The sequence below is a fragment of the Streptomyces rhizosphaerihabitans genome (assembly GCF_025399795.1).
Classification (GTDB): Bacteria; Actinomycetota; Actinomycetes; order Streptomycetales; family Streptomycetaceae; genus Streptomyces; species Streptomyces rhizosphaerihabitans.
In genome coordinates this window covers 1-162,437 of sequence record NZ_JAODTZ010000017.1, presented here as the reverse complement: position 1 = coordinate 162,437, position 162,437 = coordinate 1, and the positions used below count along the sequence as shown (strand labels likewise).

General features: G+C 69.2%; 158 protein-coding genes, 4 tRNA genes and 7 pseudogenes. 46 read left to right on the top strand and 123 right to left on the bottom strand.

The window, feature by feature from the left end; all coding sequences use genetic code 11:
- On the bottom strand, positions 1-756 hold a 756-nt coding region (locus N4G66_RS19400), incomplete at its 3' end, for a protein kinase (protein WP_261705384.1).
- Positions 757-925: 169 nt separating this feature from the next.
- Positions 926-3,112, bottom strand: coding sequence for a serine/threonine-protein kinase (locus N4G66_RS19395; RefSeq protein WP_261705383.1), 2,187 nt, complete (start codon positions 3,110-3,112; stop codon positions 926-928).
- A gap of 310 nt (positions 3,113-3,422) precedes the next feature.
- Here N4G66_RS19395 and N4G66_RS19390 point away from each other — a divergent pair.
- Positions 3,423-3,894 (top strand): annotated as a pseudogene (locus N4G66_RS19390) (serine hydrolase); the annotation flags it as partial.
- Positions 3,895-3,964: 70 nt separating this feature from the next.
- Here the strand turns inward: N4G66_RS19390 and N4G66_RS19385 are convergent.
- Positions 3,965-5,671 carry a glycerol-3-phosphate dehydrogenase/oxidase gene (locus N4G66_RS19385; protein ID WP_261705382.1) on the bottom strand — a complete coding sequence of 569 codons (1,707 nt, stop codon included), beginning with the start codon at positions 5,669-5,671 and terminating at the stop codon, positions 3,965-3,967.
- A gap of 271 nt (positions 5,672-5,942) precedes the next feature.
- Here N4G66_RS19385 and N4G66_RS19380 point away from each other — a divergent pair, with 271 nt between their 5' ends.
- The 3 genes from N4G66_RS19380 (at position 5,943) to N4G66_RS19370 (ending at position 8,150) form a co-directional block, all read left to right on the top strand.
- On the top strand, positions 5,943-7,151 hold the full coding sequence (locus N4G66_RS19380) for a nucleotide sugar dehydrogenase (protein WP_261705381.1): 1,209 nt from the start codon (positions 5,943-5,945) through the stop codon (positions 7,149-7,151).
- A gap of 152 nt (positions 7,152-7,303) precedes the next feature.
- Complete coding sequence (locus N4G66_RS19375; protein ID WP_261705380.1) at positions 7,304-7,882, top strand: hypothetical protein; 579 nt, start codon at positions 7,304-7,306, stop codon at positions 7,880-7,882.
- Between the two features lies 1 nt (position 7,883).
- A complete protein-coding gene (locus tag N4G66_RS19370) occupies positions 7,884-8,150 on the top strand; it encodes a hypothetical protein (RefSeq protein WP_261705379.1) in 267 nt (88 codons plus the stop codon).
- Positions 8,151-8,246: 96 nt separating this feature from the next.
- Here N4G66_RS19370 and N4G66_RS19365 read toward each other — a convergent pair whose 3' ends face one another.
- The 4 genes from N4G66_RS19365 to N4G66_RS19350 form a co-directional block, all read right to left on the bottom strand.
- The gene (locus N4G66_RS19365; RefSeq protein ID WP_261705378.1) at positions 8,247-9,371 is read right to left on the bottom strand and encodes a GuaB3 family IMP dehydrogenase-related protein; all 1,125 of its coding nucleotides are present in this window, start codon (positions 9,369-9,371) and stop codon (positions 8,247-8,249) included.
- A 137-nt stretch (positions 9,372-9,508) separates the two neighbouring features.
- On the bottom strand, positions 9,509-11,017 hold the full coding sequence (gene guaB / locus N4G66_RS19360; RefSeq protein ID WP_261705377.1) for an IMP dehydrogenase: 1,509 nt from the start codon (positions 11,015-11,017) through the stop codon (positions 9,509-9,511).
- A gap of 446 nt (positions 11,018-11,463) precedes the next feature.
- Positions 11,464-12,039: a sigma-70 family RNA polymerase sigma factor gene (locus N4G66_RS19355; RefSeq protein ID WP_315903658.1), complete on the bottom strand. Its 576-nt coding sequence runs from the start codon at positions 12,037-12,039 to the stop codon at positions 11,464-11,466.
- Between the two features lie 268 nt (positions 12,040-12,307).
- Positions 12,308-12,919 (bottom strand): response regulator transcription factor, encoded by a 612-nt coding sequence (locus N4G66_RS19350; protein WP_003948568.1) that lies wholly within the window; start codon positions 12,917-12,919, stop codon positions 12,308-12,310.
- A 389-nt stretch (positions 12,920-13,308) separates the two neighbouring features.
- Between N4G66_RS19350 and N4G66_RS19345 the strand changes: the two genes are divergently transcribed.
- Positions 13,309-13,638 (top strand): WhiB family transcriptional regulator, encoded by a 330-nt coding sequence (locus N4G66_RS19345; protein WP_261705375.1) that lies wholly within the window; start codon positions 13,309-13,311, stop codon positions 13,636-13,638.
- 298 nt (positions 13,639-13,936) lie between these two features.
- Here the strand turns inward: N4G66_RS19345 and N4G66_RS19340 are convergent, their stop codons facing one another.
- On the bottom strand, positions 13,937-14,833 hold the full coding sequence (locus N4G66_RS19340) for a LysR family transcriptional regulator (RefSeq protein WP_261705374.1): 897 nt from the start codon (positions 14,831-14,833) through the stop codon (positions 13,937-13,939).
- 79 nt (positions 14,834-14,912) lie between these two features.
- Between N4G66_RS19340 and N4G66_RS19335 the strand changes: the two genes are divergently transcribed.
- The 3 genes and pseudogenes from N4G66_RS19335 to N4G66_RS19325 form a co-directional block, all read left to right on the top strand.
- The gene (locus N4G66_RS19335; RefSeq protein ID WP_261705373.1) at positions 14,913-15,593 is read left to right on the top strand and encodes an MOSC domain-containing protein; all 681 of its coding nucleotides are present in this window, start codon (positions 14,913-14,915) and stop codon (positions 15,591-15,593) included.
- Positions 15,594-15,723: 130 nt separating this feature from the next.
- The gene (locus N4G66_RS19330; protein WP_261705372.1) at positions 15,724-16,497 is read left to right on the top strand and encodes an SDR family NAD(P)-dependent oxidoreductase; all 774 of its coding nucleotides are present in this window, start codon (positions 15,724-15,726) and stop codon (positions 16,495-16,497) included.
- A gap of 158 nt (positions 16,498-16,655) precedes the next feature.
- A pseudogene (locus tag N4G66_RS19325) lies at positions 16,656-16,949 on the top strand (ester cyclase); the annotation flags it as partial.
- Positions 16,950-17,173: 224 nt separating this feature from the next.
- Here the strand turns inward: N4G66_RS19325 and groL are convergent.
- From groL to N4G66_RS19305, 4 genes are all read right to left on the bottom strand, one after another.
- Positions 17,174-18,799, bottom strand: a complete 1,626-nt coding sequence (gene groL, locus N4G66_RS19320) for a chaperonin GroEL (RefSeq protein WP_261705371.1) — start codon at positions 18,797-18,799, stop codon at positions 17,174-17,176.
- A gap of 155 nt (positions 18,800-18,954) precedes the next feature.
- Complete coding sequence (gene groES / locus N4G66_RS19315; protein ID WP_261705370.1) at positions 18,955-19,263, bottom strand: co-chaperone GroES; 309 nt, start codon at positions 19,261-19,263, stop codon at positions 18,955-18,957.
- A 305-nt stretch (positions 19,264-19,568) separates the two neighbouring features.
- Complete coding sequence (locus N4G66_RS19310; protein WP_391858835.1) at positions 19,569-20,321, bottom strand: polysaccharide deacetylase family protein; 753 nt, start codon at positions 20,319-20,321, stop codon at positions 19,569-19,571.
- Positions 20,318-21,289: a polysaccharide deacetylase family protein gene (locus N4G66_RS19305; protein WP_261705369.1), complete on the bottom strand. Its 972-nt coding sequence runs from the start codon at positions 21,287-21,289 to the stop codon at positions 20,318-20,320. Before N4G66_RS19305 ends, N4G66_RS19310 begins: the two co-directional genes overlap by 4 nt.
- Before the next feature lie 91 nt (positions 21,290-21,380).
- Here N4G66_RS19305 and N4G66_RS19300 point away from each other — a divergent pair, with 91 nt between their 5' ends.
- Positions 21,381-22,574, top strand: coding sequence for a class I SAM-dependent methyltransferase (locus N4G66_RS19300; RefSeq protein ID WP_261705368.1), 1,194 nt, complete (start codon positions 21,381-21,383; stop codon positions 22,572-22,574).
- Here N4G66_RS19300 and N4G66_RS19295 read toward each other — a convergent pair.
- From N4G66_RS19295 to N4G66_RS19260, 8 genes are all read right to left on the bottom strand, one after another.
- The gene (locus tag N4G66_RS19295) at positions 22,552-24,585 is read right to left on the bottom strand and encodes a cell wall-binding repeat-containing protein (protein ID WP_261705367.1); all 2,034 of its coding nucleotides are present in this window, start codon (positions 24,583-24,585) and stop codon (positions 22,552-22,554) included. The genes N4G66_RS19300 and N4G66_RS19295 overlap by 23 nt on opposite strands.
- Positions 24,586-24,737: 152 nt before the next feature.
- Entirely contained in the window at positions 24,738-26,021 is a 1,284-nt protein-coding gene (locus N4G66_RS19290) for an RNA polymerase sigma factor (RefSeq protein WP_261705366.1), read from the bottom strand.
- A gap of 118 nt (positions 26,022-26,139) precedes the next feature.
- Positions 26,140-26,496 (bottom strand): YciI family protein, encoded by a 357-nt coding sequence (locus N4G66_RS19285; RefSeq protein WP_261705365.1) that lies wholly within the window; start codon positions 26,494-26,496, stop codon positions 26,140-26,142.
- Between the two features lie 154 nt (positions 26,497-26,650).
- The gene (locus N4G66_RS19280) at positions 26,651-27,229 is read right to left on the bottom strand and encodes a Uma2 family endonuclease (protein WP_261705364.1); all 579 of its coding nucleotides are present in this window, start codon (positions 27,227-27,229) and stop codon (positions 26,651-26,653) included.
- A gap of 59 nt (positions 27,230-27,288) precedes the next feature.
- Positions 27,289-28,155, bottom strand: a complete 867-nt coding sequence (locus N4G66_RS19275; protein ID WP_261705363.1) for a hypothetical protein — start codon at positions 28,153-28,155, stop codon at positions 27,289-27,291.
- A 261-nt stretch (positions 28,156-28,416) separates the two neighbouring features.
- Entirely contained in the window at positions 28,417-29,478 is a 1,062-nt protein-coding gene (locus N4G66_RS19270; RefSeq protein WP_261705362.1) for an LCP family protein, read from the bottom strand.
- 106 nt (positions 29,479-29,584) lie between these two features.
- On the bottom strand, positions 29,585-30,967 hold the full coding sequence (locus N4G66_RS19265; RefSeq protein WP_261705361.1) for an endo-1,4-beta-xylanase: 1,383 nt from the start codon (positions 30,965-30,967) through the stop codon (positions 29,585-29,587).
- A gap of 357 nt (positions 30,968-31,324) precedes the next feature.
- Positions 31,325-32,353 (bottom strand): LacI family DNA-binding transcriptional regulator, encoded by a 1,029-nt coding sequence (locus N4G66_RS19260; protein WP_261705360.1) that lies wholly within the window; start codon positions 32,351-32,353, stop codon positions 31,325-31,327.
- Between the two features lie 138 nt (positions 32,354-32,491).
- Between N4G66_RS19260 and N4G66_RS19255 the strand changes: the two genes are divergently transcribed.
- Genes N4G66_RS19255 through N4G66_RS19240 form a run of 4 tightly spaced genes read left to right on the top strand, consistent with a single transcriptional unit; the run spans position 32,492 to position 37,971 of the window.
- Positions 32,492-33,799, top strand: coding sequence for an ABC transporter substrate-binding protein (locus N4G66_RS19255; RefSeq protein ID WP_261705359.1), 1,308 nt, complete (start codon positions 32,492-32,494; stop codon positions 33,797-33,799).
- Complete coding sequence (locus N4G66_RS19250; RefSeq protein WP_391858834.1) at positions 33,796-34,710, top strand: carbohydrate ABC transporter permease; 915 nt, start codon at positions 33,796-33,798, stop codon at positions 34,708-34,710. The genes N4G66_RS19255 and N4G66_RS19250 overlap by 4 nt, the downstream gene beginning before the upstream one ends.
- Before the next feature lie 4 nt (positions 34,711-34,714).
- Positions 34,715-35,614: a carbohydrate ABC transporter permease gene (locus tag N4G66_RS19245; protein ID WP_261705358.1), complete on the top strand. Its 900-nt coding sequence runs from the start codon at positions 34,715-34,717 to the stop codon at positions 35,612-35,614.
- 50 nt (positions 35,615-35,664) lie between these two features.
- Positions 35,665-37,971: a beta-xylosidase/alpha-l-arabinosidase gene (locus N4G66_RS19240; protein ID WP_261705357.1), complete on the top strand. Its 2,307-nt coding sequence runs from the start codon at positions 35,665-35,667 to the stop codon at positions 37,969-37,971.
- Positions 37,972-38,394: 423 nt separating this feature from the next.
- Here the strand turns inward: N4G66_RS19240 and N4G66_RS19235 are convergent, their stop codons facing one another.
- From N4G66_RS19235 to tsaB, 4 genes are read right to left on the bottom strand one after another with little or no spacing between them, the layout of a single operon-like run.
- Complete coding sequence (locus N4G66_RS19235; RefSeq protein ID WP_261705356.1) at positions 38,395-38,643, bottom strand: hypothetical protein; 249 nt, start codon at positions 38,641-38,643, stop codon at positions 38,395-38,397.
- Complete coding sequence (tsaD, locus tag N4G66_RS19230; protein ID WP_261705355.1) at positions 38,640-39,743, bottom strand: tRNA (adenosine(37)-N6)-threonylcarbamoyltransferase complex transferase subunit TsaD; 1,104 nt, start codon at positions 39,741-39,743, stop codon at positions 38,640-38,642. The genes N4G66_RS19235 and tsaD overlap by 4 nt, the downstream gene beginning before the upstream one ends.
- Entirely contained in the window at positions 39,736-40,209 is a 474-nt protein-coding gene (rimI, locus tag N4G66_RS19225; RefSeq protein ID WP_261705388.1) for a ribosomal protein S18-alanine N-acetyltransferase, read from the bottom strand. Before rimI ends, tsaD begins: the two co-directional genes overlap by 8 nt.
- Positions 40,210-40,226: 17 nt before the next feature.
- Complete coding sequence (tsaB, locus tag N4G66_RS19220; protein ID WP_261705354.1) at positions 40,227-40,880, bottom strand: tRNA (adenosine(37)-N6)-threonylcarbamoyltransferase complex dimerization subunit type 1 TsaB; 654 nt, start codon at positions 40,878-40,880, stop codon at positions 40,227-40,229.
- A gap of 110 nt (positions 40,881-40,990) precedes the next feature.
- Between tsaB and N4G66_RS19215 the strand changes: the two genes are divergently transcribed.
- Entirely contained in the window at positions 40,991-41,545 is a 555-nt protein-coding gene (locus N4G66_RS19215; RefSeq protein WP_261705353.1) for a hypothetical protein, read from the top strand.
- Between the two features lie 784 nt (positions 41,546-42,329).
- Here the strand turns inward: N4G66_RS19215 and tsaE are convergent.
- From tsaE to glmS, 7 genes are all read right to left on the bottom strand, one after another.
- The gene (tsaE, locus tag N4G66_RS19210; RefSeq protein ID WP_261705352.1) at positions 42,330-42,863 is read right to left on the bottom strand and encodes a tRNA (adenosine(37)-N6)-threonylcarbamoyltransferase complex ATPase subunit type 1 TsaE; all 534 of its coding nucleotides are present in this window, start codon (positions 42,861-42,863) and stop codon (positions 42,330-42,332) included.
- On the bottom strand, positions 42,829-44,064 hold the full coding sequence (locus N4G66_RS19205; RefSeq protein ID WP_261705351.1) for an alpha/beta fold hydrolase: 1,236 nt from the start codon (positions 44,062-44,064) through the stop codon (positions 42,829-42,831). Before N4G66_RS19205 ends, tsaE begins: the two co-directional genes overlap by 35 nt.
- Before the next feature lie 155 nt (positions 44,065-44,219).
- Positions 44,220-45,392 carry an alanine racemase gene (gene alr / locus N4G66_RS19200; RefSeq protein WP_261705350.1) on the bottom strand — a complete coding sequence of 391 codons (1,173 nt, stop codon included), beginning with the start codon at positions 45,390-45,392 and terminating at the stop codon, positions 44,220-44,222.
- A 114-nt stretch (positions 45,393-45,506) separates the two neighbouring features.
- Positions 45,507-46,406, bottom strand: coding sequence for a L,D-transpeptidase family protein (locus N4G66_RS19195; protein WP_261705349.1), 900 nt, complete (start codon positions 46,404-46,406; stop codon positions 45,507-45,509).
- Positions 46,407-46,856: 450 nt separating this feature from the next.
- Complete coding sequence (locus N4G66_RS19190) at positions 46,857-48,287, bottom strand: NAD(P)H-hydrate dehydratase (protein WP_261705348.1); 1,431 nt, start codon at positions 48,285-48,287, stop codon at positions 46,857-46,859.
- Between the two features lie 445 nt (positions 48,288-48,732).
- The gene (locus tag N4G66_RS19185) at positions 48,733-49,104 is read right to left on the bottom strand and encodes a holo-ACP synthase (RefSeq protein ID WP_261705347.1); all 372 of its coding nucleotides are present in this window, start codon (positions 49,102-49,104) and stop codon (positions 48,733-48,735) included.
- A gap of 52 nt (positions 49,105-49,156) precedes the next feature.
- Positions 49,157-51,004 (bottom strand): glutamine--fructose-6-phosphate transaminase (isomerizing), encoded by a 1,848-nt coding sequence (gene glmS / locus N4G66_RS19180; protein WP_261705346.1) that lies wholly within the window; start codon positions 51,002-51,004, stop codon positions 49,157-49,159.
- Positions 51,005-51,694: 690 nt separating this feature from the next.
- Here glmS and N4G66_RS19175 point away from each other — a divergent pair.
- The 3 genes from N4G66_RS19175 (at position 51,695) to N4G66_RS19165 (ending at position 54,275) form a co-directional block, all read left to right on the top strand.
- Entirely contained in the window at positions 51,695-52,072 is a 378-nt protein-coding gene (locus N4G66_RS19175; RefSeq protein WP_261705345.1) for a hypothetical protein, read from the top strand.
- Positions 52,073-52,279: 207 nt separating this feature from the next.
- Positions 52,280-53,269: a type I pantothenate kinase gene (gene coaA / locus N4G66_RS19170; protein ID WP_261705344.1), complete on the top strand. Its 990-nt coding sequence runs from the start codon at positions 52,280-52,282 to the stop codon at positions 53,267-53,269.
- Positions 53,270-53,321: 52 nt separating this feature from the next.
- Positions 53,322-54,275: a DUF389 domain-containing protein gene (locus N4G66_RS19165; RefSeq protein ID WP_261705343.1), complete on the top strand. Its 954-nt coding sequence runs from the start codon at positions 53,322-53,324 to the stop codon at positions 54,273-54,275.
- A 108-nt stretch (positions 54,276-54,383) separates the two neighbouring features.
- Here N4G66_RS19165 and glmM read toward each other — a convergent pair whose 3' ends face one another.
- From glmM to N4G66_RS19145, 4 genes are all read right to left on the bottom strand, one after another.
- Positions 54,384-55,742 (bottom strand): phosphoglucosamine mutase, encoded by a 1,359-nt coding sequence (glmM, locus tag N4G66_RS19160; RefSeq protein WP_261705342.1) that lies wholly within the window; start codon positions 55,740-55,742, stop codon positions 54,384-54,386.
- Positions 55,743-55,938: 196 nt separating this feature from the next.
- The gene (gene rpsI, locus N4G66_RS19155) at positions 55,939-56,460 is read right to left on the bottom strand and encodes a 30S ribosomal protein S9 (protein WP_261705341.1); all 522 of its coding nucleotides are present in this window, start codon (positions 56,458-56,460) and stop codon (positions 55,939-55,941) included.
- 42 nt (positions 56,461-56,502) lie between these two features.
- Positions 56,503-56,946, bottom strand: a complete 444-nt coding sequence (rplM, locus tag N4G66_RS19150) for a 50S ribosomal protein L13 (RefSeq protein ID WP_168529673.1) — start codon at positions 56,944-56,946, stop codon at positions 56,503-56,505.
- A 223-nt stretch (positions 56,947-57,169) separates the two neighbouring features.
- Positions 57,170-58,366 (bottom strand): glycosyltransferase family 87 protein, encoded by a 1,197-nt coding sequence (locus N4G66_RS19145; protein ID WP_261705340.1) that lies wholly within the window; start codon positions 58,364-58,366, stop codon positions 57,170-57,172.
- Between the two features lie 74 nt (positions 58,367-58,440).
- Here N4G66_RS19145 and N4G66_RS19140 point away from each other — a divergent pair, with 74 nt between their 5' ends.
- Positions 58,441-59,328: a hypothetical protein gene (locus tag N4G66_RS19140; RefSeq protein WP_261705339.1), complete on the top strand. Its 888-nt coding sequence runs from the start codon at positions 58,441-58,443 to the stop codon at positions 59,326-59,328.
- Positions 59,329-59,542: 214 nt separating this feature from the next.
- On the opposite strand, the gene truA is transcribed toward N4G66_RS19140, so the two are convergent.
- From truA to rpsJ, 31 genes are all read right to left on the bottom strand, one after another.
- Positions 59,543-60,409 (bottom strand): tRNA pseudouridine(38-40) synthase TruA, encoded by an 867-nt coding sequence (gene truA, locus N4G66_RS19135; protein ID WP_261705338.1) that lies wholly within the window; start codon positions 60,407-60,409, stop codon positions 59,543-59,545.
- 92 nt (positions 60,410-60,501) lie between these two features.
- On the bottom strand, positions 60,502-60,999 hold the full coding sequence (gene rplQ / locus N4G66_RS19130; RefSeq protein ID WP_168529668.1) for a 50S ribosomal protein L17: 498 nt from the start codon (positions 60,997-60,999) through the stop codon (positions 60,502-60,504).
- Positions 61,000-61,124: 125 nt separating this feature from the next.
- Entirely contained in the window at positions 61,125-62,147 is a 1,023-nt protein-coding gene (locus N4G66_RS19125; protein ID WP_003966937.1) for a DNA-directed RNA polymerase subunit alpha, read from the bottom strand.
- Positions 62,148-62,325: 178 nt separating this feature from the next.
- Positions 62,326-62,730 (bottom strand): 30S ribosomal protein S11, encoded by a 405-nt coding sequence (gene rpsK, locus N4G66_RS19120; protein WP_006376016.1) that lies wholly within the window; start codon positions 62,728-62,730, stop codon positions 62,326-62,328.
- 69 nt (positions 62,731-62,799) lie between these two features.
- Positions 62,800-63,180 carry a 30S ribosomal protein S13 gene (gene rpsM / locus N4G66_RS19115; protein WP_081218901.1) on the bottom strand — a complete coding sequence of 127 codons (381 nt, stop codon included), beginning with the start codon at positions 63,178-63,180 and terminating at the stop codon, positions 62,800-62,802.
- Positions 63,181-63,398: 218 nt separating this feature from the next.
- A complete protein-coding gene (gene rpmJ, locus N4G66_RS19110; protein WP_003998809.1) occupies positions 63,399-63,512 on the bottom strand; it encodes a 50S ribosomal protein L36 in 114 nt (37 codons plus the stop codon).
- 68 nt (positions 63,513-63,580) lie between these two features.
- Positions 63,581-63,802, bottom strand: coding sequence for a translation initiation factor IF-1 (gene infA / locus N4G66_RS19105; protein WP_003948620.1), 222 nt, complete (start codon positions 63,800-63,802; stop codon positions 63,581-63,583).
- Between the two features lie 234 nt (positions 63,803-64,036).
- Positions 64,037-64,876, bottom strand: a complete 840-nt coding sequence (gene map, locus N4G66_RS19100; protein ID WP_261705337.1) for a type I methionyl aminopeptidase — start codon at positions 64,874-64,876, stop codon at positions 64,037-64,039.
- Between the two features lie 223 nt (positions 64,877-65,099).
- Positions 65,100-65,756 carry an adenylate kinase gene (locus N4G66_RS19095; protein WP_261705336.1) on the bottom strand — a complete coding sequence of 219 codons (657 nt, stop codon included), beginning with the start codon at positions 65,754-65,756 and terminating at the stop codon, positions 65,100-65,102.
- Positions 65,756-67,069, bottom strand: coding sequence for a preprotein translocase subunit SecY (gene secY / locus N4G66_RS19090; RefSeq protein ID WP_261705335.1), 1,314 nt, complete (start codon positions 67,067-67,069; stop codon positions 65,756-65,758). Before secY ends, N4G66_RS19095 begins: the two co-directional genes overlap by 1 nt.
- Positions 67,070-67,312: 243 nt before the next feature.
- Positions 67,313-67,768 (bottom strand): 50S ribosomal protein L15, encoded by a 456-nt coding sequence (rplO, locus tag N4G66_RS19085; RefSeq protein WP_189190330.1) that lies wholly within the window; start codon positions 67,766-67,768, stop codon positions 67,313-67,315.
- 2 nt (positions 67,769-67,770) lie between these two features.
- Positions 67,771-67,953, bottom strand: a complete 183-nt coding sequence (rpmD, locus tag N4G66_RS19080; RefSeq protein ID WP_055553514.1) for a 50S ribosomal protein L30 — start codon at positions 67,951-67,953, stop codon at positions 67,771-67,773.
- Positions 67,953-68,558, bottom strand: coding sequence for a 30S ribosomal protein S5 (gene rpsE / locus N4G66_RS19075; RefSeq protein WP_006376045.1), 606 nt, complete (start codon positions 68,556-68,558; stop codon positions 67,953-67,955). Before rpsE ends, rpmD begins: the two co-directional genes overlap by 1 nt.
- A 66-nt stretch (positions 68,559-68,624) precedes the next feature.
- Positions 68,625-69,008, bottom strand: a complete 384-nt coding sequence (gene rplR / locus N4G66_RS19070) for a 50S ribosomal protein L18 (protein ID WP_261705334.1) — start codon at positions 69,006-69,008, stop codon at positions 68,625-68,627.
- A 3-nt stretch (positions 69,009-69,011) separates the two neighbouring features.
- Positions 69,012-69,551 (bottom strand): 50S ribosomal protein L6, encoded by a 540-nt coding sequence (rplF, locus tag N4G66_RS19065; RefSeq protein WP_261705333.1) that lies wholly within the window; start codon positions 69,549-69,551, stop codon positions 69,012-69,014.
- A 24-nt stretch (positions 69,552-69,575) separates the two neighbouring features.
- Positions 69,576-69,974: a 30S ribosomal protein S8 gene (gene rpsH, locus N4G66_RS19060; protein ID WP_261705332.1), complete on the bottom strand. Its 399-nt coding sequence runs from the start codon at positions 69,972-69,974 to the stop codon at positions 69,576-69,578.
- Between the two features lie 210 nt (positions 69,975-70,184).
- Positions 70,185-70,370, bottom strand: a complete 186-nt coding sequence (locus tag N4G66_RS19055; RefSeq protein ID WP_261705331.1) for a type Z 30S ribosomal protein S14 — start codon at positions 70,368-70,370, stop codon at positions 70,185-70,187.
- A gap of 5 nt (positions 70,371-70,375) precedes the next feature.
- Entirely contained in the window at positions 70,376-70,933 is a 558-nt protein-coding gene (rplE, locus tag N4G66_RS19050; protein WP_261705330.1) for a 50S ribosomal protein L5, read from the bottom strand.
- Entirely contained in the window at positions 70,933-71,256 is a 324-nt protein-coding gene (gene rplX / locus N4G66_RS19045; protein WP_261705329.1) for a 50S ribosomal protein L24, read from the bottom strand. Before rplX ends, rplE begins: the two co-directional genes overlap by 1 nt.
- Positions 71,257-71,258: 2 nt before the next feature.
- A complete protein-coding gene (rplN, locus tag N4G66_RS19040; RefSeq protein WP_003992364.1) occupies positions 71,259-71,627 on the bottom strand; it encodes a 50S ribosomal protein L14 in 369 nt (122 codons plus the stop codon).
- A gap of 120 nt (positions 71,628-71,747) precedes the next feature.
- Complete coding sequence (gene rpsQ / locus N4G66_RS19035) at positions 71,748-72,056, bottom strand: 30S ribosomal protein S17 (protein ID WP_261705328.1); 309 nt, start codon at positions 72,054-72,056, stop codon at positions 71,748-71,750.
- Entirely contained in the window at positions 72,056-72,280 is a 225-nt protein-coding gene (gene rpmC / locus N4G66_RS19030) for a 50S ribosomal protein L29 (protein ID WP_003998824.1), read from the bottom strand. Before rpmC ends, rpsQ begins: the two co-directional genes overlap by 1 nt.
- Positions 72,280-72,699: a 50S ribosomal protein L16 gene (gene rplP, locus N4G66_RS19025; RefSeq protein WP_099500627.1), complete on the bottom strand. Its 420-nt coding sequence runs from the start codon at positions 72,697-72,699 to the stop codon at positions 72,280-72,282. The genes rpmC and rplP overlap by 1 nt, the downstream gene beginning before the upstream one ends.
- Before the next feature lie 5 nt (positions 72,700-72,704).
- A complete protein-coding gene (rpsC, locus tag N4G66_RS19020) occupies positions 72,705-73,553 on the bottom strand; it encodes a 30S ribosomal protein S3 (protein ID WP_261705327.1) in 849 nt (282 codons plus the stop codon).
- Positions 73,553-73,900: a 50S ribosomal protein L22 gene (gene rplV, locus N4G66_RS19015; RefSeq protein WP_006604878.1), complete on the bottom strand. Its 348-nt coding sequence runs from the start codon at positions 73,898-73,900 to the stop codon at positions 73,553-73,555. The genes rpsC and rplV overlap by 1 nt, the downstream gene beginning before the upstream one ends.
- Positions 73,901-73,942: 42 nt before the next feature.
- Positions 73,943-74,224 carry a 30S ribosomal protein S19 gene (gene rpsS / locus N4G66_RS19010; protein ID WP_024755409.1) on the bottom strand — a complete coding sequence of 94 codons (282 nt, stop codon included), beginning with the start codon at positions 74,222-74,224 and terminating at the stop codon, positions 73,943-73,945.
- Between the two features lie 12 nt (positions 74,225-74,236).
- The gene (rplB, locus tag N4G66_RS19005) at positions 74,237-75,073 is read right to left on the bottom strand and encodes a 50S ribosomal protein L2 (RefSeq protein ID WP_261705326.1); all 837 of its coding nucleotides are present in this window, start codon (positions 75,071-75,073) and stop codon (positions 74,237-74,239) included.
- A gap of 39 nt (positions 75,074-75,112) precedes the next feature.
- Positions 75,113-75,529, bottom strand: coding sequence for a 50S ribosomal protein L23 (gene rplW / locus N4G66_RS19000; protein ID WP_189190335.1), 417 nt, complete (start codon positions 75,527-75,529; stop codon positions 75,113-75,115).
- A complete protein-coding gene (gene rplD, locus N4G66_RS18995; protein WP_037627000.1) occupies positions 75,529-76,185 on the bottom strand; it encodes a 50S ribosomal protein L4 in 657 nt (218 codons plus the stop codon). The genes rplW and rplD overlap by 1 nt, the downstream gene beginning before the upstream one ends.
- Before the next feature lie 4 nt (positions 76,186-76,189).
- Entirely contained in the window at positions 76,190-76,834 is a 645-nt protein-coding gene (gene rplC, locus N4G66_RS18990) for a 50S ribosomal protein L3 (RefSeq protein WP_261705325.1), read from the bottom strand.
- A gap of 17 nt (positions 76,835-76,851) precedes the next feature.
- A complete protein-coding gene (rpsJ, locus tag N4G66_RS18985) occupies positions 76,852-77,160 on the bottom strand; it encodes a 30S ribosomal protein S10 (RefSeq protein WP_003948644.1) in 309 nt (102 codons plus the stop codon).
- Positions 77,161-77,744: 584 nt separating this feature from the next.
- Here rpsJ and N4G66_RS18980 point away from each other — a divergent pair.
- Positions 77,745-78,452 carry a hypothetical protein gene (locus N4G66_RS18980; protein ID WP_261705324.1) on the top strand — a complete coding sequence of 236 codons (708 nt, stop codon included), beginning with the start codon at positions 77,745-77,747 and terminating at the stop codon, positions 78,450-78,452.
- A 91-nt stretch (positions 78,453-78,543) separates the two neighbouring features.
- On the opposite strand, the gene N4G66_RS18975 is transcribed toward N4G66_RS18980, so the two are convergent.
- From N4G66_RS18975 to N4G66_RS18945, 7 genes and pseudogenes are all read right to left on the bottom strand, one after another.
- Positions 78,544-78,945 carry a hypothetical protein gene (locus tag N4G66_RS18975; RefSeq protein ID WP_261705323.1) on the bottom strand — a complete coding sequence of 134 codons (402 nt, stop codon included), beginning with the start codon at positions 78,943-78,945 and terminating at the stop codon, positions 78,544-78,546.
- 125 nt (positions 78,946-79,070) lie between these two features.
- Positions 79,071-79,496: a hypothetical protein gene (locus N4G66_RS18970; RefSeq protein WP_261705322.1), complete on the bottom strand. Its 426-nt coding sequence runs from the start codon at positions 79,494-79,496 to the stop codon at positions 79,071-79,073.
- Positions 79,497-79,628: 132 nt separating this feature from the next.
- Positions 79,629-80,594, bottom strand: coding sequence for a hypothetical protein (locus tag N4G66_RS18965; RefSeq protein ID WP_261705321.1), 966 nt, complete (start codon positions 80,592-80,594; stop codon positions 79,629-79,631).
- Between the two features lie 46 nt (positions 80,595-80,640).
- On the bottom strand, positions 80,641-85,320 hold the full coding sequence (locus N4G66_RS18960; protein WP_261705320.1) for a DUF6531 domain-containing protein: 4,680 nt from the start codon (positions 85,318-85,320) through the stop codon (positions 80,641-80,643).
- Between the two features lie 146 nt (positions 85,321-85,466).
- On the bottom strand, positions 85,467-86,144 hold the full coding sequence (locus tag N4G66_RS18955; RefSeq protein ID WP_261705319.1) for a hypothetical protein: 678 nt from the start codon (positions 86,142-86,144) through the stop codon (positions 85,467-85,469).
- Entirely contained in the window at positions 86,141-86,413 is a 273-nt protein-coding gene (locus N4G66_RS18950) for a DUF397 domain-containing protein (RefSeq protein ID WP_261705318.1), read from the bottom strand. Before N4G66_RS18950 ends, N4G66_RS18955 begins: the two co-directional genes overlap by 4 nt.
- Positions 86,410-86,574, bottom strand: a pseudogene (locus N4G66_RS18945) (transcriptional regulator); the annotation flags it as partial. The pseudogene N4G66_RS18945 and the gene N4G66_RS18950, both read right to left, overlap by 4 nt.
- 413 nt (positions 86,575-86,987) lie before the next feature.
- Between N4G66_RS18945 and N4G66_RS18940 the strand changes: the two are divergent.
- The 3 genes from N4G66_RS18940 (at position 86,988) to N4G66_RS18930 (ending at position 89,752) form a co-directional block, all read left to right on the top strand.
- Positions 86,988-87,992, top strand: a complete 1,005-nt coding sequence (locus tag N4G66_RS18940) for a helix-turn-helix domain-containing protein (RefSeq protein ID WP_261705387.1) — start codon at positions 86,988-86,990, stop codon at positions 87,990-87,992.
- Positions 87,993-88,041: 49 nt separating this feature from the next.
- The gene (locus N4G66_RS18935; protein ID WP_261705317.1) at positions 88,042-88,635 is read left to right on the top strand and encodes a Uma2 family endonuclease; all 594 of its coding nucleotides are present in this window, start codon (positions 88,042-88,044) and stop codon (positions 88,633-88,635) included.
- Positions 88,636-88,732: 97 nt separating this feature from the next.
- Complete coding sequence (locus tag N4G66_RS18930) at positions 88,733-89,752, top strand: hypothetical protein (RefSeq protein WP_261705316.1); 1,020 nt, start codon at positions 88,733-88,735, stop codon at positions 89,750-89,752.
- Between the two features lie 126 nt (positions 89,753-89,878).
- On the opposite strand, the gene tuf is transcribed toward N4G66_RS18930, so the two are convergent.
- The 4 genes from tuf to rpsL all read right to left on the bottom strand — a co-directional run bounded on the left by tuf (position 89,879) and on the right by rpsL (position 94,230).
- Positions 89,879-91,072: an elongation factor Tu gene (gene tuf, locus N4G66_RS18925; RefSeq protein WP_261705315.1), complete on the bottom strand. Its 1,194-nt coding sequence runs from the start codon at positions 91,070-91,072 to the stop codon at positions 89,879-89,881.
- Between the two features lie 143 nt (positions 91,073-91,215).
- Entirely contained in the window at positions 91,216-93,345 is a 2,130-nt protein-coding gene (gene fusA, locus N4G66_RS18920; protein ID WP_261705314.1) for an elongation factor G, read from the bottom strand.
- 39 nt (positions 93,346-93,384) lie between these two features.
- Positions 93,385-93,855 (bottom strand): 30S ribosomal protein S7, encoded by a 471-nt coding sequence (gene rpsG / locus N4G66_RS18915; protein ID WP_181650348.1) that lies wholly within the window; start codon positions 93,853-93,855, stop codon positions 93,385-93,387.
- A 3-nt stretch (positions 93,856-93,858) separates the two neighbouring features.
- Entirely contained in the window at positions 93,859-94,230 is a 372-nt protein-coding gene (rpsL, locus tag N4G66_RS18910; RefSeq protein WP_003948652.1) for a 30S ribosomal protein S12, read from the bottom strand.
- A gap of 430 nt (positions 94,231-94,660) precedes the next feature.
- On the opposite strand from rpsL, the gene N4G66_RS18905 reads away from it, so the two are divergent.
- The 5 genes from N4G66_RS18905 (at position 94,661) to N4G66_RS18885 (ending at position 101,960) form a co-directional block, all read left to right on the top strand.
- Positions 94,661-95,362, top strand: a complete 702-nt coding sequence (locus N4G66_RS18905; protein WP_261705313.1) for a Crp/Fnr family transcriptional regulator — start codon at positions 94,661-94,663, stop codon at positions 95,360-95,362.
- Between the two features lie 301 nt (positions 95,363-95,663).
- Positions 95,664-96,701, top strand: a complete 1,038-nt coding sequence (locus tag N4G66_RS18900) for a hypothetical protein (protein ID WP_261705312.1) — start codon at positions 95,664-95,666, stop codon at positions 96,699-96,701.
- Positions 96,698-98,872: a hypothetical protein gene (locus tag N4G66_RS18895; RefSeq protein WP_261705311.1), complete on the top strand. Its 2,175-nt coding sequence runs from the start codon at positions 96,698-96,700 to the stop codon at positions 98,870-98,872. The genes N4G66_RS18900 and N4G66_RS18895 overlap by 4 nt, the downstream gene beginning before the upstream one ends.
- A gap of 3 nt (positions 98,873-98,875) precedes the next feature.
- On the top strand, positions 98,876-100,480 hold the full coding sequence (locus N4G66_RS18890; protein ID WP_261705310.1) for a hypothetical protein: 1,605 nt from the start codon (positions 98,876-98,878) through the stop codon (positions 100,478-100,480).
- Positions 100,481-100,589: 109 nt separating this feature from the next.
- A complete protein-coding gene (locus tag N4G66_RS18885; RefSeq protein ID WP_261705309.1) occupies positions 100,590-101,960 on the top strand; it encodes a M48 family metalloprotease in 1,371 nt (456 codons plus the stop codon).
- 96 nt (positions 101,961-102,056) lie between these two features.
- Here N4G66_RS18885 and N4G66_RS18880 read toward each other — a convergent pair whose 3' ends face one another.
- From N4G66_RS18880 to N4G66_RS18830, 11 genes are all read right to left on the bottom strand, one after another.
- On the bottom strand, positions 102,057-105,956 hold the full coding sequence (locus N4G66_RS18880; RefSeq protein ID WP_261705308.1) for a DNA-directed RNA polymerase subunit beta': 3,900 nt from the start codon (positions 105,954-105,956) through the stop codon (positions 102,057-102,059).
- A gap of 113 nt (positions 105,957-106,069) precedes the next feature.
- A complete protein-coding gene (gene rpoB, locus N4G66_RS18875; RefSeq protein WP_261705307.1) occupies positions 106,070-109,555 on the bottom strand; it encodes a DNA-directed RNA polymerase subunit beta in 3,486 nt (1,161 codons plus the stop codon).
- Between the two features lie 638 nt (positions 109,556-110,193).
- Positions 110,194-110,571, bottom strand: a complete 378-nt coding sequence (gene rplL, locus N4G66_RS18870) for a 50S ribosomal protein L7/L12 (RefSeq protein WP_261705306.1) — start codon at positions 110,569-110,571, stop codon at positions 110,194-110,196.
- A gap of 110 nt (positions 110,572-110,681) precedes the next feature.
- Positions 110,682-111,212, bottom strand: coding sequence for a 50S ribosomal protein L10 (gene rplJ / locus N4G66_RS18865; RefSeq protein WP_261705305.1), 531 nt, complete (start codon positions 111,210-111,212; stop codon positions 110,682-110,684).
- A 329-nt stretch (positions 111,213-111,541) separates the two neighbouring features.
- A complete protein-coding gene (locus tag N4G66_RS18860; RefSeq protein ID WP_261705304.1) occupies positions 111,542-111,721 on the bottom strand; it encodes a hypothetical protein in 180 nt (59 codons plus the stop codon).
- 86 nt (positions 111,722-111,807) lie between these two features.
- Complete coding sequence (locus tag N4G66_RS18855; RefSeq protein ID WP_261705303.1) at positions 111,808-112,755, bottom strand: hypothetical protein; 948 nt, start codon at positions 112,753-112,755, stop codon at positions 111,808-111,810.
- Positions 112,756-112,945: 190 nt separating this feature from the next.
- Positions 112,946-113,671, bottom strand: coding sequence for a 50S ribosomal protein L1 (gene rplA, locus N4G66_RS18850; protein WP_261705302.1), 726 nt, complete (start codon positions 113,669-113,671; stop codon positions 112,946-112,948).
- Between the two features lie 94 nt (positions 113,672-113,765).
- Complete coding sequence (gene rplK, locus N4G66_RS18845) at positions 113,766-114,200, bottom strand: 50S ribosomal protein L11 (protein WP_261705301.1); 435 nt, start codon at positions 114,198-114,200, stop codon at positions 113,766-113,768.
- A 193-nt stretch (positions 114,201-114,393) separates the two neighbouring features.
- The gene (gene nusG, locus N4G66_RS18840; RefSeq protein WP_261705300.1) at positions 114,394-115,269 is read right to left on the bottom strand and encodes a transcription termination/antitermination protein NusG; all 876 of its coding nucleotides are present in this window, start codon (positions 115,267-115,269) and stop codon (positions 114,394-114,396) included.
- A 77-nt stretch (positions 115,270-115,346) separates the two neighbouring features.
- Positions 115,347-115,628 (bottom strand): preprotein translocase subunit SecE, encoded by a 282-nt coding sequence (gene secE, locus N4G66_RS18835; protein WP_261705299.1) that lies wholly within the window; start codon positions 115,626-115,628, stop codon positions 115,347-115,349.
- A 109-nt stretch (positions 115,629-115,737) separates the two neighbouring features.
- A tRNA-Trp gene (locus tag N4G66_RS18830) sits at positions 115,738-115,810 on the bottom strand.
- A 248-nt stretch (positions 115,811-116,058) separates the two neighbouring features.
- Here N4G66_RS18830 and N4G66_RS18825 point away from each other — a divergent pair.
- Together N4G66_RS18825 and N4G66_RS18820 are read left to right on the top strand one after the other, a co-directional pair.
- Positions 116,059-117,285 carry a pyridoxal phosphate-dependent aminotransferase gene (locus tag N4G66_RS18825; protein WP_261705298.1) on the top strand — a complete coding sequence of 409 codons (1,227 nt, stop codon included), beginning with the start codon at positions 116,059-116,061 and terminating at the stop codon, positions 117,283-117,285.
- A gap of 170 nt (positions 117,286-117,455) precedes the next feature.
- A complete protein-coding gene (locus N4G66_RS18820; protein WP_261705297.1) occupies positions 117,456-118,475 on the top strand; it encodes an adenosine deaminase in 1,020 nt (339 codons plus the stop codon).
- Here N4G66_RS18820 and N4G66_RS18815 read toward each other — a convergent pair.
- On the bottom strand, positions 118,472-119,143 hold the full coding sequence (locus N4G66_RS18815; RefSeq protein WP_261705296.1) for a TetR/AcrR family transcriptional regulator: 672 nt from the start codon (positions 119,141-119,143) through the stop codon (positions 118,472-118,474). The two genes, N4G66_RS18820 and N4G66_RS18815, sit on opposite strands and share 4 nt — an antisense overlap.
- A gap of 126 nt (positions 119,144-119,269) precedes the next feature.
- Here N4G66_RS18815 and N4G66_RS18810 point away from each other — a divergent pair, with 126 nt between their 5' ends.
- On the top strand, positions 119,270-119,902 hold the full coding sequence (locus N4G66_RS18810; RefSeq protein WP_261705295.1) for an NAD(P)-dependent oxidoreductase: 633 nt from the start codon (positions 119,270-119,272) through the stop codon (positions 119,900-119,902).
- Positions 119,903-120,016: 114 nt separating this feature from the next.
- Here N4G66_RS18810 and N4G66_RS18805 read toward each other — a convergent pair whose 3' ends face one another.
- Complete coding sequence (locus N4G66_RS18805; protein ID WP_261705294.1) at positions 120,017-121,072, bottom strand: UDP-N-acetylmuramate dehydrogenase; 1,056 nt, start codon at positions 121,070-121,072, stop codon at positions 120,017-120,019.
- 265 nt (positions 121,073-121,337) lie between these two features.
- On the bottom strand, positions 121,338-122,810 hold the full coding sequence (locus N4G66_RS18800) for a DHA2 family efflux MFS transporter permease subunit (protein WP_261705293.1): 1,473 nt from the start codon (positions 122,808-122,810) through the stop codon (positions 121,338-121,340).
- On the opposite strand from N4G66_RS18800, the gene N4G66_RS18795 reads away from it, so the two are divergent.
- Positions 122,809-123,078 carry a hypothetical protein gene (locus N4G66_RS18795; protein ID WP_261705292.1) on the top strand — a complete coding sequence of 90 codons (270 nt, stop codon included), beginning with the start codon at positions 122,809-122,811 and terminating at the stop codon, positions 123,076-123,078. The genes N4G66_RS18800 and N4G66_RS18795 overlap by 2 nt on opposite strands.
- Before the next feature lie 103 nt (positions 123,079-123,181).
- Here the strand turns inward: N4G66_RS18795 and N4G66_RS18790 are convergent, their stop codons facing one another.
- From N4G66_RS18790 to N4G66_RS18765, 6 genes are all read right to left on the bottom strand, one after another.
- Complete coding sequence (locus N4G66_RS18790) at positions 123,182-123,751, bottom strand: TetR/AcrR family transcriptional regulator (RefSeq protein ID WP_261705291.1); 570 nt, start codon at positions 123,749-123,751, stop codon at positions 123,182-123,184.
- Positions 123,752-123,991: 240 nt separating this feature from the next.
- On the bottom strand, positions 123,992-124,420 hold the full coding sequence (locus tag N4G66_RS18785; protein ID WP_261705290.1) for a MaoC family dehydratase: 429 nt from the start codon (positions 124,418-124,420) through the stop codon (positions 123,992-123,994).
- Position 124,421: 1 nt separating this feature from the next.
- Positions 124,422-124,874 (bottom strand): MaoC family dehydratase N-terminal domain-containing protein, encoded by a 453-nt coding sequence (locus tag N4G66_RS18780; RefSeq protein WP_261705289.1) that lies wholly within the window; start codon positions 124,872-124,874, stop codon positions 124,422-124,424.
- A gap of 191 nt (positions 124,875-125,065) precedes the next feature.
- Positions 125,066-125,230 (bottom strand): 50S ribosomal protein L33, encoded by a 165-nt coding sequence (gene rpmG / locus N4G66_RS18775; protein ID WP_004571794.1) that lies wholly within the window; start codon positions 125,228-125,230, stop codon positions 125,066-125,068.
- Between the two features lie 87 nt (positions 125,231-125,317).
- Positions 125,318-125,390: transfer RNA gene (locus tag N4G66_RS18770), tRNA-Met, on the bottom strand.
- A gap of 46 nt (positions 125,391-125,436) precedes the next feature.
- Positions 125,437-125,509, bottom strand: a tRNA-Thr gene (locus N4G66_RS18765).
- 479 nt (positions 125,510-125,988) lie between these two features.
- On the opposite strand from N4G66_RS18765, the gene N4G66_RS18760 reads away from it, so the two are divergent.
- Positions 125,989-127,239 carry an amidohydrolase family protein gene (locus N4G66_RS18760; RefSeq protein ID WP_261705288.1) on the top strand — a complete coding sequence of 417 codons (1,251 nt, stop codon included), beginning with the start codon at positions 125,989-125,991 and terminating at the stop codon, positions 127,237-127,239.
- A gap of 495 nt (positions 127,240-127,734) precedes the next feature.
- Here the strand turns inward: N4G66_RS18760 and N4G66_RS18755 are convergent, their stop codons facing one another.
- Complete coding sequence (locus N4G66_RS18755) at positions 127,735-128,832, bottom strand: hypothetical protein (RefSeq protein WP_261705287.1); 1,098 nt, start codon at positions 128,830-128,832, stop codon at positions 127,735-127,737.
- Positions 128,833-128,951: 119 nt separating this feature from the next.
- On the opposite strand from N4G66_RS18755, the gene N4G66_RS18750 reads away from it, so the two are divergent.
- Positions 128,952-129,608 (top strand): SDR family oxidoreductase, encoded by a 657-nt coding sequence (locus N4G66_RS18750; RefSeq protein ID WP_261705286.1) that lies wholly within the window; start codon positions 128,952-128,954, stop codon positions 129,606-129,608.
- A gap of 26 nt (positions 129,609-129,634) precedes the next feature.
- Here the strand turns inward: N4G66_RS18750 and N4G66_RS18745 are convergent, their stop codons facing one another.
- The 7 genes from N4G66_RS18745 to N4G66_RS18715 all read right to left on the bottom strand — a co-directional run bounded on the left by N4G66_RS18745 (position 129,635) and on the right by N4G66_RS18715 (position 134,092).
- Complete coding sequence (locus N4G66_RS18745) at positions 129,635-129,847, bottom strand: hypothetical protein (protein WP_261705285.1); 213 nt, start codon at positions 129,845-129,847, stop codon at positions 129,635-129,637.
- Between the two features lie 324 nt (positions 129,848-130,171).
- Entirely contained in the window at positions 130,172-130,330 is a 159-nt protein-coding gene (locus tag N4G66_RS18740) for a hypothetical protein (RefSeq protein WP_261705284.1), read from the bottom strand.
- 337 nt (positions 130,331-130,667) lie between these two features.
- Positions 130,668-131,882 (bottom strand): tyrosine-type recombinase/integrase, encoded by a 1,215-nt coding sequence (locus tag N4G66_RS18735; RefSeq protein WP_261705283.1) that lies wholly within the window; start codon positions 131,880-131,882, stop codon positions 130,668-130,670.
- The gene (locus tag N4G66_RS18730; protein ID WP_261705282.1) at positions 131,882-132,097 is read right to left on the bottom strand and encodes an excisionase family DNA-binding protein; all 216 of its coding nucleotides are present in this window, start codon (positions 132,095-132,097) and stop codon (positions 131,882-131,884) included. Before N4G66_RS18730 ends, N4G66_RS18735 begins: the two co-directional genes overlap by 1 nt.
- Complete coding sequence (gene repSA, locus N4G66_RS18725) at positions 132,097-133,470, bottom strand: replication initiator protein RepSA (protein ID WP_261705386.1); 1,374 nt, start codon at positions 133,468-133,470, stop codon at positions 132,097-132,099. Before repSA ends, N4G66_RS18730 begins: the two co-directional genes overlap by 1 nt.
- A 47-nt stretch (positions 133,471-133,517) precedes the next feature.
- Complete coding sequence (locus N4G66_RS18720; protein ID WP_261705281.1) at positions 133,518-133,748, bottom strand: hypothetical protein; 231 nt, start codon at positions 133,746-133,748, stop codon at positions 133,518-133,520.
- Positions 133,745-134,092 carry a hypothetical protein gene (locus N4G66_RS18715; RefSeq protein WP_261705280.1) on the bottom strand — a complete coding sequence of 116 codons (348 nt, stop codon included), beginning with the start codon at positions 134,090-134,092 and terminating at the stop codon, positions 133,745-133,747. The genes N4G66_RS18720 and N4G66_RS18715 overlap by 4 nt, the downstream gene beginning before the upstream one ends.
- 215 nt (positions 134,093-134,307) lie before the next feature.
- Here N4G66_RS18715 and N4G66_RS18710 point away from each other — a divergent pair, with 215 nt between their 5' ends.
- Positions 134,308-134,667: a GntR family transcriptional regulator gene (locus tag N4G66_RS18710; protein WP_261705279.1), complete on the top strand. Its 360-nt coding sequence runs from the start codon at positions 134,308-134,310 to the stop codon at positions 134,665-134,667.
- 126 nt (positions 134,668-134,793) lie between these two features.
- Here the strand turns inward: N4G66_RS18710 and N4G66_RS18705 are convergent, their stop codons facing one another.
- Positions 134,794-136,008, bottom strand: a complete 1,215-nt coding sequence (locus N4G66_RS18705) for a helix-turn-helix domain-containing protein (protein WP_261705278.1) — start codon at positions 136,006-136,008, stop codon at positions 134,794-134,796.
- Positions 136,009-136,616: 608 nt separating this feature from the next.
- On the opposite strand from N4G66_RS18705, the gene N4G66_RS18700 reads away from it, so the two are divergent.
- Both N4G66_RS18700 and N4G66_RS18695 read left to right on the top strand, forming a co-directional pair.
- Positions 136,617-137,138, top strand: a complete 522-nt coding sequence (locus N4G66_RS18700) for a hypothetical protein (RefSeq protein WP_261705277.1) — start codon at positions 136,617-136,619, stop codon at positions 137,136-137,138.
- 1,001 nt (positions 137,139-138,139) lie between these two features.
- The gene (locus tag N4G66_RS18695; protein WP_261705385.1) at positions 138,140-138,481 is read left to right on the top strand and encodes a CPCC family cysteine-rich protein; all 342 of its coding nucleotides are present in this window, start codon (positions 138,140-138,142) and stop codon (positions 138,479-138,481) included.
- A gap of 359 nt (positions 138,482-138,840) precedes the next feature.
- Here the strand turns inward: N4G66_RS18695 and N4G66_RS18690 are convergent.
- Positions 138,841-138,922 (bottom strand) — tRNA-Tyr (locus N4G66_RS18690).
- Positions 138,923-139,124: 202 nt separating this feature from the next.
- Here N4G66_RS18690 and N4G66_RS18685 point away from each other — a divergent pair.
- Complete coding sequence (locus tag N4G66_RS18685) at positions 139,125-139,613, top strand: YajQ family cyclic di-GMP-binding protein (RefSeq protein ID WP_261705276.1); 489 nt, start codon at positions 139,125-139,127, stop codon at positions 139,611-139,613.
- 253 nt (positions 139,614-139,866) lie between these two features.
- Here the strand turns inward: N4G66_RS18685 and N4G66_RS18680 are convergent, their stop codons facing one another.
- Entirely contained in the window at positions 139,867-140,133 is a 267-nt protein-coding gene (locus N4G66_RS18680; RefSeq protein WP_261705275.1) for a GlsB/YeaQ/YmgE family stress response membrane protein, read from the bottom strand.
- A 209-nt stretch (positions 140,134-140,342) separates the two neighbouring features.
- Between N4G66_RS18680 and N4G66_RS18675 the strand changes: the two genes are divergently transcribed.
- Positions 140,343-141,587, top strand: a complete 1,245-nt coding sequence (locus N4G66_RS18675) for an APC family permease (RefSeq protein ID WP_261705274.1) — start codon at positions 140,343-140,345, stop codon at positions 141,585-141,587.
- Positions 141,588-141,591: 4 nt separating this feature from the next.
- Here the strand turns inward: N4G66_RS18675 and N4G66_RS18670 are convergent, their stop codons facing one another.
- Together N4G66_RS18670 and N4G66_RS18665 are read right to left on the bottom strand one after the other, a co-directional pair.
- Positions 141,592-142,158 carry an SMI1/KNR4 family protein gene (locus tag N4G66_RS18670; RefSeq protein ID WP_261705273.1) on the bottom strand — a complete coding sequence of 189 codons (567 nt, stop codon included), beginning with the start codon at positions 142,156-142,158 and terminating at the stop codon, positions 141,592-141,594.
- 185 nt (positions 142,159-142,343) lie between these two features.
- Positions 142,344-142,691 carry a YccF domain-containing protein gene (locus tag N4G66_RS18665; protein ID WP_315903656.1) on the bottom strand — a complete coding sequence of 116 codons (348 nt, stop codon included), beginning with the start codon at positions 142,689-142,691 and terminating at the stop codon, positions 142,344-142,346.
- A gap of 57 nt (positions 142,692-142,748) precedes the next feature.
- On the opposite strand from N4G66_RS18665, the gene N4G66_RS18660 reads away from it, so the two are divergent.
- Both N4G66_RS18660 and N4G66_RS18655 read left to right on the top strand, forming a co-directional pair.
- Positions 142,749-143,150: a YccF domain-containing protein gene (locus N4G66_RS18660; protein WP_261705272.1), complete on the top strand. Its 402-nt coding sequence runs from the start codon at positions 142,749-142,751 to the stop codon at positions 143,148-143,150.
- Positions 143,151-143,252: 102 nt separating this feature from the next.
- Positions 143,253-143,735: pseudogene (locus N4G66_RS18655) on the top strand (phosphotransferase family protein); the annotation flags it as partial.
- A 3-nt stretch (positions 143,736-143,738) separates the two neighbouring features.
- Here N4G66_RS18655 and N4G66_RS18650 read toward each other — a convergent pair.
- Positions 143,739-143,891, bottom strand: coding sequence for a hypothetical protein (locus N4G66_RS18650; protein ID WP_261705271.1), 153 nt, complete (start codon positions 143,889-143,891; stop codon positions 143,739-143,741).
- A 20-nt stretch (positions 143,892-143,911) separates the two neighbouring features.
- On the opposite strand from N4G66_RS18650, the pseudogene N4G66_RS45660 reads away from it, so the two are divergent.
- Positions 143,912-144,247 (top strand): annotated as a pseudogene (locus N4G66_RS45660) (replication initiator); the annotation flags it as partial.
- Positions 144,248-144,287: 40 nt separating this feature from the next.
- Entirely contained in the window at positions 144,288-145,280 is a 993-nt protein-coding gene (locus N4G66_RS45655; RefSeq protein WP_315903655.1) for a replication initiator, read from the top strand.
- Here N4G66_RS45655 and N4G66_RS18640 read toward each other — a convergent pair.
- The 12 genes and pseudogenes from N4G66_RS18640 to N4G66_RS18585 form a co-directional block, all read right to left on the bottom strand.
- Positions 145,258-145,374 (bottom strand): annotated as a pseudogene (locus N4G66_RS18640) (YccF domain-containing protein); the annotation flags it as partial. The gene N4G66_RS45655 and the pseudogene N4G66_RS18640 sit on opposite strands and share 23 nt — an antisense overlap.
- Positions 145,371-146,234 (bottom strand): zinc metalloprotease HtpX, encoded by an 864-nt coding sequence (gene htpX, locus N4G66_RS18635; RefSeq protein ID WP_261705270.1) that lies wholly within the window; start codon positions 146,232-146,234, stop codon positions 145,371-145,373. The gene htpX and the pseudogene N4G66_RS18640, both read right to left, overlap by 4 nt.
- Positions 146,235-146,535: 301 nt before the next feature.
- Entirely contained in the window at positions 146,536-148,035 is a 1,500-nt protein-coding gene (locus tag N4G66_RS18630; RefSeq protein ID WP_261705269.1) for an NADH-quinone oxidoreductase subunit N, read from the bottom strand.
- The gene (locus tag N4G66_RS18625; RefSeq protein WP_261705268.1) at positions 148,032-149,606 is read right to left on the bottom strand and encodes a complex I subunit 4 family protein; all 1,575 of its coding nucleotides are present in this window, start codon (positions 149,604-149,606) and stop codon (positions 148,032-148,034) included. Before N4G66_RS18625 ends, N4G66_RS18630 begins: the two co-directional genes overlap by 4 nt.
- A gap of 6 nt (positions 149,607-149,612) precedes the next feature.
- A complete protein-coding gene (locus N4G66_RS18620) occupies positions 149,613-151,604 on the bottom strand; it encodes an NADH-quinone oxidoreductase subunit 5 family protein (protein WP_261705267.1) in 1,992 nt (663 codons plus the stop codon).
- Positions 151,601-151,981 carry an NADH-quinone oxidoreductase subunit NuoK gene (gene nuoK, locus N4G66_RS18615; RefSeq protein ID WP_261705266.1) on the bottom strand — a complete coding sequence of 127 codons (381 nt, stop codon included), beginning with the start codon at positions 151,979-151,981 and terminating at the stop codon, positions 151,601-151,603. The genes N4G66_RS18620 and nuoK overlap by 4 nt, the downstream gene beginning before the upstream one ends.
- Positions 151,981-152,649 (bottom strand): NADH-quinone oxidoreductase subunit J family protein, encoded by a 669-nt coding sequence (locus N4G66_RS18610; protein WP_261705265.1) that lies wholly within the window; start codon positions 152,647-152,649, stop codon positions 151,981-151,983. Before N4G66_RS18610 ends, nuoK begins: the two co-directional genes overlap by 1 nt.
- Positions 152,646-153,452, bottom strand: coding sequence for a NuoI/complex I 23 kDa subunit family protein (locus tag N4G66_RS18605; protein ID WP_261705264.1), 807 nt, complete (start codon positions 153,450-153,452; stop codon positions 152,646-152,648). Before N4G66_RS18605 ends, N4G66_RS18610 begins: the two co-directional genes overlap by 4 nt.
- 2 nt (positions 153,453-153,454) lie before the next feature.
- A complete protein-coding gene (locus N4G66_RS18600; RefSeq protein ID WP_261705263.1) occupies positions 153,455-154,423 on the bottom strand; it encodes a complex I subunit 1/NuoH family protein in 969 nt (322 codons plus the stop codon).
- Positions 154,420-155,901, bottom strand: coding sequence for an NADH-quinone oxidoreductase subunit C (locus tag N4G66_RS18595; protein WP_261705262.1), 1,482 nt, complete (start codon positions 155,899-155,901; stop codon positions 154,420-154,422). The genes N4G66_RS18600 and N4G66_RS18595 overlap by 4 nt, the downstream gene beginning before the upstream one ends.
- A 230-nt stretch (positions 155,902-156,131) precedes the next feature.
- Positions 156,132-156,761 (bottom strand): annotated as a pseudogene (locus N4G66_RS18590) (NADH-quinone oxidoreductase subunit B); the annotation flags it as partial.
- On the bottom strand, positions 156,752-157,165 hold the full coding sequence (locus N4G66_RS18585; protein WP_261705261.1) for an NADH-quinone oxidoreductase subunit A: 414 nt from the start codon (positions 157,163-157,165) through the stop codon (positions 156,752-156,754). The gene N4G66_RS18585 and the pseudogene N4G66_RS18590, both read right to left, overlap by 10 nt.
- A 328-nt stretch (positions 157,166-157,493) precedes the next feature.
- Here N4G66_RS18585 and N4G66_RS18580 point away from each other — a divergent pair, with 328 nt between their 5' ends.
- From N4G66_RS18580 to N4G66_RS18565, 4 genes are all read left to right on the top strand, one after another.
- Entirely contained in the window at positions 157,494-158,693 is a 1,200-nt protein-coding gene (locus N4G66_RS18580; protein ID WP_261705260.1) for a sensor histidine kinase, read from the top strand.
- Between the two features lie 560 nt (positions 158,694-159,253).
- Positions 159,254-160,609, top strand: a complete 1,356-nt coding sequence (locus N4G66_RS18575) for a sensor histidine kinase (protein ID WP_261705259.1) — start codon at positions 159,254-159,256, stop codon at positions 160,607-160,609.
- 396 nt (positions 160,610-161,005) lie between these two features.
- Positions 161,006-161,665, top strand: a complete 660-nt coding sequence (locus tag N4G66_RS18570; protein ID WP_315903659.1) for a response regulator transcription factor — start codon at positions 161,006-161,008, stop codon at positions 161,663-161,665.
- A gap of 237 nt (positions 161,666-161,902) precedes the next feature.
- Positions 161,903-162,437 (top strand): 2-oxoacid:acceptor oxidoreductase family protein (locus N4G66_RS18565; protein ID WP_261705257.1); only part of this gene is annotated, 535 nt, incomplete at its 3' end.

The window sequence follows — 162,437 nt, the reverse complement described above, 5'->3', positions numbered from 1 at the left end:
GACGACTTCACGACCGAGCCCGGGCCCGCCTCCGTCGGCGCCCCGGGGAGCGCCCGCCCCGGCCGGACCGCCGTTCCCCGGCTGTCCGGCGCGGGGGCCGGATCCCGATCCGGGCCCGGGCTCGGTCGTGAAGTCGTCCTCCGGCGCGGGAACCGGGTCGTACCCGCACAGCGCCTCCTCGGCCGCCCCCGCCGCCAGTCCGGTGAGCAGCACGCGGCCGTCGTCGCACACCAGCACCGTGCGCACGGTGATGTTCCGGTGCACCCATCCGTGCGCGTGCAGGACCCGCAGCGCGGTGAGGACGTCGGCGGCGACCTCGGCGGCCCGGTAGGGGCTGAGCGGCTTCTCGGCGAGCAGTGCGGCCAGTGACCTCGCGGGCACCAGCTCGCTGACTATCCACAGCGACCCGCCCTCGGCGAACACGTCGAAGACCTGGTCGAGCCGGGGATGGTCGGGGATCTGCGCGGCGGCCTGCGCGGCCTCGATCGCGCGCCGCACCGCCGGTTCGGTGGGCCTGCGCGTGGTCCGGGCGGACGCCCGCCGCACGCCGCCGTCCCGGGCCACGAACCCGTCGGGCAGCCCGTCCGCGTCGAGCACCTCGGCCTCGACGACTTCCGGCAACGGCACCTGCCGTACCAGGACTTCCTGTCCGCTGTAGGTGTCGAAGGCCCGGCTCTCGGCGAGTTCGTACTCGTCGGACGGCGGCAGCGGCAGGCGGTAGCGGTCGGCGAGTACCCGTCCCGCGTAGTCGTCCACGATGCTTCCCCCAGCCGACCGGTTGGTCAATTCCGTTCGCCGTGCGTTCCGTTGTGGCTTCGTTCGGTCCGCAACCACTCACGATACGTGCCCGAGGCAACCCGCAGAGCGGTGATGCGAGATCTCGGGCTCCCCTTCGTGGCGGAACGTCACCGCGGCGAGCGGTACGTCACGACTTCGGCTGGAACGTCTCGGTCAGCGTCGCCCACGTGCTCTTGCGCAGAGCGCTGTCCCACGCGGATGCCTTCGCCGTGTACATCAGCGCGTACCCCTGATGCGAGTTCACAACGAAACCACGGTCGATCGACCGGTACTTCGTGCCCCCGTCCACATAGGTGAACTCCCAGTCGGCCGTGTTCCAGCTCCGGTATTCCACCTTCTCTATGCGCACCTTCGCGTACTGGGAGCGCGTCATGTAGCGCTCCTGGTTCTTCCAGTCCGCGACCGGGTCGTCCTTGGGCGTGGCCGTCCAGCCGACCAGGAGCTTCTGCCCGTCGGGACCCGCGAACCGGGCTCCTGCGGCGTCCTGGGACTGGAACTTCCACCCCTTCGGCAGCCCGATCGAGAAGCCCTGGCCGCTCTTGTACGTCGTGACGGCGGTGGAACCCGATCCCGAGCCCGAGCCCGACTCCTTGCCGTCACCGCTCGAATCGTCCGACGTGCCCGCGCTCGCGTCCGTGCCCGAAGAGGTGTTCGTGCTGTCGTCCGAACCGGAGCCGGAGCCCGACTTGTCACCCTTGTCGGTGTGCGCGGCGTCGCTGTCGCTCTTGCCGCCGTCCTTGCCGCCGTCGCCCTTGCCGCTTCCGGCAGTCGCTCCACTGGAAGCGGTCGCCTTGCCGCCGTTGCTCTTGGTGCCGTTGTCGTCCCCGCCGCCGAGCGTGAGGGCCAGCACGATGCCGATCACGACCAGCGCCACGACCACCGCGAGGACCACCAGCGTCCGCAGCGGCACGACATCCGTCAGCGAGGCCTTCGGCACCGGGCGCGCCGGGCGCTCGGGGGCCGCCGGCCACCCGGACCCGGAGGCGCCGCGCGTACCGGCGGCACCCGCCGCTCCACCGCCCCCGGCCGAACCGGAGTCCACCGACGCACCGTCACGACTGCCCGCCTGCCCCGGTACGGACGGCGCACCGGGCACGGACGAACCCGCCGAGGCGGACGGCGCAGAGGTGCCACCACCCGAGCCGGCAGCCCCACCGGACCCCGCGCCCGTGCGCGGGGAGGCCGTTTTGGCGGCTCCCTCCGCCCGGGAGGAGTCCGAGCCTCCGACCGTCTTGGCGCGGGTCGCCGCCGCCGAGGTGGCCGCCGCGGTGGCGGCGCCGGCCGCGGTCGCGGCCTTGCGTACCGACCGCAGGGCCCCGCGCAGCCGCTCCGCGGGTTCCTCGCCCTTCTTGGCGCCGGAACCGAAGCCGCCCGCACCCCGGCGCCCCGGCTCTTCCGGCAGAGGCGGCATGGCCACGACCTTCGTCGCGTCCGGCGGCTCGGGCGCGCTCTGCTCGGGCTCGGGCGCGTGCAGCACCTCGTTGAGCATCGCCCGTGCGCCCGCGTCGTCGAGCCGCTGCTCGGGATCCTTGGCGAGCAGGCCGTAGATCACGTTCTCCAGCGGGCCCGCGTTCTTCGGCTGTTCCACCGGCTCGGTCATCACGGCGGTGAGCGTCGCGATCGCGGAGCCCTTGTCGTACGGCGGCACGCCTTCGACCGACGCGTACAGCAGACCGCCCAGCGACCACAGGTCGGCCGCGGGTCCGGGCTTGTGGCCGCGCGCCCGCTCCGGCGAGATGTAGGAGGGCGCGCCGACGAGCATGCCGGTCGAGGTGATGGACGGGTCGCCCTCCACCTGCGCGATACCGAAGTCGGTGAGCACGACCCGGCCGTCGTCGGACATCAGCACGTTCGACGGCTTCACGTCCCGGTGCAGGATGCCCTCACGGTGCGCCGAGCGCAGCACGTCGAGGATGGCCAGGCCCACCTCGGCGGCGCGCTTCGGCGTGAGCAGTCCGTCCTCGCGGATGGCCTCCGCGAGGGACTTGCCCTCGATGAGCTCCATCACGATCCACGGCCGGTTGTCCTCGTCGACCACGTCGAAGACCGTCACCGCGCCGTTGTTGCGGATCCGCGCGATGGCCTTGGCCTCCCGCAGCGTGCGCGTGATCAGCCGGCGCTTCTCGTCCTCGTCGATGGCCGACGGGAACCGCAGCTCCTTCACGGCGACCGTGCGGCCCAGGGTCTCGTCCTCGGCGCGCCACACCGTGCCCATGCCGCCGCGGCCGAGAACATCCCCCAGCCGGTACCGCCCGGCGAGGAGACGTTCGCTCTTGTCCTGACGGGATGCTCCCGCCCGCTCCGCCTCCGACATGCGTCCCCTCATGCAACCCGCCCTGACAGAGCCTCCATTGTCCCTCACCCGACAAGTGCCCAACGCCCAGGGGCCCCCTGGAACCGCAACAGCTCATCCAATGAGACGCCCGGCCCCCGCAGAGGGCTCACCGACGACCGCGCCCCGCACACGCAGACCACCCGCAACCGGACTCCCTCACGTCCGCCGCACCCGGCCGCCGGCTCGGCCCCCGCCACGGTCCCGGGCACAGGAACGTGCCTCATGATGGGCCGCCACAAGGAGGGACCCGCCGATGCCGCCGCCCCGGACACCTCGGACACTCCTGGCCATACCCGTACCCCTGATGCTCCTCGGCATGGCTCAGGACGGCCTGCCGGGACAGACCCCGGTCGCCTCCCAAGGCCCCGCCACCCAGACCTCGGACACCGAGCTCGACCCGCGCGTGGCCGGTGCGGCGGGTGAGCTGGTGAGCTGGTGAGCTGGTGAGCACCTTGGCCGATCTGAACCGCTTCTACGCGGCCCTGCTGGGCGGGGAACTGCTGCCCTCGCGCCGGCTGCGCGAGATGCTCGACACCCGCGCCGCACATGGCTCGTACGGCATGGGGCTGTTCCCGGTGAAGCTGCCGTGCGGAACCACGGTGCGGGGGCACAACGGCCGCATCTCCGGCAGCTACGTGCGCAGCGCGGCCACCGTCGACGGTCGTCGTGTCCTCACCTTCCGGGTGAACACGGACGGGGTCACGGACCCGACGCTCGAACCGGCCCTGCTCGCCGCCGAGTTCTGTCCCCGCACCTCGTAGAACGGCCGGGCCGCGAGCGAAGATCCCGGCTCACCGCACCCGTTCGAGTGAGATGGGCGGGAACCGGCGGTCAGAACGGCACGATGTCCGGCGCCCCCAGCCGAGCCGCGTCCGCCGTCAGGTCGTCCGGCTGGCGCTGGGACTCCCGCTCGGCCTCGACCCGCTTCTCGTAGTGCTCCACCTCGCGCTCGATCTGGTCCTTGTCCCAGCCGAGGACCGGCGCCATCAGCTCGGCGGCCTCGCGGGCGCTGCGGGTACCCCGGTCGAAGGTCTCGATGGAGATGCGGGTGCGCCGGGTCAGGACATCGTCCAGATGACGGGCGCCCTCGTGCGAGGCGGCATAGACGATCTCGGCCCGGAGGTAGTCCTCGGCGGCCGGCAGGGGCTCGCCGAGGGACGGGTCCTCCGCGATGAGGTCGAGAAGCTCCTCGGCCATCGCCCCGTACCGGTTCAACAGGTGTTCCACACGCACCACATGGATACCGGTGCCTGCCGCGATCCGTGCTCGCGCGTTCCACAGCGCCCGGTAGCCCTCGGCGCCGAGCAGCGGGATGTCCTCGGTGACGCATTCGGCGACGCGCTGGTCGAGGCCGTGCACCGCTTCGTCCACCGCGTCCTTGGCCATCACCCGGTAGGTCGTGTACTTGCCTCCGGCCACCACCACGAGTCCGGGCACCGGGTGGGCAACGGTGTGCTCGCGCGACAGCTTGCTGGTCGCGTCCGACTCCCCGGCCAGCAGCGGCCGCAGCCCCGCGTACACCCCCTCGACGTCATCGCGGGAGAGCGGCACGGAGAGCACCGAGTTCACATGCTCCAGCAGGTAGTCGATGTCCGCGCTGGACGCCGCCGGGTGGGACTTGTCCAGGTCCCAGTCGGTGTCGGTGGTGCCGATGATCCAGTGGCGGCCCCACGGGATCACGAACAGCACGGACTTCTCTGTGCGCAGGATCAGGCCCGTCGAGGAGTTGATCCGGTCCTTCGGTACGACCAGATGGATGCCCTTGGACGCCCGGACGTGGAACTGGCCCCGCTCCCCGACCATGGCCTGGGTGTCGTCGGTCCACACGCCCGTGGCGTTCACGATCTGCTTGGCGCGGACCTCGTACTCACCGCCGCCCTCGACATCGCGCACCCTGGCCCCGACCACCCGCTCGCCCTCGCGCAGGAAGCCGGTGACGCGCGCGCGGTTGGCGACCTTCGCGCCGTACGAAGCGGCCGTACGCACCAGCGTCGCCACATAGCGGGCGTCGTCCATCTGGGCGTCGTAGTACTGCAGGGCTCCGATCAGCGCGTCCTTCTTCAAGGCCGGTGCCACGCGCAGGGCGTGGCGGCGGCTCAGATGGCGGTGGCCGGGAAGGCCACGGCCATGACCTCGGGCCATCGACATGGCGTCGTACAACGCGACGCCGGAGCCCGCGTACAGCCGCTCCCAGCCCTTGTGCTGGAGGGGGTACAGGAACGGGACGGGCTTCACCAGGTGCGGTGCCAGCCGTTCGAGCAGCAGCCCCCGCTCCTTCAGGGCCTCGCGGACGAGCGCGAAGTCCAGCATCTCCAGATAGCGCAGGCCGCCGTGGATCAGCTTGCTGGATCTGCTCGACGTGCCCGACGCCCAGTCACGCGCCTCGACCAGGCCGGTGGACAGGCCGCGCGTCACGGCGTCCAGCGCGGTGCCCGCGCCGACCACACCCGCGCCCACGACCAGCACGTCCAGCTCACGCTCGGCCATTCCCGCAAGTGACTCGGCGCGCTCCGCCGGCCCCAGTGTCGCTGTCCTCACCGCTGCCTCCCGCTGTTGGTCGCGCTGGCCGCACCTGTCCGGCGACGCCCGGCTCACATCCCCCCTGCCCAAAGTCTGACCGTCTTGCCCCTCCTCGGCCACCGTCCGCCCGCAGCCTGTGGACAACTCTTGGCGACGCGTACGGAATCTTGATCGATCAATCCCGCAAATCGGTCATATTTACTCCTAGTCTGACATTGCTCTCGCCCATCCTGTCCACAGGGCTTGCGCACCTGTCCCGCATCGGTTATTGGGAAGGACGGCCCACTCCATGCCCGCAGACCTCGCCGTCATCGGACTCGGTCATCTCGGCCTGCCCCTGGCCCAGGCCGCCGTCGCCGCCGGCATCTCCACCCTCGGCTACAAAACAGGGCCGGAGGGCGGCTCTCTCACCCCCGCAGAACTGCGCCGGATGCTCTCGGGGGGCTTCCGGCCGGCCACGAACCCGGCCGAGCTGGGCCGCGTACGCACCGCCGTCATCTGCGCGCCGACCCCACGGGGCGCGGACGGCACCCTGGACCTCGGCCAGGTGGAGGCGGCGGCCCGCACCCTGGCCGCGCGGCTGCGCCCGCACACCACGGTGATCCTGGAATCGCCCGTGCACCCCGGTACCACCGAGAACTTCCTCCGCCCACTCCTCGAAACCGGTTCCGGCCTGCGGGCGGGGCGCGATTTCCACCTCGCCTATTCACCCAGCCGGGTCGATCCCGGCAACCGCGACTTCACCCCCGCCGTCACACCGAAGGTCATCGGCGGCCTCACCCCCGCGTGCACCGAATCGGCCGCCGCCTTCTACGGGCGGCTCACCGACAAGGTCGTACGCGCGCGTGGCCCCCGCGAGGCGGAGACCGTGCAGGTCCTGGAGACCAACTTCCGGCACGTCAACATCGCGCTCGTCAACGAGATGGCCGTGCTCTGCCACGACCTGGGCGTCGACCTGTGGGACGTCATCCGCTGCGCGGAGACCAAACCGTTCGGGTTCCAGGCGTTCCGGCCCGGCCCGGGGGTCGGCGGGCACGGGACCGCCCAGGACCTCGGCGGCCCCTCGGGGCGCCCTCTGCGGATGGTCGAACTGGCCCAGCAGGTCAACGACCACATGCCCCAGTACGTCATCCAGCGCGCCGCCGCACTGCTCAACGAGCACGGGAAGTCCGCCCGTGCCGCGCGGGTGCTCCTGCTCGGCGTCACCTACAAGGCGGACATCGCCGATCAACAGGGAGCCCCCGCCCACGAGATCGCCGGACGTCTGATGGAACTCGGCGCGTCCGTCAGCTATCACGACCCGCAAGTCCCGGCCTGGAACGTCCTCGGACGGCCCGTACCGCGCGCGGACTCCCTCTACGAGGCCGCGGCCGACGCCGACCTGACGATCCTGCTCCAGCAACACCGCACATACGACCTGCAAGGACTGTCCGTGAAGGCCCAACTCCTCCTGGACACAAGGGGGGCGACCCCGACCGGAGCGGCACACCGGCTCTGAGCCGAAGGAAACCCCCTCACGGATTGTCATTCCCCCTGCTAATCTGCGGCAGCTCTCGCACACACGTGCGCCCGCGCCCCGGGCGCCCGCACCTGTGCGTCGACATCCCACGCGCACACCACAGGTGCGCCCGCTTCCCTGGGGGGAACCACTTGAGCCAGCCGACGCCGCCGTCCGGTCCACCGGTCGACAACAACCCTTACGCGGGCGAGCCCACCGACCAGCCGCCCGTGCCGCAGCCGGGTGTCCCGCAGCAGGCCGTCCCGCAGGGCGCGCCCCAGCCGGGCTTCCCGGTCGCGCCCGTCGCCCCGGCCGCCCCGGCGCGCAGCAACTTCGCGCTCGGTGCCGTCGCCGCCCTCGGCGCCGGCGTGGTCTCCGCGGTCCTGTACGGCCTCATCATCGGCCTCACCAAGCACGAGATCGGCTATGCCGCCGTCGGTGTCGGCTTCCTCGTCGGCATCGCCGCGGGCCGCCTCGGCGGCCGCAACCAGACCCTGCCGGTGGTCAGCGTGATCGTGTCCGTCGCCGCGATCTACCTCGGCCAGCTGATCGGCGAGGCCATGATCGGCGCCAAGGAGACCGGCCTCGGCTTCAGCACCATCTTCTTCGACCACTTCGACGTGGTCCAGCAGGCGTGGAAGGACAACGCCGACCCGCTGACCTTCGCCTTCTTCGCGATCGCGGCGTACGTGGCGTTCCAGGGCACCCGCAAGGCCGGGCACGGTCACTGAGATGCCCTTCTGGCTGTTCCTGATGCTGTTCGGCCTCGCGGCCGCGGTGAGCGGAGGCCGGGTCGCCTTCAACGTGCGCGGCGCCGCCACGGCGATGGAGGCGTCCCAGCAGCGCGGCCATGATCTGCGCGCCGCCACGACCGGCGACTTCGCACCACCGGTCAAGTGGATCACGGCCTTCGGCTTCCGGGCGGTCGGGGCGGTCGTCAGCCTCTGCGGCATCGTGCCGGCCCTCGCGGGCGTCGCCGAGTTGCTGACGGACGCCTGACGGAACGGCCTCACATGCGAAGGGCCCGTCCACCACTCGGTGGACGGGCCCTTCGCATGTTCAGGCGGGCGCGTCGGCGCTTGTGACGCGTACGGGCTAACGCTTGTGCTGCGAGTCCGCGACCGTCACCTCGACGCGCTGGAACTCCTTGAGCTCGCTGTAGCCGGTGGTGGCCATGGCGCGGCGGAGGGCGCCGAAGATGTTCATCGAGCCGTCCGGGATGTGGGACGGACCGCTGAGGATCTCCTCGATGGTGCCGACGGTGCCGAGGTGGACCTTCTTGCCGCGCGGCAGCTCCTCGTTCACCGCCTCCATGCCCCAGTGGTGTCCGCGGCCGGGCGCGTCGGTGGCGCGCGCGAGCGGGGAGCCCATCATCACGGAGTCGGCGCCGCAGGCGATGGCCTTGGGGAGGTCTCCGGACCAGCCCACACCACCGTCGGCGATGACGTGCACGTACCGGCCGCCGGACTCGTCCATGTAGTCGCGGCGGGCCGCGGCGACGTCCGCGACAGCGGTGGCCATCGGGACCTGGATGCCCAGCACGTTGCGCGTGGTGTGCGCGGCACCGCCGCCGAAACCGACGAGGACACCGGCCGCGCCGGTGCGCATCAGGTGCAGGGCCGCGGTGTACGTGGCACAGCCGCCGACGATCACCGGAACGTCGAGCTCGTAGATGAACTGCTTCAGGTTCAGCGGTTCGGCGGCACCGGAGACGTGCTCGGCCGACACCGTCGTACCGCGGATCACGAAGATGTCCACACCCGCGTCGACGACGGCCTTGGAGAACTGCGCCGTGCGCTGCGGGGACAGCGCGGCGGCGGTGACGACTCCGGAGTCGCGCACCTCCTTGATGCGCTGCCCGATCAGCTCCTCCTTGATGGGAGCCGCGTAGATCTCCTGGAGGCGGCGGGTCGCGGTCTCCGAGTCCAGCCCGGCGATCTCGTCCAGCAGCGGCTGCGGGTCGTCGTACCGCGTCCAGAGGCCTTCCAGGTTCAGGACGCCCAGGCCGCCCAGCTCGCCGATACGGATCGCGGTGGCCGGGGAGACGACCGAGTCCATCGGGGCGGCCAGGAAGGGCAGCTCGAAGCGGTACGCGTCGATCTGCCAGGCGATCGAGACCTCCTTCGGGTCCCGCGTACGGCGGCTCGGGACGACGGCGATGTCGTCGAAGGCGTACGCCCGGCGGCCGCGCTTGCCGCGCCCGATCTCGATCTCAGTCACGTTGTGGCCTTTCCCTCTTCGCTTCTGCGCCTCCCAGTATCCCCGACGCCCACGGCAAGGGCGGCCCCGGAACCTCCGGGACCGCCCTTGCCGTCGGGCTCCACGCACGCGCGGAGCCCGATCACGTATTCGGGTGACTACTTGTTGCGGCTGTAGTTCGGCGCCTCGACCGTCATCTGGATGTCGTGCGGGTGGCTCTCCTTGAGGCCCGCCGAGGTGATCCGGACGAACCGGCCGCGGTCCTGGAGCTCGGGCACGGTACGGCCGCCGACGTAGAACATCGACTGGCGCAGACCGCCGACCAGCTGGTGGACGACCGCGGAGAGCGGACCCCGGTAGGGAACCTGGCCCTCGATGCCCTCGGGGACGAGCTTCTCGTCGGAGGCGACGCCCTCCTGGAAGTAACGGTCCTTGGAGAAGGAACGCTGCTCGCCGCGGGACTGCATGGCACCCAGGGAGCCCATGCCGCGGTACGACTTGAACTGCTTGCCGTTGATGAAGAGCAGCTCGCCCGGGGACTCCTCGCAGCCCGCGAGCAGCGAGCCGAGCATCACCGTGTCGGCGCCCGCGACCAGGGCCTTCGCGATGTCACCGGAGTACTGGAGGCCACCGTCGCCGATGACCGGGACGCCGGCCGCCTTGGCGGCGAGCGAGGCTTCGTAGATGGCCGTCACCTGCGGTACTCCGATGCCTGCGACGACACGGGTGGTGCAGATGGAGCCGGGGCCGACACCGACCTTGATGCCGTCGACGCCGGCGTCGATGAGCGCCTGCGCACCGTCACGGGTGGCGATGTTGCCGCCGATGACGTCCACGCCCGAGGAGTTCGACTTGATCTTGGCCACCATGTCGCCGACCAGGCGGGAGTGACCGTGCGCGGTGTCGACGACGATGAAGTCGACGCCCGCCTCGATCAGCGCCTGGGCGCGCTCGAAGGCGTCGCCCGCGACGCCGACGGCCGCGCCGACCAGCAGACGCCCCTCGGCGTCCTTCGCGGCCATCGGGTACTTCTCGGCCTTGACGAAGTCCTTGACCGTGATGAGGCCCTTGAGGACGCCCGCGTCGTCGACCAGCGGAAGCTTCTCGATCTTGTGGCGGCGCAGTAGCTGCATCGCGTCGTGGCCCGAGATGCCGACCTTGCCGGTGACCAGCGGCATCGGCGTCATGACCTCGCGCACCTGGCGCGAACGGTCCGTCTCGAAGGCCATGTCGCGGTTGGTGACGATGCCGAGCAGCTTGCCGCCGCCGTCGGTGACCGGCACACCGGAGATGCGGAACTTGGCGCAGATCGCGTCGGCCTCGCCGAGCGTGGCGTCCGGGTGCACGGTGATCGGGTCGGTCACCATGCCGGACTCGGAGCGCTTCACCAGGTCGACCTGGTTGGCCTGGTCCTCGATGGACAGGTTGCGGTGCAGAACACCGACGCCGCCCTGGCGGGCCATCGCGATCGCCATGCGCGACTCGGTGACCTTGTCCATGGCGGCGGACAGCAGCGGGATGTTGACCCGGACGTTCTTCGAGATGTGCGAGGCGGTGTCGATCTGGTCGGGCGCCATGTCCGACGAGCCCGGCAGCAGCAGCACGTCGTCGTAGGTCAGCCCGAGTGTCGCGAACTTGGCGGGCACTCCGTCGACGTTGGCAGTCATGACACCTTCCCCAAATGGCCTTGATCGGTGCGGATGTCCATGCTAACGGGAAGCATGGCTCTCTCATTCCACGGTTGAGGGTGGGCTTCGGCTTCGTATGTTCGTACGGGATGAAGGTCGTCCCCGTTCAGACCCGTGCCCGGGGAGGCGCCGAGGCCCCGCCGGGACCGCCCCGCCTGGGTGGGTCTTCGTCGGCGGCACCCCGCCTCCGTGCCGGAGGGGAGGCGCCCCGTCCGTCCTGGGCGAGCCGGTCCGGCGCCGCCGGGGCCCGCCACCTTTTGCCTGCAATTTGCGGAGGGAAAGAAATCCGGAGTGGCGGTGCGCGGGAACGGGCCGCCTTGCCGAGCGTCGACGAGCACCACCGGAACGTGTCGCTCCGGCCGGGATCCGGTCGGAGCGGCGGGAACATGCCGCCCCGGTCGCGTCGCCGCGACCGGACCGCGTTCCTACTGCTCCGCCAGCGCCCGCAGCCGGCTCAGCGCCCGGTGCTGGGCCACCCGGACGGCACCCGGTGACATTCCCAACATCTGGCCCGTCTCCTCGGCCGTGAGGCCCACCGCGATGCGCAGAAGGAGCAGCTCGCGCTGGTTCTCGGGGAGGTTGGCCATGAGTTTCTTGGCCCATTCGGCGTCGCTGCTGAGCAGCGCGCGCTCCTCGGGGCCGAGGGAGTCGTCGGGCCGCTCAGGCATCTCGTCGGACGGGACGGCCGTTGACCCCGGATGGCGCATCGCGGCGCGCTGGAGGTCGGCGACCTTGTGCGCGGCGATCGCGAAGACAAACGCCTCGAAGGGGCGCCCGGTGTCCTTGTAGCGCGGCAGCGCCAGGAGCACCGCGACACAGACCTCCTGCGCCAGGTCCTCCACGAAGTGCCGCGCGTCCCCCGGAAGCCGGGACAGACGGGCGCGGCAGTAACGCAGCGCGAGCGGGTGTACATGGGCGAGCAGGTCGTGTGTGGCCTGTTCGTCGCCGTCGACCGCGCGATGGACGAGCGCACCGATCCCCGTCGTCTCGTCTTCACGCATCGGTCCATGGTGCCTTGACGTCGTCCTGTCCGTGGCACCGCGTCCATAGTTGTGCACCGAAGCGTTATGAGCAGGTGCGCCGGAACTCATATCCTGCGCCCTCCCCTTCCGCTCGACCGACTTGTCCCCAAGGAACTCCACACCTCAAGGATGCGGCATCCGCCGGGAAACGGGGATCGGACACCGAAGAGGCTCTCTCCGAGGGCCCGGCCCCACCCGCCGTCCGGCGGGCAGGGACTACTACCGTCATACCCTCGAGACGGCTCACCTAGCGGACCAGGCCCCACCGGAATCCGAGCGCGACCGCGTGCGCCCGGTCCGAGGCGCCGAGCTTCTTGAAGAGCCGCCGGGCATGGGTCTTGACCGTGTCCTCGGAGAGAAAAAGCTCACGGCCGATCTCCGCGTTCGAGCGGCCATGGCTCATTCCTTCGAGGACCTGGATCTCACGCGCGGTGAGGGTGGGCGCGGCGCCCATCTCCGCCGAACGCAGTCTGCGCGGCGCGAGCCGCCAGGTCGGGTCGGCGAGCGCCTGGGTCACGGTGGCGCGCAGCTCCGCCCGTGAGGCGTCCTTGTGCAGATAGCCGCGGGCGCCGGCGGCGACGGCGAGTGCCACGCCGTCCAGGTCCTCGGCCACGGTGAGCATGATGATGCGCGCACCGGGGTCGGCGGACAGCAGCCGCCTGACCGTCTCGACGCCGCCCAGTCCGGGCATACGTACGTCCATCAGAATCAAATCCGAACGGTCGGCTCCCCAGCGGCGGAGGACTTCCTCGCCGTTGGCCGCCGTCGTCACGCGCTCGACACCGGGCACGGTCGCAACCGCGCGGCGGAGCGCCTCTCGGGCAAGCGGGGAGTCGTCGCAGACGAGGACGGATGTCATGACCGTCCTCCGCAGCTGATGCGCGTCACCTTGAGCCTCCAGGCTGTTACGAATCGTCACCTGTGCGGTCGACACTCGCAGGCGGATATGACCGCCTACCCGAGCGCTTGTTCCTTCAACCGCCTCAGCCATCTCAACGATGGTCACTCGAAAGAGTTACGGGGCAGTCGGCCGTCATCGGCACTGTACGTGAGGGCACGGACACGGTGCAGACATGCGCGCCGACCCTCAACGTTTCATCACAACCCATGCCCCATTTAGCCTGTTTTCTTCCCATTTGCTGGTGTCTGAGGCTAGATTCGCAATGAGTCATATTTTCATCTCCTTAGATCGTAGATGTACGGTCGGTGGGCACAGAGCAGCCCAGAACGGCAACAAGGGGACACGCAATGGCAGATTTCTCCCGCCTTCCCGGTCCGAACGCGGACCTCTGGGACTGGCAGCTCCTCGCGGCCTGCCGCGGGGTCGACAGCTCGCTCTTCTTCCACCCGGAGGGCGAGCGTGGTGCGGCACGGAGCGCTCGTGAGAACTCGGCCAAAGAGGTCTGCATGAGATGCCCTGTGCGCGCGGAGTGCGCGGCGCACGCGTTGGCGGTGCGGGAACCGTACGGCGTATGGGGCGGACTGACCGAGGACGAGCGCGAAGAGCTCATGGGGCGGGCACGCAACCGACTGGTCTCGGCATCGGCCACCGGAAACGCTGCCGCTTCGAACAACTGAAGGAACGTTTCCGCCCTGGACGTGCGTACCGCGCCCGTACGGACGGAGCACATGCGGGACGGCAAGTGCAGTGCGGTGCGGGGCGCTGCGTAGTGCGGGGCCGTGAGTACGGCACGCCGTGCCGGACGCCGCGTAGTGCAGGGCCGTGAGTACAGGGCGCCGCGGCAGTGCGGGGCGGTGCCTGCAGCACAACGTGCCGGGCGGTGCCTGCAGCACAACGTGCCGGGCGCCGCGTAGTACAGGGCGCCGCGTAGTGCAGGGCGCCGCGTAGTGCAGGGCGCCGCGTGCGGGACGGCCTCTAGCGGGCCGCCGCCTGTGACAGCCGGTCCAGGGTCGCGGCCACCGCGGGCACCTCGGCGAGGTCCGGGAGGGTGAGGGCGACGATCTCGCGGCGCACCGCGGGCTCCACCGTCACGGTGCGCGCCCCCTTCGGACGAACGGACTCGATCGCGAGCTCCGGCAGGACGGCGACGCCGAGTCCCGCGCCCACGAGCCCGACCACCGCCGGATAGTCGTCGGTGGCGAAGTCGATGCGGGGCTCGAAGCCGGCGTCACGGCAGACCTCGACGAGCTGGCCGCGACAGCGCGGGCAGCCGGCGATCCACGACTCGTCGGCGAACTCGCCGATCGCGACGGACCGCGCCCGCGCGAGCGGGTGCCCCTCGGGAACCAGACCGACAAGACGGTCCATCAGCAGGGGCCGTACGACGAGGTCGTCCCACTCCTCGACGCCCGGAGCACCCTCGTAGCGGAACGCGAGCGCGATGTCGCAGTCCCCGGCCCGGAGCTTCTCGACGGACTCGGGCGGTTCGGCCTCCTCCAGGGAGACACGGGTGCCGGGGTGAGCGGCGCGCAGCGCGGCGAGCGCCGTGGGAACGAGGGTGGAGCTGCCGCTGGGGAAGGAGACCAGGCGGACGCGGCCCGCGCGCAGACCGGCGATCGCCGCGACCTCCTCCTCGGCGGCCGTGAGGCCGGCCAGGATGCTCGTGGCGTGTTTGACCAGGGCCTCACCCGCCTGGGTGAGGCGCATCTCGCGACCCGTCCGGACGAGCAGGGGGGTGCCGACGGACGACTCCAGGGCCTTCATCTGCTGGCTGACGGCAGGCTGGGTGCAGCCCAGTTCGCGGCCCGCCGCCGAGAAGGATCCGGTGGTGGCGACAGCGCGCAGGACACGGAGATGACGAGCCTCGATCATCTTTCGAGCATAAGCGCATCTTGGATGGGGCGGCGAATATCGCGTCGACGCTTTGAGACGCCTCGCCTAGTTTGGTGGCATGAAGCTCTTGTCGCTGAACCTGGGCCGGGCGCGGGCCGTCGAGTACACGGACCAGCCGGAGGGCGTGACCGGCATCGACAAGCGACCGGTCGACGGGCCGGTACGCGTGACGGCGCCGGGGCCCAAGGGGGTCGGCGGGAGCGGGCTCGACGGGGACGCGGTGTGCCACCTGCGGCATCACGGCGGTGACGACCAGGCCGTGTACGCGGTCGCGCGCGAGGACCTCGACGGCTGGGAGCGCGAACTGGGCCGGTCGCTGCCCAACGGCGTGTTCGGCGAGAACCTCACGACGGTGGGGCTCGACGTGTCCGGCGCGCTGATCGGCGAGCGCTGGCGGATAGGGTCCGACGTCGTCCTGGAGGTCACCTGCGGGCGCATCCCCTGCCGCACCTTCCAGGAGCACCTCGGTGAGAAGGGATGGGTGAAGCGGTTCACGCAGCGGGGCGCGCCCGGCGCGTATCTGCGCGTGATCGAGCCCGGCGAGATCCGCTCCGGGGACCCGATCGAGATCGCGCACCGGCCCGGCCACGATGTCACCGTCGCCGTCCAGTTCCGCGCCTCGACGACCGAACGGGAGCTGCTGCCAAGGCTGTTGGCGGCCGGCGACGCACTGCACAGGGAGTCGCTGGCGACGGCGCGGGAGTACGTGGCGAAGCACGGCGGGCAGGGGCGGCCCTAATGACACTCCCAGGGGTGTCCGTGCGGTGTCCGTGCCGTTGGCAGCCGGGGCGGGGAGAAGGTGTGGAGCGCGGTCGGGCGTTGGGCGGCACCGGGCGGCGGGGGCACCGGCCGGTCACTAATCTTGCGCCATGACAACGGCTCTGATTACGGGATCGACCGCGGGGATCGGTGCCGCCTTCGCGCGGCGGCTGGCGGCGGACGGGCACAACCTCGTGCTGGTGGCGCGGGACACGAAGCGGCTGCGGGAGCAGGCGACCGAGCTGCACGACCGGCACGGCATCGAGGCGGAGGTGCTCTCGGCCGACCTGGCGACGGACGAGGGCATCGAAGCGGTGGCCGCCCGTCTCTCCGACCGCAAGAACCCGGTCGACCTGCTGGTCAACAACGCCGGCTTCGGCAACAAGGGCCGCTATCTGGACGTATCGATGGCTGACGAGCTGAAGATGCTCAAGGTGCACTGCGAGGCGGTGCTCCGGCTGACGTCGGCGGCGACCGAGGCCATGCGGGAGCGCGGCCGGGGCGGCGTCGTCAACGTCGCGTCGGTGGCCGCGTTCGTGCCGCGGGGTACATACGGCGCGTCGAAGGCGTGGGTCGTGCAGTTCACGCAGGGCGCGGCGAAGGATCTCGCGGGCAGCGGCGTGCGGCTGATGGCGCTCGCTCCCGGTTTCGTGCGCACCGAGTTCCACGAGCGGGCCGGCATGGGCACGGACAACATTCCGAACTGGATGTGGCTCGACGCCGACAAGCTGGTCGCGGCCGCGCTCGCCGATCTGGCGCGCGGAAGAACCCTGTCCGTCCCGGATCCGCGCTACAAGGTGCTGATGGGCGTGGTGAAGGTGACCCCGCGGTCGCTGCTGGGCGGGATCTCTTCGAAGACCGGGCGGAAGTACGGACCTCAGTGAAGTCCTCAGTGGAGTACGGCCCCCCGGCAAGGGCGATCACGCAGGACGCGCGGATCGCGGGACGGACGCTCGCGATGATCGTGCGGTGGGTGCTGTCGCCCCTCCGGTGGGAGGATTGAGGGTGATTCGACCGGACCAGGGGGGCCGGAGGCGGCGTCATGACTTTCGTACAGCTGATTGACGGCAGAACCAGTCGGTTCGACGAGATGAACCAGCTGATGGACACCTGGGTCGAGAAGACCAACGGCAAACGGACCGCGACGCGCGGCGTCATCGGCAAGGACCGCTCCGACGCGAACCACTTCGTGGAGATCGTGGAGTTCCCGTCGTACGAAGAGGCGATGAAGAACTCGCAGATGCCGGAGACCGAGAAGATCTTCCAGGAGATGGTGGCGCTCTGCGACGGGATGCCGACGTTCACGGACCTGGACGTGGTGCGCGACGACCGGCTCTGAGGGCGAACGCCGGCACGGCCCGAACAAAGGCGCGCGTCGGCCTGCCCCGGAGTAGCAGTCCACCGGTCCCGCGGAACCGGGGAGCAGGTCCACGGGTCCCGTGGGACAGCCACGCGGAACAGCCCCACGGAACGCGGAAGAGGTCCCCGTTCCTGCTGGAACGGGGACCTCTTCACGACGTCACGCCTCGGTGGGCATGTCCGCACTCATGACGTCATACGTCAGTGGGAGTGCCCGTGGCCGCCGTGACCGGCGTCGCCCTCGTCCTCGGCCGGCTTCTCGACGACCAGGGTCTCGGTCGTGAGGAGCAGGGAGGCGATGGAGGCGGCGTTCTCCAGGGCGGAGCGGGTGACCTTGACCGGGTCGATGACGCCGGCCTTGACCAGGTCGCCGTACTCGCCGGTGGCGGCGTTGAAGCCCTGGCCCTTGTCGAGCTCGGCGACCTTGGCGGTGATGACGTAACCCTCCAGGCCGGAGTTCTCGGCGATCCAGCGCAGCGGCTCGACGGCGGCCTTGCGGACGACCGCGACACCCGTGGCCTCGTCGCCGGTCTTGCCGAGGTTGCCCTCGAGGACCTTCACGGCGTGGACGAGCGCGGAGCCACCACCGGAGACGATGCCCTCCTCGACCGCGGCGCGGGTCGCGGAGATGGCGTCCTCCAGACGGTGCTTCTTCTCCTTGAGCTCCACCTCGGTGGCGGCGCCGACCTTGATCACGCACACGCCGCCGGCCAGCTTCGCGAGGCGCTCCTGGAGCTTCTCGCGGTCCCAGTCGGAGTCGGTGTTCTCGATCTCGGCCTTGATCTGGTTGACGCGGCCGACGACCTCGTCGGAGCTGCCGCCACCGTCGACGATGACGGTGTCGTCCTTGGTGATCGTCACGCGGCGGGCGCTGCCGAGCACGTCCAGGCCGACCTGGTCGAGCTTGAGGCCGACCTCCTCGGCGATGACCTGACCACCGGTGAGGGTGGCGATGTCGCCGAGCATGGCCTTGCGGCGGTCACCGAAGCCGGGGGCCTTCACGGCGACGGCGTTGAACGTGCCGCGGATCTTGTTCACGACCAGGGTCGACAGGGCCTCGCCCTCGACGTCCTCGGCGATGATCAGCAGCGGCTTGGAGGCGTTCGACTGGATGACCTTCTCCAGCAGCGGCAGCAGGTCCTGGATGGAGCTGATCTTGCCCTGGTGGATGAGGATGTACGGGTCGTCGAGGACGGCCTCCATACGCTCCTGGTCGGACACCATGTACGGGGACAGGTAGCCCTTGTCGAAGGCCATGCCCTCGGTGAAGTCCAGCTCCAGACCGAAGGTGTTGGACTCTTCGACGGTGATGACACCGTCCTTGCCGACCTTGTCCATCGCCTCGGCGATGAGCTCGCCGACCTGGCTGTCCTGGGCGGAGAGCCCGGCCACGGCGGCGATGTCGGACTTGTCGTCGATCGGGCGGGCCGTCGCGAGGAGCTCCTCGGAGACGGCCTTGACCGCGGCGTCGATGCCCTTCTTCAGGAGGGCGGGCGACGCGCCGGCGGCGACGTTGCGCAGGCCCTCGCGGACGAGCGCCTGGGCCAGCACGGTGGCGGTGGTCGTACCGTCACCCGCGATGTCGTTGGTCTTGGTCGCCACCTCCTTCACCAGCTGCGCGCCGAGGTTCTCGAACGGGTCGTCGAGCTCGACCTCGCGGGCGATGGTCACGCCGTCGTTGGTGATGGTGGGGGCGCCGAACTTCTTGTCGATGACGACGTTGCGGCCCTTGGGGCCGATCGTCACCTTCACCGTGTCGGCAAGCTTGTTGACGCCGCGCTCAAGGGCGCGACGGGCGTCCTCGTCGAACTTCAGGATCTTCGCCATGGGAGCGGTTCAGCCCTCTCGGAAAACTTGGGAGAAACGAACGGCGCCCCCAGCGCCCGGTTCATCAAAGGTAGCGGGGGCCAGGGGCGCAGTTCACTGCAATGCTTGGTGCGGGGTTGTCCGGGGAATGACCCCGAACGCCCTTACCGGGTGAATTACTTCTCGATGATCGCGAGCACGTCGCGGGCCGAGAGGACGAGGTACTCCTCGCCGTTGTACTTCACCTCGGTGCCGCCGTACTTGCTGTAGAGCACGACGTCGCCGACGGTGACGTCGAGCGGAAGACGGTTACCGTCCTCGAAGCGACCCGGACCCACGGCAAGGACGACGCCCTCCTGGGGCTTCTCCTTGGCGGTGTCCGGGATGACCAGGCCAGAGGCCGTGGTCTGCTCGGCGTCGAGCGGCTGGACCACAATGCGGTCCTCGAGCGGCTTGATGGCAACCTTGGAGCTGGTGGTCGTCACGATCCGACCTCCCCCTTCGGAGATCTCACGGGGTTAACTGTCTGAGGTGGCGACCAGGTGGATCCGTCGTCGCGGGTGCCGGATCTGCCTGTCGCTATTGGCACTCTCCAGGGGGGAGTGCCAGACCTGAGACTATGACTGCGATTAGCACTCGGTCAAGCGGAGTGCCAAAGGCGTCGGCGTGGCGCGGCCCGAACGGCGCCGGACCGCACCGAACGGCGGCCTCTCCCGGAGGTAGTCCTCCGGCCGCGCCGAACGGCCCTCTCCTGGAGATCGTTCCTCCAGCCGCACCGGACGGCGGCCCCTCAGAGGTAGTTCTCCAGCCGCGCCGGAGTGAAGCCCTCCCGCTGGATCCGGCGGAGCAGCCGGAGCGTGGCGTCCGTGAGATTCGGTTCGCCGAAGCCGGCGAGGATGTCGCCCGGCCGGAGCCGGTGCGCGTCGGCCGCCCGGCCGAGGACGATCGCGGCGACCCCGCAGTCGGCGGCGGCACGCAGGGTGGTCTCGTCGTACCGGCCGTAGGGGGGCCGCAGCAGCCGGGGCCGGACGCCGAAGCGCCGTCTGAGCTTGTCCTGCTGTCCGCAGATCTCGGCGCGCTGGCCGGCGTAGGGCAGACCGCGCAGGGAGGCGTGGTCGAGGGTGTGGTTCTGGACGCTCGCGCCGACCGCGCGCAGCCGGGCGAAGTGCCCGTATCCCGGCCCGACGACACTGTCCGTGAGGAACATGCTGACCGGCAGCCGCAGTTCGCGGACCATGTCGACGAACCGGGGATCGCGCTCCGCCCCGTCGTCGTACGTCAGGAAGACCACCCTGTCGCGGGTGCGCACATGGTCCACGACGGGCGGAAGTCCTGGGCCCGCGGTGCGCGCGGCGGTCCGGGCGGGCACTTTCGGCGCCGGGGCGAGCGGGGTGGCCAGACCCCAGCGGCGGTACGCCGACTCCTGCGGCCGCACCCGCTGGGCCGCCTTCTTGCCGAGCCGCTCGATGGGGTCGACGGACTGCGCGCAGCCGCTGAGCAGCACCGCCACGAGCAGCCCGGCGGCCGGCACCCGCACCCTCACAGGTAGTCCTCCAGGCACGCGACCGCGTACCCCTTGGCGGTGACCGTCCTGAGGAAGCGGCGGACCATGTCGGGCATGGTGCCCTTCCAGTCCTCGCGGCCCCGGAAGTGGGTGAGGACGATGTCGCCGGGGTGCAGGTCCTGGTCCTCCTCGCGGTACTCCCAGTGGTCGACGAAGACCTCCTCGTCCCAGATGGGCGCGTACTCGATGCCGCAGGACCTGGCGGCGCGCAGGGTGTCCTGGTCGTAGTTGCCGTACGGCGGGCGGAAGACGGTGGGGCGCCTGCCGAACTGCTTCTCCATGACGTCCTGCATGCCGCAGATCTCGTGCTTCTGCCGCTCGTAGGACAGGGCGGGCAGATAGAGGTGGTGCAGCGTGTGGTTGTTGAGGGTGATGCCGCGGTCGCGCATCTTCCGGAAGTACCCGTAGTCGTCCTTGACGAGGTAGTCGCTGAGGAAGGCGGTGTACGGGATCTTCAGATCGCTCATCATCCGCAGGAACGCGGGGTCCTTCTCCTCGCCGTCGTCGACGGTGAGGAAGACGACCTTGTCCTTGGTGGGGACGGTCGTGAAGACGGGCGGCAGCCCCAGCTCCTTCTGGTCGTCCACCTCGAACCCCTTGCGGGCCTCGATGACCGGCTTCCTGGCGGGCGGCGCCGGGGGTGTCAGCGGCACCTCGGCGAGCCCCCAGCGCCTGGCGACGGCGGCGCGCCGGGCCTGCGCCAGGCGGAGCCGGGAGGCGTACGCGGCAAGGGCGCGGGCGGCGGGCGCCTGGAGCCCGGCCTGCGGGTCGTGGGCCGACTTGGCGGCGTACAGCCGGCCGGGAGCCGGCTTGGCGGCGTCGGCGCCCGTGCCGGAGCCGGATTCGGCGCAGCCGGAGACGAGGAGCGCGAGGGCGAGTACGCCCACTCCCCAGCACGCACCGGCCCCGTTTGCGCCGTTTTTATCATTTTGTCGTACGGGTCGCATGGGGCCGGATCCTCCCAGGTCACCGCCCCCGCGAAGGCCCCGACACCGCCGCCGGAAGCACACCGTCCACCGACTGGCCCACAATGGCCGGGTGAACGACGTCTCCTTCGCCCCCCTCCTCACCGCCGAGGGCCGCGCCCTGCTCGACGAGGTCCGCGCCACCGAACCGGCACAGGAACTGGCCGTCGCCACCCGGCTGCGCCGCGAGCACCCCGCCGAACTGGTCTCGGCGGCCCTCGGACAGGCACGCCTGCGGCAGCGGGCGGCGGCGAAGTTCGGTGCCGAGGACGCCGGACGGATGTTCTTCACCCCGAACGGGGTCGAGCAGTCCACCCGGACGACCGTGGCGGCGCACCGCGCCGAGCGGCTGCGCGCGCTGGGAGTCCGCTCCGTCGCCGACCTCTGCTGCGGCATCGGCGGCGACGCCATCACGCTGGCCCGCGCCGGAATCCGCGTCCTCGCCGTCGACCGCGACCCGCTGACGGCCGCCGCCGCCCGGGCGAACGCCGACGCGCTGGGGCTCGCGGATCTGATCGAGGTACGCGAGACGGATGTGACACAGGTGGACACCGCGTCGTACGACGCGGTGTTCGTCGACCCGGGGCGCCGGGGCGGCCGGGGCCGGATCTTCGATCCGGAGGCGTACTCGCCGCCGCTGTCCTGGGCCGTAGGGGCGGCCCTGCGGGCTCCGATCGCCGCTCTGAAGATCGCCCCCGGCATCCCGCACGAGGCGATCCCCGCCGAGGCGGAGGCCGAGTGGATCTCGGACGGCGGCGACGTGAAGGAGGCGGTGCTGTGGTTCGGCACGGAGCCGGGCCTGGTACGCGCCACCCTGCTGCCCGGCCCGCGCGAGCTGCGCGGACGCGGGCTGCCGGATCCGGCGGTGCGAGCGGTCGGACGCTACCTGTACGAGCCGGACGGCGCCGTCATCCGCGCACACCTCGTCGCCGAGGTGGCCGAGGACCTGGACGGCGGACTGGTCGACGAGACGATCGCCTACGTCACGGCGGACGAGCTGCGCCCGACGCCGTACGCCTCCGCCTACGAGATCACCGACCAACTCCACTTCAATATGAAGAAGTTGAAGGCACTGCTCCGGGAACGGGAGGTCGGCGTCCTGACCGTGAAGAAGCGCGGGTCGGCCGTCGAGCCGGAGGAACTGCGGCGGAAGGTGAAGCCGCAGGGCCCCCGGTCCGCGACGGTGTTCCTGACCCGGGTGGCGGGCGCCCCGACCATGCTGGTGGGGGCGCCCGCAACACCGTCTACTGGTGGTGGACCGTCTTGAGGGGGGACAGGTCCGGCTCGTCGACGGGCCGCGGGTCCGTGCCGGTCCGCGCCGCAGGAGCACCCGCGGCCGATCCGGCCGAGGAGTACGAACTCGCCATCGGCGCCACACCGTTGTAGTACGGCGCGTACGTCCACTGGCTGCTGCTCGCGCTGACCGCCGCACCCGCGGAGTTCAGCGCCGCCGTCGACACCGAGCCGGTACCGCCGAACGCAGCCACGGTGTTGATGTTCGCGGCGCCGTTGACCAGGTAGGACTTGGTCTCGGAGGAGAGGCCGGCGACGTCCGTCCACAGCAGCGGGCCGAACACGTTCATCGCCGCCGCGGCCGAGGTGCCACCGAGCCAGCTGTCGGTGGAGGCCAGGGCCACGCTGCCGGGACCGCCCCACCAGAAGCGCGCGAGGGCGACCGCGGTGCCCGCGTTGGTGCTCGCCGTGACCGGGTAATAGGAGTACGAGGACGGCCAGTTGGAGAACCCGGTGTGAGTCAGCGCGTACTTCGCCGAACCGCCGACCGTGATCATGTCGGTGTCACGCGGGTCGAGGCTGTTGAGGTACGACTTCACGGACGGGCTCAGCGTGTTGCCCTCGTTGAGCACGACGACGGCCTTGCTGTTCGTCCCGTCCGCGCCCGCGGCCGACGCGGCGGCGAGCGCCGAGTGGTAGTCGGTGCCGGTCGCGATGAAGACGTAGTCCGGCGTGCTGGTGATCGACTTGGCGACGGCCACCGAAGTCGAATAGCGCGAGGTGCCCGCCAGCCGCTTCGGGGTGAAGCCGAGCGCGGAGATCTTCGAGGAGACCGAGCTGCTGAGGATCGACGTGCCGCCGACGAGGTAGACGCTCGCGCCCGGCTTGAGAGTCCGCTTGAGCTCGTTCTGGACGGACGTCGACAGCGAGCTGCCCGGGGTCATCAGGACCGGGCCGTGCTTCTTGCCCGCGAGGGCGGGGGCCGTCAGCGCGTACGGCTGGCTGCTCTGGGAGACCAGCACGGCGGACGAGGCGTTCATCAGGCCCGGCTCACTCTTGCCGACCGTGTTCCAGGTCCAGCGGGACGCGGCGATGTTGCTGCCGTAGACGTCGGCGCCCCAGACGCGGGCGACGGTGTTCTTGCGCAGCGGCTGCCAGGCCAAAGACCCCCTGACCGCGGTGGGCCCGTCGTAGATGACCTTCTCGGCGCCCGTGGCGAGGTCGAGGGTGCGGTCCTCCCCGTCCATCGAGGCGTTCACAACGTCGTACGCCAGCCGCGTCCCGTCCGGCGACCAGGCGGGGTTGTAGACGTTGCCGGTTTCGTCGGGGAGCCGGCGCGTCACGCCGGTACCGTCGGCGTTGGCGGTGTAGAGCTTCCCGGCCGAGACGTACGCGATCTTCGTACCGTCCGGGGAGAGGGACGGGTCGGTGACCTTGCCCGCCACCAGCTGCTTGAAGGAGCCGTTCGCACCGTCGTACAGCCACACGGCGCCGTAGCGGATGTCGCCGCTGCACGTGCTGCCCGAGCGGATGAACACCAGCTTGCCGCCCACGGATCCACTGGGCTGGGTGTCGCAGCCCTCCTGCGCGGTGGCGAAGAGGTGCTTCTGGTACGTGGAGCCGTCGGACGCCGCGTACTGCAGCCTGCCGTTGAGGGAGAAGACCACGGAACGGCCGCCGTACCAGAAGGTCGGGTCGGCGGTGAGGATCGTGTTGTCCGTTTTGACCGGGAGCTCCACGGGGCCCTTGAAGTCGTAGCGGACGACGTTGACGCGGCCGGTCCAGGTGTTGACGTAGGCCATCCGGCTGCCGTCCGGCGACCAGGACGGCTGGTCGGCCCTTTCGAGCCGTCCGACGGGCGGCGTGGATCCGTCCACGCTCATCGTCGAGATCGTCTCTTCCATGACCCCGGTGAGCATGCCGTCGGTCGCCGGCCACCCGGCGACGTCGGCCGACGCGCCCGGTGCCAGCGCGATCGCGGTGCCGGCCGCCAGGGCCGTCACCGCGGTGAGCGCCACAAGTCTGTGGCGCGCGGAGATTTTCATGGGTGTACCCCCAGGTAGGCGCGATGGGCTGCCGGGCCACGCCTCGCGGGGGGCCTGCGGGGTGAACGGAGAGCGTCATTCCCGTGTACGGCAGCGGCGCCACTGTAAGCCCTTGCTGATCACGTTGGGAACGGGGTTACCGAACGGGAACTTCACGAACTCCGCAGCTCACGGGCCCGTGCCGCCAGCAGCTCGCGCTCCCGCTCGTTCCGCGCCAGCGAGGCCGCCCGCTCGAACTCCGACCGCGCCTGCGCCGTACGTCCCAGCCGGGCGAGCAGGTCGCCGCGCACGCTGGGCAGCAAGTGGTAGTCGCGCAGGGCGGGTTCACCGGCGAGGGCGTCCACGATCTCCAGGGCGGGGCCTGGCCCGTCGGCCATGGAGACGGCCACGGCACGGTTCAGTTCGACGACCGGAGAGGGGGCGCGGGCCACCAGCAGGCCGTAGAGGGTGGCGATCTGCCGCCAGTCCGTGTCCTCGTAGGTGTAGGCCTGCGCGTGGCAGGCTGCGATGGCGGCCTGGAGGGCGTACGGCCCCGGGCTGCCGGTGGCGACGGCGTTGGCACGGCCCAGCGCGGTGAAGCCCCGGCGGATCAGCATGCGGTTCCAGCGGCGCCGGTTCTGGTCCTTGAGGAGGACGGGTTCGCCACCGGGCCCGGTGCGGGCGGCAGCCCGGGACTCCTGGAGCTCCAGCAGCGCGGCGAGACCGTGCACCTCGGGCTCCTTCGGCATCAGCTCGGCGAGCACCCGGGCCAGCCGGAGCGCGTCCTCGCACAGCGCCGGACGGAGCAGGTCGTCGCCGGCCGTGGCCGCGTACCCCTCGTTGAAGACGAGGTAGATGACCTCCAGTACGGACCCGAGCCGGGCTTCGCGCTCGGGTCCGTACGGGACCTCGAAGGCGACCCCCTTCGTCGCCAGCGTCCGCTTGGCCCGCACGATGCGCTGGGCGGTCGTCGCCTCCGGGACGAGGAAGGCGCGCGCGATCTCGGACGTCGTCAGTCCGCCGAGGAGCCGCAGGGTGAGCGCGATGCGGGCCTCGGCGGACAGGACGGGATGGCAGGCGGTGAAGACCAGCCGGAGCAGGTCGTCGTCGATGTCGTCCGGATCGGCGGGTTCGTCGACGTGGTGCGGCGCCGACAGCGAGAGGTCCCGCCCGACCTCCGCCAGCTTGCGCGCGTAGCGCTCCCGGCGGCGTACGAGGTCGATCGCCCGGTGCTTGGCCGTGGCCATGAGCCAGGCGCCCGGGTTGTCCGGCACGCCGTCCCTCGGCCACTGCTCCAGCGCCGCGACCAGGGCGTCCTGGGCGAGTTCCTCGGCGATGCCGACGTCGAGGACGATCCGGGCGACGCCCGCGATGATGCGGGGGGACTCGATGCGGAAGATGGTCTCGACGGCCGTGTCGACGCCGTCGGCGGGGGCTCGGCTGGGCTGCTGTTCCACAGCTCACCATCAGACACCCGCGGCGGCGCCAGGCCAAGGAGACCGCTCGGGCCGAGTGGAGCACTCAGTCCGAGGGGACCACTCGGTCCGTGGGTACCACTCGGTCCCAGGAGAGCACTCAGCCCCCGGCGATCTCCCGCACCTCGCAGGTGACCGTCCAGTACTCCTCGTGCGTCTTCAGGAAGCGCTTGGTCCACTCCACGGCCTCGGCCATGTCCTTGCACTGCATGATCGCGTAGCCGCCGACGACTTCCTTGGACTCGGTGAAGGGTCCGTCGGTGACGGACAGCTGCCCGCCCGACCAGTGGACGCGCTTGCCCTGCGCGGTGGGCGCCAGGCCGTCGGTCTCCAGCATGACGCCGGCCTTGGTGATCTCCTCGATGAGCTCGCCCATCCGCTGCATCAGCTCGGGGCTGGGACCCTCCGGGGGCGCGGTGCTCTCGTCGATCTGGACCAGCGAAAGGTAGCGGGGCATGGTGACTCCTCGTGTCTGTGGTGCCTCGGAGGCGGGGCTTCTCCCTGCCTCTCACCCGTGCGTCGAACGGGAGACACCCGCTTCGACACCGTCCCCGGATTTCTTCGATTTCTTTCCCCGGGCGGGGTCGGACGGGCCGATCGGGTCGATCCGGTCAATCGGCGAAGTCCTTGAGCTTCTGCGTGTCCAGCGTGAACCCGACCGGATCCGGCAGCTCGATCACCGCTCCGAAGGCCCGGGTGGTGAGAGAGCGGTAGACGCCGCCCTCGGGGTCGCAGTGCACGGTGACGCTGTCCGTGTCCCGGTCGACGAGGAGGTAGACGGGGATGCCCGCGGCCGCGTATCCGTCGGGCTTCTCGATCCGGTCACGCCGGTCGGCGTCCCGGTCGTGCGAGGTGACCTCGACGACCATCAGGACACCCGAGGGCTCGGACCACTCGCCCTTTCCGGCGAAGTACTCCTCGGGCGCCAAGACCCCATCCGGCTTGGCCCGCCCCTTGCGGTAGGCCTCGACCTTCAACCCTTGCTCCGGATAGAGGAACAGCTCAGGCCGGTGCTGCATGCACCGCTTGAGGAGCCAGGCGACGATCTCGCCGTGATTGCCGTCCGGCATGGGCTTGACCCCGATCTTTCCATTCAGGAATTCCAGCCGCGCCGACTCTGGCGCGTGACGAGCGAGCTCCTCGAACTCCTCGACGAGCATCTGGGGCCGGTCGGACGTGCTGGGGGTCATGGCTTCGCCTCCTCCCGTCCATCCTGCCCCGGTCAGGGGCGGACCGTGCTGCAAGGTCGTCATGTGCCTGCGCCTTTCTCGATTTCCTCCGTGTGGGTCCCGGAACGGAGAACGGCGCGCAGCCGGCCGACATGGGCCCGCACTTCATGAGCCGCGAGGGCGGGCCGCCCGCCCCGGCACACCCCGCACAAGCCGCCCCGCAGTTGGCCACCGTCCCCGCCCGGCTCCCCGCACGCCGTGCACACCACCTCGTAGCGGGGCGCCGGTGGCTGCGGCTCGGGTCGCGGGGGCAGCTTGGCGAGCAGCCGGGCGCGCACGAAGGCGTACGCGTGCGCCACACGCTCCGGGAGCCCCGCCGTCAACGCCTGGACGAGCTGCGGCTCACCTGCGCCCCGCGCGAACCACTCGGCGGCCTCCCCCTCCAGTGCCGCGCACTCCCCCGCCGACAGAGTCAGCCGGGCGTCGATCCGGCCGAGCCGGGCCAGCACGCCGTACGCCGTCGAGCGCGCCGCCGCTGCCACGGGCCGCTCGGTCACGGGGGTCTCCCCGGCGAGGAAGGCGTTCCACCAGGCGTCGTCGTGAGCGGTGCGCGAGAAGAAGGTGTGCCAGACCCAACGGGGGCAGCCGTCGACGGTGACGGGACGGCGTACCCGGCGCAAATGGCCTGCCACGGAAAGGTTGTTGAGGGCCGTGGAGAGGGCGCACTGGCCGTACGGGAGGTGCTTGGCGAGGGTCTTGATCGAGAGGTCGGACTCGTCGGCGAGCCGGTCGATGTACGTCGCGATCGATGCCTCGCGGGTGGGCAGATGTGCGAAGTCCCGACCCGTACGTGGGGTTTGGTCGGGCGCCGACCGTTTTCCGTAGCCCGGATTGGCCAGGGGATGGGCGGACGGGCGCAGGGCAGCACTAGGCTGAGTGACAGCCATGGATCGACCTCATTTCGATCTCTTTGGTCAGACCCCCGCGCGGTGCGCCAACACCCACGGGGGTCGAAGTTTTCCCGGCGCACGCTACACGTCCGCCACGCTCCGCCGCGACCCGATCACGAAAAGTCATATCCCCTGGCCCGGACGGCACTTCGGCCGTCGGCAAGGGAGGGTGGGTGGGTTGAACCTCCCACCCATTCCATACAAAAGAGGCTCGAATCCCGGGCCCCGAAGCTCAAGTCCCGAGGGCCTTCTCCTCGTTCATTTGAGCGAGGCCCACAGGTCGCTCGCCTCCGGCTCGTTCGCGATCACCCTGTTGCGGTCCGAGGGGGCCGTCACGACCGGCATCATCACCGTCGTGACCTCGTCGGAGGAGAGGGACTTCAGGCTCTGGCCGAGTTTCGTCAACTCGCCGAGCGAGTCCAGCCCGGTGTCCGTCGTCAGGCTGCCGGTCACCGCGTTCGCGACGCTGTAGAGCTTGGCCGGGTCGGTGAGCAGTCCGGCCGACGAGATCTGCGCCAACAGGGCTTTTACGAGCTTCTGTTGGAGACCTATGCGGCCAAGGTCGCTACCGTCGCCTATGCCGTGCCGCGTACGGGCGAGCGCCAGCGCCTGCGTGCCGTCGAGGTGGTGTTCGCCGGCCGTGAGATGCAGATGGCTCTTGTCGTCGTCGATGTTCTCGTCCGTGGTCACGGTGACGCCGCCGAGCGCGTCCACGAGGGCCGCGAAGCCGGAGAAGTCGATCTCGATGTAGTGGTCCATGCGGACATCGGTCAGGGACTCGACCGTCTTCACCGCGCAGACCGGACCGCCGATCGAATAGGCGCTGTTGAACATCGCGTTGTACGCCACCGCCGTGGTCCCCCCGGAGGAGGTGGGGCAGGCCGGCCGGGTCACCAGGGTGTCCCGGGGGATGCTCACCACGGTCGCCCGGGTGCGTCCGGCGTCGATGTGCACGACCATCGCCGTGTCGGACCGCGCACCGGAGCTGTCGCCCCCGCCGAGCTTCGCGTTCGCCTTGCCGCTGCGCGAGTCGGAGCCGAGGACCAGGATGTTGAGGGCGCCGCTGGGCAGCGGGGAGGCGGAGGCCGAGGCCGGGGACGAGGGCGTCGACACGGCCTTCGCCGGGCGGTCGTCGCCGAGCGCGCTGTCGATGTCGACGCTCTTGATGTTCTGGTTCAGATGCCAGTAGGCCCAGCCCGCCGTGCCGATGCCCAGCACCAGCACCCCCGCCAGGGTGAGGCCGACGGCCTTCAGTACCCGCGACCGCCGGCCCACTGACCCGACCCCGTCCCCGTCCCCGCCCTCTTTGCGTCCCGTCACGAGGAGGAACGTAAGTCCGAAATATTACGAGCGGAGGTTCGATGTGACGTTTCTTCGAAAACTCTCACGCTTCTCAGAACGACCTCACACCGGCCCCAGTACAACCTCAGCCCAACGTCACTGTCGGTACCGGATTGCTGCCGCTCCAGGAGGCGTTGAAACCGAACGTCACCGAACCGCCGTCCGGGACGGTCCCGTTGTACGAGGCGTTGGCACAGCTCACCGCCGTACCGCTCTGGGTGCAGGTCGCGTTCCAGGCCTGGGTGATCCGCTGACCCGCGCCGTACGTCCAGTTCACCTTCCACGACGCCAGCGCGGCCCCGGAGCACGCGATGCGCACCTGCCCCGTGAAGCCCGTGTTCCACTGGCTCTGGACGCTGTACGTCACCGTGCACGCGCCCGTGGGCGGTGGCGTCGAGGTTCCGCCGCCGAGCGAGGTCGCGATGGCGTTGTACGCGGGTTTGGGCGCGTAGTTCTCGTCGTACGGTGTCGCCGCGCCGTAGCCCGAGAAGACGTCCGGGATCCAGGAGTCGGAGTCGGTGAAACCCCAGACGGTCACTCCGTAGCAGCGGGTCACCGCGACACAGGCGTCGAACACCGCCTTGTAGTCGGCGGCCTGCTGCGCCAGTTTGGTGCTGTCGGAGGGGAGTTGCATCCGGATGTCCAGCTCCGTGATCGCGACATCGACGCCGAGATCGGCGAAGCGCTGGATGTTCTGCTGGAGGGTGCCGGGAACCTGGCCGAGGATGAGGTGGGCCTGGAGGCCGACGCCGTCGATCGGGACACCGCGCGCCTTCAGGGACTTGACGAGGTTGTAGAGGGCGGTGCTCTTCGCGTTGACGCCCTCGACGTTGTAGTCGTTGATGTAGAGCTTGGCGCTCGGGTCGGCGGCGTGCGCCCAGGTCAGTGCTTGGGCGATGTAGTCGGCGCCGAGGCCGTTGTACCAGAGGGTCGAGCGGTAGGTGCCGTCCTCGTCGAAGGGCTCGTTGACCACGTCCCAGGCGGCCAGCTTCCCCTTGTAGCGGGTGACTTCGGTGGTGATGTGGTCCTGGAGCAGGCCGCTCAGCTCGGCGGTCGTCCAGGTGCCGTTGGTCAGCCAGCTCGGGTTCTGGCTGTGCCAGACCAGGGTGTGACCGCGCACCTGCTGGTTGTGGGCCTGCGCGAACGCGACGATCTGGTCGGCCTCGGCCCAGTTGAAGCTGCCCCGGGTGGGCTCGACGGTGCCCCATTTCATGGCGTTGCCCGACGTCAGCGAGTTGAACTGGGCCCCGGCGATGTCGCCGTACGTCCCTGTCAGCTTGGAGCCGGTGACGGCGGTGCCGATGACCTTGCCCTTGGCGGCGGCGAGGTCGCGCAGCGGGGTGTCGGCGGCGTGCGCCGTCGTCCCGGCCGCGAGCAGGGCGGCCACCGTGACCACCCCGGCGAACAGGGCGGCGACGCTGCGGCGTAAGGGGCGGGTTCTGGAGAAACGGGTTCGGGAGGTTCTCATGGCGGGTGCCTCCGAAAGTTTCGGCTGTACAACCGATTGACTTCGCAGGAGTGTGGAGGGGGATGCCCCACCCGTCAATACGGTCCCCCGGCCGGCTTCGAGCCGATCCGGCCACCCCGGCCCCACGCCACACACAGGCCCCACGCCCCCCGCCCCGGGGCCGAAAGGCCGAACGGCCACCACGAAGCACCCGCGGTCGGCAGCGCACGGAAGGGGCCTTGCCGGTACATCGATGCCCGTCGCCACCGACGGCCACGCCTCATCCAACGGCGACGGGCTGATGCACCGGCACGGCCCCGACCCACCCACCGGACCGAACCGCGAACGACAGGGGCGAGCTACCGGAGGCGTCCGGTCTCACGCCGGGGGCGCCCCCGTACTGCTGCGGACGACCAGGCTCGTCGCCAGTTCCATCCTCGTACCGGCCGACGGCCTTTCCTGGCGGCTCAGGTCGAGCACCAGCTTCGCCGCCGCCTCGGCCATCTCCGTCAGCGGCTGCCGTACGGTCGTCAGCGGCGGCCCCACCCAGCGTGCCACCGGCAGATCGTCGAAGCCGACCACGCTCAGGTCCTCGGGAATGCGCAGCCCCAGCTCGCGGGCCGCCTCGTAGAGACCGAGCGCCTGGAGGTCGTTGCCGGCGAAGACGGCCGTGGGCCGGTCGGGGCGGCGCAGCAGGTCGAGGCCGATCCGGTAGCCGGCCTCGTGGTGGAAGTCCCCGGCGACGATCAGCGAGGGGTCGACGGGCAGCCCGGCCGTCTCCAGCGCGGCACGGTAGCCGTCGACCCGCGCCCGGCTGCACATCATCCGGGAGGGCCCGCTGATGGCGCCGATCCGGGTGTGGCCGAGTTCGACGAGGTGACGGGTGGCGGCGAGGCCGCCCTGCCAGTTGGTGGCGCCGATGGAGGGCACGTCGACGCCCGGGTCGCCCGCCGGGTCCATCACCACGAAGGGGATGGACCTGCTGGTCAGCAGGGCGCGCTGGGAGTCGTCGAGGCCCGAGAGGACGAGGACCACGCCGTGCGGGCGGCGGGCGGCGACCTGGTCGGCCCAGGTCCGGCCGGGAGTGAGCCGCCCGGCGGACTCGGAGAGCACCACGCTGAGGCCGGCGTCCCGGGCGACGTTCTCCACGCCCCGGATGACCTCCATGGCCCAGGCGCTCTCCAATTCGTGGAAGACCAGGTCGATCAGCGGTGAGCGGGAAGCCTCGGCCCGCCGGCGGCGGTAGCCGTACGCGTGCAGCAGCTCCTCGACGCGGGACCGGGTCGAGGGGGCGACGTCGGCGCGGCCGTTGAGGACCTTCGAAACAGTCGGAGCCGACACACCGGCCTCCCGGGCGATCTCGGCCAGCGTCGCCGTCTGTGCTTCTGCGGACTTCCCAGGCTTCATGCGGGCGATCGTATCTCTGCGCGACCCCTTGACGGACCCATCGGATCGTCTTACGTTCCCGGAACATTCGAAATTTGACTCGAAACATTCGCGATGGATCATCGGCGATCCTTCGCGCTTACCGAGAGGTGCCGTCCAATGGAGTCCCACAGCAGACGTTGGTTCCTCGGCGCGGGCACGGTCGCCCTGGCCTCTGTCGGCGGGCTCACCGCCTGCGGCTCCGGCGGCGGCTCGGGCGCCGACGGGACGCTCACCGCGTTCGTCTACGGGGACGACGCGGCGAAGATTCAGGTCAAGTCCGTCAACCGGTTCAACGCCTCGGCCGCCGCGAAGAAGGCCAAGGGCACGATCAAGCTGCAGAAGGTGCCCGCCACCGACTACCCGGCCAAGCTGCGCACGGCGATGGGCTCGCCCAACGCCCCCGACGTGTTCTTCAACTGGGGCGGCGGCTCCATCAAGGCCTACCGCGAGGCCGGCCAGCTCGTCGACCTGACCGACGTCATCACGTCCGACTCCGTGCTCAAGAGCGGCTTCCTGCCGTCGGTGCTGGCGTCGGGCGGACTGGACGGCAAGAACTACGGCGTGCCGATGCGCGGCATGCAGCCCGTGATCCTCTTCTACAACAAGACGGTCTTCGAGGAGAACAAGCTCCAGCCGCCCACCACCTGGGACCAGTTGCTGGACATCAACACCAAGCTGAAGAAGGCGAACATCACCCCGTTCGCACTGGGCGGAGCGGACATCTGGCCCGAGCTGATGTGGCTGGAGTACCTGGTCGACCGGATCGGCGGCCCCCAGGTCTTCGACAAGATCAAGAACGGTGACGCCTCCGCCTGGGGCGACCCGGCCGTCCTCAAGGCCGCCCAGACGGTCAAGCAGCTGATCGACGACGGCGCCTTCGGCAAGGGCTACAGCTCGGTGGGTTACGGCAACGGCGGCGCTCCCGCGGTCTTCGCCAAGGGCAAGGCGGCGATGCATCTGATGGGTTCGTGGGAGTACTCCACGCAGCTCGGCAAGTTCCCCGACTTCGCCAAGAAGAACCTGGGCTGGTGCGCCTTCCCGCAGATCGAGGGGGGTGCCGGCGACATCCGCAACGTGGTCGGCAACCCGACCAACTACTGGTCGGTGAACGCCCGCACCTCCAACAAGGACGCGGCGATCGCCTTCCTGCGGGACTCCGCCTCCCTGGCGTACACCAAGGAACTCATAGCCAACGGTGACGTCCCGGCCACCTCGAACGCGGCGGACCTCCTGGACGCCTCGCCGAACCCGGAGTTCGCCAAGTTCCAGTACCAGATGGTGCAGCAGGCTCCGGCGTTCACGCTGAGCTGGGACCAGGCGGTCGACCCGAACGTGTCGACGCCGATGCTCACCGAGGTCAACAAGCTGTTCGTGGGCAAGTCCTCGCCGACGCAGTTCGTGTCGGCGCTCAAGGAGCTGAAGTGAGCGTCACGCAGGTCAAGGGCGGCCCGCGGAACGACGCGGGCCGCCCCCGCTCCGCCCGGCGCAACAGGGCCGGCCGCCCGAGCGCGGCGCTGGCCCTTCCCGGCGTCCTGTTCTTCGCGTTCTTCGCCATCGCACCGATGCTCCTCGCCTTCTACCTGTCGTTCACCAAGTGGAACGGTCTGGGCGACCCGCAGCCGGCCGGTCTGGCCAACTGGCGCAAGCTGCTGGGCGACGACCGGCTGACCCAGTCGCTGACGGTCACCGTCGCGCTGACCGTGGTGAGCTGGGCGTTCCAGACGGTGATCTCGCTGCTGCTGGGCGTGTGGGCGGCGGGCAGGCAGCGCAACCGCGCGGTGCTCTCGGCGATCTTCTTCGTGCCGTTCCTGCTGTCGTCGACGGCGATCTCCCTGCTGTTCTACGCGCTGCTGGACCCGAACTTCGGCATCATCCACAAGGACACCCTCGGCACGACCAGCGGCGCGTTCCTCGCGATCGTGTTCGTCGGCGGCTGGCAGTTCATCCCCTTCCACACCCTGATCTACCAAGGCGGGGCACGGCAGATCCCCGAGGTGCTCTACCAGGCGGCGGCGATCGACGGGGCCGGACGCCTGCGGCAGTTCTTCTCGATCACGCTGCCGCAGCTCCGCAACACGGCGACGACGTCCGGCGTGCTCATGGTCGTCGGTTCGCTGACGTACTTCGAGACGGTCCTGATCCTCACCCAGGGCGGTCCGGGCACCGACACGGCGATCCTGCCGTACCTGATGTACGAGGCCGGCTTCAAGAGCTACGACTTCGGCTACGCGAGCGCCGTCGCCTCCTTCCTGGTGCTCGCGGCGACCGCGCTGTCCCTGCTGATGGTGAAGCTGTCCGGCTTCGGCGCGATGCGCAGTACCAGGGAAGGGATGTGACGTCATGTCACACGACACTTTGCCCCGTCCCGTGAAGACGGACTCCGCCCCGACGGTCGAGCGGCCCGCGCGCCGCCGCAGACACTGGGCCAGGCGCGCCAACCCGCTCGCCGGCGCCGGCACGCTGATCTGGCTGGCCGTCGTGATCATCCCGATCTACGCGATGTTCTCGGCCTCGCTCACCCACCAGGACGAGGCGCTGGGCCACAGCGCCCTGAAGCCGCCGTCCCATCCGACACTGGACAACTACAACACCGTCCTGCACAACGGCTTCGGTCACCTGCTGTGGAACACGGTCCTGGCAGCAGCCGGGGTGGTGCTGATCGTCCTGGTGCTGTGCGTCCCGCTGTCCTACGTGGCCGTGCGGACCCGCAGCGTCTGGTCGGGGGCCGCGTTCCGGCTGTTCCTGCTGGGCGTGGCGATCCCGGCGCAGGCCGTCGTGGTGCCGCTCTATCTGATGATCGCCAAACTGAACCTCTACGACAGCCTGCTCGCGATCGTCCTGCCGACGGCCGCGTTCGCCATGCCGGTGTCGGTCCTGATCCTCACCGGCACGCTGCGGGACATCTCGGAGGAGATGTACGAGGCGATGGCGCTGGACGGCGCCTCCACCACCCGGATGCTGTTCCAGCTCGTCATCCCGATGTCCAAGGGCGGCATCAGCACCGTCGTCATCTACTCGGCGCTGCAGGCCTGGAACGGCTTCCTCTTCCCACTGATCTTCACCCAGTCCGACGGGCCACGGGTGCTGACCCTCGGCCTGTTCGACTACGTGAGCGAGTTCGGCGTGAACATTCCCGCGATCCTCGCCTCGGTCGTCCTCTCCGGTGTCCCGATCTTCATCGTGTACCTGGTGGCCCGCCGCGCGCTGGTCGGCGGCCTCATGGGTGTGGGCGGCAAGTGAACGTGTACGACCAGGGGCGGTCGAACCCCCCTTTCCCCGACAGGAGTTCCATGACCACCCCTCCCTGGCGCGACCCCGCCCTGCCCGCCGCGACCCGCGTCGACGACCTGCTCTCCAGGATGACTCCGGAGGAGAAGACCGCTCAGCTCTACGGCGTGTGGGTGGGTGCCGCCACGGACGGCGGCGGAGTCGCCCCGCTCCAGAGCGAGATGGCCTCCTCGTACGACTGGGACGAGCTGATCACCCTCGGCCTCGGCCAGCTGACCCGCTCCTTCGGCACCGCCCCCGTGGACCCGGCGCTGGGCGCGCAGGCCCTTGCCCGCGCCCAGCGCCGGATCACCGAGGCGAGCCGCTTCGGCATACCCGCGGTCGCCCACGAGGAGTGCCTGGCGGGCTTCACGGCCTGGCAGGCGACGGCGTACCCGGTCCCGCTGTCCTGGGGCGCCACCTTCGACCCGGCGCTGGTGGAGGAGCTGGGCCGGCGCATCGGCGAGGACCTGCGCTCGGTCGGCGTCCACCAGGGCCTCGCCCCGGTCCTGGACGTGGTCCGCGACCTGCGCTGGGGCCGGGTGGAGGAGACGATCGGCGAGGACCCGTACCTGGTCGCCACCGTCGCCACCGCCTATGTACGCGGCCTGGAGTCGGCCGGGGTCGTGGCCACCCTCAAGCACTTCGCCGGGTACGCGGCCTCGGCCGGCGCCCGGAACCTGGCGCCGGTGCGGGCGGGTGTGCGCGAGCTCTTCGACATCACGCTGCCGCCGTTCGAGATGGCGCTGCGCGAGGGCGGCGCCCGTTCGGTGATGGCCGCCTACAACGACACGGACGGCGTCCCGGCATCGGCCGACCCGTACCTGCTGACCGAGCTGCTGCGCGACGAGTGGGGCTTCACCGGCACGGTGGTCTCGGACTACTTCGGCATCGGCTTCCTCCAGAGCCTGCACCGGGTGGCCGGCAGCGAGGCCGAGGCGGCGCACAAGGCACTGGAGGCCGGCATCGATGTCGAGCTGCCCACGCTGAAGTGCTACGGCGAGCCGCTGGTGGCCGCCGTCCGCGCGGGCACCGTCCCCGAGTCGCTGATCGACCGGGCGGCCCGCCGGGTGCTGCTCCAGAAGTGCGAGCTCGGCCTGCTGGACGAGGACTGGCAGCCGGAGACCGGCCGCCCCGTCGACCTGGACTCCGCGGCCAACCGGGTGCTCGCCCGCAAGCTCGCCGAGGAATCGGTGGTCCTCCTGGACAACGCGGACGGCGTGCTGCCGCTGGCCCCGGACACCCGGATCGCGGTGGTCGGGCCGCGCGCGGACGACCCCCTGGCGATGCTCGGCTGCTACTCGTTCCCCTCGCACGTGCTCACGCACCATCCCGAGGTGCCCACCGGTGTGGACATCCCGACCGTGCTCGACGCGCTGCGCGCCGAACTGCCGGACGCCAAGGTGACGTTCGCGCAGGGCTGCGGGGTCTCCGAGCCGGACCGGTCCGGTTTCGAGGAGGCGGTGGCACGGGCCGCAGAGGCCGACGTGTGCGTGGCGGTGCTCGGCGACCGTGCCGGACTGTTCGGCCGGGGCACCTCGGGCGAGGGCTGCGACGTGGCCGACCTCGGCCTGCCGGGCGTGCAGGGTGAACTGCTCGACGCCCTGGTCGCCACGGGGGTCCCGGTGGTCCTGGTGCTGCTCACCGGCCGCCCCTACGCGCTCGGGCGCTGGCAGAACCGTCTCGGCGGTGTGGTCCAGGCGTTCTTCCCGGGCGAGGAGGGCGGCCCCGCGGTGGCGGGCGTCCTGTCCGGCCGGGTCGGCCCGTCGGGCAGGCTGCCGGTGAGCGTGCCGCGCGACCCGGGCGGCCAGCCGTGGACGTATCTCCAGCCGCCGCTGGGCCTGAAGGGCGAGGTCAGCAACCTGGACCCGACGCCGCTGTACCCGTTCGGCCACGGCCGCTCGTACACGTCGTTCGACTGGGAGGCGGCCGAGGTGCCCGAGGCCGAGATCGGCACCGACGGCTCGTACGACGTGTCGGTGACCGTCCGCAACACCGGTGAGCGCGCGGGCGCCGAGGTCGTCCAGCTCTACCTGCACGACCCGGTGGCCTCGGTGACCCGCCCGGACGTGCGGCTGATCGGCTACCAGCGCCTGGACCTGGCACCGGGTGAGGCCCGCCGGGTGACCTTCCGCTTCCACGCGGACCTCTCGGCGTTCACCGACCGCACCGGCACCCGGATCGTCGAACCGGGCGCCCTGGAGCTGCGGCTCGCCGCCTCCAGCGCGGACGTACGCCACACGGCCCGGCTGAAGCTGACGGGTCCGGTGCGGCAGCCGGGCACGGACCGGCGCATGCGCTGCGAGACCGAGGTCGCGCAGGTGTCCTGATCCGGCGGAGGGCGCTTTTTTTGGGGGGCCGGTAGCCCGGGTGAGGACCCGGGCTACCGGCCCTCGGGGATCCAGCCGGTGTCCCCCGGGATCCAGCCCGTACGTCCGTCCCGCGCCCCGGGCGGCGGGACCCGCCGGTGGTCAGCGGCGTGGGCGGCGCAGTCCACCAGTGGTCAGCCGCGTGGCGGCGGGACCCGCCCGGTAGTCAGCCGCACGGGCCGCCGGACCCGCGGTGTCAGCCGCATGGGCGGCGCAGTCCACCGGTGGTCAGCCGCGTGGCGGCGGGACCCGCCCGGTAGTCAGCCGCACGGGCCGCCGGACCCGCGGTGTCAGCCGCATGGGCGACGCGATCCACCGGTGGTCAGCCGCGTGGGCCGCGGGATCCACCCCTGCCCGTCGGCCGACGGGTGGCGGTCAGTGTGCTCAGACCGACTCGAAGCGCCACCTGTGCACCGCCCGGGTCACCAACTCCCCGTCCGGATCAGGCAGTTCGGGCAGCTCCGCGTCGTACGCCGCGTCCCACCAGGTGATGACGAGGACCCGGTCCTGGGGTGCCCGCAGGATCTCCCGCCGCACGGGGTCCCCGGGGATCTCCTGCCCCCGCACCCAGGCGAGCAGTTCCTCGCCCCGGCCGGCGACGGCCCGTGCCTCCCACATCAGCGCGACGGTCACGGGTAGAGGTTCTCCTTCGCGACCTCGTGCACGTGATCATGCGTGTGCGCATGCCCGCGCCCCGGCACGTGCGGGTCCGTCACCGGCAGCGAGGAGTCAGCCGACAGGTCCCAGTCGGAGGCGGCCCGGTTCCGGGCGACCATCTCGGCGCCCAGCGCGGCGACCATCGCGCCGTTGTCCGTGCACAGCTTCGGGCGCGGCACCCTGAGCCGGATCCCGGCCGCCTCGCAGCGCTCCTGGGCCAGCACGCGCAGCCGCGAGTTCGCGGCCACGCCGCCGCCGATCATGAGGTGGTCGACGCCCTCGTCCTTGCACGCGCGGACGGCCTTGCGGGTGAGCACGTCCACCACTGCCTCCTGGAAGGACGCGGCCACATCGCGCACCGGCACGTCCTCCCCCGCCGCCCGCCTGGCCTCGATCCAGCGGGCCACGGAGGTCTTCAGACCGGAGAAGGAGAAGTCGTAGGCCGGATCGCGTGACCCGGTGAGACCGCGCGGGAACGCGATGGCCTTCGGGTCGCCCTCCTTCGCGTACCGGTCGATGACCGGGCCGCCCGGGAAACCGAGGTTCAGCACACGCGCGATCTTGTCGAAGGCCTCGCCGGCCGCGTCGTCGATGGTCGCGCCCATCGGCCGTACGTCGGAGGTGATGTCGGTGGACAGCAGCAGCGAGGAGTGGCCGCCGGACACCAGCAGGGCCATCGTCGGCTCCGGCAGCGCGCCGTGCTCCAGCTGGTCCACACAGATGTGGGAGGCGAGGTGGTTGACGCCGTACAGCGGCTTGCCCAGCGCGTACGCGTACGCCTTCGCGGCCGAGACCCCGACGAGCAGCGCCCCGGCGAGCCCGGGTCCGGCGGTGACCGCGATGCCGTCCAGGTCTCCGGCCGACACACCCGCGTCCTTCAGCGCCCGCTGGATGGTCGGGACCATCGCCTCCAGGTGGGCCCGGGAGGCGACCTCCGGCACGACCCCGCCGAAGCGCGCGTGCTCGTCGACGCTCGACGCGATCGCGTCCGCGAGCAGGGTGTGCCCGCGGACGATGCCGACACCGGTCTCGTCGCAGGAGGTCTCGATGCCGAGGACGAGAGGTTCGTCAGCCATGGGTCTCTGTTCCTTGTACGGAGGTCGATGGGTCGTGCAGGCGCATCACCAGGGCGTCCACGTTCCCCGGCTGGTAGTAGCCGCGTCTGAAGCCGATGGCCTCGAAGCCGAAGCGCTCGTAGAGCTTCTGCGCGCGGACGTTGTCCACGCGGCACTCCAGCATCACCTCGGCGCAGTCGAAGTCGCTGGCGGCCCGCAGCAGTTCGGTGAGCAGCCAGCCGCCGAGTCCGGTGCCCCACTGGTCCCGCCGCACCGCGATCGTCTGCACGTCGCCCAGGTCCCCCGCGGCGGCGAGCCCGGCGTATCCGACGAGCCGGTCGCCGTCGCAGGCGACCAGATAGCGCCGGGTCGCCTGCGGCCCGCGGGAGTGGGCCAGCTCGGACCAGAACATGCCCCGGGACCAGGCGTCCACGGGGAAGAGTTCCTTCTCCAGCTCCAGGACGGGATCGATGTCCCACCAGCGCATCTCGCGCAGTACGACGGTCACTTGGGGGTGACCGCCTTGTAGTTCTTGGGCACCTGGGCATCCGGGCGGCGCAGATACAGCGGCCGGGGCGGCTCCGGTTCCTCGCCGGCGGCCAGCCTCTCCGCGGCCAGGGAGGCGAGCGCGGCGGCCGAGACGTACTCGGGCGCGCGGGCGTCCTTGAAGGTGTCGGGGTAGAGGAGAGCGCCCGCGCCGACGGCGGGCAGCGCGGCGACCGTCCCGTCGATCTCGGCGGGCCGGTCCACGGCGGGCTCCGACAGCCGGGTACGGCGGTCGGCGTAGCGCGCCCAGTAGACCTCCTTGCGCCGGGCGTCCGTCGCGACGACGAACGGCCCCTCCACGTCGGCCGCGTACGCGAGCCCGTCGAGGGTGCACACGCCGTGCACGGGCACGCCGAGCGCGAGTCCGAAGGTGTCGGCGGTCATGAGGCCGACGCGCAGCCCCGTGTACGGGCCGGGGCCGATGCCCACGACGATGCCGGTGACGGCGTCCAGCTTGAGGCCTGCCTCGGTGAGCACCCGGTCGACGGCCGGCAGCAGCAGCTCCCCGTGCCGGCGCGCGTCCACCTGGCTCGACGAGGCGATGACGGACGTACCGTCGTGCAGGGCGACGGTCACGGCGGGGGTGGCGGTATCCAGAGCGAGCAAGAGCACGCAAACAGCGTACGGCGCCGGAGCCCGACGCAAGGCCGCCCGGGACTCCCGTCCCTCGGCTGCTACCGTCACAGCAAGTACGTACGAAGGTCGAGAGGTGGGCACACAAGGTGGCTAGGAGCAGCTCGGGAATCGTGGCCGGGCTCACCGTGGCAGCGATCGCGGCGGTCGGCTTCCTCGCCTTCCAGGCATCCGCGAACGTTCCGGACAGCCTGGGCAAACCGAGCAATACCGTGTCGACCACGCCCACCGCCCCCAAGGCACCCCACGGCAAGAAGGACCCGGCCGCGTTGCCGGCCCCGTCCGGCGCCGGCGTGCGGGTCGTCTACTCGACCGGCGGCGACCGCGTCTGGCTGGTCGGCGCGGGCAACAAGGTGCGGCGCACCTTCAAGGTGACCCCCGGCACGGTCGACCCGGCCGTCGGCACCTACGCCGTCACGTCGCGGACCGGCGCGGCCTCCGGTTCCGACGGGACGCAGATCGAGCACGTCGTACGGTTCACGCTGGTCAACGGCATCGCCATCGGCTTCAGCGCCGCGGTGAACGGCTCCACGGACGCCCCGGACCCCGAGAAGAAGCTCGGCGGCATCCGTGCCTCGCGTGCCGACGGCGACGCGATGTGGGCGTTCGCGACGGTGGGCGCGAAGGTCGTCGTCGTCAAGTAACGGCGCCCTGCCACGCCGCCGCCCGAGCGGCCGTACAGGTCCGGCGACCCCCCACCGCCGCGCCCGCGTCCGGCCGGCCATGCCGGACCACGAACCTCCGGCGCCACGTCGGCGTCAGGGCGGCCCTACGGGGCCATGAACCACCCGCCGCCGCGACCACGTCCAAGCGTCCGCACCGGACGGCCACTAACCTCCGGCGCCACGTCGGCGTCAGGCGGCCCTGCGGGGGCGCTCCGAGGCACTCGGTTCACTCAGGGGAGCGCGGGGCGGCCTGGACACCGCCTCCGCCGCGGCGCACGCCGCCAGCAGATCCCGCATCGACACCCCGGCCATCGCGCGCGGCGCGGCCGGCACGTCACGTTCTGAAGCCGGCACTGCAGCCGACTCTGATGCCGACATGGACGCCTCCTCGGGCTTCGGGGGCAAGCATAGTTAGGTAGACCTAACTATGTACTGATGTCCATGTGACCACGGCCGGGACGCCGAACGCAATATTTTGCCGACGTCCTGTCGGAAACGTTGGCCGAATGTACGAGCGGAAGACGCCCGCGCCGCGAGGACCCGGTGAGACCGCAGGCCCGTCGCGGAGAGACCGCAGGCCCGTCGCAGAGAGACCGCGAGCCCGTCGCAGAGAGACCGCGAGCCCACCGCAGAGAGACCGCGAGCCCACCGCAGAGAGACCGCGAGCCCACCGCGGTAAGACCGCGAGCCCACCGCGGTAAGACAGCAGCCCCGTGGGGTCGGGCCGCGAACACGTCGCCCTCAGGTCCCGAGCATGTCGCCGTCAGGCCGCGAGGACGGTCAGGTCAGCGGCGGCCCAGCGCTGTCCGAGTCCCGTGACGGTCACGTGCCGCACCTCGTCGGTGGTGTCCCCGACGGCCCGGTGGATGACGACGTGCAGCCGGTCGTCGGTCAGCTCCTCGACCTTGCCCTCGCCCCACTCCACGACGATCACGGAGTCGGAGAGCGAGACGTCGAGGTCGAGGTCCTCCATCTCGTCGAGCCCGCCGCCGAGGCGGTACGCGTCCACGTGCACGAGCGGCGGTCCGCCGCCGAGGGAGGGGTGCACGCGGGCGATGACGAAGGTCGGCGAGGTGACCGCGCCGCGGACGCCGAGCCCCTCACCGAGTCCGCGGGTCAGCGTGGTCTTGCCCGCGCCCAGCTCGCCGTTCAGCATCACGAGATCGCCCGCGCGCAGCAGCTTGGCGAGCCTGCGGCCCAACTCCTGCATCTGTCCGGGCGAGTTGACGGTGATCTGCACGCCGACGCCGTCCTGGGCGGGCTCAGCCGGGTTGTGCGCTGCTGCTGGTGCTTCCATAGCCGCCAACGGTAGCCCCTGCCGGCACGGCTCCGGCGCGCACGAGGAGGTCGGCGAGGCGGTCTATGACGACCTCCGGATGCTCCAGCATGACCAGGTGTCCCGCGTCGGGCACGAGCACCAGCTCCGCGTCCGGCAGCAGGTCCGCGATGGCCTCGCTGTGCTCGCTCGGCGTCACCAGGTCCTTGACCCCGGCGAGGACGAGGACGGGCATCTCGGTGAAACGGGCGAGCGCGGCGGTCTTGTCGTGCTCGGTGAACGCCGGGTAGAACTCGGCGACCACGTCGATCGGCGTGCCCTCGATCATCCGTTCGGCGAACCGCTCGATGGCCGGATCGACGTCCCGGCTCGCGAACGAGTACCGCTTGATGACCCCGGCGAACAGGTCGGCCGTGGCCCGTCGTCCGCGCTCCACCAGGGCGGCCTGCTGCCCGAGCGCCTTCAGCACACCGGGAAGCACCCGCCGCACGGCTGCGACGCCCGCGACGGGCAGCCCGAAGTTGACCTCGCCGAGCCTCCCCGACGACGTACCGACCAGGGCGACGGCCACGACCCGGTCGCGGATCAGCTCGGGGAAGTGATCGGCGAGCGCCATCACGGTCATACCGCCCATGGAGTGTCCGACGAGCACGATCGGGCCCTCGGGCACCGCCGCCTCGATGACGGCCAGCAGGTCGCGGCCGAGCTGGTCGATGGTGACCGGCGTCCGGTCCTCAAGCTGGGCGACACCCCGCCCCGACCGCCCGTGGCTGCGCTGGTCCCAGTGCACCGTGCGCACGACACCGCGCAGCGCGGCGCGCTGGAAGTGCCAGGAGTCCTGGTTGAGGCAGTAGCCGTGGCTGAAGACCACGGTCACGGGGGCGGGGGCCTTGCGGCCGAAGAGCCTGCGCCGGCGCGGGGCCAGCGAAGCCTCCGGCTCGACCTCGTCGACCTCGTAGTACAGCTCGGTTCCGTCGTCGGCGTACGCCTTGCCGGGCGTGCCGCGCAGCGAGCCGTACGGGCCGGTCGAGTCGAGGGCGAGGCGCGCCTTCTTGCGCATGCCGCGGCCGACCGTGAGCCGCTCGATCGCGACTCCGGCCGCGGCGCCCGCCGCGACCACGCCTATCGCGGCGCCGGCGACTCCAGCCTTGCGCCAGTTCCCGGCGGAGGCGGCGGCCGCCGAGGCCGCGCTCACGACGGCCTCCGCGCTGGTCTCGCTCACGTCCCGCTCCTCTTCGCTCCGGCTGTCGGCTCTCGGCCGTCCGCTGTCGACTCTGGCTGTGCGCGCGCCGGTGCGGCTCCCGCCCCACCGTGTGCCGCCCGCCGCCCGCCGCTCTCCGCTCGCCGGGCCCCGCGCGCCTGTTCTGCCAAAGGGTGTTACCCGTCTTGTTCCTCGTTCACATTCACGTAGACGCGCGGGACACGGGTTCCGATGCGCGTGACGATTTCGTACGCGATCGTGCCCGCCGCGCGCGCCCAGTCCTCGGCGGTGGGCTCACCGTCGTCACCGGGCCCGAACAGGACCGCCCGGGCGCCGGGCTCCGGCTCGTCACCGCCGAGGTCGACGACGAACTGGTCCATGGCGACCCGGCCCGCGACCGTACGCCACTTGCCGCCGACCAGGACAGGGCCGGTGCCGGAGGCGTGCCGCGGGATGCCGTCCGCGTAGCCGACGGGGACGAGGCCGAGGGTGGTCTCACCCGGGGTGACGTAGTGATGGCCGTAGCTCACGCCGTGGCCTGCCGGAGCGTGCTTCACCAGTGAGAGCGACGCGCTCAGCGTCATCACCGGACGCAGTCCGAAGTCGGCGGGGGTGCCGAGCTCCGGGCTCGGCGAGATCCCGTAGACCGCGATCCCGGTCCGTACGAGGTCGAAGTGGCTCTCGGGGAGGGTCAGCGTCGCCGGCGAGTTGGCGATGTGCCGCACCTCGGGGCGCACCCCCTGCTCCTCGGCGTACGCCACCATCTCGCGGAAGAGCGTGAGCTGGGCCTGGATCGAGGGGTGGCCCGGCTCGTCGGCGCAGGCGAAGTGCGACCAGAGCCCGGTGACGGTGATCAGCCCGCGCGCCTCGGCGCCCAGGGCCTCGGCGACGAGCTCGGGCCAGTCGGCGGGCTGGCAGCCGCCGCGCCCGAGGCCGGTGTCGGCCTTGAGCTGCACCCGGGCGGGCGATCCGACGGTCTCGGCGGCCAGCGCGGCCTCCCGCAGCGCCCACATCCCGCTGACCGACACGTCGATGCCGGCCTCGATGGCCTCGGCCCAGGGACCGCCGGGGGTCCAGAGCCAGCACATGATGCGCCCCGGCAGGCCGGCCGCCCGCAGCGCGAGAGCCTCCTCCGGAGTGGCCGTGCCGAGCCAGGTGGCGCCCGCCTCGCGCGCCGCGCGGGCACACGGGACCGCCCCGTGGCCGTACGCGTCGGACTTGACCACGGCCATCACGGCCGCGGTCGGCGCGTGGGCACGCAGGGTCCGCACGTTGGCTCGCAGGGCGGCCAGATCGATCTCGGCGCGGGCGCGCAGGGGTGCCGTCCGCGGGTGTGCTGTCTCTGTCATCGCGCCCCAGTCTCTCAGAGGCGAACGACAGCCTTCCGGCACCGGTCCCCGGGACGGTCCCGGGGACGGCTCCGGGCGCTGCGACGGCACGGGGACCTGTCCCGTGGAGCGGCCCTAGCTGCCGGGCCTTCGGCCCCACACGTAGACACGGTCGCGCGTCCTGAGCACCTTCCAGAGCGCACGGGCGTCGGCGAGCCGCAGATTGACGCAGCCCATCGAACCGCCGACCGTGCGGATGCTGCCGCGGACGGCGTGGAAGGCCTGCCCGCCGCTGAAGAACTGGGCGTACGGCATGGGGGTGTTGTACAGGGTCGACCAGTGGTACCTGTGCTTCCAGAAGATCCTGAACCAGCCGGTCCTGGTGCGGTGCCCGGCACCGCCGCTGCGCATGGGTACGGGCCCATACAGGATCCTGCCGCGCTGCTGCACCCAGGTGATCTTGTGGGTGAGGTCGACGCAGGCGACCCGGTACGAGCGGGCCGGGCAGCCGCGGGTGACGTGCGGGGCGTTCCGGGCGGACAGTATCCGCATGCGGGCCCAGGTCACCGGTCCGGCGATGCCGGTGACCGGCTTGATGCCGTGCTTCTTCTGGAAGGCGCGGATGGCCCGGCAGTCGGCCGCCGACTGCTTCCCGTCCACCTTCAGCTTCAGCCACCGCTCGGCCTGCCGCTGGTACGGGCCCCTGCGCCCGCCGCACGCCGCCGGACGGGCGTCGGCCTCCGCGAACGGCGCGTACGTGATCGGCGCGCCCGTGCTCTCGGGCGCGTTCCGCGCCTCCCGCTCGTCCTCCCAGGCGGTGGACGTGTCCACGACCGGTAGCGGCACCGGACGGCCCGGGGTCTCGCCCTCCCAGGACGGACGCGGCCATCCCGCCGCACCGGGCAGCGGCTCACCGACGGGCCCAACGGCGGGCAGCGGCGGCGCGGACGCGGCCGCCACCGTCCCCACGGGCACGGCCGCCACCACCGCCAGCAACACCGCGATCCCCCGGCACACCCTTTGTCTGCTCATCATGCGAACAGCCATACGCAACAACGCGCCGCCCCCGGGGGCGGCGCGCGGAAAGGGTCCCCCGATCTGGGCAACGCGTCCGGCGGCCGGTCCCCGGCCCGCCCGATCACCCGCGGACGGTCCCTCCCGAGCGAAGGCCGCGCCTGCGCACAATCTCCCCGGGCCCGGGGCGTACGCGGGCGCGGCGACCGCGCGGGCGGGACGGCCCGGCGGCCGCGAAGACCGTGAACGGGGCGGCGCCCACGGCTGCGGGGCACCCGTCATGAACGGGCGGCACGGCAGCTACGCCACCGCCAGGCACGTGGCGTACGCCGAGGAGCTGTTCGCCGCCGCCCGCAGGACACCCCTCGTCCCCGAGTCCCGCAGAACACCTGCACCGCCCTTCCGCTTCGGGACCAGCACGAGCGGCGCGGCCCGGCGGACGCGAACGGCGTCAGCCGGGCGGACCGGCGGTCAGTCGAGTGTGTCGCGCCAGGCTTCCGGGATGGCTGCGGCCACGTCGTGCGCGCCGGCGGGCGCGCCGTCCGCCGCGAAGCGCCCGGCGAGCCCGTGCAGATACGCGGCGACGCTTCCCGCGTCGAGCGCGGAGAGCCCCGCCGCCAGCAGCGACCCCGCCAGCCCCGACAGCACGTCCCCGCTCCCCGCGGTGGCCAGCCACGCCGTCCCCGTGGCGTTGACGCGCACCGCCCCGCCGGTCGGATCGGCGACCAGCGTCGTCGCCCCCTTGAGCAGCACGGTCGCCCCGTACAGCCCCGCGAGCTCCCGTACGGAAGCGAGCCGGGCCGCCTCCACCGCCTCCCGGGCGACCCCGAGCAGCGCGGCGGCCTCCCCGGCGTGCGGGGTCATCAGCGTCGGCGCGCTGCGGGCCCGCACGGCCCCCCGCCCGGCGAGCCGCAGCCCGTCCGCGTCCACGAGCACCGGCACGTCCGCGTCGAGCACCTCGGCGACCGCCGAGGCGTCGTCGCCGGCTCCGGGGCCCACGACCCAGGCCTGTACCCGACCTGCCTTGGACGGCCCCTTGTCGGACACCAGCGTCTCGGGAAAACGTGCGATGACGGCGTCCGCGGCGGGCCCGACGTACCGGACGGCCCCGGCCCCGCCCCGCAGCGCCCCTGACACGGCGAGCACCGCGGCTCCGGGGTAGCGGGCGGACCCGGCGGCGATCCCCACGACTCCGCGCCGGTACTTGTCGCTCTCCGCACCCGGCCGGGGCAGCCGGGCCGCGACGTCGGCGTGCTGGAGCGCCTCCAGATCGGCCGGGTCCGGCAGGTCGAGCCCGATGTCGACGAGGCGTACGGAACCGGCGTACCCGCGTGCCGGGTCGATGAGCAGCCCCGGTTTGTGGGTGCCGAAGGTGACGGTGAGGTCGGCGCGGACGGCCGCGCCGAGCACCTCTCCGGTGTCCGCCTCGACCCCGCTCGGAAGGTCGACGGCGACGACGGCGGCAGGGGAGGCGTGCGCGAGTTCGGCGAGCCGCGCGGCATCCGGCCGCAGGCCGCCCTTGCCGCCGATCCCGACGATGCCGTCGACGACTAGATCGGCCCGCCGCACGAGCGGTTCGGCGGCGCCGGGCGCGGCCGAGGTGCCGCCGGCGCGCAGCAGCGCCGCCAGTCCTCCCGGGTGGGTCCGTTCGGGGGCGAGCAGCACCGCGGTGACGCCGGCGCCGCGCCGGGCGAGGCGCGCCCCCGCGTACAGGGCGTCGCCGCCGTTGTCCCCGCTGCCGACCAGCAGCACCACCCGGCGGCCGTACACCCGGCCCAGCAGGTCGGCGCAGGCGGCGGCGAGCCCGGCGGCCGCCCGCTGCATCAACGCCCCCTCGGGGAGCCGCGCCATCAACTCCCGCTCGGCGGCCCTCACGGTCTCCACGCTGTACGCAGTACGCATGCTGCCGAGTCTCCCGCACCGGCACGCGCCGTGCGCCCCGTCCAGAACACCTCCCGGCCGGCCGCGCCCGGGCCGGGGCCGGTGGAGCGGGACCGCCGAACCGGCCCCCTCGTCGGCGACCTCGGTCCCGGCGCGCAGCCGGACGGCCGCGTCGGGCCCCGGGCCATGGGCCGGGGCCCTCGTGATGCCCGGACTCCAGTGCGCCTGCCGGACCCTGCCGCGCCCTCCCGGACCACCGGACCACCCTCGCCGCCGGCCTCGCCACCGGCCCGAACGGCCGCGTCGGCCGCGGACCGGGTGATGCCCGTGTTCCAGGTACCGGGCAAGCTCTCGCGGCTGCTGTACCGCCCCGCCCACGACCGGTCCGGCCGCAGCGGGGGCCTCCCGGTCGCCGGATCGCCCCCGCCCGGCCGGAGCGAGGCCTCCCGGTCGCCGGGCCGCCCGGCTACCCCTCCGCCACCACCACCGCCGAAGCCACTCCCGCGTCGTGACTGAGCGACACATGCCAGGAGCGCACGCCCAGTTCGGCCGCCCGGGCCGCCACCGTGCCCTTGACACGCAGCCGCGGCTGGCCGCTGTCCTCGACGAAGACCTCGGCGTCCGTCCAGTGCAGTCCCGCCGGGGCGCCCAGCGCCTTGGCGAGCGCCTCCTTCGCCGCGAACCGGGCCGCGAGCGAGGCGATGCCCCGCCGGTCGCCGCTGGGCAGCAGCAACTCACGCTCCACGAAAAGGCGTTCGGCCAGCCCGGGCGTCCGCTCCAACGACGCCCGGAACCGGTCGATCTCGGCCACGTCGATACCGACCCCGATGATGCTCATGTCCGCACCCTAGAGGGCGGGGCCGCGGCACGGACTCACGCTGCGGCGCCGCTCACTCCACCGTCACCGACTTCGCCAGGTTGCGCGGCTGGTCCACCTCGTTGCCCCGGGCCGTCGCCAGTTCGCAGGCGAACACCTGCAGGGGGACGGTGGAAACCAGCGGCTGGAGGAGGGTGGGTGTGGCGGGGATGCGGATGAGGTGGTCGGCGTACGGTACGACCGCCTCGTCGCCCTCCTCCGCGATGACGATCGTGCGGGCGCCCCGGGCCCTGATCTCCTGGATGTTGGAGACGATCTTGTCGTGCAGGACCGAGCGCCCGCGCGGCGAGGGGGCCACGACGACCACCGGCATGTCCTCCTCGATCAGCGCGATCGGGCCGTGCTTCAGCTCGCCCGCCGCGAAGCCCTCGGCGTGCATGTACGCCAATTCCTTGAGCTTCAGGGCGCCTTCGAGCGCGACCGGATAGCCCACGTGCCGCCCGAGGAACAGCACGGTGTCCTTGTGGGCGAGGGAGCGCGCGAGCTCCCGTACCGGCTCCATGGTCTCCAGGACCCGCTCGACCTCGCGGGAGATGCGTGACAGCTCCCGGATCACGGCCTGGATCTCGTCGCCCCACTTGGTGCCGCGCACCTGGCCCAGGTACAGCGCCACCAGATAGCAGGCCACGAGCTGGGTCAGGAACGCCTTGGTGGAGGCGACGGCGACCTCGGGGCCGGCGTGCGTGTACAGCACCGCGTCGGACTCGCGCGGGATCGTCGAGCCGTTGGTGTTGCAGATCGCCAGCACCCTGGCGCCCTGCTCGCGGGCGTGCCGCAGCGCCATCAGCGTGTCCATCGTCTCGCCGGACTGCGAGATCGCGATGACGAGCGTACGGCGGTCCAGGATCGGGTCCCGGTAGCGGAACTCGCTGGCCAGCTCCACCTCGCACGGGATGCGCGTCCAGTGCTCGATGGCGTACTTGGCGATCAGCCCTGCGTGGAAGGCGGTTCCGCAGGCGACGATGACGACCTTGTCGACCTCCCGCAGCACCTGGACCGGGATGCGCACCTCGTCGAGCGACAGCGAGCCCGCCGCGTCGATCCGTCCCAGCAGGGTGTCGGCGACCGCCTTGGGCTGCTCGGCGATCTCCTTGAGCATGAAGTAGTCGTAGCCGCCCTTCTCCGCCGCCGACGCGTCCCAGTCGACGTGGTACGAGCGGACCTCGGCGGGGCTGCCGTCGAACCCGGTGACGGTCACGCCGTCGCGGCGCAGTTCGACCACCTGGTCCTGCCCCAGTTCGATCGCGGAGCGGGTGTGGGCGATGAACGCGGCGACGTCCGAGGCGAGAAAGGCCTCGCCCTCGCCGACGCCGACGACGAGCGGCGAGTTCCGACGCGCCCCGACCACCACATCCGGCTCGTCCGCGTGCACGGCGACCAGCGTGAACGCACCCTCCAGGCGTCGGCACACCAGCCGCATCGCCTCCGCCAGGTCCGCGCAGGAGGAGAACTCCTCGGCGAGCAGGTGGGCGACCACCTCGGTGTCGGTCTCGGAGGTCAGCTCGTGGCCGCGTTCCGCCAGCTCGGCCCGCAGGGCGGCGAAGTTCTCGATGATCCCGTTGTGCACGACGGCGACGCGCCCCGCGTTGTCGAGATGCGGATGGGCGTTGGCGTCCGTCGGCCCGCCGTGCGTGGCCCAGCGGGTGTGCCCGATGCCCGTCGCACCGTTCGGCAACGGCCGCTCGGCCAGTTCCTTCTCCAGGTTGGCCAGCTTCCCGGCCCGCTTGGCCGCGGCCAGCCCGCCGTCCGCCGGCACGGCGACGCCCGCCGAGTCATAACCCCTGTATTCCAGCCGCTTCAATCCGGCCATCACGACATCGAGCGCCGACTGCGGCCCCACGTATCCCACGATTCCACACATGCTCGGAGCCTAAGCGCCACCGCCCGCCGGAAAGGGCCGCAGCGTGCCCGGAATCGGAAATTCCACCCTTGACACAAACGCGCAGCGGACATCCGACGGACGCCTGGCGGTAACTCCGAATACCTCTTGACGAATAGAACACGCGTGCATAACCTGACACGGCGCTGAACGGATCATGACCAGATCCGCTCTCGCGCAGACCGGTCGGCGACCGGGGGATCAATGTCGCTACGGGGAGGGATCTTTCATGTCTCAGCACCTGCACGCCGTATATCTCACGCCTGCCCTTTTGCGGCGTTCGGACGGTCGGCACAGCCAGGTCTCTCGCTTTCAAAGCCGCCTGAACCCCCATGAGTTCTCCGATCACGACTCCCTTGCAGGGATCGCGGTGCGGGCCGACGGGCTCGGCCACGGCGCACCGTCGTGGGCGAATTAGGAAATTCTCCGCCGATCGACCGGCACGCCAAGGCGATCGCCCTCTCGGCCAGGCCATCACCTCGAAGCACGCGAGTTCCCATGCCGGTGCCTTCAGCTTGAAACGGCATCCGGTGGAACTGGCGCGACATTGACGCGGGCGCATATGAACGAGGCGAAATGCCATGGCGGCGATCGCTGAATTCTTTCCCGCAAGGGCGTGTTTCTCCCGTCACATTCGGGGCTTTCCCATGCCCCGCGAAGAGAGGAATAACAGTGACCAAGTCCAAGTTCAGCCGCATGGCCATGATCGGCGCGGCAACCGCCGGCCTGATGGTCGCCCTGTCGTCTCCGGCCCAGGCCACCAGCAACAAGCAGATCAACCTCGCCAATGGCCGCGGCTACATGAAGTTCATCGATGACGGCGACGTATTCCAGGTCTGTGACACCAAGGCCGACGGCCATGGCGTGACGGGAATCCTGTGGGTCCGGAACGCCAGCGGGCTGACGTCGGTGGCGATGTCCCTCGACGACGGTGGCGACAACGGCTGCGACAAGAAGGGCTACAACATCGGCCAGCTCGCCAGTTACCAGATGGAGGTCTGTTGGCAAGGCGGTGAGGCCTGCAAGTTCTCCGAGTGGTTCAACGAGTAGACCGGCCCTGAGGCCACCGGCCCGCGGCCGGCCCGGACCTCGGTGACGTGAGCGGATGGCCGCGTCCCTGTCACCGGGACGCGGCCACCCGCACCGCTCCGTCACACGCCGGGCGGTGGGTCGCGCCGGCGGGGTGCAGCAACCGCGGAGAGCGGCGCGTGACGCACCCCACCTACCACCTTGTTCAAACTCCGTTAACAATGGACTGTGATCTCTCCGGTCTCCCCGTTGCCGCGGAGCGCCCACCGGTCAAAGCCGGAGGCGACTCCCTACGTCGATCTCACCCGCGCCGAGTGGAGCGCGCTGCGCGAGAAGACGCCGCTCACGCTGAACGCCGAGGAGCTCGAGAAGCTGCGCGGCCTGGGCGATGTCATCGACCTCGACGAGGTGCGGGACATCTATCTGCCGCTGTCCAGACTGCTGAATCTGTACGTCGGCGCCACGGACGGGCTCAGGGGCGCGCTGAACACCTTTCTCGGTGAGAAGGGCTCGCAGTCCGGCACCCCGTTCGTCATAGGCGTCGCCGGTTCCGTGGCCGTCGGCAAGTCCACCGTCGCCAGGCTGCTCCAGGCCCTGCTCTCCCGCTGGCCCGAGCACCCCCGCGTCGAGCTGGTCACCACGGACGGCTTCCTGCTCCCCACCAAGGAACTCGAAGCGCGCGGGCTGATGTCCCGCAAGGGCTTCCCCGAGTCGTACGACCGCCGGGCCCTGACCCGGTTCGTCGCCGACATCAAGGCAGGCAAGGACGAGGTGACGGCACCCGTCTACTCGCACCTGATCTACGACATCGTGCCCGGCGAGCGGCTCACGGTCCGCCGTCCCGACATCCTCATCGTCGAGGGCCTGAACGTGCTGCAGCCTGCGCTGCCCGGCAAGGACGGCCGCACCCGCGTCGGCCTGGCGGACTACTTCGACTTCAGTGTGTACGTCGACGCCCGCCCCGAGGACATCGAGCGCTGGTACCTGAACCGCTTCGGCAAACTCCGCGCGACGGCCTTCCAGAAACCGGACTCGTACTTCCGCAGGTACACCCAGGTCTCGGAGGACGAGGCCCTCGACTACGCCCGTACGACCTGGCGCACCATCAACAAGCCGAACCTGCTGGAGAACGTGGCCCCCACCCGCGGCCGGGCGACCCTCGTCGTACGCAAGGGCCCGGACCACAAGGTGCAGCGCCTGAGCCTGCGGAAACTGTAGTCCCGACGGCCGTCCCGTACGGCCGTCCCGTACGTACGACTAGTCTGCGGCCATGCTGCACCTGCGCCTGATCACTCCTGCCGACCGCACCGAGGACGTAGTACGCCTGATCGAGAAGACGGTCGGCACGACGCACCTCGTCGTGCTCCCGGGTGCCGCCCGCGATCCGGCGGGCGATGTCGTGATGTGCGACGTCGCGCGCGAGGCGGGCGACGAACTCATCGGCGCGCTGCGGGAGTCGGGGCTCGACCGGACCGGGTCGATCGCCGTCGAGACCATCGAGCTGTCGCTGTCGGAGCGGGCCGACCGGGCGGAGGAGGAGGCCCCCGGCGAGGGCGCGGACGCGGTGCTGTGGGAGCAGCTGCGGGACGCGACGCATGAGGAGTCGACGCTCAACGTCACCTATCTCGCGTTCCTCACCGTGGCCACGATGCTGGCGGCCTGCGGTGTGATGCTCGACAACGCGATCCTGATCGTCGGCGCGATGGCCGTGGGCCCGGAGTTCGGGCCGCTGGCCGGCATCTGCACGGCGCTGGTGCAGCGGGCCCCGCACCTGGTGTGGCGGTCCCTGTGGGCACTGCTCGCCGGTTTCGCGGCCGCGATGGTCATGACCGCGGGCTTCAGCTGGCTGATGGACGTCTTCGGGCTGTTCGACAAGTCCATGGTGGAGGCGGCCCGGCCGAACACGGCGTTCATCTGGAAGCCGGACTGGATGTCGTTCGTGGTGGCGTTCCTCGCCGGAATCGCCGGAACGCTGTCCCTCACCTCCGCCAAGTCCGGCGCCCTGATCGGCGTCGCGATCTCGGTGACCACGGTCCCGGCCGCCGCGAACGCCGCCGTGGCCCTCAGCTACACGGACTACGCCCAGACCTGGGGATCCACCAAGCAGCTGCTGTTCAACCTGCTCGGCATCGTGGTGGCCGGCACGCTCACACTGCTCGCCCAGAAGTGGTTCTGGGCGATGCAGCGCAAGCGGCAGGTCGTCCGGCCGGACCCCGCCCGGTGACAGCCCGTCCGGCGGCGCCCGCCGCCCACAACCGTGAGGCCCGGCACCCCTGGCGCTTTCCAGGGGTGCCGGGCCTCACGGCTGTGGGCGGAGAGATCAGGACCTGTCCTAGCCGAGCGCCGACTTCACCGCGTCGGCGAGGCGGGCGGCCACCGAACGGGCGTGGTCGATGTCGGCGGCCTCGACCATGACACGGACGAGCGGCTCGGTGCCGGAGGGGCGCAGCAGCACCCGTCCGGTGGTGCCGAGTTCACGCTCGGCGTCGGCCACGGCGGTGGCCAGCTCGGCAGAGGAGTTCACCCGCGACCGGTCGACGTCGGGCACGTTGATGAGGACCTGCGGCAGGCGCTCCATGACCGAGGCGAGGTCCCGGAGCGTACGGCCGGTCTGGGCGACCCGCGCGGCGAGCAGCAGGCCGGTCAGCGTGCCGTCGCCGGTGGTGGCGTGGTCGAGGATGATGACGTGCCCGGACTGCTCGCCGCCGAGGGCGTAGCCGTGCCGCTTCATCTCCTCCAGGACATAGCGGTCGCCGACCCCCGTCTGGACGAAGGCCAGGCCCTCGCGCTCCATGGCGAGCTTGAATCCCAGGTTGGACATGACCGTCGCGACAACGGTGTCGGAGCGCAGTGCGGAACGCTCCCGCATCGCCAGCGCGAGAACGGCCAGGATCTGGTCGCCGTCGATCTCGTCACCCGTGTGGTCCACGGCGAGGCAGCGGTCGGCGTCGCCGTCGTGCGCGATGCCGAGGTCGGCGCCGTGCTCGACGACGGCGGCCTTGAGAAGCTCCAGGTGGGTGGAGCCGCAACCGTCGTTGATGTTGAGCCCGTCGGGCTCCGCGCCGATCGTGATGATCTCGGCACCGGCCAGCGCGAAGGCCTCGGGCGAGACCCGGGCGGCCGCGCCGTGCGCCTCGTCGAGGACGACCTTCAGACCGTCGAGGCGGTTCGGGAGAACACCCATGAGGTGGGCGACGTACTGGTCGAAGCCCTGGTCGTAGGAGTTCACCCGGCCGACGCCGGAACCGGTCGGACGGTCCCAGGGAGCGCCGGTGCGGTGCTCCTCGTAGACGCCCTCGATCCGGTCCTCCAGCTCGTCGGCGAGCTTGTGCCCGCCGCGGGCGAAGAACTTGATGCCGTTGTCGGGCATGGCGTTGTGGCTGGCGGAGAGCATCACACCGAGGTCGGCGCCCAGTACGCCGGTGAGATGGGCCACCGCAGGGGTGGGCAGCACACCGACACGCAGGACGTCCACACCGGCGCTGGCGAGGCCGGCGACCACCGCAGCCTCCAGGAACTCCCCGGACGCGCGCGGATCCCGCCCGACCACCGCGACGGGCCGGTGGCCTTCGAACGTGCCCGCCTCGGCGAGTACGTGTGCCGCTGCCACGGAAAGCCCGAGCGCGAGCTCGGCCGTCAGATCCGCGTTGGCGACACCGCGCACGCCGTCCGTGCCGAAGAGTCGTCCCACTTGTCCTCCTGAGAAAGCTGCAGAGTACGAATTTCCCCCGAAGGATACGGAGGTCATCCGATCACATGAGCCTTTGAGCACCTTGTGCCGTTATACGCCCAACCAATGTGATAAACGAACGCCCCGGCGGCACTGTGGTGTGCCGCCGGGGCGTTCGGAGCTACGCGTACTGACGCGCAGAAGCAAGCAGCGAAGATTAACGCTTGCTGTACTGCGGGGCCTTACGGGCCTTCTTGAGACCGGCCTTCTTGCGCTCGACCGCACGGTCGTCGCGCTTGAGGAAGCCGGCCTTCTTGAGGGCGCCGCGGTTGTTGTCCACGTCGGCCTCGTTCAGCGCACGGGCCACGCCGAGGCGCAGGGCACCGGCCTGACCCGAGACGCCACCACCCGAGATGCGGGCGACGACGTCGTAGCGGTTGTCGAGCTCGAGCACCTTGAAGGGCTCGTTGACTTCCTGCTGGTGCACCTTGTTGGGGAAGTAGTCCTCAAGGGTGCGACCGTTGATCTTCCACTTGCCGGTGCCCGGGACGATCCGGACGCGGGCGATGGCGTTCTTGCGACGGCCCAGGCCGGCGGCCGGCTGCGGGTCGCCGAAGCGGCCTTCGAGCGACTCCGAGGTGTACTCGCCCTCGACGGGCACCTCGGACTCGGTGGTGTAGCTCTCGATGTCGACGAGCTCAGTCTCTTCGACCGGCTGCTCAACGGTGGTCTCGGCCACGATTCTCCTCAGATTTCTTTATGTCTTAGGGGGTGGCCGGAACTACTGCGCGACCTGGGTGATCTCGAACGGGACCGGCTGCTGCGCAGCGTGCGGGTGGTTCTCGCCCGCGTAGACCTTCAGCTTCGAGAGCACCTGGCGACCCAGGGTGTTCTTGGGAACCATGCCCTTGATGGCCTTCTCGACGGCCTTCTCGGGGTTCTTCGCCAGCAGCTCGTCGTAACGGACGGAGCGCAGACCACCCGGGTAACCGGAGTGGCGGTACGCCAGCTTCTGGGTCTTCTTGTTGCCGGAGAGGTGCACCTTGTCGGCGTTGATGATGATGACGAAGTCACCAGCGTCGACGTGGGGCGCGTAGATCGGCTTGTGCTTGCCGCGCAGAATGTTCGCGGCAGTGGTCGCCAGACGACCCAGGACGACATCCTGGGCGTCGATGACGTACCACTGGCGAGTGATGTCGCCGGGCTTGGGGCTGTACGTACGCACGGTCGTAGCCTTCGCTTCTTCAGTGAGTGGGTCCTGACATGGCCACCACGGACGATCACGACAGCCCTGACCGCACTGCGGTGACGCATACCGCGTGCAGATCGCTGGTCATCAGCCCCGGTGGACCGGTGTAAGGGCCCCTCACGTGAGAATGAGCAAGCCAATACACATAACGAACTGCAAGCTTACCCGCGGTGCCCCTGAAGGGTCAAAACGCGAGTGCTCACACCCTCGTGGCCTGTCTTCCCTGTCGCGGAGCGACAAAGTGGTCGGGGCCGCCGAGCGGCAGATGCCGGGGACGCCGGAGCGCCACCGATGCAGTCAATACACACAGGGTAAAGCAGTCCCGGAAGGAACGTCGGGTCACCGCTTCCAGCCAGGGCCAGTCGGCGCCGGGCACCTGCGGCACCAGCGCCAGCCAGAACCAGGGCCCACGGGCCGCCGAACCGGGATACGGCAGCCCCGCGAGCAGCAGCGGCACCACGACGAGCAGATAGTGGTCGTACGACGGCCGGGACACCAGGAACGCCGAGAGCATCAGCAGCACCGCGGTCTCAACAAGCCGCAGCGGCCCGGGAACACCGCGAGACCAGCGGCGGTACGCGCCCAGGACCCCGGCACCCGCCACAGCGCAGGCGAGCGGCACCGCCACCCAGGACGGCACCCCCAGCCGCGGCAGCACCGCCACCGGGGAAGCCTCGTAAAGGCGGACGAAGCCGTCGTGGCTCCGCAGCAGGAACGGCAGCGTCCGTGTGACGAACGCCGCAGGATCGGGCATCAGCAGCGCCGCCCCGCCGGACACCAGCGCCGGCACCAGAACCACCGCGGCCAGTCCCCGCCAGCGGCGCGCGAAGAGGAAGAGCAGCGCCGCCGGTGCGAGCAGCGGCTTCAGGGCGAGGGCAGCGCCGATGACCACACCGGCCCACCCCCACCGCTCCCGGGCGGCCAGCAGCAGGGCGAGGGGCAGCGCCGCGGCGGCGGTCACGGTCCAGTTGCCGAGCGAGACCAGGTGCCCGAAGGGCGCGAAGCCCAGCGCCAGCGCGGCGGGGCCGAGCACCCCGAGGCGGCTGCGCCAGGGGACCCCGTGGACCCGTAGCGCCCAGGCCCAGCCCGCCACCAGCAGCGCCGTCACGGTCAGCGGCACCAGCACCCGCAGCGCGTACGCCGGGAGCAGCGTCTGCGGCACCGCGGCGAGCACCGCGCTCGGGAAATAGAGGAAGTGCCGGTCGGCATAGGGCGAGCCGCCGTCCAGCCAGGTACGCGCGGCCCGTACGACGATCGCGTTGTCCATCCCTCCTGCCGCACTGCGGCGCGCGACGCCCACGACATGCGCGCACAGCACCGCGCCCGACACCGCCCACGCGTGCCAGGAGGCCCTACGTACCAACCACCCTGAGATGTCACTTTTGCCCGTCAGCATTCAGGTCACGCTAGGGGCTCAAGTGCCCGGTGGAGCGGACCGGCACCCCCCAACGCCCGTCTAAGATGCGGCGCATGAGTTATGGGCAGGGTGGGCAGGGGCAGCCCCCGTGGGACCCCTGGAAGCCGGGGTCTCAGCAACCGCCTCAGTGGGGCAATCAGCGGTCCGGCGGGAATCCCGACTGGGCCGCAATGGCAGAGGCTTCCGAAACGCGCAACAGGCGCCGCAAAGTGCTGTTCATCGTGGGCGGGGCCCTGGCCACCGTCGCGGTCGGCGCGGCCGTGGCCATGGCCGTCGCCAACGCGAACGGGAACAACCAGGCGGGGAACGAACCGTCCAAGCTGCCCGCCAGCGCGGACATCCCGGGTGCCACGACACCGGCTCCGTCCTTCGCGCCGACCTCGGCTCCGCCGCCGCTGGATCCGAAGCAGTTCATAGCCAGCGCGCAGAAGGACACGGCGCCGCTGAGCCCGGACATCCTCTTCCCCGGTACGCAGCTCACCATGGGCGACCGTGTGTACCGCAAGGGTCCGACGGCCGACACGAAGAACTGCGCCTCGGCCGCGAAGGGCACGCTGCCGCCGGTCCTCAAAAAGGACGGCTGCACCCGCTTCCTGCGCGTCACCTACGTCAAGGACGGGGTGGCGGTGACAGTCGGCGTCGCGGTCTTCGACACCGAGGCCGAGGCGACCAAGGCCAAGGGCGACGCGGACAACAAGAGCATCATCGCCTCGCTCCCCGGCAACGGCATCAAGGCGTTCTGCGACTCGGCCGTCTGCCGTTCGACCACCAACGCCTACGGCCGTTACGCCTACTTCACCCTCTCCGGTTTCACCGACGGCAAGGACGTGACGGCGAAGGACACCGCGGTGTTCACGACCGGCGACGATCTCGCGGAGTTCACCTTCCGTCAGATCAGCCGGCGCGGCCAGGCCCAGGCGTCGGCCGCGGCCAACCAGTAGCGGTTCCGGCGGCGGCCGACGAACACCGGCCGCCGCCCCGCTCCGCCGCCTTCACCCGCTCCTCCACGCCCGTCCGCCCGTCCGCGATCGATCACCCTCGTCAAGTGGATCCCGGCGACCGGCAGTTGAGGCACTCTCGGGTGAGAGCACAGCACAGCACTCCCGGTTGACGCGCTATCAGCCGAGGCATCGCCCCCGGCGGACACGGCGGGTGTCAGCAGGTCTCGCACCCGGCCGCTCCCGGCAACGTCCGCTTGTTCCGCGCCTCCTTGTTCCGCGCGGCCAGCAACTCGTCCGTGGGGTAACCGACTTCTTCGAGCGTCAGCCCGTGCGGCCGTACGACATGGACGGCCGAATCCCGTACGCCGGCGGCGAGCACCTTCCCCGGCCACTCGGGTCCGCGGTGCCCGTCCCCCACGAACAGCAGGGCCCCGATCAGCGACCGCACCATGTTGTGGCAGAAGGCGTCGGCCCGCACGGTGGCGGTGATGACGCCGTCCGCACCGCGCACCAGGCTCAGTTCCTGGAGCGTACGGATGGTCGTCGCGCCCTCGCGCTTCTTGCAGTAGGCGGCGAAGTCGTGCTCCCCCAGCAGCCGCCCGGCCGCCTCGTTCATGGCGTCCACGTCCAACGGCCAGTCGTGCCACAGGACATGACTGCGCAGCAGCGGGTCGACGCCACCGGGTTCGTCGGTGACGCGGTAGGCATAGCGCCGCCAGACCGCCGAGAAGCGCGCGTTGAACCCTGCGGGCGCCTCGGTCATCGACCACACCCGTACGTCCTTCGCCAGCCGCCCGGCGAGCCGCTTCAGCAGCTTCTCGCGGTGCTCGGCCCACAGTTCCTCGGGCAGGTCGACGTGGGCCACCTGGCCGCGCGCGTGCACGCCGGCGTCGGTCCGCCCGGCCACGGTCAGCTCGTACGTGGTGTCCCTCGTCCGCGTCACCGTCCGCAGCGCGTCCTCGATCTCGCCCTGCACGGTCCTGCGCCCTCCGGCCTGCTTGGCCCACCCGGAGAACTCGCTCCCGTCGTACGACAGATCCAACCGCACCCGTACGAACCCGGGCTCCGCTTCGTCACTCACACCTAGATCCTCTCAAGCCCGGGCTCGTCCCCGGCAACGCGAAAGCGGGCCCGCCCCGAAAGGGACGGACCCGCTCACAGCAAGGCAGTGCCTCAGGCGTCCTTCGACTCCTCGGCGGGAGCCTCGGCGGCGTCCTCGACCTTGGTGTCCTCGACCTTGGCCGGAGCCTCGGCGTCCTTGGCGGAACGCTTGGTGGCCGCCTCGGCCTCACCGGTGGCCTGCTGGGCCACGGTCAGGGCCTCCACCAGCTCGATGACAGCCATGGGCGCGTTGTCGCCACGGCGGTTACCGATCTTGGTGATACGGGTGTAGCCACCCGGGCGGTTCTCGTAACGCGGGCCGATCTCGGTGAAGAGCGTGTGCACGATGCTCTTGTCCGTGATCACCGAGAGCACCTGACGGCGGTTGTGAAGGTCACCCTTCTTCGCCTTGGTGACCAGACGCTCCGCGTAGGGACGCAGGCGACGGGCCTTGGCCTCGGTGGTGGTGATGCGGCCGTGCTCGAAGAGCGACTTCGCGAGGTTCGCGAGGAGCAGCTTCTCGTGCGCGGCACTGCCGCCCAGACGGGCACCCTTGGCGGGCTTCGGCATGGTTTCTCCTAGGTGTCTGCCCCGGCCGTATCAGGTACCGGGGACAGTGTCCGAGCGGGCGATTGCCCGTCGAAGATCCGGGGTCCCGAAGGACCCCGGAGGACGGAAGCCGTCCCAGTACTGGCTCAGTACTGCTCGGTCTCCACGAAACCCGCGTCCGCGTCGTCGTCGGCGCCGAAGGCGTCGGCGGCGGCGGTCGGGTCGAATCCGGGCGGGCTGTCCTTGAGGGCCAGGCCCATGCCGGCCAGCTTCGCCTTGACCTCGTCGATGGACTTCGCACCGAAGTTGCGGATGTCCAGGAGGTCGGCCTCGGAGCGGGCGACGAGCTCACCCACGGAGTGGATGCCCTCACGCTTGAGGCAGTTGTACGACCGAACGGTGAGCTCGAGCTCCTCGATCGGCAGGGCGAGATCAGCGGCGAGGGCGGCGTCCGTGGGGGACGGGCCCATGTCGATGCCCTCGGCGTCGATGTTGAGCTCGCGGGCCAGACCGAACAGCTCGACCAGGGTCTTGCCGGCCGACGCCATGGCGTCACGGGGACGCATGGCCTGCTTGGTCTCGACGTCGACGATCAGCTTGTCGAAGTCGGTGCGCTGCTCGACACGGGTCGCCTCGACCTTGTACGTGACCTTCAGCACCGGCGAGTAGATCGAGTCGACCGGGATGCGCCCGATCTCCTGACCGACCTGCTTGTTCTGGACGGCGGAGACGTAGCCGCGACCGCGCTCGACGGTCAGCTCCATCTCCAGCTTGCCCTTGCCGTTGAGCGTGGCGAGGACGAGGTCGGGGTTGTGGACCTCGACACCGGCCGGGGGCGCGATGTCGGCGGCGGTGACCAGACCCGGGCCCTGCTTGCGCAGGTACATCACGACCGGCTCGTCGTGCTCCGAGGAGACGACCAGCTGCTTGATGTTGAGGATCAGGTCGGTGACGTCCTCCTTGACGCCCGGCACGGTGGTGAACTCGTGCAGGACACCGTCGATGCGGATGCTGGTGACAGCAGCGCCGGGGATCGACGAGAGGAGGGTGCGGCGCAGGGAGTTGCCGAGGGTGTAGCCGAAGCCCGGCTCCAGCGGCTCGATCACGAACCGGGAGCGGAATTCGTCGACGACCTCTTCGGTCAACGAGGGACGCTGAGCGATCAGCATGTGGTGATCAGATCCTTCTTTCGTGGACGCCCGCTATTTGACGCCCGACGGAACCGCGCCTCACGAGAGGCCGGGTACAGCAAGGGTACGGGCGATACGGCCCTTTTACGGAGCCGTACCGCCCGGAAACCTCGAACCAGCACAGGGCCGTCGAGAACGACGACCGAGCGGCCGTGCGTCAGACGCGGCGGCGCTTCGGCGGACGGCAGCCGTTGTGCGGGGTGGGGGTGACGTCCTGGATGGAGCCGACCTCGAGGCCAGTGGCCTGGAGGGAGCGGATCGCGGTCTCGCGACCGGAGCCCGGGCCCTTCACGAAGACGTCAACCTTGCGCATGCCGTGCTCCTGCGCGCGACGGGCGGCCGACTCGGCGGCCATCTGCGCGGCGAAGGGGGTGGACTTGCGCGAGCCCTTGAAGCCGACGTGGCCGGCGGAGGCCCAGGAGATCACGTTGCCCGCGGGGTCCGTGATCGAGACGATCGTGTTGTTGAACGTGCTCTTGATGTGAGCGTGCCCGTGAGCGACGTTCTTCTTTTCCTTGCGGCGCACCTTCTTGGCAGCGCCCTGACGACCCTTGGGGGGCATCTATTTCTCCTACGGGGAGGTGGTCGGTCCTACAGCGAAGACCGCTGATGAAGCGTTGTCCGCTGAGGACTACTTCTTGCCCGGCTTCTTCTTGCCGGCGATCGCGCGACGCGGGCCCTTGCGGGTACGGGCGTTCGTGCTGGTGCGCTGACCGTGCACGGGCAGGCCACGGCGGTGGCGAATACCCTGGTAGCAGCCGATCTCGATCTTGCGGCGAATGTCGCCCTGGATCTCGCGACGGAGGTCACCCTCGGTCTTGATGTTGGCGTCCACGTACTCGCGGATCTTGACCAGCTCCTCCTCGGAGAGGTCACGAACGCGCGTGTTGGGGTTCACGCCGGTCTCGGCCAGCGTCAGCTGGGAAAGCGTCCGGCCGATGCCGAACACGTAGGTGAGGGCGACCTCCACACGCTTTTCGCGCGGGATGTCAACACCGGAAACGCGTGCCATTCAATGGCTCCAGTTGTCGTTCGGAGGTCTTCCGCAGAACCGGATCCCGCCCGCCGTCGTCCTCTGATCCAAGGGACCGAGCATTCGGTACGAACCGGGTCCCCGGCCTCCGACCGGGGGTGTCAGGCCTGATGAGACTCAGCCCTGGATCCTGCGTATGAACATGTACTGCTGCGTCGCGCGAAGTATCTGCGAAGTGCAGAAGGTGCGGTCGTGCGTCAGCCCTGGCGCTGCTTGTGGCGCGGGTTTTCGCAGATGACCATGACCCGACCGTGACGGCGGATCACCCTGCACTTGTCGCAGATCTTCTTGACGCTCGGCTTGACCTTCATTAGGTGAGGTTCTCCGGGTCAGTGCCACCCCCCGCGCCCCGGAACCGGGACACGGAGCAAGGCAAGATCTACTTGTAGCGGTAGACGATCCGGCCACGCGTCAGGTCGTACGGAGACAACTCCACCACGACCCGGTCGTCAGGGAGGATGCGGATGTAGTGCATGCGCATCTTGCCGCTGATGTGCGCCAGGACCTGGTGGCCGTTCTGGAGCTCCACCTTGAACATCGCGTTCGGAAGAGACTCAACGACAGTGCCCTCGATCTCGATGGCACCTTGCTTCTTGGCCACGCTTTGCCCTTCGAATCGACTACCTTGATCGACTTCGCGCAAACGCATGCAGACATGCGGGTGCACGAGAGCCGACGAGTCAGTCTACGTCAGGGCCCCCGGAAAGACGAATTGACCTCCGCCCTCCTCTGCCACTCATGAAGATGCCCCGCCCCTCGGCGCGGTATGCGCCAGGGGCGGGGCCGGCCGATCGCACGATCGGCGGAGAAAGCGGGCGGACGGGAAGCGCGAGCGTCAGACCGCGAGGGGATCGGGCGCTGCCGTGACCCCGTACTCCGCGAGCTTCGCCCTGCCGCAGTCGGGTGCGGTGAGGACCAGCGGTCCCTCAGCCGTCAGTGCCACGGAGTGCTCCCAGTGCGAGGACCAGGTCCCGTCCGTGGTGATCACGGTCCAGTCGTCCTCGAGCACATCGGTCCGCGGTGTGCCGAGCGACACCATCGGCTCGATCGCGAGGCAGAACCCGGGGACCAGCTTCGGCCCCTTCCCGCGCTTGCGCTCGACGTAGTTCAACAGGTGCGGGTCCATGTGCATCTCGGTGCCGATGCCGTGGCCGCCGTAGTCCTCGATGATCCCGTACTTGCCGCCGCCCGGCTTCGGCTGCCGGCGGATGTAGGTCTCGATGGCCCGCGAGACGTCCACCAGCCGGTTGCCCACCTTCATGGCCGCGATGCCCGCCCACATCGACTCCTCGGTCACCCGGGAGAGTTCGATCAGCTCCGGAGCGTGGCCGGTGCCCACGAACGCGGTGTACGCGGCGTCGCCGTGCCAGCCGTCCACGATCGCGCCGGCGTCGATGGAGATGATGTCGCCGTCCTTCAGGACGGTCTTGTCGTCCGGGATGCCGTGGACGACCACCTCGTTGGCCGAGGTGCAGATCGTCGCCGGGAAACCGCCGTACCCGAGGAAGTTCGACTTGGCGCCGTGCTCCTCGAGCACCTTGCGGGCGACCTCGTCCAGGTCCCGGGTGGTCGCACCGGGAACCGCCGCCTCCCGCGTGGCCGCATGGATCGCCGCGACGACCAGCCCCGCCTCACGCATCTTGGCGATCTGCTCGGGGGTCTTGATCTGCACCATGGTGGCTGCGGCCTTTCTGGACCGGAACTACGGACTACTCCAACGATACGGGGGACTGGACCCACCCCGCCCGGGGTCCGGGACCCCGGGCTGGCGCACAGGGCCTTGGCCCCGCCCGCCTCGCACGTCGGCCGCGACACCCGGTGAGGGTGCCGCGGCCGATGCGACGTACTGCTTCACGCACCCCGCGATACTGCGTACCGCGGAGCGGACCCCGCGCGGACTAGGCGTCCTCGCGGGAGAGTGCCTCCATCGCGCGCGCCGTGACCTCTTCCACCTTGCCGAGCGCCGGGATCGTGACGACCAGGCCCTGGGCCTTGTAGTAGTCGATGATCGGCTCGGTCTGCGTGTGGTAGACCTCCAGCCGCGTACGAACGGTGTCCTCGGAGTCGTCGTCGCGCTGGTACAGCTCGCCGCCGCAGACGTCGCAGACGCCTTCCTGCTTCGGCATCTTGTACGACACGTGGAAGACGTGCGACGAGTCGTTCCGGCAAATACGACGGCCCGCGATACGGCGGACCACCTCGTCCTCGGGGACCTCGAGGTCCAGCACCGCGTCCAGCTTCATGCCTTCGGTGCTCAGCATCTCGTCCAGCGCCTCGGCCTGCGAGACGTTGCGCGGGAAGCCGTCGAGCAGGAAGCCGTGCTCCGCGTCGGGCTGCTCCATGCGGTCCTTGGCCATGGCGATGGTGACCTCGTCCGGCACCAGTTCGCCCTTGTCCATGTAGGACTTCGCCAGCTTGCCGAGTTCCGTCTGCCGAGAGATGTTGGCGCGGAACAGGTCGCCCGTTGAGATGTGCGGGATCCCCAGATTCTTGGCGAGGAACGCGGCCTGCGTTCCCTTCCCGGCACCGGGCGGCCCGACGAGGACGATTCGCATCAGCGGAGGAACCCTTCGTAATTGCGCTGCTGAAGCTGACTCTCGATCTGCTTCACCGTCTCGAGACCGACACCCACGATGATCAGGATGCTGGTACCACCGAACGGGAAGTTCTGGTTTGCCCCGAAACCAACCAACGCGACCGTCGGCACGAGAGCGATCAGCCCCAGATACAGCGAACCCGGCCAGGTGATCCGGTTGAGTACGTAGCTGAGGTACTCAGCGGTCGGCCGGCCAGCCCGGATGCCCGGGATGAAGCCACCATACTTCTTCATGTTGTCGGCTACTTCCTCGGGGTTGAACGAGATCGCCACGTAGAAGAACGCGAAGAAAACGATCAGAAGGAAGTACAGAGCGATGTAAACCGGGTGGTTACCCTTGGTCAGGTTCTGTGTGACCCACGTTTTCCACCCGGAATCGCTCTTCGAGAACTGCGCGATCAGGCTCGGAATGTAGAGCAGCGACGAGGCGAAGATGACAGGAATCACACCTGCCTGGTTGACCTTCAGCGGAATGTAGGTCGAGGTGCCGCCGTACGAACGGCGGCCGATCATGCGCTTCGCGTACTGGACCGGAACCCGGCGCTGCGCCTGCTCGACGAACACCACCAGGCCGACCATGCACAGACCCACGGCGATGACCGTGCCGAACTCGATCCAGCCATCGGCCAGCTTGCCCTGGATCTTGACGGTCCACAGCGCGCTCGGGAAGGTCGCCGCGATCGAGATGAACATGAGGATCGACATGCCGTTGCCGATGCCGCGGTCGGTGATGAGCTCACCGAGCCACATGACGACACAGGTACCGGCGGTCATCGTGACGACCATCGTGATGGTGGTGAAGATCGACTGGTCCGGCACGATCTGGTTGGCCACGGGGCAGCCCGTGAAGAGCGCGCCGCTGCGGGCGGTGGCCACCAGGCCGGTGCCCTGCAGGATGGCGAGCGCGACCGTCAGATAGCGGGTGTACTGCGTGATCTTCGCCGTACCGGCCGAGCCCTCCTTCTTGAGGGCTTCCAGTCGCGGAATCACCACGGTGAGCAGCTGAAGGATGATGCTCGCCGTGATGTACGGCATGATGCCGAGCGCGAAGATCGTGATCTGCAGCAGCGCGCCGCCACTGAACATATTGATCAGGCTGAACAGCCCGCGGTTCGTGTCGGCCATATTCATGCACGACTGGACATTCTTGTAGTCCACGCCAGGGATCGGAATGTGGGTACCGACCCGGTAGACCACGACGATGCCGAGCGTGAAGAGCAGCTTCTTGCGCAGGTCGGGCGTCCTGAACGCCCGGGCGAACGCGGTGAGCACGGTGCCTCCTGCGACCCCCGCGCTACCGCGTCCGAGGGTGAGTCTTGAGGTTCGACGGATGACTGACAGCTAACCAACAGTCAAAGCCCGTCCGGAGTTCCCATGAGGCACGCCGGACGAAAATTAACAGTGCAGGCCACCTTACCGGCGACACTGCCCCCCTAGGAACGACCAACCGGGGATGCCCCTTTTGTGGGGCATCCCCGGTCGGGATCGTTCAGGTCATCGAGACGCCTGCTGAAATCAGACGAGCTCGGTGACGGTACCGCCGGCGGCGGTGATCTTCTCCTTGGCGGAGCCGGAGACGGCGTCGACCGTCACCTGCAGCGCCACGGAGATCTCGCCCTGGCCGAGGACCTTGACGAGGCTGTTCTTGCGAACGGCACCCTTGGCGACGAGACCCTCGACGGTGACCTCGCCACCCTCCGGGTACAGCGCGCCCAGCTTGTCGAGGTTCACGACCTGGAACTCGGTCTTGAACGGGTTACGGAAGCCCTTGAGCTTCGGAAGACGCATGTGGAGGGGCATCTGGCCACCCTCGAAGCGCTCCGGAACCTGGTAGCGGGCCTTCGTGCCCTTGGTACCACGACCAGCCGTCTTACCCTTCGACGCCTCACCACGACCGACACGGGTCTTGGCGGTCTTGGCGCCCGGGGCGGGACGAAGGTTGTGGATCTTGAGCGGGTTGTTTTCCGCCATGATCAGTCGACCTCCTCGACCGTCACGAGGTGGCGGACGGTGTGAACCATTCCGCGGAACTCGGGGCGGTCCTCCTTGACGACCTGCGTGTTGATGCCCTTGAGACCAAGGGAACGCAGGGTGTCACGGTGGTTCTGCTTGCTGCCGATGTACGACTTCGTCTGCGTGACCTTGAGGCGAGCCATTACGCACCCGCCCCGGCACGTGCACGAAGGAGAGCCGCGGGGGCGACGTCCTCGAGGGGCAGACCACGGCGAGCCGCGATCTCCTCGGGACGCTGCAGGCCCTTGAGGGCCGCCACGGTCGCGTGCACGATGTTGATCGCGTTGGAAGAACCGAGCGACTTCGACAGGATGTCGTGAACGCCGGCGCACTCCAGGACAGCTCGCACCGGGCCACCGGCGATAACGCCGGTACCGGGGGAAGCAGGCTTGAGCAGGACGACGCCCGCGGCCTTCTCGCCCGTGATCGGGTGCGGGATGGTGCCCTGGATACGGGGGACCTTGAAGAAGTGCTTCTTGGCCTCTTCAACACCCTTGGCGATCGCGGCCGGCACCTCCTTGGCCTTGCCGTAACCGACACCGACGGTGCCGTCACCATCGCCTACCACGACAAGCGCGGTGAAGCTGAAGCGACGACCACCCTTCACAACCTTGGCGACGCGGTTGATCGCGACAACGCGCTCAACGTACGCGGTCTTCTCGGCGGCAGCAGCGCCGCCGTCACGGCCCTTCCGGTCCCGCCGCTCGCCGCCACCGGCACCGCTTCCACGGCGCTGGGGTCCAGCCATTGGATTACCTCTCTCTTTTTCCGCTAGCTACGCAGCGACAATGAAGTCGCTAGCGCGACGGGCGACTCAGAACTTGAGTCCGGCTTCGCGGGCGGCGTCCGCCAGGGCGGCGATGCGCCCGGCGTACTGGTTGCCACCACGGTCGAATACGACAGCCTCGACACCGGCGGCCTTGGCGCGCTCGGCGACCAGGGCGCCGACCGACTTCGCCTGAGCCGACTTGTCGGCCTCGCCACCGCGGATCGCGGTGTCCAGGGTCGACGCCGACGCGAGGGTGTGACCCTTAACGTCGTCGATGACCTGGGCCACGATGTGACGGTTGGAGCGCGTCACGACCAGGCGCGGACGCTCAGCCGTACCCGAGATGTGCTTACGGATCCGGATGTGACGACGCTTGATGGCAGCACGCTTGTAAGCGTCGCCCTTAGCAATCTTGACACCGTATGCCATGGCTTACTTACCCGCCTTTCCGACCTTGCGACGAATGACTTCGCCCTCGTACTTGACGCCCTTGGCCTTGTACGGGTCGGGCTTGCGCAGCTTGCGGATGTTGGCCGCAACCTCGCCGACCTTCTGCTTGTCGATGCCCTCGACCGAGAACCGCGTCGGGTTCTCGACCTTGAAGGTGATGCCTTCGGGGGCCTCGACAGTGATCGAGTGGCTGTAGCCGAGCGAGAACTCCAGGTTGGAGCCCTTCGCCAGGACGCGGTAACCGACACCGCTGATTTCGAGCTTCTTCACGTAACCCGTGGTCACGCCGGTGATCATGTTCGCCACCAGCGTGCGGGACAGGCCGTGGAGGGCCTTGTTCTGACGCTCGTCGTTCGGGCGGGTGACATTGAGAATGCCGTCCTCGCCCTTGGCGACCTCGATCGGCGCCGCGACGGTGTGGGAGAGGGCGCCCTTAGGGCCCTTCACCTGGACCGTACGGCCGTCGATGGTGACGTCCACGCCGGCGGGAACCGTGATGGGGAGCTTGCCAATACGCGACATAGCTGTTTCCTCCGATTCCTTCCGCTACCAGACGTAGGCGAGAACTTCTCCGCCTACGCCCTTCTTGCCGGCCTGCTTGTCGGTGAGGAGACCGTGAGACGTGGAGATGATCGCCACGCCGAGGCCACCGAGCACCCTGGGCAGGGAGGTGGACTTCGCGTACACACGCAGACCAGGCTTCGAAATCCGCTTGATGCCCGCGATGGAGCGCTCACGGTTCGGGCCGAACTTCAGCTCGAGGACGAGCTTCTTGCCGACCTCGGCGTCCTCGACCTTCCAGCCGGTGATGAAGCCCTCCTGCTGGAGGATCTCTGCGATGTGCGACTTGATCTTGCTGTGCGGCATCGCGACATCGTCGTGGTACGCCGAGTTCGCGTTACGCAGACGAGTAAGCATGTCTGCGATGGGATCAGTCATGGTCATGAATTGGCCTTCGGCCTCTCTCGCCGGGGTTTCCTGTATGCGCCATCCCTCTCCCCACTCAGTGGCGGGACGGGTGCGGTGCGGGGACCTACGGCGTAGTAAGTCGTCTGGGCGTCAGGCGCCCAACCCTCCTAGCCTAAGGCATGGAGAGGTGGGCACCTGACAGAGCCCTTTACTTACCGAGAGTCCTGGATCCCTGAATTACAGGGACTACCAGGAGCTCTTGGTCACGCCCGGCAGCTCGCCACGGTGAGCCATCTCACGAAGGCAGATGCGGCACAGGCCGAACTTGCGGTACACGGAGTGCGGACGACCGCAGCGCTGGCAGCGCGTGTAGCCACGCACACCGAACTTGGGCTTACGAGCAGCCTTGGCAATCAGAGCCTTCTTCGCCATCTCGCTTACGCCTCCTTGAAGGGGAAGCCGAGGTGACGAAGGAGCGCGCGGCCCTCAGCGTCGTTGGTCGCCGTGGTCACCACGGTGATGTCCATACCCCGGGTGCGGTCGATCTTGTCCTGGTCGATCTCGTGGAACATGACCTGCTCCGTGAGACCGAAGGTGTAGTTGCCACGGCCGTCGAACTGCTTGGGGGACAGACCACGGAAGTCGCGGATGCGCGGAAGCGCGAGCGACAGGGTGCGGTCCAGGAACTCCCACATGCGGTCGCCACGGAGTGTGACGTGGGCACCGATCGGCTGACCCTCACGCAGCTTGAACTGCGCGATGGACTTGCGGGCCTTGGTGATGGCCGGCTTCTGACCGGTGATCGTGGTCAGGTCACGGACGGCACCGTCCATGAGCTTCGAGTCACGGGCGGCGTCGCCGACACCCATGTTGACCACGATCTTGACGAGGCCCGGGGTCTGCATGACGTTCTCGTAGGAGAACTCTTCCTGCAGCTTGCCCGCGATCTCCTCGCGGTACTTCGTCTTGAGACGCGGAGTGGTGGTGGTAGTCATCAGATGTCCTCACCCGTCCGCTTGGCAACGCGGATCTTGTTGCCCTCTTCGTCGAAGCGGAAACCGACGCGCGTGACGACCTTGTTGCCGTCCTTCTCAACGACCAGCTGGACGTTGGAGACGTGGACGGGCGCCTCGGTCGTGACGATGCCACCGGCCTGCGAGCCCTTGGCGGTCGGGCCGGCCTTGGTGTGCTTCTTGACCCGGTTGACACCCTCGACCAGGACGCGCTCGTCGCGCGGGTAAGCGGCAATGACCTTGCCCTGCTTGCCCTTGTCCTTACCGGTGATGACCTGAACCAGGTCGCCCTTCTTGATCTTCATGCTTACAGCACCTCCGGCGCGAGCGAGATGATCTTCATGAACTTCTTCTCGCGCAGCTCCCGGCCGACCGGGCCGAAGATACGGGTGCCACGAGGGTCGCCGTCGTTCTTCAGAATGACAGCGGCGTTCTCGTCGAAGCGAATGTACGAGCCGTCCGGACGGCGGCGCTCCTTGACGGTGCGAACGATGACCGCCTTGATGACGTCACCCTTCTTCACGTTGCCGCCGGGGATCGCGTCCTTGACGGTGGCGACGATGACGTCGCCGATGCCCGCGTAGCGGCGACCGGAGCCACCGAGCACACGGATGCAAAGGATTTCCTTCGCACCAGTGTTGTCGGCGACACGCAGTCGCGACTCCTGCTGGATCACGTCTATCTCCTGTTTGTCTGCCGGTTCCCGGGGCGGGACCGTCGAAGGACGGTCCCGCCCCGAGCCTGGCGGAACGAACCTGAGGGGCCCCCGGGAATGATTTCCCGGGGCCTCAGATGGTTACTTGGCCTTCTCGAGGATCTCGACGATGCGCCAGCGCTTCGTCGAGGACAGCGGCCGGGTCTCCATCAGGAGGACGCGGTCGCCGACGCCGGCGGCGTTCTGCTCGTCGTGGGCCTTGAGCTTGCTGGTACGGCGGATGACCTTGCCGTACAGCGCGTGCTTCACGCGGTCCTCGACAGCGACGACGACGGTCTTGTCCATCTTGTCGCTGACGACCAGACCCTCACGGGTCTTGCGGAAACCGCGGTCGCCCGCGGCGGAGCCGCCCTTGGATGCAGTCTGCTCAGTCACGTTGCTCTCGCTCATCAGGCGCTCTCCACCGTCTCGATGCCCAGCTCGCGCTCACGCATCAGGGTGTAGATCCGCGCGATGTCCTTCCGGACGGCCTTGAGCCGCCCGTGGTTCTCGAGCTGACCGGTCGCCGCCTGGAAGCGGAGGTTGAACAGCTCTTCCTTGGCTTCGCGGAGCTTCGCGAGAAGCTCCTCGTCACCCAGTTCGCGCAGCTCGGACGCCTTGGTACCGGCCGACATCACGCTTCACCTGCCTCGCGCTTGACGATCCGGCACTTCATCGGCAGCTTGTGGGCTGCGCGAGTGAGGGCCTCACGGGCGATCTTCTCGTTGGGGTAGGACAGTTCGAACATGACCCGGCCCGGGTGCACGTTCGCGACCCACCACTCGGGGGAACCCTTACCGGAACCCATGCGGGTCTCGGCGGGCTTCTTCGTGAGCGGGCGGTCCGGGTAGATGTTGATCCAGACCTTGCCGCCACGCTTGATGTGGCGGGTCATCGCGATACGAGCGGCCTCGATCTGGCGGTTCGTCACGTACGCCGGCGTGAGGGCCTGAATGCCGTACTCGCCGAACGAAACCTGCGTACCGCCCTTGGCCTGACCACGGCGCTTCGGGTGGTGCTGCTTGCGGTGCTTGACCCTGCGGGGGATCAGCATGTCGGTCAGGCCTCCGTTCCGGTGCTCTCAGCCGGAGCGGCAGCGGCGGCGGGAGCCTCGGCCTTGGGGGCCTCGGCAGCCGGCGCGGACTGCTGCTGCGGCTTGCGGCCGCGGCCGCCACGCTCGCCACCACGGCCACCACCACGGGCCGGGCGGTCGCTCGCGCCGCCACCACGGGCCGGGCGGTTACCCGCACGGGCAGCGGCGTTCTCGGCGCGAACCTCGGCGATGTTCTTGACGTCGCCCTTGTAGATCCAGACCTTCACGCCGATACGGCCGAAGGTCGTCTTGGCCTCGAAGAAGCCGTAGTCGACGTTCGCGCGGAGGGTGTGCAGGGGCACACGGCCCTCGCGGTAGAACTCCGAGCGGGACATCTCGGCGCCGCCGAGACGGCCACCACACTGGATCTTGATGCCCTTGGCGCCCGCCTTCATCGTGCCCTGCATGCTCTTACGCATGGCGCGACGGAAGGAGACGCGGGAGGACAGCTGCTCGGCAACGGCCTGGGCAACCAGCTGAGCATCGGTCTCGGGGTTCTTGACCTCGAGGATGTTCAGCTGGACCTGCTTGCCCGTGAGCTTCTCGAGGTCACCGCGGATGCGGTCGGCCTCGGCGCCACGGCGGCCGATGACGATGCCGGGACGCGCGGTGTGGATGTCCACCCGCACGCGGTCACGGGTGCGCTCGATCTCAACCTTCGAGATGCCGGCGCGCTCCATGCCGGACGTCATCATCCGACGGATGGCGACGTCTTCCTTGACGTAGTCCTTGTACAGCTTGTCGGCGTACCAGCGGGACTTGAAGTCCGTGGTGATGCCGAGCCGGAACCCATGCGGGTTAACCTTCTGGCCCATTACCGGGTTCCTTCCTTGCTGCTGACGACCACGGTGATGTGGCTGGTCCGCTTGCGGATCCGGTAGGCACGGCCCTGGGCACGCGGCCGGAACCGCTTCAGGGTCGGACCCTCGTCGACGTAGGCCTCGGAGATGACGAGGCTGCCGGCGTCGGTGTGGTCGTAGTTGTGTGCGGCGTTGGCAATGGCGCTGTCAAGCACCTTGCCGACCGGCACGCTCGCGGCCTGCGGGGCGAAACGCAGGACCGCCTGAGCCTCCGTGGCATCCATGCCACGGATAAGGTCCACCACTCGGCGGGCCTTCATGGGCGTAACGCGGATGTACCGCGCCTGGGCCCTGGCTTCCATGGTTGTCCTTCCAGTGTCTGTCATGGTCGATTCCACCCCGCGTTAGCGGCGCTTCGACTTCCGGTCGTCCTTGACGTGACCCCGGAAGGTGCGCGTCGGCGAGAACTCGCCGAGCTTGTGGCCGACCATCGACTCGGTGACAAACACCGGGATGTGGGTCTTGCCGTTGTGCACCGCGATCGTGTGGCCGAGCATGGCCGGGATGATCATCGAGCGACGGGACCAGGTCTTGATGACGTTCTTGGTACCGGCTTCGTTCTGTACGTCCACCTTCTTTACAAGGTGTCCGTCGACGAAGGGTCCCTTCTTGAGACTGCGCGGCATCTAAACCCGCTCCTAGCGCTTCTTGTTCGTCTTGCGGCGGCGGACGATGTACTTGCTCGAAGCCTTCTTCGGCGAACGAGTACGACCCTCCTTCTGACCCCACGGGGAGACCGGGTGGCGACCACCGGAGGTCTTACCCTCACCACCACCGTGCGGGTGGTCAACCGGGTTCATCGCCACACCGCGGACGGACGGGCGAACGCCCAGCCAGCGCTTACGGCCGGCCTTACCCCAGTTGATGTTGCTCTGCTCGGCGTTGCCGACCTCGCCGACCGTGGCGCGGCAGCGCTGGTCGACCAGGCGGATCTCACCGGAGGGCATGCGGAGGTGGGCCATGGTGCCCTCCTTCGCGAGCAGCTGCACCGAGGCACCGGCGGAGCGGGCGAACTTGGCGCCGCCACCGGGACGGATCTCGATCGCGTGGATCGTGGTACCGACCGGGATGTTGCGGATGGCCAGGTTGTTGCCCGGCTTGATGTCGGCCCCAGGACCGTTCTCGACGCGGTCACCCTGCGACAGGTTGCGCGGGGCGAGGATGTAGCGCTTCTCGCCGTCCGCGTAGTGCAGCAGCGCGATGCGCGCGGTGCGGTTGGGGTCGTACTCGATGTGCGCGACCTTCGCCGGCACGCCGTCCTTGTCGTGACGACGGAAGTCGATCACTCGGTAGGCGCGCTTGTGTCCGCCACCCTGGTGGCGAACGGTCACACGACCGGAATTGTTACGGCCGCCCTTGCTGTGCAGGGGGCGAACCAGCGACTTCTCCGGCGTGGACCGCGTGACCTCGACGAAGTCGGCGACGCTGGAGCCACGACGGCCCGGCGTAGTCGGCTTGTACTTGCGGATTCCCATTTCTCAGTCCTCGTCCGATATTCGGACCAGGGCACTCCGTTAGGAGGCCTGGCCGAAGATGTCGATACGGTCGCCCTCAGCGAGGGTCACGATCGCGCGCTTGCTGTCGGCACGCTTGCCGAAGCCCGTCTTGGTGCGCTTGCGCTTGCCCTGACGGTTGATCGTGTTGACCCCGGTGACCTTGACCGAGAAGACCGCCTGGACGGCCTGCTTGATCTGGGTCTTGTTGGCCCGCGGGTCCACGACGAAGGTGTACTTGCCCTCGTCGAGCAGCGCGTAGCTCTTCTCCGAGACGACCGGCTTGAGGAGGACGTCACGGGGATCCGTGAAGCTCTTGCTCAGCGGGGTCTCGACGGTGTTCTTGCCTTCGGCCTCGTGGCGCTTCGCCTTGGCGACGCGCGCGACCTTCTTGGCCTTGGCGGCCTTCGAGGCAATGCTCGGGTGACGCGTAGCCATCAGGCTTCGCTCCCTTCGGTGTCAGCGGCCTGGGGGCCAGACACGAAGGACTCGAAAGCGGCCTGGGTGAAGACCACGTCGTCCGAGACGAGAACGTCGTACGTGTTCAGCTGGCCCGGCTCCAGGATGTGGACCTGGGGCAGGTTGCGCGCGGAGAGCAGCGCGGCCTCGTCGGAGCGCTCGATGACCAGGAGCACGTTCTTGCGCTCGCTGACCTTTCCGAGGAAGCTCTTCGCGGCCTTGGTGGAGGGGGTCTCGCCCTCGATCACGCCGGTGATGACGTGGATGCGAGCGTTGCGGGCCCGGTCGGTGAGGGCGTGGCGCAGGGCCGCGGCCTTCATCTTCTTCGGGGTCCGCTGCGAGTAGTCACGCGGCGTGGGGCCGTGAACGACGCCACCGCCGGCGAACTGCGGCGCGCGGGTCGAACCCTGACGGGCGCGGCCGGTGCCCTTCTGGCGGTAAGGCTTGCGGCCACCACCACGGACCTCGCCACGACGCTTGACCTTGTGCGTGCCCTGACGGGCCGCGGCCAGCTGCGCGACGACAACCTGGTGAAGCAGCGGGATGCTGATCTTCTCTACGTCGAAGATCTCGGCCGGGAGCTCAACGGTCCCGGCGGTGTCGCCGGAGGGCGACAGAATGTCAATGGTGCTCATGTCCTCAAGCCCCCTTGGCCGCGGTACGGACCAGGACGAGGCCGCCGTTCGGACCCGGGATGGCTCCCTTGATGAGGAGCAGGCCCTTCTCCGCGTCAACGGCGTGAACGGTCAGGTTCTGGGTGGTGACCCGCTCGTTGCCCATGCGGCCCGCCATGCGGACGCCCTTGAACACACGGCCCGGGGTGGCACAGCCACCGATGGAGCCGGGAGAGCGGTGCTTGCGCTGGACACCGTGTCCGGCGCCGAGGCCCTTGAAGTTGTGACGCTTCATGACACCGGCGAAGCCCTTGCCCTTGCTCTTGCCGGTCACGTCCACCTTGATGCCGGCCTCGAACACCTCAGCGGTGATCTCCTGGCCGAGGGTGTACTCGCTGGCGTCAGCGGTACGGATCTCGACGAGGTGGCGGCGGGGGGTGACGTCGGCCTTGGCGAAGTGACCCTTGAGGGGCTTGTTCACCTTGCGCGGGTCGATCTCGCCGAAGGCGATCTGGACCGACTCGTAGCCGTCGGAGTCATTCGTACGGACCTGGGTCACGACGTTCGGGCCGGCCTTGACGACGGTGACGGGAACAACACGGTTGTTCTCGTCCCACACCTGCGTCATGCCGAGCTTCTCGCCAAGGATGCCCTTGATCTGCTTAGCCATTCTCAGATCACCGATCCCTAGAGCTTGATCTCGATGTCGACACCGGCCGGGAGGTCGAGTCGCATCAGGGAGTCAACGGTCTTGGGCGTGGGGTCGAGGATGTCGATGAGGCGCTTGTGCGTGCGCATCTCGAAGTGCTCGCGAGAGTCCTTGTACTTGTGCGGCGACTTGATGACGCAGTACACGTTCTTCTCAGTGGGCAGCGGCACCGGGCCTGCGACCGACGCACCAGTGCGGGTCACCGTTTCGACGATCTTCTTCGCCGAGGAATCGATGACCTCGTGGTCGTAGGCCTTGAGCCGGATGCGGATCTTCTGTCCCGCCATGGCTACTCAGTAGTCCTTTGTCTAGTGAAACGCTCCGGAACCCGGGGGTTCGCGTCCTGACCTCCGACCCACGCGGTCGGGTGTGTCGCGCTCCTGCCGACAGGGATATCCGTGATGGATTTCCCTCCGAGGGACGCGGCTCCGCCCGAAAGCAACCGCAGGACCGGGGGTGAGAACACCCACCGGGCGCCTGGTCTGCACCCCGCTGACACTTCCCGGAAGATTCCCGTACGTCCGCCCCAGCGCTGCCTCGCGGCAGATGGGGCGACGAGTACTGTGGGACTCGCTTCCAGTCCTCCCGACGGGAGGCGCGCAGCATCGGCACTCGACCGAGCAACCCCGCTAGTCTGCCATACCGGACGGGGGGCTGGCCAATCGAGCCGGAGATCGTACCCCTAAGGTGACGAAGGTCAAACCCCGGCACGAACAAGATCCCGGGACGGGTCCCACCGAAGCCCCGAGCCCGAGCCGACACCCTTCCGCTCGTCACCCGCTCTGGCCCGCGCCGCTCTTGATGGCGTGAACATGCCGTGAGAGTGGGCGGACGCTGCACGGAGAGATCTCGTTGCGGAAGGATCACCGACGTGACGCGAGAAGGCATACCCCTGGACCGGATGGCAGAGCTGCTGGAGCACCGCAGGGGGTTCTGGTCGGCCGAAGGGCTCCAGGTGTCCCCCGTGCTGTGGACGGACGACCGCGAGCACCTGGCCCTTGAGATCGCATCGACCGACTGGCACGTCCAGCTGACCGTGGAGTTGCACCGGAGCGGCTGGGCCGACCTCTTCTTCATCTCCCCCACCCATACCGGCCAGGAGCCCCGCCGCGTCCGCTCCCTCGATGCCTGGAGCACTCTCCTGGACGAGGCGGTCACCCGGGCCTCCCGTCTGCGCCTGCTCCCCGCCCGCCTCCTGGCCCGCACCTGTACGACGGGGTGGCTGGACTGGATACACGGCGAACTGTTGCTGCTCCCGGACGCCCTGATCCGCGTGCGCAGCGGCCTGATGGATTCCGTGGCGAACTCGATGAGCGGTTCCGGAGTGACGGCGAAGGACCCTTACCAGGTGGTCGCCTACGACGCGGAGAGCATCCGGTCGGCCCACCGCACGAACAAGGTGATCACCCTGGCGGAGATGTCGGAGGCGCGCCTCCACCGGGGCCTCACGACGTCCGGGATGACGGCGACGATGCGGGACGGCACTCGCCACAAGCTCCTGTGGCTGTCGTCGGAGCCGGCGGGACGGTTACTGAGGGATCGGTTGTTGCCGGTCCTGGGGCAACGGCTGACGCACTAGAGGCCGACGTCCGGACCGAGCCTGAATCCCGTGCCGGCCGTGCGAGTTCGACAGCGGATCGTTCTGGCGCCGCACACGCCCCCATCGGTAGTCAGCGCCTTCGGCGCAACCATCGCCAGGTGTCGCCGACGGCATCCTTGGACCGCGTCCACAGGTACTCCAGCTTGTCCAGCACTCTCATCCGCGCCGTCTGCCACCTGAACCACGGCGGCAGTTGCCCGAACGGCACGAACGTGAGCGTGTCCCTGATGGCGTCGTCGGCGATGCCGCCGGGGCCCTCGGCGCGCAGTGCGGCGTACAGCTCCGGCGTCAACGTGCCATTGAGCCGGGCAGCGGTGCCCGCCGCAGTGAACGCGTAACCTCGCTGATCGCGATCCGGCAACTGCATCGCCCTGACGATCCGCGGCGACGCCTCCTCCAGCGAGCAGTTGAAGGCCAGCCCGATCACCGCAGTCCCGAGCCTCCCCTCACCTCGCTCGAACGCGTCGTCCACCTCGGCAGGGTCGTCGATACGTATCAAACCCTCGCCGGAGTCCCAGTCTGGCCGGACGTCATACCGATCCTTCACTGCTCCCCCTGGTGCCGATACCCACAGCAATCCTCCGACCCGCCGATGAATCAATCCCACGGATCACGCAGTGGCCTGCGCTTCCACCACTCTGCGAGTTCCGCCTCGGGACTCGCCTTCGTCGGACGCACCCAGGCGCGCAGAGATCGCTCCGGATCCGGGACGCTCGCGGCCGCGAAGCGCGCGTCCAACTGCGCCAGCAGTTGCCCCAGCGCACCCTGCCGCGCCACCGCGAGCTGTCCGTTCATCAACTGGTCAAGCGAGTCACGGGAGTCGAGGCCGTTCTCGTAGGCGCTGATGGGATAGAAGTCGTCGCTCGACCAACCGGGCTCCATCCGGCGCACCACATGCTCCCAGGACGCGAACCGATCAGCGACTGAATAGACGGGGGTCGTGATCCTCTCCCGCAACTCCGGCGCGACCCGGGACCGCTCCAACTCAAGACGCTCCGCGTCGCATCGAGCGACGGCCTCCATGACCTCTGCCGACAACCCCGCCCACACGGACCTCGTATCCGGCGCGGATCGGAACACGTCGCACGGATCCCGCTTCCTGCCCCGCCGCGCCGGGGTGGGCCCCTCTCCCCGCGTCAACGCCACCACTCCTGGTCACTGCAGGACGACCCGATGCGGATGCGCCCGGTCGACAGAGCAGACGAAGATCATCAGACGGCCTCCGCGGCCGACGACAATCCGCGTCGGGGTGTTCGCCTGCGTGTCCGCCACAGCACGGTCCTCCAGCGGGACCCAGCTACGGGTTCCCCTGTCCCACTCCCTGCTGTCGACGGTCACGAGGAGTTCCATCGGTTGTCCGCATTCGCACACCACGTCCTGCGGGCCGGTGGAGGGCCACGGGGCGAAGCCGCCGACCTTCCAGCCGGGGGGAATGGAGAGGTCGAACTGATAGCTGACCGCGTCCTCGTCCTCCCAGTCCTCCCAGTCGTCCAGGAGGGCGCGGATCGAGTAGGGCAGCAAGTCACCCCACTGGTGTTCCGTGACCTCCTCGGGGTGCAGGACACAGGGTTCGGGTACGTATTCGGCTCGCCCGACGACTTCCGGTTCCGGCTGGTCGGCCAGGACCTCGGTGACGTCCGACGCTTTTCGGGAGTAGAGGTGCACACCGACATTCCGATCGGCTCCGTGCGCGTTGAACGGGCACCAGAAGATCTGGAGCAGGTCTGCTTCGCCCGGCAGCGTCAGACCGGGAACATCGCGCGCGTAGAGCTGGGCGACAGCCAGGAGCGGAATCGGGTCCGTGTCCGTGAGCCAGGGCGCGTGGCGCCCGCGGCGAAAGGAACGGAGCAGCTCGTACTCCTCCTCGGTCGGCCCCGCGGCGAGGAGTTTCCGGGTCAGACGGACTTCGCTGATGCGCTCACCGAACCTGCGTTTGTGCGGCTCTGCGCAGTGGGGCCACGGCTCGCCCGCAGGCCACAGGAGCGGGCCGCCGACAGAACTCTGCTCCGGGCCCGGAACCCCTGGCCGCGGGTGCAGTCGCGTGCCGACACCGCGGTATCCGGACAGCTCGGGGATCACTTGCTCGATGTCCACAGGGCGCTGGGGAGTGGTGCGCGTCATGGTGCTCCTGTTCGTCTGCGAAAGGCAGCCTAATCAAGTCCTCTCGTCATGCCGTCCTCACGCCCGAGGCCGGATTGTCCAGCCAACCGCTCAGCGAGAAGCCCTTGTTGCCGAAGGCCTGGAATTCCAGACGCGTCGGAATCGGGTTCGTGCCCTCGTAGATAGGCGATACGTCGTACTGGATGATCTCGCCCTTCATGGCAGCGTCGGCGACGGGTTTCTCGAACATCTCGTACATATGCGGATGGTTCGTTGGATTCTGTGTCAGAGTCACCAAGTTGTGCGGTGCGTGAGGTCCCTTGCCCGCGCCCCCCAGCGTGTTCGCCAGGAGATGGCCGCGCGCCTCGTTGAAGAGGGTTCCGTGTCCTCGCCAGCCCTTGGTCCACATCTTTCCGGCCTCCGTGCCCTGAGTGATCACCATCTGCTTTCGGACGCAGGCGGATATGCCGGTCGGACGGCCGAGGTGGTCGGTCCCCTTGTAGCGAACGCTGCCACCCCAGGCGTAACGATCCGGCCTGTTGGCGTACCGGGGCGCGAGGCCCAACGGATCGCAGCCCTGAAGCGGGTTGGCGACATAGACGACAGGATTGGGAGCCGGCTCGAGTCCCAAGGGATCGGAACTGAAGTAACGCGCGGTTTCCGGGTCGTAGTAGCGCTGGAAGTTGTAGTGCAGTCCCGACTCGGGGTCGAAGTACTGACCGGGAAACCGCAGAGGCGTGTACGCGGAGGCGTCCCTGTTCCAGGTCGTGGTCCCCCAGAGGGTGGAGCGAGCCCGCCATTCGATGCCGCCCTCCTCGTTCACGAGTTCGCTGGGCGTTCCGACTAGGTCGGTGACGATGGCGAAGAACCGGGAGTCGATCTCCTGTCGGCTGAGCGAGTCGACACGTCGGTCCGTCTGCGTGACCGGATGCAGTCCGTCGTACTCCCATGTCGTCACGATGGGATCCGGCAGGTCGGGACCGGTGGATTCCTGTTCCGCCAGGTACGCGCCGTCCCAGGTGAATCGCACCTGCTCGACCACTGTGGCGCCGTCGGCACCGAGGCGCTGCTTGGCCGTCCGACGGCCGAGAGGGTCGTAGCAGTAGCGCCATACCGTGCCGTCCGGTGTGGTCATCGAGGTGAGGCGGTCCTCCGCGTCCCAGGCGTAGCGCCACACATCGGCCTTGCGGGAGATCCGGGCCCTGCGGCGCAGGACGACGCGACCGGCGGCGTCGTAGACATAGCGGACCGAGCCTGCCTGGTCGAGCCTGTTGCCTACGTAGTGACGGTCACCCCGGGCATCGGCGCCAGGGTGCCGGTCCGGCCACTCCGCGTGGGTCTGGTTGCCGTTCGCGTCGTAGGCGTACCGTTCCCGCCAGCCCCGTGCTTCGACGCCGGTCACCCTGCCCGCCGCGTCCAGTTGGAAGCTGCGTCGACCGGCCGACCCGTCATCGACGGCGACCAAGTGACCGTCGGTGCGATAGCTGTACCCGCGCGTCAGCACGGCACCAGCGGCACCGACCACCGCCTGTTCCGCAAGGCGCCCCGAGCGGTCCCAGGTCCGGGACAGCCGCAGCCCCGTGCGGGAAAGCGTCCTGGAGAGCTCGCGGCCCACTTCGTCGTACCTGAACCGCAGCATGCGCCCGGCGCAATCCATCCCGGACATCTGCCCGGCGGCGTCGTACGCGTACGACGTCACCGCCCCGCCAGGCGTGACACGCCGGACAGGGCGCCCGAGCCGGTCATAGTCCCGGCGCAGCACTCGCCCGTCGACGGACTCCGAGACGGCGCGGCCGATGGCATCCCGTTCATAGGACACCTCGCTGAAGGGGCTCGCCAGCAGCAGTACCCGGCCCATGACGTCGCGTTCGTACCGGGTGGTCGTGCCGTCGACCGTCCTGGCCACCGTCCAGTCGAGCGCGTCGTACGCATACTCGACCCGCTGCCCCAGCGCGTTCATCCGCGCGACGAGCCGGTCCGCCGCATCGTGCTCGTAGTCGACCCGACGACCGTCGAAGTCGACCTCGGCGGTCAGACGACCCGCCGGATCGTATTCGTAGTGCCAGGTCAGACCCTGTGGGTTGACAACCTTCGTCAGCTGCAAGGTCGCATTGTGCTCGAACTCGTACCGACTGCCGTCGGAGCGGATCTCGGCCGCCAGCACATCGAAGTGCGTGTACTCGTACCGGGAAGTGCGGCCCTCACCATCGCTATGGCTCAGGCAGTTGCCCTCACCGTCGTACGTCCACGACTCCTCACTTCCCTGCGGGCCCAACCGGTGCAACAGCTGCCCCTCCACCGACCACCTCAGTCGCGTCTCGGCGCCTGTCGGGTCCGCCACCGCGCACAGCCGTCCGAATGCGTCGTACTGGTACACGGTGGTCGCGCCGAGCGGGTCGGCCACCACGCTGGGAAGGCCCGACGGGTTGTTCCGGACGGAGACGGTGTCGCCCAGGTCGTCCGTCGCCGATACCAAGTGCCCCGCCCCGTCGTACGCGAAGGTCGTCGTCGCGCCCGACTCGTCCGTCACCGACGTGCGGTTGCCGCGCCCGTCGTATGTGTGGCGGATCGTCGTTCCGTCCTCCTGGCGGATCCGGACCGGAAGGTGCAACTCGTTGTATTCGACGGAGGTTTCCAAGCCGTCCGGACGGATGACACGGGTGGGCATCCCGTACTCGTCGTTGGCGATGCGGATGCGGTTGCCCAGTGGGTCGGTACGTCCCGTCACATGATGGAAAGAGTCGTAGTCGGTACGGGTGACCGCGCCATTCGGGTCGATCTCCGCGACCACCAGGAAGGCATCGTCGACGACATACCTGGATACGTGCCCTTCGGCCGTCATGGCCGTGGTCACACTCATCCCCGGGAAGTCCGGGTGCGCTCCCTCGTATTCCAGGGACAGAACGTAGTGGCCGGCCTCCCCGCCCTCCGCTGTGCAGCGGTCCTCGTCGTCGTACGCATAGCTGTAGCGACTGTCGTTGGAATCGGTCCAGGCGACGACACGCAGGCGGTCGTCGTACTCGAAGCGCACCTGCAGTCCAACCGGTCCGTGGACCTCCGCGAGGTTCCCGTCCGCGTACATGTAGCGCCTGATCAGGGCATCGTCGCCATTCTCGGCTCCGCCGACGAGGTGCAGGGCCGTGACTCGGCCGTCATCCGTCGTGAGCCGGAGCCGGTAACCGCCCGACGAACGGACGGCACACGGCAGGCCTGCCTCGTCGTGGTCGAAGTCGAGCCGACGACCATTGCGGTCGGACAGCGACAGCAGCAGGGCGCAGGCGTCACGACCCGGCCGCCCGAACCGGTAGACCAGGCCGGCGAACGGGTCGGTCACCTCGTACCCGCCGTCGTCGAGTCGCGTGAGCGGCAGCCGCGGTCCCGCGTCCGGAAGCACAGGTTCGTCCGGTCGGACCGGATGCGGGTAGCAGAGCAGCTGGCCATCGTCGGTGACGAAGATGACGCCGGTCGCGTCGATCTCGAGACGCTGGTCGATGGTGGATGTCCACGACGGGCCGAACCACCAACCCGCCCGGTAATCGGACTGGACACGCCGTTGGAACACGAGAGGAAGAGCACCGGGCAGTTCCACGTCCGCCTGCGGGAGGAACATCATGCCGGTGGCCATGTCGATCGGGTCGCTCAAGCCCTGGCGAATGCTCGACTTCATACGGGCGAAGGCGTCCTTCGACCTGCCGGCCATACTGCGCGCGCTCTTGCCCAGGCCGCGCGCAGCAAGCGCCATACCTTTCAGACCGCCCTTGAGCCCCTTCATCGCGGCCAGACCGCCCTTGAGGCCCTTGGCCAGCCCACCGAGTGTGGTCAGCCCCTTCATGCCGGGTATGCAGTCCAGCGCCGCGAAGCCCACATCCCACAGGGACGCCTGGCCCTTCGCGTACTTGTTGAGCGTGTCGGCGAGAACGACGAGGGCGGCGATCAGCACGATCGCGCCGAGGATCGGCCCCCCGATGATCATCGCGATGATCCCGACCACGGCGACGACGACCTTGCAGACCGCGACGATGGTGTCCCAGTTGTCGGAGAACCAGTCCCCGACCTCCTCCCACCACTTCCGGTTGTGAATACCGGCATCGGAAGCCTCGTCGATCTTCGACTTCGCGTCCCGCGCGGCCTCCTCCCGCATCTTGCGGGCGTCCGCGGCCATCTTCTTCGCCGCGTCCAGCGCACTGTTCGCGTTCGTCACATCCGACTGAGCAGAAGTCTGCGCCGACTTCGCGTGCTGCGCGTCCCGCGTCGCGGCCCGCACCTTCGCCTCGTCCGGCTTCTCCGCGTCCTTGCTGCCGGTCGGATCGTCCTTGTACTTGTCCGCCTCCTTGCCGGCCTTCGTCACCCACGAATCGGCCGACGACAGACGGGACTTGGCGGAGGTCAGGTCGGACTGCGCCTCGCGGCCCTTGGCGAGAGCCTTGTCCGCCAAGGCCTGGGCGCGCTCCAGCTTCGGCCAGTAGTCGGCGAGCGCGTCCCCCGCCATCTCGTACGACTTCTTCAGTTTCCTCAGCTGCTTCGGCACACCCGAGAACTCGTCCTGGAACGCCTTCGCCGACTTCCCCGCCCACTGCAGGACCGCGTCCTCGTCCGCCATCCCCTTGATGAGGCGGAGCGCGTCCGAGACGTCGTCGGCGAAGTCGTGCAGGTTCTTGGCCAAGTGGCGCACCCGGTCCGGGTCCCCGGGAGTGGGGTCCTTGTCCAGGTCCAGGACATGCCAATCCGTCGGCCGATTCCCCGCCACGCCGCAACCCCCGTCACGTTCGCCTCAGTAACTCTCGTACGCATCAGCGAATTTACCCGAGGACGACGACACGTGTGGATCAAGCAATCGCTGGGCTCGGCGCCCAACTTGGCTGTCGCGTTCTCCACTTCGATGTCGGACGCGACTCACGCATACGGATCGATCGCATGCTCCAGGCCATGGGCGTACGTCCTGAACTGGGCCTTGGCTCCAGCGCTCAGGGGTGAGTCGGGGCGCAGGATGTTCGGCAGGGACGTGACGCGCCACATCCGGAAGGTGTCCGCCACCACCCGGTCGTTCCGGACACCCAGCAACGATCCCGCCGTCCGCACGGCATCGACGACCAGAGGAACAGCCGTGCCGGGACCAGGGCCTCTCACCGTGGCCGTTCCCACCAAAGCATCCAGGAAGGTGACCAGTTGGAGGTCCCTGCCCATGCGGACCATGCGCCGCAGCACAGCCGGGTCATCGATCCGTGGAGGGTAGCTTTCGATGTACCCCGAGTACATCGTCAAATACTCGGCTGTCACCTCGCGGCAGTCGTTCCATCCTCCCTGGCTCTCGAAGATGGCCATCGTCTCGGGAGAGAAGTCACCGACGTCTCGAATCAGCGCGAGGAGTCGATCGATCTCGTTCCGGTGAGCCGCCACGAAGCCGGCGAGGGACACATCCCGCAGAGCCTTTGCCCCCGATTCCGTCGCCGCGCCCAGCTCCAGAATCCCCCACAGTGGGGCGAACACGTCATAGCCGAGTCCCGTTTCTGAGATCGGCGCATGGACGTGGTCCGTCTGCGCGGACCACCGCGAGCTGTTCTCCTGGCTCACGCCTGCGTGACATACGGGAGGAAGGTGGCCCATGCGGTGGGGGCGAAGGTGAGGTGCGGGCCCTGGGGGTTCTTGGAGTCGCGGAGGTGGATCTTGGTGGGGGTGGGGGCCATCTCGACGCAGTCGTTGCCGTTACTGCTGTCGCTGTAGGTGCTCTTGAACCATTCCAGCGCGACTTCGACACAGTCACCGGCTTCGCTGCTGCTGCTGTAGGTGCTCTTGAACCACTTCAGCTCGGAAGCTTCCTCGACCGAGGTCCCGTGGGTCATGCCTCTCCCAGCACTTGCTCGATGAAGGCCAGCGACTCCCTCGGAGTGAGGGCTTGGGCCCGGATCATGCCATACCGCAGTTCGAGGATCCGCAGGTCTCTTGGGTCCGAGACAGGGCGGCCGTTGAACGCGCCATCGGAACGCCCGACTGCCGTACCGTCGCCGGCCGCTGGGGCGTGACGCCCGGACCTGTCCCGCGCAAGACCGTCTGGGCCGAACTCGCCCTCCCCGCCACCGGATCGCGGTTCTCGACGTCCCGGTGATCGACGTCCCGGCCCCGCACGACATCAAAAGCTTTTAAATCCGGAGGAAGAAAAAACCTCCCAACCCCACCGGTCCACCCGCAGGTAGCACATCACTCTCAAGGGTGATCATTGCTAACTGAGCTGGATTTTGCGCCCGTTGGGGGGCATATGCTCGCCGCGACAGCGTCCGAGTGCCCCGACGGCATCCCGGCGCCACGGCGTCGCTCCAGCGCGCTGTCACCACGGCAATCGCAGACATGCGACGGCCCCCGGCCGGGACTGGCATCCCGATCGAGGGCCTGACCAACGAGGAAGAGAACGACTTCCCGATGGATTCCCAAAACCTTAGCGCGCCCTCGTGCGCCCAGCCCCGTGTTCCGCGGGGTGTCACCCACATCAACGTCCGCCATTCCACCCGTTTCACGGTGGTCGGCAACCACCTCGCCCAGCACCGCGAGCTGACCCTCAGCGCGAGGGGGCTCGCCCTCCACATCCAGTCGCTGCCCGAAGGCGCCCGCGTGGACATCAAGTCGCTCGCCGCGCGCCTGCCCGATGGCGAGATGCGGATCGCGGCGGCCCTGCGGGAGTTGGAGGCGCATGGCTACCTGTCCCGGAGGCGGGAGCGGCTGCCGAGCGGACAGATCGTCACGCACACGGTGTCGTACAACCAGCCGCACGGGCTCGTCGAGCCGACAGTCCAGCCGCCTGCGCCCGACCCCGCGCAAGTGCCCGAACTCCCGCCCACGCCCGTGCCGGCTCATGAGCCGGCCTCCATCCAGGTTCCCTCTCCCGGCCCGGAGACAGGACCAGCACCCGGGCCGAACTCCGCCCCTGTGATCCCCGTGCCGCAGGCGCCCTCATCCGTGGCCACGCCCACACCGACACCCGCATTCAGGCCGGCACCAGCGCCGAAGCGTCCTCTCCCCACCCCCGACACCGACAACCCGGACCGGGACCGCGCAGCCACCGCACTCCTCGCGAGCCTGCACCGCGAGGACCCGCGCCTGCTGCTCGCGGAGCGCGACGTACATCGTCTCGCCCCGGCCGTCGCGGCTTGGCTGGAACGCGGCGCCGCCTCCGAAGCCGTACGCCTCACCCTGGCAGGCGGCCTCCCCCGCGAGCGTCTGCACCACCCGGCGTCCCTCCTGGCCCACCGCCTCACCGAACTGCTGCCACCGCGCCTGCCCGCCATCGCCCCGCCTGTCGCGCGATCACACCCACAGCGCTCGCAACCGCACCCGCTCCAGAATTGCGACGGCTGCGACCGCGCCTTCCGTTCCCCGGACCCCGGCCGCTGCCGCGACTGCCGATCCGTTCCCCTGGAGGCCGCCTAGCATGAAGGTGACGATCCTTGCCCCCGGGCACAGACGAGGAGCGAGCGCCATGACCATCGCCCCGGACCACGCGCAGCAGGGCGCCTCCCACCTGTACCGGACCATGAGGGGCTTCGTTCAGTCCATGGATGACACCCTCCCCGGCAAATTCGAGATCACCAGGGAAGGGATCGTCCACGACATGATGTCGCCGGGAGGGCCGCACGAGGTCACGGCAGCGCATATCAGCCGTCGGCTGGAGAAGGTCATGCCGGACGAGCTACTGGCCCACAACGGCACCCCGGACGTGGAGAACGAACCCGAAGGCATCATGCGCCACCCAGACGTCATGGTGATCGCCTGGAACGACCTGGACACCGAAGCCTCCATCGATCCACGCATCGTCATCGCCGCCGTCGAGGTCGTCTCCCGTTCCAACCCGGACAACGACTGGGTCGGCAAGATGCGTGACTACCCGCTGATCGGCATCCCCGTCTACGCCGTCTTCGACCCCCGCACCGGCACGGGCGCCGTCCTCGGCGACATCCACGCCACTCCCGAGGGCCCGCGTTACGCGACCCGCAAGGACTTCGTCTACGGCGAGGACGTCACCATCGCCGAGTGGACCATCTCGACCCGGAACCTGCCGCGCTACAAGAGCTAGCCCGGCCGACGAACGGCATGCTCCCCCGGCCTGGCGGCTGTACCCCCGGGAAGCCCCCTTCGGCAGGTGGGCGACCTCTCCCCCGTAACCTCACCCCATGCCCCGCACGACTCCGCCCCGCCCCCTCGAAGTCACCGCCCTCTTCCCCGAGTTGGCACCGCTGGCCCGTACCGCGGTCCGACTGCACCCCCGTCCCGGCGCGCCCACCGCCGCCGACAGTTCGATCGGCGGCCCTCTGTTGTGGCCCGTCGATGAGCCCTGGCCCACTTGCCCGGATCACGCCGGCCCCTCGCACCGCGGTGTCGTCCCCGACGACGTACTGCTGAGGCGGCGCGTTCTCGCCAAGGCCTGGGCCCGGCCGCGGGCCGAGGGCGCCGACCTTCTCACTCCCGAGGAGCGGCTGATCGTCGATCGTGGCTCCGCCCGTACGCGCATCGCCCAGGACGGGCCGGTCCCGCTGATCCCCGTGGTCCAGCTGTACGCCGGTGACATACCCGCGCTGCCCCGCCCCGCCGGTACCGACCTGCTCCAGTTGCTGTGGTGCCCCTTCGACCATGCCGAGGACTACCTCCCCGCGGTCCTACTGCGCTGGCGGGCCTCCTCCGACGTCACCGCACCCCTCGCGGCCGCCCCTCAGCCGTCGGTCATCGGCAACAGCGACTATCTCCCCGAGCCCTGCGTTCTGCACCCGGAGACGGTCACCGAGTACCCGCCCCCGCACGAGCTGCCGGAGGAACTGGCGGAACGGATCGAGGAGTGGGAGGTGGAACAGAACCCGGAGGAGCTGGACGACATCGGCGTCGTGTACTACCAGTACGACCTCAGCGTCGCCCCCGGATGCAAACTCGGAGGCCACCCGCCCTGGAGCTTCAGCGACCCGTTCCCCATGGCCTGCTCCGAGTGCGGCGCGGACGTGCGCCCGCTGCTCACGATCGACGGCACCGAATGGGACGGCGGCAATGGCAGCTGGTGCCCTGTCGAGGACGCCGGCTACGCAGGCCTGCACTTCCTCGGGCCGGCCTGCGCCACCCAGCTGAACATCGGACGCGGCTACAACCTGCAGGTCTACATGTGCACGGCCTCGTACGACCATCCGCATGTGCAGAACATGCAGTGACGGTTCCCGGCCCCGCAGCCATCGGCGCTGACGGGTGACGGACACAGCGAAAGGGCCCGTACGACCGAAGTCGTACGGGCCCTCTCTGGAGCTCTGGAAGGAGCTACCAGGTCATGCGGTCAACAATTACTTGTTGATCTTGATGACCTGGCCGGCGCCCACGGTCCGGCCACCCTCACGGATGGCGAACTTCAGGCCCTCTTCCATGGCGACGGGCTGGATGAGCGTAACGGTCATCTCAGTGTTGTCGCCCGGCATGACCATCTCGGTGCCCTCGGGGAGGGTCACGACGCCGGTCACGTCCGTGGTACGGAAGTAGAACTGCGGGCGGTAGTTGTTGAAGAAGGGGGTGTGACGGCCACCCTCGTCCTTCGACAGGATGTAGGCCTGGGCCTCGAACTCGGTGTGCGGCGTGACCGAACCGGGCTTGATGATGACCTGGCCGCGCTCGACGTCCTCGCGCTTGATGCCACGGAGGAGCAGACCGACGTTCTCACCGGCCTGGCCCTCGTCGAGCAGCTTGCGGAACATCTCGATGCCGGTGACCGTGGTGGTGGTCTTGTCCTGCTTGATGCCGATGATGTCAACGGTCTCGTTGACCTTCAGGACACCACGCTCGATACGGCCGGTGACGACCGTACCGCGACCGGTGATCGTGAAGACGTCCTCGACGGGCATGAGGAACGGCTTCTCGGTGTCACGCGGCGGGGTGGGGATCGCCTCGTCGACGGCGGCCATGAGGTCCAGAACGGTCTGGCCCCACTCCTTGTCGCCCTCGAGCGCCTTGAGCGCCGAGACCTTGACGACCGGAAGGTCGTCGCCCGGGAACTCGTACTCGGAGAGGAGCTCACGGACCTCGAGCTCGACGAGCTCCAGGATCTCCTCGTCGTCCACCATGTCGGCCTTGTTCAGGGCGACGACGATGTACGGAACGCCGACCTGGCGGGCCAGGAGCACGTGCTCCTTGGTCTGCGGCATCGGGCCGTCGGTCGCGGCGACGACGAGGATGGCGCCGTCCATCTGCGCCGCACCCGTGATCATGTTCTTGATGTAGTCCGCGTGACCGGGGCAGTCGACGTGGGCGTAGTGACGGCCCTCCGTCTGGTACTCGACGTGCGCGATCGAGATCGTGATACCGCGCTGGCGCTCCTCGGGAGCCTTGTCGATCTGGTCGAAGGCCGAGGCCTCGTTCAGGTCCGGGTACGCGTCGTGCAGCACCTTGGTAATGGCGGCCGTGAGGGTCGTCTTACCGTGGTCGATGTGACCGATGGTGCCGATGTTGACGTGCGGCTTAGTCCGCTCGAACTTTGCCTTCGCCACTGGGGTCCTCCTGCGGAGTGGTTCTGGTACGCCTTACTCATCGGCGCCAGGTGATCTTTGCTGGGATGCCGCCCGCCGGGGTTTTCCCTTCCGGGTGAGCCCCGGCGGTCGGTGTCAAGCCTAAAGCGTGCAAACGGGGTGTGTTACTCGCCCTTGGCCTTCGCGATGATCTCCTCGGCGACGTTCCTGGGAACCTCGGCGTAGGAGTCGAACTGCATCGAGTAGCTTGCGCGACCCGAGGTCTTGCTGCGGAGGTCGCCGACGTAGCCGAACATCTCCGAGAGGGGCACCAGACCCTTGACGATCCGGGCGCCCATACGCTCCTCCATGGCCTGAATCTGACCACGGCGGGAGTTGATGTCGCCGATGACCTCGCCCATGTAGTCCTCGGGCGTGGTGACCTCGACGGCCATCATCGGCTCAAGAAGCACGGGGGACGCCTTGCGCGCGGCCTCCTTGAAGGCCTGCGAGCCAGCGATCTTGAACGCGAGCTCGGAGGAGTCGACCTCGTGGTAGCCACCGTCGAGAAGAATGACGCGGACGCCCGTCATCTCGTAGCCGGCCAGGATGCCGAACTGCATGGCCTCCTGCGCACCCGCGTCCACCGACGGGATGTACTCCCGCGGGATACGGCCACCGGTGACCTTGTTCACGAACTCGTACGCCGGACCATCGGTCTCGGTGATGGGCTCGATCGCGATCTGCACCTTGGCGAACTGACCGGTACCACCGGTCTGCTTCTTGTGGGTGTAGTCGTGACGCTCGACGGCCTTGCGGATCGTCTCACGGTACGCGACCTGCGGCTTGCCGACGTTGGCCTCGACCCGGAACTCGCGCTTCATACGGTCGACCAGCACCTCGAGGTGCAGCTCGCCCATACCGCCGAGGATGGTCTGGCCCGTCTCCTCGTCCGAGTGGACGTGGAAGGAGGGGTCCTCCTCCGCGAGACGCTGGATGGCGACACCCAGCTTCTCCTGGTCACCCTTGGACTTGGGCTCGATGGCGACCTGAATGACCGGCGCCGGGAAGTCCATGGACTCCAGGATGACCGGGTTTTTGTCGTCGCACAGCGTCTCACCGGTGGTGGTCTGCTTCAGGCCCATGACGGCGACGATGTCGCCGGCGCCCACCGCTTCGATCTCCTCACGCTTGTTCGCGTGCATGCGGTAGATCTTGCCGATGCGCTCCTTCTTGCCCTTGACGGAGTTCAGCACCGCGGTGCCAGTCTCCAGGCGGCCCGAGTAGACCCGGACGAAGGTGAGCTTGCCCAGGTGCGGGTCGCTCATGATCTTGAACGCGAGCGCGGACAGCGGCTCGTCGACGGACGGCTTGCGCTTGACGACGACCTCGGGGTCCTTCACGTCGTGGCCCTCGATGGCCTCGACGTCAAGCGGGGTCGGAAGGTAGCGCACGACCGCGTCGAGCAGGGGCTGGACGCCCTTGTTCTTGAACGCGGTGCCACAGAACACCGGGGTGACCGTGACGTCGGTGGACTTGCCGGACGCGATGGTGACACGACGGATCGCGGCGTACAACTGCTCCTCGGTGGGCTCCTGGCCCTCCAGGAACAGCTCCATGATCTCGTCGTCGTGCTCCGCGACGGTCTCGACCAGCTTGCCGCGGTACTCCTCGGCAGCCTCGGCGTGCGTGGCCGGGATGTCGACGACGTCGTACATCTCGCCCTTGGCGGCCTCGGCGGACCACACGAGCGCCTTCATGCGGACCAGGTCCACAACGCCCTTGAAGTCCATCTCGGCACCGATCGGCAGCTGCATGATGATCGGAACGGCGCCAAGCCGGTCCCTGATCATGTCCACGCAGCGGTGGAACTCGGCGCCGGTACGGTCAAGCTTGTTCACGAAGCAGATGCGCGGCACGCCGTAACGGTCGGCCTGACGCCACACCGTCTCGGACTGCGGCTCGACACCGGCGACACCGTCGAACACCGTGACGGCACCGTCGAGGACGCGGAGCGAACGCTCCACCTCGACCGTGAAGTCGACGTGCCCCGGGGTATCGATGATGTTGATCGTGTAGTCGTTGTCCTCAAGCGGCCAGTGACAGGTGGTGGCAGCAGAGGTGATCGTGATGCCACGCTCCTGCTCCTGCTCCATCCAGTCCATGGTGGCGGCGCCGTCGTGGACTTCACCGATCTTGTAGCTGACGCCGGTGTAGAAGAGGATCCGCTCGGTGGTGGTCGTCTTGCCCGCGTCGATATGAGCCATGATCCCGATGTTGCGGACCCTGGCCAGGTCAAGTGAAGTGGTAGCCATAAGGCTTCAGTCTTCTCTCGGTCTCGATGTGGGTAACGACTACCAGCGGTAGTGCGCGAAGGCCTTGTTGGACTCGGCCATCTTGTGGGTGTCCTCACGCTTCTTCACAGCGGCACCAAGGCCGTTGGAGGCGTCGAGAAGCTCGTTGAGCAGACGCTCGGTCATGGTCTTCTCGCGACGGGCGCGGGAGTAACCGACGAGCCAGCGCAGCGCGAGCGTGTTGGCGCGACCGGGCTTGACCTCGATCGGAACCTGGTACGTCGCACCACCGACACGGCGGGACTTGACTTCGAGCGTGGGCTTGATGTTCTCCAGCGCGCGCTTCAGCGTGATGATCGGGTCGTTGCCCGTCTTCTCACGCAGACCCTCCATGGCGCCGTAGACGATGCGCTCGGCGGTGGAGCGCTTGCCGTTCATCAGCACCTTGTTGATGAGGGAGGTCACAAGAGGGGAACCGTAGACCGGGTCGATGATGACCGGGCGCTTCGGGGCGGGGCCCTTACGAGGCATTTTCTACTTCTCCTTCTTGGCGCCGTAGCGGCTGCGGGCCTGCTTGCGGTTCTTGACACCCTGGGTGTCGAGCGATCCTCGGATGATCTTGTAGCGAACACCCGGCAGGTCCTTCACACGGCCGCCGCGCACGAGCACGATGGAGTGCTCCTGCAGGTTGTGTCCCTCACCCGGAATGTAAGCCGTGACCTCGATCCCGCTGGTCAGACGCACACGCGCGACCTTACGCAGGGCCGAGTTCGGCTTCTTCGGGGTGGTCGTGAACACACGCGTGCAGACGCCACGACGCTGGGGCGAACCCTCGAGTGCGGGCGTCTTGTTCTTCTCGACCTTGTCCTGCCGGCCCTTCCGGACCAGCTGCTGGATCGTAGGCACTACTTCTCCGGTTTCTGTGTGCCGAATGGTGGAGCTAACCTGGAACGCCACCGACCCACGCGGTCGGGTGTGTCGAACACTGCAGACTCTCGCCGTAAGGCGAAAAGGGCGCAGATTGCGGTGGCCGCTTACGGCTCTCCTTGCGGTCTGAAGGCACGCACGAGAGCCAGGGCACACCCCAGGCACAAGGTAAGAGCGTACCTACCTCACGGACTTCGGTCAAAACAAATGCCGTGGTGCCCGACACGCCGGACTTCTCCCGATCCATTCTCGGGGCTGTTCACGCATGGCGCAGCTTGGTCACCGGGTTCAGCGGTGAAACTCCCGATTCCGTGCGCACCGCACACACTGGGTGAGTACGTTGACCGGTTGCTGCGCATCGGTCACTGTGCGTCGGCCGCGATGCCGACGGGGGACGGGGGACGGACTCATGGCGGCTGCGCCTTTACCCGGGGACGAGAGCCTGGACGACCGCGTGCCGTTCCTGGCACGCCTGGAGAGCGAGGACCGTTCCGCGCTGCTGTCGCTCGGGCGCGAGCTGTCCTTCGCGCCCCGGATGGTGCTCCTGCACCAGAGCGAGCCCTCCTCGCACGTGCTGATCGTGACGCACGGCTGGACGAAGGTGACGGCGTCCGCCGCCAACGGCTACGAGGCGCTGCTCGCGCTGCGGGGGCCCGGCGACATCGTCGGCGAGTCCGCCGCGCTCACCGGCCGGCCGCGCTCCGCGACGGTGACGGCCCTGGAGCCGGTCCGCACGGTCGCGCTCGTACGCGAACACTTCAAGGACTTCCTCGCCCGCTCCCCCGCGGTCTCCTTCGCCCTCCTCGGCCTCACCTCGGACCGCACCCGCGCCGCCGACCGCCGTCGCCTGGAGTTCGCCTCCATGAGTGTCCGCGAGCGCTTCGCGGCGCTCCTCCTCGATCTGGCCCGCACGAACGGCCACCGCACGGAGAAGGGCATCGAACTCTCCGTGCCGCTGAGCAAACAGGAGCTGGCGGGCTCCGTGGGGGCGTCCCGGGAGATGGTCCAGCGCCTCCTGAAGGAACTCCGGGAGCGGGACGTGGTGCTGACGGGCCGGCGGACGATGGTGATCCTGCGGATGGACGTCCTGCGGCGGATCGCCCGGGGATGAACCCCTGACACCCGGCCCCCGCGCCTGACGGACCCCCGACACCCGGGACCCCGCGCCTCACGGACCCCCGACACCCGGGACCCCGCGCCTCACGGACCCCCGACACCCGGGACCCCGCGCCTCACGGACCCCCGACACCCGGGACCCCCGCGACTGATGAACCCCTGGCACCTGGGACCCCCGTGACGGGGGACCGCTTCTGTGCACACGGTCACACTTCGAGTGGGACATCCGCCCTCACACCCGGCCCACCGGTGACGCCACCCTGCTTGCCAGGCGAGGCCCCCACCGAAAGGCGACCATGACCGACCCCGTGAGCCGGACGATCCTCCTGCTGGACATCGAGAAGTACAGCGACCGGGACGACGTCGAGCAGGCCTATCTGCGCCGGATGCTGTACGACATCACGGACCGGGCGCTGGAGAGCGCCGGCATCGACGAACGACTGCGCCTGCGCGCCGACCGCGGTGATTCGGTGATGGAGCTGATCGACGCCAACGCCTCGGTCACGGGACTGCTGCGCGCCCTGCTCACCGAGGTGCCCGCGCTGCTCCGCGGGGTCAACCGGACGGCCTCCAGCTCCGCCCAGATCCGGCTGCGCGGTGTCGTCGCCACCGGATACGTCGCCGTCGACGCGTACGACGGCTGGGTCGGCTCGGACCTCAACCACGCCTGCCGGCTCCTCGACGCCCAGCTGCTGCGCGCGGCCCTGCGGGAGCGGCCGGACGACTTCGCCCTGTGCGTCTCGGAGGGCGTGCACGCGGGGATCGTGCGGCACAGCCACCCGGGCATCCCGGCGGACGGCTTCCACCCGGTGACGGTGGACAGCAAGAACGGACCCCTGCGGGCCTGGCTGCACGGCCCAGTCCCGTACGGGGCGGACGACCACGGTGAAAGAGGGGGGACCCCGGCGCCGGGCGGCTCGGGGGAGAGCCCGGCGCCGGGGGCGGGGGCTCCCGGTCCGGAAGCGGGGCGAGGGACCGGGACAGGCCCGCGTACAGGGACGGAGGCCCAGGCCGGGATGGAGGCGGCGGAGGCTCCGGGCCCGGACCTGCCCGCTCGGACCGATCAGTCCGCCGGGCCCGGCCGAACCGCCGAGTCCGGGCAGCCCGTGGACGCCGGCCCGCCCGACGCCACCGACCGGAGCGGCCGGCCCGAGCCCGAGCCCGAGTCCCAGCCCGAGCAGCCCGCCGCGCCCCCCGGGAACGTCGTCTTCAACTTCGGCGGCGGCTCCCCCAGCTTCGGCGGCAGCCTTGTCGCGGGGGACCAGCACGGGGTGTCCGGCGGGCAGGTCACCGGGGACGTCCACCTGGGCAGGACCGGGGGTGAGCCGGCGTGACGGTGCCTCCGCCCACGACGCCGGGCGCCTTGGACGACGTACCACCGCCAGAGGGGCAGTGGCCGGGCGGGCCGCACCCGGCCTCCGAGGCGGGCGCCGACTACGGCGAGCCCGAGGAGCGGACCCAGGAGGCCAGGGCCGCGCAGCGCGAACTCGTCGCGCACACCCCGGGATTCATCTTCAGCGAGGCCGCGTCCTTCGGCGGCAGCCTGGTCGGCGGGGCCCAGCACGGGGTGTCGGCGGGCGGCTCGGCCCGTGACGTGTTCATGGGCGGCAAGACGGAGATCCACCACCACGGGACGGCCTCCGCCTCGGCGGCGTACGTCTCGGGGGAGATCCCCCGGCAGCGGCTCGACGCGCTCGCCGGAGTCTTCGTCGAGGGCCCCTCATTCGCCTCCGACCTGGCCCGGCTGCGCGACGAGCGCGTCCTCGTCCTCGCCGGCGCCCACTCCACCGGCCGCTACGCCGCCGCACTGATGCTCCTGCACCGCCTGGGCGTGCCCGCCGTGCACGCCCTGTCCGCCGAGACCGGCCCGGCGAACCTGGGCACCCGGCTCACCGCGCCCGGCGGGCACGTCCTGCGCGATCTGCCGCTGAGCCGCAACCGCCCACTGCGGGAAACCCACCTGTACGCGGCCCGCGACCGGCTCACGAAGACCGACGGGTATCTGGTGGTGACCCTGGAGAACTCCCCGTTCCTGCTGGGGGTCACCCCCTCCGTCTGGGAACCGCCGGAGGCGGCCGAGGTGCTGCGCGCCCACCTGGCCGACCTGCGGAAAGATCCGGGAGACATCGCCGGTCTGCTCGCCCTCGCCCCCGTGCGCGACTTCCTCGCGCGCGGCGCCCACCGCCCCGCCGAGGCCGCCCGGTTCGCCGCGGAGGTCGCCCGTTACGACGGCGGCGAGGAAGCGGCGGCCCGCCTCGCCGACTTCGGGCACACGGCGCTCGAACAGCAGTGCCGGGAGTGGCTCAGCGACCCCGAGGCCACCCTGCGCGACAAGGCGTTCCTCATCTCGCTCGCCGTCTTCGACCAGGCGCCGTACGTACTCGCCGCCGAACTCGCCGACAAGCTGTACGTGCACTTCCAGCGGCTCCAGCATCCCGAACAGCCGCCGGAGATCCCGCTGTTCGGCCTCGCCGCCGAAACCCGGCTGGAGCGGGCCCAGGCCGAGGGCGAGGTACGGGACGAGGCCACCGAGTGGGGCTCGGTGCCGCAGTTCACGGCCTACTTCAAGAAGGAGAACACCCCGCGTCTGCTGCTCGGGGAGGTGTGGACGGGCCATCCGTCGGCGCGGCCCGCGCTGATCTCCTGGCTGAAGGAGCTGGCCCGCGACAGCCGTCCGGTCGTCCGGACCCGGGCCGCCGCGGCCGCCGCGCTGCTGGCCCGCGCCGACCTGCCCTCCACGGTGGCGCTGCTGATCGACGGCTGGGCGGTGTCGAAGGCCTTCGGCCCCCGTGTCACCGCCGCGAACACCCTCACACTCGCCCAGCTCCTCGACGCGCCCGTCGTACTGCGCCTGCTCACCCAGTGGTGCACGGACACCCACTGGGCCCGCCGCTGGACCGCGATCCGCGCCTTCGGCCTGCTCACCCCGCTGCGCCCGGACCTCGCGGGCCCGGCGCTCAGCGCGCTCGCCGCCCGCGCCCGCGCCGGGGGCAGCAGCAGGACAGAGTCGAACAACCTGGTCGACTCCACCGCCCTGCTGCTCTCGGTCGGCGCCCGGCGCGGCGAGATGCTCTCCGAGCTGGTGCGCCTGCTCCACCACGACACGGCCTCGGTCCGGGCGCTCGCGCTGGCCGCGTTCGTGCGCGCCTGCGACAACGCCGAGGAGGGCGCGCTCGTCGAGTGGTACGCCGACACCGGCATGTACGAGGTGGACTCGGCCCGCGACCTGGCCGCCCTCTGGCGGACCGCGCTCGGTGACCGCGGGCACACCCGTGGGGCCCTGGACGCCCTGCACACCTGGGTGCGGCTGGCCGAGCGCCGGGCCGACGTCGCACAGGCCCTGGAGCTGCTGCTGCCCGCCCTGGTCGTCACGGCGGACGACCGCAAGCGCCTGAGCCACGAACTGGTCGGCCTGCGCGCCCCGGACGGCGGCGCGCGGCCACCCGTGGCCGACCGCCTGCTCGGCCTCCTGATCCCCTCCACCCCAGATCCATCGAGGAGTTGAACCATGGCGGAGTTCCGCCGTCAGCCGGAGTGGCAGCAGGACGCCAACCGGCACACCGCGCTCATCGACCCGGTCCTCACCGTGCGGCCGATCGCGCGCTTCGACTACACCGTCCGCCGCGCGGTCACCGCGATCGACCACGCGCTGGTCTTCGTCACCGCGAAAGGCACGTACGACGTCTACACGCCGCCGCACCGGCCGAGCCGCTCGGAGGCGGCCACCCGCCGCTACATCTCCGTCTACGAGGTGGACATGGGCAGCCACCCCGTGCAGCTCGCCCTGGAGGTGCCGAGCGACGACGACGCGTTCTGCTTCGGCGCCACGGCCGACCTGACCTGGCGGGTCGCGGACCCGATCGCGTACGTGGCGAGCGGCGAGCGCGATGTGCCGACGCGGCTCACCCGTGAACTGCACCAGCTCGCGCGCCCGGTATGCCGCGCCTTCTCCATCGAGGACAGCCCGGCCGCCGAGCGCGCGGTCCAGCGGGCCGTGGAGAGCGGCGGTTTCGCGGCGGGCATCGGGCTCGCCGTGACCTGTGCCGTACGGCTGCGGCTGGACGACGAGGCGATCGCGCACCGGCGACGGCAGCGGAGCCTGCGCTACGAGTCGGACATGCTCGACCCCGAGCACGAGTTCCGGCTCCGGCTGGCCCGGCAGCAGCACGAGCTGGAGATCCTGCGCCAGCAGCAGGACCACCATCTGATCACCGAGAAGATCAACTTCTACCAGTACCACCTTCAGCACGGGGGCGTCGCCGCCTGGGCCCTGCACCTCTCCCAGCACCCCGAGGACACGAAGATGGTCATCGGGTCCATCCAGAAGGACCAGCTGTCCCTCATCAGAGGCCAGCTGCAGGTCATCGCCGGGGACACCCTGGAGGACTTCCAGAAGGCGGAGTCGGCCCGCTCGACCCTGCGGGCCGTCGACGAGCTGATCCAGCAGCAGACGCCTCCGGGGCCGCGGGACGGGCAGGGGGCACTGCCCGCCGAGGCCACGCCCGGAGTGCCGCAGACGCCGCCCCAGCCGCCGTATCCGGGCCAGTCTCCCTACCCCGGCCCGTCGTCCCAGCCGCCGTACGCCGGACAGACACCGTACGGCGAGCGGCCTGCCTACGACGGAGGTCGGCCTCCGTACACCGACGACCGTCCTCCGTACACCGGGCAACCCCCGTACGCGGGGGGTCAGCCGTCCTACTCGGGCCCACCGCCGCACGCCGGTGGGCCCGCCCCGTACGGCGGCGGGCAGGCTGCGCACCCCGGTGGACAACCGCACGCCGATGGGCACGCCCCGTACAGCGGCGGGCAGGATCCGTACGCCGGTGGGCGGCCGCCGCTGTACACCGATGACCGGCCCTCGTACGCCGGACAACCCCCGTACGAGGGTGCTCAGCCGCCGTACAGCGGCGGCCCGGACACCGGGTCCGTCGCGGCACCGGGGCGGCCCGACAGCCCCGCCACCGCGTACGGACCGCCCTCCGCCACGCCCTACGCCACCGCCGGCCCGTCTCCCGCCGTGCCCCCGGTGCCCGGCGGCCCCGACGGCGCGCGAGCCGCCGTGCCGCCCACCGTGCCGCCGCAGGGCGCTCCGGAGGGCGGCGAGACCGCGTGACCGCGCCCGCGCCCGGCGCGTTGCCGTCGGAACTCGTCACCCGGCCGCCGGCCGCGGCGCTCATCGGCTGACATCCCGCGCAGCCACCAGCCACATCGAAGGAGTCCCCATGTCCCAGCCCCCAGGGCCGGCCCCCGCGTCCCCCGAGCCCCCGTACCCGGGAGCCGCGACCCCGTCCCCGCAGTACCCGGGCACCGCCACCCCACCACCCCAGCACCAGGGCACCGCCACTCCCCCGCCCCAATACCCAGGAGCCGCCGCTCCGCCGCCGCAGTACCCCGGGGGACCCGGGGCCGGCGGACCGGGACCCCGTTACCCGGGGACGGGAGGCCCCGCACCGCAGTACCCCGGAGCCGGCGGCCCCGGGCCCCAGTACCCGGGTGCGGCAGGGCAGCCCCCTCAGTACGGCGGCGGCGGGCCGGGGCCGCAGTACCCGGGACCCCAGCACCCGGCGGCGGACCCGCGGTACGCAGGCCCGCCGCAGCCGCAGCCCGCACCGTTCGTCCCGCGTCCCGCCGTCGCGCCCGACGATCTCGACTACCGCCACCAGGGCTCACGCGTTCATCTGGCGAGCCATCAGCGGGGTGCCGACGCCACCGCCCTCGGGCAGCTCGCGACGCAGATCCCGGGGGCCCTGGTGAGCCTCGCCGTGGTGTCGGCCCTCGCGCTGGGGCTGTTCGGCACGGTCGTGGGCTGGCTGGTCGTGGTGGCCTGGCTGGCCTCCGGGTCGCTCGTCTTCCACCGGCCCACCGAGCTGCGCTTCGCCCGGCACGTGCTCAAACTGCGGACGCCGCTGGCCGAGGAGCGGGCCCGGCTGGAGCCGATCTGGCGCGAGGTCACCGCCCGGGCGGGTATCGAGGCGGACACCTACGAGCTGATGGTGGAGAACAGCGACGACCTGAACGCGGTCGCGGCCGCCGGGCATGTCGTCGGCGTCACCACCTACTCCCTCAACCGGATTCCCAGCAGCAACCTCGCCGCCGTACTGGCCCACGAACTCGGCCACCACACCGGCGGTCACGCCTGGGCCGGGCTCCTCGGCTACTGGTACTCGCTGCCCGGCCGGCTCGCCTGGGCGTTCACCCGCGGGATGGCCAGAATCGCGCTCGCCGTCGCCGGGGTCTTCTCGGCGGCCGCAACCGGGCTGCTGATCCTCTTCATGGGGATGTTCGTGCTCACCGGGTTCCTCGTCGCCTGGTACATCACCGTCCCGCTCGTCATCGCGCCCTATCTCCTCGCCTACGCGGGCCGCCTCGGCGAACTGCGCGCCGATCAGCAGGCCGCGGCCCTCGGCTTCGCGCCCGAGATGGCAGAGGTCCTGCACCACTTCCAGGCCGAGGAGGACGCCGCGAAGGCGGCTGCCGTCGCCCAGGGCAAGAAGCTCCAGGAGCCCGGCGGCCTCGCCAGGCTGCTCTCCACCCACCCCGACAACTACACCCGGCTGCGCGCCCTGGAGCCGTATCTCCAGCTCCCGCGCTAGGGGCAGGTCCTGAGCGGACCGGGAGCGGGAACGCCGAAGGGCGGTCACCCCCGTCGGGGATGACCGCCCTTCGTACTACTGCCTACTGCCTACCGCTTACTGGTTGTACGGACCGTAGTCGTAGTCCTCCAGCGGGACGGCCTGGCCGGAGCCGGTGCCGAACGGCGAGTAGTCGATGTCGTCGTAGCCGACGGCCGAGTACATCGCGGCCTTGGCTTCCTCGGTCGGCTCGACCCGGATGTTGCGGTAGCGGGACAGACCCGTACCGGCCGGGATGAGCTTACCGATGATGACGTTCTCCTTGAGGCCGATCAGGGAGTCGGACTTGGCGTTGATCGCCGCGTCCGTCAGAACCCTGGTCGTCTCCTGGAAGGACGCCGCCGACAGCCACGACTCGGTCGCGAGCGAGGCCTTGGTGATACCCATCAGCTGCGGACGGCCGGAGGCCGGGTGGCCGCCTTCCTGGACCACACGACGGTTCTCGGTCTCGAACTTCGAACGCTCGACCAGCTCGCCGGGCAGCAGCTCCGCGTCGCCCGACTCGATGATCGTCACACGGCGCAGCATCTGCCGGATGATGATCTCGATGTGCTTGTCGTGGATCGACACACCCTGCGAGTTGTAGACCTTCTGGACCTCGCCGACCAGGTGGACCTGGACGGCACGCTGACCCAGGATGCGCAGCACGTCGTGCGGGTTGGTGGCACCCACGGTGAGCTTCTGGCCCACCTCGACGTGCTCGCCCTCGGACACCAGGACCCGGGCACGCTTGGAGATCGGGAACGCCGTCTCCTCGCTGCCGTCGTCCGGGGTGACCACGAGCTTCTTGGTCTTCTCGGTCTCCTCGATCCGCACGCGGCCGGAGGCCTCGGAGATCGGGGCGACACCCTTCGGCGTACGAGCCTCGAAGAGCTCGACGACACGGGGCAGACCCTGGGTGATGTCGTCACCGGCCACACCACCGGTGTGGAAGGTACGCATCGTCAGCTGGGTACCGGGCTCACCGATGGACTGGGCGGCGATGATGCCGACCGCCTCACCGATGTCGACCAGCTTGCCGGTGGCCAGCGAGCGGCCGTAGCACATGGCGCAGGTGCCGACGGCGGACTCACAGGTCAGGACCGAACGGGTCTTGACCTCCTCGATGCCGTGCTTGACGAGCTCGTCGATGAGGACGTCGCCGAGGTCGGTGTTGGCCGGGGCCAGCACCTTGCCGTCGACGGTGATGTCCTCGGCCAGCGCACGTGCGTACACGCTGGTCTCGACGTTCTCCGTCTTGCGCAGCACGCCGTCCGCGCCGCGCTCGGCGATGGCCAGACGCAGACCACGGTCGGTGCCGCAGTCCTCCTCGCGGATGATGACGTCCTGCGAGACGTCCACCAGACGACGGGTGAGGTAACCCGAGTCGGCGGTACGCAGGGCGGTGTCCGCCAGACCCTTACGGGCACCGTGGGTCGAGATGAAGTACTCGAGCACCGACAGGCCTTCACGGAAGGAGGCCTTGATGGGACGCGGGATCGTCTCGTTCTTGGCGTTGGACACCAGACCACGCATACCGGCGATCTGACGCATCTGCATCATGTTGCCTCGGGCGCCCGAGTTCACCATCATCGAGACCGGGTTGGTCTTCGGGAAGTTCGCGTTCATCGCCTCGGCGACCTCGTTGGTCGCCTTGGTCCAGATCGCGATGAGCTCCTGCGTGCGCTCTTCCTTGGTGATCAGACCGCGCTCGTACTGCTTCTGGACCTTCTCGTCCAGGTCCTCGTAGCCCTTGACGATCGCGCGCTTCGCATCCGGAACGACGATGTCGGAGATGGCCACGGTGACGCCGGAGCGGGTCGCCCAGAAGAAGCCGGCCGCCTTCAGGTTGTCGAGCGTCGCCGCCACGATGACCTTGGGGTAGCGCTCGGCGAGGTCGTTGACGATCTCGGAGAGCTGCTTCTTGCCGACCTCGTAGTCGACGAACGGGTAGTCCTCGGGCAGCAGCTCGTTGAAGAGCGCGCGGCCCAGGGTCGTCCGCAGGCGGAAGGTGTCACCCTGCTGCCACTCCGGGTCGCCCTCCTCCCGCGCCGGCGGGGTCCAGCCGCGCGGCGGGATGGTGCCCACCGGGAAGCGGATGTCCACGCGCGACTGGAGCGAGAGCTCCTTGGCGTCGAACGCCATGATCGCCTCGGCCACGGAAGCGAAGGAGCGGTCCTCGCCCTTCACGTTCCGCAGGTCGCCGTCGGTGGTCAGGAAGAACAGACCGAGGACCATGTCCTGGGTCGGCATCGTGACCGGGCGGCCGTCGGCCGGCTTGAGGATGTTGTTCGAGGACAGCATCAGGATGCGGGCCTCGGCCTGCGCCTCCGCGGAGAGCGGCAGGTGCACGGCCATCTGGTCACCGTCGAAGTCCGCGTTGAACGCGGTGCAGACGAGCGGGTGGATCTGGATGGCCTTGCCCTCGACCAGCTGGGGCTCGAAGGCCTGGATGCCGAGGCGGTGCAGCGTGGGCGCACGGTTCAGCAGAACCGGGTGCTCGGCGATGACCTCTTCGAGGACGTCGTACACGACCGTGCGGCCGCGCTCGACCATCCGCTTGGCGCTCTTGATGTTCTGCGCGTGGTTCAGGTCGACCAGGCGCTTCATCACGAACGGCTTGAAGAGCTCCAGCGCCATGGCCTTCGGCAGACCGCACTGGTGCAGCTTCAGCTGCGGACCGACGACGATCACGGAACGCGCGGAGTAGTCCACACGCTTGCCGAGCAGGTTCTGACGGAATCGACCCTGCTTGCCCTTGAGCATGTCGGACAGCGACTTCAGCGGACGGTTGCCGGGGCCCGTGACGGGGCGACCACGACGGCCGTTGTCGAAGAGCGCGTCGACGGCCTCCTGAAGCATGCGCTTCTCGTTGTTCACGATGATCTCGGGGGCACCGAGGTCGAGAAGGCGCTTCAGACGGTTGTTCCGGTTGATCACACGGCGGTACAGGTCGTTCAGGTCGGAGGTCGCGAAGCGGCCACCGTCCAGCTGCACCATCGGGCGAAGGTCCGGCGGGATGACCGGCACGCAGTCGAGCACCATGCCCTTGGGGCTGTTGCTGGTCTGCAGGAACGCGGAGACGACCTTGAGGCGCTTGAGCGCGCGGGTCTTCTTCTGGCCCTTGCCGGTGCGGATGATCTCGCGGAGGCGCTCGGCCTCCTCGTCCAGGTCGAAGGACTCCAGGCGCTTCTGCAGCGCCGCGGCACCCATCGAACCGTCGAAGTACGTGCCGAAGCGGTCACGCAGCTCGCGGTAGAGGAGCTCGTCGCCCTCCAGGTCCTGGACCTTGAGGTTCTTGAAGCGGGTCCACACCTCGTCGAGACGGTCGATCTCGCGCTGCGCACGGTCGCGCAGCTGCTTCATCTCACGCTCGGCACCTTCACGCACCTTGCGGCGCACGTCGGCCTTGGCACCCTCGGCCTCGAGCTCGGCCAGGTCGGTCTCGAGCTTCTTGGCGCGGGCCTCGAGGTCGGCGTCGCGGCGGTTCTCGACCTGCTGACGCTCGACGGAGACGTGGGCCTCCAGCGAGGGCAGGTCGCGGGTGCGGCGCTCGTCGTCGACGTACGTGATCATGTACGCGGCGAAGTAGATGACCTTCTCGAGGTCCTTCGGGGCGAGGTCGAGCAGGTAGCCCAGCCGCGACGGAACGCCCTTGAAGTACCAGATGTGGGTGACGGGAGCGGCGAGCTCGATGTGGCCCATCCGCTCACGGCGCACCTTGGCGCGAGTGACCTCGACGCCGCAGCGCTCACAGATGATGCCCTTGAAGCGGACACGCTTGTACTTACCGCAGTAGCACTCCCAGTCCCGGGTCGGACCGAAGATCTTCTCGCAGAAGAGTCCGTCCTTTTCGGGCTTGAGGGTGCGGTAGTTGATGGTCTCGGGCTTCTTGACCTCGCCGTGGCTCCACTGACGGATGTCGTCAGCGGTGGCCAGACCGATCCGGAGCTCATCGAAGAAGTTGACGTCGAGCACTATGCGTCAATCCCTCTCAGGGTTGTAAGTCTTAGGGGTCTGATACGGGGGTCCTGGGGCCGGCGGGCCTTGATCACCTTTTCCACAGGTGTTCAAGGCCCCCCGGACTCCCGTCAGACCTCTTCGACGCTGCTCGGCTCGCGCCGCGACAGGTCGATGCCGAGCTCCTCCGCCGCGCGGAAGACGTCCTCGTCGGTGTCACGCATTTCGATGGACATACCGTCGCTGGACAGCACCTCCACGTTGAGGCAGAGAGACTGCATCTCCTTGATGAGCACCTTGAAGGACTCGGGGATGCCGGGCTCGGGGATGTTCTCGCCCTTGACGATGGCCTCGTAGACCTTCACGCGGCCGGTGACGTCGTCGGACTTGATGGTCAGCAGCTCCTGGAGGGCGTAAGCGGCGCCGTACGCCTCCAGCGCCCACACCTCCATCTCGCCGAATCGCTGGCCACCGAACTGAGCCTTACCACCCAGCGGCTGCTGGGTGATCATCGAGTACGGACCGGTCGAGCGGGCGTGGAGCTTGTCGTCGACCAGGTGGTGGAGCTTGAGGATGTACATGTAGCCGATCGAGACCGGCTCCGGGAACGGCTCGCCGGAGCGGCCGTCGAACAGCGGCGCCTTGCCGGACGGGAGGACCAGACGGTCGCCGTCGCGGTTGGGCAGGGTGTGCTCGAAGAGGCCCGCGAGCTCGTCCTCACGCGCACCGTCGAAGACGGGGGTGGCGACGTTGGTGCCCGGGGCGACCTTGTCGGCCCCGATGGACTGCAGGCGCTGTGCCCAGTCGTCCGCGAGACCGGAGACGTCCCAGCCGCGGCTGGCGAGCCAGCCGAGGTGGATCTCCAGGACCTGTCCCGGGTTCATTCGGGACGGGACACCGAGCGGGTTGAGGATGATGTCGACCGGGGTGCCGTCCTCCAGGAACGGCATGTCCTCGATCGGCAGGATCTTCGAGATGACACCCTTGTTGCCGTGACGGCCGGCGAGCTTGTCACCGTCCGTGATCTTGCGCTTCTGCGCCACGTAGACACGAACCAGCTGGTTCACGCCCGGCGGCAGCTCGTCGCCCTCTTCACGGTCGAAGACGCGGACGCCGATGACCTTGCCGATCTCGCCGTGCGGGACCTTCAGCGAGGTGTCACGGACCTCACGGGCCTTCTCACCGAAGATCGCGCGCAGCAGGCGCTCCTCCGGCGTCAGCTCGGTCTCGCCCTTGGGCGTGACCTTGCCGACGAGGATGTCGCCGGCGACGACCTCGGCACCGATACGGATGATGCCGCGCTCGTCGAGGTCGGCGAGGACCTCTTCGGAGACGTTCGGGATGTCCCGGGTGATCTCCTCCGGGCCGAGCTTGGTGTCACGGGCGTCGACCTCGTGCTCCTCGATGTGGATCGAGGAGAGGACGTCGTCCTGCACGAGGCGCTGCGACAGGATGATCGCGTCCTCGTAGTTGTGACCCTCCCACGGCATGAACGCCACGAGCAGGTTCTTGCCGAGCGCCATCTCGCCGTCCTCGGTCGCGGGACCGTCGGCCAGGACCTGGCCTTCGATCACGCGGGCGCCCTCGTCCACGACAACCTTCTGGTTGACGGAGGTGCCCTGGTTCGACCGGGAGAACTTGTGCAGGCGGTACGTGGTGTACGTGCCGTCGTCGTTGGCGGTGGTGATGTAGTCCGCGGAGACCTCCTGGACCACACCGTCCTTCTCCGACTTCAGGACGTCACCGGCGTCGACCGCGCAGCGGTACTCCATGCCGGTGCCGACCAGCGGCGCCTCGGACTTGATGAGCGGAACGGCCTGACGCATCATGTTCGCGCCCATGAGGGCACGGTTGGCGTCGTCGTGCTCCAGGAACGGGATCATCGCGGTCGCGACCGACACCATCTGGCGCGGGGAGACGTCCATGTAGTCGACGTCGTCACCGGGGACGTAGTCGACCTCTCCGCCACGACGGCGGACCAGGACGCGGGACTCCTCGAAGCGGAACTCGTCCGTCAGCGGCGCGTTGGCCTGCGCGATGACGAATCGGTCCTCTTCGTCGGCCGTCAGGTAGTCGACCTCGTCGGTGACGAAGCCGCCCGTGACCCTGCGGTACGGGGTCTCGACGAAACCGAACGCGTTGACCCGGCCGTAGGAGGCGAGCGAGCCGATCAGACCGATGTTCGGGCCTTCGGGGGTCTCGATCGGGCACATGCGGCCGTAGTGCGACGGGTGCACGTCACGGACCTCGAAGCCGGCCCGCTCACGGGAGAGACCACCCGGGCCGAGCGCCGACAGACGGCGCTTGTGGGTGAGACCCGACAGCGGGTTGTTCTGGTCCATGAACTGCGACAGCTGGCTGGTGCCGAAGAACTCCTTGATGGAGGCGACGACCGGCCGGATGTTGATCAGGGTCTGCGGCGTGATCGCCTCGACGTCCTGAGTCGTCATGCGCTCGCGGACGACGCGCTCCATACGAGCCAGACCCGTGCGGACCTGGTTCTGGATGAGCTCGCCGACGTTGCGCAGACGACGGTTGCCGAAGTGGTCGATGTCGTCGGTCTCGACGACGATCGAGGTGCCGTTGTCACCAACGGTCTCGGTCTCACCGGCGTGCAGCTTCACCAGGTACTTGATCGACGAGATGATGTCCTCGACGGTCAGGATCCCGGCGTCCAGCGGGGCGGTGCCGGCCAGCTTCTTGTTGACCTTGTACCGGCCGACCTTGGCGAGGTCGTAGCGCTTCGGGTTGAAGTAGAGGTTCTCCAGAAGCGTCTGCGCGGCCTCACGGGTCGGCGGCTCGCCCGGACGCAGCTTGCGGTAGATGTCCAGCAGCGCGTCGTCCTGGCCCTGGGTGTGGTCCTTCTCCAGGGTGGCGCGCATGGACTCGTACTCGCCGAACTCCTCGAGGATCTGCTCGGTGGTCCAGCCGAGAGCCTTCAGGAGAACGGTGACGGACTGCTTGCGCTTGCGGTCGATGCGGACACCGACCATGTCGCGCTTGTCGATCTCCATCTCCAGCCAGGCGCCCCGGGACGGGATGACCTTGGCGGAGAAGATGTCCTTGTCGGACGTCTTGTCGATGGAGGAGTCGAAGTAGACACCCGGCGAGCGGACCAGCTGCGACACGACGACACGCTCGGTGCCGTTGATGACGAAGGTGCCCTTGTTGGTCATGAGCGGGAAGTCGCCCATGAAGACCGTCTGGGACTTGATCTCGCCGGTCTCGTTGTTGGTGAACTCGGCGGTGACGAAGAGCGGGGCCGCGTACGTGAAGTCGCGGTCCTTGCACTCGTCGATGGAGTTCTTCGGGGGCTCGAAGCGGTGGTCGCGGAACGTCAGGGACATCGACCCGCTGAAGTCCTCGATCGGGGAGATCTCCTCGAAGATCTCCTCCAGACCGGACTTGGTGGGGACGTCCTGTCCGCTGTCCAGAGCCGCCTCGACACGAGCCTTCCACGCGTCGTTGCCGAGCAGCCAGTCGAAGCTCTCGGTTTGCAGCGCAAGAAGGTTCGGAACCTCGAGGGGCTCCTTGATCTTTGCAAAGGAGATGCGCAGCGGGGCGGTGCTGGCGCCGTTGTTCGTATTCGCGGTCGAGGCAGTGCGCGAGGCGGCCAAGAGGGGGTCCTTCCGAGGGCTCGGACTCACTACGCGCGTACCGGTCCCATGTAGGACAAAGCGTCGGGCCGTTCCCGATCCGGCCGGGTAAGGCCAGGTCAGGGATAGTCCAACCGTCGATGCTCAAACACGGGTATGCCCCTGGTGACGGGCAGGAGGCAGCTAACAGGCAGCGCAAAGGGTCAGTGTAGCCACTAGGCCCACTGATGTCCAGTCCCGGTTTCGGGAGACCCTCATTGTTGTCAACACCTGCGGCAAGCCACGCCCTCAATGCACATCGATACTGCCCTCTTCGTCAGCGATCCATGCCTCGGATACGGATCGTTGTGACGACGCGTCCTGAGAATTGCGCGCTGCGTGCGGTTCGTCAAGGCCCCCCATGCCCAAAGCAAGTGCCGCGATCGTCACGTGCGGCCCGTCTTGCAACCCGTCCCTCTGCCTGTCACAGGGCGGCCGGAGGCACAACGAAGATCACCATACTCGTCGCGGCCTGCAGCGCAAGGCTGCCGCTTCGGGGACCCCCTGGAACGCCGAAGAGCGACCACCCAGTTGGGTGATCGCTCTTCGGTGCGTCAGCGTTACAGCGCTTCTTGAGCGGCTGTCACAGCTTCACAGGAGTCCTCGGGGGACTCGTCGAGTTACTTGACCTCGACGGAGGCGCCAGCGGCCTTGAGGGACTCGGCAGCCTTCTCGGCGGCCTCCTTGGCGACCTTCTCGAGGACCGGCTTCGGAGCGCCGTCGACGAGGTCCTTGGCCTCCTTCAGGCCCAGCGAGGTGAGCTCACGCACGACCTTGATGACCTGGATCTTCTTCTCGCCGGCACCCGTGAGGATGACGTCGAACTCGTCCTGCTCCTCGACGGCCTCAACGGCGGCGGGGCCGACCGGGGCAGCGGCGACCGCAGCGGCGGCGGTGACGTCGAACTTCTCCTCGAAGGCCTTCACGAACTCGGAGAGCTCGATGAGGGTGAGGTTCTCGAACTGCGCGAGCAGCTCTTCCTGGGACAGCTTCGCCATGATGGCGTCCTTCCACTAATTCGGCAGGTGCCGGGATGTACTGGTGAGGCGGGCGTACGTTCGGCCCGCTACGACCGTCGCCTCAGGCGGCGGTCAATGCGCGAGCCGAATTACTCGGCACCGCCCTGCTCGGCCTGCTTGACACGAAGCGCCTCCGCGGTGCGGACGAACTTCGAGGGGAGCGCCTGGAAGAGACGAGCAGTCTGCGTCTGCTTGCCCTTGAAGGCACCCGCCAGCTTGGCGAGCAGAACCTCGCGGGACTCGAGGTCCGCAAGCTTCTTGATCTCGTCGGCGGACAGCGCCTTGCCGTCAAGGACACCGCCCTTGATGACGAGGTTCGGGTTGTCCTTGGCGAAGTCACGAAGACCCTTCGCAGACGTCACCGGGTCACCGGTGATGAAGGCGACCGCCGTCGGACCGTTGAACAGGTCGTCGAGCGAAGAGATCCCGGCCTCGTTGGCCGCAATCTTGGTCAGCGTGTTCTTCACCACGGCGTACTGGGCGTCTTCACCGAGCGAACGGCGCAGCGTCTTGAGCTGCGCCACGGTGAGACCCCGGTACTCGGTCAGCACGGCGGCGTTCGAGCTGCGGAACTGGTCCGCGAGCTCGGCTACCGCGGCAGCCTTGTCGGGCCTTGCCATAGAGCGTCGGCCTCCTTCCGGGTGATGAGGACCGCTCAGAAGGGACTGACAAAACGAAACGCCCCGGCGCAAGCGCACGGGGCGTAGCTCAACCGGATTCCTCCGCACGCTGGGCGTGCGAACTCCGGGAACACATCCACGAACACCTACGCGGGTCGTCCGCAGTCTCAGCGGATCCTTCGGTCACAACGCCCTCTTGCGAGCGCGAGGCAACGACCAGCGGTCTTTGGCTTCTCGAGGAGAGTACGTGAAGGGGACGTCGCCAAGCAAATCCGCCCGGAGGGGTCACCCCTGCCGGACCGAGGGGTCACCTCTCCCGGGCGAAGCGGTCACCCCTGCCGGGCACCCTTCATCGTCTCGGCGATGCCGTCGGTGTCCTTGGCGGGCGAGGCCTGCACGGTCACCGGCTTGTCGTGGTCGAGGAAGGTCATGGTCACATCGAACGGACCCTTGTCGGCCGCGGCCCGCACCCTGTACTGCTCGGTGCGGCTGTCCGGACCGGTCCACACGTCCGTCGTGAGCTCGTCGACGCCCGCCCTCTCGTACGGCTTCAGGCTCTTCTCGCGCTCCCCTCGGACCTCAGGAGTCGTCGGGCTCAGGAGCGAGAACTCGTGCCGGACCCGGTCGACGTGTCGCCGCTGCCGGGCGTCATGCCCTGCTTCTTCAGGAGGTCCTTGAAGTCCTCGGTGTCACCGGCCGGGGGCGCCGCGACGGAGACCTTCACTCCGTAGTCGCTGTAGTACGTCGTGGAGGACATCGTGCCGCCCGTCATCGCGGCCTTGGAGACCGCCTTGACGGTCAGGTCCTTGCCGTCGACCCAGATGTCGACGGTCTCCGTCGTGATGCCGGCCTGGGTGAACTGCTTCTTCATGTCGGCGAGTTGACCCGCGGTGAGACGGGAGCTCTTGGCCGCGAAGTCCGCGACGTTCACCGTGCCCGCGTAGTGCGTGGTCTTCTCGCCGCGGACCGTCTCCTCGCCGACCTTCTTGACATCGCCGGACGCCAGCAGGAGCTTCACCGACTGGTTCGGCGAGTTGTTCTGCGCCTGGTCCTTCAGGAGCGCGCCGGAGCCGCCCCCGAACTTCGCCAGGTCGTCGTACCCGTACCTGATCCAGTGCTTGCCGCCCGCCTGCTGGGCGAACGCGTCGCCCATCTTCGCGTAGTAGGCGTCGGACAGATAGCGGGCCTCCATGGAGGCGCTGCCCATCTTGCGCATCGTCTCGGCCATCGTGCCGCCGGTGTACGTGATCGTCATGTCACCGGTCAGACCGTTGCCCCAGCCCATGACGCCGCTCGACTTCATGGACATCAGCGTGCCCATGCTCGTCGTGGACTCGATCCGGGCGGAGTCCGCGCCGCCGGTGGACTTCTCGGCGGACCGCAGGGCCGCGATGGGACTGACGTGTGTGGCGCTCTTGCCGCCGGCCTTGTCGTCCTTGCCCGAACTTCCGGAAGAACCCGAGGAGTTGCAGGCCGTCACCCCCGCCAGCGCGGCCGTCAGTGCGATCGAGAGGGTCACGCGGCGCACCATGGTGCTCTTCATTCGTCCCACCCCTATGCGAATTCTGTGACCTGCACGCTAGCGCAGCCCACTGACACCCGTATCCGAATTCTTTCCGGGGCGATCGCCCCGGAAAGGTCTCCGGAGATGAGGACGGGCCCCGCACCTCGAAAGGTTGCGGGGCCCGTTCAGATACGCGTGCGCGACGCGGTCACCGGGGTGAGCGGAAGGCTCAGACGGCGGCCGGGTCCTCCTCGACGAGGAGGTTGCGGGTGCGGTTGGGGTCGACAAGGATGCCGGGGCCGATCGTCGAGCTGATCGCGGCCTTCTTGATGTAGCGACCCTTGGCGGCCGACGGCTTCAGACGAAGGATCTCGTCGAGCGCGGCGCCGTAGTTCTCCACCAGCTTGGTGTCGTCGAAGGACACCTTGCCGATGATGAAGTGCAGGTTCGAGTGCTTGTCGACGCGGAACTCGATCTTGCCACCCTTGATCTCGGTGACAGCCTTGGCGACGTCGGGGGTCACGGTGCCGGTCTTGGGGTTCGGCATGAGACCACGGGGACCGAGCACGCGGCCGAGGCGGCCGACCTTGCCCATGAGGTCCGGGGTGGCGACGACGGCGTCGAAGTCCAGACGGCCCTTCGCGACCTCGTCGATCAGTTCGTCGGAGCCGACGATGTCGGCGCCCGCGGCCTCCGCGGCCGCAGCACGGTCACCGGTCGCGAAGACCAGGACCCGGGCGGTCTTGCCGGTGCCGTGCGGCAGGTTCACGGTGCCACGGACCATCTGGTCGGCCTTGCGCGGGTCGACACCCAGGCGGAAGGCGACCTCGACGGTGCCGTCGAACTTGCTCGTGGAGGTCTCCTTGGCGAGACGGACGGCCTCGAGCGGGGCGTAGAGCTTCTCCCGGTCGACCTTGGCGTCCGCAGCGCGGAGAGACTTGCTGCGCTTGCTCACTACTGCTCCTGATGTGTTCTGAGGAGTCGTGGTACGGGCCGAGCAGGCCCTGCCACGTGCGGCCGAGGCCGCATGGTTCCTACGAAGGTGGGTGTCAGCCCTCGACCGTGATGCCCATGGAACGGGCGGTGCCGGCGATGATCTTCGCGGCGGCGTCCAGGTCGTTGGCGTTGAGGTCGGGCATCTTGGTCGTGGCGATCTCGCGGACCTGCGCCTGGGTGATCTTGGCGACCTTGGTCTTGTGCGGCTCGCCGGAGCCCTTCTCGACACCCGCGGCCTTGAGGATCATCTTCGCGGCCGGCGGAGTCTTGGTCACGAAGGTGAAGGAACGGTCTTCGTAGACCGTGATCTCCACCGGGATGACCCAGCCACGCTGCGACTCGGTCGCGGCGTTGTAGGCCTTGCAGAACTCCATGATGTTGACGCCGTGCTGACCGAGCGCGGGGCCGACCGGCGGGGCCGGGTTCGCCGCACCGGCGTTGATCTGGAGCTTGATAAGCCCCGTGACCTTCTTCTTCTTGGGAGGCATTCCGGGTCCTCTTTCGTTTTCGCCTTCCTACGTCCGAGTCGCCCCGGACGGCTGCCTTCAACCGAGGTGATGATCCGGATGGAGGCATACCGCACAACGATAACGGGTATCTGCGCGCGGCTAAAAACCGAGCAGGTCAGACGGGCTGTGACAGCCCGTCTGACCTGTTCGGAAGACGTACGTCCAGAAGGTGCTAGTTCTTCTGGATCTGGTCGAAGGAGAGCTCGACCGGGGTCTCGCGGCCGAAGATCTCGACGAGGCCCTTGACCTTCTTCGAGTCGGCGTTGATCTCGTTGATGGTGGCCTGCAGCGTGGCGAACGGGCCGTCCGTGACGGTGACCGAGTCGCCGACCTCGAAGTCCAGCACCTGGACCTCGAGCTTGCGCTGCGGGGCGGGCTTGCCCTCGGCCTCTGCGGCCTCGCGGGCGGCCTTCTCCTCGGCCTCCGGGGCGAGCATCTTGACGATCTCGTCCAGGGTCAGCGGGTACGGGTCGTAGGCGTTGCCCACGAAGCCGGTGACGCCGGGAGTGTTGCGGACGACACCCCAGGACTCGTTCGTCAGGTCCATGCGGACCAGGACGTAGCCCGGAAGCTTGTTCTGCTTGATCGTCTTGCGCTCGCCGTTCTTGATCTGCGCGACCTCTTCCTGCGGCACCTCGGCCTGGAAGATGAAGTCCTCGACGTTCAGCGAGACGGCACGCTGTTCGAGGTTGGTCTTCACGCGGTTCTCGTAACCGGCGTACGTGTGGATGACGTACCACTCGCCGGGGAGCAGGCGCAGTTCCTCGCGCAGGGCGGTCACGGGGTCGACGGGCTCGGCCTCTACTTCGGCCTCGGCCTCGGCGTCGTCGGTCTCGTCGGCGTCGTCGGCGAGCGCCTCGGCGGGCGCGTCCTCGACGTCCGCACCGGACTCGTCCTCGACGTGCAGGGCCGCGTCCTCGGCGGGCTCGCCGGCGGCGGCATCGGCAGCCTCGAACTCGTCCACGACGTCCGCTCCCTCGACGATCTCGAGCTCGTCGTCAACGGACTCGACCGACTCGGTGGCGTCGTTCAGGTTCGGGTCAGACACGGTGGCTGCTTCTTCCTGGATACATGGGGGTGGAACACGCGAAAGGGGCGCCGGTGACGGCGCCCTTCGCTCTCGGCTCAGCCGAAGACGTACTTGGCGGCGTGGTTGAGCCCATAGTCAATCACGGTCACCAGGCCGATCATGATGACGACAAACACAATCACCACTGTGGTGTACGTCGTCAGCTGATGGCGAGTCGGCCAGACAACCTTGCGGAGTTCCGCGACGATCTGGCGGTAGAAAGTGGCAAGGCGCTTCAGCGGGCCCTTCTTGGCACGCTTACCACCCTTGCGGGCCTTCTTTTTGGACTCCGGTGCCTCGGCATCAGGCATGTCGATGGAGCCCACGGCGTCCGTCACTCGTCCTCACCTGATTCCCGGGTCGTGACCGTGCCGCGCCCGGTTGAGCCGCACGGCGGTGCATTGCAGTACGTACATGCGCACACATCCTGGCGAAAGGTGTGTGTAGCAGGGCCGGAGGGACTTGAACCCCCAACCGCTGGTTTTGGAGACCAGTGCTCTACCAATTGAGCTACGACCCTTTGATTTCCTTCAACGTACCGCATCCGACCGGGTGCTCGGTGTGCACCGGTTGGGCGCGGCCGGTGAAGGCCAACGAGGTGAGAGTGTACGTGGTCCGGAGCCGGTCGTCGAACAGAAAGTGTCTGTACGGGCTTCCTCTGCTGAAGATCGACTGGTCGGGCGCGTGGATCCGGACGGATGTTCTGCCGATGTTCAGTCTGTGAAACCGGTGTGCCGGGGGCGTTTCCGGTCTGAAACGATGGGTCCCATGAGCCCTGCAACCCCTCCCACCGAGCGCCGGGTCTCCGCCCGAGTCGGCGCGATCTCCGAGTCCGCCACCCTCGCCGTGGACGCCAAGGCCAAGGCACTCAAGGCCGCCGGACGTCCGGTGATCGGTTTCGGCGCCGGTGAGCCCGACTTCCCGACCCCGGACTACATCGTCCAGGCCGCCATCGAGGCCTGCTCGAACCCCAAGTACCACCGTTACACGCCGGCCGGCGGGCTCCCCGAGCTGAAGGCCGCGATCGCCGCGAAGACGCTGCGCGACTCCGGCTACGAGGTGGAGGCCGCCCAGGTCCTGGTCACCAACGGCGGCAAGCAGGCCATCTACGAGGCCTTCGCCGCGATCCTCGACCCGGGCGACGAGGTCATCGTCCCGGCGCCGTACTGGACGACCTACCCGGAGTCCATCCGTCTCGCCGGCGGTGTCCCGGTGGACGTGGTCGCGGACGAGACCACCGGCTACCGCGTCTCGGTCGAGCAGCTGGAGGCCGCCCGCACCGAGAACACCAAGGTGCTGCTCTTCGTCTCCCCGTCCAACCCGACGGGCGCGGTCTACACCCGCGAGCAGATCGAGGAGATCGGTCGCTGGGCCGCCGAGAAGGGCCTGTGGGTCCTGACCGACGAGATCTACGAGCACCTGGTCTACGGGGACGCGGAATTCCACTCGCTGCCCGTGGTGGTGCCCGAGCTGCGCGACAAGTGCATCGTCGTCAACGGCGTCGCCAAGACGTACGCGATGACCGGCTGGCGCGTGGGCTGGGTCATCGGCCCGAAGGACGTCGTCAAGGCCGCGACCAACCTCCAGTCGCACGCCACCTCGAACGTCTCGAACGTGGCCCAGGTCGCCGCGCTCGCCGCCGTTTCCGGCGACCTCACGGCCGTCGCGAAGATGCGCGAGGCCTTCGACCGCCGCCGCAAGACCATCGTGCGCATGCTGAACGAGATCGACGGCGTGCTCTGCCCCGAGCCCGAGGGCGCCTTCTACGCGTATCCCTCGGTCAAGGGACTCCTCGGCAAGGAGATCCGCGGCAAGCGCCCCGCGGACACGGTCGAGCTGGCCGCGCTCATCCTTGAGGAGTCCGAGGTCGCGGTCGTCCCGGGCGAGGCCTTCGGCACGCCGGGCTACCTGCGCCTGTCGTACGCGCTCGGTGACGAGGACCTGGTCGAGGGTGTCAGCCGGATCCAGCAGCTGCTGTCCGAGGCGAAGGACTGACGTCCTTCGTCCTCTCGTGCCCTTCGGGGCGCAGGTGACGTCAACGCGCTCCACGCGCGTGTGGGGCCGGCCACTCTCAGGAGTGGCCGGCCCCCGTTCGTTCGTTCGAGCGAGCCTCCGATCAGCGAAAGCGCTACCGGCACGACACACACGTACGGCAGGATCTTTGAATGGAGCGCGTACGTGATGTAACTGAACTGCCGAAGGCCCATCTGCACCTGCACTTCACCGGTTCGATGCGGCACACCACCCTGCTGGAACTGGCCGACAAGTACGGCGTCCGGCTGCCGGACGCGCTGACCAGCGGGGAACCGCCGAAGCTGCGGGCGACCGACGAGCGCGGCTGGTTCCGCTTCCAGCGCCTGTACGACGCCGCGAGGTCGTGCCTCAGAGAGCCCGAGGACATCCAGCGCCTGGTGCGCGAGGCGGCCGAGGAGGACCTGAAGGACGGCTCCGGGTGGCTGGAGATCCAGGTCGACCCGACGTCGTACGCCCCGCGCCTCGGCGGTCTGATCCCGGCCCTGGAGGTCATCCTGGACGCGGTCGACTCGGCCGTGCGGGAGACCGGACTCGGGATGCGCGTCCTGGTGGCCGCCAACCGGATGAAGCACCCCCTGGACGCCCGCACGCTGGCCCGGCTCGCCGTGCGGTACGCGGACCGGGGGATCGTCGGTTTCGGGCTCTCCAACGACGAGCGGCGGGGCATGGCGCGGGACTTCGACCGGGCCTTCGCCATCGCCCGCGAGGGCGGACTGCTGTCCGCGCCGCACGGCGGCGAGCTGACCGGGCCCGCCTCGGTCCGCGACTGCCTGGACGACCTGCACGCCTCCCGGATCGGCCACGGGGTGCGGGCCGCCGAGGACCCGCGGCTGCTGAAGCGCCTGGCGGACCGCGGGGTGACCTGCGAGGTGTGTCCCGCCTCGAACGTCGCCCTGGGCGTCTACGAGAAGCACGCCGATGTCCCCCTGCGCACTTTGTTCGAAGCCGGGGTGCCGATGGCCCTCGGCGCAGACGACCCGCTGCTCTTCGGATCCCGTCTCGCCGCCCAGTACGAGATCGCCCGCCGCCATCACGCCTTCACGGACCCGGAACTGGCCGAGCTGGCCCGCCAGTCCATCCGCGCCTCGGCGGCGCCGGAGGACGTCCGGGCGAAGCTGTTGGCCGGTGTCGACGACTGGCTGACCGCCTAGACCTGTCCTGGCCGCCCTCGGGCCCCCGCCGGCTCCGCCGTGTCCCTGGGCGCGATCCCGGCGAGCAGCGTGCGGGCGAGCGCCGGGGCGAAGGTGTCCAGCGGCGGGGGCGTGCCCTCCTGGGTGGCGTCATAGGCGAACGCCCGCTGCGCGCAGGCGCCGAGCAGGAGGGACGCGGCCGCGAAGGTGTCGGTGTCCTGCTGGATGCGCCCGGCCCGCTGCTCCGCCAGCAGATACGCGGCGACGCCCCGGATGGGCATGTGCGGGCCCGCGTCCATGGCCCGCATGGCGTCGTCGTGGCGGCGCTTGAGCTGTGTCTCCGCGTACAAGGAGGCGGCGATCGGGAAACTCTGCTCATAGAAGAGGGCCGCCTGGCGGGCGATCTCGGTGAGGTTCTCCTCCAGGGGATGCTCCCCCGGCTCGGCCGTCAGCCTCTCCAGGAGGGGGCCCAGCCGCGGCAGCCGCTCCTGAAGGACACGGATGAACAGCTCTTCCTTGCTCGCGAAGTACTTGTAGAGCGCGGCCTCGGAGCAGCCGGCCGCCCTGGCGATCTCCTTTGTGGTGGCGCGGGACAGGCCGAGGGTGAGCATGAGCTCGTGCGCCGCGTCGAGGATGCGGATCCTGGCCGGCTTCGACGGCGTGGGCTCCGTGGCGGATTTCTGCTGCATGGGGCCCAAGGATTCCATGACGCGTCCTCACGGGGTTGACGGGTGGGTGAGTACTTACCCACTCTAGAAGAAGCAGGGGTGAGTGAACACTCACCCACCGCCTTTCCACCTCATGCGGAGCAGGTCATGAAACTCACCGTTTTCGGTGCCACCGGAGGCATCGGCCAGGAGATCGTCCGCCAGGCCCTGGGCAAGGGCCACCAGGTCACGGCCGTCGTACGGGATCCCGCGCGGCTCACCGTCACGGGCGCGGGTCTGGAGGTGTTCCGCGCGGATCTCACCGACCCGGGGTCGCTGCGCCCCGCCGTCGCGGGCAGGGACGCCGTCCTGTCCGGTCTCGGCGCACGCAGCCGCAAGGACGCCGGGGTAGCGGCACGGCTCACCCGTTCCGTGCTGGGCGCCATGGAGGCGGAGCGGGTACGGCGACTGCTCGTCGTCAGCGCAGGTCCGGTCGGACCCGGCGCCGCGAACGACACACGCGTCGACCGCGCCATGCGGCGTCTGATCTCCGGCATCCTGAAGGACGTCTACGCCGACCTGAGGGAGATGGAGGCCGAACTGGCGGCCAGTGCCACGGACTGGACCGTCGTCCGTCCGCCCCGGCTCCAGAACAAGCCGCTGACCGGCTCGTATCGCACGGTTGTGGGGGGCTTCCCGCCCAAGGGCCGCTTCATCGCGCGCGCCGACGTGGCCCACGCGATGCTGGCGATGATCGACGACCCGGGGACCGTGAAGCAGGGCGTGGGCGTCGCCTACTAGGGCGAGCCCACAGGCCCGCACGTGCTGCTCGCCGGGCGCGGGCCCCGCGGAGCCTTTCGGGGACCTCGGAGACTCCCGGAGCCTTCGTACCCTTCAGGCCTGCCATAAGGCCTGTCAGAGGCTGACGTTCACCGTCACCGGCTCGTTGACCAGGATGATCCCGAAGGCGTCGTGGACACCGGCGACAACTTCCCGGGCCAGCACGAGCAGGTCCTCGGTGGTGGCGCCGCCCCGGTTGGTCAGGGCCAGCGTGTGCTTGGTGGAGATGCGGGCGGGCCCGGTTCCGTAGCCCTTGGTGAAGCCCGACTTGTCGATCAGCCAGGCCGCGGAGGTCTTGGTGTGGCCCTCACCGGCCGCGTACGCCGGCGGTACGGCGTCGGCGCCGAGCCGCTCCTTCACGCGCGCGTGGAACGCGGCGAACGCCTCGTCCGAGAGGATCGGGTTGGTGAAGAAAGACCCGGCGGACCAGGTGTCGTGGTCCTCGGGGTCGAGCACCATGCCCTTCCCTGCACGCAGCTTCAGGACGGTCTCGCGGGCGGCGCCGAGGGGCACACGGTCACCGGCCTCCACGCCGAGCGCACGGGCCGTCTCGGCGTACTTGACCGGCGCCGACAACCCCTGCGCGTCCTCCAGCTCGAAGCGCACGCGCAGCACCACATGGCGCTCGGGGTCGGCCTTGAAGCGGCTGTGGCGGTACGAGAAGGCGCACTCGGCGTTGGTCAGCGTGACCGTCTCGCGCGTCTGGCGGTCGTAGGCGATCACTTCGATGATCGTCGACGACACTTCCTGGCCGTACGCGCCCACGTTCTGGATCGGGGTCGCGCCCGCGGAGCCGGGGATACCGGCGAGGCACTCGATCCCGGCGAGCCCGGCCTCGACGGTGCGGGCGACCGCGTCGGTCCACACCTCGCCCGCGGCCAGCTCCAGCCTCGTACCGTCGATCGAGAAGCCCTTCGTGGCGATGCGCAGGGCTGTCCCGGCGAAGCCCTTGTCGCCGATGACCAGGTTCGATCCGCCGCCGATGAGCAGCAGCGGCGTACCGGCGTCGTCGGCCTCGCGCACGGCGGCGATCACCTCGGCGTCCGTCGTGGCGGTGATCAGCCGGGCGGCCGGGCCACCGAGCCGGAAGGTGGTCAGCGGGGCGAGCGGGGCATCGTGGAGTTCCTGCACGGGCCCAAGAGTACGAGAAGGGGCGGGGGCGCCCGGCCACCGGTGCGCTGCGGACACGCGAACGGCCCCGCCGGTGGGCGGGGCCGTTCGCGTCCTGAGGACCTGACCGAGGTGACTTCCCGGGGTTCGTTCGGGCGATCGGGCGATCTGGCTTTCCCTTGGTCGCGGCCGAGGCGACGCGGATCGGGTCTGCTCTGGTCGGGTCCGGTCCGGTCTGCTCTGGTCGGGTCGGTGCTTCGTTCCGACCGCTGCCTCGCTGGGCGCGTCAGCGGGAGGCGGTTTCGAGGGAGTCGGCTTCGAGAGAGGCGGTGCCGAGGGAGGCAGTGTCGAGGGAGGCGGGCGCAGGCCGGCCTGCTTCGGGGGAGTTGCCTTCGGGGGAGTCGGCTTCGAGGGCGCGCTCCGGGATCTCGGCCGTCGCGGTGCGTGCCGCGCGCCGGGCGGTCGGGATGAGCAGGGCCGCGATGCCGGCGAGGGCGACGACCGAGGCGCCGACCACGAGCGCGGGCCGCAGCCCGTCGATGAAGCTCTGGGCGGTCGCGTAGCCGCCCTGCGCCGAGAAGATCGAGGACATCACCGCGACACCGAGCGCGCCGCCCACCTCGCGCAGCGCGTTGTTGGCGCCGGAGGCGATGCCCTGCTCGTGCGGCCGGACGCTGGACATGACCAGGTTGGAGGCCGGGGCGAAGTAGAGGGACATCCCGATGCCGCTGATGATCAGCGCGGGCAGCTGGGAGGCGTACGAGGCGTCGGCGGCGACCACGGAGGCGTAGTACGCGAGCCCGGCGGCCTGCAGGAAGAGCCCGGTGGCGACGACGGGACGCCCGCCGACGCGGTCGGACAAGTAGCCGGCGATGGGCGCGACGAGCATCGGCATACCGGTCCAGGGCAGCATCCGCAGCCCCGCCTCGGTCGGCGAGTAGCCGAGCACGCCCTGCATGTACTGGCTGAGCAGGAAGATCGAGCCGAACATCCCGAGGAACATCAGCAGGCTGGCCGCGTTGATCCCGGCGAAGGCGCGGGAGCGGAAGAGCCGCATCGGGAGCATCGGGTGCTTGGCCCGGGTTCCGTGGACGACGAAGCCGGTGAGGAGCGCGACGCCAGCGAACAGGCCGATCATGACGAACGGGCTGGTCCAGCCGTCGGCGGGCCCGCGGACCAGGCCGTAGACGATCCCGAAGAGGCCGCCGCTGGCGAGCAGGGTCCCCGGGAAGTCGAGCCGGGCACCGGCGCCGAACGACTCGGACAGACGCAGCCGGGCGAGCGGGAGCACGGCGAGGCCCAGCGGAACGTTCAGCCAGAAGATCCAGTGCCAGGAGACGTGTTCGGTGAGGCTGCCGCCGATGAGGGGCCCGGAGGCGACCGCGAGTCCGTTGACGGCACCCCATATCCCGTATGCCATCCCGCGCTTGGCGGCCGGAACCGCGGCCGTCAGCAGGGTCAGGGTCAGGGGCATCATGATCGCCGCGCCGACGCCCTGGACCGCGCGGGCGGCGATCAGCGAGTCGATGCCGGGCGCCATGGCCGCGGCGGCGGAGGCGCCGGTGAAGACGCTCAGGCCGACCAGGAAGAGCCTGCGGCGGCCGAACCGGTCGCCGAGCGCCGCGCCGAACATCAGCAGGACGGCGAAGGTGAGCGTGTAGGCGCTCACGGTCCATTCCAGATCGCCCAGCGCTCCCCCGAGGTCCTTGCGGATGGAGGGCAGTGCGGTGGTGACGACGAGATTGTCGAGGGCCGCCATGAATCCGGCGACGCTGGTGATGAGGAGGGCCCACCCGGCTCCACCGCGACGCGCGGTCGATGCCGTGGCCGCGGCCGACGGCGATCCCGTAGCCGGTCCCGTGGCTGACCCCGAAGCCGGTCCCGTGGCCGCATCCACGGTCGATGCGGCGGCCGACTCCGTGGTCGCATCCGTCGGCGGCGCTGTGACCGATCCCGTGGCCGGTGCCGTGGCCGACGCTGTGGCCGGTGCCGCCGATCCGTTCTGTGCTGACTTTGCCGTCCGCTGAGACATCGCTCCCCCAGGATGATGTGATCGACATTTATGGTTAGTTATTGATGACTAACTTTCGCGCCCATGGGAAGGCGCCGAACTCCGCCTTCGCCATTGCGCTACTTCTCCAGCCGGCCCGTGACCCGCGCCGACGGATAGAGCCCTTCCCAGACCCGGTGCTCGGGCGGGAACCCCATCGCCACCAGGCAGTTGACGAGCATTCCGTACGCCATGAAGGTCGTGGTCTCGCCCACGTCGGCCCCGAGCGGCACGTGAACCGCGTCCCAGAGCCGCATCCAGCCGGCCCGGACCGCCTCGCCCAGCTCGTGATCGCCGGCTTCCTCGGCGGCCGCCACCGCGACATACGTCTGCATCTGCATGAGCAGCCGCTCCGGGTGCTCCGCGATCACCTTGACATAGGCCCCCGCCATGGCATGCAGGGCCTCTTCGCCCTCCAGCCCCTCACTGGCCTCCTCGAAGCTGTGCCGGGCGAGCTCCATGCAGTACTCGGCGGCCGCCAGGAAGATCGCCCTCTTGCCCGGGAAGAGCCGGAAGAGATACGGCTGCGAGACACCCACACGCTTGGCGATCGCCTCGGTGGACGTGCCGTAGTAGCCGCCGTGGGCGAACTCGATCATCGCCGCGCGAATGACACTCTCGCGCCTCTCCTCTGCGCTCATCCTGACCATGCGACTAAGTTAGTACTCAATCACTAACTAAGTCAAGGGGTGCGGAGGTCTTGGGGGCCGCCCGCCCCGGCCTGCACCGTCCCCGCCCCGCCTCGCCCTGGCCCGCCCCCGGCCCGACCTGCCCACCTCGCCCTGTCCCGCCGACAAGGAACGAGTAAGGGGCGTCCGCAATGGCGGACGCCCCTTACTCGGCCTTCGGAGCAAGCCGGTCGTACGACCGCTAGCCACTCGGCCTTCGGATCAAGCCAGCCGTACGACCGCTCGCGACATCCCCAGCACCTTTTGCCCGGCGCAGGTCGCCGTGAGGTCGACGCGGACGGTGTTGTCATCGAGCTTGACCGCGACCTTGCCGCTGACCTCGATGATCGCGCCCTTGTCGTCGTTCGGGACGACGACGGGCTTGGTGAAGCGGACGCCGTACTCGACGACGGAGCCCGGGTCGCCCGCCCAGTCGGTGACCACGCGGATCGCCTCGGCCATGGTGAACATGCCGTGCGCGATGACGTCGGGAAGGCCTACCTCGACCGCGAACTTCTCGTTCCAGTGGATCGGATTGAAGTCCCCGGAGGCCCCCGCGTACTGCACGAGCGTGGCACGCGTCACGGAAAACGTCTGGGCCGGCAGCTCGGTGCCGACCTCGACGTCCGCGTAAGAGATCTTCGCCGTCATGTCAGCCCACCTCTGCCGCGCGGGACACGAGCTTCGTGACGGCCGTCACGACATGCTCGCCCGCCTCGTCGTGGACCTCTCCACGGACGTCCAGGATGTCGTTGCCCGCGAGGGACTTGATCGACTCGATGGTCGAGGTGACCGTGAGCCGGTCACCCGCGCGCACCGGGCGGGTGTACGCGAACTTCTGGTCGCCGTGCACCACCCGGCTGTAGTCGAGGCCCAGTTGCGGGTCCTGGACGACCTGGCCCGCGGCCTTGAACGTGATGGCGAACACGAAGGTCGGCGGAGCGATCACATCCGGATGCCCGAGCGCACGCGCGGCCTCGGGGTCCGTGTACGCAGGGTTGCTGTCCCCCACGGCCTCCGCGAACTCGCGGATCTTCTCCCGGCCGACCTCATAGGGGTCGGTGGGCGGGTAGGACCGCCCTACGAAGGACTGGTCGAGCGCCATGGGCTCGGCACCTCCTGGTTGTCTTCGCTGCGCTGGTGTCACAGCTGGACCGACCGTCTAGCCGGACGGCCTATCTTCGCTCTAAATCGCTGGTCCACCTATGACGCCGGGTACACGCCGGACATCGGTTCCACAACGACGCGAGGCCGCCCCCCGTGAAGGGGACGGCCTCGTGTACGAGCCTGAAACTACTATCGCGTTTCGCGGTGCGCGGTGTGCGCATTGCAACGCGGGCAGTGCTTCTTCATCTCCAGTCGGTCCGGGTCGTTACGCCGGTTCTTCTTGGTGATGTAGTTCCGCTCCTTGCACTCCACGCAGGCCAGCGTGATCTTGGGGCGGACGTCGGTGGCAGCCACAGGAGTGCTCCTTGACGAACGGATGGGACATTAACGCATAGAAGAGTAGCCGATCGAAGGACCGACCCCACAATCGGCTACTGTCAGTAGCGGTGACCGGACTTGAACCGGTGACACAGCGATTATGAGCCGCTTGCTCTACCGACTGAGCTACACCGCTGAGATGCGATCAGTCCCCGCCTTGCGACGGGAACCTCTCACACCAGAGCCCCAATACGGAATCGAACCGTAGACCTTCTCCTTACCATGGAGACGCTCTACCGACTGAGCTATTGGGGCGAGCGATGAAGACATTACACGGTCGGCCGCCGATCGCCCAAATCCGTTTCGCGGCACCCGCCCCGGCCTGACCCCAGACGTTTCCCCGGGCGTTCCCAGAACCCCTCACAGGCCTCTCAGGCCCCTTGGATAACACGGGGTGACGGGCCTCCGGCCACCCATGGGGGCATGCCTGCCGGGCACGGGGCGGCCCGGCAGGGGGGAAGAGCCAGGGCGCGGGGAACCGGGCACAGGGGTGGCCGCAGACGGGCAGACAGGGCACGGAGGTGGCCGCAGACCGGCGGACGGGCGGCTGACCCTGCCCTCGGTCACGAGATGGCTGGTCCCGGGCTCGCCGACGGACCACACCGGTACGACTATTGCGCTCCTCCCCGACGTTGACGAGTCGCCGCCCTAGGCTCGACTCACGCTGCGTGATCTTGTGTCCCCACGCTCCGCAGTCGTCCCTCCCGCAGCCGCCCCCGAGCCCCAGGAGCGCGATGCCCGACAGTCAGCAGCAGCCGCCCCATTCCTCGTCGGGACACACCGACACGGCCGCGCTCCTGCTGTGCGGGGCGCGGCTCACCGACGGCCGGGCCGTGGACGTACGGCTGGGTGGCGGTCGTATCGAGGCGGTCGGTACCGCGGGGAGCCTGGCGGCGGGTGCCTCGGGGTCTCTCGCCGCGAAGGTGGACCTCGACGGCTACCTCCTCCTGCCGGCCCCCGCCGAGGCCCACGCGCACAGCGACACGGCTCTCACAGCCGACGACGACGGCCCTCTCACGTACGACGACCAGGAGATCCAGCGCCGGGCCACCGAGTCGGCACTGCTGCAACTGGGGCACGGCGCCACGGCGTTGCGGTCCCATGTGCGTGTCGGTGACGTACAGGGGCTGGACGCGCTGGCGGCGGTCCTCGAGGTGCGGCGGTCGTTGCGGGGGCTCGCCGAACTGGCGACGGTGGCGATGCCGCGGGTGCTGACCGGGGCGGCCGGCGCCGACGGGCTCGCACTGCTGCGGGACGCCCTGAAGATGGGCGCTTCCGTGGTGGGCGGCTGCCCGGACGCGGACCCTGATCCGACGGGTTACGTCGAGGCCGTCCTGGAACTCGCCTCCGAGCACGGCTGTCCGGTCGATCTGCACACGGACGCCGCCGATCCCGCCCGGCTCGCCCGGCTCGCCGCGATGGCGGGCGGGCTGCGGCCCGGAGTGACACTCGGCCCGTGCGGTGCGCTCGGCCGGCTGCCGTCCGAGGTGGCCGCCCGCGCCGCGGACCAACTCGCCGCTGCCGGGGTGACGGTGGTGTGTCTGCCGCAGGGTGGCTGCGGTTCGGCCGACCGGCGCGGCATCGCTCCCGTACGGCTGTTGCGGGCGGCCGGCGTACGGGTCGCGGCGGGCAGTGGCGCCCTGCGCGACGTGTCCAACCCGGTGGGACGCGGGGACCCGCTGGAAGCCGCCTATTTGCTGGCCTCCCGAAGCGGGCTGCGCCCCGAGGACGCCTACGACACGGTGAGTTGTGCCGCACGAGCCGCCCTCGGGCTGCCCGAGGTGCGCGTGGAGGCCGGATTCCCGGCCGAGTTGCTCGCCGTGCGCGGGGACCGGCTCGCGGGGGCACTGTCCCTCTCGTACAGCCGGATCGTGGTCCACCGCGGCCGCGTGGTGGCGCGGACCAGCGCGGTGCGGGAGTACTGCGACTCGGCGGCCGAGTCGGGGCTGGAACTGCCCCGCCAGGGACGGGGAGAGCCGTCGTAGCCGGGCCGGGCGGGACGGCGCCTCGCACGCGAGTGAGGCGAGGGTGGCGTTGCGGCTCCTCGTCGGCACGGCGCGGAGGCGGAGTCGGCGTTCCGGCTTCTCTCCGGCACGGCGGCCACGCGCGCGTGAAGCGAGGATGACCCACGCGCGCGTAACGAGGCGACCGGTGACACGCCGGGCCCGGTGACCAGTGACCGGTGGCACGCCGGGCCCGGTGACCGGTGGCACGCCGGGGCACGTGACCGGTGGCACGCGCGCGTGACGCGCCGCCCTGGCCGGCCCCCCAGGTTCCCCTGCGGGACCGACTGAACCGGCTTCAGTGCTTCTACGGGCCCCACGCGCCCGGAGCCTGGACAGGCCGGCTGCCCGGGGTCCGGGGGTCCGGGGGTCCGGGGGTCCGGGGGTCCGGGGGTCCGGGGGTCCGGGGGTCCGGGGGTCCGGGGGTCCGGGGGTCCGGGGGTCCGGGGAAGGCTTCCGCGGGCGTGCGCCCGCGCTCTAGAGCTCGTCGCCGCCCAGGAACGCGCCGCCCAGGGGGCTGCCCCCGGGAACCTTGCTCGCGGGGATCTCGGTGGCTCCCGACGGCGCGCTGATGTCTCCCGCCTCGGAGAACTTCAGGACGAGGGGCAGTTTGGCGGTCTTCGGGCTGTCGGCGAGGACGGCCAGGTCGACCCTGATCTGCCGCAGGTCACCGTTCTTCAGGGTGAAGTCGACGGCGACCTTCTTGTTCGGCGCGTCCTTGAGGTCCTTGGCCGAAGGGAGTTCCGCACCCGCCGGAAGGTCGCCCTGCAACGGACGGAGTTTGCCGAAGACACCGGTGAGCAGGTCGCGGACGTTGCCCGTGGCGACGACGTGCTCGACACCGTCCGCCCCACTCCTGGTCCGGAAGGTGACCTCGCGTCCGATGACACCTCGTACGGCGTCGAGAACCTTCTTCTGGGTCTTGGCGTCGATGTCGCCGGCGCCGGCCCCCTTCGAGGCACCCCCGGCGGACTTCCGCGAACGCTCCAGCTCCTTGGTGTCGACCTTCACCCAGTCGCCTTCGAGGACCTTCCTCATCTCCTTCTCGCTCGCGGGGAGATCGTCGGCCGACGGCATGGGGAAGCCCATCGCCTCGCCGACGGCCTTCATGTCGGCGCGGTAGTACGTGAAGTCGCCGACGATCCGGTACTCGACGAGGACGCCGCCGGACCCCGTGACCTTCACGCTCGTCCCGATGAGGTCCTTCTGGACCGAATCCGCCAGCGCCTTCTTGGACTTGACCGAGACGTCGACGTGCAATCCGCTGACGAACTTCGCGAACTCCGGCGGAAGGGGCTCGTCGGAACTTGCCTCGCCCGTCAGCGTGTTGATCGCGTCGACGTCGGCATCGAGGTCCAACTGGAAGGCGAGAGACTTCTGTTCGCCGAGCCGTTCGACGGCGTGGTCCACCTTCTGCCCGGCTGTGAGGTTCTGGACCGTGCCGCAAGCGGCCGCCGTGGCAAGGAGGACAGCGGTGCAGCCGACCGTGGTGACGGTCTTGCGTATGACGGTGATGATGATCTCCTCTACGACGCCGTACGGACCCGCACGGCGTTCCCTCGTTCGCGTGTTCACTCTTCTTCACTCGTTCTCGCGGCGATCACTGGTGCATCCGCAGAGATCACCCATGTGACTCATGAGTTGTCCACAGGGTTGTGCGGCGAACGCGGTCCTCCGGGCGTACGGTCGGAAACATGCGCATTGTCATCGCTGGTGGTCATGGTCAGATCGCGCTGCGGCTGGAGCGACTGCTCTCCGCGCGCGGGGACGAGGTCGCGGGGATCATCCGCCGTGCCGAACAAGGCGACGATCTACGGGCGGCCGGGGCGGAGCCGGTCCTGTGCGATCTGGAGTCGGCGTCGGTCGAGGAGGTCGCCGCGCATCTGCAGGGCGCGGACGCGGCCGTCTTCGCGGCGGGCGCGGGACCGGGCAGCGGAGTGGACCGCAAGCAGACGGTGGACAAGGGTGCCGCGATCCTGTTCGCGGACGCCGCAGAGCGCGCGGGCGTACGCCGGCACGTGGTCGTCTCCTCGATGGGTGCGGACCCGGCCCACCCGGGCGACGACATCTTCGACGCGTATCTGCGAGCCAAGGGCGAGGCCGACGAGTACGTACGCGGCCGTACGGGTCTGGACTGGACGATCCTGCGCCCCGGGGGCCTGATCGACGACGCCGGGACCGGTCTCGTACGCCTTGAGGCCTCCACGGGCCGCGGCATGATCCCCCGTGACGACGTCGCCGCGGTCCTCGCCGAACTGGTCGACACCCCGGCCACCGCCGGTCTGACCCTGGAAGCGGTCAGCGGCTCGACACCGATCTCGGTGGCGGTGAAGTCGGTGGCGGGGAACTAGGCCTGCCGCCCCTTCGGGCGTCCGGTTCAGAACAGCGGGAGCTGGCCGGGGAATTCCGGGACGGCGTAACCGTCCAGCGCGGGCTGGGCGGCTCCGAGGCGTGCCTGCCGACGCGAACCGGGACACGAGACCAGCTCCCCGCTCTCCCGCGCGCCGGGCGGATCGTGCCGAGCGAACCGGCCCGCGACGACGGCGATCTCCCGACGGCACTCCGGGCAGTTTCTGCGACGCGATGACATGGGATCAGTGTGCCCCGTGGGCGCACTGATCCCACCGGCACACCCGTCGGCGGCCGTCCCCCGTCGACGACGGCTCTACGACCGACGCCTGGCCGGCGCACGGACGAACGGCCCGACCGAGTTCATCCAGGACGTGCGGCCGGTCCTCGTAGCCCAGTTCTCCGGCCATGAGCAGATCCCGCCAGTCCGCCCGCGCGAGACGGATCGCCGAACGGAAACGAGGAATGTCACCGGCGGCGATCAGCACCGCCGCGGTCAAGAGTCGCTCGGTGTCCTGCTGGGGCCGGAGGGCGCCTCGCGGATTCACTCCTTCCAGGTGCACCGTCACCCACAGGCCAACCCACGGGTGGTCACCCCATGGGTAGACATCGCAGCGCCGAGGAGATCGGCACAGGCATCGACAAAGGTGGAGCCCGCGCTGCACAGGTCGATCTCGCCGTTGGTGCCGACCTTGACCGGTGCGTCGAGATCGACGGCGCTCACCCCGCTCGCGGGGACTCCGTGCGCACCGGCGACCTCGAGATTGAGCGTGGCATGGGCACCGAGCTTGGCGATCTTGCCGCTTGTCGTACCGGTACAGGTGTTCTGGATCAGTCAGACCCGGGTTCCGATAAAGAGCCGCGTGAGACAAGTCACGCATTTCGCTCCACGCGCGAGCTTTTTTGCTCGAACACGAAGAGACCCCCTCCGATCTACGTTTCCGCAGATCGGAGGGGGTCTACCTTCATGTGGCGGCGCGTGGATTCGAACCACGGAAGGCTAAGCCGGCAGATTTACAGACTCCGGCAGACGATCAAGCACGCCGAGTCATCCGCGCAGGTCATCCGCCCTGATCGTCGGACTCGGAAGCGGTCCCCTTCTCCGCGTGCAACGTCCGTGCCACGTCGCCCTTGATCCGCTTCGTCTTCTTGGCACGCGCGCGCTTGGCCTTCTCGTGATCGGCGTTGAGTTCCTTGGCAATCTCCGCATCCTGACCATCCCGCGACCGGGCGTAGTGCCGAGTCGTGACGCTCGCGTTGGCGTGGCCGAGCCGTTTGGCCGCAGCCATGACGCCGTGCCGGTCGGCCACCTGGGAGGCGTGCGTGGCTCGGAGGTCCTGCGGAGTGACGTCCTTGAGTCCGGCCCGCTCGACGGCCTTGTCGAAGTGCGTCCGCCGCCACGAGTTGTACCGGAGAGGGCGCCCGGTGCGACCGAGGAACAGCAGCGCTTCCGGATCATCAACCACGCGGGCCGCGAGATGCTCGCGGAGCTCCCGGACGAGGTACGCGGGCAAGGACAACGGCCGCTTCTGGTGTGACTTCGGGGTGTCGAAGAACAACTGTCCGGCGTCCTCCGCCAACGCCTCATCCACCCAGATCAGGCCGTTGACCAGGTCCACGTCCTTCCGTCGCAGCGCGAACCCTTCGCCGATCCGCAGTCCGGCGTACGCGAGGATCTTGACCAAGAGGTCATGCGGCGGGTTGAGATGCGAGATCAGCCGCTCAACCTCACGCACGCTCAGGATGTGAGGCTCGGTCTCAGGCAGTCGCGGCAGCTTGATTCCCCGGCAGGGTGTGACCGCGATCAGGTCGTTGTCGACAGCGGACGCGAAGATCTGGGACAGCACCCGGTACGCGGTGCGAGCACGCGAGGCGCTCAGGCCCGCCTTCTGAAGTCCGCCAAGCCACTCCTTGACGTGTATCGGTCGCACCGCCGACAGTTCGTAGCCGCCCACCCGAGGGTTGATCCACAGTCGGATCAGCCCCGCGTACAGCGTCACGGTCCGCCGCTTGAGGTGCGGAGAAGCCGAGTCAAACCAGCGCTTGCCCCACTCAGCCACGGTGATCTTTCCGGCGCTCGGGTCACGGAACGTGCCCTTGATGATCTCCGCTTCCGTGGTGGTGAGCCACAGATCCGCATCCGTCTTGGTCTCGAAGGTGTGCGGCGCGGACCGCAGGAGACTCGTTGCCGGGTCGCGATAACGGGCTTGCCAGCGGCCGGACTTGAGCTGTCGGACGGCACCAAAGCGCCGGCGGCGGCCTCGGTTGTTGGGCATCAGGCCACCGCCCTCAGTCGACGGACGACGCGGCGCACGGTGTTCGCGGCGATGTACTCGTCGACGGCGCTCTCCGGGATGCGGACGTGCCGACCAACCTTGACGAACGTGATCCGACGCTCTTCGATCAGGCGTCGTGGGAAGCGTTCGCCGCTCATGTCCCAGGTCCCAAGCCGTTCGGCAACCTGAGCTACCGTCAGCAGACGCTCAGCCATCACCACTCCCCCTCTGTCTCGTGATCCGGCATGTCGGCCAGGGCTTCGCGTGCGGTCTCTCGGTTCGTCCGGATGTCCTTTGCGATCGTTGCGGCGAGCCAGGATTCGCCGGGGGTGTGGCCCTGTCCGGCGTAGCTCCAGTGGGCGAGCACCAGCGTGGAGCCCTCCGAGTCGTCGAGGTCCTCGGGCAGGCCCCGTTCGCGGCGTTCCTGGCGTGCGCGGAAGTCGGCGCGAACCTGGCGCCGCTCGGACAGGGTCGAGGAGTAGGCGCGGGACTTGGTCATGAAGTGGCCCCGGAAGCCGAGCATGTGAGCCCAGCGCCACAGCAGCCGATCCGGGTACACGCCGTCCAGGTCCCGGCACGCCTCGATCAGCCGCCGGGTGTGCGCGGGCAGCGGCAGGCCGTCGAGTTCCGAGAGCTCCCCGATCCGGCGGTCCACGGTCTCGGTCGTCTCGGCTGCTTTCGTGGCGTACTTGGCGACGTAGGAGGCGACCGCCCCGTCGGTCAGCTCGATGCCCTCGATACCGCCGATGGCCTGGACGTCGACCTGACTGCCCCAGCGCAGGACGCGGGCGGCGAAGGCGCCGGCGGACGGCACTGGAACCGAGACCCGACCGGCGGCAGCACGGATGGCGTCATCCAGGAGAGCGACCGTGGCCCAGGCCGGGGGCGGGGAGTCGGGGCCGTCCGGACCGTCCATGCGCACGACCGCGTGGAAGTGCACGGCGCCGCGCTTCTGGAACTCGGCAACCTTGCCGAAGGAGACCCGGCACACCTCCCGCATGGCGGTCTGGGACAGGCCCGCACGAGCGGCGATCTCACGACGCAGGTAGATGGTGAAGCGGCGCCACAGGTCCCCGGCATGGTTGTTCCACAGCACCGCCCCGGCGTAGTCGTACCGTTCCGGGTCGAGGGCCGTGCCGAGTACCGGGTCGTCCTCGGCGTGCCGGGCGCCGCAGCGGCAGCGGCCGGACGCGGGCCGGTTGTGCACGGGCCCGAACGAGGGTGCGGTCAGGGTGGCGAAGACGCCGGGATGCTGGCGGATCTCCCCGGATATGCCCATCCGGGAGTCACCGGTGATCCCCGCACGGATCAGGTGATAGACGTCCCCGGCATACGTCCAGGCGCACGACGGGCAGCGCGAGGCCCGCCGGTTGCCGCACGCGACCCGGAGCATGCCGCCCGGCTCGTTCTCGGTGCTGTAGGAGTACAGGACATCACCGGTCGCCCGGTCACGGGTCACGGTCTGGCCCTGGAGCCGGATCGGGTGCGAGCAGCCGCCGGTACGGCGGATCTGTTCCTGCCAGCGGTCGAAGTCCGGGGAGCCAGCGACCCGCAGGAGATCGGCGAGGGTCAGGGGGTCGGTGCCCATGGAGGCCGCAGCACCGGCCACGGCCTCCGGGGGGACGGGGAACACCGTCACGCGGCCACCTCCAGCGGCTCGACCGTGGGCAGCGGAACCGGAGCGGGGTCCTGGACGGGGGTGTAGCCGAAGGTGCGGTCCTTCGGGCAGATCAGGTCACCGTCGTGCGTGAGGACGCGCAGGCCGTCGACGCGGACCCAACGCCAGTACGGGGCGTGCGCCTCGCAGCCGGGGCAGATGGGCGGGATGGCATCGAGCAGGTCGTAGCAGGACGGGAGCATGCTCATGCCGCCACCGCCTCAGCCGCCATGGCGCGCAGGTGACGGCGCACCGTCGACATCTGCCCCTGGGTCAGGGAGCAGTGGATGATCCGGTAGTTGTCGAACCGGGCGTAGTGGGCCGACCAGGCTTCATCCGTGGAGGCCTCGTCGTCGCACATCTGCCAGAAGGCCACCAGGTGGCAGGTGTTGTTCATCAGCTCCGGCAGGCCTGACCGGTTGGCGCCGTCGACCATGAATGCCGCGACCTTCTCCAGATCCGGACGAGGCTCGTGGACGTACTCCGAGGCGTACAAAGCGAGGATCAGCGCCACGTTCGGCAGACAGGCCAGAGCGGTAGGCGACAGTCGCACGGAGTGTGCGTGCGCGGCTAAGAACTTCGACGGCATGATGGAAGCTCCCTTTGAGGGACGAGGGGGCGGCGAATCTGCTTGGCGGTAGGAGCGCCGCCCCCGGCCCGAGTGGGCCACTCATCTAACTTCTCTTGTGTTACCTAGATTAGCTGGAACAGGTTGATGCGCAAGACCCTGGGGCAGATTTCTTTAGGTCACTTAGGTAACCTGGGGATGTGACCGTGAGCCAGGACGATCCGCGCAGCGCCTATGAGCAGGTGGCCGACGACCTCCGGAAGAGGATTGCCTCCGGAGCCCTCAAGGCCGGTCAGCGGCTCGACGGGAACGCGAAGATGGCCGAGCGCTACGGCGTTGCGGCGATGACCATTCGCCATGCCCTCGACATCCTGCGACGCGAACAACTCATCGTGAGCCAGCAAGGGCGCGGGACCTTCGTCGCCAGCGATCCGGGACTCGCGGACTCGGCAGAGGAGGACGGCGCCATGGCGAATGAACTTGGCGAGATCAAGGCCGCACTGGAGCTGATCAACTCGCGGCTTGATCGCCTTGAGAGCCAGGTTCGCGAGCGTTCCTGACCGAGGAAGACAGCCGATCAACTCGCTGGGCAGCTTCGGCGAGCTTTCTCCGGATTTCGTGCAGTTCTGCTAATAACCGCGCCCTGTCCGCGACCCTCACGGTGGTCTTCCCCCTGTCAGTGATGATCAGCCCAGCTTCATACTCGCGGCGAGACGCCTGATCTCCGCCGTGTGTGCGTGCTTGTCCGTCGACCTCAGGTCGTCCACGAGATTTCGGGCGATCGGCCTGTTGCGCACGTGCTGAGGGGCAATCGCGTCAGCCCGCAGGATCGCGTCAGCCGCCGGGCCCAACTTGCCGTTCATCATCTGGCCGACAGCAGTGCAGACCCAAAAATGCGACTGCCGCTCGCCCGACGCGATGTGCTCGATATCGACCAGCTCAGCACGTGAGAGCACGTCGCGAGGGTGGCCCAGTTCCAGGCTTACCTCCACCGAGTGGATCTCTGCGTTGACGGCATTGAACTGAGTCTGGAAGGCGTTTCCGTTCGCCGATACGCCGGCGGCCGCCTGGCGGGCCTCAGTCAGGTGCGACTCCGCCTCAGTGCGATCCCAGAGCCGGGACCATGCGACAGCCGCTCGCAAGTGCATCGCACCCCACAGTGCGCGCAACGTCTGATCGGCCGCCCCCATGTGAGGTTCGAGATCATCGAGAGCCTTGTGCGCCATGTCGCGCGCAGCACCGAGTTCCCCCTCGTGGAGCCAGACGCCGCAGAGATCCCACCGAGCCGCAGCGCGGAGGATCGGCGACTCTGCCCGCTCGGCTGCAACTAGCTCCCGCTGAACGGCACTCCATCCGAGGTCATGGTGCCCGAGGAGGTTGGACGAAACGCGCGCCATATGGCTTGCCCGAAGCATGAGGGACTCGGCCCGCGGCACGTCTTCGCCTTCAGCTACGTCACATAGGACGACCAGATCGCGAAGGATCTGGGGAAGGACGTCACCCAGAGGCGTGAACTTTGCATCCTGCCTCAGCCTCTCGGCCGCCTCGACCCGTGACGCGAGTTCGGGAAGGGTTGGGGCATCGGTCATCGCGATCAGGGCCGCGCCGCCAGGCATGGTCGCCTGTTGGAGCGCGAGGCGAAGGCCGGGGATCGCGGCGTGACCAGAGTCGAGTTCCGCAGTCTCATGGCGGTACGGCTGTCCGGTCAGCTCTATGACCTCCACCCCGAGCACCTCGGCGATCTGGCCAAGAACGCTCATGCGATCGAGCGGAAGGCGACCGGTTTCGATCTTGGATACCCAGCTAACGGAGCGGTCGACAGATGCCGCCAACTGCGTTTGATCCCAGCCGAGTCGGCGCCGCGCTCGTGCTACGCGCTGCCCTGTGGTCAGTTCAGCCATCATGGGTTCCCTTCGACACTACGACGGTACCCACGCCGAACCGTGACGCTGGCAGTAAAAGTGACAGTGGACGCCCGAACAGCCCTCTGTCAGGCCGGAGTTACGGGTTTCTCTACCTCATCAAGCCCCGGCTGCGCTCCGCTCCGCCGGGCGCGCTCCCGGCTCCGCTGCGGGCGCCGCTCCTGCCTTCGGCCCGCTCCGCCCGCGCTGCGCCGACGCGCGCCCACGTGTGGATAGGGCCATTGGCCATGAGTCGAGCACCGCAGGAACGCGGCAACGGTCAAAGCATGCCTCCGGCGGGGGCGCTCAGGCTCCGAGATGGCGGGGGCGCCGTCCGCGTGTGCCGGCCGAGTGTGGCGTGCGCGGGGTGCTCCCATCCCGTCTGCCGTCGACCCAGGCAGAGCCGAGCAGACGCGGCCCATGGCGTCCAGGTCGTTCGTACAGTGGCGCGCTCCACCTGGACGCCATGAACCACGCCCGCTCCACGGTGTGTGGGTCGACGGCAGACGGGATGGGAGCTGGGGTGAGTGGTGGGTGGGGGAGGGATAGCCTCGGAACCTGATCTCAGGACCCGCGGGTATGGGCCGATCAAATGTGGGGTGGGTCGGATGAGCGCAGAGGTGGAGCCCGAGCGCTGGGAAATGCGGGCCGAAGGCGGCGTGGGGCCACTTTGGTTCGGGATGTCTCCAGCCGAGGTCGCCGAGGCACTGATGGTTTCTGAGCCCGAGACTCGGGTTGGCGGGCCCTACGAGCAGGAAGACTTCTCGGGCGGGGTGACGGCGTTCTACGCCGCGGGCAAGCTTGTGTGCGTGGCGCTGGATGCGGTCACCGGTCCGCAGGTCTCCCTAGCAGGCTTCCCACTGGCCGGCCGCGATCCAGAGCAGGGCCACCAGTTCCTGCTGGACCATGCCGCCGAGCACGGCAACTGGGTCCTTTACACCCCTGACGGTTCGCTCGCCTTGACCGATCTCGGACTGCTCCTGCGCTCGCAGCAGGTCGGGGACTCGCTCCTAACGCGCCCGCTCTTCGTGAAGGAGGAGTGGTTCGAGTCGCAGTATTACCGCGACCACCTTCCATTGGAGGATGCCCCGGGCTGGGTGCCCGAGTACCCATTCCCTGCCGCGCCCTAGCGGGACAACAGCCCGCCGAGAGCCCATTCGGCATCTGACATCAACACCTGACACCAACAAGCACGAACATCGCCGGTTGGCGCCGTACCTCGATGAACCCCCGCTCAGAGATCACCGGCCGTCGACCAACGTCACCAACACCCCGCGATTGACCTGATAAGGATGAGGCCAGAGGTCCAAGGCCCGCGGCCGGCCAGGGGAGTCAACTTGACGAGAGTGGCCTGTGGCTTGGCTCGGCGGTTGAGATCCAACCAACCTACGCAACTGTCCAGCCGCGTGTCAGACTGCCGTTCATGACTCACAACCGAAAGGGCCATGCCGCGTAGGCGCCCCTCAGGCCTCCGGGCCGACAGCAGGCGCTTTGCCGCGCATATCCGCTACTCGAAGATCAGTCAGCTTTCCGGCTCAGCTCAGGCACAGATCATTCGGTTGGAACGGACGCGACTCCAACCCGGCCTGGTCAAGCAGGCTCTCTCTCGGTGGACTGCCATCGCACGGGCACCGAGCAACCAGCTGCCTTCACCATTCAGCGGCCGGTGCGGAGTCACCGACTGTTGCCCAGAGCCTGCGGATGAGCGAGATCTGCTGGAACTGGCGATCTGCGCCCTCCCCAAGAAGAGCTCCCGGGAGCTCCGCAGCATCGTGCACGCACTCGATCTCAAGATCCTAGAACGCCCCGACACCGGGTCGTACAGAAACCCGCCGCATCGTTGGTGGCAGAGCGCCTTCTGACTGAGCCGTGCCCCTCACGTGCCCGATCGCACGGGGAAGCACGGGGAGCAAAGGGCGATCACGGTGTATCGACATGCCGACGGCCCCTGACCGAGTTACCTGGTCAGGGGCCGTTCACCTGCGGTGGGTGTGGGATTTGAACCCGCGGTGACTCGCGCCACGACGGTTTTCAAGATTGCTGAAGTGTTGACCCGCCTCGCCCATTGAGACTCCACCGACCGCACGAAAATGGAAGGTGGGTCAGCGTGATCGCACAGCACAATGCGCTCATGGTGTTCGCGGATGTCATAGGCCGAGCCGAGAACGGTCCGTATCGCTGCCCTTGCTGCGGATTCGTCACCCTCGCTGAGCGTGCAATGTACGAGATCTGTCCAGTTTGCTTCTGGGAGGACGACGGTCAGGATGACCACGATGCAGACGAGTGCCGAGGCGGCCCGAACGGTCAGCTCAGCCTGACTGAGGCACGGCGGAACTTCGAAGCTACCGGTGCATGCAGCGGGCGTCTCTCGCCACAGGTACGCGCGCCGCGACCGGAAGAGCACCCGGACATCGCTCCGCACTACGGCACGGGTGTCCTCTACGGCGGGACCCCGTCGAGTGATCAAAGCTAGGTCCCAACTTGTCCGATCGCTCACCTCCGCGTACAGCAGCGAAGTACAGCAACCGAGGCGACCGCAGGTGACCGTCCAGAACCCCCAAGGTCCTCCTGGCTGGGCCGGGAGACCTCACCGACCTCCGCGCCCATAGTTCGCATCGAGAGGGTCACTGACTTCGCAGACGCGTCAGCGGCGGCCCGCTTGCTTGACTGAGCCATTGAGGCTCCGCCGACCGCGTGGTCTAGATCACGCGCCGTGCCACGAGCGTGCCAGATCGAGTGGGGAACGACGGGGAATCACGGTGACTGGCAGCAAGCGGAAACGAGATCGACCCCCGACCAAAGTCACTGGTCAGGGGTCGATACCCGCTACTGTGGCGGCGCCAGGATTCGAACCTGGGAAGGTGAAACCGGCAGATTTACAGTCTGCTCCCTTTGGCCGCTCGGGCACACCGCCAGGGATGCTGCCTCTTAGCCCCGCTTTTGGGCGGTACTCCTTGGCAACGACGTAAACGATACCTGATGCCCGGGGATGCTTCGCCACCCAATTGATCGACGCTTGGAGGGAGGGGGGTGGCTAGGCTTATGCGGATGCGGCCGGAGGCCTACGCCGGGCTCGACGGCCGCCCCTACACACCCGATACAAGGAGCCACAGGACATGGCCGACTCCAGTTTCGACATCGTCTCGAAGGTCGAGCGGCAGGAGGTCGACAACGCCCTCAACCAGACCGCCAAGGAGATCTCGCAGCGCTACGACTTCAAGAACGTCGGCGCCTCCATCTCCTGGTCCGGCGAGAAGATCCTCATGGAGGCGAACTCCGAGGAGCGAGTGAAGGCCATCCTCGACGTGTTCGAGACCAAGCTGATCAAGCGGGGCATCTCACTGAAGTCGCTGGACGCCGGTGAGCCTCAGCTCTCCGGCAAGGAGTACAAGATCTTCGCGACGATCGAGGAGGGCATCTCCCAGGACAACGCGAAGAAGGTGGCGAAGATCATTCGCGACGAGGGCCCCAAGGGTGTGAAGGCCCAGGTGCAGGGCGACGAGCTGCGCGTCAGCTCGAAGAGCCGTGACGACCTGCAGGCCGTTCAGGCTCTCCTCAAGGGCAAGGACTTCGATTTCGCTCTGCAGTACGTGAACTACCGGTAGAACGCCTGGCACGTCTGATACGCCGGGCACGCAAAGAGCCGAACAGCACCGAGCAGTGACGGCAGTGCTTCGCCAACCCGCCTCAGGGGGCCGGGTGTTGCGGGCCGGTTCTTTGCGGGGCCGGTGGTGTCCTACTCGCTTCCTGTGCGCGCCCAGGACTGCGCGCCCATGCAGTGGCCGAAGGTACGAGGAAAGGTGGGCACCTCGGTGTGCCCGCCCTTCTCGGTTGTCGGCCGCGGTCTCGTCGACACGCTCAGCGGCGCGAGTCGCCGAACAGGATGCGGTAGAGGATCAGCAGCACGAGCGAGCCGCCGATGGCAGCGGCCCAAGTGGCGCCGTCGTAGAAGTGTTTGGCGATGGGGTGGTCCAGCCAGCGGGCCGATATCCAGCCGCCGATGAACGCGCCCACGACACCGATGACGGTCGTTCCGATGAAGCCTCCCGGGTCGCGCCCCGGGAGCAGGAACTTGGCGATGGCGCCGGCCAGCAGCCCCAGAATGATCCAGCTGATGATGCCCATGTCCTGAGCCTGCCCCTCCGTGCTGTCGCCACGCTGCGCCGGCCCTGTGATTTCGGTCCGGGCGGGCCGTGCCCGCGCTGTCCGTGTCCAGTGCGGGTCACACGTGTATCGGTGCCGTGCGCGTGTAGTCGGTGCCGTGCTGATGCCGTGCTGATGAACAGGACGTCGCCGGGCTCCCGCCGGTTGCGGTGATCAGTAGGGTGCGACCCATGGTTCAGTCCAGTCCCGAGTTGCGTCGCACCCTGGGTGTCGGGGACGCCGTGCTCATCGGGCTCGGCTCGATGATCGGTGCCGGGATCTTCGCGGCGCTCGGCCCAGCGGCGCGTGCGGCCGGATCCGGGCTCCTGCTCGGACTCGCGGTCGCCGCCGTCGTCGCCTACTGCAACGCGATGTCCTCGGCACGGCTCGCCGCCCTGTACCCCGCTTCCGGCGGTACATACGTCTACGGGCGTGAGCGGCTCGGTGTCTTCTGGGGATATCTGGCGGGCTGGTCGTTCGTCGTCGGCAAGACAGCCTCCTGCGCGGCCATGGCGCTCACCGTGGGCGCGTACGTCTGGCCGACGCACGCCCACGCGGTGGCGGTCACGGCCGTGGTCGTGCTGACCGCCGTGAACTACGGCGGCATGCAGAAGTCGGCCTGGCTGACGCGGGCGATCGTGGCAGTGGTCCTGGCGGTCCTCGCTTCCGTCGTGGTCGGATGTCTCGGCTCGGACGTCTCCGATGCCGGGCGGCTGGGCATCGGACTGTCTTCCGGCGCAGGCGGGGTGCTTGAGGCGGCCGGTCTGTTGTTCTTCGCGTTCGCCGGGTACGCGCGGATCGCGACGCTCGGTGAGGAGGTACGGGATCCGGCGCACACCATTCCGCGCGCGATCCCATTGGCTCTTGGCATCGCACTCGTGGTGTACGCGGCGGTCGCTGTCGCTGTCCTTTCGGTACTCGGATCGGCCGGGCTGGGGCTCGCCCCGGCGCCACTGGTCGACGCTGTACGGGCAGCCGGACTGCCCGGGCTCGTGCCGGTGGTGCGGGTGGGGGCCGCCGTGGCCGCACTCGGCTCACTGCTCGCCCTGATCCTGGGTGTCTCGCGGACCACGCTGGCCATGGCCCGTGACCGTCATCTGCCGGGCGCCCTGGCCACCGTGCATCCGCGCTTCCGGGTCCCGCACCGGGCGGAACTGGCCGTGGGAGTGATGGTCGCCGCTCTGGCCGCGACCGTGGATGTGCGCGGCGCGATCGGCTTCTCCTCCTTCGGCGTGCTGGCGTACTACGCAGTCGCCAACGCCTCCGCCTGGACTTTGAGTTCGGCTCCGGCGTCGCGGGTTGTGCCGGTGCTGGGACTCCTCGGATGCGTGACGCTGGCGTTCGCTCTGCCGGGGCGTTCTGTGGTCGTGGGCGCGGCCGTCCTGGCGGTGGGGGCAGCGGCATACGGCGTACGGCTGTGGGCGGCTTCGCGCTAGCGGGTCAGGAAGCCTGCGTCACCGTCGTACGTATCTGGAAGTCGGGCCAAAGGGGGAGATCCGCGCCGTCGTTGGACTCCTCGTACCAGCCCGTTCTCTCGAGCCAGGCGAGCAGCCAGGTCGCGAGGTCGGGTGCGTCCACGTACCAGGCGTGGTCGGCCTCGTCTGCGTTCGGTTCGTAGAGCAGGACCGCGCCGTCGGGGCTTTGGCAGTCCACGCACGCGTACATTCCACAGCCCCAGTGGGATATCGGCAGAACCCCCTCGGGCCATGGCCACTCGGGGTCCTTTCGGCCGCTCTCGCGGCTGGCCAGATACTGCGGAACGACCGCGGGCTCGCCCGAGGGCGGTCCGTCGAGCAAGGGCAGCAGGCCGTATTCCGGACCGAATCCGCCGTCCCCTATCCGCAGGTAGAGCGAGGCGAGCAGCGCGGGAAGCGGGAAGCCCAGTACCGCCTCGGCGCGGGCGACCTCAGCCGGGCCCACGGGCGCGGGGAGCGAAGGCCAGCCCCACGGGCGGGTGTTACGAGCCTCCACAGCGACCCGTGCCAGCAACTGCTCGATTTCGGTCATGGGTTCATCATGCAGCGCGCCACTGACAATCGGGGAGCCTGTGGACAACCCTCACGCGAGACGGACTACGGCGCCGTTTTCGGCGAAGAGGGCAAAGAGGCCGAGGACGCTCTCGAAGGTCGGCGGTCACCGAGTGCGCGTACGCCCGCCGGGCACCCACGACCGTGTCCTGCGGGCCCGTACGGCTAGCGTGACGCGAGCGGCTGATCCGCGCGCACGATTTCGCGGCCCAGCGGGAACAGCGGAACCGGGATGAGCTTGAAGTCGGCGATACCGAACGGGATGCCGATGATCGTCAGGCACATGGCGATGCCCGTGACGATGTGGGCCAGGGCTAGCCACCAGCCCGCGAGGACCAGCCACAGGACGTTGCCGATGCAGGACGGCGTGCCCGCGTCGTGGCGCTCCACCGTCGTACAGCCGAACGGCCACAGTGCGTAGATGCCGATTCGGAACGCGGCGATGCCGAACGGGATTGTCCGCCAACGTTGCCGATCGCGCCACAAGGGCGCTGCGGTTCCGCCTGAGGGCATGACCAGCCGATACTGGTGGGAGAGGCATGCCGACGGACCCACCTGGAGGTACCGATCATGAAGCTCTTCCACCTGCTGCTGAACATCATCTGGCTCGTCTTCTGCGGCATCTGGATGGCGATCGGCTACCTCATCGCAGCGCTCATCTGCTTCATCTTGATCATCACCATCCCGTTCGGCGTCGCGTCGCTGCGTATCGCCGGCTTCGTCATCTGGCCGTTCGGCCGCACCACCGTGGAGAAGCCAGGCGCAGGGGCAGGCTCGTTCATCGGGAACGTGATCTGGGTGATCTTCGCAGGGTGGTGGCTGGCTCTGGCTCACCTCGTCACGAGCATCCCGCTGTTCCTGTCGATCATCGGGATCCCGTTCGGGTGGGCCAACCTCAAGCTGATCCCGATCTCTCTGATGCCATTGGGGCGCGAAGTGGTATCGACGGATCAGGGATTTGGCAGCCTCTAAGCGACCGGGCGGCGGAACTCAGGCCTCCTCCTGCCGACGGCTCAACACTGGAAGGGCCTTCCCTGGCTCTACGTTGCGACTGATGCTCGCGCGGTCTCGAGTGACAAGCAGGAGCTGCGGCTCGATCGAGCCGTGATTCCAGGGGATGACCGGGTCTTCCTGCGGAAGCGCCGGCGGGAGTTGCGTGACAAGGTCGAGGAGCTGCGGTTCGAGACTCCCAAGGGACCGGTGCACGGTGATGCTCACGTGCAGAACCTCATGGTGGACGATCAAGGGCAAGTGATCCTGATCGACTTCGAGGCCTTCTGCTTCGATCATCCCGAGTGGGACCTGATGGTCACGGCCGTCGAGCACCACAGTCTTGGATGGCAGACCGACGAGCAGTACGCCGACTTCGTCAGAGCGTACGGACGGGATCTGTACGAGTGGCACGGTTACGAGACGCTGCGCGGGTTGCAGGAGTTCGGCATGACGACGTGGCTGATGCAGAACGTGCAGGAGGACGAGCGGACGGCGGCCGGATATCGCCGGCGTATCGCTGGGCTGCGCAAGGACGACGGACTTCGGGACTGGCGTCCCTGGTAGCTGCTACTCGTCGTCGTCCAAGCGGGTCAGGGCGTCGCGCACCTGGTCGTTGAAGGCGGCCACGACTGGGTTCGCCGCGTGAATGCTCACTTCGGTTTGGAAGTCGGTCACGTAGCGCTGGAAGCGGGAGTACTGGAGGGTGTCCCCACCGTCCATGGGACAGGGCCGAATGCGGTCACGGGCGCCGCCTCGGCTGCGGGACCATCCACGGCACGACCGATCCCCTCGTCGGCCAACCCCTCTGCGCCGACTGCTACGACTGCTACGACTGCACGGCACACGTCCTCTGGCACGCACACGCGGGAAAGCTCTGGGACCGCTTCGTCATCGGCGTCCGACTTCAACTCGCCACCGCGGCCGACCTCGTACAGTCCCGATTCGCCGACCACGCCCGACTGTCTTCCGCGCGGATCGCGGAATACCAAAGCGCGCTGCCGTCCACGTGCACGCTGTGGTCCGCCTCGACGGCTCAGCTGGACCGACGGAGGAAGCACCGGCTGGGGCACCGCTGACCGACTGGCCGATGCAGTCCGCGCATCCGCGCAACGGGTCATGGTCCGCATGCCACACAGCGCTGCGGTCGGTGGACTCGTTCTGCGCTGGGGCTCGCAGATCGACGCTCGTCCGCTTCACGCCGACGCCGACGGCCCTGACGACGACGCCGTAGCCGCATACATAGCCAAGTACGTCACCAAAGGAGCACACGGGACGGGAGCCGGCACCGACTACCGACTCACCGCCTGGGACGACATCGACTCGGCACGCGTCACCAGCCACGTGCGAGCGCTCATGCGTGCCTGCCGACATCTCGGCTGCCTACCCGAGTGCGCACCCCTCCACCTCCGGGCCTGGGCCCACACCTTCGGCTACCGCGGCCACATCCTCACCAATCACGCGCCTACTCGACGACATACGCGGCCCTGCGCACCGACCGAGCCGAGCACCGTGGTCAGGAAGCCATTCCCGGCAGCGTCACGGATGCTCACTGGCGCTACGTCGGCTCAGGACACTCCCCCGGAGCTGTGTTACCCGCAGCGGGCATCGCCGAAGATCTGTCCATCAATAGGGATTTCGCACGAGAGGCGGCAGCTGACCGAGGAAGTTGCCGTAGCTGACACCAAAGCGATGTGGACCCCGGACAAGACGCTCTCCCCAGCCGAGCGGGTGTCTGATGCACCGCTGCCGGCCTTGGTATCCCCGCTGCCGGGCTCTCCGACGAGGAGTGGACAAAGGTCCGCTCCCCTGCTCCCGAAGCGGCGCTGTGGGACCGTCCGTCGATCCGTGGACGCCATCTCCTACAAGGCTCGCGCCGGTAAGTCCTGGCCCGACGTGATCAAGGAAACCGGTGCGACCATCCAGGCTTCGAAGCACTTCAACGCCTGGGCCTCCGACGGCACCTGGAGTCGCGTAAACGCTGCTCTGGCGGACATGGAACAGGTTCCCCTACCGGAGCTTCAACTCCTGCCCCCGATGGTCATCGAAGGGCGGGTCGACCCGAGCGCGATGCTGAACCCAGAAGAACGATCCCGAACGGGATGCCGATGATGGTGATACAGAGGATGACGCCTGCGGCCAGGTACCCGAGGAACAGCCAGAAGCCGCTCAGGGCGAGCCAAATGACGTTCAGAACTGTCTTCATTGCTGACGACCTGCCATCTGCTCCAGCCGGGCGATGCGCTCCGCCATCGGCGGATGCGTAGAGAACATCTTGGACATTCCCTGTCCCGGGCGGAAGGGGTTCGCGATCATCATGTGGCTCGCGGTCTCGATGCGCGGCTCGGGAGGCAGCGGCAGCTGCTTCGTGCCGGCGTCGAGCTTGCGCAGCGCGCTCGCGAGGGCGAGGGGGTCGCCGGTGAGCTGGGCACCGGACGCGTCCGCCTCGTACTCCCGGGAGCGGCTGATGGCGAGCTGGATGAGGGAAGCGGCGAGCGGGCCCAGGATCATGACCAGGATCATCCCGAGAATGCCGGGACCGTCGTCGTCGTTGGACCGGCCGACCGGGATCAGCCAGGCGAAATTGACCAGGAACATGATCACGGAGGCGAGGGCGCCGGCCACGGACGAGATCAGGATGTCGCGGTTGTAGACGTGACTGAGCTCATGGCCGATGACACCGCGCAACTCGCGCTCGTCCAGGATGCGCAGGATCCCCTCGGTGCAGCACACCGCCGCGTTGCGCGGGTTGCGGCCCGTCGCGAAGGCGTTCGGCGCCTCAGTCGGTGAGATGTACAGACGCGGCATCGGCTGGCGGGCCTGGGTCGAGAGATCGCGGACCATGCGGTAGAGAGCCGGGGCCTCGAACTCACTCACCGGGCGGGCGCGCATCGCGCGTAGAGCCAGTTTGTCGCTGTTCCAGTACGCGTACGCGTTCGTCCCGATCGCGATGAACAGCGCGACGATCAGACCTGTACGCCCGAAGAAGCTGCCGATGACGATGATGAGTGCGGACAGTCCCCCGAGGAGTACGGCTGTCCTGAGCCCATTGTGCCGGCGGTGCACGGTACGCCCTCCAAGTCGTGCGGCAGGGGAACCCTTTGCCTGCTGATGCTCTGCTTCCACTCTTCAGTGGACCCTCCCGTACTGGTCAACGCCAGACGGAGAGCTCTAGTTCCCTTGTGCGCACTGCCTGGCGCGTGGTCCGTCCGGGTGATTCGAACGGCGGTCCACACACGCGCGCGTGCACTTGGACGGGGCGGGAAACCGGTCGGATCGGGTGGCGAAACCCGGTGAGGATCGGGTCGGGGAACCGGTCGCCGAATCAGCGGAGACGCTTCGGAAGAGACGCTTCAGGAGAGACGGTTCAGAAGAGAACAGTCTCCGAGAAGCGCAGGATCAGCTGAGGAGCCCCGGACAGGACGACACCCAGGACGGCCGTCAGGGCGATGGCCGCGGTGAGCGGAACCGGTGCTGGGTGCGTGCCCGGCTCGCCTTCGGGAGCGCGGAAGAGCAGCGTCGTCCACTGAAGGTAGTAGAAGAGCGCGATCACCACATTGACGGCCATGACGACGGCCAGCCAGCCGAGCCCCGCGTCGACTGCCGCCGAGAAGACGGTCACCTTGGCGAAGAGGCCGATGATGCCCGGCGGCAGACCGGCGAGACAGAGCAGGAAGAAGCCGAGCACCAGCGCGGAGAGGGGGCTCCCGGTGTACAGGCCCCGGTAGTCGCTGATGCGGTTCAGGGGGCTTTTGCGGGCCACCAGGGCGGCCACGGCGAAGGCGCCGAGGTTCACGGCGGCGTACATGAGGGCGTACGCGACGGTGGAGCCGATGGCGTTCTCGGCGTTCTTGGAGTAGGCGGCGGCCGCGATCGGGACCAGGAGGTAACCGGCCTGTCCGACGGAGGACCAGGCGAGCAGCCGTACGGCGCTGTACGCGCGCGTGGACCGCTGCCGCAGGGCGCCGACGTTCCCGACCGTCATGGTGAGGGCTGCCAGCGCCGCCAGCGCCGGGCCCCAGACGTCCGCGTACGACGGGAAGGCCACGACGGTGACGAGGATCAGCCCGGAGAAGCCGACCGCCTTGCCGACGACCGACAGGTAGGCGGCGATCGGCAGAGGAGCCCCTACGTAGGTGTCGGGCACCCAGAAGTGGAAGGGCACGGCAGCCGTCTTGAAGGCGAAGCCGACCAGGGTGAGGACGACGCCTGTCTGGGCGAGGGTGTGGAACTGTCCGTCGACGTGCTGGATCCGGTCCGCGATCTGCGTGAGGTAGAGGGTGCCTGTCGTCGCGTAGACGAAGCTGACGCCCATCAGGCTCACCGCTGTCGCGGTGACCGAGGACAGGAAGAACTTCAGGGCCGCTTCCGAGGACTTCTTGTCGCCGCGCTTGATGCCGACGAGTGCGAAGGCGGGCAGCGAGGCGACTTCGAGGGCGACGATGAGGGTCGCGAGGTCACGGGAGGCGGGCAGCAGGGCGGCACCGGCCGCCGAGGAGAGCAGCAGGAACCAGTACTCCCCTTCAGGGAGTTCCCTGTCGGCGTCCTTCAGGGCGGTGACCGACAGCAGGGCGACGAGGAGCGCGCCGCCGAGAACCAGGAGCTGGATGACCAGGGTGAAGCGGTCCGCCACGTAGCTGCAGCTGCTCGCTTCGCCCGTCAGGCAGAACGTGGCCCGGTCGCCGTCCCTGAGGGGCAGCAGCAACAGCGCGGACGCGGCGAGGCCCGCCACGGACATCCAGCCGAGGACGGCCTTCCTCGCGTCGCCGATGAAGAGGTCGGTGACGAGCACGACGAGTCCGACGACCGCCGCGAGGGTCGGCGGCGCGATGGCGAGCCAGTCGACGGACTGGACCAGGGAACTCATCGGGTGCCTCCTGCGAGGAGCTGCTGTACGGCCGGGTCGGTCAGGTCGAGCAGGGCCCGGGGCCACAGACCGGCGACGACGGTGAGGGCGACGAGCGGCGTCCAGGCGGCGAACTCGTAGGTCTGGACGTCGGCGAGTCCCGGCGACTCCCGGGGCGTCGCGCCCATGCAGACGCGGCGTACGACGACGAGCATGTACGCGGCGGTGAGCAGCGTGCCGAACGCGGCGATCGTCATGAACGTCAGATAGGCGGGACGGCTGAGGCCGGCGGCGGGCTCGAACGCGCCGAACAGCGCCAGCATTTCGCCCCAGAACCCGGCGAGGCCCGGCAGCCCGAGCGAGGCGACGGCGGCGAAGGCCAGCAGGCCGCCGAGGCGCGGTGCCTTGCCGTACAGCGCGGCGCCGGACTCCTCAGCGAGGGTGTCGAGGTCGGAGGTTCCCGTGCGGTCCTTCAGCGCTCCGACGAGGAAGAAGAGGAGGCCGGTGATGAGGCCGTGGGCGATGTTGGCGAACAGCGCGCCGTTCACGCCGGTCGGGGTCATCGTCGAGATGCCGAGCAGGACGAAGCCCATGTGGCCGACGGAGGAGTAGGCGATGAGCCGTTTGAGGTCGCCCTTCGCGCCCTGCTTGGCGAGGGCCAGACAGGCCAGGGAGCCGTAGATGATCCCGACCACGGCGAAGGCGGCGAGGTAGGGGGCGAAGGTCCGGAAGCCGTCCGGCGCGATGGGCAGCAGGATCCGGACGAACCCGTACGTGCCCATCTTCAGCATGACGCCGGCCAGCAGCACCGAGCCGACGGTCGGAGCGGCGGTGTGGGCGTCGGGCAGCCAGCTGTGCAGCGGCCACATCGGCGTCTTGACCGCGAGCCCGATCCCGATCGCCAGAACGGCGGTGACCTGCACGGATGTACTCAGCGACCGGCCGTTGTCAGTGGCGAGTGCCACCATGTCGAATGTGCCCGTCTTGATTCCGATCAGGAGCAGACCGAGCAGCATGACGACCGAACCGAGCAGGGTGTAGAGGATGAACTTCCAGGCCGCGGCCTGGCGCTGGGCACCGCCCCAGCGGGCGATGAGGAAGTACATCGGGATGAGGACCGTCTCGAACGCGAGGAAGAACAGCAGCAGATCGAGGACGGCGAAGGTCGCGAGCGTGCCGGACTCGAGGACGAGCAGCAGGGCGACGAATGCCTTCGGGGTCGGGCCCGCGGGCATCTTGAAGTAGGAGTACAGCGCGCAGAGGAAGGTCAGCAGCGCGGTCAGGACCAGAAGGGGGAGGGAAATGCCGTCGATGCCGAGGTGGATCCGCACGTCGAGTGCGGGGATCCAGCTGATGTCCGTCGTGGCCTGCATCTTCGACGGATGGTCGTGGTCGAAGCCGAGTGCGAGGACGATCGCGGCGATGAGGACCACGCCCGTGACGGTCACGCCGTGCCGCAGCACCGCCTGCTCGGGCGACTTCCCCTTCAGCCCGGGCGGGGCCGGCAGCAGGGTGGCGGCGGCCCCGATGAGCGGGCCGACGACGATCAACGCGAGAAGAATCTGCATCACGGATTCACTGATATCGATCACGCGTGCTCACGCTCCCGTGGCGACGAGGAGGGCGGCGACCACCAGGACGACGGTGCCGGCGAGCAGCGCGCTCACATAGGTCTGCACATTGCCGGTCTGCGCACGCCGTACGGCCGTGCCGAGCCAGCGGGGTAGGGCGCCCGCGCCGCGTACGTAGGTGTCGACGACCTCTCGGTCGAGGAACCGGACGAGCGAGGCTCCGGCCTGGACCGGGCGGACGAACAGCACGGTGTACACGGCGTCGAGGTGGAAGCCGACGGCCGCGTGGCGGTGCAGCGGGCCGAGCAGCAGTCGGCCCGGATCCGCCGGGTCAGGGGCGTAGGCCACGTCTCCGAAGGCGGGTTCGTGACCGGCGATGGCTTCGGCCTCGACCTGTCCGGCATCGGCACCGGGGTGGGCCGCGACCGCGCCCATCGGTACGCGGGCCGCCAGGGCCGTGGTGTGCCGCCAGGCTCCGTAGGTGACGATGCCGCCGACCAGGGCGAGACCCGTGCCGAGTACCGAGGTGGTGAGGACCGGGGTCAGATCTCGGCCGTCGAACCAGTCGGGCAGCGGGCCGAACGCCAGACCGAACGCGAGCGAGGGGATGGCGAGCACCCACAGCACGGCCGTCATGGTGATCGGTTGCCTGCCGTGGTCGGGGGCCTCGGGTCCGTGGCCGCGGAAGGCCAGCAGCCACAGCCGGGTCGCGTACGCGGCGGTGAGGACGGCGGTGACCAGGCCGGTGACCAGGACGATCCAGCCCGCAGCGCCGGGAGCTTGCTCGGTGTGACCGGTGGCGACGTGCTCGGCAGCGCCGAGGACGGCCTCCTTGGAGAAGAAGCCGCTGAAAGGAGGGATCGCCGCGAGCGCGAGCAGCGCCACGGTCATCGTCCAGAAGGCGTCGGGGACACGGGTGCGCAGGTCCTTCATCCGGGACATGACGGCGAGCGAGTTGGTGCCGGAGGCGTGGATGATCACGCCGGCGGCGAGGAACAGCAGCGCCTTGAAGGCGCCGTGCGCGAGGAGGTGGAAGACGGCGGCACCGCGGTCGCCGACGGCGAGGGCGCCGGCCATGTAGCCGAGCTGGCCGATCGTCGAGTAGGCGAGGACCCGCTTGATGTCGTCCTGGGCGAGCGCCGCAAGTCCCGAACCGACCATCGTGACACCGGCCATGACTGCGAGGACGACCATCGCGGCCGCGGAGGCCTGGAAGACGGGGAGGAGCCGGGCGACGAAGTAGATACCGGCGGCGACCATCGTCGCGGCGTGGATCAGCGCGGAGACGGGTGTGGGGCCCGCCATCGCGTCGGGCAGCCAGGTGTGCAGCGGGAACAGCGCCGACTTGCCCGCCACGCCCGCGAGGAGCAGCAGGGCGACCACGGTCGGGTGGTGCAGTCCGCCGCTCGCCACGGTGCCGAGGACCGTGGTGATCCGGAAGGAGCCGGCGTCGGTGGCCAGCGCGAACAGGCCGATGAGGAAGGGGACGTCGCCGAGTTTGGTGACCAGGAAGGCCTTGATGGAGGCGGCGCGGGCCTCGGGTGTCTCCCAGTAGTGGCCGACCAGGAAGTACGAGCAGATGCCCATGACCTCCCAGCCGACCAGAAGCACCATCAGGTCGCCCGAGTAGACGACGAGCAGCATCGCGGAGGTGAACAGGGAGACGAGAGCGGCGTACGAGGGGTAGCGCGGGTCGTCGTGCAGGTAGCCCGTCGAATAGATCTGCACGCAGGTGGCGACGACGCCGACGAGTACGGCGACGAGGGCGGCGAAGCCGTCGATGTGCAGGCCCAGTTCGATGGGGACCGAACCGGTCGGGGTGAGTTCGGTGTGCGTGTCGATGGCCTGCCCTCCGCCCTGATGCACCGCGACCAGCACGGCGAGGACGAGGGACGCGAGGGTCGGCAGGACGGCGAGCGGGCGGACGAAGCCCGGCGCCGTGCGGCCGAGGAGGAGTCCGGCGACGGCGCCGAGGAACGGAAGGAGGGGAACGAGGACGGCGAGGTTGGTCGTGGTCACGCGGTGGCCTCAGCCTTCTCGGCCGCGGGGGCGTCGCTGTCGGGGTCGTCGGGGCCGTGGCCCTCGGCCGTGTCGCGGAGCTTGTCGATGTCCGAGGTGCCGCCGTTGCGGTACACGGCAAGGACGATCGCCAGGCCGATGCCGATCTCGGCGGCGGCGATGGCGATGGTGAACAGGGTCAGGGCCTGGCCGGAGTGCAGCGTGTCGCGGGCGGCTCTGGAGAGCCAGACGTCGAAGGCGACGAGGTTCAGGTTGACGGCATTGAGCATCAGCTCGACCGACATCAGTACCAGGATCGCGTTGCGGCGCGCGAGGACTCCGTACAGGCCCGTGCAGAACAGGAGGGCTGCGAGCACGGCGGGATAGGCGAGGTGCATCAGCGGACTCCTTCCTTGTCTTCCGTGGCTCGTTTGCCGTCGCGGCTTCCGGGGACCTGCGGGGCGGTGGTCGTCCCGGCGGCGGCCGCCTTCGCCTTGCGGGAGAGGACGATCGCGCCGACGAGGGCGGCGAGGAGGAGGACGGAGAGCGCTTCGAAGGGAAGGACCCAGTTCTGGAAGAGGCTCGCTCCGGTCACCTCGGTGGAGCCGGCGGCGGCGCCGTTCAGGTCGACCCAGGTCGTGCGGAAGGCGTCGACGACGACCCAGACCAGCGCGCCGGCCGAGGCGACGGCCACGGTCAGGGCGGCCCAGCGGTTGCCTGAGTCGGCGTCCGGGGAGCGGCCGATCGGGGCCCTGGTGAGCATCAGGCCGAACAGAAGGAGGACGACGACGGACCCGACGTAGATGAGGACCTGCACCCAGGCGATGAATTCGGCCGTCAGCAGCAGGTATTCGACGGCGAGGCCGCCGAGGGCGACCACCAGCCACAGTGCGGCGTGCACCAGTTGCTTGGTGGTGACGGTGACGACCGCGGCGCCGAAGGTGAGCAGGCCGACGAGGAGGAAGGCGATCTCGACGCCGGTCGGAGAGAGGAAGCCGTGGTGTTCGGCGGCGACCGTGGTGGTCGCGTGGGCCACCGTGGCCGTGGCTGCTGCTGTGAAGGTCACGACTGTCCCTCCTGCGGACCGGAGGGGGGTGTGGCCGGGGAATCGGCCGATGCGGAGGCCGAGGGGTCGGCCTGCGCCTCCGGTGTCGCCTGCCCTGTCCGCCCGGCCTGCCCAGCCTGGGCTGCCTGCTCGGCGTCGGCATCCGTGGCCTGCCCAGCCTGGGCTGCCTGCTCGGCGTCGGCATCCGTGGCCTGCCCAGCCTGGGCTGCCTGCTCGGCGTCGGCATCCGTGGCCTGCTCGGACTGGGCTGCCTGCTCGGCTCGCTCGGCCTCGGCTGCCTGTTCGGCCGCGAGTTTGTCGGCGGTCTTGCGGGCGGCCACGATCTCCTTGGGCTCCTCGGCGCCCGGGTCGAGGGCGGGCGGAGCCGGGACGGTCCACATCCACTCGCGGAGCTTGTCGCGTTCGTGGGTGAGTTCGTGGATGTCGGTCTCCGCGTACTCGAACTCCGGGGTCCAGAACAGCGCGTCGAAAGGACAGACCTCGATGCAGATACCGCAGTACATGCACAGGGAGAAGTCGATGGCGAAGCGGTCGAGGACGTTGCGGCTGCGCTCGCGGCCACCCGGGGCGGCGGGCGGGACCGTCTCCTTGTGGGAGTCGATGTAGATGCACCAGTCCGGGCACTCGCGGGCGCACAGCATGCAGACCGTGCAGTTCTCTTCGAACAGGGCGATGACGCCGCGGGTGCGGGGCGGGAGTTGGGGCTGGGCGTCCGGGTACTGCGCGGTGACGGTCTTCTTCGTCATCGTGCGGAGGGTGACGGCTAGGCCCTTGGCGAGGCCGGAGCCAGGAATGGGGGCCATGGTTACGCGATCACCACCTTGACGATGCCGGTGAGGGCGATCTGGGCGAGGGACAGGGGAACGAGGAGGGTCCAGGAGAGCTTCTGGAGCTGGTCCTCGCGCAGGCGGGGGTAGGTGACGCGGAGCCAGATGACGACGAAGGCGAGGATCGCGCTCTTCAGGAGGGTCCAGACCCAGCCGAGGCCGTCGGCGCCCCAGGGGCCGTGCCAGCCGCCCAGGAAGAGGACGGTGGTCAGGCCGCACAGGACGACGATTCCGGCGTACTCGGCGAGCAGGAACAGGGCGAAACGCAGGCCCGTGTACTCGGTGTACGCGCCGAAGATGATCTCGGAGTCGGCGACGGGCATGTCGAAGGGGGGCCGTTGGAGTTCGGCGAGGCCTGCGGTGAAGAACACGATCGCGCCGACGATCTGCCAGGGCAGCCACCACCACTGGAAGGCTTCCACGATGCCCGGGAGCGAGACCGTGCCGGCCGCCATCGCGACGGAGGCCGCGGTCAGGAGCATCGGGAGCTCGTACGCGAGGAGCTGGGCGGCGGTGCGCAGGCCGCCGAGGAGGGAGAACTTGTTGGCCGACGCCCAGCCCGCCATGAGGGAGCCGAGGACGCCCACGCCCATGACGGCGAGGACGAAGAAGATGCCCGCGTCGACGACCTCGCCGACCGCGCCCTCACCCGGGCCGATCGGGATGACAAGGAGGACCAGGAGGTACGGGAGGAGAGCGACGGCGGGGGCGAGCTGGAAGATGCGCCGGTCCGCGCCCGCGGGGACGATGTCTTCCTTCTGCGCGAACTTCACGCCGTCCGCGACGAGTTGGGCCCAGCCGTGGAAGCCGCCCGCGTACATCGGGCCGAGGCGGCCCTGCATGTGGGCCATCACCTTGTGCTCGGTCTGGCCGACGATCAGGGGGAACGTCAGGAACACGACGAAGACGACGAGGAGGCGTAGGGCGACGTCGAGAGCGTCGTTCACTGCGTACCTCCGGTGGGGTCGTCGGGGGTGGGGGTCGACTCCGGGGCGACGGAGTTCGAGTCGGGGGAATCCTGCTGGGGGCTGGGCTTCGCCTTCGGCTCCTGACCTGGCTCCGGATCGGACTCCGGCTCGGGCATCGCCCCCGGGCGGGGCTCGGGCTCACTCCCGGAATCCGGCTCGGGCTCGGGTTTCGCCTCGCAGGTCGAGGCAGACGCCGCCTCGGGCTCCGGCTCCGGCGCGGCCTCGGGCTTCGCCTCAGAGGTCGGGGCAGACACCGCCTCCGGCTTCGACTCCGGCGCTGCCTCCGACTTCGGTTCCGGTGTCACCGGGAGCTTCGGTTCCGGTGACACCGGGAGCTTCGGTTCCGGTGTCGCCGGGGGCTTCGGTCCCCGTTCCGCCTTCGGCTCCGAATCGTCGAATGCGGGCTTCGCCTGGTGCCAGGGAGCATCCGAGCTGCGCGACGCGGCAGGCCTTCTGACGGGCGTCGTCGCCGAGTCGGGCTCGCCTGCCCGAGAGGCACTCGCCGGCGTGGTCGGTTCGGAGGGAGCCGTCGGCGCGGAGGGGGCCGTCGGTTCCGTTGCGGCGGTCGGCTGCGAGACGGACGTCGAATCCGAGGGAGTTGCCGGATTCGAGGGAGTCGTCGGATCCGAAGGGGCCGTCTGATGTGCCCGTTGGGTCGCGGAGCCCTGGCTTGCGCTGCGGGCTCGGCGTGCGGGTCGCGCGGCTTCCGCACCGGAGGCGGTGCTCGCCCCAACGGAAGCCGCACCTGCACTCGTGGCGCCCGCGGTTGCGTCGGCGGGTGCGGCAGGCGCCTGGCTGGCCGAGCCCTCCCCCGCCGTGCGGGCCCTGCGCACCGGGCGGTCGCCGACGGGGCGGGCCGCGCCACGGGCCGGGCGGGACGGAGCCGGGGGGAGTTGGCCCTTGAGCGGGCCCCACTCGTTGGGGTCGGGGACGCCGGGCGGCAGCATCTGGCGGCGCTTCGGGCCGCCGTGCTCGGACTCGCCGGGTTCCTTCGCGCCGGGCCAGGCCTTGGCGACACGGGCGGCCAGGACGAAGTCCTTGCGGAGGGGGTGGCCTTCGAAGCCCTCCGGCAGGAGCAGCGGGTCGAGGCCGGGGTGGCCCTCGAAGGTCACCCCGAACATCTCGTGGGTCTCGCGCTCGTGCCAGGCGGCGCCCGCGTAGACGGAGACCGCCGACGGGAGGACCGGGGCCGTGTGCGGGACGGTCGTACGGACGAGGAGGCGACGTACCGGGGACAGGGCCACGACGTGGGCCGAGACGAGAAAGCCCGTGCCGGGTTCGTCGACGGCGCTCAGCCAGTCGAAGTAGGTGCAGCCCAGCGCGTCGCGGGCCGTCGCCAGGGCCGCGATCCAGGATGCCGGCGGTACGTCGACCGTCAGGACCTCGTACGACTCCTCGGCCGTGGCGTCGGGGCCGAAGAGTTCCTCGGCGGGACCAGGGAGCCAGCCGACGGTCATCGGTCCTCCTCGCCGGGGGTGGTCGAATCCACCCCAGGAGCGGTCGAAGCCGCCCCGGGAGCAGTCGGATCTGCCCCAGCAGCAGTCTGATCCGCCTCAGGAGCGATCGGATCCGCCTGGGGGGTGGTCGGCTTGTCCCCGATGTCGGCCGGGCCCTCCATGGAAGTGGCCGGGCCCTCCTTGGGCGCGACCGGAGCCTGCTCGGACGCGGTCGGAGCCTGCTCGGACGCGGTCGGGGCCTCCGTGGGTGCGGCCGGGACCTCCGTGGGCGGTGCCGGTGGCTTCATCAGACCGCTCTGGAGTGCGGCGGCCGACGGTCGCGGCGCGTCGAACCCGTAACGCTCCCCCAGCGATTCCCGGGCGATCTTCTCCTGGAGCTTGAGGATGCCCTGGAGAAGGGCTTCGGGGCGGGGCGGGCACCCGGGGACGTAGACGTCGACAGGGATGATCTGGTCGACGCCCTTGGTGACGGAGTAGGAGTCCCAGTACGGGCCGCCGCAGTTGGAGCAGGCACCGAAGGAGATGACGTACTTCGGTTCGGGCATCTGCTCGTACAGGCGCTTGACGGCAGGCGCCATCTTGTCCGTGACCGTGCCCGACACCACCATCAGGTCGGCCTGGCGGGGGCCCGGCGCGAACGGGATCACGCCGAGGCGGATGAAGTCGTGGCGGGCCATCGACGCGGCGATGAACTCGATCGCGCAGCAGGCGAGGCCGAAGTTGAAGACCCAGAGCGAGTAGCGGCGGCCCCAGTTCAGGACCACCTTCATGGGCTCGGGGGCGAGACGGGCGAGCGCGCCGAGCCGCTTGGGCTCGGGCAGCAGCACCGGCTGTTCCGGGGCGGAGGGGGTCACGTCCATGTCAGGACGCCCTTCTTGTATGCGTACAGCAGGCCCACGGCCAGGAAGCCGAGGAAGATGAACATCTCGACGAGCGTCGCGGCGCCGTAGCCGGGAGCGGCGAAGACCGTGGCCCAGGGGAAGAGGAAGATCGAGTCGACGGCGAAGATGACGTAGAGGAAGGCGTACACGTAGTAGCGGACCTGAGTGTGGGCCCAGCCCTCGCCGACGGGGTCGACACCGCACTCGTACGTCAGGAGTTTCTCGGGGGTGGGGACCACGGGCCGCAGCAGACGGCCTGCCCCGAAGGCGACGGCGACGAACAGCACGCCCACGACGGCGAGCAGTCCGACGACCGAGTAGGACTGGAAGTAGTCCGCCGCGACGACGGCCCCGGTCGCCGCGAGAACGGTCGGTTCCGGCACGTCAGCCCCTCACTCCCTGACCTCGTTGCGCCCCGTCGTACGCCGTCGCGCACTCTGTGATGCGCCATGTTCGACGATCTGTACGGACGGGAGTCTAGGGCCTGCTAAAGAGAGCGTAAGCAGCCCGTCACGCCTCGACCATCCCTCGACCACCAGTGACCCGTTCACGTCTCACGGTGTGAACGCGTCCCGGCGCCGCCTCGTCGTCGCATCCTGTGCCGGACTGTCGTCACGTCCGGCCGTCACCCCTGGGGGTGGGGTTTTCCCCAGTGCATCGCGGCGGTCCACCTCATGGCGCGGCGGCGCGCCGCCGGGCAGGCTAGCGGATATGACCGAACGCATCGCGCCCACCAGTCCGCCGGACGATCCGTCCGACGGTGACCGGCTGTCCCCCGCGAGACTCGCCCTCGCCCGGCAGACCTGGCTGGAGATCGCCCATCTCCTGGCGAACCTGCCGACCTCGATCATCGGATTCGTGTACGTGGTGACGATGCTCGCCACGGGCGCGGGGCTCGCGGTGACGGTCGTCGGACTGCCGCTGCTCGCGGCCGGGCTGCGGGGTTCGCGACAACTCGGCAAGGTGGAGCGGGCGCGGGCGCGGCGGCTGTTGAGGCTGCGGATCGACGAGCCGAGCCCGTTGCCGGTGCGCCGGACCGGTTTCTTCGGCTGGCTGTGGTCGAGCCTGAAGGACCCGGTGGGCTGGCGCGCGGTGCTGTACGACCTGATACGGCTGCCCTGGGGCGTCGTCACCTTCACGGTGACGCTCGTGTCGCTGTTCGTGCTGTGGCCGGTGCTGCCGTTCATCGCGCGGGGGCTGACGAACGTGGACCGGGCGATGGTGCGCGGGCTGCTGTCCCCCTCCGACGAGTTGGAGCGGCGCATCGCCGAACTGGAGTCGGACCGCGGGGTCGTGGTCGACACGGCCGCCGCCGATCTGCGTCGAATCGAGCGCGATCTGCACGACGGGGCGCAGGCCCGGCTCGTCAATCTCGCGATGGGGCTCGGCCTGGCGAAGGAGAAGCTCCTGGAAGACCCCGACGCCGCGGCGTCGATGGTCGACGAGGCGCACGGCGAGGTGAAGCTCGCCCTCCAGGAACTGCGTGATCTGGCCCGCGGCATCCACCCGGCGGTCCTCACCGACCGGGGTCTGGACGCCGCCCTGTCCGCGATCGCCTCGCGGTGCACCGTGCCCGTGAAGGTGACCGCCGAACTGGAGACGCGGCCGGCCGCCGCCATCGAGGGCATCGCCTATTTCACCGTCTCCGAGCTGCTCCAGAACGTCAGCAAGCACAGCGGGGCGAGGTCTGCGTCCGTCGAGGTCTGGCGGACGGACGAGCGCCTGCTCATCCAGGTCTCGGACGACGGCCGGGGCGGGGCCGGCCTCGACGGCGGTACGGGTATTGCGGGGCTCGCGGACCGGCTCGGCGCGGTGGACGGACTGTTCGTCGTCGAGTCACCGGTGGGCGGCCCGACGGTCATCACGGCCGAACTGCCGTGGCGGGACCGCCAGAACGAACCCGCGCAGTAACCGTCGGAACGCGACGCGCGCAGTAGTCGTCGGAGCGCGACCCCCGCAGTGATCGCCGGAGCGCGACCCGCGCAGTAGTCGCCGGGACGAGACGCGCAGTAACCATCGGACGAGCCCACGCGGTGAACGAGCCCACGCGGTGGTGGACGGCGGGCCGCTGAAGACAGCTGGCCGGAAAAGGGCGGGCCCGGTCCACGCTGCCGAGCAGGCCCGGTCCACGCTGCCGAGCGGGCCCGGTTCACTCGGTGGACACCTCGACCGGGGCACCTCCGGCCGGGGCACCTCCGGCCGGGGCACCTCCGGCCGGAGGCTGAAGACTGGAGCCTGGAGAGGCATGGGCCGAGGACCCTGGACGGAGAAACCCCGGCACGGGCCCCGCCCTGGTTCGCGGAGGTAGGGAAAACCCCCCGTTCAAGAGGCCGATCCGCTCCATGTCCGGCGGACGTTCCGGGCGGCAGGGTTGATGGAGGAGCCGACGCGCGGAACAAGCCGACGCGCGGAACGAGTCCAGGCGCAGGACGAGACGGGGCGCAGGACCGGACGAGAGAACGGACGAACCGATGGCCACGGAGTACGGACACGGATACGGGCACCGGAGCGGTCCCGGATTCGACGGGGCGGGTGCCGGCGAGCGGCGCCACCGTCTTCCGGCCCCGCTGCGGGCACCGATCGAGGCCCGCAGCTGGCGTGAGTTCGGCTATGTGATGCTGGGCCTGCCGCTCGGGATCATCATGTTCGTGTTCGCCGTCACGATGGTCTCGCTCGGCGCGGGCCTGCTGATCACCTTCCTGGGCATCCCGGTGCTCGCCGCCGCGCTGGCCGGCTGCCGCGGCTTCGGCTCGCTGGAGCGGGCGCGGGCGCGTGGGCTGCTCGGTGTCGAGGTGGCCGAGCCCGAGCCGCTGCGGATGAAGAAGCACGGGGCCATGGCGTGGATGGGCGCCGTACTCAAGAGCGGCACGTCGTGGCGGCACCTGCTGTACGCGGTGGTCCAGTTCCCGTGGTCGGTGTTCTCCTTCGTCGTGGCTCTGAACTTCTGGGCGTACGGGTGGGCGCTGCTCACGTATCCGCTGTGGTTCTGGATCTTCCCGATGTACGGCGGTCAGGACGGACTCCAGCTGTACGGCGACAGCACGCACTCGATCTATCTGGACAACCCGTTCGAGATCACGGTGACCGCCCTGGTGGGACTGCTCTTCACGCTGGCGACCCCGTGGATCGTGCGGGCGCTGACGACCGTGGACCGGTTGATGGTGCACGGGCTGCTCGGCCCCTCGCGGCTGGCCACGCGGGTGGTGGAGCTGGAGTCCGACCGGGGAGTCGTGGTCGACACGGCCGCCGCCGATCTGCGCCGCATCGAGCGCGATCTGCACGACGGGGCGCAGGCCCGGCTCGTCGCCCTGGCGATGGACCTGGGGCTCGCCAAGGAGAAGCTGGCCGAGGACCCCGAGGCCGCGGCGCGGATGGTGGACGAGGCGCACGGCGAGGTCAAGACGGCACTGCAGGAGCTGCGGGACCTCGCGCGCGGCATCCATCCGGCGGTGCTGACCGACCGCGGGCTCGACGCGGCGCTGTCCGCGGTGGCCTCGCGGTGCACGGTGCCGGTGCAGGTGGAGGTGGATCTGCCGGCACGGCCGGCGCCCGCGATCGAGGGGATCGCCTACTTCACCGTCTCCGAGCTGCTGCAGAACATCAGCAAGCACTCCCGTGCGACGCGGGCGACCGTGGATGTGTGGCGGGTCGAGAACCGGCTGATGATCCAGGTCGGTGACAACGGGGTCGGCGGGGCCGGTGTCTCCGCGGGGTCAGGCCTGGCGGGGCTCGCGGAGCGGCTCGACGCGGTGGACGGAATCCTGGTGGTGGACTCGCCGGTGGCCGGTCCCACCCTGATCACGGCGGAGCTGCCCTGGCGGGGCTGAGACATTCCGGCTCCGCGGGTACCCCGGTGCACCCCACCGGGGTACCCGCGTGGGTCGTGAGGTGCCCGCCGCGCGGGTGAGGTTCCCGCCGCGCGTACCCCGGTGGGGTAGCTCTGCCCCCGCTCCGGGCGCGAGGTCCGGGGCGGGCGCCGGAGAACGGCCGGACAACCGGGACAGAAAGATCAGCCCTTCGAGCAGGATCCCTCCAGGGCTCCTCCAGGACTCCTCCAGGACCGTCTCCAGGACCCCTCGACGACCCCCTATTCACGTCGCTCGGGCGCGTCCCGGTCCGAATGCTGGAATGCTGGGGTCTGTCGTACGAGCGGGACCGAACCCGGCGGAGCCAGGGGCGGCCCGGGGTGGGCTCTGGGGGGCCGAGGAATCGTGGAGGACAGAGTGCGGGTCGTCATCGCCGAGGATTCAGTGCTGCTCAGGGAGGGCCTGACCCGGTTGCTGACCGACCGCGGGCACGACGTCGTGGCGGGGGTCGGGGACGGCGAGGCGCTGATCAAGACCATCACCGAGTTCGCGGCGCAGGACGCGCTGCCGGACGTCGTGGTCGCGGACGTACGGATGCCGCCGACGCACACCGACGAAGGCGTGCGGGCGGCCGTGCAGCTGCGCAAGGCTCATCCGGGACTCGGTGTGCTCGTGCTGTCGCAGTACGTGGAGGAGCGCTACGCCACCGAACTGCTGGCCGGTTCGAGCCACGGCGTCGGCTATCTGCTCAAGGACCGGGTCGCCGAGGTGCGCGAGTTCGTGGACGCGGTGGTACGGGTGGCCCAGGGGGGTACCGCGCTGGACCCGGAGGTCGTGGCGCAGCTGCTCGGCCGCAGCCGCAAGCAGGACGTACTGGCCGGGCTGACGCCGAGGGAGCGGGAGGTTCTCGGACTCATGGCCGAGGGTCGGACGAACTCCGCCATCGCCCGTCAGCTGGTGGTCAGTGACGGTGCCGTCGAGAAGCACGTCAGCAACATCTTCCAGAAACTCGGCTTGTCGCAAAGTGACGGGGATCACCGGCGTGTTCTGGCCGTCCTCACGTACCTGAACTCATGACGAGCTGACAGTCTGTCAGTTGTTGAGCCGAACCAAAGGGTGAGCAGGAAGCGTCATTCGAAGAGAGGACCGGGGGCGGGGAAAAATCGTGACAAGTCAGGGTGTCAGGGCGTCTCAAAACTGCGTCCATCATGCGAATGGCCTAAGGAAGGCGACCCTTACCGACGTAGGGTTGAAAAAGGAAGGGTCTGCGGGAAGGCCACTCCCGGACAGCCGCCTCAAAGGAGGTCCAGTTCAGTGACGAGCAAGGTCAGCAGCCCAACGGAACAGGCCGACGAAGCCGTCGTAGGAGAACAGCGCAAACCGCCGGGGGCGAAGGACGTCCGCCGGCTCGACCGGGTCATCATCCGGTTCGCGGGGGACTCCGGTGACGGTATGCAGCTCACCGGCGACCGCTTCACATCGGAAACTGCCTCCTTCGGCAACGACCTCTCGACCCTGCCGAACTTCCCTGCCGAGATCCGCGCGCCCGCAGGCACCCTGCCGGGCGTTTCGTCTTTCCAACTGCACTTCGCCGACCACGACATCCTCACTCCCGGCGACGCGCCCAACGTCCTCGTGGCCATGAATCCGGCGGCCCTGAAGGCGAACATCGCCGATGTGCCGCGCGGTGCCGAGATCATCGTCAACACGGACGAGTTCACCAAACGGGCGATGTCGAAGGTCGGCTACGCGGCCAACCCGCTGGAGGACGGCTCGCTGGACGGCTACAACGTCCATCCCGTCCCGCTCACGACGATGACCGTCGAGGCGCTCAAGGAGTTCGAGCTGT

Bases quoted from the DNA above. Each gene is read 5' to 3' on its own strand.
- N4G66_RS19395 (WP_261705383.1), bottom strand. From the start codon at position 3,112: ATGTCGGAGGCGGAGCGGGCGGGAGCATCCCGTCAGGACAAGAGCGAA.
- N4G66_RS19380 (WP_261705381.1), top strand. From the start codon at position 5,943: ATGCCCGCAGACCTCGCCGTCATCGGACTCGGTCATCTCGGCCTGCCC.
- N4G66_RS19370 (WP_261705379.1), top strand. From the start codon at position 7,884: ATGCCCTTCTGGCTGTTCCTGATGCTGTTCGGCCTCGCGGCCGCGGTG.
- guaB (WP_261705377.1), bottom strand. From the start codon at position 11,017: ATGACTGCCAACGTCGACGGAGTGCCCGCCAAGTTCGCGACACTCGGG.
- N4G66_RS19355 (WP_315903658.1), bottom strand. From the start codon at position 12,039: ATGCGTGAAGACGAGACGACGGGGATCGGTGCGCTCGTCCATCGCGCG.
- N4G66_RS19350 (WP_003948568.1), bottom strand. From the start codon at position 12,919: ATGACATCCGTCCTCGTCTGCGACGACTCCCCGCTTGCCCGAGAGGCG.
- N4G66_RS19345 (WP_261705375.1), top strand. From the start codon at position 13,309: ATGGCAGATTTCTCCCGCCTTCCCGGTCCGAACGCGGACCTCTGGGAC.
- N4G66_RS19340 (WP_261705374.1), bottom strand. From the start codon at position 14,833: ATGATCGAGGCTCGTCATCTCCGTGTCCTGCGCGCTGTCGCCACCACC.
- N4G66_RS19335 (WP_261705373.1), top strand. From the start codon at position 14,913: ATGAAGCTCTTGTCGCTGAACCTGGGCCGGGCGCGGGCCGTCGAGTAC.
- N4G66_RS19330 (WP_261705372.1), top strand. From the start codon at position 15,724: ATGACAACGGCTCTGATTACGGGATCGACCGCGGGGATCGGTGCCGCC.
- groL (WP_261705371.1), bottom strand. From the start codon at position 18,799: ATGGCGAAGATCCTGAAGTTCGACGAGGACGCCCGTCGCGCCCTTGAG.
- N4G66_RS19305 (WP_261705369.1), bottom strand. From the start codon at position 21,289: ATGCGACCCGTACGACAAAATGATAAAAACGGCGCAAACGGGGCCGGT.
- N4G66_RS19295 (WP_261705367.1), bottom strand. From the start codon at position 24,585: ATGAAAATCTCCGCGCGCCACAGACTTGTGGCGCTCACCGCGGTGACG.
- N4G66_RS19285 (WP_261705365.1), bottom strand. From the start codon at position 26,496: ATGCCCCGCTACCTTTCGCTGGTCCAGATCGACGAGAGCACCGCGCCC.
- N4G66_RS19280 (WP_261705364.1), bottom strand. From the start codon at position 27,229: ATGACCCCCAGCACGTCCGACCGGCCCCAGATGCTCGTCGAGGAGTTC.
- N4G66_RS19275 (WP_261705363.1), bottom strand. From the start codon at position 28,155: ATGGCTGTCACTCAGCCTAGTGCTGCCCTGCGCCCGTCCGCCCATCCC.
- N4G66_RS19265 (WP_261705361.1), bottom strand. From the start codon at position 30,967: ATGAGAACCTCCCGAACCCGTTTCTCCAGAACCCGCCCCTTACGCCGC.
- N4G66_RS19260 (WP_261705360.1), bottom strand. From the start codon at position 32,353: ATGAAGCCTGGGAAGTCCGCAGAAGCACAGACGGCGACGCTGGCCGAG.
- N4G66_RS19255 (WP_261705359.1), top strand. From the start codon at position 32,492: ATGGAGTCCCACAGCAGACGTTGGTTCCTCGGCGCGGGCACGGTCGCC.
- N4G66_RS19245 (WP_261705358.1), top strand. From the start codon at position 34,715: ATGTCACACGACACTTTGCCCCGTCCCGTGAAGACGGACTCCGCCCCG.
- N4G66_RS19240 (WP_261705357.1), top strand. From the start codon at position 35,665: ATGACCACCCCTCCCTGGCGCGACCCCGCCCTGCCCGCCGCGACCCGC.
- tsaD (WP_261705355.1), bottom strand. From the start codon at position 39,743: ATGGCTGACGAACCTCTCGTCCTCGGCATCGAGACCTCCTGCGACGAG.
- rimI (WP_261705388.1), bottom strand. From the start codon at position 40,209: ATGCGCTGGTGGGACATCGATCCCGTCCTGGAGCTGGAGAAGGAACTC.
- tsaE (WP_261705352.1), bottom strand. From the start codon at position 42,863: ATGGAAGCACCAGCAGCAGCGCACAACCCGGCTGAGCCCGCCCAGGAC.
- alr (WP_261705350.1), bottom strand. From the start codon at position 45,392: ATGACAGAGACAGCACACCCGCGGACGGCACCCCTGCGCGCCCGCGCC.
- N4G66_RS19195 (WP_261705349.1), bottom strand. From the start codon at position 46,406: ATGATGAGCAGACAAAGGGTGTGCCGGGGGATCGCGGTGTTGCTGGCG.
- N4G66_RS19190 (WP_261705348.1), bottom strand. From the start codon at position 48,287: ATGCGTACTGCGTACAGCGTGGAGACCGTGAGGGCCGCCGAGCGGGAG.
- N4G66_RS19185 (WP_261705347.1), bottom strand. From the start codon at position 49,104: ATGAGCATCATCGGGGTCGGTATCGACGTGGCCGAGATCGACCGGTTC.
- glmS (WP_261705346.1), bottom strand. From the start codon at position 51,004: ATGTGTGGAATCGTGGGATACGTGGGGCCGCAGTCGGCGCTCGATGTC.
- N4G66_RS19165 (WP_261705343.1), top strand. From the start codon at position 53,322: ATGCTGCACCTGCGCCTGATCACTCCTGCCGACCGCACCGAGGACGTA.
- N4G66_RS19145 (WP_261705340.1), bottom strand. From the start codon at position 58,366: ATGCTGACGGGCAAAAGTGACATCTCAGGGTGGTTGGTACGTAGGGCC.
- N4G66_RS19140 (WP_261705339.1), top strand. From the start codon at position 58,441: ATGAGTTATGGGCAGGGTGGGCAGGGGCAGCCCCCGTGGGACCCCTGG.
- rplQ (WP_168529668.1), bottom strand. From the start codon at position 60,999: ATGCCGAAGCCCGCCAAGGGTGCCCGTCTGGGCGGCAGTGCCGCGCAC.
- N4G66_RS19125 (WP_003966937.1), bottom strand. From the start codon at position 62,147: ATGCTGATCGCTCAGCGTCCCTCGTTGACCGAAGAGGTCGTCGACGAA.
- rpsK (WP_006376016.1), bottom strand. From the start codon at position 62,730: ATGCCCCCCAAGGGTCGTCAGGGCGCTGCCAAGAAGGTGCGCCGCAAG.
- rpsM (WP_081218901.1), bottom strand. From the start codon at position 63,180: ATGGCACGCGTTTCCGGTGTTGACATCCCGCGCGAAAAGCGTGTGGAG.
- rpmJ (WP_003998809.1), bottom strand. From the start codon at position 63,512: ATGAAGGTCAAGCCGAGCGTCAAGAAGATCTGCGACAAGTGCAGGGTG.
- map (WP_261705337.1), bottom strand. From the start codon at position 64,876: ATGGTGCAGATCAAGACCCCCGAGCAGATCGCCAAGATGCGTGAGGCG.
- N4G66_RS19095 (WP_261705336.1), bottom strand. From the start codon at position 65,756: ATGCGAATCGTCCTCGTCGGGCCGCCCGGTGCCGGGAAGGGAACGCAG.
- rplO (WP_189190330.1), bottom strand. From the start codon at position 67,768: ATGGCGGAAAACAACCCGCTCAAGATCCACAACCTTCGTCCCGCCCCG.
- rpmD (WP_055553514.1), bottom strand. From the start codon at position 67,953: ATGGCTCGCCTCAAGGTCACGCAGACGAAGTCGTACATCGGCAGCAAG.
- rpsE (WP_006376045.1), bottom strand. From the start codon at position 68,558: ATGGCTGGACCCCAGCGCCGTGGAAGCGGTGCCGGTGGCGGCGAGCGG.
- rplR (WP_261705334.1), bottom strand. From the start codon at position 69,008: ATGGCATACGGTGTCAAGATTGCTAAGGGCGACGCTTACAAGCGTGCT.
- rplF (WP_261705333.1), bottom strand. From the start codon at position 69,551: ATGTCGCGTATTGGCAAGCTCCCCATCACGGTTCCCGCCGGCGTGGAC.
- rpsH (WP_261705332.1), bottom strand. From the start codon at position 69,974: ATGACCATGACTGATCCCATCGCAGACATGCTTACTCGTCTGCGTAAC.
- N4G66_RS19055 (WP_261705331.1), bottom strand. From the start codon at position 70,370: ATGGCGAAGAAGGCTCTGATTGCCAAGGCTGCTCGTAAGCCCAAGTTC.
- rplE (WP_261705330.1), bottom strand. From the start codon at position 70,933: ATGACTACCACCACCACTCCGCGTCTCAAGACGAAGTACCGCGAGGAG.
- rplX (WP_261705329.1), bottom strand. From the start codon at position 71,256: ATGAAGATCAAGAAGGGCGACCTGGTTCAGGTCATCACCGGTAAGGAC.
- rpsQ (WP_261705328.1), bottom strand. From the start codon at position 72,056: ATGAGCGAGAGCAACGTGACTGAGCAGACTGCATCCAAGGGCGGCTCC.
- rpmC (WP_003998824.1), bottom strand. From the start codon at position 72,280: ATGTCGGCCGGTACCAAGGCGTCCGAGCTGCGCGAACTGGGTGACGAG.
- rplP (WP_099500627.1), bottom strand. From the start codon at position 72,699: ATGCTGATCCCCCGCAGGGTCAAGCACCGCAAGCAGCACCACCCGAAG.
- rpsC (WP_261705327.1), bottom strand. From the start codon at position 73,553: ATGGGCCAGAAGGTTAACCCGCATGGGTTCCGGCTCGGCATCACCACG.
- rplV (WP_006604878.1), bottom strand. From the start codon at position 73,900: ATGGAAGCCAGGGCCCAGGCGCGGTACATCCGCGTTACGCCCATGAAG.
- rpsS (WP_024755409.1), bottom strand. From the start codon at position 74,224: ATGCCGCGCAGTCTCAAGAAGGGACCCTTCGTCGACGGACACCTTGTA.
- rplB (WP_261705326.1), bottom strand. From the start codon at position 75,073: ATGGGAATCCGCAAGTACAAGCCGACTACGCCGGGCCGTCGTGGCTCC.
- rplW (WP_189190335.1), bottom strand. From the start codon at position 75,529: ATGGCTACGCGTCACCCGAGCATTGCCTCGAAGGCCGCCAAGGCCAAG.
- rplD (WP_037627000.1), bottom strand. From the start codon at position 76,185: ATGAGCACCATTGACATTCTGTCGCCCTCCGGCGACACCGCCGGGACC.
- rplC (WP_261705325.1), bottom strand. From the start codon at position 76,834: ATGGCTAAGCAGATCAAGGGCATCCTTGGCGAGAAGCTCGGCATGACG.
- rpsJ (WP_003948644.1), bottom strand. From the start codon at position 77,160: ATGGCGGGACAGAAGATCCGCATCCGGCTCAAGGCCTACGACCACGAG.
- N4G66_RS18970 (WP_261705322.1), bottom strand. From the start codon at position 79,496: ATGGAGGCCGTCGCTCGATGCGACGCGGAGCGTCTTGAGTTGGAGCGG.
- N4G66_RS18965 (WP_261705321.1), bottom strand. From the start codon at position 80,594: ATGACGCGCACCACTCCCCAGCGCCCTGTGGACATCGAGCAAGTGATC.
- N4G66_RS18950 (WP_261705318.1), bottom strand. From the start codon at position 86,413: ATGACCCACGGGACCTCGGTCGAGGAAGCTTCCGAGCTGAAGTGGTTC.
- N4G66_RS18940 (WP_261705387.1), top strand. From the start codon at position 86,988: ATGGATTCCCAAAACCTTAGCGCGCCCTCGTGCGCCCAGCCCCGTGTT.
- N4G66_RS18935 (WP_261705317.1), top strand. From the start codon at position 88,042: ATGACCATCGCCCCGGACCACGCGCAGCAGGGCGCCTCCCACCTGTAC.
- N4G66_RS18930 (WP_261705316.1), top strand. From the start codon at position 88,733: ATGCCCCGCACGACTCCGCCCCGCCCCCTCGAAGTCACCGCCCTCTTC.
- fusA (WP_261705314.1), bottom strand. From the start codon at position 93,345: ATGGCTACCACTTCACTTGACCTGGCCAGGGTCCGCAACATCGGGATC.
- rpsG (WP_181650348.1), bottom strand. From the start codon at position 93,855: ATGCCTCGTAAGGGCCCCGCCCCGAAGCGCCCGGTCATCATCGACCCG.
- N4G66_RS18905 (WP_261705313.1), top strand. From the start codon at position 94,661: ATGGCGGCTGCGCCTTTACCCGGGGACGAGAGCCTGGACGACCGCGTG.
- N4G66_RS18900 (WP_261705312.1), top strand. From the start codon at position 95,664: ATGACCGACCCCGTGAGCCGGACGATCCTCCTGCTGGACATCGAGAAG.
- N4G66_RS18890 (WP_261705310.1), top strand. From the start codon at position 98,876: ATGGCGGAGTTCCGCCGTCAGCCGGAGTGGCAGCAGGACGCCAACCGG.
- N4G66_RS18885 (WP_261705309.1), top strand. From the start codon at position 100,590: ATGTCCCAGCCCCCAGGGCCGGCCCCCGCGTCCCCCGAGCCCCCGTAC.
- rplL (WP_261705306.1), bottom strand. From the start codon at position 110,571: ATGGCGAAGCTGTCCCAGGAAGAGCTGCTCGCGCAGTTCGAGAACCTC.
- rplJ (WP_261705305.1), bottom strand. From the start codon at position 111,212: ATGGCAAGGCCCGACAAGGCTGCCGCGGTAGCCGAGCTCGCGGACCAG.
- N4G66_RS18855 (WP_261705303.1), bottom strand. From the start codon at position 112,755: ATGAAGAGCACCATGGTGCGCCGCGTGACCCTCTCGATCGCACTGACG.
- rplK (WP_261705301.1), bottom strand. From the start codon at position 114,200: ATGCCTCCCAAGAAGAAGAAGGTCACGGGGCTTATCAAGCTCCAGATC.
- N4G66_RS18825 (WP_261705298.1), top strand. From the start codon at position 116,059: ATGAGCCCTGCAACCCCTCCCACCGAGCGCCGGGTCTCCGCCCGAGTC.
- N4G66_RS18820 (WP_261705297.1), top strand. From the start codon at position 117,456: ATGGAGCGCGTACGTGATGTAACTGAACTGCCGAAGGCCCATCTGCAC.
- N4G66_RS18815 (WP_261705296.1), bottom strand. From the start codon at position 119,143: ATGCAGCAGAAATCCGCCACGGAGCCCACGCCGTCGAAGCCGGCCAGG.
- N4G66_RS18810 (WP_261705295.1), top strand. From the start codon at position 119,270: ATGAAACTCACCGTTTTCGGTGCCACCGGAGGCATCGGCCAGGAGATC.
- N4G66_RS18795 (WP_261705292.1), top strand. From the start codon at position 122,809: ATGAATCCGGCGACGCTGGTGATGAGGAGGGCCCACCCGGCTCCACCG.
- N4G66_RS18800 (WP_261705293.1), bottom strand. From the start codon at position 122,810: ATGGCGGCCCTCGACAATCTCGTCGTCACCACCGCACTGCCCTCCATC.
- N4G66_RS18790 (WP_261705291.1), bottom strand. From the start codon at position 123,751: ATGGTCAGGATGAGCGCAGAGGAGAGGCGCGAGAGTGTCATTCGCGCG.
- N4G66_RS18785 (WP_261705290.1), bottom strand. From the start codon at position 124,420: ATGACGGCGAAGATCTCTTACGCGGACGTCGAGGTCGGCACCGAGCTG.
- N4G66_RS18780 (WP_261705289.1), bottom strand. From the start codon at position 124,874: ATGGCGCTCGACCAGTCCTTCGTAGGGCGGTCCTACCCGCCCACCGAC.
- N4G66_RS18760 (WP_261705288.1), top strand. From the start codon at position 125,989: ATGCCCGACAGTCAGCAGCAGCCGCCCCATTCCTCGTCGGGACACACC.
- N4G66_RS18750 (WP_261705286.1), top strand. From the start codon at position 128,952: ATGCGCATTGTCATCGCTGGTGGTCATGGTCAGATCGCGCTGCGGCTG.
- N4G66_RS18745 (WP_261705285.1), bottom strand. From the start codon at position 129,847: ATGTCATCGCGTCGCAGAAACTGCCCGGAGTGCCGTCGGGAGATCGCC.
- N4G66_RS18735 (WP_261705283.1), bottom strand. From the start codon at position 131,882: ATGCCCAACAACCGAGGCCGCCGCCGGCGCTTTGGTGCCGTCCGACAG.
- N4G66_RS18730 (WP_261705282.1), bottom strand. From the start codon at position 132,097: ATGGCTGAGCGTCTGCTGACGGTAGCTCAGGTTGCCGAACGGCTTGGG.
- repSA (WP_261705386.1), bottom strand. From the start codon at position 133,470: ATGGGCACCGACCCCCTGACCCTCGCCGATCTCCTGCGGGTCGCTGGC.
- N4G66_RS18720 (WP_261705281.1), bottom strand. From the start codon at position 133,748: ATGAGCATGCTCCCGTCCTGCTACGACCTGCTCGATGCCATCCCGCCC.
- N4G66_RS18705 (WP_261705278.1), bottom strand. From the start codon at position 136,008: ATGGCTGAACTGACCACAGGGCAGCGCGTAGCACGAGCGCGGCGCCGA.
- N4G66_RS18700 (WP_261705277.1), top strand. From the start codon at position 136,617: ATGAGCGCAGAGGTGGAGCCCGAGCGCTGGGAAATGCGGGCCGAAGGC.
- N4G66_RS18695 (WP_261705385.1), top strand. From the start codon at position 138,140: ATGGTGTTCGCGGATGTCATAGGCCGAGCCGAGAACGGTCCGTATCGC.
- N4G66_RS18685 (WP_261705276.1), top strand. From the start codon at position 139,125: ATGGCCGACTCCAGTTTCGACATCGTCTCGAAGGTCGAGCGGCAGGAG.
- N4G66_RS18680 (WP_261705275.1), bottom strand. From the start codon at position 140,133: ATGGGCATCATCAGCTGGATCATTCTGGGGCTGCTGGCCGGCGCCATC.
- N4G66_RS18675 (WP_261705274.1), top strand. From the start codon at position 140,343: ATGGTTCAGTCCAGTCCCGAGTTGCGTCGCACCCTGGGTGTCGGGGAC.
- N4G66_RS18670 (WP_261705273.1), bottom strand. From the start codon at position 142,158: ATGACCGAAATCGAGCAGTTGCTGGCACGGGTCGCTGTGGAGGCTCGT.
- N4G66_RS18665 (WP_315903656.1), bottom strand. From the start codon at position 142,691: ATGCCCTCAGGCGGAACCGCAGCGCCCTTGTGGCGCGATCGGCAACGT.
- N4G66_RS18660 (WP_261705272.1), top strand. From the start codon at position 142,749: ATGAAGCTCTTCCACCTGCTGCTGAACATCATCTGGCTCGTCTTCTGC.
- N4G66_RS18650 (WP_261705271.1), bottom strand. From the start codon at position 143,891: ATGGACGGTGGGGACACCCTCCAGTACTCCCGCTTCCAGCGCTACGTG.
- N4G66_RS45655 (WP_315903655.1), top strand. From the start codon at position 144,288: ATGGTCCGCATGCCACACAGCGCTGCGGTCGGTGGACTCGTTCTGCGC.
- N4G66_RS18630 (WP_261705269.1), bottom strand. From the start codon at position 148,035: ATGAGTTCCCTGGTCCAGTCCGTCGACTGGCTCGCCATCGCGCCGCCG.
- nuoK (WP_261705266.1), bottom strand. From the start codon at position 151,981: ATGCACCTCGCCTATCCCGCCGTGCTCGCAGCCCTCCTGTTCTGCACG.
- N4G66_RS18605 (WP_261705264.1), bottom strand. From the start codon at position 153,452: ATGGCCCCCATTCCTGGCTCCGGCCTCGCCAAGGGCCTAGCCGTCACC.
- N4G66_RS18595 (WP_261705262.1), bottom strand. From the start codon at position 155,901: ATGACCGTCGGCTGGCTCCCTGGTCCCGCCGAGGAACTCTTCGGCCCC.
- N4G66_RS18580 (WP_261705260.1), top strand. From the start codon at position 157,494: ATGACCGAACGCATCGCGCCCACCAGTCCGCCGGACGATCCGTCCGAC.
- N4G66_RS18575 (WP_261705259.1), top strand. From the start codon at position 159,254: ATGGCCACGGAGTACGGACACGGATACGGGCACCGGAGCGGTCCCGGA.